General features: G+C 37.9%; 240 protein-coding genes, 1 other RNA gene, 2 pseudogenes and 2 riboswitches (1 of these 245 cut by a window edge). Of the genes and pseudogenes, 172 read left to right on the top strand and 71 right to left on the bottom strand.

All coding sequences use genetic code 11. The features are described 5' to 3' along the window. The 3 genes from ACFX4R_RS06625 to ACFX4R_RS06615 form a co-directional block, all read right to left on the bottom strand. Positions 1 to 194: the start of an LrgB family protein gene (locus ACFX4R_RS06625; protein WP_162213850.1), read on the bottom strand. It extends 493 nt beyond the left edge of the window; 194 of the gene's 687 nt are visible here — the first part of the coding sequence; its start codon is at positions 192 to 194; the stop codon falls past the left edge of the window. Continuing rightward, positions 191 to 559, bottom strand: coding sequence for a CidA/LrgA family holin-like protein (locus ACFX4R_RS06620; protein ID WP_013082263.1), 369 nt, complete (start codon positions 557 to 559; stop codon positions 191 to 193). The genes ACFX4R_RS06625 and ACFX4R_RS06620 overlap by 4 nt, the downstream gene beginning before the upstream one ends. A 484-nt stretch (positions 560 to 1,043) precedes the next feature. Further along, positions 1,044 to 1,919, bottom strand: a complete 876-nt coding sequence (locus ACFX4R_RS06615) for a LysR family transcriptional regulator (protein WP_043979592.1) — start codon at positions 1,917 to 1,919, stop codon at positions 1,044 to 1,046. 241 nt (positions 1,920 to 2,160) lie between these two features. Here ACFX4R_RS06615 and ACFX4R_RS06610 point away from each other — a divergent pair, with 241 nt between their 5' ends. After that, positions 2,161 to 2,937: a hypothetical protein gene (locus tag ACFX4R_RS06610; protein WP_013056016.1), complete on the top strand. Its 777-nt coding sequence runs from the start codon at positions 2,161 to 2,163 to the stop codon at positions 2,935 to 2,937. A 169-nt stretch (positions 2,938 to 3,106) separates the two neighbouring features. Here ACFX4R_RS06610 and ACFX4R_RS06605 read toward each other — a convergent pair whose 3' ends face one another. Then, positions 3,107 to 3,802 (bottom strand): GNAT family N-acetyltransferase, encoded by a 696-nt coding sequence (locus ACFX4R_RS06605; protein ID WP_043979589.1) that lies wholly within the window; start codon positions 3,800 to 3,802, stop codon positions 3,107 to 3,109. 144 nt (positions 3,803 to 3,946) lie between these two features. Here ACFX4R_RS06605 and ACFX4R_RS06600 point away from each other — a divergent pair, with 144 nt between their 5' ends. Further along, positions 3,947 to 4,732, top strand: a complete 786-nt coding sequence (locus tag ACFX4R_RS06600; protein ID WP_377569163.1) for an SDR family oxidoreductase — start codon at positions 3,947 to 3,949, stop codon at positions 4,730 to 4,732. Between the two features lie 36 nt (positions 4,733 to 4,768). Here the strand turns inward: ACFX4R_RS06600 and ACFX4R_RS06595 are convergent, their stop codons facing one another. The 5 genes from ACFX4R_RS06595 to ACFX4R_RS06575 all read right to left on the bottom strand — a co-directional run bounded on the left by ACFX4R_RS06595 (position 4,769) and on the right by ACFX4R_RS06575 (position 8,125). Further along, positions 4,769 to 5,380 carry a nitroreductase family protein gene (locus tag ACFX4R_RS06595; protein WP_165575399.1) on the bottom strand — a complete coding sequence of 204 codons (612 nt, stop codon included), beginning with the start codon at positions 5,378 to 5,380 and terminating at the stop codon, positions 4,769 to 4,771. A 152-nt stretch (positions 5,381 to 5,532) separates the two neighbouring features. Further along, positions 5,533 to 6,696 carry an aminotransferase A gene (locus ACFX4R_RS06590; protein ID WP_043979583.1) on the bottom strand — a complete coding sequence of 388 codons (1,164 nt, stop codon included), beginning with the start codon at positions 6,694 to 6,696 and terminating at the stop codon, positions 5,533 to 5,535. A 96-nt stretch (positions 6,697 to 6,792) separates the two neighbouring features. Further along, on the bottom strand, positions 6,793 to 7,014 hold the full coding sequence (locus ACFX4R_RS06585; protein WP_013082268.1) for an IDEAL domain-containing protein: 222 nt from the start codon (positions 7,012 to 7,014) through the stop codon (positions 6,793 to 6,795). A gap of 203 nt (positions 7,015 to 7,217) precedes the next feature. Beyond that, complete coding sequence (locus ACFX4R_RS06580) at positions 7,218 to 7,412, bottom strand: hypothetical protein (RefSeq protein WP_013056022.1); 195 nt, start codon at positions 7,410 to 7,412, stop codon at positions 7,218 to 7,220. 113 nt (positions 7,413 to 7,525) lie between these two features. Further along, positions 7,526 to 8,125: a TetR/AcrR family transcriptional regulator gene (locus ACFX4R_RS06575; protein WP_043979581.1), complete on the bottom strand. Its 600-nt coding sequence runs from the start codon at positions 8,123 to 8,125 to the stop codon at positions 7,526 to 7,528. A 296-nt stretch (positions 8,126 to 8,421) separates the two neighbouring features. Here ACFX4R_RS06575 and ACFX4R_RS06570 point away from each other — a divergent pair, with 296 nt between their 5' ends. Continuing rightward, complete coding sequence (locus ACFX4R_RS06570) at positions 8,422 to 9,327, top strand: chemotaxis protein (RefSeq protein ID WP_162213852.1); 906 nt, start codon at positions 8,422 to 8,424, stop codon at positions 9,325 to 9,327. Between the two features lie 49 nt (positions 9,328 to 9,376). Here the strand turns inward: ACFX4R_RS06570 and ACFX4R_RS06565 are convergent, their stop codons facing one another. Further along, positions 9,377 to 9,844 carry a YkyB family protein gene (locus ACFX4R_RS06565; protein WP_013056025.1) on the bottom strand — a complete coding sequence of 156 codons (468 nt, stop codon included), beginning with the start codon at positions 9,842 to 9,844 and terminating at the stop codon, positions 9,377 to 9,379. Positions 9,845 to 10,099: 255 nt separating this feature from the next. Continuing rightward, on the bottom strand, positions 10,100 to 10,612 hold the full coding sequence (locus ACFX4R_RS06560; RefSeq protein WP_016763420.1) for a L,D-transpeptidase family protein: 513 nt from the start codon (positions 10,610 to 10,612) through the stop codon (positions 10,100 to 10,102). 109 nt (positions 10,613 to 10,721) lie between these two features. Between ACFX4R_RS06560 and ACFX4R_RS06555 the strand changes: the two genes are divergently transcribed. Both ACFX4R_RS06555 and ACFX4R_RS06550 read left to right on the top strand, forming a co-directional pair. Further along, positions 10,722 to 12,248, top strand: a complete 1,527-nt coding sequence (locus ACFX4R_RS06555; RefSeq protein ID WP_377569160.1) for a Ppx/GppA phosphatase family protein — start codon at positions 10,722 to 10,724, stop codon at positions 12,246 to 12,248. 73 nt (positions 12,249 to 12,321) lie between these two features. After that, positions 12,322 to 14,445 carry an RNA degradosome polyphosphate kinase gene (locus tag ACFX4R_RS06550; RefSeq protein WP_237074671.1) on the top strand — a complete coding sequence of 708 codons (2,124 nt, stop codon included), beginning with the start codon at positions 12,322 to 12,324 and terminating at the stop codon, positions 14,443 to 14,445. Positions 14,446 to 14,484: 39 nt separating this feature from the next. On the opposite strand, the gene ACFX4R_RS06545 is transcribed toward ACFX4R_RS06550, so the two are convergent. Further along, positions 14,485 to 14,778, bottom strand: a complete 294-nt coding sequence (locus ACFX4R_RS06545; RefSeq protein WP_043979576.1) for a hypothetical protein — start codon at positions 14,776 to 14,778, stop codon at positions 14,485 to 14,487. Between the two features lie 145 nt (positions 14,779 to 14,923). After that, positions 14,924 to 15,790, bottom strand: a complete 867-nt coding sequence (locus tag ACFX4R_RS06540) for a metallophosphoesterase (protein WP_043979575.1) — start codon at positions 15,788 to 15,790, stop codon at positions 14,924 to 14,926. Positions 15,791 to 15,961: 171 nt separating this feature from the next. Here ACFX4R_RS06540 and fadH point away from each other — a divergent pair, with 171 nt between their 5' ends. From fadH to ACFX4R_RS06525, 3 genes are all read left to right on the top strand, one after another. Then, complete coding sequence (gene fadH / locus ACFX4R_RS06535) at positions 15,962 to 16,726, top strand: 2,4-dienoyl-CoA reductase (protein ID WP_074894348.1); 765 nt, start codon at positions 15,962 to 15,964, stop codon at positions 16,724 to 16,726. Positions 16,727 to 16,831: 105 nt separating this feature from the next. After that, positions 16,832 to 18,043, top strand: coding sequence for an EAL domain-containing protein (locus tag ACFX4R_RS06530; RefSeq protein WP_013056032.1), 1,212 nt, complete (start codon positions 16,832 to 16,834; stop codon positions 18,041 to 18,043). A gap of 156 nt (positions 18,044 to 18,199) precedes the next feature. After that, positions 18,200 to 18,670: a DUF3993 domain-containing protein gene (locus ACFX4R_RS06525; protein ID WP_043979571.1), complete on the top strand. Its 471-nt coding sequence runs from the start codon at positions 18,200 to 18,202 to the stop codon at positions 18,668 to 18,670. A gap of 41 nt (positions 18,671 to 18,711) precedes the next feature. On the opposite strand, the gene ACFX4R_RS06520 is transcribed toward ACFX4R_RS06525, so the two are convergent. Next, positions 18,712 to 18,948 (bottom strand): glutaredoxin domain-containing protein, encoded by a 237-nt coding sequence (locus ACFX4R_RS06520; protein WP_237074672.1) that lies wholly within the window; start codon positions 18,946 to 18,948, stop codon positions 18,712 to 18,714. 280 nt (positions 18,949 to 19,228) lie between these two features. Between ACFX4R_RS06520 and ACFX4R_RS06515 the strand changes: the two genes are divergently transcribed. The 6 genes from ACFX4R_RS06515 (at position 19,229) to ACFX4R_RS06490 (ending at position 23,703) form a co-directional block, all read left to right on the top strand. Then, positions 19,229 to 19,465, top strand: a complete 237-nt coding sequence (locus tag ACFX4R_RS06515; RefSeq protein WP_013056035.1) for a YkuJ family protein — start codon at positions 19,229 to 19,231, stop codon at positions 19,463 to 19,465. 381 nt (positions 19,466 to 19,846) lie between these two features. After that, entirely contained in the window at positions 19,847 to 20,302 is a 456-nt protein-coding gene (gene cbpB / locus ACFX4R_RS06510; protein WP_013056036.1) for a cyclic-di-AMP-binding protein CbpB, read from the top strand. Between the two features lie 99 nt (positions 20,303 to 20,401). After that, on the top strand, positions 20,402 to 21,280 hold the full coding sequence (locus ACFX4R_RS06505) for a transcriptional regulator CcpC (RefSeq protein WP_013056037.1): 879 nt from the start codon (positions 20,402 to 20,404) through the stop codon (positions 21,278 to 21,280). 129 nt (positions 21,281 to 21,409) lie between these two features. After that, positions 21,410 to 22,129 (top strand): 2,3,4,5-tetrahydropyridine-2,6-dicarboxylate N-acetyltransferase, encoded by a 720-nt coding sequence (gene dapD / locus ACFX4R_RS06500; protein WP_013082280.1) that lies wholly within the window; start codon positions 21,410 to 21,412, stop codon positions 22,127 to 22,129. A 144-nt stretch (positions 22,130 to 22,273) separates the two neighbouring features. Then, a complete protein-coding gene (locus ACFX4R_RS06495) occupies positions 22,274 to 23,401 on the top strand; it encodes an N-acetyldiaminopimelate deacetylase (protein ID WP_097823995.1) in 1,128 nt (375 codons plus the stop codon). 56 nt (positions 23,402 to 23,457) lie between these two features. Beyond that, on the top strand, positions 23,458 to 23,703 hold the full coding sequence (locus tag ACFX4R_RS06490) for a YkuS family protein (RefSeq protein WP_013056040.1): 246 nt from the start codon (positions 23,458 to 23,460) through the stop codon (positions 23,701 to 23,703). Positions 23,704 to 23,738: 35 nt separating this feature from the next. On the opposite strand, the gene ACFX4R_RS06485 is transcribed toward ACFX4R_RS06490, so the two are convergent. After that, positions 23,739 to 24,602 carry a mechanosensitive ion channel family protein gene (locus ACFX4R_RS06485; RefSeq protein WP_237074673.1) on the bottom strand — a complete coding sequence of 288 codons (864 nt, stop codon included), beginning with the start codon at positions 24,600 to 24,602 and terminating at the stop codon, positions 23,739 to 23,741. Positions 24,603 to 24,958: 356 nt separating this feature from the next. Here ACFX4R_RS06485 and ACFX4R_RS06480 point away from each other — a divergent pair, with 356 nt between their 5' ends. The 6 genes from ACFX4R_RS06480 to ACFX4R_RS06455 all read left to right on the top strand — a co-directional run bounded on the left by ACFX4R_RS06480 (position 24,959) and on the right by ACFX4R_RS06455 (position 31,826). Continuing rightward, positions 24,959 to 25,507 carry a peroxiredoxin gene (locus ACFX4R_RS06480; RefSeq protein ID WP_014461006.1) on the top strand — a complete coding sequence of 183 codons (549 nt, stop codon included), beginning with the start codon at positions 24,959 to 24,961 and terminating at the stop codon, positions 25,505 to 25,507. 102 nt (positions 25,508 to 25,609) lie between these two features. Then, positions 25,610 to 26,056 carry a redoxin domain-containing protein gene (locus ACFX4R_RS06475; protein WP_013056043.1) on the top strand — a complete coding sequence of 149 codons (447 nt, stop codon included), beginning with the start codon at positions 25,610 to 25,612 and terminating at the stop codon, positions 26,054 to 26,056. A 187-nt stretch (positions 26,057 to 26,243) separates the two neighbouring features. Continuing rightward, positions 26,244 to 27,140: a phosphogluconate dehydrogenase (NAD(+)-dependent, decarboxylating) gene (gene gnd / locus ACFX4R_RS06470; RefSeq protein ID WP_043979562.1), complete on the top strand. Its 897-nt coding sequence runs from the start codon at positions 26,244 to 26,246 to the stop codon at positions 27,138 to 27,140. A 307-nt stretch (positions 27,141 to 27,447) separates the two neighbouring features. Next, on the top strand, positions 27,448 to 29,184 hold the full coding sequence (locus tag ACFX4R_RS06465; RefSeq protein WP_043979559.1) for an ABC transporter ATP-binding protein: 1,737 nt from the start codon (positions 27,448 to 27,450) through the stop codon (positions 29,182 to 29,184). Between the two features lie 15 nt (positions 29,185 to 29,199). Continuing rightward, on the top strand, positions 29,200 to 31,005 hold the full coding sequence (locus ACFX4R_RS06460; RefSeq protein ID WP_377569156.1) for an ABC transporter ATP-binding protein: 1,806 nt from the start codon (positions 29,200 to 29,202) through the stop codon (positions 31,003 to 31,005). A gap of 158 nt (positions 31,006 to 31,163) precedes the next feature. Beyond that, complete coding sequence (locus ACFX4R_RS06455; protein ID WP_013056047.1) at positions 31,164 to 31,826, top strand: potassium channel family protein; 663 nt, start codon at positions 31,164 to 31,166, stop codon at positions 31,824 to 31,826. A gap of 43 nt (positions 31,827 to 31,869) precedes the next feature. On the opposite strand, the gene rnjA is transcribed toward ACFX4R_RS06455, so the two are convergent. Both rnjA and ACFX4R_RS06445 read right to left on the bottom strand, forming a co-directional pair. Then, the gene (gene rnjA / locus ACFX4R_RS06450; RefSeq protein ID WP_013056048.1) at positions 31,870 to 33,537 is read right to left on the bottom strand and encodes a ribonuclease J1; all 1,668 of its coding nucleotides are present in this window, start codon (positions 33,535 to 33,537) and stop codon (positions 31,870 to 31,872) included. Positions 33,538 to 33,542: 5 nt separating this feature from the next. Then, entirely contained in the window at positions 33,543 to 33,752 is a 210-nt protein-coding gene (locus ACFX4R_RS06445; protein WP_013056049.1) for a DNA-dependent RNA polymerase subunit epsilon, read from the bottom strand. 548 nt (positions 33,753 to 34,300) lie between these two features. On the opposite strand from ACFX4R_RS06445, the gene ACFX4R_RS06440 reads away from it, so the two are divergent. Further along, positions 34,301 to 35,083 (top strand): Cof-type HAD-IIB family hydrolase, encoded by a 783-nt coding sequence (locus tag ACFX4R_RS06440; protein ID WP_162213857.1) that lies wholly within the window; start codon positions 34,301 to 34,303, stop codon positions 35,081 to 35,083. A 28-nt stretch (positions 35,084 to 35,111) separates the two neighbouring features. Here ACFX4R_RS06440 and def read toward each other — a convergent pair whose 3' ends face one another. Together def and ACFX4R_RS06430 are read right to left on the bottom strand one after the other, a co-directional pair. Next, a complete protein-coding gene (gene def / locus ACFX4R_RS06435; protein WP_013056051.1) occupies positions 35,112 to 35,666 on the bottom strand; it encodes a peptide deformylase in 555 nt (184 codons plus the stop codon). Positions 35,667 to 35,840: 174 nt separating this feature from the next. Further along, positions 35,841 to 35,951, bottom strand: a complete 111-nt coding sequence (locus ACFX4R_RS06430) for a YjcZ family sporulation protein (RefSeq protein ID WP_016763434.1) — start codon at positions 35,949 to 35,951, stop codon at positions 35,841 to 35,843. A gap of 169 nt (positions 35,952 to 36,120) precedes the next feature. On the opposite strand from ACFX4R_RS06430, the gene ACFX4R_RS06425 reads away from it, so the two are divergent. From ACFX4R_RS06425 to ACFX4R_RS06400, 6 genes are all read left to right on the top strand, one after another. Then, positions 36,121 to 36,786 carry a YkyA family protein gene (locus ACFX4R_RS06425; protein WP_162213858.1) on the top strand — a complete coding sequence of 222 codons (666 nt, stop codon included), beginning with the start codon at positions 36,121 to 36,123 and terminating at the stop codon, positions 36,784 to 36,786. Positions 36,787 to 37,367: 581 nt separating this feature from the next. Continuing rightward, positions 37,368 to 38,483, top strand: coding sequence for a pyruvate dehydrogenase (acetyl-transferring) E1 component subunit alpha (gene pdhA / locus ACFX4R_RS06420; protein ID WP_013082293.1), 1,116 nt, complete (start codon positions 37,368 to 37,370; stop codon positions 38,481 to 38,483). Between the two features lie 3 nt (positions 38,484 to 38,486). Next, positions 38,487 to 39,464, top strand: a complete 978-nt coding sequence (locus ACFX4R_RS06415) for an alpha-ketoacid dehydrogenase subunit beta (RefSeq protein WP_013056055.1) — start codon at positions 38,487 to 38,489, stop codon at positions 39,462 to 39,464. A 102-nt stretch (positions 39,465 to 39,566) separates the two neighbouring features. Then, positions 39,567 to 40,868: a dihydrolipoamide acetyltransferase family protein gene (locus ACFX4R_RS06410; protein WP_013082294.1), complete on the top strand. Its 1,302-nt coding sequence runs from the start codon at positions 39,567 to 39,569 to the stop codon at positions 40,866 to 40,868. Positions 40,869 to 40,871: 3 nt separating this feature from the next. After that, positions 40,872 to 42,284 carry a dihydrolipoyl dehydrogenase gene (lpdA, locus tag ACFX4R_RS06405; RefSeq protein WP_377569154.1) on the top strand — a complete coding sequence of 471 codons (1,413 nt, stop codon included), beginning with the start codon at positions 40,872 to 40,874 and terminating at the stop codon, positions 42,282 to 42,284. 250 nt (positions 42,285 to 42,534) lie between these two features. Further along, positions 42,535 to 42,777 (top strand): hypothetical protein, encoded by a 243-nt coding sequence (locus tag ACFX4R_RS06400; RefSeq protein WP_043979546.1) that lies wholly within the window; start codon positions 42,535 to 42,537, stop codon positions 42,775 to 42,777. 49 nt (positions 42,778 to 42,826) lie between these two features. Here the strand turns inward: ACFX4R_RS06400 and ACFX4R_RS06395 are convergent, their stop codons facing one another. Then, positions 42,827 to 44,347, bottom strand: a complete 1,521-nt coding sequence (locus ACFX4R_RS06395; protein ID WP_057241788.1) for a glycine betaine uptake BCCT transporter — start codon at positions 44,345 to 44,347, stop codon at positions 42,827 to 42,829. A gap of 392 nt (positions 44,348 to 44,739) precedes the next feature. Here ACFX4R_RS06395 and ACFX4R_RS06390 point away from each other — a divergent pair, with 392 nt between their 5' ends. Beyond that, a complete protein-coding gene (locus tag ACFX4R_RS06390; protein ID WP_013056059.1) occupies positions 44,740 to 44,865 on the top strand; it encodes a GapA-binding peptide SR1P in 126 nt (41 codons plus the stop codon). Positions 44,866 to 44,900: 35 nt separating this feature from the next. Here the strand turns inward: ACFX4R_RS06390 and ACFX4R_RS06385 are convergent, their stop codons facing one another. Next, entirely contained in the window at positions 44,901 to 46,376 is a 1,476-nt protein-coding gene (locus ACFX4R_RS06385) for an aminotransferase class I/II-fold pyridoxal phosphate-dependent enzyme (RefSeq protein WP_043979540.1), read from the bottom strand. A 531-nt stretch (positions 46,377 to 46,907) separates the two neighbouring features. On the opposite strand from ACFX4R_RS06385, the gene ACFX4R_RS06380 reads away from it, so the two are divergent. Continuing rightward, entirely contained in the window at positions 46,908 to 47,177 is a 270-nt protein-coding gene (locus ACFX4R_RS06380; protein WP_013056061.1) for a UPF0223 family protein, read from the top strand. Between the two features lie 49 nt (positions 47,178 to 47,226). Here the strand turns inward: ACFX4R_RS06380 and ACFX4R_RS06375 are convergent, their stop codons facing one another. Further along, entirely contained in the window at positions 47,227 to 47,862 is a 636-nt protein-coding gene (locus ACFX4R_RS06375) for a YktB family protein (RefSeq protein WP_057241789.1), read from the bottom strand. A 267-nt stretch (positions 47,863 to 48,129) separates the two neighbouring features. On the opposite strand from ACFX4R_RS06375, the gene ACFX4R_RS06370 reads away from it, so the two are divergent. Together ACFX4R_RS06370 and ACFX4R_RS06365 are read left to right on the top strand one after the other, a co-directional pair. Continuing rightward, entirely contained in the window at positions 48,130 to 48,315 is a 186-nt protein-coding gene (locus tag ACFX4R_RS06370) for a hypothetical protein (protein WP_013056063.1), read from the top strand. Positions 48,316 to 48,510: 195 nt separating this feature from the next. Further along, positions 48,511 to 49,317 carry an inositol monophosphatase family protein gene (locus tag ACFX4R_RS06365; RefSeq protein ID WP_016763440.1) on the top strand — a complete coding sequence of 269 codons (807 nt, stop codon included), beginning with the start codon at positions 48,511 to 48,513 and terminating at the stop codon, positions 49,315 to 49,317. A gap of 108 nt (positions 49,318 to 49,425) precedes the next feature. Here the strand turns inward: ACFX4R_RS06365 and ACFX4R_RS06360 are convergent, their stop codons facing one another. Continuing rightward, positions 49,426 to 49,611: a YlaF family protein gene (locus ACFX4R_RS06360; RefSeq protein WP_016763441.1), complete on the bottom strand. Its 186-nt coding sequence runs from the start codon at positions 49,609 to 49,611 to the stop codon at positions 49,426 to 49,428. 113 nt (positions 49,612 to 49,724) lie between these two features. On the opposite strand from ACFX4R_RS06360, the gene typA reads away from it, so the two are divergent. Both typA and ACFX4R_RS06350 read left to right on the top strand, forming a co-directional pair. Then, positions 49,725 to 51,563 carry a translational GTPase TypA gene (typA, locus tag ACFX4R_RS06355; RefSeq protein WP_028407947.1) on the top strand — a complete coding sequence of 613 codons (1,839 nt, stop codon included), beginning with the start codon at positions 49,725 to 49,727 and terminating at the stop codon, positions 51,561 to 51,563. 160 nt (positions 51,564 to 51,723) lie between these two features. Further along, entirely contained in the window at positions 51,724 to 52,041 is a 318-nt protein-coding gene (locus tag ACFX4R_RS06350; protein WP_043979535.1) for a YlaH-like family protein, read from the top strand. Between the two features lie 26 nt (positions 52,042 to 52,067). Here ACFX4R_RS06350 and ACFX4R_RS06345 read toward each other — a convergent pair whose 3' ends face one another. Together ACFX4R_RS06345 and ACFX4R_RS06340 are read right to left on the bottom strand one after the other, a co-directional pair. Next, positions 52,068 to 52,502 (bottom strand): hypothetical protein, encoded by a 435-nt coding sequence (locus ACFX4R_RS06345; protein ID WP_165575391.1) that lies wholly within the window; start codon positions 52,500 to 52,502, stop codon positions 52,068 to 52,070. A gap of 1 nt (position 52,503) precedes the next feature. Next, positions 52,504 to 52,704, bottom strand: a complete 201-nt coding sequence (locus tag ACFX4R_RS06340; protein ID WP_013056069.1) for a YlaI family protein — start codon at positions 52,702 to 52,704, stop codon at positions 52,504 to 52,506. 185 nt (positions 52,705 to 52,889) lie between these two features. Between ACFX4R_RS06340 and ACFX4R_RS06335 the strand changes: the two genes are divergently transcribed. Beyond that, positions 52,890 to 53,345, top strand: a complete 456-nt coding sequence (locus tag ACFX4R_RS06335) for a pyridoxamine 5'-phosphate oxidase family protein (RefSeq protein WP_013082304.1) — start codon at positions 52,890 to 52,892, stop codon at positions 53,343 to 53,345. A 26-nt stretch (positions 53,346 to 53,371) separates the two neighbouring features. Here ACFX4R_RS06335 and ACFX4R_RS06330 read toward each other — a convergent pair whose 3' ends face one another. Then, positions 53,372 to 53,971 carry a YhcN/YlaJ family sporulation lipoprotein gene (locus ACFX4R_RS06330; protein WP_013056071.1) on the bottom strand — a complete coding sequence of 200 codons (600 nt, stop codon included), beginning with the start codon at positions 53,969 to 53,971 and terminating at the stop codon, positions 53,372 to 53,374. Between the two features lie 216 nt (positions 53,972 to 54,187). Between ACFX4R_RS06330 and ACFX4R_RS06325 the strand changes: the two genes are divergently transcribed. Then, positions 54,188 to 55,516, top strand: a complete 1,329-nt coding sequence (locus ACFX4R_RS06325; RefSeq protein WP_013056072.1) for a PhoH family protein — start codon at positions 54,188 to 54,190, stop codon at positions 55,514 to 55,516. Positions 55,517 to 55,553: 37 nt separating this feature from the next. Here the strand turns inward: ACFX4R_RS06325 and ACFX4R_RS06320 are convergent, their stop codons facing one another. Next, on the bottom strand, positions 55,554 to 56,054 hold the full coding sequence (locus ACFX4R_RS06320) for a hypothetical protein (protein ID WP_013082306.1): 501 nt from the start codon (positions 56,052 to 56,054) through the stop codon (positions 55,554 to 55,556). Between the two features lie 281 nt (positions 56,055 to 56,335). Here ACFX4R_RS06320 and ACFX4R_RS06315 point away from each other — a divergent pair, with 281 nt between their 5' ends. From ACFX4R_RS06315 to pyc, 3 genes are all read left to right on the top strand, one after another. Next, positions 56,336 to 56,602, top strand: a complete 267-nt coding sequence (locus ACFX4R_RS06315; RefSeq protein WP_370506486.1) for an Fpa/YlaN family protein — start codon at positions 56,336 to 56,338, stop codon at positions 56,600 to 56,602. A 143-nt stretch (positions 56,603 to 56,745) separates the two neighbouring features. Next, a complete protein-coding gene (locus ACFX4R_RS06310; RefSeq protein ID WP_162213860.1) occupies positions 56,746 to 57,936 on the top strand; it encodes an FtsW/RodA/SpoVE family cell cycle protein in 1,191 nt (396 codons plus the stop codon). A gap of 133 nt (positions 57,937 to 58,069) precedes the next feature. Beyond that, positions 58,070 to 61,519, top strand: a complete 3,450-nt coding sequence (gene pyc, locus ACFX4R_RS06305; protein ID WP_377569151.1) for a pyruvate carboxylase — start codon at positions 58,070 to 58,072, stop codon at positions 61,517 to 61,519. 39 nt (positions 61,520 to 61,558) lie between these two features. On the opposite strand, the gene ACFX4R_RS06300 is transcribed toward pyc, so the two are convergent. Further along, the gene (locus tag ACFX4R_RS06300) at positions 61,559 to 62,461 is read right to left on the bottom strand and encodes a COX15/CtaA family protein (RefSeq protein WP_377569149.1); all 903 of its coding nucleotides are present in this window, start codon (positions 62,459 to 62,461) and stop codon (positions 61,559 to 61,561) included. A gap of 508 nt (positions 62,462 to 62,969) precedes the next feature. Between ACFX4R_RS06300 and cyoE the strand changes: the two genes are divergently transcribed. The 6 genes from cyoE (at position 62,970) to ctaG (ending at position 68,954) form a co-directional block, all read left to right on the top strand. Continuing rightward, on the top strand, positions 62,970 to 63,908 hold the full coding sequence (gene cyoE / locus ACFX4R_RS06295) for a heme o synthase (protein WP_043979525.1): 939 nt from the start codon (positions 62,970 to 62,972) through the stop codon (positions 63,906 to 63,908). Between the two features lie 137 nt (positions 63,909 to 64,045). Beyond that, a complete protein-coding gene (coxB, locus tag ACFX4R_RS06290) occupies positions 64,046 to 65,101 on the top strand; it encodes a cytochrome c oxidase subunit II (RefSeq protein WP_016763448.1) in 1,056 nt (351 codons plus the stop codon). A gap of 34 nt (positions 65,102 to 65,135) precedes the next feature. Then, positions 65,136 to 67,001 (top strand): cytochrome c oxidase subunit I, encoded by a 1,866-nt coding sequence (gene ctaD / locus ACFX4R_RS06285; RefSeq protein ID WP_043979522.1) that lies wholly within the window; start codon positions 65,136 to 65,138, stop codon positions 66,999 to 67,001. Beyond that, a complete protein-coding gene (gene ctaE, locus ACFX4R_RS06280; protein ID WP_013056081.1) occupies positions 67,001 to 67,621 on the top strand; it encodes a cytochrome c oxidase subunit III in 621 nt (206 codons plus the stop codon). Before ctaD ends, ctaE begins: the two co-directional genes overlap by 1 nt. A gap of 4 nt (positions 67,622 to 67,625) precedes the next feature. Next, positions 67,626 to 67,958 (top strand): cytochrome c oxidase subunit IVB, encoded by a 333-nt coding sequence (gene ctaF / locus ACFX4R_RS06275; RefSeq protein ID WP_013082313.1) that lies wholly within the window; start codon positions 67,626 to 67,628, stop codon positions 67,956 to 67,958. Positions 67,959 to 68,015: 57 nt separating this feature from the next. Next, positions 68,016 to 68,954, top strand: a complete 939-nt coding sequence (gene ctaG / locus ACFX4R_RS06270; RefSeq protein WP_162215242.1) for a cytochrome c oxidase assembly factor CtaG — start codon at positions 68,016 to 68,018, stop codon at positions 68,952 to 68,954. A 36-nt stretch (positions 68,955 to 68,990) separates the two neighbouring features. Here ctaG and ACFX4R_RS06265 read toward each other — a convergent pair whose 3' ends face one another. Continuing rightward, the gene (locus tag ACFX4R_RS06265; RefSeq protein WP_013056084.1) at positions 68,991 to 69,350 is read right to left on the bottom strand and encodes a YugN family protein; all 360 of its coding nucleotides are present in this window, start codon (positions 69,348 to 69,350) and stop codon (positions 68,991 to 68,993) included. A 185-nt stretch (positions 69,351 to 69,535) separates the two neighbouring features. Here ACFX4R_RS06265 and ACFX4R_RS06260 point away from each other — a divergent pair, with 185 nt between their 5' ends. The 4 genes from ACFX4R_RS06260 to ACFX4R_RS06245 all read left to right on the top strand — a co-directional run bounded on the left by ACFX4R_RS06260 (position 69,536) and on the right by ACFX4R_RS06245 (position 72,765). Further along, entirely contained in the window at positions 69,536 to 69,955 is a 420-nt protein-coding gene (locus ACFX4R_RS06260; protein ID WP_057241797.1) for a CBS domain-containing protein, read from the top strand. Positions 69,956 to 70,145: 190 nt separating this feature from the next. Further along, positions 70,146 to 71,162, top strand: a complete 1,017-nt coding sequence (locus ACFX4R_RS06255; protein ID WP_377569147.1) for a CAP domain-containing protein — start codon at positions 70,146 to 70,148, stop codon at positions 71,160 to 71,162. An 84-nt stretch (positions 71,163 to 71,246) separates the two neighbouring features. Beyond that, positions 71,247 to 72,023: a sporulation protein YpjB gene (locus ACFX4R_RS06250; RefSeq protein ID WP_013082316.1), complete on the top strand. Its 777-nt coding sequence runs from the start codon at positions 71,247 to 71,249 to the stop codon at positions 72,021 to 72,023. A 64-nt stretch (positions 72,024 to 72,087) separates the two neighbouring features. Continuing rightward, positions 72,088 to 72,765 (top strand): zinc metallopeptidase, encoded by a 678-nt coding sequence (locus tag ACFX4R_RS06245; RefSeq protein ID WP_013056088.1) that lies wholly within the window; start codon positions 72,088 to 72,090, stop codon positions 72,763 to 72,765. 28 nt (positions 72,766 to 72,793) lie between these two features. Here ACFX4R_RS06245 and ACFX4R_RS06240 read toward each other — a convergent pair whose 3' ends face one another. Next, entirely contained in the window at positions 72,794 to 73,660 is an 867-nt protein-coding gene (locus ACFX4R_RS06240) for a YitT family protein (protein WP_013082317.1), read from the bottom strand. A gap of 312 nt (positions 73,661 to 73,972) precedes the next feature. On the opposite strand from ACFX4R_RS06240, the gene ACFX4R_RS06235 reads away from it, so the two are divergent. The 19 genes from ACFX4R_RS06235 (at position 73,973) to ACFX4R_RS06145 (ending at position 91,757) form a co-directional block, all read left to right on the top strand. Continuing rightward, positions 73,973 to 74,302, top strand: a complete 330-nt coding sequence (locus ACFX4R_RS06235; protein WP_013056090.1) for a nucleotide pyrophosphohydrolase — start codon at positions 73,973 to 73,975, stop codon at positions 74,300 to 74,302. 13 nt (positions 74,303 to 74,315) lie between these two features. Next, complete coding sequence (gene dapB, locus ACFX4R_RS06230; protein ID WP_013056091.1) at positions 74,316 to 75,116, top strand: 4-hydroxy-tetrahydrodipicolinate reductase; 801 nt, start codon at positions 74,316 to 74,318, stop codon at positions 75,114 to 75,116. Positions 75,117 to 75,128: 12 nt separating this feature from the next. After that, positions 75,129 to 75,527, top strand: coding sequence for a methylglyoxal synthase (gene mgsA / locus ACFX4R_RS06225; RefSeq protein ID WP_013056092.1), 399 nt, complete (start codon positions 75,129 to 75,131; stop codon positions 75,525 to 75,527). 10 nt (positions 75,528 to 75,537) lie between these two features. Continuing rightward, a complete protein-coding gene (gene bshB1, locus ACFX4R_RS06220; protein WP_016763451.1) occupies positions 75,538 to 76,248 on the top strand; it encodes a bacillithiol biosynthesis deacetylase BshB1 in 711 nt (236 codons plus the stop codon). After that, positions 76,249 to 77,376, top strand: coding sequence for an N-acetyl-alpha-D-glucosaminyl L-malate synthase BshA (bshA, locus tag ACFX4R_RS06215; RefSeq protein ID WP_043979511.1), 1,128 nt, complete (start codon positions 76,249 to 76,251; stop codon positions 77,374 to 77,376). It begins immediately after the preceding gene. A gap of 15 nt (positions 77,377 to 77,391) precedes the next feature. Beyond that, entirely contained in the window at positions 77,392 to 78,585 is a 1,194-nt protein-coding gene (locus ACFX4R_RS06210) for a CCA tRNA nucleotidyltransferase (RefSeq protein WP_028407961.1), read from the top strand. Continuing rightward, positions 78,570 to 79,559, top strand: coding sequence for a bifunctional biotin--[acetyl-CoA-carboxylase] synthetase/biotin operon repressor (locus ACFX4R_RS06205; protein ID WP_013056096.1), 990 nt, complete (start codon positions 78,570 to 78,572; stop codon positions 79,557 to 79,559). Before ACFX4R_RS06210 ends, ACFX4R_RS06205 begins: the two co-directional genes overlap by 16 nt. Before the next feature lie 272 nt (positions 79,560 to 79,831). Beyond that, the gene (panB, locus tag ACFX4R_RS06200) at positions 79,832 to 80,665 is read left to right on the top strand and encodes a 3-methyl-2-oxobutanoate hydroxymethyltransferase (RefSeq protein ID WP_043979506.1); all 834 of its coding nucleotides are present in this window, start codon (positions 79,832 to 79,834) and stop codon (positions 80,663 to 80,665) included. A 1-nt stretch (position 80,666) separates the two neighbouring features. Beyond that, positions 80,667 to 81,524 carry a pantoate--beta-alanine ligase gene (panC, locus tag ACFX4R_RS06195; RefSeq protein ID WP_377569145.1) on the top strand — a complete coding sequence of 286 codons (858 nt, stop codon included), beginning with the start codon at positions 80,667 to 80,669 and terminating at the stop codon, positions 81,522 to 81,524. Then, positions 81,525 to 81,908 carry an aspartate 1-decarboxylase gene (gene panD, locus ACFX4R_RS06190; protein WP_013056099.1) on the top strand — a complete coding sequence of 128 codons (384 nt, stop codon included), beginning with the start codon at positions 81,525 to 81,527 and terminating at the stop codon, positions 81,906 to 81,908. Positions 81,909 to 82,108: 200 nt separating this feature from the next. After that, complete coding sequence (gene dinG / locus ACFX4R_RS06185; RefSeq protein WP_377569143.1) at positions 82,109 to 84,910, top strand: ATP-dependent DNA helicase DinG; 2,802 nt, start codon at positions 82,109 to 82,111, stop codon at positions 84,908 to 84,910. A gap of 88 nt (positions 84,911 to 84,998) precedes the next feature. Beyond that, a complete protein-coding gene (locus ACFX4R_RS06180; protein ID WP_057241804.1) occupies positions 84,999 to 85,796 on the top strand; it encodes a ComEC/Rec2 family competence protein in 798 nt (265 codons plus the stop codon). Positions 85,797 to 85,984: 188 nt separating this feature from the next. After that, complete coding sequence (locus ACFX4R_RS06175; protein WP_013056102.1) at positions 85,985 to 86,155, top strand: YpmA family protein; 171 nt, start codon at positions 85,985 to 85,987, stop codon at positions 86,153 to 86,155. Positions 86,156 to 86,166: 11 nt separating this feature from the next. Further along, entirely contained in the window at positions 86,167 to 86,655 is a 489-nt protein-coding gene (locus tag ACFX4R_RS06170; RefSeq protein WP_013056103.1) for a cell wall elongation regulator TseB-like domain-containing protein, read from the top strand. Positions 86,656 to 86,788: 133 nt separating this feature from the next. Next, positions 86,789 to 87,973: a pyridoxal phosphate-dependent aminotransferase gene (locus ACFX4R_RS06165; protein ID WP_013082327.1), complete on the top strand. Its 1,185-nt coding sequence runs from the start codon at positions 86,789 to 86,791 to the stop codon at positions 87,971 to 87,973. A gap of 157 nt (positions 87,974 to 88,130) precedes the next feature. Further along, positions 88,131 to 89,423, top strand: coding sequence for an asparagine--tRNA ligase (asnS, locus tag ACFX4R_RS06160; protein WP_028407969.1), 1,293 nt, complete (start codon positions 88,131 to 88,133; stop codon positions 89,421 to 89,423). A gap of 336 nt (positions 89,424 to 89,759) precedes the next feature. Then, positions 89,760 to 90,467 (top strand): DnaD domain-containing protein, encoded by a 708-nt coding sequence (locus ACFX4R_RS06155; RefSeq protein WP_016763459.1) that lies wholly within the window; start codon positions 89,760 to 89,762, stop codon positions 90,465 to 90,467. A 140-nt stretch (positions 90,468 to 90,607) separates the two neighbouring features. Further along, on the top strand, positions 90,608 to 91,279 hold the full coding sequence (gene nth, locus ACFX4R_RS06150) for an endonuclease III (RefSeq protein ID WP_377569141.1): 672 nt from the start codon (positions 90,608 to 90,610) through the stop codon (positions 91,277 to 91,279). Further along, the gene (locus ACFX4R_RS06145) at positions 91,266 to 91,757 is read left to right on the top strand and encodes a YpoC family protein (protein WP_016763461.1); all 492 of its coding nucleotides are present in this window, start codon (positions 91,266 to 91,268) and stop codon (positions 91,755 to 91,757) included. The genes nth and ACFX4R_RS06145 overlap by 14 nt, the downstream gene beginning before the upstream one ends. 35 nt (positions 91,758 to 91,792) lie before the next feature. Here ACFX4R_RS06145 and ACFX4R_RS06140 read toward each other — a convergent pair whose 3' ends face one another. Continuing rightward, positions 91,793 to 94,627, bottom strand: a complete 2,835-nt coding sequence (locus ACFX4R_RS06140) for a transglycosylase domain-containing protein (protein WP_377569139.1) — start codon at positions 94,625 to 94,627, stop codon at positions 91,793 to 91,795. A 63-nt stretch (positions 94,628 to 94,690) separates the two neighbouring features. Then, positions 94,691 to 95,290 carry a Holliday junction resolvase RecU gene (recU, locus tag ACFX4R_RS06135; RefSeq protein ID WP_014460963.1) on the bottom strand — a complete coding sequence of 200 codons (600 nt, stop codon included), beginning with the start codon at positions 95,288 to 95,290 and terminating at the stop codon, positions 94,691 to 94,693. Between the two features lie 73 nt (positions 95,291 to 95,363). On the opposite strand from recU, the gene ACFX4R_RS06130 reads away from it, so the two are divergent. Further along, positions 95,364 to 96,359, top strand: a complete 996-nt coding sequence (locus tag ACFX4R_RS06130) for a DUF2515 family protein (protein ID WP_162213868.1) — start codon at positions 95,364 to 95,366, stop codon at positions 96,357 to 96,359. 11 nt (positions 96,360 to 96,370) lie between these two features. Here the strand turns inward: ACFX4R_RS06130 and ACFX4R_RS06125 are convergent, their stop codons facing one another. Further along, a complete protein-coding gene (locus tag ACFX4R_RS06125; protein WP_016763465.1) occupies positions 96,371 to 96,472 on the bottom strand; it encodes a hypothetical protein in 102 nt (33 codons plus the stop codon). A 227-nt stretch (positions 96,473 to 96,699) separates the two neighbouring features. On the opposite strand from ACFX4R_RS06125, the gene ACFX4R_RS06120 reads away from it, so the two are divergent. From ACFX4R_RS06120 to ACFX4R_RS06110, 3 genes are all read left to right on the top strand, one after another. Further along, entirely contained in the window at positions 96,700 to 96,954 is a 255-nt protein-coding gene (locus ACFX4R_RS06120) for a hypothetical protein (RefSeq protein WP_013056112.1), read from the top strand. A gap of 45 nt (positions 96,955 to 96,999) precedes the next feature. Next, positions 97,000 to 97,350 carry a YppE family protein gene (locus ACFX4R_RS06115; RefSeq protein ID WP_013056113.1) on the top strand — a complete coding sequence of 117 codons (351 nt, stop codon included), beginning with the start codon at positions 97,000 to 97,002 and terminating at the stop codon, positions 97,348 to 97,350. Between the two features lie 170 nt (positions 97,351 to 97,520). After that, positions 97,521 to 97,664: a hypothetical protein gene (locus ACFX4R_RS06110; RefSeq protein ID WP_230184583.1), complete on the top strand. Its 144-nt coding sequence runs from the start codon at positions 97,521 to 97,523 to the stop codon at positions 97,662 to 97,664. 91 nt (positions 97,665 to 97,755) lie between these two features. On the opposite strand, the gene ACFX4R_RS06105 is transcribed toward ACFX4R_RS06110, so the two are convergent. Together ACFX4R_RS06105 and ACFX4R_RS06100 are read right to left on the bottom strand one after the other, a co-directional pair. Further along, positions 97,756 to 97,926, bottom strand: a complete 171-nt coding sequence (locus ACFX4R_RS06105) for a hypothetical protein (protein ID WP_013056114.1) — start codon at positions 97,924 to 97,926, stop codon at positions 97,756 to 97,758. Between the two features lie 126 nt (positions 97,927 to 98,052). Further along, positions 98,053 to 98,247 carry a YppF family protein gene (locus ACFX4R_RS06100; protein ID WP_013056115.1) on the bottom strand — a complete coding sequence of 65 codons (195 nt, stop codon included), beginning with the start codon at positions 98,245 to 98,247 and terminating at the stop codon, positions 98,053 to 98,055. A gap of 229 nt (positions 98,248 to 98,476) precedes the next feature. Between ACFX4R_RS06100 and ACFX4R_RS06095 the strand changes: the two genes are divergently transcribed. After that, a complete protein-coding gene (locus ACFX4R_RS06095; protein ID WP_013056116.1) occupies positions 98,477 to 98,890 on the top strand; it encodes a YppG family protein in 414 nt (137 codons plus the stop codon). Between the two features lie 31 nt (positions 98,891 to 98,921). Here ACFX4R_RS06095 and ACFX4R_RS06090 read toward each other — a convergent pair whose 3' ends face one another. Further along, complete coding sequence (locus ACFX4R_RS06090) at positions 98,922 to 99,068, bottom strand: hypothetical protein (protein WP_016763466.1); 147 nt, start codon at positions 99,066 to 99,068, stop codon at positions 98,922 to 98,924. 144 nt (positions 99,069 to 99,212) lie between these two features. Then, positions 99,213 to 99,632, bottom strand: a complete 420-nt coding sequence (locus ACFX4R_RS06085) for a CotG/ExsB N-terminal domain-containing protein (RefSeq protein WP_377569136.1) — start codon at positions 99,630 to 99,632, stop codon at positions 99,213 to 99,215. A gap of 171 nt (positions 99,633 to 99,803) precedes the next feature. Between ACFX4R_RS06085 and ACFX4R_RS06080 the strand changes: the two genes are divergently transcribed. The 5 genes from ACFX4R_RS06080 (at position 99,804) to ACFX4R_RS06060 (ending at position 105,611) form a co-directional block, all read left to right on the top strand. Continuing rightward, on the top strand, positions 99,804 to 100,889 hold the full coding sequence (locus tag ACFX4R_RS06080; protein ID WP_043979479.1) for a CotH kinase family protein: 1,086 nt from the start codon (positions 99,804 to 99,806) through the stop codon (positions 100,887 to 100,889). A gap of 229 nt (positions 100,890 to 101,118) precedes the next feature. Then, the gene (locus tag ACFX4R_RS06075; RefSeq protein ID WP_425203524.1) at positions 101,119 to 102,213 is read left to right on the top strand and encodes a spore coat protein; all 1,095 of its coding nucleotides are present in this window, start codon (positions 101,119 to 101,121) and stop codon (positions 102,211 to 102,213) included. Positions 102,214 to 102,282: 69 nt separating this feature from the next. Next, on the top strand, positions 102,283 to 102,945 hold the full coding sequence (locus ACFX4R_RS06070) for a hypothetical protein (protein ID WP_043979476.1): 663 nt from the start codon (positions 102,283 to 102,285) through the stop codon (positions 102,943 to 102,945). Between the two features lie 166 nt (positions 102,946 to 103,111). Beyond that, positions 103,112 to 103,229: riboswitch (SAM riboswitch) on the top strand. Positions 103,230 to 103,300: 71 nt separating this feature from the next. Further along, entirely contained in the window at positions 103,301 to 104,446 is a 1,146-nt protein-coding gene (locus ACFX4R_RS06065) for a trans-sulfuration enzyme family protein (protein WP_377569132.1), read from the top strand. Then, complete coding sequence (locus tag ACFX4R_RS06060; protein ID WP_043979474.1) at positions 104,430 to 105,611, top strand: trans-sulfuration enzyme family protein; 1,182 nt, start codon at positions 104,430 to 104,432, stop codon at positions 105,609 to 105,611. Before ACFX4R_RS06065 ends, ACFX4R_RS06060 begins: the two co-directional genes overlap by 17 nt. Before the next feature lie 182 nt (positions 105,612 to 105,793). On the opposite strand, the gene ACFX4R_RS06055 is transcribed toward ACFX4R_RS06060, so the two are convergent. From ACFX4R_RS06055 to ACFX4R_RS06040, 4 genes are all read right to left on the bottom strand, one after another. Continuing rightward, on the bottom strand, positions 105,794 to 106,060 hold the full coding sequence (locus ACFX4R_RS06055; RefSeq protein ID WP_013082344.1) for a hypothetical protein: 267 nt from the start codon (positions 106,058 to 106,060) through the stop codon (positions 105,794 to 105,796). 62 nt (positions 106,061 to 106,122) lie between these two features. Beyond that, complete coding sequence (locus ACFX4R_RS06050; protein ID WP_016763472.1) at positions 106,123 to 106,782, bottom strand: SIMPL domain-containing protein; 660 nt, start codon at positions 106,780 to 106,782, stop codon at positions 106,123 to 106,125. Between the two features lie 100 nt (positions 106,783 to 106,882). Then, positions 106,883 to 108,316, bottom strand: a complete 1,434-nt coding sequence (gene putP / locus ACFX4R_RS06045) for a sodium/proline symporter PutP (protein ID WP_377569455.1) — start codon at positions 108,314 to 108,316, stop codon at positions 106,883 to 106,885. Between the two features lie 337 nt (positions 108,317 to 108,653). Further along, entirely contained in the window at positions 108,654 to 109,199 is a 546-nt protein-coding gene (locus tag ACFX4R_RS06040) for a YhcN/YlaJ family sporulation lipoprotein (RefSeq protein WP_016763474.1), read from the bottom strand. A gap of 108 nt (positions 109,200 to 109,307) precedes the next feature. On the opposite strand from ACFX4R_RS06040, the gene ACFX4R_RS06035 reads away from it, so the two are divergent. The 3 genes from ACFX4R_RS06035 (at position 109,308) to ACFX4R_RS06025 (ending at position 110,246) form a co-directional block, all read left to right on the top strand. Beyond that, positions 109,308 to 109,475, top strand: coding sequence for a hypothetical protein (locus tag ACFX4R_RS06035; protein ID WP_013056129.1), 168 nt, complete (start codon positions 109,308 to 109,310; stop codon positions 109,473 to 109,475). 286 nt (positions 109,476 to 109,761) lie between these two features. After that, a complete protein-coding gene (locus ACFX4R_RS06030) occupies positions 109,762 to 109,965 on the top strand; it encodes a cold-shock protein (RefSeq protein ID WP_013056130.1) in 204 nt (67 codons plus the stop codon). Positions 109,966 to 110,069: 104 nt separating this feature from the next. Further along, positions 110,070 to 110,246, top strand: coding sequence for a hypothetical protein (locus tag ACFX4R_RS06025; protein WP_165575379.1), 177 nt, complete (start codon positions 110,070 to 110,072; stop codon positions 110,244 to 110,246). 224 nt (positions 110,247 to 110,470) lie between these two features. Here the strand turns inward: ACFX4R_RS06025 and ACFX4R_RS06020 are convergent, their stop codons facing one another. The 3 genes from ACFX4R_RS06020 to ACFX4R_RS06010 all read right to left on the bottom strand — a co-directional run bounded on the left by ACFX4R_RS06020 (position 110,471) and on the right by ACFX4R_RS06010 (position 112,846). Then, positions 110,471 to 110,782 (bottom strand): DUF6509 family protein, encoded by a 312-nt coding sequence (locus ACFX4R_RS06020; RefSeq protein WP_043980580.1) that lies wholly within the window; start codon positions 110,780 to 110,782, stop codon positions 110,471 to 110,473. Positions 110,783 to 110,932: 150 nt separating this feature from the next. Continuing rightward, entirely contained in the window at positions 110,933 to 112,444 is a 1,512-nt protein-coding gene (locus ACFX4R_RS06015) for a sensor domain-containing diguanylate cyclase (RefSeq protein ID WP_377569129.1), read from the bottom strand. A gap of 150 nt (positions 112,445 to 112,594) precedes the next feature. Continuing rightward, positions 112,595 to 112,846, bottom strand: coding sequence for a hypothetical protein (locus tag ACFX4R_RS06010; RefSeq protein WP_043979463.1), 252 nt, complete (start codon positions 112,844 to 112,846; stop codon positions 112,595 to 112,597). A gap of 121 nt (positions 112,847 to 112,967) precedes the next feature. Here ACFX4R_RS06010 and ACFX4R_RS06005 point away from each other — a divergent pair, with 121 nt between their 5' ends. The 13 genes from ACFX4R_RS06005 (at position 112,968) to ACFX4R_RS05945 (ending at position 125,805) form a co-directional block, all read left to right on the top strand. Continuing rightward, the gene (locus ACFX4R_RS06005; RefSeq protein WP_377569127.1) at positions 112,968 to 115,238 is read left to right on the top strand and encodes a DEAD/DEAH box helicase; all 2,271 of its coding nucleotides are present in this window, start codon (positions 112,968 to 112,970) and stop codon (positions 115,236 to 115,238) included. A 4-nt stretch (positions 115,239 to 115,242) separates the two neighbouring features. Continuing rightward, positions 115,243 to 116,493: a ribonuclease H-like domain-containing protein gene (locus tag ACFX4R_RS06000; protein WP_162213877.1), complete on the top strand. Its 1,251-nt coding sequence runs from the start codon at positions 115,243 to 115,245 to the stop codon at positions 116,491 to 116,493. A gap of 346 nt (positions 116,494 to 116,839) precedes the next feature. Then, positions 116,840 to 117,364: a CotD family spore coat protein gene (locus ACFX4R_RS05995; protein ID WP_165575377.1), complete on the top strand. Its 525-nt coding sequence runs from the start codon at positions 116,840 to 116,842 to the stop codon at positions 117,362 to 117,364. Positions 117,365 to 117,427: 63 nt separating this feature from the next. Then, complete coding sequence (locus ACFX4R_RS05990; RefSeq protein WP_043979456.1) at positions 117,428 to 117,979, top strand: SLOG family protein; 552 nt, start codon at positions 117,428 to 117,430, stop codon at positions 117,977 to 117,979. A 104-nt stretch (positions 117,980 to 118,083) separates the two neighbouring features. Then, positions 118,084 to 118,416 carry a cell division regulator GpsB gene (gene gpsB, locus ACFX4R_RS05985; protein ID WP_013056140.1) on the top strand — a complete coding sequence of 111 codons (333 nt, stop codon included), beginning with the start codon at positions 118,084 to 118,086 and terminating at the stop codon, positions 118,414 to 118,416. Positions 118,417 to 118,479: 63 nt separating this feature from the next. Then, an RNA gene (gene rnpB, locus ACFX4R_RS05980) (RNase P RNA component class B) lies at positions 118,480 to 118,869 on the top strand. Between the two features lie 247 nt (positions 118,870 to 119,116). Next, complete coding sequence (locus tag ACFX4R_RS05975) at positions 119,117 to 119,461, top strand: lmo0954 family membrane protein (protein ID WP_014460940.1); 345 nt, start codon at positions 119,117 to 119,119, stop codon at positions 119,459 to 119,461. 36 nt (positions 119,462 to 119,497) lie between these two features. Next, complete coding sequence (locus tag ACFX4R_RS05970; protein ID WP_013056142.1) at positions 119,498 to 120,124, top strand: PspA/IM30 family protein; 627 nt, start codon at positions 119,498 to 119,500, stop codon at positions 120,122 to 120,124. 135 nt (positions 120,125 to 120,259) lie between these two features. After that, positions 120,260 to 120,988, top strand: coding sequence for a cell wall-active antibiotics response protein LiaF (gene liaF, locus ACFX4R_RS05965; protein ID WP_013082358.1), 729 nt, complete (start codon positions 120,260 to 120,262; stop codon positions 120,986 to 120,988). After that, positions 120,985 to 122,031, top strand: a complete 1,047-nt coding sequence (locus tag ACFX4R_RS05960; protein ID WP_097823965.1) for a sensor histidine kinase — start codon at positions 120,985 to 120,987, stop codon at positions 122,029 to 122,031. The genes liaF and ACFX4R_RS05960 overlap by 4 nt, the downstream gene beginning before the upstream one ends. Continuing rightward, positions 122,024 to 122,650, top strand: a complete 627-nt coding sequence (locus ACFX4R_RS05955; protein WP_013082360.1) for a response regulator — start codon at positions 122,024 to 122,026, stop codon at positions 122,648 to 122,650. Before ACFX4R_RS05960 ends, ACFX4R_RS05955 begins: the two co-directional genes overlap by 8 nt. Before the next feature lie 132 nt (positions 122,651 to 122,782). Beyond that, positions 122,783 to 124,450 (top strand): glycoside hydrolase family 13 protein, encoded by a 1,668-nt coding sequence (locus ACFX4R_RS05950; protein WP_323618616.1) that lies wholly within the window; start codon positions 122,783 to 122,785, stop codon positions 124,448 to 124,450. Between the two features lie 209 nt (positions 124,451 to 124,659). Next, positions 124,660 to 125,805, top strand: coding sequence for a THUMP domain-containing class I SAM-dependent RNA methyltransferase (locus ACFX4R_RS05945; protein ID WP_025749346.1), 1,146 nt, complete (start codon positions 124,660 to 124,662; stop codon positions 125,803 to 125,805). Between the two features lie 44 nt (positions 125,806 to 125,849). Here ACFX4R_RS05945 and ACFX4R_RS05940 read toward each other — a convergent pair whose 3' ends face one another. Further along, positions 125,850 to 125,978, bottom strand: a complete 129-nt coding sequence (locus ACFX4R_RS05940; protein ID WP_013056148.1) for a hypothetical protein — start codon at positions 125,976 to 125,978, stop codon at positions 125,850 to 125,852. Between the two features lie 158 nt (positions 125,979 to 126,136). On the opposite strand from ACFX4R_RS05940, the gene ACFX4R_RS05935 reads away from it, so the two are divergent. Next, positions 126,137 to 126,613 (top strand): hypothetical protein, encoded by a 477-nt coding sequence (locus ACFX4R_RS05935; RefSeq protein ID WP_323618617.1) that lies wholly within the window; start codon positions 126,137 to 126,139, stop codon positions 126,611 to 126,613. Between the two features lie 52 nt (positions 126,614 to 126,665). Here the strand turns inward: ACFX4R_RS05935 and ACFX4R_RS05930 are convergent, their stop codons facing one another. From ACFX4R_RS05930 to ACFX4R_RS05915, 4 genes are read right to left on the bottom strand one after another with little or no spacing between them, the layout of a single operon-like run. Next, positions 126,666 to 127,478, bottom strand: a complete 813-nt coding sequence (locus ACFX4R_RS05930; protein ID WP_013056150.1) for a carbohydrate ABC transporter permease — start codon at positions 127,476 to 127,478, stop codon at positions 126,666 to 126,668. Positions 127,479 to 127,492: 14 nt separating this feature from the next. Beyond that, on the bottom strand, positions 127,493 to 128,446 hold the full coding sequence (locus tag ACFX4R_RS05925; RefSeq protein WP_043979440.1) for a carbohydrate ABC transporter permease: 954 nt from the start codon (positions 128,444 to 128,446) through the stop codon (positions 127,493 to 127,495). Further along, complete coding sequence (locus ACFX4R_RS05920) at positions 128,430 to 129,677, bottom strand: ABC transporter substrate-binding protein (protein ID WP_097823962.1); 1,248 nt, start codon at positions 129,675 to 129,677, stop codon at positions 128,430 to 128,432. Before ACFX4R_RS05920 ends, ACFX4R_RS05925 begins: the two co-directional genes overlap by 17 nt. A gap of 36 nt (positions 129,678 to 129,713) precedes the next feature. Then, the gene (locus ACFX4R_RS05915; RefSeq protein ID WP_377569123.1) at positions 129,714 to 130,805 is read right to left on the bottom strand and encodes an ABC transporter ATP-binding protein; all 1,092 of its coding nucleotides are present in this window, start codon (positions 130,803 to 130,805) and stop codon (positions 129,714 to 129,716) included. Positions 130,806 to 131,137: 332 nt separating this feature from the next. On the opposite strand from ACFX4R_RS05915, the gene ACFX4R_RS05910 reads away from it, so the two are divergent. From ACFX4R_RS05910 to ACFX4R_RS05890, 5 genes are all read left to right on the top strand, one after another. Further along, positions 131,138 to 131,317, top strand: a complete 180-nt coding sequence (locus tag ACFX4R_RS05910) for a hypothetical protein (RefSeq protein WP_043979434.1) — start codon at positions 131,138 to 131,140, stop codon at positions 131,315 to 131,317. Between the two features lie 223 nt (positions 131,318 to 131,540). Next, complete coding sequence (locus ACFX4R_RS05905) at positions 131,541 to 133,478, top strand: ATP-dependent DNA helicase (RefSeq protein WP_025749341.1); 1,938 nt, start codon at positions 131,541 to 131,543, stop codon at positions 133,476 to 133,478. A 124-nt stretch (positions 133,479 to 133,602) separates the two neighbouring features. Next, positions 133,603 to 135,120: a carboxypeptidase M32 gene (locus ACFX4R_RS05900; protein ID WP_043979430.1), complete on the top strand. Its 1,518-nt coding sequence runs from the start codon at positions 133,603 to 133,605 to the stop codon at positions 135,118 to 135,120. Between the two features lie 97 nt (positions 135,121 to 135,217). Then, a riboswitch (purine riboswitch) is annotated at positions 135,218 to 135,319 on the top strand. Between the two features lie 103 nt (positions 135,320 to 135,422). Then, complete coding sequence (locus ACFX4R_RS05895; protein WP_028414042.1) at positions 135,423 to 136,016, top strand: xanthine phosphoribosyltransferase; 594 nt, start codon at positions 135,423 to 135,425, stop codon at positions 136,014 to 136,016. Position 136,017: 1 nt separating this feature from the next. Then, positions 136,018 to 137,328: a nucleobase:cation symporter-2 family protein gene (locus ACFX4R_RS05890; protein ID WP_013082372.1), complete on the top strand. Its 1,311-nt coding sequence runs from the start codon at positions 136,018 to 136,020 to the stop codon at positions 137,326 to 137,328. Between the two features lie 127 nt (positions 137,329 to 137,455). Here ACFX4R_RS05890 and ACFX4R_RS05885 read toward each other — a convergent pair whose 3' ends face one another. Next, positions 137,456 to 138,316 (bottom strand): LysR family transcriptional regulator, encoded by an 861-nt coding sequence (locus tag ACFX4R_RS05885; protein ID WP_043979426.1) that lies wholly within the window; start codon positions 138,314 to 138,316, stop codon positions 137,456 to 137,458. Positions 138,317 to 138,446: 130 nt separating this feature from the next. Between ACFX4R_RS05885 and ACFX4R_RS05880 the strand changes: the two genes are divergently transcribed. The 10 genes from ACFX4R_RS05880 (at position 138,447) to ACFX4R_RS05835 (ending at position 149,060) form a co-directional block, all read left to right on the top strand. Continuing rightward, positions 138,447 to 139,871: an NAD-dependent succinate-semialdehyde dehydrogenase gene (locus ACFX4R_RS05880; protein WP_043979424.1), complete on the top strand. Its 1,425-nt coding sequence runs from the start codon at positions 138,447 to 138,449 to the stop codon at positions 139,869 to 139,871. 398 nt (positions 139,872 to 140,269) lie between these two features. Further along, positions 140,270 to 140,812, top strand: coding sequence for a GNAT family N-acetyltransferase (locus ACFX4R_RS05875; RefSeq protein WP_043979423.1), 543 nt, complete (start codon positions 140,270 to 140,272; stop codon positions 140,810 to 140,812). 225 nt (positions 140,813 to 141,037) lie between these two features. Then, on the top strand, positions 141,038 to 142,123 hold the full coding sequence (locus ACFX4R_RS05870; protein ID WP_043979421.1) for a type III polyketide synthase: 1,086 nt from the start codon (positions 141,038 to 141,040) through the stop codon (positions 142,121 to 142,123). Positions 142,124 to 142,128: 5 nt separating this feature from the next. Next, on the top strand, positions 142,129 to 142,686 hold the full coding sequence (locus ACFX4R_RS05865) for an isoprenylcysteine carboxyl methyltransferase family protein (RefSeq protein WP_013082378.1): 558 nt from the start codon (positions 142,129 to 142,131) through the stop codon (positions 142,684 to 142,686). A 374-nt stretch (positions 142,687 to 143,060) separates the two neighbouring features. After that, positions 143,061 to 146,678, top strand: a complete 3,618-nt coding sequence (locus ACFX4R_RS05860; protein ID WP_377569121.1) for a dynamin family protein — start codon at positions 143,061 to 143,063, stop codon at positions 146,676 to 146,678. 5 nt (positions 146,679 to 146,683) lie between these two features. After that, positions 146,684 to 147,457: a nucleotidyltransferase domain-containing protein gene (locus ACFX4R_RS05855; RefSeq protein WP_016763500.1), complete on the top strand. Its 774-nt coding sequence runs from the start codon at positions 146,684 to 146,686 to the stop codon at positions 147,455 to 147,457. Continuing rightward, positions 147,454 to 147,711 (top strand): DUF2533 family protein, encoded by a 258-nt coding sequence (locus ACFX4R_RS05850; RefSeq protein WP_013082381.1) that lies wholly within the window; start codon positions 147,454 to 147,456, stop codon positions 147,709 to 147,711. The genes ACFX4R_RS05855 and ACFX4R_RS05850 overlap by 4 nt, the downstream gene beginning before the upstream one ends. Positions 147,712 to 147,816: 105 nt before the next feature. After that, positions 147,817 to 148,131, top strand: a complete 315-nt coding sequence (locus ACFX4R_RS05845) for a hypothetical protein (protein ID WP_013056168.1) — start codon at positions 147,817 to 147,819, stop codon at positions 148,129 to 148,131. Positions 148,132 to 148,261: 130 nt separating this feature from the next. Further along, positions 148,262 to 148,723 carry a divergent PAP2 family protein gene (locus ACFX4R_RS05840; protein ID WP_013056169.1) on the top strand — a complete coding sequence of 154 codons (462 nt, stop codon included), beginning with the start codon at positions 148,262 to 148,264 and terminating at the stop codon, positions 148,721 to 148,723. Between the two features lie 61 nt (positions 148,724 to 148,784). Further along, the gene (locus tag ACFX4R_RS05835) at positions 148,785 to 149,060 is read left to right on the top strand and encodes a DUF6123 family protein (RefSeq protein WP_013082383.1); all 276 of its coding nucleotides are present in this window, start codon (positions 148,785 to 148,787) and stop codon (positions 149,058 to 149,060) included. A gap of 6 nt (positions 149,061 to 149,066) precedes the next feature. On the opposite strand, the gene ACFX4R_RS05830 is transcribed toward ACFX4R_RS05835, so the two are convergent. Further along, on the bottom strand, positions 149,067 to 149,465 hold the full coding sequence (locus tag ACFX4R_RS05830) for a reverse transcriptase-like protein (protein ID WP_016763502.1): 399 nt from the start codon (positions 149,463 to 149,465) through the stop codon (positions 149,067 to 149,069). A gap of 219 nt (positions 149,466 to 149,684) precedes the next feature. Between ACFX4R_RS05830 and ACFX4R_RS05825 the strand changes: the two genes are divergently transcribed. The 3 genes from ACFX4R_RS05825 to ACFX4R_RS05815 are packed head-to-tail and all read left to right on the top strand — an operon-like array spanning position 149,685 to position 150,879. Further along, positions 149,685 to 150,338: a ribonuclease H family protein gene (locus ACFX4R_RS05825; protein ID WP_016763503.1), complete on the top strand. Its 654-nt coding sequence runs from the start codon at positions 149,685 to 149,687 to the stop codon at positions 150,336 to 150,338. A 29-nt stretch (positions 150,339 to 150,367) separates the two neighbouring features. Next, a complete protein-coding gene (locus tag ACFX4R_RS05820) occupies positions 150,368 to 150,550 on the top strand; it encodes a zinc-finger domain-containing protein (protein WP_013056173.1) in 183 nt (60 codons plus the stop codon). 56 nt (positions 150,551 to 150,606) lie between these two features. Next, on the top strand, positions 150,607 to 150,879 hold the full coding sequence (locus ACFX4R_RS05815) for a DUF2564 family protein (protein ID WP_013056174.1): 273 nt from the start codon (positions 150,607 to 150,609) through the stop codon (positions 150,877 to 150,879). 59 nt (positions 150,880 to 150,938) lie between these two features. Here ACFX4R_RS05815 and cspD read toward each other — a convergent pair whose 3' ends face one another. After that, positions 150,939 to 151,142 (bottom strand): cold-shock protein CspD, encoded by a 204-nt coding sequence (gene cspD, locus ACFX4R_RS05810; protein WP_013056175.1) that lies wholly within the window; start codon positions 151,140 to 151,142, stop codon positions 150,939 to 150,941. A 277-nt stretch (positions 151,143 to 151,419) separates the two neighbouring features. On the opposite strand from cspD, the gene ACFX4R_RS05805 reads away from it, so the two are divergent. The 3 genes from ACFX4R_RS05805 (at position 151,420) to ACFX4R_RS05795 (ending at position 157,624) form a co-directional block, all read left to right on the top strand. Then, complete coding sequence (locus ACFX4R_RS05805) at positions 151,420 to 151,707, top strand: hypothetical protein (protein ID WP_013082386.1); 288 nt, start codon at positions 151,420 to 151,422, stop codon at positions 151,705 to 151,707. 302 nt (positions 151,708 to 152,009) lie between these two features. Continuing rightward, the gene (gene bcbE, locus ACFX4R_RS05800; RefSeq protein ID WP_013082387.1) at positions 152,010 to 153,251 is read left to right on the top strand and encodes a bacillibactin exporter BcbE; all 1,242 of its coding nucleotides are present in this window, start codon (positions 152,010 to 152,012) and stop codon (positions 153,249 to 153,251) included. 167 nt (positions 153,252 to 153,418) lie between these two features. Beyond that, entirely contained in the window at positions 153,419 to 157,624 is a 4,206-nt protein-coding gene (locus tag ACFX4R_RS05795) for a tetratricopeptide repeat protein (protein ID WP_377569119.1), read from the top strand. Between the two features lie 30 nt (positions 157,625 to 157,654). Here the strand turns inward: ACFX4R_RS05795 and ACFX4R_RS05790 are convergent, their stop codons facing one another. Next, positions 157,655 to 158,950: a purine/pyrimidine permease gene (locus ACFX4R_RS05790; RefSeq protein WP_043979411.1), complete on the bottom strand. Its 1,296-nt coding sequence runs from the start codon at positions 158,948 to 158,950 to the stop codon at positions 157,655 to 157,657. A gap of 252 nt (positions 158,951 to 159,202) precedes the next feature. On the opposite strand from ACFX4R_RS05790, the gene ACFX4R_RS05785 reads away from it, so the two are divergent. From ACFX4R_RS05785 to ACFX4R_RS05730, 12 genes are all read left to right on the top strand, one after another. Further along, positions 159,203 to 160,027, top strand: a complete 825-nt coding sequence (locus tag ACFX4R_RS05785; protein ID WP_116371870.1) for a M55 family metallopeptidase — start codon at positions 159,203 to 159,205, stop codon at positions 160,025 to 160,027. Positions 160,028 to 160,041: 14 nt separating this feature from the next. After that, a complete protein-coding gene (locus ACFX4R_RS05780; RefSeq protein ID WP_013056182.1) occupies positions 160,042 to 160,971 on the top strand; it encodes an ABC transporter permease in 930 nt (309 codons plus the stop codon). Between the two features lies 1 nt (position 160,972). Next, positions 160,973 to 161,911 (top strand): ABC transporter permease, encoded by a 939-nt coding sequence (locus tag ACFX4R_RS05775; protein ID WP_025749326.1) that lies wholly within the window; start codon positions 160,973 to 160,975, stop codon positions 161,909 to 161,911. 4 nt (positions 161,912 to 161,915) lie between these two features. Continuing rightward, positions 161,916 to 162,914 carry an ABC transporter ATP-binding protein gene (locus ACFX4R_RS05770; RefSeq protein ID WP_377569116.1) on the top strand — a complete coding sequence of 333 codons (999 nt, stop codon included), beginning with the start codon at positions 161,916 to 161,918 and terminating at the stop codon, positions 162,912 to 162,914. A gap of 23 nt (positions 162,915 to 162,937) precedes the next feature. Then, positions 162,938 to 164,581, top strand: coding sequence for a peptide ABC transporter substrate-binding protein (locus ACFX4R_RS05765; RefSeq protein ID WP_377569453.1), 1,644 nt, complete (start codon positions 162,938 to 162,940; stop codon positions 164,579 to 164,581). An 88-nt stretch (positions 164,582 to 164,669) separates the two neighbouring features. Continuing rightward, positions 164,670 to 165,614, top strand: coding sequence for a S66 peptidase family protein (locus ACFX4R_RS05760; RefSeq protein ID WP_377569114.1), 945 nt, complete (start codon positions 164,670 to 164,672; stop codon positions 165,612 to 165,614). Positions 165,615 to 165,645: 31 nt separating this feature from the next. Then, complete coding sequence (locus tag ACFX4R_RS05755) at positions 165,646 to 166,551, top strand: C40 family peptidase (protein ID WP_043980573.1); 906 nt, start codon at positions 165,646 to 165,648, stop codon at positions 166,549 to 166,551. 12 nt (positions 166,552 to 166,563) lie between these two features. After that, complete coding sequence (locus tag ACFX4R_RS05750; protein ID WP_043979393.1) at positions 166,564 to 167,571, top strand: ABC transporter ATP-binding protein; 1,008 nt, start codon at positions 166,564 to 166,566, stop codon at positions 167,569 to 167,571. A 14-nt stretch (positions 167,572 to 167,585) separates the two neighbouring features. Beyond that, on the top strand, positions 167,586 to 168,347 hold the full coding sequence (locus ACFX4R_RS05745) for a serine hydrolase (RefSeq protein WP_377569112.1): 762 nt from the start codon (positions 167,586 to 167,588) through the stop codon (positions 168,345 to 168,347). Positions 168,348 to 168,688: 341 nt separating this feature from the next. Then, entirely contained in the window at positions 168,689 to 169,240 is a 552-nt protein-coding gene (locus ACFX4R_RS05740) for a hypothetical protein (RefSeq protein ID WP_013056190.1), read from the top strand. A 109-nt stretch (positions 169,241 to 169,349) separates the two neighbouring features. Beyond that, the gene (locus ACFX4R_RS05735) at positions 169,350 to 169,877 is read left to right on the top strand and encodes a GNAT family N-acetyltransferase (RefSeq protein ID WP_043979389.1); all 528 of its coding nucleotides are present in this window, start codon (positions 169,350 to 169,352) and stop codon (positions 169,875 to 169,877) included. An 86-nt stretch (positions 169,878 to 169,963) separates the two neighbouring features. Then, the gene (locus ACFX4R_RS05730; RefSeq protein WP_377569110.1) at positions 169,964 to 172,732 is read left to right on the top strand and encodes a bifunctional diguanylate cyclase/phosphodiesterase; all 2,769 of its coding nucleotides are present in this window, start codon (positions 169,964 to 169,966) and stop codon (positions 172,730 to 172,732) included. Between the two features lie 38 nt (positions 172,733 to 172,770). On the opposite strand, the gene ACFX4R_RS05725 is transcribed toward ACFX4R_RS05730, so the two are convergent. Further along, complete coding sequence (locus ACFX4R_RS05725) at positions 172,771 to 173,607, bottom strand: TIGR03943 family putative permease subunit (protein ID WP_377569108.1); 837 nt, start codon at positions 173,605 to 173,607, stop codon at positions 172,771 to 172,773. A gap of 16 nt (positions 173,608 to 173,623) precedes the next feature. Next, a complete protein-coding gene (locus ACFX4R_RS05720) occupies positions 173,624 to 174,493 on the bottom strand; it encodes a permease (RefSeq protein WP_043979385.1) in 870 nt (289 codons plus the stop codon). A gap of 262 nt (positions 174,494 to 174,755) precedes the next feature. On the opposite strand from ACFX4R_RS05720, the gene ACFX4R_RS05715 reads away from it, so the two are divergent. The 4 genes from ACFX4R_RS05715 to ACFX4R_RS05700 all read left to right on the top strand — a co-directional run bounded on the left by ACFX4R_RS05715 (position 174,756) and on the right by ACFX4R_RS05700 (position 178,585). Further along, entirely contained in the window at positions 174,756 to 175,706 is a 951-nt protein-coding gene (locus ACFX4R_RS05715; protein ID WP_165575369.1) for an ABC transporter substrate-binding protein, read from the top strand. Positions 175,707 to 175,796: 90 nt separating this feature from the next. Continuing rightward, a complete protein-coding gene (locus ACFX4R_RS05710; protein ID WP_377569105.1) occupies positions 175,797 to 176,804 on the top strand; it encodes a FecCD family ABC transporter permease in 1,008 nt (335 codons plus the stop codon). Continuing rightward, the gene (locus tag ACFX4R_RS05705) at positions 176,801 to 177,781 is read left to right on the top strand and encodes a FecCD family ABC transporter permease (RefSeq protein ID WP_097823942.1); all 981 of its coding nucleotides are present in this window, start codon (positions 176,801 to 176,803) and stop codon (positions 177,779 to 177,781) included. The genes ACFX4R_RS05710 and ACFX4R_RS05705 overlap by 4 nt, the downstream gene beginning before the upstream one ends. Positions 177,782 to 177,799: 18 nt before the next feature. After that, entirely contained in the window at positions 177,800 to 178,585 is a 786-nt protein-coding gene (locus tag ACFX4R_RS05700) for an ABC transporter ATP-binding protein (RefSeq protein WP_043979376.1), read from the top strand. 21 nt (positions 178,586 to 178,606) lie between these two features. On the opposite strand, the gene ACFX4R_RS05695 is transcribed toward ACFX4R_RS05700, so the two are convergent. Continuing rightward, complete coding sequence (locus tag ACFX4R_RS05695; protein ID WP_043979375.1) at positions 178,607 to 178,912, bottom strand: hypothetical protein; 306 nt, start codon at positions 178,910 to 178,912, stop codon at positions 178,607 to 178,609. 88 nt (positions 178,913 to 179,000) lie between these two features. Beyond that, positions 179,001 to 179,552, bottom strand: coding sequence for a TVP38/TMEM64 family protein (locus ACFX4R_RS05690; protein ID WP_043979372.1), 552 nt, complete (start codon positions 179,550 to 179,552; stop codon positions 179,001 to 179,003). Between the two features lie 494 nt (positions 179,553 to 180,046). Between ACFX4R_RS05690 and ACFX4R_RS05685 the strand changes: the two genes are divergently transcribed. From ACFX4R_RS05685 to ACFX4R_RS05675, 3 genes are all read left to right on the top strand, one after another. Further along, the gene (locus ACFX4R_RS05685; protein WP_013056195.1) at positions 180,047 to 180,364 is read left to right on the top strand and encodes a hypothetical protein; all 318 of its coding nucleotides are present in this window, start codon (positions 180,047 to 180,049) and stop codon (positions 180,362 to 180,364) included. Between the two features lie 29 nt (positions 180,365 to 180,393). Continuing rightward, on the top strand, positions 180,394 to 180,576 hold the full coding sequence (locus tag ACFX4R_RS05680) for a hypothetical protein (RefSeq protein WP_029324165.1): 183 nt from the start codon (positions 180,394 to 180,396) through the stop codon (positions 180,574 to 180,576). A gap of 126 nt (positions 180,577 to 180,702) precedes the next feature. Further along, entirely contained in the window at positions 180,703 to 181,227 is a 525-nt protein-coding gene (locus ACFX4R_RS05675) for a cupin domain-containing protein (RefSeq protein ID WP_013056196.1), read from the top strand. A gap of 33 nt (positions 181,228 to 181,260) precedes the next feature. Here the strand turns inward: ACFX4R_RS05675 and ACFX4R_RS05670 are convergent, their stop codons facing one another. The 3 genes from ACFX4R_RS05670 to desA form a co-directional block, all read right to left on the bottom strand. Then, positions 181,261 to 181,863 (bottom strand): response regulator transcription factor, encoded by a 603-nt coding sequence (locus ACFX4R_RS05670; RefSeq protein WP_013056197.1) that lies wholly within the window; start codon positions 181,861 to 181,863, stop codon positions 181,261 to 181,263. Then, positions 181,860 to 183,002 carry a sensor histidine kinase gene (locus ACFX4R_RS05665; RefSeq protein ID WP_043979369.1) on the bottom strand — a complete coding sequence of 381 codons (1,143 nt, stop codon included), beginning with the start codon at positions 183,000 to 183,002 and terminating at the stop codon, positions 181,860 to 181,862. Before ACFX4R_RS05665 ends, ACFX4R_RS05670 begins: the two co-directional genes overlap by 4 nt. 117 nt (positions 183,003 to 183,119) lie before the next feature. Beyond that, a complete protein-coding gene (gene desA / locus ACFX4R_RS05660; protein ID WP_043979367.1) occupies positions 183,120 to 184,163 on the bottom strand; it encodes a Delta(5) desaturase DesA in 1,044 nt (347 codons plus the stop codon). Positions 184,164 to 184,386: 223 nt separating this feature from the next. Here desA and ACFX4R_RS05655 point away from each other — a divergent pair, with 223 nt between their 5' ends. The 9 genes from ACFX4R_RS05655 (at position 184,387) to ACFX4R_RS05615 (ending at position 193,874) form a co-directional block, all read left to right on the top strand. Beyond that, positions 184,387 to 184,782 carry a ribosomal maturation YjgA family protein gene (locus tag ACFX4R_RS05655; RefSeq protein WP_043979365.1) on the top strand — a complete coding sequence of 132 codons (396 nt, stop codon included), beginning with the start codon at positions 184,387 to 184,389 and terminating at the stop codon, positions 184,780 to 184,782. A gap of 158 nt (positions 184,783 to 184,940) precedes the next feature. Further along, positions 184,941 to 185,495: a hypothetical protein gene (locus ACFX4R_RS05650; RefSeq protein WP_377569102.1), complete on the top strand. Its 555-nt coding sequence runs from the start codon at positions 184,941 to 184,943 to the stop codon at positions 185,493 to 185,495. Between the two features lie 257 nt (positions 185,496 to 185,752). Then, positions 185,753 to 187,255: a cardiolipin synthase gene (cls, locus tag ACFX4R_RS05645; RefSeq protein ID WP_043979361.1), complete on the top strand. Its 1,503-nt coding sequence runs from the start codon at positions 185,753 to 185,755 to the stop codon at positions 187,253 to 187,255. A gap of 35 nt (positions 187,256 to 187,290) precedes the next feature. Further along, positions 187,291 to 188,145, top strand: coding sequence for a DUF1206 domain-containing protein (locus ACFX4R_RS05640; RefSeq protein ID WP_377569100.1), 855 nt, complete (start codon positions 187,291 to 187,293; stop codon positions 188,143 to 188,145). Positions 188,146 to 188,229: 84 nt separating this feature from the next. Next, positions 188,230 to 188,451 carry a spore germination protein gene (locus ACFX4R_RS05635; protein ID WP_013056204.1) on the top strand — a complete coding sequence of 74 codons (222 nt, stop codon included), beginning with the start codon at positions 188,230 to 188,232 and terminating at the stop codon, positions 188,449 to 188,451. Positions 188,452 to 188,668: 217 nt separating this feature from the next. Continuing rightward, entirely contained in the window at positions 188,669 to 190,114 is a 1,446-nt protein-coding gene (locus tag ACFX4R_RS05630; RefSeq protein ID WP_165575366.1) for a glycosyl hydrolase family 18 protein, read from the top strand. 287 nt (positions 190,115 to 190,401) lie between these two features. Further along, a complete protein-coding gene (locus ACFX4R_RS05625) occupies positions 190,402 to 191,604 on the top strand; it encodes a macrolide family glycosyltransferase (protein ID WP_162213899.1) in 1,203 nt (400 codons plus the stop codon). 46 nt (positions 191,605 to 191,650) lie between these two features. Next, a complete protein-coding gene (gene galU, locus ACFX4R_RS05620; protein ID WP_162213900.1) occupies positions 191,651 to 192,559 on the top strand; it encodes a UTP--glucose-1-phosphate uridylyltransferase GalU in 909 nt (302 codons plus the stop codon). A 103-nt stretch (positions 192,560 to 192,662) separates the two neighbouring features. Beyond that, positions 192,663 to 193,874, top strand: coding sequence for a sugar efflux transporter (locus tag ACFX4R_RS05615; RefSeq protein ID WP_043979348.1), 1,212 nt, complete (start codon positions 192,663 to 192,665; stop codon positions 193,872 to 193,874). A 341-nt stretch (positions 193,875 to 194,215) separates the two neighbouring features. Here ACFX4R_RS05615 and ACFX4R_RS05610 read toward each other — a convergent pair whose 3' ends face one another. After that, positions 194,216 to 195,439: an MFS transporter gene (locus ACFX4R_RS05610; protein ID WP_043979346.1), complete on the bottom strand. Its 1,224-nt coding sequence runs from the start codon at positions 195,437 to 195,439 to the stop codon at positions 194,216 to 194,218. A gap of 418 nt (positions 195,440 to 195,857) precedes the next feature. Here ACFX4R_RS05610 and ACFX4R_RS05605 point away from each other — a divergent pair, with 418 nt between their 5' ends. The 14 genes from ACFX4R_RS05605 to ACFX4R_RS05540 all read left to right on the top strand — a co-directional run bounded on the left by ACFX4R_RS05605 (position 195,858) and on the right by ACFX4R_RS05540 (position 210,153). Next, positions 195,858 to 196,229 carry a thiol-disulfide oxidoreductase DCC family protein gene (locus ACFX4R_RS05605; RefSeq protein WP_028408045.1) on the top strand — a complete coding sequence of 124 codons (372 nt, stop codon included), beginning with the start codon at positions 195,858 to 195,860 and terminating at the stop codon, positions 196,227 to 196,229. A 154-nt stretch (positions 196,230 to 196,383) separates the two neighbouring features. Next, positions 196,384 to 197,307 (top strand): oxidoreductase, encoded by a 924-nt coding sequence (locus ACFX4R_RS05600; RefSeq protein ID WP_377569097.1) that lies wholly within the window; start codon positions 196,384 to 196,386, stop codon positions 197,305 to 197,307. 153 nt (positions 197,308 to 197,460) lie between these two features. Further along, complete coding sequence (locus tag ACFX4R_RS05595) at positions 197,461 to 198,561, top strand: amidohydrolase/deacetylase family metallohydrolase (RefSeq protein ID WP_097823928.1); 1,101 nt, start codon at positions 197,461 to 197,463, stop codon at positions 198,559 to 198,561. Continuing rightward, the gene (locus ACFX4R_RS05590) at positions 198,539 to 199,642 is read left to right on the top strand and encodes a DgaE family pyridoxal phosphate-dependent ammonia lyase (protein ID WP_043979337.1); all 1,104 of its coding nucleotides are present in this window, start codon (positions 198,539 to 198,541) and stop codon (positions 199,640 to 199,642) included. The genes ACFX4R_RS05595 and ACFX4R_RS05590 overlap by 23 nt, the downstream gene beginning before the upstream one ends. 1 nt (position 199,643) lies before the next feature. Next, positions 199,644 to 200,399 carry a 2-dehydro-3-deoxy-phosphogluconate aldolase gene (gene dagF, locus ACFX4R_RS05585; RefSeq protein WP_043979334.1) on the top strand — a complete coding sequence of 252 codons (756 nt, stop codon included), beginning with the start codon at positions 199,644 to 199,646 and terminating at the stop codon, positions 200,397 to 200,399. Next, a complete protein-coding gene (locus tag ACFX4R_RS05580) occupies positions 200,392 to 201,408 on the top strand; it encodes a sugar kinase (RefSeq protein WP_043980571.1) in 1,017 nt (338 codons plus the stop codon). The genes dagF and ACFX4R_RS05580 overlap by 8 nt, the downstream gene beginning before the upstream one ends. 11 nt (positions 201,409 to 201,419) lie before the next feature. Further along, positions 201,420 to 202,136, top strand: coding sequence for a GntR family transcriptional regulator (locus tag ACFX4R_RS05575; protein WP_043979332.1), 717 nt, complete (start codon positions 201,420 to 201,422; stop codon positions 202,134 to 202,136). A 78-nt stretch (positions 202,137 to 202,214) separates the two neighbouring features. Continuing rightward, complete coding sequence (locus ACFX4R_RS05570) at positions 202,215 to 203,540, top strand: GntP family permease (protein ID WP_043979330.1); 1,326 nt, start codon at positions 202,215 to 202,217, stop codon at positions 203,538 to 203,540. 84 nt (positions 203,541 to 203,624) lie between these two features. Then, the gene (locus ACFX4R_RS05565) at positions 203,625 to 204,437 is read left to right on the top strand and encodes a BtpA/SgcQ family protein (RefSeq protein ID WP_097823924.1); all 813 of its coding nucleotides are present in this window, start codon (positions 203,625 to 203,627) and stop codon (positions 204,435 to 204,437) included. A 495-nt stretch (positions 204,438 to 204,932) separates the two neighbouring features. Further along, positions 204,933 to 205,913, top strand: a complete 981-nt coding sequence (locus ACFX4R_RS05560; protein WP_043979324.1) for a DUF3231 family protein — start codon at positions 204,933 to 204,935, stop codon at positions 205,911 to 205,913. Between the two features lie 140 nt (positions 205,914 to 206,053). Beyond that, positions 206,054 to 207,310: an alkaline phosphatase gene (locus tag ACFX4R_RS05555; protein WP_165575364.1), complete on the top strand. Its 1,257-nt coding sequence runs from the start codon at positions 206,054 to 206,056 to the stop codon at positions 207,308 to 207,310. A gap of 143 nt (positions 207,311 to 207,453) precedes the next feature. After that, entirely contained in the window at positions 207,454 to 208,194 is a 741-nt protein-coding gene (locus tag ACFX4R_RS05550; protein WP_377569093.1) for a DsbA family oxidoreductase, read from the top strand. Between the two features lie 199 nt (positions 208,195 to 208,393). Further along, on the top strand, positions 208,394 to 209,353 hold the full coding sequence (locus ACFX4R_RS05545) for a S8 family peptidase (RefSeq protein WP_165575362.1): 960 nt from the start codon (positions 208,394 to 208,396) through the stop codon (positions 209,351 to 209,353). Continuing rightward, positions 209,350 to 210,153, top strand: coding sequence for an endonuclease I family protein (locus ACFX4R_RS05540; protein WP_013082427.1), 804 nt, complete (start codon positions 209,350 to 209,352; stop codon positions 210,151 to 210,153). The genes ACFX4R_RS05545 and ACFX4R_RS05540 overlap by 4 nt, the downstream gene beginning before the upstream one ends. 49 nt (positions 210,154 to 210,202) lie before the next feature. On the opposite strand, the gene ACFX4R_RS05535 is transcribed toward ACFX4R_RS05540, so the two are convergent. Beyond that, on the bottom strand, positions 210,203 to 210,664 hold the full coding sequence (locus ACFX4R_RS05535) for a MarR family winged helix-turn-helix transcriptional regulator (protein WP_016763546.1): 462 nt from the start codon (positions 210,662 to 210,664) through the stop codon (positions 210,203 to 210,205). A gap of 279 nt (positions 210,665 to 210,943) precedes the next feature. Between ACFX4R_RS05535 and ACFX4R_RS05530 the strand changes: the two genes are divergently transcribed. The 4 genes from ACFX4R_RS05530 to ACFX4R_RS05515 all read left to right on the top strand — a co-directional run bounded on the left by ACFX4R_RS05530 (position 210,944) and on the right by ACFX4R_RS05515 (position 213,974). Then, complete coding sequence (locus ACFX4R_RS05530; RefSeq protein ID WP_013082429.1) at positions 210,944 to 211,582, top strand: biotin/lipoyl-containing protein; 639 nt, start codon at positions 210,944 to 210,946, stop codon at positions 211,580 to 211,582. A 33-nt stretch (positions 211,583 to 211,615) separates the two neighbouring features. Beyond that, complete coding sequence (locus ACFX4R_RS05525) at positions 211,616 to 213,241, top strand: DHA2 family efflux MFS transporter permease subunit (protein ID WP_034275603.1); 1,626 nt, start codon at positions 211,616 to 211,618, stop codon at positions 213,239 to 213,241. Positions 213,242 to 213,302: 61 nt separating this feature from the next. Further along, positions 213,303 to 213,731, top strand: coding sequence for a MarR family winged helix-turn-helix transcriptional regulator (locus ACFX4R_RS05520; RefSeq protein WP_043979311.1), 429 nt, complete (start codon positions 213,303 to 213,305; stop codon positions 213,729 to 213,731). A 45-nt stretch (positions 213,732 to 213,776) separates the two neighbouring features. Beyond that, positions 213,777 to 213,974 (top strand): helix-turn-helix domain-containing protein, encoded by a 198-nt coding sequence (locus ACFX4R_RS05515; RefSeq protein ID WP_013082432.1) that lies wholly within the window; start codon positions 213,777 to 213,779, stop codon positions 213,972 to 213,974. A gap of 29 nt (positions 213,975 to 214,003) precedes the next feature. Here ACFX4R_RS05515 and ytzI read toward each other — a convergent pair whose 3' ends face one another. Continuing rightward, positions 214,004 to 214,138, bottom strand: coding sequence for a YtzI protein (gene ytzI / locus ACFX4R_RS05510; protein WP_016763550.1), 135 nt, complete (start codon positions 214,136 to 214,138; stop codon positions 214,004 to 214,006). 128 nt (positions 214,139 to 214,266) lie between these two features. Here ytzI and ACFX4R_RS05505 point away from each other — a divergent pair, with 128 nt between their 5' ends. Then, a complete protein-coding gene (locus ACFX4R_RS05505; protein WP_081085297.1) occupies positions 214,267 to 214,434 on the top strand; it encodes a YfhD family protein in 168 nt (55 codons plus the stop codon). 90 nt (positions 214,435 to 214,524) lie between these two features. On the opposite strand, the gene ACFX4R_RS05500 is transcribed toward ACFX4R_RS05505, so the two are convergent. The 4 genes from ACFX4R_RS05500 to ACFX4R_RS05485 form a co-directional block, all read right to left on the bottom strand. Beyond that, positions 214,525 to 215,532, bottom strand: a complete 1,008-nt coding sequence (locus tag ACFX4R_RS05500; RefSeq protein WP_322551900.1) for a FecCD family ABC transporter permease — start codon at positions 215,530 to 215,532, stop codon at positions 214,525 to 214,527. After that, positions 215,529 to 216,539, bottom strand: coding sequence for a FecCD family ABC transporter permease (locus ACFX4R_RS05495; protein ID WP_098791553.1), 1,011 nt, complete (start codon positions 216,537 to 216,539; stop codon positions 215,529 to 215,531). The genes ACFX4R_RS05500 and ACFX4R_RS05495 overlap by 4 nt, the downstream gene beginning before the upstream one ends. Positions 216,540 to 216,620: 81 nt before the next feature. Further along, positions 216,621 to 217,541 (bottom strand): iron-hydroxamate ABC transporter substrate-binding protein, encoded by a 921-nt coding sequence (locus tag ACFX4R_RS05490; RefSeq protein ID WP_162213909.1) that lies wholly within the window; start codon positions 217,539 to 217,541, stop codon positions 216,621 to 216,623. Continuing rightward, positions 217,542 to 218,336 carry an ABC transporter ATP-binding protein gene (locus tag ACFX4R_RS05485; RefSeq protein ID WP_098248304.1) on the bottom strand — a complete coding sequence of 265 codons (795 nt, stop codon included), beginning with the start codon at positions 218,334 to 218,336 and terminating at the stop codon, positions 217,542 to 217,544. It lies immediately after the preceding gene. Between the two features lie 189 nt (positions 218,337 to 218,525). Here ACFX4R_RS05485 and ACFX4R_RS05480 point away from each other — a divergent pair, with 189 nt between their 5' ends. The 4 genes and pseudogenes from ACFX4R_RS05480 to ACFX4R_RS05465 all read left to right on the top strand — a co-directional run. Further along, a complete protein-coding gene (locus ACFX4R_RS05480; protein ID WP_377569088.1) occupies positions 218,526 to 219,584 on the top strand; it encodes an NAD(P)/FAD-dependent oxidoreductase in 1,059 nt (352 codons plus the stop codon). A 157-nt stretch (positions 219,585 to 219,741) separates the two neighbouring features. Continuing rightward, complete coding sequence (megL, locus tag ACFX4R_RS05475) at positions 219,742 to 220,929, top strand: methionine gamma-lyase (protein ID WP_043979296.1); 1,188 nt, start codon at positions 219,742 to 219,744, stop codon at positions 220,927 to 220,929. 213 nt (positions 220,930 to 221,142) lie between these two features. Then, a complete protein-coding gene (locus tag ACFX4R_RS05470) occupies positions 221,143 to 222,387 on the top strand; it encodes a Bcr/CflA family efflux MFS transporter (RefSeq protein ID WP_043979293.1) in 1,245 nt (414 codons plus the stop codon). Positions 222,388 to 222,504: 117 nt separating this feature from the next. Beyond that, positions 222,505 to 222,624: pseudogene (locus ACFX4R_RS05465) on the top strand (aldo/keto reductase); the annotation flags it as partial. 4 nt (positions 222,625 to 222,628) lie between these two features. On the opposite strand, the pseudogene ACFX4R_RS05460 reads toward ACFX4R_RS05465, so the two are convergent. After that, positions 222,629 to 223,198 (bottom strand): annotated as a pseudogene (locus ACFX4R_RS05460) (Y-family DNA polymerase); the annotation flags it as partial. Positions 223,199 to 223,345: 147 nt separating this feature from the next. Here ACFX4R_RS05460 and ACFX4R_RS05455 point away from each other — a divergent pair. Both ACFX4R_RS05455 and ACFX4R_RS05450 read left to right on the top strand, forming a co-directional pair. Continuing rightward, a complete protein-coding gene (locus tag ACFX4R_RS05455) occupies positions 223,346 to 223,906 on the top strand; it encodes a hypothetical protein (protein WP_098964589.1) in 561 nt (186 codons plus the stop codon). A 35-nt stretch (positions 223,907 to 223,941) separates the two neighbouring features. Beyond that, the gene (locus ACFX4R_RS05450; RefSeq protein ID WP_377569086.1) at positions 223,942 to 224,511 is read left to right on the top strand and encodes a hypothetical protein; all 570 of its coding nucleotides are present in this window, start codon (positions 223,942 to 223,944) and stop codon (positions 224,509 to 224,511) included. A 373-nt stretch (positions 224,512 to 224,884) separates the two neighbouring features. On the opposite strand, the gene ACFX4R_RS05445 is transcribed toward ACFX4R_RS05450, so the two are convergent. Next, the gene (locus ACFX4R_RS05445; protein WP_237074708.1) at positions 224,885 to 225,817 is read right to left on the bottom strand and encodes an alpha/beta hydrolase; all 933 of its coding nucleotides are present in this window, start codon (positions 225,815 to 225,817) and stop codon (positions 224,885 to 224,887) included. A 225-nt stretch (positions 225,818 to 226,042) separates the two neighbouring features. Further along, positions 226,043 to 226,258: a hypothetical protein gene (locus ACFX4R_RS05440; protein WP_043979275.1), complete on the bottom strand. Its 216-nt coding sequence runs from the start codon at positions 226,256 to 226,258 to the stop codon at positions 226,043 to 226,045. A 192-nt stretch (positions 226,259 to 226,450) separates the two neighbouring features. Here ACFX4R_RS05440 and ACFX4R_RS05435 point away from each other — a divergent pair, with 192 nt between their 5' ends. Further along, positions 226,451 to 227,002, top strand: a complete 552-nt coding sequence (locus ACFX4R_RS05435) for a YhcN/YlaJ family sporulation lipoprotein (RefSeq protein ID WP_052500317.1) — start codon at positions 226,451 to 226,453, stop codon at positions 227,000 to 227,002. A gap of 217 nt (positions 227,003 to 227,219) precedes the next feature. Further along, on the top strand, positions 227,220 to 227,765 hold the full coding sequence (locus tag ACFX4R_RS05430; RefSeq protein ID WP_165575356.1) for an undecaprenyl-diphosphatase: 546 nt from the start codon (positions 227,220 to 227,222) through the stop codon (positions 227,763 to 227,765). A gap of 232 nt (positions 227,766 to 227,997) precedes the next feature. Here ACFX4R_RS05430 and ACFX4R_RS05425 read toward each other — a convergent pair whose 3' ends face one another. Beyond that, the gene (locus ACFX4R_RS05425; RefSeq protein WP_043979270.1) at positions 227,998 to 228,798 is read right to left on the bottom strand and encodes an alpha/beta fold hydrolase; all 801 of its coding nucleotides are present in this window, start codon (positions 228,796 to 228,798) and stop codon (positions 227,998 to 228,000) included. Positions 228,799 to 229,274: 476 nt separating this feature from the next. Here ACFX4R_RS05425 and ACFX4R_RS05420 point away from each other — a divergent pair, with 476 nt between their 5' ends. Beyond that, complete coding sequence (locus ACFX4R_RS05420; protein ID WP_165575355.1) at positions 229,275 to 229,838, top strand: YitT family protein; 564 nt, start codon at positions 229,275 to 229,277, stop codon at positions 229,836 to 229,838. A gap of 283 nt (positions 229,839 to 230,121) precedes the next feature. Beyond that, positions 230,122 to 230,415 (top strand): hypothetical protein, encoded by a 294-nt coding sequence (locus tag ACFX4R_RS05415; RefSeq protein WP_052500316.1) that lies wholly within the window; start codon positions 230,122 to 230,124, stop codon positions 230,413 to 230,415. Positions 230,416 to 230,686 lie beyond the last annotated feature (271 nt).

Below are 230,686 nucleotides of genomic sequence, written 5' to 3'. Positions count from 1 at the left end.
ATAAAGCTAATAGCACTGGCACCTTGCTTATAATGATCATAAGAGCCATTCGTCACTAATAAGATGCCAATTAAAAGAATGGGGGCTAGTAAAATAGGGGAAACTAGCATAGACTTATATTTTTTATAGAGCAGTTTTGTACCGACATAAACGAGCAGTGTAAGCGGAAGAGCAATCCATGTGAGTAATGTCATTTTAGCGAACCTTCCTTTCTTCTTGAAATATGTTCTGCAATGATTCCCGTTATAGACATCACAATAATCGTACTGATTGTGATAATAATCACAATCTGGATTCCAAAATGCATCAATACATCTCCATAATTGATGAGTCCAACGACGGCTGGTATGAAAAATAGTAATAGTTCTCCCACTAACAGTGTTCCACCTTGTTCAACCCAGCTTAATTTAATTACTTTAAAGTACAGTAAGAAAAACAGTAAGAAAAATCCGATGATACTACCTGGCACTGGGAGGTCAAACCATTGTGAAATACTTTCTCCTATTAAAAACAGAGCCGTTAGTAATAAAATCTGTAAAATCACCATAATCAGTTTCATGATTAGCCTCCTTTATTTATGTTTTTATTCATTCATTCCTAGTTTGTTGAGACAATAATGGAGTCGTCTATGCTGAAAAGACGACTCCATCATGGGAAAAGAGAAACTATTTGGATTTTGCAAATGGGGATACAACTTCAGTAAATGAATGCTACACACTTATCTTACAAAAAATCGACTATAATATGAAATATATAATAACTATGATAACTATTCTTTTTAGTTATAGTTGAAAGAAATCTCTTTACAAATGCGTTGGTAACCTTTTCAAAAAAGAGTTTGTGAAATATAAGGTCTAATTATTTAATAAAAGAGATGGAGACATGCCTAAATCAATTCAATTTAAAGACGAACCAATGGGATAAATGATTTAGTATGAATGACATGTTACACCGCCATGAAAAAAATCCGAACGAGTTGGATTTTCTATCAAGAATCAAACTCGTTCGGATTTTTAATTAAACTACTTTTGGTCTCCGCTTTGTTAAACTGTACTTTTAATATAATCAATAAAAGCCTGTGTAGCATAAGAGATATAGCGATCTTTTTTTACGATTAAAGCAATTTCCCACGGAATAGCATTCTCGAGATTAATTACTTTCACATGCTCCAAATCAAGCTTTTCACATAATGAATAAGGGAAAAGAGCAATGCCGAGATTAGCAGCTACCAGCTCTCCAATGAAGTCCCACTGAGAGCTTTTAAAAGCAATATTAGGTGTAAATCCATTTTTTAAACATTCGTTATAGACCATTTCATGCATGGTGAAGTCTTCATGAAAGGAAATAAGCGTTTCGTCTTTTAACTCTTTTAATGAAATCGTAGAATGCTGAGCCAACGGATGAGATTTATGAACAACAAGCTGTAGTGTTTCTCGGGCTAAAGGAGTCGTAAAAAACATGTTTTCATCAACTGGAAGTAAAACTACGCCCACATCCACTTCTCCTTGTTCCACAAATTTTTGCATTCTTTTAGCGCCATATTCCACTAATTGAATATGAATCTCAGGGTATTGCTCTCGAAATGCTTTAATAATAGTAGGAAAAAACAATGTACCAACAATAGGGGGAATGCCTATTTTGATGGTTCCTCTTTTTAAATGCATTAAATCATAGAGGGAATCCGATAAATCTCGGAGAGAAGATAAAATACTTTCTGCTTGCTCGTACACAATTATTCCTGCATCGGTAAGCTGAACTTGTTTGCCAGCGCGATCAAACAAAGGTGTGCCGAGCTCTTCTTCTAATGATTTAACCATTTTACTGAGAGAAGGTTGCGAAATATGCAGCGCTTCAGAAGCTCTTGTGAAATTTTTATGTTTAGCCACTTCTGTTAAGTAATGCAAATGGCGAACATCCATTTTGTATACCTCCGTGTTCATACATGCTAATTAATAAGATACACACATTCTACCACATTCACAATCAGCTCTATACCTTTCTTTCCTATCAAATAAAATGATCAGTAGAAGAGGCAGTGAATACAAAAGAAATTGCCAACAATATATATTTACACATTGTTTATTTTAGAAGTATAATATATAAATCAGTAGAACGGTTACATATCGATCACAGAATCAATCAATAAGGTGGTTAGAACGGTTGAGTAAAGCAGATGAAATAAGAGATATCGTTTATATTAATGGCCATGTAAATAAAAAATGCTTTATTACATATGGAATTGAATTTAAAGAGTTTTATCATTCCCTTCCTACGCCGCTTGCAAATATATTATTGTTAAAGCACGGTTTTGAAGACAGTGATTACCATTACCAAACCCATATGGACTACGTAGAAGAAGAACAAATTCATCTTTTAGCAGAAGATGATGTTTATAATTATGGTGATTTTTGTTGGATTGATTTTGAGGATGTATCTTCGTTAGATTTGTTAGAACCTCAAGATATTGCAGCGCTGCTGTATTTAGGTCATTTAAAAAAACCGCTCAATTCGCCATTTAATAATAAACTCGGTAATCAATTTGTTTATTTAGCTCATGATGATGGGTTTTATAACAAAATCTATTTTCGAGACGTATATGATATGAAGCATATTTTAAGCCGAATCATTCCGTTGAAAATGTCAGAAATTAAGCAAAAAAGATTTGTATTTAGAAGGAAGAAGTTAGAATATCCAATATTGCCGCTCGTGTTAGCAAATACGCTTCTTACTTTAACGAATGACGGTTTGTTTATTGATTTTGAACACATGGTGCAATCGCGTAGAGATATTAAAATTCCTTTGTATACAATCGGTGACTTTGACGACATGAATGAAATGTATAATGATCGGTTTGAGCACAAAGAGATGAGTAAATTGCAGGCGCATCTTGTTCTCACTCATAAAGAGCTAGAGTGGAGCATTGAAGAAGTTCAATAATCTAAAAAGAGGTTGAGACATAACTAAATGAATTCAACCTAAAGACGAACACATAAGATAGATGAGCTGGACTGCTAAAAGGAACGAAACAGATAAAACTATATTCACCATCACAAAAAAACGAACCACTAATCAAACGTGTTGATTAATGGTTCGTTTTTCACTTGGGCTAAAATATTTTTGTCCCAGCCTCTTTTTGAATAGCCGTATAAAATGGATTTTTCCATTCCATTAGTACAGCGTAGTTGTGTGAATCTTCATCTTCAATATAGTTTGCTGCGAGACCAATAGGCGATCTGCCACAGCGCATTAAAAAGGTCATAACCGGGTCGTAGAGAGTTCCGGCTGATACAAGGTTCATGTATTCAACGGGCGTGTACAAGGAAGACACTGATACGTATCCAGGGATGCGGCACCCGCCAAGCAGCCTTTCTAACTTGTAATGAATCACAACTTCATATAAAGACTGCAAAAGCAGCTTCCCAAGCCCCATCGATCGATGCGAAGGAGTGACGCATACGTCCACTACATAAAGCGTATTACCAGAAGGGTCGTGCGTATGAATATATCCGCTTCCTGTTACTTCATCCCATGTGTGAGCCTCATTTCCTTCCACTGAAACAATCGCGCTTGTGATAGATCCGCATATTGTCCCGTCTATCTCCACGCATAGCGCTCCATCCGGAAAAAGGGACACATGGTTATTTAACTGATCTTTGCTCCATAATAATTCAGAAGGGAAAGGAGGGGGAAAGCTTTCTTCTTGAATCCGAATCAACTCATCGAAGTCATTTGATGTATAGGATCGTACCGTACATGTTACAGGCTTATTTTGATGAAAGACAAAGCATTGCTTTTTATACACTGCTTTTTTGCCTCCTTTAAGTAATAATTTTCAGATAATTAAGTATACCATATGGAAAAAAGAAATTATTTCATATTTATTGAAGAATTTGACGAGAACGTGATAAAGTTAAAAAGATTCGAACTATTAGACGAGGTGAAAGAAATGGATGTTGAATTAAAAGGAAAAACAGCGCTTGTATTTGCGGCGAGCCAAGGGCTTGGCAAAGCGATTGCTGCTAGGCTCGCAGAAGAAGGCGCAAACGTTATGATTGCAAGTCGTTCAGAAGAGAAACTAATCCAAGTAGCGGAAGAGATTTCATACCTTGGAAGCGGACAAGTGTTACATAAAACGGCAGATGTCACGAAAACTCAAGATATTCAAGATGTTATTCAATATACAGTAGATACGTTTGGAACCATTGATATTTTAATTAATAATACAGGAGGTCCTAAAGCAGGGAACTTCCTTTCGTTAACAGATGATGATTGGGAGCATGCATTTGAGTTAAATCTCCTCAGTTATATTCGTATCATTCGTGAGGTAGTGCCCGTTATGAAAAAGAGCGGAGGACGTATTGTCAATATTGCTTCTTCTTCCATTAAAGAGCCAATTGCTGGACTTATTCTGTCAAATACCTTCCGTACAGGAATCGTGGGGCTTACCAAAACACTTGCTTCAGAACTAGCAGAGGACGGTATCTTAATTAACACGGTTGCGCCAGGAAGAATTGCAACAGACCGAGTGAAAGAGCTAGATACTACTCGTGCTGAAAAACTGGGAGTAGACGTTTCAGAAATTGAAGAAGAGATGAGAAACCAAATTCCTCTTAAACGCTACGGTCAGCCTGAAGAGTTTGCAAAAGCCGTTGCTTTCTTTGTCTCGGGAGCGAATTCATATATGACAGGCCAGTCGTTTCTAATCGACGGAGGCATGGTGAAATCCATTTAGTTACATAGAAAAACCCTGCAGCCGCAGGGTTTTTTGTTAAATCCAAGTTGTAACTTGATCCAATGGTAAACGGTCGCTAGCGTGTGCGTCTTTAGCCGCTTTTCCAACTGAGATAAGCATAACCGGAATGTATCGATCCTCAATTTTAAATTCTTCTACAAATTTTTGAGCGTTAAATCCGCCCATTGAGCAAGTGTCTAATCCTTTTGCTTTTGCTGCAAGCATGAATGTCATAGATGCAAGAGAAGCATTCGTAAACGCTGCATCGCGGGCGAAAGCACCGTTTTTATAAGCGCCGTTAATTTGTCCTGACAAAATATTTTTTACGTCTTCTGTCATGTGACCTGCTTCGACTAGTGGGTTGTACACGTCATCTACATTTTTATTGGCTTCTAAATCACCTAAGACAGCTACTACAGCGCCTGCTTCTGTAATTTGTTTTTGGTTGTAAGCAATTGGAAGTAGACGTTCTTTCGCATCTTGGTCTGTAATAACAACGAAATGCCAGTGCTGTAAGTTCCAAGCTGATGGTGACTTCACTGTTGCTTCTAAAAGTTCCGTTAATTCTTCTTTGCTTAATTTAGCTGAAGAGTCATATTCTCGAATCGATGTACGTTCATTTACCACATCAAAAAAATCTTTTGTCATAATAAAAACCTCCGTTAAAAGTATGTATTTCTTTAGTGAATCGATGCACATTTTATAATGATACACTATTGAAGTCAATTTATATGCTTCTAGTATACCCGCTCTTATGTGCTGTCACTCACAAAAAAATGCATACACTTCTTACCATCGGCTTAGCGTGATTGACGAGATGTAAGATAAGCTTCAATTCGATCACAGGCTTCACGCAGCGTGTTCATGGAATACGCATACGACAGGCGTACATATCCTTCACCGTGGGAAGAAAAAGCGCTGCCGGGTACTAGTGCAACACCTGCTTCTTTTACTAACTCCAGGGCAAAATCAAATGAATTGCTGTGGAAGTTCTGAATAGAAGGGAAGATATAAAAAGCACCCGTCGGCTTTTCTACGTCAAATCCCATGTTTACTAATCGGTCATACACATAATTCAGCCTTTGTTCGTATTCTTTTTTCATATCCACCGCATCGTTTTTACCTGCTGTCAGTGCCTCGAGTGCAGCTGCTTGAGAGACAGAAGAAGCACAGCTCACGTTGTATTGATGAACTTTTAAAATATGTTTGGCTAAATAAGAAGGAGCAAATAAAAGGCCAATTCGCCAGCCTGTCATAGAATGAGACTTTGATACTCCGTTAATAACAATTGTTTTCTCTCTCATAGAGGAAATAGAGGCAATGGACTGATGTTTTTTATCAAAAACGAGCTCGCTGTATATTTCATCAGATAGTACAAAAATATTTTTATCGCTTAAAAGAGCGGCAATTTCTTCTAATTCTTGCTGTGACAACGTCACGCCTGTAGGGTTAGACGGATAAGGTAAGATGACGCATCTTGTTTTAGACGTCAGATGTTGTTGGATTAAATCCGCTGTTAGTCGAAATCCTGTTGCGGTTGTATCAATATGTACAGGTTTAGCGCCGTTTAACCGGATAAGCGGTTCGTATCCTGGGTAAACAGGTCCAGGTAAAATAACTTCAGAATCTTCTTCTAAAATGGTGCGAAGAGCAATGTCAATTGCTTGACTAGCTCCAATGGTCACAATCACTTCATCCGCTGGGTTATAGTGCAAGTCATATTTTTCTTTGACAAATTGAGCTGCTGCCTCGCGCAGTTCTATTGTTCCAGCATTGTGGGTATAAGAAGTTTGGTTACCATCAATTGCAGATTTTGCCGCTTCTTTTACATGCTGTGGTGTTAAGAAGTCAGGTTGTCCAATTGTAAGGGATAAAACATCTTGGTATTGTGAGACCATATTATAAAATGTACGTATTCCTGATAGTTCAATTTCTTTGACACGTTTATTGATTAAGTGCTCCATGGTTTCAAATCCTTCCGCGTATTTTCAACTCATTTTATCACAATGAAAATAGGTAAAAAACCACTATTTGCGCATTTTGCAAATAGTGGTTTTAAGTTAGGCGTTATATAGCTTATTATAAGCAGTTGTTAGTTCATAGAATTGTTCTTCGTCTCTGTTATCTAACGCATCGTCGATAAGAGACTTCAAATGCTGTTTATTAAAGTTTGTACTCATAGTCGTTAAAATACGATCAGCTTCTTTCGCGTAATAGTGTTGGTAAGGTGTGTACTGAGATGAGTGAGGATAGTGATTCATATTTTTTCGATAAGAACTCATAACATAAACCTCCTTTTTTAAAATAAAACGCAGCTTCTATTACTTGAAATGTACCCTTTCTATATAGTTGTTAACCCTGTTTTTAGCTGCGAATGTGCTGAGGTATGTGTTAGGAAATCAGAGATTCCTCGCTTCACGTTCAATTCTAGATTCAAAATAATAAGCGCATAAAAAGACCTGCATATATATGCAGGTCTTGTATATTAGTCAGTGTGTATTTGGCCTTCACGCCAATAAACGGGGGAAACGTAGCCAAAATCAACTTCATGATCGTCCAATGTTACAACGCAGTGATCAGAGCCTTCTTGTTCTTTAATATCTTGATATACAGCTTCTTCTACGTTTTCAATAATGGTCATTTCATTATCGTCATTAAAAAGAATGACGGAGCCTTTCATATTACGAACACCTTCTTTTAAGATTATTCATTCACTTTGTGTAGTATAAACCGTTTTGGCTGTAGAGTCCACAGCTATCTTCGATTTCTTGTTAAAAATTTGTGAACAGGCTTTTAGGAATGAATAAGAAACCCTCTAAATAGAAGAGTAACCGACTTGTCTATTCTTTCTTGAAGGGTAGCAGAGTCGGGTTGGTTGGTACACCAGTAAAGAAGTGTGCCAAAAAAATTAAGTATAGCAATAGAAGCCATTTCTTCGGCAGGGATATCGACTATAAGTTCACCTCGGTCTTGTCCTGTTTGAAAAACTTTTGTAAAATGAGCACGCATTTTTTCAATTTGAAGAATTTCGGATTGTTGAAAGGAACTGTTGGTAATAGCAATATGAAACCAAGAACGGATTAGGTGAGGGTTCGCTTCTTCGTTTGATTGTGCTAGTAATAAAAACAGTTGTTTAACAATGGCAGCAGTTGGTTCTTCTGTTTGAAGGAGCTGTTCTAATTTGTAGGAGATACGGTTTGTAAAATTAATTCCAAGGTAGTGAAGAACTTCTTCTTTTGTTTTGAAGTAATTAAAAAATGTTCCCTTTGCTACACCCGCTTCATGGGTAATTTGAGACACAGTCGTTTTTTGATATCCCTGCTGTTGGAATAAAGAGATAGCGGCTTTTTGGATGCGTTTTTTTGTTTCTTCTTTTTGTAATCCTCTGTTCATAAATTACACCTCGTTCGAATAGGAGTAGTCGTTTGACTCAAGTTCATAAGCTAGTATAGAGAAGTAAAGTAGAGCAATTAAAAAACTGAGCAGAGGATGAGACGAAAGGGATCGACGCTCATGTTTTTATATAGTATATAATATTCTGTTAATTCGTAAAACAATATTTTATGTATATGTTTTAGGGAAAAAGGATAACAAAATAAGAAAATTTTTCTTTACGGATATAAGAGGCGGTCACTATAATGGGAAATATGGACTATTAGATAAGCAGGTGAGATGAGAGGAGTAAGTATATGAATCCAGATAAAGGAATACTGTTGGAAAGTGGTACAAACGAACTGGAAATTGTCGAATTTGAGATAGGAAATGTTTGGTTTGGCATTAATGTAGTAAAAGTTAGAGAGATTATTAATCCCGTATCTATTACACCTGTTCCCAATGCGCATTCTTACATAGAAGGTATTATAGAGCTAAGAGGGGAAGTACTTCCTGTTGTTGACATAGCAAAAGCGTTAAAAATGGAACCTTCAAATACGCCTGAAAAAGATAAGTTAATTGTTACAGAGTTCAATCAGCAAAAAATTGTCTTTCATACCCATGCAGTGACGCAAATTCACCGTATTTCTTGGAAAGAAATTGAGAAGCCTTCAGATTTGTATCAAGGTTTGGAAACGCAGATTACTGGAGTGGTAAAATTAAACGGTCAAATAATTCTGCTGTTAGACTTTGAAAAGCTGATTTCTGACGTGAACCCTGATGCGGGTATTAATCAGTCGAAAATCAAAAAGCTAGGGGCTAGGGAACGCTCTAATAAAAAGATTGTCGTGGCTGAAGACTCTCCGCTGCTGCGCCGAATGATTGAAGATACTCTTGCACAAGCAGGTTATGAGAACACGGAATTTTTTGAGAACGGTGAGGAAGCGTGGAACTATCTAAGCTCAGTGATCGATGAAGGTGTGGAAATCAGTGATCAAGTCCAGCTGCTTATTACAGATATAGAAATGCCGCAAATGGATGGGCATCATTTAACTAAAAAAGTGAAAGAAAATCCTCAGCTTTCTATACTTCCAGTCATTATCTTCTCTTCTCTTATCACAGAAGATTTACGTCACAAGGGAAAGATGGTAGGAGCGGAAGGACAAGTAAGTAAGCCGGAAATCGGAGAGCTTGTTGAGTTGATCGATCTCTATATTTTGTAGGATCACAAAAAAGTGCCTGAAAGCAGATTGCTCCACTTCAGGCACTTTTTTAAAAATAACTTTTACCCAGCGGTTTAAACACAGGTGCTTGCCGTTTTCTTGGAGTCGAAACAGGGCTTTTAGCCGGCTGTACGAGATGACCCGTATATTTAGATAATAAGCGCTTCGCATAAGATAATGACATAGTCGTTTTGGGATTTCGATACTGATGGTTTAAATGGCCGAGGTGTGATAACTCTTTGAAGTCTTCTTTCTTTGGAGGCATATGGAAAAAGTAGTCTCCAACTGATACAAGTACATCTGATTTTTGTTGACTTTTACCAGGGTTTGGCGAAAAGTGAAGTCCTTCTTTTTTGGCTTTTCCTTCTAAAATTAGTTGATCTAATGCAATTTTCTTTAACGTATATAACTGCTTAGGATCAGGAGCAGCTTTTGCGTGACGATTTACAGTGAAAATAGCTTGTGCAATCTCAGATACAGACGGGGTCAAAGAGCCTTGTCCATTTGCTTGAGACATACGTTCACTCCCTTTCTATCATATCAGCTGTTCAACCTATAAGGTGAAAGCTGATACGTTCATTATAGCGTGTCTTGTCCCATTTGAAAATAATTACACGAAGAAGTATTTTGGTAATTAATGAAATTTCCTATGTATAGGGTTTGTTTTGTTACGCTTCCTTATACAAGTAAAGTGGAACAGCACGCCATACTTTTTATTTTTAAAAAAATGCTGCTCCCACAGTTAAACCATCATTGATTAGTAAATCCCGAACTATTGAGCCATTCGTCGAGAAGGTCGAATATAAACACCAGTCCCATTTGGCACAATTTGAGCTAGCTCATTTACTTGGGCATTATACATGCGAATGCATCCTTTGGATACGGCTTTTCCAATAGAACTTGGATCATTTGTTCCGTGAATGCCATATGACTTTTTAGACAAGCTTAGCCACATTGTGCCAAAAGGCCCCCCGGGGTTTGGCTCCCGGTTAACGATAACAAAGTCTCCAGTAGGGGTTGCGCTCAGCATTTTTCCTGCTGCAATGGGATAGACTTTTTGTATGATATTATTTCTTCGTAATTCAAGCTGCTTTTCAGCAATAAACACGTGGATCGTGTAAGGAATGAGCTCTTTATCAGGGAGGTTTGGAATGATGATTACTTGCCCAGGCTTCAGCGTACTATGGCTTACAAAAGGATTAGCCATCCACAGATCTTCAACCGGAGTCCGGTAGTCACCTGAAACGCTTTGCCAGGTTTCACCGCGCTTTACTATATATCTCATTAACTTCGCTCCTTTGATATATGACTATGTTGTAACAGTATACGGTTGAAAAAAGTAAAAGTGACTTTTGTGAGCATAAAGTTATTTTGAAAAAGGTGTTGAAATTACATTGACTTATAAACATGGACTGATTGACATAGGTTCAAATACGATACGCCTTGTTATTTATGAATACAAAAAAGGCAGAGGATTTAAGCAAATTGAAAACGTGAAAGTAGCTGCACGGCTTCGAAATTATTTAAGTAAAGAAGGAGTGTTAACGGCTAAAGGAATATATACCTTGCTTGATACGCTTAAAACGTTTGGAGTTATTATCAAGCATCAGCAGCTGCCGAACGTTACCTGTGTGGCCACAGCTACCATCCGTCAAGCGGCTAATGCAAAAGAAGTTCTAGAGCATGTAAAAAAAGAAACGGGCTTTTCTATTCAACTATTGTCTGAATATGAAGAAGCGTATTACGGCTTTGTTGCCGTTATTCATTCCACTTCGATCGAAGAAGCCATTACAATTGACATTGGTGGGGGAAGTACGGAAGTTACGTATTTTCGCAATCGAGAGTTAGTGCAGTACCACAGCTTTCCGTTCGGTGCCTTATCTCTGCGTCTGCAGTTCGTCAAAGGCAATATTCCCACTGCAGAAGAAAAAGTAAAAATCCGCGATTTCGTGATCCGGTATTTCCATACTGTCCCGTGGCTTTTAAATCGCCAAGTTCCGATTGTAGCAATTGGAGGAAGTGCAAGAAGTATGGTGCAAGTGCATCAAGGTCTTATCCACTATCCTCTCGCCGGGCTGCATCAATATGAAATGAACTTAGCTGATATATTGCATGTGAAATCTGCTATAGGCTCATTGTCTTATCACAATCTTCAAAAGCTAGACCGCTTGTCAAAAGATCGTGCGGATACAATTTTGCCAGCGATTGAAGTATTTCAATCATTATATGAAACAGTCAACGCGACTCGCTTCATCTTAAGCCGCAAAGGCTTAAGAGAAGGGGTGTTATTTAAGGAAGCATCTGATGCTAATATCCAGCCAATGTACCCCGATGTCATACAGCAAAGTTTTCAAGAAATAATGGAAGAGTTTGAAGTAAATAAAGATTATGTCAAACAGCTTACCCGCACAGCTATTATGATGTTTCAGCATTTTAAGGAGCAGGGACCGGTTGATTTAAAAGAGGATGACTTAGCGCTTCTTATAAAAGCTGCGCAAGTGTATGATATAGGAGAGTATATTGATGCCGAATCAAGCAGCCAGCATACGTTTTATGTGCTTGCTAATCGTACAATCGATGGAATTTCACATAGAGAACGTTTAAAGCTGGCACTTGTTTCTTCATATAAAGGGAAGTCTTCTTTTAGGCAATATGTTGCTCCTTTTAAAAAGTGGTTAACAAAAGAAGAACAAAAAAAAGTCCAGCTGCTCGGTGCGGTTTTAAAAATAGCTGACGGTTTACATGCAACAAAGCGAAATGTTATTCAACATATTGACATGAAAAGCGATGAAAACACAGTTGCGATTAAACTATTATGTACAAAAAACTTTCGTCCTGAACAATATCAGGCTGAAAAACAGAAAAAGCATCTAGAAAAAGTAGTGAAAAAAAATATTGTTCTTGAATTTGCTAAGCTTTAGAATAACGCTGAATCGGTTAGAATATTCAGTATAGCTAACTAGATTAAATCCATTATCCTGGAAGGTGAGGCTAATGTTAGAAAGTAATCGCACTTATAGGCAAACCATACAAGTGGCTGATTCAGCTTATTACAATAATCGTGAATTGAGCTGGCTGGCTTTTAACAAGCGGGTGCTGGAAGAAGCAGTAGATACGAAAAACCCTTTGCTTGAGCGGTTTAAATTTCTAGGAATTTTCAGTTCAAATTTGGATGAGTTTTTTATGATTCGGGTAGCCGGATTAAAAGATCAAGTGAAAGCTGGATTTAGCAAACCTGAAAACAAAGCAGGCTTAACTCCTAAACAGCAGCTATTTTCTATCTCTAAACAAAACCACGATCTAGTCAAGCAGCAGTATGATACGTATATTCATACACTTCTTCCCGAATTACAGAAATACGGCGTGGAAATCATTGCGGTTGAAAAGTTGGAGAAATCAAATCTAGATACGCTTGAACAGTATTTTGACGAGCAAATCTTTCCCGTATTAACTCCTATGGCTATTGATACCTACCGGTCGTTTCCTATGTTGATGAATAAAAGCTTGAACTTAGCAGTCGTCCTTTCAGAAAATTTAAATGATGAGCAGCAAATTGCTGAAATAAAAGGAAGGCTAGCTATCGTTCAAGTACCTTCGATGCTAACGCGCTACATTGAAATAGCCACATCAGATTCTACCCGTCTATTTGTATTGCTAGAGGATGTGATTGCCTATTTTATTAAGAAGTTGTTTAAGGGATATCGCGTTTCTTCCGTTTCTCAATTTCGAATTACCCGCAACGCAGATATGACTATTCACGAAGAAGACGCTCAAGATTTACTAAAAGAAATTGAAGAAGAGTTACAGAAGCGAAAATGGGGAGCGGCTGTTCGTCTTGAGATTAAGAGTCCATATGATCAGGGTGTACTAGCGTATTTAGAGTCAGTACTTGAAATTGACGATGAAGATGTGTATGAGATCGAAGGACAGCTGGATTTAACCAGTTTATTTTCGTTTTATAGATTACTTAACTCTACGCATGAAAAGTTGGCTGAAAAAGCCTTTATTCCTAAGCTTACAACAGAGTTACACCCGGATCAAAATATTTTCGATCAAATGATTCAAAGAGATATTTTGCTTCACCATCCTTATGAATCGTTTAAGCCGGTACTCGATTTTGTTAACGGTGCAGCAGACGATGAAAATGTGCTTGCTATTAAGCAAACGTTATACAGGGTAAGCGGAGATTCTCCCGTTATTAAAGCATTAAAACGAGCGGCTGCAAAAGGTAAACAAGTGACGGTACTAGTTGAACTAAAAGCGAGGTTTGATGAAGAGAATAATGTGCAATGGGCTAAAGAGCTAGAGCGGGCAGGGTGTCACGTGATATATGGAATGACGCATTTAAAAACGCATGGTAAAATTACGCTCGTGGTGAGAAGAGAAGGAGAGCATATTAAACGGTTTGTTCATCTTGGTACTGGGAATTACAACGATGCCACAGCAAAGATCTATACGGATATAAGTCTTTTTACTGTCAACCGAAACATCGGGATAGATGCGGCCAATTTTTTTAATTACTTAAGTGGCTATACGCAAAAACCAGTATATCATCATTTATCCGTTGCACCATTTGATATAAGAAATGATTTTTTGCATCTCATTGATCAGGAAATCCATTATCATAGACGGTATGGCAATGGAAGAATCATTGGGAAAATGAACTCATTGACGGATAAAATTTTAATTATGAAGCTATATGAAGCTTCTATAGCTGGTGTGACAATCGAACTCATTGTTAGAGGAGCGTGCTGCTTGCGCCCTCAAATTCAAGGCGTTAGCGAGAATATAAGAGTAAGAAGCATTGTCGGACGATTTTTAGAGCATAGCCGAATCTATTATTTTCATCATAATAAACAGGAAAAGTTTTTCTTTTCATCTGCAGATATGATGACAAGAAATATGGTGAAACGAGTAGAAATTTTATTTCCTATCTTGGATACATATTTGAAAAAAAAAGTGTGGAAGTGGCTTGAAGTTATGCTTGCTGATAATGTAAAAGCACGAGAACAAGACCAAGAAGGGAATTATCATTACGTCATAAAAAAAGACCATGAGCTCTCTATTAATAGTCAAGAGATTTTTTGTCAATATGCTCTTTGCGACAATCAAGAATAACATAAAAAAAGCCGAGTGCTCGGCTTTTTAGTCATGTTATTATCTAGGAATGGGACCAACAGGACCGTATCCAGGTCCGTAGTATGTGTTATAAACAGGAGCACCGCCTCCATAGCCGGCACCAGGGAAGCCTCCTCCAGGAAATCCACCGCCGTAAAACGGAACTGGATAAGGATAAGGTGGTGGACAGCACCCAGGTCTGCCTCCAAAACCGCCAACAGCTAGTCCGCCAAGCAGCCCACCAGCTAAGCCAGCAACAAAAGGAAATCCAAAAAAGCGCTCGTCACCATTTGGAATATTACGATATCCTGTATAGGGATATTGATAGTACATAATTTAACCTCCTTGTCAGTTGTCTTTGTAGTGTATGGCTGAACGGAAGTTTTTGAGCCTGGTTTATTTCTTTAAGACTAGAATTAGGCGGTCATAATCAGCTAAAAAAAGACAATCAACATAAAAACGCCCTGTAAGGGCGTTTTTATGTTGATTGCAGGGTGAAAAGCGTAATTTCAGGCGTAGCTAAAAAACGAAAAGGAATGCGAGTGGTTCCTAAGCCTCTATTCACATAAAGCTTCATTTTAGAATCTCCAACTTCGTACATTCCTTCAGGGTAAACCGTCCCAAAGGGCGGTGTAATTAAAGGACCGTAAAAAGGAATTTGAATTTGGCCTCCATGACTATGGCCGGAGAGCTGAAGATCTACTGGAAAAGGAGCTGCTTTGACAGCAACGTCCGGTTCATGAATCATAGCAATAGAAAAAATATCCGGCTGTAATTGCCCTAGCGTTCCTTCATATTGTGGATTCCCAAGCATAATATCATCGAGTCCACAAATATGAATGTAGCTTTTATCAGGCATGGATACCGTGTCAACTTCATTTACTAAAAGTCTAAATCCTGCGTCTTCAATGGCTTGTTTATAGATATTTGTTCCATATCCTCCGTGATCATGGTTACCATATATAGCATATTTTCCAAGAGGAGCCTGAAGCCTCTGTAAAATCGGGGGAATTCTTTCTGGATGCGGGTATTCATTAGGTACATCCATTAAATCTCCGGTAAATAATATAATAGTAGGCTTCAAATTATTTATGGTCACCATAAGCTGTTCTAGTTGTAATAAATCATAAGAGAGTCCAAGATGAACATCACTAAATTGTAAAATTTTTATTCCGTTAAAGCTTTTCGGAATATTTTTAGAAGTAATTGTATGACGAACAATTTGCAGACGTCTAGGCTCAATATATTTGGCATATGTATACCCAAAAGACGTGGTGAGCAAAGACCCTAACGAAATAGACGCTAGTCCTTTCAAAAAAGATCGTCTTGTATACGTCTTTTTCATGCAAAATCAACCTATTCCTTATAGTTTTCAAGTTTTCATTATAGCATTGTTTTTTTTATCATCACAACGAGAAGCCTGCTTTTAAGTTAAATGGATAAAAATTTCACTTTATTCAGAAAAAATAGTAAAATGATAGTTGTAAAACACTTATGTTTTGGGGAGGAAGATACATTGAAGAACAAGGTCGTAATTGTTACTGGCGGTTCAAGTGGAATGGGAAAACATATGGCAAAGCGATTTGCAGAACAAGGTGCTCATGTGGTAATCACAGGTAGATCAGCCGATCGATTACAAGAGACAGAAAATGAAATTAAAACGTTTGATGGACAGGTACTTTCAGTGGTGATGGATGTACGCAATCCAGAAGATGTGGAACGAATGGTTCAAGAAACGGACAAGGCATTTGGCCAAATTGATTTTTTAGTTAATAATGCTGCAGGCAATTTTATATGTGCAGCTGAAGACTTATCCATTAACGGATGGAACAGCGTAATTAATATCGTATTAAATGGTACATTTTATTGCAGTTCCGCAGTAGGGAAATATTGGATCAATAAAGGCGCAAAAGGGGCCATTACAAACATTGTGGCTACATATGCCTGGAACGCAGGAGCAGGTGTTATTCATTCAGCTTGTGCCAAGTCAGGAGTTTTAACCATGACGCGCACGCTCGCAGTAGAGTGGGGGAAGAAATATGGTATACGGGTAAATGCGATTGCACCAGGGCCGATCGAGCGAACAGGAGGAGCCGATAAATTATTTGAGTCAGAAAAAATGAAAGCGCGTACATTAAATTCTGTACCATTAGGACGCCTTGGAACTCCTGAGGAAATAGCCGGATTAGCTAGTTTCTTATTCTCCGATGAAGCGTCTTATATCAATGGGGAATGCATTACAATGGACGGGGGACAGTGGCTAAATCAGCATCCTTTTTAAGTTTGGATACGCACTAAAAAGTACAAAGCAATCCGAGAAGGACTAGCAAAATTATGCTATTCGTATTATACTAACGTAAAGTGAACAAGGAGAGGGGAGAGTTGAGTGGACCCGTTAGATGTATTAACAAACATAGAGAAAACTCTTCCGTATTATCAAGCAATTTTTAGTGCAGATGGACATAGAGTAATTGGCTATGAAGTGTTGGCGAGGTTTCAAAATGAAGGGGAAATTGAAAGTCTCGGCCCATTCTTTCATGATGATGCGATTCCGGATGAATATCGCATAGAAGTTGATTATGCTGTTTTAACACAGGCGCTCGAGCATATGTTGACCCAGGAAGAACAATTTTTAATTTTTATTAATCAGAACCCTAATTTATTAATGAACGATCATGGAGAATCCTTGCTAGAATTATTGCAACTTTTCGAAAATAAAGGATTATCGCTTGATCGAATTGTTCTCGAAATTACAGAACACAATTTTAGTGGAGATTTGGAATCACTTCAACACTTACTAAAGTATTATCAAACATATGGTATTAAGATTGCAATTGATAATATAGGAAAAGAAAGTAGTAATCTAGACAGGATTGGGTTGCTTTCACCAGATATCTTAAAAGTAGATTTACATATTCTGAGACAAACGGACATGGCGCAGTCGTATCAAGACGTATTGTATTCTTTATCTCTGCTAGCAAGAAAAATGGGTGCTACGCTTCTATACGAAGATATAGAAGCCTCCTATCAGCTGCAATATGCATGGAGAAACGGAGGCAGGTATTTTCAAGGTTATTATTTACATAAGCCGGCTGCTGAACTTGTCGATCCGAACATCTTAAAGGATAAACTAAAGGAACGTTTTGAAATGTATATCGCTCACGAAAAGAAAAAGCTGCTTGCTGTTTACCAGCTGACAGAACGCTTTCAAGATAAAATGCAGCAGGTAATGACAAAGTGCAGAAAGCTAGAAACGTATGACGATATGCTGCCTGTTATTGCAGAAGAACTATCCAACGTGTGTTTTCGCCTTTACATCTGCGATGAAAACGGATTTCAAAAGTCTTCTAACTATGTAAAGAAAAACGAGGATTGGATTCTTGAACCTGAATATGTAAAGAAAAATTGGAGCTGGCGCCCATATTTTCTTGAGAATATTATTCGAATGAGCTATGAAAAAAAAGGCATATTATCAGATTTGTATAATGATATTGAAACAGGTGAGAATATCCGGACTTTTTCGTATCCGATTGATAATATGCACTATATATTCCTTGATATTTCATATTCTTTTTTATACGAAAGAGACGTTTTGTAGAGAATAAATAAGTTAAAGTTAAACCGGCAACCAGCAAAAGTGGTTGCCGGTTTTTTATGTTTTTTTAGAGGAGAACGACAGTCGGTTGTAGGGATATGCATAGGCAGGGGAATTTTCGGAATTCTAATAAAAAAGAAGTTAAGGAGCTGATTTAATTTGAATAAAATATGCTTACTTGTCTTTTTGCTGATTGTCTTGTACTCAGGAAAATCTGTTCATGCAGAAGTATCAGGAGAGACTAGGCATGAAATCTTTATAAATTTGCAGGACGCTTATCAGGCTCAGCTAAGAGCTGCGTCTGCTCATACTAATCAAGACGCTGTTCGTGAGCTGAAATTGTTTTTAGATGATGAGTATGCATCTGTGTTTTTTAATGAGGCTCTCTTACAAAAAGCTCAAGGGTATGTCGGAGAGGGACCTGAATATTTAACACACTACATCCCTTTCTTTTCTTTTGATGAACAAACGAAGGTAGCTCTTCATTCCGACCAAAACAAAGCTTATGTCTATCAATTTTTTCCGGCTGTGCATAATGAACGGGTAAAATACCAAGATCATTACGAAATGATCACGTTAGTAAAAAAACAAGGGAAATGGAAAGTGCAAAAGTTTATATATAGTAAGTAACACTCAAAATAGCCGAGGAAAGCTTATTTTGAGTGTTTCTGTTACCCGATGTTAAGAAGCTTCTCAAGTGCTTGAAGGTCAAATCCTCTGATAATTTCCTGGTCAATACGAATGGTCGGAGTGGAATAAGACTCTAACTCAGTAGTCATTCGTTTTCGAGCAGAAGCATCTTTAGATACGTCAAATTCTTTATAAGAAACGTGATGATGCTGTAAAAACTGTTTAACAATTTCGCAAGGTGGGCAAGCTGGTTGTGTGTACAACTCTATAGATTTCAATGAAAGCACCTCCCTATATTAAAATGAATGGTGTTAAAGTAGAATGAAGTTTTGTATGATACATAGTATATCGCTATGTTATTATAATAAAAAACGACATATATCGCTATAATAAGGCATTTTCTTATGAAAAATCACGTAAAGTACTTGTGTTTTTTTAGTATGTGGCATATAGTGAAATGGTGTCTTTTAAGTATTAGTTTAGATAACGTATTTATTTGAATTGATATTGTAGAAAAGTCGAATGCGTAATGATGTAATAGGTGAAAGGAGAGATTATATGTCACAATTACAAGGTATTTTAACTCGTCTTGTGAATCTCCGTGAGCAAGCAAGTGGAAGTGAAGCGCCACAACGCTTCTTCGAAGTAGAGGGAAAAAGAATTTGCAGCGTGAAATATCATGCAAAAACTGAAACATACGAACTTGAAGTATATCAAGATGGTGAAAAGCCAGCCGTTTATCAATTTGATAACGTTGATATGATTGCAATTGAAATTTTTGAACTTATTCATTAAGGGATAAAGCAAAACGAATGCCGCAAAGGATTTTATACTTTGCGGTATTTTTTTGTTACTGCGTATGGAGTTTTTGCGGTGGCTTCCGCCCTATTTTCCCGAGAAATATCGACAAAGTGATAGCGGATTTTCTGATAAATAGAAGGAACGGGTCGAATGCTGTAAAAAAATCAAAATAAAAAATTCAGATAATTATGAACTTTCGTTGACACTTGTTTTAAAAAAATCTAGACTTAACATATAAGGGAGAACATCGAGTGTGTCTGCTTCTATTCCCTCTTAAAGGTTCGCATTTACGTAGCAAGCTATTTTCATTTTGTAGCTTGTTCTTTTTCTCTTTACACACGTGGAAGTTATGAGAAATGGAAGGAGAATGTATAAATGATTGATATTGATCACAATCAGTTAAATCAAATTGAACTTCGAGATTTGCTTGTCACTTCTGATAAAGTTGCTCATGTCCAAGTGGGAAATAATTTAGAACATGCTTTGCTTGTGTTAACAAAGACTGGCTATACGTCCATTCCCGTATTAAATCCAAGGTTCCAGCTGCAGGGGTTCGTGAGTATGACGCTTATTTTAGATTCGATTTTAGGATTAAAGCGCATTGAATTTGAACGATTAGAAACCATGAAAGTAGAAGAAGTTATGAATCAAAATGTTCCTCGTGTCTCCATGAAAAAATCCGTATTAAAAGTCATAAATGCCATGATTAACCATCCTTTTTTGTGCGTAGAGAATGAAGATGGCATTTTTGAAGGGATTTTAACACGAAGAAATTTGTTAAAGTCATTAAGAAGGCAGTCCATCATTCTCCCGAAAGAGTCATTTCAATAATTTTTTTAAGAAATCGTGTTTCAGCCTATCTTTCTCCGTTTTTTTCTTATATGATAAAGGTAAAATGAAAGTAAAAAGAGGCTTGAAAGGAATAACTGAATGCAATTAATAGAATGTCGAATGCTCGTTGTATTAGCTCAAGAATTAAATATGAGAAAAGCTGCAGAGAGATTATTTGTATCGCAACCAGCTTTATCACAGAGGCTGCAAACCATTGAAAAAGCATGGGATACACAAATCTTCATTCGTTCGCAAAAAGGACTGTCATTAACGCCTGCTGGAGAAAAGATTGTTCAATTTGCAAAAGAAGTGGTAGAAAAAGAAGATCGGGTTCGTGAGGACTTGCATCATTTAGATAATGAGGTATATGGTACACTCAAATTAGCGGTGGCTTCGATTATTGGACAGCACTGGCTGCCGGCGGTGTTAAAACGCTATATGGATCGTTACCCACATGCTAAAATCTCTCTTGTAACCGGCTGGAGCAGTGAAATGCTTCGCTATCTGTACGAAGATGAGGTACATATTGGAATCATACGCGGAAATCCGGATTGGAAAGGTGTCAAAGAACATTTGTTTACAGATCCTCTTTACCTAGTCGATTCAGAAATTGAAAGGGCAGCGGAAGTAGTAAATACTCATCGACCATTTATTCAATTTAAAAGTGACTCAACGTATTATCAAGAAATTTTAGAATGGTGGCATCGAGAGTTTCATACTACACCGAAGCGTACGATTGTAGTGGATCAGATTGAGACGTGTAAGCAAATGGCTTTAAATGGTCTTGGCTTCGCTATTTTACCATCGATTGCTATTAAAGAAGCTGGAAGCCATATTCACCGGACGCCGCTTCTGAAAGCAAATGGAGAGCCAATTACCCGAGACACTTCTTTAGTTGGATACGAATCAGCGTTTAAACTGAAGCAAGTTCGAGCATTTGTTGATATTGTACGTGAATATGTAAGAGAAACGGTCTAAAGCGAGTCTAGATGCTCGCTTTTTTTATTTGCAATCGTTATCTTTTTATTAAAACGATAATGATGCTTGTCATTGTGAAAGCATTTTGTTACATTAAATGAGACATTGCTTACTTAGGAGGAATACATAATGAAAATGATGGATGCTAATGAGATTATCTCATTTATTCAAAACAGCACAAAATCAACACCGGTAAAAGTTTACGTAAAAGGTGAAGTAGAAGGAATTGACTTTGGTTCATCTTCTAAAACATTCGTAACGGGCAACACAGGTGTAGTATTTGGTGAATGGAAAGAAATCAAAGCTGCTATTGAAGCAAACGAAGGAAAAATTGAAGACTACGTAATTGAAAATGATCGCCGTAACTCTGCGATTCCTTTATTAGATATGAAAGGAATTAAAGCTCGTATTGAGCCAGGCGCTATTATTCGCGATCAAGTTGAAATCGGCGACAACGCTGTTATTATGATGGGTGCATCTATTAACATCGGCTCTGTGATCGGTGAAGGAACAATGATCGACATGAACGTAGTACTTGGTGGTCGTGCAACAGTAGGTAAAAACTGTCACATCGGCGCAGGTTCTGTATTAGCTGGTGTTATTGAGCCACCTTCTGCAAAACCAGTTGTAGTAGAAGATGATGTAGTAATCGGTGCTAATGCTGTTGTTCTTGAAGGTGTAACAGTAGGTAAAGGTGCCGTAGTTGCTGCAGGTGCAATTGTGGTAGAAGATGTAGCTCCTTACACAGTAGTAGCAGGTACGCCGGCTCGCGTTATTAAAGAAATTGACGAAAAAACAAAGTCTAAAACAGAAATCAAGCAAGAATTGCGTCAATTAAACGAAGAATAAGAAAAACGATCAGTTTGCGCTTTTTCTTTGTTGAATTAATAGGTTTTAGCGATTGGGATACTGAATCCTTGAACGTATCATATGGACAAGTTGGAAGCGTGGGCAACCACGCTTTCTTCTTTATTTCGTGAGGAGGACATACACATGGCTGAAAATGAATTTGTGAAAATAAGAAGAGAGCTACATAAAATTCCTGAATTAGGGTTTCAAGAGGTGAAAACACAGCGTTTTTTGCTTGATTATATTAACACTCTTCCGCAAGAGCGTTTAGAAGTAAAGACGTGGAAAACAGGACTCTTTGTTAAAGTACATGGTACAAATCCAACTAAAACAATAGGTTACCGAGCAGATATTGACGGGCTTCCTATCACGGAAGAAACGAATTATTCTTTTCAATCACAGCATGAAGGACTCATGCATGCCTGCGGACATGATATGCATATGGCCATTGGGCTAGGCGTACTCACTTACTTTGCTCAGCATGAAATTAAAGATAATGTACTGTTTATCTTTCAACCTGCAGAAGAAGGTCCAGGAGGAGCACAGCCAATGCTCCAAAGCGACATCATGAAAGAATGGCTTCCAGATTTCATCTTCGCCCTTCACGTAGCGCCTGAATATCCGGTTGGATCAATTGCGCTGAAGGAAGGGTTGCTATTTGCTAACACGTCTGAGCTATTTATTGATTTAAAAGGAAAAGGCGGCCATGCTGCTTATCCACACACAACAAATGATATGGTAGTTGCTGCATGTCAGCTCGTTTCACAACTTCAAACTATTGTTGCTCGCAACGTTGATCCGCTAGACAGCGCTGTAATTACAGTAGGAAAAATTCAAGGCGGGACGGTTCAAAATATTATTGCGGAGCGAGCTCGCATAGAAGGAACCATTCGCACGCTATCTCCTGAATCAATGATGCGTGTTAAAGAACGAATTGAAGCGATTGTTAAAGGAGTAGAAGTAGGGTACCAGTGTGAAACAGCCATTGATTATGGTTGTATGTATCATCAAGTATATAATCACCATGAAGTCACGCGAGAGTTCATGGAATTTGCCAAAGAACAAACAGACGTGGATGTCATTGAGTGCAAAGAAGCAATGACAGGAGAAGATTTTGGCTATATGCTAAAAGATATTCCTGGATTTATGTTTTGGCTTGGCGTTCAGTCTGAATATGGGCTTCATCATGCAAAGCTGCAGCCTCATGAAGGCGCAATAGATATTGCGATTTCACTTATTACAAAATATTTTGAACATAAAGGCAATCAATAAATCGTATAATCATTTTTCCTTATGGCTAAATTAATACCATGAGGAGGTGGGCAACGATGGCACGAATTGGTGTAGAATACGGTTTAACAGATGTACAGGCTGCACTTCAGCAGCTCGGACATGAAGTGGTACAATTACGCAACGAAAGTGATGCACAAGGGTGCGATTGCTGTGTTGTAACAGGACAGGATTCAAACGTAATGGGGATTTCTGATGCAGTAACGCAAGGCTCAGTTATTACAGCTAGCGGATTAACGGCAGAAGAAATTTGTCAGCAAGTAGGCAACAAGGTACAAGGATAAAAGAAAGCCGAAGGAATAAATCCTTCGGCTATTTTTTATACATGCTGAGGCTGCTTGGCATCTTCAGGCTGCTTTTTATCAATATTTACTTGATGAGGGAACGGAATATCAATACCGTTTGCGTCAAACGCTTCTTTAAATTCTTTGCGAAGCTGACGTTCAACCCCCCACTGTTCACCGTTTTTAGCTTTGCCAACTACACGAAGCACAACGTCTGATGCGCCTAAACCTTGAACTCCTATCACGCTTGGTCCTTCTACAATGTTTTCATTTGTTGCAGCAACGCGCTCGCATACTTTTTCTAGTACGGAAATTGCTTTGTCAATATCATCATCATACGAAATGCCAATATCGATCAACGCGCGCATATTGCCTCGGGAATGATTGCTTAAGCTTGTAATTTCACGGTTAGGCACATAGTGCAAAGTTCCATCAAATCCGCGAATTTGAGTAGTGCGAAGACCTACTGATTCGACAATTCCTGAAAAACTTCCGGTTGTTACATAGTCGTCAACATCCAGCTGTTTTTCAAGAAGTAAAAAGAAACCTGTTACAACGTCGCTAACCAGTCCTTGAGCACCGAACCCGATTGCTAGACCCACAACTCCGGCACCAGCTAATAGAGCTGTGGCATGGATATTTACTGCTTCAAGCAGCATAACGACAAAAATAAAAATAAGTACATATGAAAACACATTAACGGTTAAACTTTTGAGTGTGAGCATACGTCCGCGCGTAGTATTTTCGCGCTCACTCATTTTTTCAAAGGAACGCTCAATAACTTTTTTACCAATTGCTCGTACAAGTAAAAATACAATGGTGATGGCAATAAGTTTTAACACAATAACTCCAGCATTGGTAAGAAGCTGTTCCCAGTTGATATCTTGCATCTTAAACATTCGTTGTTCATCCTTCCTATGTTCTGTTTCAATATTAATAAGTGGGAATGTATTCTGTGGAAAAGATTTTGTAAGAGTATGAGCACATTTGTTTATTCCCGATATTAGACATGCTAAACTGAGAAGGTAAATAAATGCAACCCTTTTATAGCATTTTTTTGCTGAAGTCAGGGTTTAATTTGCCCTAAAGGCGGGCATAACAACTATGTTACCATTATAAGATGTTGTTTAAATTCATTCTTAATTAATATTGACTAAAAAAACAATATCCATTATAATGAAAACCGTTATAACAGTACATAAGTGAGAATGTTTTATACATTTTCTCATTTAATAATTATTTGGAGGGATCATGTATGCCAGAACGTATGGTAGGTAAACAAGCTCCACGCTTTGAAATGGAAGCTGTATTATCAAACAAAGAATTCGGTAAAGTTAGCTTAGAAGAAAATATTAAAAATGACAAATGGACAGTATTATTCTTCTATCCAATGGACTTTACATTTGTATGTCCAACAGAAATCACTGCACTTTCTGACCGTTATGATGAGTTTGAAGATCTTGACGCAGAAGTAATCGGTGTTTCTACAGACACAATCCATACACACTTAGCTTGGATCAACACTGATCGTAAAGATAATGGTTTAGGTGATCTTAAATATCCATTAGCAGCTGATACAAATCACGTTGTTTCTCGTGAGTACGGCGTTTTAATTGAAGAAGAAGGTGTAGCACTTCGCGGTTTATTCATCATCAGCCCAGAAGGCGAATTACAATATTCAGTTGTAAACCACAACAATATTGGCCGTGACGTTGATGAAACTTTACGTGTTCTTCAAGCGTTACAAACTGGCGGACTTTGCCCAGCTAACTGGAAACCAGGTCAAGCTACTTTAAACGCGTAAGCACAACGTTTAAAAGGTCTAACGTCCACGTTAGGCCTTTTTTTCATCGGATAATAAAGAACATATAGTCAATAATAGTGAAAATAAGGGAGGCTTTTATTCATGAAATTACGTCAGCCAATGCCTGAGTTAACGGGCGCTACAGAATGGTTAAACGGAGAGGTTACAAAAGAGCAGCTAATCGGCGAAAAGCCAACGCTTATTCATTTTTGGTCAGTAAGCTGTCATTTATGTAAAGAAGCAATGCCTCAAGTAAATGAATTTCGCGACCAATACAAAGATCAATTAAACGTAGTAGCAGTTCATATGCCGCGCTCTGAAGATGATTTAGACTTATCAAAAATTAAAGAAGTAGCAGCAGAACATGATATTACGCAGCCAATTTTTGTAGACAGTGAGCATAAATTAACGGATGCATTTGAAAATCAATATGTACCGGCATATTATGTATTTGACAAAACAGGTCAGCTACGCCACTTCCAAGCTGGTGGAAGCGGTATGAAAATGCTTGAAAAGCGCGTGAATCGTGTATTAGGCGAGAACGAATAAATACAGGCAGTTGTAACAGGTGAAAAGCATTCGATGCTTAGTAGAACTTGCATCGAATGTTTTTCTTTTTTGTGTGTAGGAAGTAACTGATAAAGGAAATATAAAAATGTGGATTTTTTCTTGTGAGTTTACACCATACTAACACTAACAACATGATACGAAACTTACTATTGGAGGTAATTTACATATGAAATTAGGTATGATTGGCTTAGGGAAAATGGGAGCAAACTTAGTATTGAATTTACTAGATCATAACCATTCTGTAGTAGCATTCGATGTGAACAACGAAGCCGTACAGAAAGTATCAGAAAAGGGAGCAGAAGGCGCTTCTTCCATTAAAGAATTAGTGAGCAAATTAGAAAAACCACGCATTGCTTGGGTCATGGTTCCGGCTGGAGAGCTCACAGAAAAAGTAATTTCTGAGCTCCAAGAACTGCTTGAAGAAGGAGATATGATTATTGAAGGCGGTAATTCCAAGTATAAAGATTCTGTACGACGTGCTGCAGCTTCTGCTGAAAAAGGAATTCACTACTTTGATGTTGGAACAAGCGGCGGAATGGAAGGTGCCCGAAACGGTGCTTGTATGATGATTGGGGGAGATAAAGAAGCATTTGCTACAATCGAACCTATTTTCCGCGACATCAACGTAGAAAACGGCTATCTCTATTCAGGTGTAGCAGGAAGCGGCCACTTCTTGAAAATGGTTCATAACGGAATTGAGTACGGCATGATGCAAGCAATTGCTGAAGGTTTTGATGTGTTAGAGAAAAGTGAATTTGACTATGACTATGAAGCTGTAGCCCGCGTATGGAATAATGGCTCTGTTATTCGCTCATGGTTAATCGAATTAATGGAACGTGCATTTTCAAAAGATGCAAAACTTGACAGTATTAAAGGAGTTATGCATTCTTCCGGTGAAGGAAAATGGACGGTTGAATCCGCTCTAGATTTACAAGTGCCAACGCCAGTTATTGCTCTATCGTTAATGATGCGCTATCGCTCACTTGAAGACGATACGTTTACAGGTAAAGTAGTTGCCGCTCTTCGCAATGAGTTCGGCGGACATGCAGTAGAAAAACAATAAAAAAAGAGGCTGGAACAAACGTATTTTAGACGAATCGAAAAATGAACCATTGATCAACATGTTTGATTAGTGGTTCATTTTTTTGTTATGGTGAATAATTTCGTCAGTGTAGATCTTTCTAGCAGTTCAACTCATGTATTCCATTTGTTCGTCTTTAGATTGAATTCATTTAGTTATATCCCACCCTCTTTTTTATGACTATTTACCTTTTTTTTGAAAAAATATCTAAAAATTATGGTAAATTATTTCGGGAACCGATATATTTAAATATGTGTGCCGCATTTTAGCTAAAGGAAGGACGGGGTATATGGAAACGTTTAAAAAACTAAAAGATTTTTATTTACCGTACCGAATGTACTTTTTTTATTCTGCTATTTGCTTGTTGTTTGTAACCTCCATCACTGTGATTTACCCTATTGTGCTGCAATATACGATTGATCATATTGTGTTAGGAAAACAATATCAGCTAGTCGATAATGTAGCATTTATTTTTATTGGGCTAATGATTGTCAAAGGAATCTTTACATATATTCAGCAATATTACGGCGACTTATTTGGAATTAAGTCCGTGTATACTCTTCGCAATAAACTTTACCGCAAACTTCAGTATTTACCGTTTTCTTACTATGACAATGCTAAAACAGGGGACTTGATGTCCAGGTTGACAGCTGATGTAGAAGGATTTCGTTTTTTTCTATCTTTTGGCTTCTCAGAATTAATTCGCTTCGTTATTTTACTTACTGCCAGCTTTTCCGTTATGTTCTATTACTCTATTTCACTAACTCTTGTCACAATCTGTCTGCTGCCTTTTTTAGGGGTAGCTGTTTATCGTTTTGATAAACGCGTTCATCCAGCGTTTCGCTTAATTCGCCAATCGTTTGGGGAGCTCAATACAAATGTCCAAGAAAATATAAGCGGTATACAAACGGTCAAGTCATTATCAAGAGAAAAATTTCAAACATCTAAATTTAACGACTCCAACGGAGTTTATAAAAATCGAAACATTGAAACCGCGAATGTGTGGGCAACTTATTTCCCCTTAATGGAGTTTATAGGAAACTTATCTATTGTTGGTCTCCTTGCGTACGGAGGAGCGCTTGTTATGAACGGAAGTGTACGTCCGGGAGAGCTTGTTGCTTTCTTTAGCTTAACCTCTTATTTAATGTGGCCTATTATGAATTTAGGGTTTGTTATCAATATGTTTTCACAGTCTAAAGCTTCAGGTGAAAGGCTGCTGGAAATTTTAGAAGAAGAAGAAAAAGTCCATGAGCATGCCGGAAGTTTCTCTATTAATGGAACGGTCGAGTTTCAACATGTTAGCTTATCCTATCCAAACGAAGAAAAAAAGTCGCTTGAGAACATATCTTTTTCTGCTTCTAAAGGAAAAATAGTAGGTTTAATCGGAGCAACTGGAGCCGGAAAAACAAGCTTAACCCAGCTGCTCACGAGGTTTTACGAACCGACTTCAGGACAAATCTTAGTTAACTATCGTCCGATTAAAGAGTATCCGCTCTCCGTTCTTCGGAAAGAAATTGGTTTTGTACTTCAAGAAACCTTTTTGTTCTCAAGCAGTATAGGAACCAACATTTCCTATGGTGTGCCGGGTATTTCTAGAGAAGACATTATTGATGCTGCAAAACGAGCGCAGGCGCATGACTTTATTATGGAGCTTCCGGATGGGTATGACACGATGCTGGGAGAGAGAGGACTGGGGTTATCAGGCGGACAAAAGCAGCGCATCGCGATTGCACGAGCGCTTATCTTAAACCCTAGCATCTTAGTATTAGATGATGCCACGAGTGCTGTTGATATGAAAACAGAAAGAGAAATCCAATTGGCTTTAAAAGAAGTGATGAAAAATCGTACTACGTTTATTATCGCACACCGCCTTTCTTCTTTGCGACATGCCGATGAAATCTTAGTCTTGCATGAAGGCCAAATAAAAGAGAGAGGAAGCCATAAAACGCTCATTCAAAAGGAAGGGATTTATAAAAATATTTATGACATTCAATATGAAAGCAATACGTCAGTGATGAACGTATAACAAGGGAGGAATAGAATGGAAGCCGAAAAAAATAAAGTTGTGCGAGAGCGCTTTTATTATCAAACAGATCAAATCATTGATAAGATGTTTAACTGGAAGCAAATGGCCCGCTTGTTTCGTTATCTTCATCCATATCGAAAAAAACTGCTTCCTTTCTCGTTTCTTATGGTCATTATCACAACGGTCATTAGACTCGCTATTCCTATTTTGATAGGTGTATATACGCTTGATCATGCTGTAAAAGATAAAAATAGCACGCTGCTCATGCAGTTAGTTTTCATAATCTTTAGCTTGTATGTACTATCTTATATTTCGAATATCTTTCGAATTAAATGGATGAACCAACTCGGGCAGCACGTTATATATGATTTAAGAAAACATTTATTTACGCATATTCAAGGGCTGTCGCACCGGTTTTTTGATACGCGTTCAGGAGGCTCTATTCTTGTAAGGATCATGAATGATATTAACTCTCTTCAAGATTTATTTACCAACGGGGTAGTTAACCTGTTTATGGATCTCTTATTGTTAGTGGGGATTGTAGTTATATTATTTTCTCTCAGTCCTGCTTTGACATGTGCTGTTTTAATCATTTTACCGGTTATGTTTTTGATTTCCACAAAGCTGAGAAGAAGAATTCGTCGGTCGTGGCAAGTTGTTCGTATGAAGCAGTCAGTATTAAATTCACATTTAAATGAGAGTATTCAAGGCATTCGCGTCACTCAATCATTTGCTCAAGAACAAGAAAATATGCTGTTTTTTGAGCGCATAAACAGTGAAAATTACGAGAGCTGGAGGCAAGCTACTCGAAAAAATGCCATGTTTCGACCGTTTGTAGAACTCACAAATGCTGTCGGAACGGCTATTTTAATTTGGTTCGGTGCTGTACTTATTCAAGATGAACGGCTAACAATTGGTATTTTTGTATCATTTGCTTTTTATCTTGGAATGTTTTGGGAACCGATTTCTCGTTTAGGGCAAGTGTATAATCAATTATTAATGGGAATGGCTTCATCCGAGCGTATTTTTGAATTTCTAGATGAAAAACCTATCGTCGCAGATTTGGAAACCGCTACGTCTTTAGAGGATATGAAAGGAAAAGTTGAGTTCAAGCACGTCTCATTTTCCTATGATGGGAAGCGGAAAGCTTTAAACAACGTATCAATTGACATAAAAGAAGGGCAGACGGTTGCTTTAGTGGGGCATACTGGATCCGGAAAAACGTCCATTGCTAATTTAATCACACGTTTTTATGATGTGAACGAAGGGCAGATTTTAATTGATAATATGCCTATTCAAGATATTACGTTAGCGAGTTTACGAGCGCAAATTAGTATTGTGCTGCAAGAAACCTTTATTTTTTCAGGAACTATTATGGAAAACATTCGGTTTGGAAAACCGGATGCTACTGATGATGAAGTGATTAAGGCCGCGGAAGCGGTAGGGGCTGCAGATTTTATAAAGCGTCTGAAAAAAGGCTATGATACGGAAGTAGAAGAGCGAGGAAACGTCTTATCCGTGGGAGAGCGTCAATTGATTTCATTTGCTCGAACGCTGTTGGCTAATCCTCGTATTATCATTTTAGATGAAGCGACAGCAAGCATCGATACAGAAACAGAAGTGAAGATTCAACAGGCGCTTAAAACGCTGTTAAAAAACAGAACTGCCATCATGATTGCTCATCGGTTATCTACTATACGAGAGGCAGATAACATCATTGTATTAGATCACGGAAGCATTATTGAAACAGGGAATCACGGGGAACTAATGCAGCAAAAAGGCGTATATTATGACCTTGTTCAAACCCATGCTACAGCTTAAAAAAACAGAGGGAGCTCATCCTTCTGTTTTTCTATGTATGAGTGTGAGAAATAGTAAAGAAGATATAAGTGTTAACGGGAAAATGAGGTTGATACAAAAGAATTGTGGTAAAATAACGGTAGTTCAGATTTTTTCCTGTACATAATGGAGGAATTCAAATGAAAAAAGAATTTGCAGTCATCGGATTAGGTAGATTCGGAGGAAGTATTTGTAAAACATTAAGCGATCAAGGAATGGAAGTTCTGGCGATTGATATTGATGAAGAAAAGGTAAATGAGTATGCTAACGTTGCTTCGCATGCAGTAGTAGGCGATTCAATGGATGAAGGGGTTCTAAAAAGTTTAGGAATTCGTAATTTTGATCATGTTATCGTAGCTATTGGTGATAATATTCAGGCAAGTATTTTGACGACCCTTATTTTAAAAGAGCTGGGCGTTGAAAAAATAACGGTAAAAGCGCAAAATGATTATCATGCCAAAGTATTATCAAAAATTGGCGCTAATTTTATCGTGCATCCCGAACGAGATATGGGCCGAAGAATTGCCAATAACATGATTTCAAACAGCGTGCTAGATTATTTAGAGCTATCTGAAGAACACAGCATTGTCGAATTAGTAGCGAGCAAAAGAATGGCTGGCAATACACTAATTGAGTTAGACATTCGTGCAAAATATGGCATTAACATTGTAGCCATTAAGCGTGATCGAGATATCATCGTTTCTCCTCAGGCGTCCGAAACGATTCAAGAAGGGGACGTGTTGATTGTTATTGGAGCAGATGCAGATATCAACCGCTTCGAAAATAAATTTGCCAGTGCTTAATAAAAAAAGAGCAGATGCAATTGCATCTGCTCTTTTTCTTTTATTAAACCTCCATAATGATTGGTAAAATCATTGGACGGCGCTTTGTTTTTTCGTAAAGGAATGGAGCCAATGTGTCTGTGATTTCATTTTTAATCTCAGACCATTGTGACGTACGACGTTCCATCACTTTGTTCAAGTGTTTTGTAATGAGGGACTGTGCATCATTAATTAAGTCGCCAGATTCGCGCATATAAACAAAACCACGAGAGATAATGTCTGGACCAGCAGCGATCTTGAAGTCTTTCATATTGATGCTTACAACAACAATAACAAGACCTTCTTCAGATAAAATGCGGCGGTCACGAAGTACGATATTTCCAATGTCACCAATTCCGCTTCCGTCAATATATACAGAGCCTGAAGGGATTTTGCCAGCTACTGAAGCTTCGCTGTCGCTTAAAGCTAGCACTTCTCCATTATCCATAATGAAGCAGTTTTCTTCAGGAACTCCACAGTCTGTTGCAAGTTTGATGTGCATCTTCTGCATGCGATACTCACCGTGAATTGGCATAAAGTATTTTGGTTTCATCAAACGAAGCATTAATTTTTGCTCTTCCTGTCCGCCGTGTCCAGAAGTATGGATATCGTTTAGAGCACCGTGAATAACCTCTGCTCCTGCACGGAATAGCATATCAATTGTTTTGCTAACACTTACTGTATTTCCTGGAATAGGTGAAGATGAGAATACAACCGTATCTCCAGGGATAATTTGAATTTGGCGGTGAGTACCGTTTGCAATTCTAGATAGCGCTGCCATCGGTTCACCTTGGCTGCCTGTACATAAAATAGTCACGCGGTTAGCTGGAATTCGGTTAATTTGAGAAGGCTCAATGAACGTATCTTTTGGACATGAAATATATCCAAGCTGTTGGCCAATCTCAATAGCTGCTTCCATACTGCGTCCGAATACAGCAACTTTACGGTTATGCAATACGGCTGCTTCCACTACTTGCTGTAAGCGGTGAATATTTGAAGCAAACGTTGCAAAAATAATACGGCCGTCTACTTTACGGAAAATGTCATGAATGCTGTCACCTACGCGGCGCTCAGACATCGTAAAGTTAGGAATTTCACTGTTTGTACTGTCTGAAAGCAAGCATAGAACGCCTTCTTTGCCGATTTCAGCCATTTTTGTTAAGTTAGCCGGTTCGCCCACTGGTGTAAAATCAAACTTGAAATCTCCTGTATGTACGATTTGTCCGTTTGGTGTTTTTACCACAATTCCGTAAGAATCAGGAATACTGTGAGTTGTGCGGAAGAACGTTACCGATGTTTTACGGAATTTAATTACGTCATCTTCAGTAATTTCATGAAGCTGAGCTGTACGAAGCAACCCATGCTCGTCTAATTTGTTGCGAAGAAGTCCAAGGGCTAATTTCCCTGCATAAATAGGAATGTTTAATTCTCTTAATAAGTAAGGAATTCCGCCGATGTGATCTTCATGACCATGTGTAACGAAAAGGCCACGGATTTTATCTGCATTTTTTACTAAATAACTGTAGTCAGGAATAACGTAGTCAATTCCTAAAAGCTCATCTTCAGGGAATTTAATTCCTGCATCAATAAGAATAATTTCATCTTGAAACTGTACGGCATACGTATTTTTACCGATTTCGCCTAGTCCACCCAGGGCGAAAACTGCCGTTTGATTATTTTTTACAAATTTCATTTTCATCATATCTCCAATACTTTAAAATCTTCATGCTGTTGTTCATATTCTAGATAGTCTCCAGTCACTGCTTGAACAAACTCAATATTAATTGAACGCGCTTTTAACTTTTTACGAACGTCACGCTCAGAATCTGCGTTCACATACACTGTTTTTGTATTTTCACGTACAGCTACTTCACTCATTTTTTCTTGAAAATAAACTTTAAAAATCATAACAAAAATCTCTCCTTAATTCCGAAATTCAAATAACTTATTTTATTATATTATAAAATGTGTATGTATTTCATGTATTTTCTAAAGAAACTTGCTTTCACTACATTTTAGTCATCTAAATATAACAAGTCAATTAATTATAGAATAATATTAATAGGAAACGGATACAAGACTATATTTTCCGGGCGTATAAAAAATAAGGGCTATTCCATTGTACGATGCAGACACACACTCTGCAAATTTTACAACAGAAAGCCCTAAAAAAATCGATTATGCCATCGTTTTTTTACGCAATAATTCATTCCAGCGTTTTAGCAGCCTTTTTCGAAAATCTTTTAACATGATTTTTCAGCTCCTTTGTTTTTTGCAATACCTGCCTGTCTCTCTCTGTACTTCTATTATATGATGAAAAGGGAGAGGTTTCTCGTGGTTAAATATGGAAAAAATGTAAATAGGACCGCCCATTTATAGAGAAACTAGCGCTTGTTTGATATAATTGGAAAGGCTTAACAAAGAGATAAAAAATTATAAAAAATAAGGTGATAAACGTGGAACAAAAGATTATTTTTTTTGATATTGATGGAACGTTATTGGATCATGATAAAAAACTGCCTGCTTCTACAAAAAAAGCTGTCCAGCTGTTAAAAGAGCAGGGGCATGAAGTGGCAATTGCAACTGGAAGGGCTCCTTTCATGTTTAAAGATCTGCGTGAAGAGTTGGATATTCAAACATATATTAGCTTTAATGGTCAGTATATTGTTTTAAATGGAGAAGTTCTTTACAAAAACCCGTTAAATAAAGAAGAGCTTCAAGATTTAACAGCTTTTGCTGTTGAGCATGATCACCCTGTCGTATACATGGATCATGAAGATATGAAATCAAACATTGAGTTTCATGACTATATCGAATCCAGCATCAGCACGCTGAAAATTGGATTTACCCACCCTCACCACGATCCTACTTATTTCGAAGGGCGTGAAATTTATCAATCCCTCTTATTCTGTACAGCGGGAGAAGAAGCTCCTTATGAAGAAAAATTTAAGAAATTTGACTTTATTCGCTGGCATGAATTTTCAACTGATGTTTTGCCAAAAGGTGGATCAAAAGCGCGAGGAATTGAGACCATGATTGAAAAGCTTGGCTTTGACAAAAAAGATGTATATGCATTCGGAGACGGCTTAAACGATATCGAAATGCTGGAATTTGTCGGAAATGGCGTAGCGATGGGAAATGCGGAAGAAGTCGTGAAAGAAGTTGCTAATCTTGTTACAAAAGATGTAGGAGAAGATGGTATTCTCCACGGATTAGAGCTAGTAGGATTATTAAAGTAAGAAAAACGCGAGCTCTAGCTCGCGTTTTTCAGCGTTCATATGGAAAAGCATTTTCAGGTTCTTGAAATGGATTTTCTTTATTAATGTAATCATAAAACATAATTCCGTCTAAATGATCAATTTCGTGCTGAAAGACAACAGCAGGAAGACCTTTCAAACGAATTTTCACTTCTTCGCCTTCAAGCGTTGTGCCTTTTACTGTGATACGTGCATATCGAGGAACAAATCCTGGGATATCTTGATCGACAGACAAGCAGCCTTCACCGCCTGTAAGGTAGGTCTTTTCAACTGAGTGGCTAATGATCTTAGGGTTAAATAATGCATAGCTGTATAGCTTGCCTTTTTCATCCGTAACGTGTACCCCAATCATTCGTTTTGATACATTAATTTGAGGAGCGGCAAGCCCGATACCAGATCGCAGTCCATATTTAGCAGCAATTTCAGGATCTTGGCTGTTTTTTACATATTCTAATAAGCTATGTAAAATCTTTTTGTCTTCTTCAGAAGCAGGTAACGGTACTTCTTTTGCTACTTCTCGCAGCGTTGGGTGTCCGTCTTGAATAATATCGTTCATTGTAATCAACTTTCACATCTCCCTAGGCTATTTTATAGGTATAAAGTGTACCAAATCCGTATAAAAAAGTCATTACCTCGACCTTGATCACATAAATGTTTCTACTAATTATATGTATCAAACATATGGAAAAACATGCATAAGAAAAAATAAAAGCGACCGTTGGCCGCTTTTATTGTATAATTACCAGCCGCCACAGCTGCAGCCGATAATAACTAATAAAATGAACAGTACGATTAATAACACAAAACCTTTATTAGAACCGCCACAGCCATATCCACCATAACCCAACATAATGTAACCTCCCGTAGTTATCAATCCCAAGGTAAAAAGTAATAAACTCCCTTTTTTTCACGATTGGGTTAGTATAATATATTAAAAGGTGGAAAAAGGGTGTAGATAAATTGCTAATTTCCTACAAAAATTGTATAATGACCCATGAATAAGGGAGGATTTACCAGATATGAAGTGCGTCGGAAGATATATAGTTATCGGCATTGCTGCTATGTCACTAGCAGGATGTGCAGAGGGCTCATCGCCTGAGCTTGAGGTATATAATGGATTAGAAAAAGTGGTAGCACAAGAAAAGCAATTTGCTGATCAGCAAAAACCGTTAGCTGATTTAGAACAGCAAGAAAATGCGATATACGACCAAATTATTGAGCTAGGGATTAAAGATAAAAAGAAAATAAAAAATAAAGCACAAAAAGCGCAGCAGTTATTAGATGAGCGTGAAAGTAAATTACAAAAAGAAGAAAAAAGCATCAGCGCTTCGCAAAAACAATTTGAAGCGACAGAGCCGAAGATCCAAAAACTAGAGGATGGCAAAGCAAAAGAAGAGGCGCTTGAACTATCTTCGTTAATGAAGAAGCGTTATAAGGCGTACCAGTCCTTACATGATGCCTATCTTCATTCCATTGAATTAGATCGTCAGCTATATACGCTCTTTGAAAAAGACAATGTGAAATTAGAGAATCTTGAAACACAAATCGCTTCGATCAATGCTACTTATAAAGAAGTTGAAAAGAAAAAAGAAGCGTTTAACATATTAACAGCTGACTATAACAAAGCCAAAGAGGATTTTTATAACAAAACGAAGTTAAAGGTGAAAAATAGCGAGGGTAAATAAGAAGGCCTGTGAAGTTTACAGGTCTTTTTTTTTGGCTGAAAAGGAAGGTTTTCTGAAATAAAGAAAGAGTTTCGACATGATTCAAGTAAAAATTACAAAAGGTTATTGTTTTAAAAAATCGTTTATTTGTGGCAAGATAGGAGATGTGCAGACGTAAAAAAAGAAAAGGTTATTATAAAACATATAATACAGTTTGCATCTGTGTAATAGTACAGCATGTCTTTTTTATGTGTTTTATTTCACAAACTAAAAAAGCGTAATTTCTTGATGTAAATGCATTGACGAACTGTTTTAGTGTATTGTAAACTAGGTAGCGTAGTAAGTGTTGTATTAATCATTTTTGCAAAATAATTAATACAGTTTAACGAAACGCTCGTTTCGCTTAAACTTTCCTTTTACGTAAATGTTTGCACAGAATTCGCTGGGGAATACATAGAAATGTTAAGGATTAGCGAATTCAAAAAGCTACTCGACAAAATATGACTTTTACTTGTCCATTTGGGACATTCTAAAAGCGTGTATGTTTGTTTGATTAGTAAAATGAATTTATACGGCTTAAATGAAAGGAAGAGGTGACTTAGATGGCTGCTAAAACTAAAAAGGCTATTATTGATGTATCAAAGCAACTTGATAAAATCGCTGAGCAGTACCAAACGTTCCAAATTCTTAATGAAGAGGGCGAAGTAGTAAATAAATCAGCGTTGCCAGATTTATCTGACGAAAAATTAAAAGAGTTAATGACTCGCATGGTATACACTCGTATTCTTGATCAACGTTCAATTTCATTGAACCGTCAAGGTCGTTTAGGTTTCTATGCACCAACTGCTGGGCAAGAAGCTTCTCAAATCGCTTCACATTTCGCATTAGAAAAAGAAGACTTCATTTTACCTGGGTACCGTGATGTGCCTCAGTTAATTTGGCATGGTCTTCCACTATATCAAGCGTTCTTATTCTCTCGTGGTCATTTCCACGGTAACCAAGCGCCAGAAGGTGTAGATATACTTTCTCCACAAATCATCATCGGTGCACAAATCGTGCAAACTGCTGGTGTGGCACTAGGTCTTAAAAAGCGCGGTAAAAAAGCAGTAGCGATCACTTATACAGGTGACGGCGGAGCTTCACAAGGTGACTTCTACGAAGGTATGAACTTCGCAGGTGCATTCAAAGCTCCGGCAATCTTTGTTGTACAAAACAACCGCTTTGCAATTTCAACACCAGTTGAAAAGCAATCTGCAGCACGTACAATCGCTCAAAAAGCAGCGGCTGTTGGTATCCCAGGCGTTCAAGTAGACGGTATGGATGCACTAGCAGTATACGTTGCAGTAAGCGAAGCTCGTGAGCGTGCAGTAAACGGTGAAGGTCCAACTTTAATTGAAACATTAACTTACCGTTATGGTCCACATACAATGGCTGGTGACGATCCAACTCGTTATCGTACAGCTGAGCTTGACACTGAGTGGGAAAAGAAAGATCCACTTGTTCGCTTCCGTAAATTCTTAGAAGCTAAAGGCATCTGGAATGAAGAAGAAGAAAACAAAGTAATCGAGCAAGCTAAAGAAGATATCAAGCAAGCTATTAAGAAGGCTGACGATTATCCAAAACAAAAAGTTACAGATTTAATGGAAATCATGTACGAAACTATGCCTTCAAACTTACAAGAGCAATATGAAATCTACAAAGAGAAGGAGTCGAAGTAAGCCATGGCGCAAATGACAATGATTCAAGCGATTACTGATGCGTTACGCACAGAAATGAAAAACGACGAAAACGTATTAGTTTTTGGTGAAGACGTTGGCGTAAACGGTGGAGTATTCCGTGCGACTGAAGGTCTTCAACAAGAATTCGGCGAAGATCGCGTATTCGATACGCCATTAGCTGAATCTGGTATCGGTGGTCTTGCTGTGGGTCTATCGACTCAAGGTTTCCGTCCGGTTCCTGAAATTCAATTCTTTGGTTTCGTATACGAAGTACTTGATTCTGTATCAGGTCAAGCTGCACGTATGCGCTACCGTTCTGGCGGTCGCTGGAATGCACCAATCACATTCCGTTCACCATTCGGTGGAGGCGTTCATACACCAGAACTTCACGCTGATAGCTTAGAAGGTATCGTAGCATCTCAACCTGGTTTAAAAGTTGTAATTCCTTCAACTCCATACGATGCAAAAGGTCTTTTAATTTCATCAATTCGTGATAACGATCCGGTTGTATACTTAGAGCACATGAAGCTTTACCGTTCATTCCGTCAAGAAGTGCCTGAAGAATCATATACAATTGATTTAGGTACAGCTGATGTGAAACGTGAAGGTACAGACGTAACGCTTATCGCTTACGGTGCAATGGTACACTCATCATTAAAAGCAGCTGAAGAACTAGAAAAAGAAGGTATCTCTGCTGAAGTAGTGGACTTACGTACAGTTCAACCTTTAGATATCGATACAATTCTTGCATCAGTTGAAAAAACTGGTCGCGTAGTAGTAGTTCAAGAAGCTCAAAAACAAGCTGGTATCGCAGCTAACGTTGTAGCTGAAATTAACGATCGTGCAATCTTAAGCTTAGAAGCACCAGTATTACGTGTAACAGCACCGGATACTGTGTTCCCATTCTCTCAAGCTGAGGGCGTATGGTTACCAGACCACAAAGATATCGTTGAAACAGCTAAGAAAGTACTTGAATTTTAATTAGCATTTTACTGTGATAGAAATCAGCTTTGTGCTGATTTCTGTCTTAGATAAAATAAACACTAACAAATTGAACGCAACTAACTAGGAGGGTGAAGACACGTGGCATTTGAATTTAAACTGCCGGATATCGGTGAAGGTATCCACGAAGGTGAAATTGTAAAATGGTTCGTAAAAGCTGGAGATGAAATTGATGAGGATGATGTACTAGCAGAAGTACAAAATGACAAAGCTGTTGTTGAAATCCCATCTCCTGTAAAAGGTAAAGTATTAGAAGTAAAAGTTGACGAAGGTACAGTAGCTACTGTAGGACAAGTTATCGTTACTTTTGATGCTCCTGGATACGAAGACTTAAAATTCAAAGGTGACGATCATGATGATGCACCAGCAGAAGAAGCTAAAGAAGAAGCTTCAACTGAAGAAGTGACTGAAGAAGCAACAGCTCCTGCAGCACAAGCTGATGTTGATCCTAACCGTAAAGTAATTGCTATGCCTTCAGTGCGCAAATATGCTCGTGAAAAAGGTGTAGACATTAAAGCTGTTCCTGGTTCAGGTAAAAACGGACGTATTGTTAAAGATGACATCGATGGCTTCCTATCTGGTGGTTCTACAGCTACAGCAACTGCTGAAGCTCCAGCTAAAGAGGAAACTGCTTCAGCTGAACCAAAAGCAGCAGCAGCACAAGCTATTCCTGAAGGCGACCTACCAGAAACTCGCGAGAAAATGAGCGGTATCCGTCGTGCAATCGCAAAAGCTATGGTTAACTCTAAACACACTGCTCCACACGTAACCTTAATGGATGAAATCGATGTAACAGCTCTTGTTGCTCATCGTAAAAAATTCAAAACAGTTGCAGCAGATCAAGGTATTAAATTAACATTCTTACCTTACGTGGTAAAAGCGTTAACTTCAGCACTTAAGAAGTTCCCAGCTCTTAACACTTCAATCGATGACTCTACTGATGAAGTAATTCAAAAACATTACTACAACATCGGTATCGCTGCTGACACTGAAAAAGGTCTTTTAGTACCAGTTGTGAAAAATGCTGATCGTAAATCTGTGTTCGAAATTTCTGATCAAATTAACGACCTTGCTGGAAAAGCACGTGATGGTAAATTAGCTCCTGCTGAAATGAAAGGCGCTTCTTGTACAATCACAAATATCGGTTCTGCTGGTGGACAATGGTTTACTCCTGTTATCAACCACCCAGAAGTTGCAATTCTAGGTATCGGACGTATCGCTGAAAAACCAGTTGTACGCGACGGTGAAATTGTAATTGCTCCAGTATTAGCATTATCACTAAGCTTTGACCACCGTATTATCGATGGCGCAACAGCTCAAAACGCTCTTAACCAAATCAAGCGTTTATTAAATGATCCAGAATTATTATTAATGGAGGCGTAATAAATGGTAGTAGGAGATTTCCCAATCGAAACTGATACTCTTGTCATTGGTGCTGGCCCTGGTGGCTACGTTGCAGCAATTCGTGCAGCTCAATTAGGTCAAAAAGTTACAATCGTAGAAAAAGGTAACCTTGGAGGCGTATGCTTAAACGTTGGTTGTATTCCTTCAAAAGCATTAATCGCTGCAGGTCACCGTTTTGAACACGCTAAACATTCTGAAGACATGGGGATTATCGCTGAGAACGTAACAGTTGATTTCTCTAAAGTTCAAGAATTCAAAAACGGCGTTGTAAACAAACTTACTGGCGGTGTTGAAGGCCTTCTTAAAGGTAACAAAGTTGACATCGTAAAAGGTGAAGCTTACTTCGTTGACAGCGAAACTGTACGTGTAATGGATGAAAATTCTGCACAAACGTACAAATTCAAAAATGCTATCCTTGCAACTGGTTCTCGCCCAATCGAGATCCCTGGATTCAAATTCTCTGAGCGCGTAATCAACTCTACAGGTGCATTAGCGCTTAAAGAAGTTCCTAAAAAATTAGTTGTAATCGGTGGAGGTTACATCGGTACTGAGCTTGGTACTGCTTTTGCTAACTTCGGTACAGAAGTTACATTTGTAGAAGCTGCTGATGAAATCTTAGCTGGTTTTGAAAAACAAATGAGTTCACTTGTTAAACGTAACCTTAAGAAAAAAGGAAACGTTGAAATCTATACAAAAGCAATGGCTAAAGGTGTTGAAGAAACTGCTGACGGCGTACAAGTTACGTTTGAAGTAGGCGGAGAGTCAAAAGTAATCGATGCTGACTACGTATTAGTTACTGTAGGTCGTCGTCCTAATACTGATGAGCTTGGTCTTGAGCAAGTTGGCGTTAAAATGACTGACCGTGGCCTTATCGAAATCGATAACCAAACTCGTACATCTGTAAGCAATATCTTTGCAATTGGTGATATCGTAACTGGACCACCACTTGCACACAAAGCTTCTTACGAAGGTAAAATCGCAGCTGAAGTAATCGCTGGCGAACCTGCTGAAATTGACTACTTAGGAATTCCAGCAGTTGTATTCTCTGAGCCTGAGCTTGCATCTGTAGGTTATACTGAAGCACAAGCGAAAGAAGAAGGATTAGCTGTTAAAGCTTCTAAATTCCCATTTGCTGCTAACGGACGTGCGCTTGCACTTAACGCTGCAGAAGGCTTCTTAAAGCTTGTCACTCGTAAAGAAGACGGAGTAGTTGTTGGTGCTCAAATCGCTGGACCTAGCGCATCTGATATGATCGCTGAGCTTGGTCTTGCTATCGAAGCTGGCGTAACAGCTGAAGATATCGCATTAACAATTCACGCTCACCCAACATTAGGTGAAATCACAATGGAAGCTGCTGAAGTAGCTATTGGAAGCCCAATTCACATTGTAAAATAATGTTTTTAAAAAGCTGATGCGTATGCATCAGCTTTTTTTTTTGAAGAAAACGGTTTTCATAAAGTATCAGATGCTTGTCAGACAGTTTTTGTGGATGATGAGTATCTCCTTTAGAGGAAACGTGTAAAAAGCGCTGAGGCAGTCTTAAATGAGCTCTAGATGCATACATATGAAGTGGGACGTGCTTTCCTTATAGGTAGATAAAAGAATTGCTCTTTTGGATAACGAATGAAAAGGCGGCGAAGGAGCTATGAAGACGTATTTCGTTTGGAGCTTACACATTGTTATTTGGGTGGGTTATTCACTGGTTGAATTGCTATCAAAACGTGATCAGTTGACATCTAAAATTATTTTATTTTTAGTATTTGCTTATTTAGCTTACGGCATAGCAGAAATGAACGTCAAATCTAAAAGACTGGCGCTTATGATGACGGGTACGACTTCAGCTGTCTGCTTGACATGTTATCAACTAATTTTATTTTGCACAGCGTAAGATTGCATAAAAAAAGCGTTAGCTTATATAAGCTAACGCTTTTTTTGTCTTACACAGATTTCTTTTCTCTTTTCAATGCGCCTTCTTCTTTAAATGCTTTCATTAATGAGAAGACGGTTAGCACCAGCACAATTGAGAATGGAAGTGCTGCTATAATCGCAGCTGTTTGGAGCGCGTCCAAACCACCTGTCCAAAGCAGAATGATTGCTGTTAACGATTGAATTAATCCCCACGTAAGTTTAATAGAGCCTGAAGGATTTAGATCACCATTTGTTGTCTGCATTCCTAAAACAAATGTAGCTGAGTCAGCTGATGTAATAAAGAACGTAGCAATTAAGCAAATAGCGACAATGGACATGAACGTACCAAATGGAAACTGTTCAAGTACATAGAATAAAGCAACTTCTGTTCCTTTATTGTTGATAACATCCATAACAGGAAGATCCTTAAAAAAGTCTAAGTAGACCCCAGAACCTCCGAATACAGCAAACCATAATCCACCAAATACGGTCGGAACAGCTAGTACACCAATTAAAAATTCTCGAATGGTTCTGCCTCGTGAAATACGAGCAATGAACGTACCAACGAACGGTGCCCAAGCGATCCACCATGCCCAGTAGAAAATTGTCCAATCTTGAACCCAGGTGCTGTTATCAAACGGGCTCAATCGAAAACTCATTGACGGCAAGTTTTGAATGTAGCTGCCAATGGTTGTAACGAATAAGTCCATAATAAAGTTGGTTGGACCTGCAAATAACAAGAACAGCATTAGCAGAATAGCTAAAACAATATTAATGTTACTCAAATACTTAATACCTTTGTTCAGCCCCGTCTGTGCTGACAGCATGAACAAGAACGTCACGATAATAATAACAATTAATTGAGTCGTGAAATTATTGTCAATACTTGGCGACAAGTAAGAGGCTCCACCGGTAATTTGAATAGCGCCCAGTCCTAGAGACGTTGCCACCCCAAAAATAGTTGCAAATACGGCGATGACGTTTATGATCGTTCCAAGAGGTCCATCAACACGTTTTCCTAATAGTGGACGTAAAATATTGCTGATGATGAATGGATAACCTTTTCTAAATTGAAAATATGCAAGGGCCAGTGCAAGAACGGAATAAATAGCCCAAGGATGTAAACCCCAGTGGAAAAACGAATAACGTAGAGCTGCACGAGCTGATTCTGCTGTACCGCCTTCACCAGAAGGTGGAGTATGAAAATGATTGATTGGTTCTGAAACACCCCAGAATACAAGTCCAATCCCCATACCAGCACTAAATAACATGGCAAACCACGAGACATAACCATACTGAGGCTTTTCGTCAGGTTTACCTAATTTAATGTTTCCGTACTTTGAAAAAATTAAGTACAGCGTAAAAACCAAGAATAATGTAGCCGCTAATAAATAATACCAGCCAAATTTCTCGATGATAAAACTATGTATTGCCGATGTAACAGGTGTGAGCGCTGCGCTTCCTAGCGTAGATTCCGGAATAACACCCCATACGATAAATACTGCAGCAATAATAACCGAAATGATAAAAACGGGAGTCAGTTTTTTCATCGATTAACACTCCTTTCCTATTCTATTTTACATAACATAGTGTTTCATATAGCCTTTTCAGCTATACATGAAACCACATGGTTATACATTTTAGTGAAGTTTGTATGAAATGTCTACCCTATTAGTAAGAAAAAGCGGAAAGAGAACAAATTCTTATTTTTCTTAATTATTTTAAAGTGCTGAAATAGATGTGAAATTAGACATTGTTTTTTCATATAAATAGAGATGATGCTAAGCGTTCAGCTTTTTGAAAACAAATATAACATTTATGTGAAAAATATTTTTAATGTGACATACTAATTAGTTGTTGACATATTTAATGTGACATAATAATATAATATCAAGAGTTGTAAAACGCTTACAAAAAAGACGGTTAAAGGGGAGTTTACAAAATGGGAACAATCGTATGTCAAACATGTAACTGCACAATTGATCATTTCGAAGATGAGAAAGTGACGCGATTATACTCAACATGTAAAAGCGGAGAATGTCAAAAGGCAGATGAAGATTTAGATTAATTCAATAAAAAAAGGTGCGGATTTCCGCACCTTTTTTATTGAATTGCTTTATGTTCTTTAATGACACGAAATGTTTTTAATTCAAAATCTTCCGGACCCTGCACAGGTAAACCTGCCTCTAAGTTTGTTTCAATGTAGGTTAAATTTTCCTCAGTGATGATTTCCCCAGGAATAAAAATAGGAATACCAGGAGGGTAGACCATCACAAATTCCGCAATAATACGGCCTGCCGATTCATGAAAAGGTACCACTTCGGTTTCAGCGTAAAAAGCATCGCGAGGTGTTAAAGCCAATACAGGAATATCAGGCAATAAAATAGCCGGTTTTGCCGTTGTCTCAGAAAGATTATGGAATTTTGCAGATAACTCACGCAGAGCCATGATCAGACGTGAAAGGTCTTCCTCTGTATCTCCAGGCGTGATAATACATAGAATATTATAAAGGTCAGACATTTCAACTTCGATATTATGAGCTTCACGCATCCATTTTTCTACGTCATAGCCCGTAATTCCTAAATCTGAAACAGAAATAATTAATTTAGTAGGGTCTAAATCATACGTAGCTTTTGTCCCTAAAATTTCTCTGCCTATACATCGGATATGCTCAATGGTATTAATTTCTCTTCGTGCTTTTTCAGCAAGAGAAATTGCACGTTCAGCCAGCTCTTTTCCTTCTGTAGCTAATCGTTTTCGTGCAACATCTAAAGAAGCCAGCAGCAGATAAGATGTTGATGTTGTTGTCAGCATGCTTAAAATAGACTGTACACGTTTTGGAGAAATTAAGCCTTCGCGTATGTTTAGAATTGAACTTTGCGTCATAGAGCCGCCTAATTTATGCACGCTTGTTGCTGCCATATCTGCGCCGGCCTGCATAGCAGACAAAGGCAAATCATCATGGAAGTGAATATGAACGCCGTGAGCTTCATCAACAAGTACAGGAACTTGATACGAGTGGGCAATTTCTACGATTTTACGAAGGTCTCCGGAAATTCCAAAATAAGTTGGATTGATAACAAGCACTGCTTTTGCTTCAGGGTGCTGCTTTAAGGCTTTTTCTACAGAGTCCGATGTAATACCGTGAGAAATGCCAAGATTTTCGTCAATTTCAGGGTGAATAAAAATAGGCGTAGCTCCTGAAAAAACAATCGCACTCATAACAGATTTATGCACGTTTCTAGGAACGATAATTTTATCTCCAGGCCCACATGTCGCCATGACCATTGCCATAATTGCTCCGCTCGTTCCTTGAACAGAGAAAAAAGTATGGTCAGCACCGAATGCTTCTGCAGCTAAATCCTGCGCTTGTTTGATAATGCCTTTTGGCTGGTGAAGGTCATCAAGAGGACCGATATTAATTAAATCAATGGATAAAGCATCATCGCCAATAAATGAGCGGAATTCAGGATCCATTCCATTTCCTTTTTTATGTCCAGGGATATGGAATTGTGTTGGGTTTTTCTTAGCGTGATTAACCAATCCAGTAAATAATGGAGTTGAAAATTGAGAAGACAACTTTGCTATACACCTCTTTTATCATAAATTGTCAGTCCCTCTAAGCAAAGCTTAGAGGGACTTTGATTGTTTTTTTATCAAATTACAGCATTCAATTTTATATACCAAAAACTAGTGGCTGTTGAATTCTACATATTAAAATATCACATCTTTTTTCTATAAAAGAAATTCAACAGAAATGCTATTCGGCAGTTTTCTTGATTTTAACCATTATATAAATGAATGAAACGTGTATGTTTACTACTGTTTGATAATATAAATACAATTTTTAGTTAAAAAAATACAAGTAATTGTAAACTGCTTATTACTAATGATTTTATAGTTCTTTATGTTTTGAAAATCCCCATAAAACAAAAGAATTATAGCACTTATTAACCCATTTGCAAAGATATTTTAAAGAGAAAATAAAAAGAAAAAAAAGGAGAAATTCTTTTGTGTGAAAAGAGAATAAATTTTGTGTACATTATAGATTGTGATAGAGTTAAGAATATAGATATACATAGATTGAAGAAATAAATGGAGTGATGAGAAGTGGAATATCAATACCCTATCTCCCTTGATTGGAGTACAGAAGAAATTATTGATGTAGTAAAGTTTTTTGAAAGCATTGAACGAGCTTATGAAAAAGGTATTGAGCGTGATCACCTAATGGCAGTCTATCGCCGATTTAAAGAAATTGTGCCAAGTAAAGCAGAAGAAAAAACAATCTGTAACGATTTTGAAGATCAAAGCAAATACTCTTCTTATCGAACGATTCAAAAAGCAAAGGCTGCTTCTTCTGGAGACATCATAAAAATGTAAAAAATGGAGCCAAGCTTGGCTCCATTTTTTTTATATCAATTCGTTAAAATTATGCATATGCTTTTTTAGTTAGTTCATATAATGGAGTTACCGTATGAAATGTTTGTTCAATACGAGCTATCCATTCTTCGCCGTTCATTGCAATCGCTTCTTCTTTTGGAATTGTAATACCGCATAGGATCTCAGCTTTTTTAACCGTCTCTAGACGTTTAAACAAACTCTCTAAGTCTTCAGAAGATAAGTCGCCCATTTTGTCACTATCAGGTTTTGTATGATCTTTTGACCAAACAAACGAGGCTGGGATATTTTGACGAATCTCCTCAATGTTTTGTTTTAGCAGCTTTCCAAATTGTTCTTTAATAGGTGATTCGTAAATGACGGCGAACCACACAAAGACATGTGTTTCCCAAAGGCCAATTTGAAAATGAGGGAGCTTTTTATACCCGCGTTTACTGTTAGCAAAGGCTACCCACGTATCTGCTGGCGGGTTAACTGTTCTTCGTGCATGTTTGGCAATGTGTACGAACATTTCATCTCCACACAGTGAAGAAAGAGTAGGAGCAAAATGATTGCTCAATTGTTCGAATTTTGGGCGTATCGTTGTCTTGATGGCTTCCATACGTGCATCAAGTCCCTCGATACGGAATACGTTAAAGTCATCTTGTGAAAATCCTGAGAATGCCATGTGAAACCTCCGTTTTTTAGTGAATATGTATAGCTGCTGTGCATCTATGCAAGTAAGTATGATTTACGCGAAGATTCTACCACATGAAAAGCATAAACACCAATTAATTCGCATATGCTTGTCAAAACGTGTCTATCATTTTTTTATAGGTAATCACACAATTTAGTTACATGAGATTAGGTTTCGACATAGACTATATCAATCAAAATATCTGAAAATTTAGTTTTCTATAAGCGGGTTCAATAATTTGAGAGGGGTGTTTGAAACATGAAACAAGTGGTGAATATGTATAAGAAGAATGATGGACAAAAAAGATTAGGTGTAATTCGTTTGGAGTTAGATTACGAGTTAGCGACGTTATATGAAGCCATGATGGAGAATAATGAGGAACAAAAACAAAAATGTAAGCGAAAGCTCGAGAAACTTCGTGAAGAAATGATATCTCTTCAGTAGCAGATACGGGAATAAAATAGAACAAATAAGGGTAAACTGTAAAAAAGGATTAAACTGAATGAGCAGATTCATAAGTGGTAACAGAGCACGTGGGAGAAGAAGCGGCAGTTCTTCTCCCACGTGCTCTGTTAATTGACATCTTGCAGAGGTTTTTTTAAGCTTAAATAAGAGACGTATTTTTGAGGGGGAATTGAGATGACGCAACGCTGGAAAGAAATCGATACATACGTTAAAGAGTGGCTAAAAGAAGCTGGACAAAAAATTCAACAGTCGTTTAGTAAAGAACTTCTCATTCAAACGAAATCGAATCCAAATGATTTAGTAACAAATATGGATAAAGAAATCGAACAGTTTTTTATCTCAAAAATCAATGAAACCTTTCCGGAACATCATATTCTCGGAGAAGAAGGATATGGAGAAGAGCTTGAATCAGAAGAAGGAACGATTTGGATTATCGATCCAATCGACGGGACGATGAACTTTGTTCATCAGCAGCGGAATTTTGCTATTTCTATCGGTATATTTGAAAATGGTGTAGGACAAGCAGGTTATATTTATGATGTTATTCATAATGAGCTGTATCATGCTTTAAAAGGACAGGGCGCGTTTATGAATGACATCCAATTGCCGAAACTTGAACCTGTACCAGTTGAACAAGCTATTATTAGCCTAAATGCAACATGGGTAACTGAGAACCGCCGTATTGATCCTTCCGTATTAAGTCCGCTTGTGCGTAAAGTAAGAGGGACCCGTTCATATGGATCCGCAGCTATTGAGCTTGCTTACGTAGCGGCTGGACGCTTGGATGGATACATTACTCTACGTTTGGCTCCATGGGACTTTGCTGCCGGTAAAGTATTGATTGAAGAAGTTGGAGGAGTTATGACGGATTTAGAAGGAAAGCCGTTAGAAATTCTTGAAAAAAGCAGTGTATTTGTAAGCAAACCAACATTACATGACGAAATCTTTCGTACGTACCTTGAAGGAAAGTGGAATAAATAAAATAGAAGTGAAGACTTACGTGTAGTCAAAGAATTTTGTGATGAAAAAACGTCATGAACCATTTTGATGTTGCAAATGGCCATGACGCTTTCAATCATCGCAAAAAAATTACAGCTGCCCTTTTTCTCGCATTTTTTTCTTAGTCGTAAAGCCAAGGCCCATTACAACAATTAAAGCTGCGATAGCTAAAATGACCCCGAGAGCGCTTCCTTCTCCGATAAATATGCCGATTGACATAATTGCCGCAGTTGCGATAAATGCATATAAAACAAATACCCACTTAATGTTTCTCATGTTGATTCCTCCCATTTATAACGGATATTTATAGTGTACAACAAAATCATTCTGCAATTCTAGAGTTAGTGTGATATAATAGCTTAGTTATTACAAGCATAGGAGTGAAATGCGTGAACATTCGTAAAGATTTACGTAATATTGCCATTATTGCCCATGTAGACCATGGGAAAACAACGTTAGTAGATAAATTATTACATCAGTCCGGAACATTCCGTACTAATGAGCATGTTGAAGAACGTGCGATGGATTCAAATGACCTTGAGCGTGAGCGTGGAATTACAATTTTAGCGAAAAACACAGCTATTAATTATAAAGATACGCGTATCAACATTATGGATACGCCGGGACATGCTGACTTCGGTGGAGAAGTTGAGCGTATTATGAAAATGGTAGACGGTGTTCTACTTGTAGTAGACGCATATGAAGGATGTATGCCTCAAACTCGCTTTGTATTGAAAAAAGCATTAGAGCAAAACTTAACGCCGATTGTTGTTGTTAACAAAATTGACCGTGACTTTGCTCGTCCAACTGAAGTAGTGGATGAAGTAATTGACTTATTTATTGAACTAGGTGCAAGCGAGGAACAAATTGAGTTCCCTGTTGTTTATGCTTCAGCAATCAACGGAACGGCTAGCACGAATCCTGAAAAGCAAGATGAGAACATGTCATCTCTATTTGACTCAATCATCGAGCACATTCCAGCACCGGTAGACAACAGCGACGAACCACTTCAATTCCAAGTGGCAATGCTTGACTACAATGACTATCTTGGTCGTATCGGTGTAGGTCGCGTATTCCGCGGAACAATGAAAGTAGGCCAGCAAGTTGCATTAATGAAGCTTGACGGTACGGTAAAACAATTCCGTGTAACAAAATTATTCGGTTTCCTAGGCTTAAAGCGTGTTGAAATCGAAGAAGCAAAAGCAGGAGACCTGATCGCTGTATCAGGAATGGAAGACATCAACGTAGGTGAAACCGTATGTCCGTTTGACCACCAAGATGCACTGCCAATTTTACGTATTGATGAACCTACTTTACAAATGACGTTCTTAGTAAACAATTCACCGTTTGCTGGTCGTGAAGGTAAATTTGTTACATCTCGTAAAATTGAAGAGCGCTTAATGTCTGAACTTGAGACGGATGTAAGTTTACGCGTGGAAAATACTGATTCACCGGATGTATGGGTTGTTTCAGGACGTGGAGAACTTCATTTATCTATTTTAATTGAAAATATGCGTCGTGAAGGATATGAGATTCAGGTATCAAAACCTGAAGTAATCGTTCGTGAAATTGATGGCGTTCGCTGTGAGCCAGTTGAACGTGTGCAAATCGACGTACCTGAAGAACATACGGGTTCTATTATGGAATCAATGGGTGCTCGTAAAGGTGAAATGGTTGATATGATTAACAACGGCAGCGGTCAAGTTCGTCTGATCTTTATGGTTCCTGCACGTGGTTTAATCGGTTATACAACTGAGTTCTTATCGTTAACTCGTGGATTCGGTATCATTAACCATTCATTTGATAGCTACCAACCAATGCAGCAAGGTCAAGTTGGAGGTCGCCGTCAAGGTGTGCTTGTTTCTATGGAAAGCGGTAAATCATCTACTTATGGAATCCAAGGCGTAGAAGACCGCGGTACAATTTTCGTTGAGCCAGGTACAGAAGTATACGAAGGTATGATCGTAGGAGAACACACTCGTGAAAATGATATCGTTGTTAACATCTGTAAAATGAAGCAAATGACGAATATGCGTTCTGCGAATAAAGATCAAACAACAGGTATGAAAAAACCTCGTATTATGTCTCTAGAGCAATCACTTGAATATTTAAACGAAGATGAATATTGTGAAATCACACCAGAATCTATTCGTCTACGTAAAAAAGTTCTTGATAAAAATGAACGTGAAAAAGCAGCGAAAAAGAAAAAATACGCTGACACGAAATAATAAAAAAAGTAAGTCGTTAGCTCTATCTGCTAGCGGCTTGTTTTTTATCTATTATATCAGAATTTTCTATTTTTTGAAAGCGTTTTATAAAAGAGGGATTTGGAAAGGAAAAAGGTGGCTTATATCGAATAATGTAAAGTAAGGAATAGGGGGAAGAAATATGGATGTAAAAGAACACCTTTCATTTTTTGCAGCTCTGTATCAAGTAGATGAACATGCAAAAATAGGAATGTGGCTGTTATACTTTACCATTTTAGGGCTATCTGTTCTCGTGTACAAACTCGGGTTTGCAAAGAAGCTACCGCTTTTAAAATCTATGGTTATTTATCTATTTTTAGCTTTTGGATGTACGATCTTAACGTTTTTAGGCATTTTTTTACCTGTAGCTGAAGGGCTTGTGGTTGCAGCGCTTGTATTAATTATTTATAAAATACGGCTGTATCAGGCTAAGAAGCAAAACTCCACGTTGGGTTCATAAAAGACTACATGAAAAGACGCTTGTAGCTACAAGCGTCTTTTTAGTATGATATAGCCGAAGACAAGAGCGGCTGCGAAAATTAAATGGCCAGCTGTCCAATAAAAAATCGCTACTGCATCATCCACCGCAGGCGTAGGCTTGAGCGCAAGCAGCGTCAATGGAAAATACAAAGAAATGGTTGGAAGTGTTAATAAAAAGGAACACAATACGATTTTTCGAATAGACATATTATTTAATTTACCTACTATGTAAACAAAAACGATCCCAATTGCAGCGGCAATGAATAAATGAAAAACAAACTCTACCCATTCAGGCCATTGAATAGGGCCAATGATAGGAATAAAATCAACATTTAATAAAAGGGTATAAACTTGTTTGCCGGTTAGCCATTCTAGCCATTTTAAACATAACCCAAGGATAATCCCGCTTAACATGCCAATACTTATTCCTAATCGGAGCACCTTACCAATCCTCCTCTGTCTTTTTCGACTCATATAGTTTAAAGTTTCCAGTAGCTATGCGTTCTTTTGTTCGTTTTTCAATCCGTTCAGAACATTCATTGCACATATATGTATGGATAGGACGGTTGCGCAGTCGTTTTGCCACGAGCGTTTCATCCTCAATTGTTTCAATTTTATCGCACATGACACATTGTACTCTCATTTCTATCACCTCAACTTCTCTATACATCATTCTAGCCGAAAATTCTTGTTTTATAAAGTTTTTTTGCGGTGCTATCTCTCAGTAGAAAAGGAACGATAGGAAAACATTCCTAAAGAAGCAGGTAATTTTGCTTGTTAGCTCGAAGATAGTAACTAGTAAGTACATAAACAGTAGGAGGGATGAAAATGGCCAACGAAGTCGAGACTCAACTAGTAGATGCATTATACGATGAGCTACAGACAGAGAGATTTGCAACCATTTCAACTATTGATTTTGAAACAAACGGTCCAAATGTTAGTGCCATTTCGTGGTTAGTAGCTCCGACTAAACAAAAAATTCGATTTGCCGTAGATGTCAAATCGAGGATTGTAGAAAACATTAAACATACGAATAAAGCAGTGGTAAATATTCTTGCTAATGAATCATGTTACTCAATTAGCGGAATAGCTGAGGTAGTGCAAGAAAAATTAGAAGGAGTAGCTTTAAAGCTGACGCTAATTGAACTAGATATTAATGAAGTAAGAGATGTCATGTTCTATGGTTCTAAGATTTCAGTAAACCCTTCATATGAAAAGACCTATGATCCAGTAGCAGCTGCTAAACTCGATAAGCAAGTAATTGAAGCGATAAAAAAAGCTTAGCAGCAGCCTGCCGCTAAGCGACTTTCTTATTCATTTTTTTGAAGGTGATTATTAGATTGTTTTTCCTGCTCATTCTTTAAATTTTGCTCTTGTTTATTATTTAATTTTTGATTGTTTGTATCTGTTGAGCTAGGATTTCGGCGAATTTCTTCTGCAAATTCGGGCATCACTCGGTTTACAATGGCTGCTAATTCATCTAAAAATCCTGTAACCGGCCGACCTTTGCGAATTTCATTTCCAATTTGTTTTAGCCGAGCGACCGTATCAGGATCTGCAATAACAACAGAATTAGCACCGTACGGATCAGCTTTCAGACCTTCGGCAACTGTATATTTGATTGAACTTACTTCTGAACGATCAATATCTTTGCCGACGTCAATGCCTACGATTGCATACTTACCGAGCACAATGGCAGTAGCATCATTTACATTCGGAACGCTTGAAGCCAGTTCAACTAAATGAGCTGATATTTCATTAGCAGTACGCTTGTGAGAGCGTTCAGGAGATGAATTTTTGACCTGTACAATTCGATCTGTTTTTTGCCCTTCTTCAACGTCTGCTTGGTTATTGTTGCAGCCGGTTAGTGTAATAAAACATAAGCTAATGGATAGAAAAAATTTGTTCATGTGGGAGACTCCTCCTTATGAATGACTCATTTTTTGTAGTAATTTGTATTTAGTTTCTAATAGTTCTTCTATCTTTATACACGTGTTCATATATTTAAAGAAAATGGTCCGTCCATTTAAGGTCACTTCACACATGTGCGTTACATAGTATATAAATGGATGGGTGCCTTGTTTCACTCCTTACAGGAAAAACAATCGGAGTAGGAGGCTGAATTATTGGGAAAAATTTATGTATTAGATACGAATGTTTTATTACAAGATCCGCATTCAATTTTTTCATTTGATGATAACGAAGTAGTGATTCCGGCCGTTGTGCTAGAAGAAGTTGATTCGAAAAAAAGAAATATGGATGAAGTCGGACGAAATGCAAGGCAGGTATCCAAACTCATTGATAACTTGAGACAACATGGAAAGTTATATGAGAAAATCCCTTTAGAAAATGGGGGCCATTTGCGAATTGAACTCAATCATCGCTCTTTTCAACAGCTTCAAGAAATCTTTGTGGAAAAAACAAATGATAATCGAATTTTAGCTGTTGCTAAAAATCTATCTCTTGAAGAGGAAACAAAAGAAGATGGACGTGAAGTGATACTAGTGAGTAAAGATGTGTTGGTACGTGTGAAGGCTGACGCAATCGGCTTAAGAGCAGAAGATTTTTTAAGTGATCGAGTAGTGGAATTCAATAGTATTTATACTGGCTTTTCGGAAGTCTATATTGCAAAAGAACTGCTGAGTCAATTTTACGAAAAAGGAGAGCTGCTAACGTCTCAAATTGCGAACCACTCCTTTTTTGCAAATCAATTCTTAGTGATGAAAGATGCATTTGGGGGATCCGGATCAGCCATCGGCATTGTCGATCAAACAACAACGAAAGTAAAAAAGCTTTTATTTGAATATGATCATATCTGGGGAATCAAACCTCGAAATGTTCAGCAAATTATGGCTTTAGAACTTCTTCTTAGAGACGACGTTCAACTGGTCACGTTAATTGGAAAGGCAGGTACGGGTAAAACGCTGCTTGCTTTAGCTTCAGGACTTATGCAGACGGAAGATCTAGGATGTTTTAAAAAGCTACTTGTAGCTCGTCCAATTGTTCCTTTAGGGAAAGATATTGGATTCTTGCCAGGAGAAAAGCAGGAGAAGCTTCGTCCATGGATGCAACCAATTTATGATAACCTAGAGTACTTATTCAACACTAAAAAACCTGGAGAACTGGATGCGATTCTAGCGGGGCTCAGTTCAATAGAAGTGGAAGCCTTGACGTATATAAGAGGCCGAAGCATTCCGGAGCAGTTCATTATTATTGATGAAGCGCAAAATTTAACGAAGCATGAAATTAAAACAATTTTAACAAGGGTAGGGGAAAAGAGTAAAATTGTCCTTATGGGAGATCCGGCTCAAATTGATCATCCTTATTTAGATGAGTATAACAACGGATTAACGTACGTAGTTGAAAAGTTTAAAGAGCAAAAAGTATCGGGCCACGTCCGGTTAATCAAAGGAGAGCGCTCCGGGCTAGCACAATTAGCAGCTGATATTCTTTAAAAGAAGCGGGGTTCCTTTTGGAACCCCGCTTCTTTTGTTATGTAACGATGATTTCTTCCACATATTTAATAGGGTTATTTCGGTTGGATCCGTCAGGTAAATAGACATAGATAGGCCCATCTTCTCTAAGAGGCTTTCCATCTTGGCTGAAACCAAAGATTAGTTTTTGTGCTTCTTCTAATGAAAAAGAAATCAGTGCGTCTTTTGTTTTAAATGAAACGTTGGTAGCTTCTTCAGTAGGTGAAGCGTTAGCTAGAAAAGGTGCAAATAAAATGCCGAATGTTCCATTTACTAGCTCCTGTTTTTTGAATTTCTTTTCGGTTTTTAAAGTAGGAGGAAAGACGGCTCCCTCTTGAATTTCACGGTCCCAATGCTTCGAAACAGCCTTTGTGTACGCTTCTGTTTCGTCTTTTTGCTCCGGTGGATGTTCAAAGAAAACCTCCATATCGAGCTTGCGGTCATCGAAAATCCACACGCTTGGGTCGAGTGTCAGCGTATATTTTACTTTTCCTTTTAACATAATAATTGAATTCATCATAAATGCCCCCTTGCTAAAAGTATAAGCGCTTTCTACTTATTTGTCACTTTGATGAAAAAATTTAGTTGAGAGTGATTCTCGTATGATATAATGTAAAGGTCAACGAAAGTGCGAAATTTCCTACATCTATGGTAACGGTTTTGAGAAAGTAACAGTATAAAAAAGACGGCCAGCCTCACGGACATGTTTATCCTTGCTTTTTTGGAGCATAGCCTTTAAAATTGAGAGATAGATTAGGTAATCGCTCGCGAACGGAGGGATTGAGTTTGACGCCTGAGACAATGATAGATCATCGTGAAAAAGCGTATGCGTTGTTAAAAGCTGATGCAGATAAGATTTTGCAATTAATTCAAGTTCAAATGGATAACTTAACAATGCCACAATGTCCTCTTTATGAAGAGGTTTTAGATACACAAATGTTTGGTTTATCAAGAGAAATTGATTTTGCAGTTCGTCTTGGTTTAATTGATGAACGTGTTGGAAAAACATTGCTAGACCGCCTCGAGCGTGAACTTTCTGCACTGCATGAAGCGTTTACAAAAAAATAAAAATCACGCGATCGAAACTCAAACTATATACAAACGTAGTTTGAGTTTTTTATTACAGGTGGTTGGAATTTCCTAATTTACTCAAATTTGTACATAAAAAATGAAACGAAACAGAAACACGTCATTTTTAAAGGAAGAGGGTTATGGTAAAAAAAATATTTAGGCATTTTGACTATTCAATTGTAATTCCAGTGCTGCTTCTTTGTGCGGTTGGACTAGTTATGGTTTACAGTTCAAGTATGATTGTAAGTATTACAAGATATCATACGTCAAGCGATTTCTTTTACAACAGACAAAAAATGTGGCTTGCTTTTACGCTTGTATTGTTCATTTTAACAATGCTAACACCTTACAAGCTGTATCCTAAAATACTGCCTTATGCGATTCTAGGCATTTTTGTACTGCTTTTGCTTGTGTTTGTAATGGGACATACGAGTAACAATGCGCAAAGTTGGCTGCAGCTTGGCGGGGCAAACATGCAGCCGGCTGAGTATGCCAAGCTCGTTGTCATTTTATACTTATCGTATGTTTTGTCTAAAAGGCAAGAGTATATTGACAACATCAAAAAAGCTTTTTTTGGACCTATGGGTCTTGTATTTCTAATATTAGGCTTTGTAGCTATTCAGCCTGACCTTGGAACGGGATCAATTATTTTTGCTATTGCTGTTACCATTATGCTATGTTCGGGAATCTCTAAAAAAACCTTTTTCCGCATGCTAGCACTAGGTATCATTTTGCTTACGGTAATTATTACGATTGGTTTTTTTACAGGTCAGTTTACTGCCAATCGAATTGGCCGTTTTACCGGTGCATCAGATCCGTTTACCAATGCTCAAGGAACCGGTTATCAGCTGGTTAATTCATATTTAGCAATAGGTACAGGAGGCTTAAAAGGCCTTGGTTTAGGAGAGAGTGTACAAAAGTATGGTTATCTTCCGGAGCCCCATACCGATTTCATTATGGCTATTATTGCAGAAGAATTAGGGTTCTTTGGAGTTATGCTCGTGCTGGGCCTTTTAGGCTTCTTAATTTTCAGGATTTTAATGCTGGCTAAAAAATCTCAGGATCCGTTTGCTAGCATGATTTGTATTGGAGTAGCCAGTATGATAGGTATTCAAACAGGCATTAACCTTGGAGGACTTACGGGACTCATTCCGATTACCGGCGTCACGCTTCCGTTTATCAGTTATGGAGGGTCTTCCCTGCTAACGCTGATGGTATCTATGGGAATTATTGTAAATATTTCTTTTTTCGTAAATTATCAAAATAAAAAACAGAAAAATACGGAAAGTATTGTGCTACATCCGAACAATACATCGACAACAAGCGATTGATTTTCGTAAAAAAATTGTGTAAAAAAAGCAAAAATTTATTGGAATTTTATCAGTTTCCATTGATTTTTGCTTTTCTTTTATCCAATTTTGCTATATATTGAAGTTTATACGAAATTGAGAGGAGATTAGCAACATGAGTTTTGTAACTAAAAAAATCAAAAAAGTATTAGTAGCAAACCGAGGAGAAATTGCGATTCGTGTATTTCGAGCATGTACTGAACTGAATATTCGGACTGTTGCAATTTATTCTAAGGAAGACGCAGGTTCTTATCACCGTTACAAAGCGGATGAAGCCTACTTAGTAGGAGCGGAGAAAAAACCGATTGATGCTTATTTAGATATAGAAGGCATCATCGACATTGCTAAGTCTCATGATGTAGATGCTATTCATCCTGGCTATGGTTTTTTGTCAGAAAATATCCAATTTGCGAAACGTTGCGAAGAAGAAGGCATTATTTTTATTGGTCCAAAATCCAAGCATCTTGATATGTTTGGGGATAAAGTAAAAGCACGTCATCAGGCTATTCAAGCAGATATTCCCGTTATTCCTGGTACGGATGGTCCTATTGATTCAATTGACGAAGCAAAAGAATTTGCTAATCAGCATGGATATCCTCTAATGATCAAAGCTGCTTTGGGCGGAGGCGGTCGAGGCATGCGTATCGTTCGCGATGCAGACAGCCTGAACGAATCTTATGATCGTGCTAAATCAGAAGCAAAAGCTGCTTTTGGTAATGATGAAGTGTATGTCGAGAAACTAGTTGAAAATCCAAAACATATTGAAGTGCAAATTTTAGGTGATGAACAAGGAAATGTTGTGCATCTTTATGAACGCGACTGCTCTGTGCAGCGTCGTCATCAAAAAGTAGTAGAAGTAGCACCAAGTGTTTCTATAGATGAAGACTTACGTCTCCGCATTTGTGAAGCAGCTGTGCAGCTGATGGAAAAAGTGCAGTACATAAATGCTGGTACAGTAGAATTTTTAGTATCAGGAAACGATTTTTATTTTATTGAAGTAAATCCACGTGTTCAAGTAGAGCACACAATTACTGAAATGATTACAGGTATTGATATCGTTCAATCGCAAATTTTAATTGCAGACGGCTACGCGCTTCACAGCAAGGAAGTATCCATTCCTGTACAAGATCAAATTCACGTACATGGATATGCGATTCAATCTCGTGTAACGACAGAAGATCCGTTAAACAATTTTATGCCGGATACGGGTAAGATTATGGCTTATCGTTCTGGTGGCGGTTTTGGCGTACGTTTAGATACAGGAAACAGTTTCCAAGGTGCTGTAATTACGCCTTATTATGATTCACTGTTAGTAAAAGTAACAACATGGGCATTAACATTCGATCAAGCCGCATCAAAAATGGTACGGAACTTAAAAGAATTTCGTATTCGTGGAATTAAAACCAATATTCCGTTCCTTGAAAATGTAGTGAAGCATGATAAGTTCTTAACAGGTGCTTATGATACATCATTTATTGATACAACGCCTGAACTTTTTGTTTTCCCGAAGCGAAAAGACCGCGGAACTAAAATGCTTACATACATTGGGAATGTTACGGTAAACGGATTCCCAGGTGTATCGGAAAAGAAAAAGCCAATCTTTACAAAACCGCGCGTTCCTAGTGTGGATATAAGCAAACCAATTCAAAACGGAACAAAGCAGATTTTAGATGAAAAAGGCGCTGAAGGGCTAGTAAATTGGGTGAAAGAACGCAAGGAAGTGCTATTAACGGATACAACCTTCCGTGATGGCCATCAGTCTCTTTTAGCAACGCGTATTCGTACAAACGACTTAAAACAAGTAGCTAACCCAACTGCACGCTTGCTTCCAGATTTATTTTCTATGGAAATGTGGGGGGGAGCAACGTTTGATGTCGCTTATCGATTCTTAAAAGAAGATCCGTGGGATCGCTTGCTTACTTTACGTCAACAAGCGCCAAACGTTCTTTTCCAAATGCTTCTTCGCGCGTCAAATGCGGTTGGATATAAAAACTATCCTGATAATGTAATTAAAGAATTTGTTGAAAAATCAGCTTATGCAGGTATTGATGTTTTCCGTATCTTTGACAGCTTAAACTGGGTGCAAGGAATGACTCTTGCAATTGACTCCGTTCGTCAAACAGGAAAGATTGCAGAAGCAGCAATGTGTTATACAGGTGATATTTTAGATCCGACGCGCCGTAAGTATGATTTGGATTACTACAAGAACTTAGCAAAAGAGCTTGAGCAGTCTGGAGCACATATCCTGGGCATTAAAGATATGGCGGGTCTTTTAAAACCACAGGCAGCTTATGATTTAGTATCGGCTCTAAAAGAAACGGTTGATATTCCAATCCACCTTCATACGCATGATACAAGCGGAAACGGTGTATACACGTATGCAAAAGCAATTGAAGCAGGTGTAGACATTGTAGACGTAGCCGTAAGCTCAATGGCAGGCTTAACGTCTCAGCCAAGTGCTAACTCTCTTTATTACGCATTAGAAGGTGCGGATCGCAGACCAAATCTAGATATTAAAAATCTAGAAGAGCTTTCTTACTATTGGGAAGACGTGCGAAAATATTACCAAGACTTCGAAAGCGGCATGAACGCTCCTCATACAGAAGTATATGTGCATGAAATGCCAGGCGGTCAATATAGCAACTTACAGCAACAAGCAAAAGCAGTTGGTTTAGGAAACCGCTGGGATGAAGTAAAAGATATGTATTCACGCGTGAATTTGTTATTTGGTGATATTGTAAAAGTTACGCCATCATCAAAAGTAGTTGGAGATATGGCATTGTTTATGGTTCAAAACAACTTGACAGAAGAAACGCTGTTTGAGCGCGGTGAAACGCTTGACTTCCCGGATTCAGTTATTGAATTGTTTGAAGGGTATTTAGGACAGCCTCACGGGGGATTCCCTAAAGAGCTTCAGCGCATCATTCTAAAAGGCAGAAAACCTATTACAGTTCGTCCTGGAGAACTGTTAGAAGATGTGGACTTTGATGCAGTGAAAGAAAAGCTGTTTAAAGACTTAAATCGTCAAGTAACGAGTTTTGATGCCATTGCTTATGCGCTGTATCCAAAAGTATTTATGGATTATCACAAAGCAGTCGAACAATACGGGGACATTTCTGTTCTTGATACCCCGACTTTCCTATACGGCATGCGTTTAGGAGAAGAGGTTGAAATTGAGATTGAAAAAGGAAAAACCTTAATTGTTCGCCTTGTATCCATTGGAGAACCGCAGGCAGACGGTACGCGAGCAGTATACTTTGAATTGAACGGTCAGCCTCGTGAAGTCGTGATTAAAGACGAAAGTGTTAAAACAACCGTTACGGCAAAACAAAAAGCCGATCAAGCAAATCCGGCCCACATCGGCGCTTCAATGCCTGGAACCGTTATTCGAGTAGTAGTAGAAAAAGGCGATAAAGTCTCAAAAGGTGATCACTTAATGATCACAGAAGCAATGAAAATGGAAACAACCGTGCAAGCACCATTTGACGGCGTGATTAAACAAGTACACGTGTCGAGTGGAGATGGCATTCAGCCGGGAGATTTATTAATTGAATTAGAAAGCTGATCAAAAAAGGTACGAGCTCAGAGCTCGTACCTTTTTTGATCAATTATGTGTATGACGCGTTGCAAGTAAGGTTAAATAGCTTAATACACCGAATAGGAAAGAGATAATTAAAGAATGAGCAAGCGCGAGCTCTAGCTGCAGACGTGTGACAACAACAAGCATACCGGAAACCGCCTGAAAAGTAACTAGAATGAGAGCAGCTAACCATCCGTAAAAAATATTTTTTTGATGGCGATAATATTTAACTGCATGGATAAAGGCGGCTAAAATCCATACAAACGTTAAAACAGCAGCGAATCGATGTCCCATTTGAATCCACTGATTCAAATCAACAGGCAGCCAACCGTTTCCGTTTGAACAAAATGGAAGGTCTGGACAAGCTAAGCTAGCTTCTTTATGGCGAACAAGCGCGCCCGTGTACACAACGGCATATGTGTACAAGATAACCCCGTAAATATGTTTTTTCATTTTAGAGCCTAGCTGCATATTAGTTGCGTCGAGCTTTTGATCCACTTCAAAGATAATAAGTGTTAACAGCAGCACAGAAGCAAACGAAATAAGAGAAATACCAAAATGAAGAGCAAGCACTGCATCTGATTGTCCCCACATAACGGCAGCGGCCCCAATTAATGCTTGCAGTACTAGGAAGAAAAAAGAGATAAACGCTAAAGGTCTAACTTCTTTTATATGCCCTAGTGAAATCCATGCCCATACGCATAAAGCGAGCACAAGAAAGCCCGACACGCCAGAAACTAAGCGGTGGCTTAATTCAACAACGGTTTCAAATGTTAAAGGGTCAGGAATGAGCTGTCCATTACACAGAGGCCAAGAATCTCCGCACCCGTCTGCTGAACCAGTTTTCGTGACAAGGGCACCGCCAAGCAGAATAAGTAACATGGCCATGCTCGTCACAACGGATAAAAATTTTAATCCAAGTCGCACAATAATCACCATCCTAAAAGCAAAGTAAGTAATATAACGAGCTAAACAATTTATCCTAATCTTTTTGTATATTAAACATAAATTTCATTTATTCTCCATAAACTTGATTGAATTTGTTATAATGGTAGAAAGTGTAAGGTTTATTCATGAGTTTGACTCTGCAGATATGTAAAAGGTACCGTACAGAAAACTATTTTACTTGCACAAATATCTTTTAACAAGTGACAGGGACATGCATTTAGCTCATGACAAAAAAAATCCATATTTTTTTCATGAATTCTTCACAAAGTAACGGCAAAATATGGTTTAATAAACATGAGAAATAGATATTTCTCTACTATTTTACCGTTTACATGTGAAGCTTTTAAGTAGCTTTGGTGAGAGGAATATGACTTCTTTTTGAACAAAGAGGAGATTTTTGTAAAAATATGTTGAAAACGCCTTCATTTATAGACTCTTTATTTACTAGATAGATAAAAGTCTGTGGATGAGTAAAGGAGGAAGCGCCATGGAAGATTCAAAAATGGTGGAAGATTCAACGCTTTCTGCATCGCCTAACACAGCTCATGTAAGCGAAAATAGTTCCGTTTGGTCAGATTTTTTAGCTACGATTAAAATTGGAATAGTCAACTCGAATTTCATCACCACCTTTACTGGTTTTTGGCTAGCTCTTTTCTTCAACGAACAACACTTCTTAGAAAACCTGGATAAAGCATTTTTTACTTTAATAGGTTCTTCACTTATCATCGCCGGTTCATGCAGTTTGAACAATTACATAGATCGTGACATTGACCCTCTAATGGAACGAACAAAGGGACGACCTACAGTGACAGGGAGTTTTACACCTTTGACGGTCCTTGGGATTGGAATCGGTTTTACGTTAACCGGCTTGCTTATGCTACTAGTTGTTTCTTCAGTAGCCGCTCTCATTGGATTAGCAGGAATACTTACATATGTAGTTCTTTACACCATGTGGTCCAAAAGACTATACACAATTAATACAGTAATCGGAAGTATATCAGGAGCTGTCCCGCCTTTAATTGGATGGGCCGCTATCGATCCCAATTTACATGTAGTGGCTTGGGTATTATTTTTAATCATGTTTATTTGGCAGCCCCCTCATTTTCTAGCTCTTGCTATGCGAAGATGTGAAGAATACCGGGCAGCGGGAATCCCTATGTTGCCTGTTGTACACGGGTTTGAGCTGACAAAACGACAGATTCTCATTTGGATTGCTTGTTTGTTGCCATTACCTCTTTATTTATACCAATTAGGCACTCCATTTCTAATTTTGGCCACTGTTTTAAACATAGGATGGCTATTTTTAGGATTTGCTCAATACAATAAACAAGAAGACACAAAGTGGGCTAGCATGATGTTTGTCTACTCACTAAACTATTTAACTATTTTATTTGTCTCAATGATTGTCGCAACGCTTTTTGCCTAGATAAAATCTTTCACTGAATGCGACACTGCACAAGGGGGATTTCTTCTACATGTAGAATTCATTATAGAAGGAATAAGTTTTATGCTCAAGAGGGCATAGATGAAATCACGTCAATGAAAGAGAGGTTGGGGAATGGTATGAAAAAATGGCGATTGAACTTTCGTGTTTTGTCGTTATTTACGTTGCTTGCATTCGTGTTATCGGCCTGTGGAAAACCGTTTTTGTCGACACTTAAGCCTGCAGGTGAGGTAGCTGAAGAACAATATTCGCTTATGCTGCTTAGTACAGCCATCATGGTTTTAGTTATTATTGTTGTCACCATTATCTTTATATTTGTTATTCTGCGCTTTCGTCGTCGTAAAGGCGAAGAAAATGTGATTCCAAAGCAAGTAGAGGGAAGCAGAAAGTTAGAAATTATATGGACAGTGATTCCTATCTTGCTGCTGATTATTTTGACTGTTCCAACGGTTATCTCAACATTTAAGCTAGCGGATGTAAAAGGAATGAAGGACAAAGATGCTGTCGTAGTAAATGTGCGCGCTAACTTGTACTGGTGGGAATTTGAGTATCCTAATCAAAAAATTATTACATCGCAAGATCTAGTTGTTCCAACGGATAAAAAAGTCTACTTTAACATTAAAGCTTCTGACGTCAAGCACTCATTCTGGATTCCTTCAGTTGGAGGAAAGCTCGATGCTAACACAGAAAATGATAATAAATTCTGGCTAGTGTTTGATTCTAAGAAATCGAAGGAAGCTAACGGGGTTTTCTACGGAAAATGTGCTGAGCTTTGCGGTCCATCTCATTCTCTTATGGACTTTAAAGTACGGGCTGTATCAAGCGATGAATTTGATACGTGGGCAAAAGATTTGAAAAAGGCAAAGCCTGATGTAGAAACAGCATCCGCAAAAGCTGGTCAAGAGGTCTTTAATGAAAGCTGTATCGGATGTCATGCTGTTGACGTCAAAGACAATCGTCCAGAGCAAGCTCGTCAAGCACCAAACTTAGCCGGTTTTTCTGAACGTGAGCGTGTAGCTGGGGTGCTTCCTCACAACAAGGAAAATATCAAAAAATGGTTAAAAGACCCTGAAAAAGTTAAGCCGGGTAATAAGATGAGTGGTACATATCCTGACTTAACAGATGAACAAGTGAATGAGCTAGCAGACTATTTAATGAGTTTAAAAGAAAAATAAACGTCCAGTCGTTTTTAAAAGGGGAGGTTTAGCGATGAGTACACTCAGTCAAAAGAAGGGTGTAGGTGGAACAATTTGGGACTTTATGACAACCGTTGACCATAAGAAAATCGCCATTCTTTATTTAATCGCCGGCGGTATCTTTTTTCTAGTCGGAGGAGTGGAAGCGCTATTTATACGTATTCAGCTGGCTATACCAAGCAATGACTTTGTTAGTGCAGGAACGTATAATGAAATTTTAACAATGCATGGAACAACAATGATTTTCTTAGCCGCAATGCCGCTTCTTTTTGCCATGATGAATGCAGTTGTTCCGCTGCAAATTGGAGCTCGAGATGTAGCATTTCCATTTTTAAATTTGTTAGGTTTTTGGTTGTTTGCCTTTGGGGGACTCTTTTTAAATCTAAGCTGGTTTTTAGGAGGAGCACCTGATGCAGGGTGGACATCATATGCTTCGCTGTCTATTGCATCACCTGGTCACGGAATTGATTTTTATGCGATAGGTTTGCAGATTTCCGGAGCCGGGACATTGATTTCAGGTATCAACTTTCTCGTGACAATCATTAACATGAGGGCGCCAGGTATGACTTATATGCGTATGCCGCTGTTTACGTGGACGACGTTTGTTGCATCAGCTCTTATTTTGTTTGCGTTTCCAGCGCTAACGGTTGGATTGTTCTTAATGATTTTTGACCGCTTATTCGGGGGAAACTTTTTTGACGCCACAATGGGTGGGAACACCATTATCTGGGAACATCTTTTCTGGATATTCGGTCATCCGGAAGTATATATTTTAATTCTTCCAGCGTTTGGTGTTTTCTCTGAAATTTTACCTACTTTTTCAAGAAAGAGATTATTCGGGTACTCGTCGATGGTTTTTGCTACCGTATTAATCGGATTTTTAGGGTTCATGGTGTGGGCTCACCACATGTTTACAACCGGACTTGGTCCGATTGCAAATGCCATTTTCGCTGTCGCTACGATGGCTATTGCTGTTCCAACTGGAATTAAAATTTTTAACTGGCTGTTTACGCTTTGGGGAGGAAGTATTGAGTTTACGTCTCCAATGCTGTATGCTGTCGCCTTTATTCCATCATTTGTTATCGGGGGAGTAACAGGAGTTATGGCAGCTGTAGCACCTGCAGATTATCAATTTCAAGATTCTTATTTTATCGTTGCTCACTTCCATTACGTTATCGTAGGCGGCGTCGTATACGCTATATTAGCAGGTGTCACATACTGGTGGCCAAAAATGTTTGGGAAGATGTTAGATGAAAAGTTAAGCAAAGCAACGTTTTGGCTCTTTTTGATTGGTTTCCACTTAACGTTCTTTATTCAGCATTTCTTAGGCCTAATGGGGATGCCTCGCCGCGTATGGACGTTCTTGCCTAATCAAGGTCTCGACCTTGGGAATGCAATCAGTTCATCAGGAGCTGCTTTCATGGCGGTTGCTACGCTCATTTTACTGGTTAATATTATAAAAACAACTGCCAAAGGACAAAGGGTAGGAGGAGACCCTTGGGGAGACGGACGTACATTAGAATGGGCTATTTCATCTCCGCCTCCAGAGTATAACTTTAAACAAACGCCGCTTGTACGGGGGTTAGATGCATATTGGATTGAAAAAATGGCAGGAAATAAAGAAATGACGCCAGCCGAACCTCTTGGTGATATTCATATGCCAAACTCGTCGTTTATTCCATTTATGATATCGCTTGGAATGTTTATTGCAGGGATGGGCTTTTTGTATCGAAATGATCATGCGTGGGGAGATATTGTAGGGATTATCGGAATGATCGTCATGTTTTTATCAATGTTCTTCCGTTCATGGATTGATGATCACGGCTTCCATATTCACAAAGAGGACTTAGTTGATGATGACAAGGAGGCGAAGATGTAATGGAGACTGAACAAAAGCTAACTGCTGAAACTTTCCCTGCTTCGCCTGAAAAAGCAACGCTTGAAGGGAAAAATAAATTTACTGGCTTTTGGCTCTTTTTAGGCGGAGAGACGGTTTTGTTTGCTTCACTTTTTGCTACTTATTTAGCTTTACGTAATTCAACGATGTCAGGACCTAAGCCAGAAGAATTGTTTGATATTAAGCTTGTTTTTGCAGCCACCATGATTTTATTAACAAGTTCACTAACAAGCGTATATGCTATGTATCATATGAAAAATTTTGAATTTAAAAAGATGCAGCTATGGTTAGGCGTTACGTGGCTTTTAGGTTTAGCGTTTTTAGGGCTAGAAATTTATGAGTTCAGGCATTATGTTCATGAAGGGCATACGTTTACAAGCAGCGCATTCGGTTCTTCTTTCTATGCGCTGGTTGGGACCCACGGAGCTCACGTAACGTTCGGATTGCTTTGGATTGGTTCTTTGATGATTCGAAATGCAAAGCGGGGGTTAAACTTATATAACGCTCCTAAATATTATGTCGCAAGTTTATACTGGCACTTTATCGATGTTGTGTGGGTCTTTATTTTCACGGTTGTATATTTAATGGGAATGGTGGGATAAGCTGATGACGACAAATCAATCAAACTCAGATAACCCAAGGCTCAATTTAGATTATCGTAAAAAAAGAAACGCAGAAGATATGAAAATGCAAGTTATCTCTTTTGGGATGATGTTGTTTCTAACGCTAATTGCTTTTTTTGCGGTTTATCAAGAGTTTAGCGGATGGTACATTATGCCGGTGATTGTGCTCCTGGCCGTTGTTCAAGTCATCTTTCAACTTTATTATTTCATGCATATGAACCACAAAGGACATACCATACCAGCATTTTTCTTGTATTCAGGCGTATTGGTAGCTCTTTTAACCATTTTAGCTTTTGTAACCATTATTTGGTGGTAAAGAAAAGGGCTGGCATGCGCCAGTCCTTTTCATCATCTGTAGAAGGAGGAATAGATGTTGATTAACAATTTGCAGATGTTTGGTTTTGAAGCACTTTGGAGTCCTTACTATTTTTTAACCATTTGTCTGGTGACCGTCTTATATTTTTTCATCGTTGCTAGATGGAGAGGGAATTTTATAGGAGCGGTGGCCGTAAACAGAAAAACAAAAGCGTATTTTGTTATCAGCATGGTTCTTTTATATATATGTAAAGGAGGACCTGTAGATTTACTAGGGCATTTTATGTTTAGTGCTCATATGACGCAAATGGCAATCGTTTACTTGGTGATTCCTCCGCTTTTTATTTTAGGAATTCCGGCGTGGTTAGCTCGTTCTGTTATTTATGTAAGAGGGGTTAAACCTATTTTTAAATTCTTTACAAAGCCCTTAATTGCGCTACTGTTATTCAATGGGTTATTCTCTTTGTATCATATTCCGCTGCTTTTTGATTTTATTAAAACGGATATGATGCTCCACGGAATCGTGAGTGTTGTATTATTTATCGCTGCATTTTGCATGTGGTGGCCACTCGTTAATCAGCTAGAAGAAGAACAGACGCTAAGTTCTTTAAAAAAGCTTGGATACATTTTTGCAGATGGCGTACTCCTTACTCCAGCGTGCGCGCTGATTATTTTTGCAAATCATTCTTTATATGCGACGTATACAGACTCAAGCGCTTGGGTACAAGCTCTTTCCCTTTGTGTACCGCCTTCTATGATTGCAAGTTTAGGGCAGCTTGCTCCCGAGATGTTTAATACGCTGCCGCCCGTGGAAGATCAGCAGCTAGGCGGCGTTATTATGAAGATCATTCAAGAAATTGTGTATGGAACGGTTTTAGGCTTTATTTTTTTTCAGTGGGCTCGAAAAGAACGAGAGAAAGATACGTACATGCCCGATTTTACTGAGCCTCAAGATATAAAACCAAAGGAATTTCCGTCTACTCCTCCTTTGAATTAAAAAAAGCGCAGTGTGATTACTGCGCTTTTTCCAATTCTATAGCTGAACGGTTTCAAGCTGTGATTTGATTTGTGTTAATATCTTTTCACACTGTTCTACAAGGGATGGCGGAAAGTATTCGCCGTCACCATATTCTACACCGTGAGGATAATAATGTTTGCCTAGTAGAGGTGTCATAAGATGAATAACAGCATGCCTGCCCCCTACGTCGCCTGAAATAGCATGTCCTTGGACTCGCAAATAGAAGGTATCTCGCTGAAACTCGAATTTTCGATCGTACGTGACGCGTTCATAATCCCATTGTCCGGCGCGGACCAGACCAAATTGATGCATAATCTCATCTAATAAATCTAAATCAACCTTTAATGAATCAAATTTTGCATATTCAAATTTCATATGAACTCCCTCCCAAAACAGATATACCCCAACTAAATCATAAGCCGAATGGATAAAACTTGCAATATCTAATAAGGAAAAATGTAAACGTTATCTATTTTTATTTAAACGTTTTAAATACGAAAGTTTACTAAAAAGTTGGTCACACTATAAAACGAACACACGATGTAAAGGAGGATAAAACAATGAAAACTGTACAAGAGGTAATGACAGCTGATACGGAAACATGCACCACGCTTGATAACGTATATGAAGTAGCAGTGAAAATGAAGGAATGGAATGTAGGAGCAATTCCAATTGTCGATAAAGATCAGCTAGTAGGAATGATTACAGATCGAGACTTAGTTATCAAAGGCATTGCAGAAAAGAAGCCAAATTCAAGTAAAGTAACGGATGTTATGAGTGAAGAGCTTATAACTATTACAGCGGAAGCCTCTGTAGAAGAAGCTTCTAAGCTTATGGCTCAACATCAAATCCGTCGTCTTCCCGTTGTGGAAAATCAAAAGCTAGTAGGGATTGTATCGCTAGGTGATTTATCAACGTTTCGCTATGCAAATGAACGTGCAGGAGAAGCGCTCTCAGATATTTCACAACAAACGCATTAAAAAGCGAAAGCCAACTGTTTGCAGTATATTCGTAAATAGTTGGCTTTTTCTTTTGTTTCCTTCATACCGATAGCTATTTTTTTTTGAATGCATGTATAATAGAGATAAAAATAAGTTAAACAGGTAAAGAAAACAGGTGTAAGGAGAGGAAGAAAAGCTGAAAAAAGTTATTTTTATTCTCGTATTAATAGTGGCATTTGTATACGCGGAGGATTATTTACCTCAGCTAGAAAAATATCTAACGGGTCAAAATATTGAGCAAAACCAAACGGATTCCAAAAGTCAGCCCACACAAGAAGTGGCTTCTTATGAAAAACAAAGTGAAAATATGATGAGGCTCATTGGAGATCATTCAGAACAGTTAATTGGAATGCTTGGAGAGCCGGATCGTATTGATTCTTCTGCATATGGCTATGACTGGTGGATTTACAAAAAGAATCGTCAAACGTATGCGCAGGTAGGAGTAGAAAATAATCAAGTCGTATCTGTATACGTCATTGGCTCAAAAACAAATACAGATCCTTTTGAGATTGGTGAGAAGCGAGAGGAAGTAGAAAAAAGAGTTTCACTTTCATCCGAACTCACGCTTCAAAAAGACGGAAATGAATACCGATTTCGCCTGAGTGAAGAGGATATGAAAATGCGTCCTATTATTAAATATGGAGATGTATACGTCCAACTATATTTTGATCAGTTCCTTAATACAATCTCAAGTATTCGAATTATGGACATGGAGACGCTATTAAAACAGCGTCCGTACGAAATTGTTTATCGCGGCGAACTTCCCACAGCTCCGTCATTGACATCGGAGGAGTGGAAAAGTGTCCAAGAAGGAGAAGAGCAGCAAATTATCGATATTACAAATGTAATTCGAGACCGGTTTCAGCTGTCACCTTTAGCTTGGGACGAAGCCACTGCCGGAGTAGCTTATTTACACAGCAAAGAAATGAGCGACTTAAACTATTTCTCTCACGTTTCACCAGCACAAGGTGATTTAGGCAACCGTCTGCAAAAAGGTGATGTAGTATACCGTATCGCGGGCGAAAATATTGCCTCGAATTATCAGGATGGAATCGCTGCGGTTGAAGGGTGGCTTAATAGTGAGGGACATCGTAAGGCTTTACTCAATAAAGAGTTTACGCGTCTTGGTGTAGGTGTATATGAGAAATATTATACGCAAAACTTTATCACTCCGATGGATGAATAGTAAGTTTAAAACTTCCTTTTGAAAATAGGTCTACTCTTGTCCTCTTTCTCATAAGTTTTAGTAGAGGTTAGAGGAGGGACGAGAATGAAAGGAAGAATAGTAGGAATATTGCTCGTACTTTTCTTTGCATATACGACTACTGTACATGCAGCTGAAGGGCAGTGGGAAAAGCTTGATAACTTATCTGATCAAACGCTATCGCTTGTAGAGCAAAAGGAGTATAAAGCAGCCCAACATTTGTTCAGAAACTTTTCGAATGAATTTACCAGTCTCAATACAGCTTCTTTGGGCGTATCGGCCGAAGATATACGTATTTTAACTCTTTGTTATGAACAGGTAGAAAGGTCTCTTTTATCTTCTGATTCCAGTGATGAAGAACGTCTTCAAAAAGCTACTCAATTTCGATTGTTAGTCGATGCGCTGCACAGCAAGCATCAGCCTATGTGGACTGAGCTCGAAGGCAGTATGCTAGCTACATTTAAAGAGATGCGAAATGAAGCGGTAAAAGGAGAACAATCGGCTTATGAAGCGCAGCTTAAGCAATTTTTGAAGGAATATGATATGATCTTACCGAGCGCGCAGGTAGACGTGTCGTCTCCCTACGTACAGCGTGTGAGCGCGGACGTTCACTTTTTACAAACTGAAGGAACGCTAAGTGAGATTAACGATGAGCAGTTTAACCAAATGGAACAAAACTTAAAAGATTTTTTTGAACAAGTAAAAGAAAATCGTACAGACCCGTCTTTTATTTGGGTTACAATTACCACCGGAAGTATTATTATTGCTACACTTTTTTATGTAGGAGCGCGAAAATATTTTGCTGACCAGAAAAGAAAGTCAGCTAGAGGGCGTAATGATTGACGTAAAAGCGCAGAATTGTCTAAAATAAAAGAGTAGTCAAACACATAATGAAAGGTGTGGGTAAATGAGCTTTTTGATTTATTTTCTCATTATTATCCTTGTGCCAATTTGGGCACAGTTTAAGGTGAGAAGTGCTTACAAAAAATATTCACAAGTAAGCAACTCATCAGGAATGACAGGCGCAGAAGTGGCAAGAAAAATTTTGGATGAAAACGGGTTGTACAACGTTCACGTAGAGCCTGTAGGCGGATTTTTATCGGATCACTACGATCCTCGTTCAAAAGTAATTCGTTTATCAGAAGACAACTATTACGGAACGTCTGTCGCGGGCGCTGCCGTTGCGGCTCACGAAGTGGGCCACGCGATTCAAGACAAAGAAAACTATTCGTTTTTACGTCTTCGCCACTCGCTTGTGCCGGTGGCAAGCCTTGGATCAAACGCTTCTTGGATTTTAATTATGATTGGAATTATTGCGTCGATTAAGCCGTTGCTATTGTTAGGTATTATTTTTATGGCAGCAGCGGTCGTATTCCAAGTTGTAACACTGCCTGTTGAATTTAATGCTTCAAGCCGAGCGATGACGCAAATCGTCTCAGTCGGAGCGATTCGAAATGACGAAGAGCGCGAGACGCGTAAAGTGCTTAACGCAGCGGCTTTAACATACGTAGCAGCTGCAGCAGTAGCAGTTCTTGAGTTGGTTCGTTTAATCATGATTTATACAGGAATGAATAACGACGACTAAAAAAAATACCGCATTAGCGGTATTTTTTTTATCTTTCAAGCGGTTTTTTATTTTCATCAAGGGTAAATCCTTCGCCTAAGACATCATGAACATCCGTAACTGCAACGAATGCGTGTGGATCTACAGAAGTAATAACTTGCTTTAAACGGAAAATTTCATTTTTACTAACCACGCAGTATAGCACGTTGGTATCTTGCTTAGAAAAAGAACCTTGTCCTTTTAAAATCGTCACGCCTCGATCCATTTCTTTCATAATTTTATCCGATATGGCTTCGTTATGATTTGAAATGATCGTTGCTCCTTTTGCGGCATACGCGCCGTCTTGCATAAAGTCAATAACCCGTGCAGCGACAAAGACTGCAACAAGTGTGTACATAGCTTCTCTGTAAGATAAATAAATGAGAGACGCACTAATCACAATAAAGTCAAAAAGAAACATCGTTTTCCCCATATTCCACCCGATATATTTTTGAACAACACGTGCGATGATATCGACTCCTCCTGTTGTTCCTCCAAACCTGAAAATAATGCCAAGACCCACTCCAATAAAAACACCGGCAAAAAGAGCTGCTAGAGTCATATCATGACGCAGGGGCATATTCACTGGGAAGCGCTGGAATATCCATAAAAATAGCGATAAGCTAACGACTCCGAGCATGGTATAAATAAATGCTGTTCTCCCTAATAGTTTCCACCCTACAAAAAACAAAGGAATATTTAACACTAAGTTAGAATAAGAGGGATCAATGTTAAATAAGAAAAATAAAAGCAGGGTAATGCCTGTGAATCCACCTTCAGCTAAATTGTTTTGCATGTTAAAATTAACAAGTCCAAACGCAAATATGGCAGCACCAAGCAGTATAAAAATAATATTTTTTAATCTGAGACCTTTCATACTTACAAACCTCCTATGACCGTTTTTGCACTACCTTATCATAAAGGAATATATTTCATTTCGTAAATAACTATCGAAAAGATTTTTGAAAATAGTAAAAAGTGATGATATTTCTTCTAGTGCTATGTATTAGTAGTATCCTCAATTCGTAAAATATAGACAGATTTTTGAGAATTAAGGGAAACGTGAGGAATATTGTAAAAGAGCATCTGATAAAGGCTTGGTAAGAAGAAGTAATTACACTAAATAATTTGAAGTAAAGATGTTATAATAGTAAGCTGAGTGTACTTCTAAAAGAGGTGAAATAAAAAGATGTCAAAAAAAACGATGGAGCAAATGCAGCAAGAAGTTGATGCATATATTAGCCAATTTAAAGAAGGATATTTTAGTCCTCTTGCTATGCTTGCGCGCATGTCGGAAGAAGTGGGCGAATTATCGCGCGAAATTAACCACTATTATGGTGAAAAGCCGAAGAAAACGACTGAAGCAGAACGTACGGTCGAAGAAGAAATGGGCGACATTTTATTTGTATTAATTTGCTTTGCAAATTCATTAAATATCGATTTACAAGAAGCGCATGATCGCGTTATGAATAAATTTAATACGCGTGACAAAGATCGCTGGACGAAAAAAGAAGACTAAGGAGAGAAAAAGAATGGACAAAATTCGAATTGTACTTGCAGGACCAAGAGGTCGTATGGGAAAAGAAGCTGTATTATTAATAGAAGAAACAGAGCATTTTGAATTAGTAGCAGCGGTAGATCGTATCAATGAAGGAAAATACATAAGTGATATTGAAGGAATGCCAAATGTACAAGCACCAATCTACACGGATATTGAGAAATGTTTTCAAGACGTTAAGGCAGATGTTTTAGTTGACTTGACAACACCTGAAATTGGACGCGTTCATACTAAAACAGCCCTAACATATGGAGTAAGACCTGTTGTAGGAACAACTGGCTTTTCAGAAGAAGATTTAAAAGAATTAAAGCAGCTTGCTGAAGAGAAGGAACTTGGCTGTATCATTGCACCTAATTTTGCGATTGGCGCTATTTTAATGATGAAGTTTTCACAAATGGCAGCTAAATACTTTGATGATGTTGAAATTATTGAAATGCATCACGATCAAAAGTTAGATGCACCATCAGGAACAGGCTTAAAAACAGCGGAGCTTATCAGTGAAGTTCGTGAAGCAAAAAAACAGGGTCATCCTGAGGAAAAAGAATTGCTAGAAGGGGCGCGCGGTGCAGATTATGAAGGAATCCGCCTACATAGCGTACGCCTGCCAGGGCTGATTGCTCACCAAGAAGTGATGTTCGGAGGATTTGGACAAACATTAAAAATCCGTCATGATTCATACAACCGTGCTTCTTTTATGTCAGGTGTGAAGCTAGCTGTTGATACAGTTATGAACGTAGACACACTTGTATATGGATTAGAAAATATTATTGACTAAGGAGCGAGAAAAATGAAAATCGCCTTAATTGCACATGATAAAAAGAAAAATGATATGGTCCAATTCACAACAGCCTATCAAGCGATTTTACAGGAACATTCGCTGTTCGCAACAGGAACAACAGGAACGCGTATTTCAGAAGCAACAGGTTTGAAGGTTCACCGCTTTCAATCAGGACCGCTTGGAGGAGATCAGGAGATAGGAGCTTTAATTGCTCAAAATGAAATGGATATGGTTATTTTTTTCCGCGATCCGTTAACAGCTCAGCCTCATGAACCTGATATTTCAGCTCTGATGCGCCTATGTGACGTCTATGCGGTTCCTCTTGCAACGAATATGGGAACAGCAGAGATTTTAATTCATGGACTTGAACGAGGCGATTTGCATTGGCGTTCAATTATAAAAAAATAGGGTGAAGATAATGAAAGAAACAATAGATATCCTTGCCTTTGGTGCTCATGCCGATGATGTAGAAATCGGCATGGGTGGAACCATTGCAAGAATGAGTGAACAAGGTTTGAAGGTAGTTATTTGCGATTTGACGCAAGCTGAACTTTCTTCAAATGGAACGGTTGAAATTCGAAAACAAGAAGCGTCCAAAGCTGCTGATGTCTTAGGTGTTCATGAGCGAATTCATCTGCATTTGCCAGACAGAGGTTTGGTTTTAAAGGCAGAGTATATAGCTGAAATAGCATCAGTCATTCGCACGTATCAACCAAGGATTATATTTGCTCCTTACTTTGAAGATCGTCATCCTGATCATGGAAATTGTGCAAAGCTTGTAGAAGAGGCCATGTTTTCCGCTGGCGTTAAAAATTATATCGATTATAAAAAGCAAAAAGCTCATCGTGCTGAGTCTCTTTATTTCTATATGATAAATGGATTTCATAAGCCAGATTTTATCGTAGATGTATCAAGCACGTTTCAAAAGAAAGTAGCTAGTCTAGAGGCTTATGAAAGTCAATTTATAAAAACAGCAGATACGTTTGATACGCCGCTGGTAAACGGATATATTGAAACGGTAGAGAGCAGAGAGCGATTATTTGGCAAAGAAGTCGGGGTAGCATACGGTGAAGGTTTTTTATCTAAAAAACCGATTTTGATGTACGACGATTTAGTAGGTGGAAAATAAATGAAGTTAAAAATTGGTATTACATGTTATGCTTCCGTTGGAGGTTCAGGAGTGGTAGCAACGGAGCTAGGGAAGCTGCTGGCTGAAAAAGGGCACGAAATTCATTTTATTTCCTCTAGCATGCCTTTTAGATTGACGAAAGTATATCCAAATATTTATTTTCACGAAGTAGATGTAAATCAGTACTCCGTCTTTAAATACCCTCCGTATGATTTGGCTTTATCCAGTAAAATGGCTGAAGTGGCTAAAAGAGAAAAGCTTGACATTATTCATACGCACTATGCAATCCCCCATGCAGTTTGCGGGATTTTAGCTAAACAAATGGTGGAGCACGAAGTGAAAATTGTGACGACTCTTCATGGGACAGACATTACGGTTCTAGGAGAGGATCCATCGTTAAAAGATTTAATTAAATTTGGAATTGAGAAATCAGATGCAGTGACGGCTGTATCTCAGTCACTTGTTGATCAAACTCACCATTTGATTAGTCCAGATAAAGAAATTGAAACGATGTATAATTTTATTGATGAACGAGTTTATCATAAAAAAGAAGTGCAGTATTTAAAAGCGGAGTATGGCATATTAGAAAATGAAAAAGTCGTTATTCATATTTCAAACTTTCGTCAAGTCAAAAGAGTTACAGATATAGTCAAAACATTTGCTATTATTAATAAAAAGCTTCAGTCTAAGCTGCTCCTTGTAGGAGACGGCCCTGAAATGACGGTAGTGTCTCAATTAGTAAGAGAGCTAAATCTTCAAGATTCTGTGTTATTTCTTGGGAAACAAGAAAATGTAGCAGAACTATATTCGATTAGCGATTTAAAACTGTTATTATCTGAAAAAGAAAGCTTTGGGCTTGTGCTTTTAGAAGCTATGGCCTGTGGTGTTCCATGCATCGGAACAAATACAGGCGGAATTCCCGAAGTAATTGAACACGAAAAAACAGGATATATTTGCGAAGTGGGAGACGTCGAAGAGGCAGCGAGCAAAGCAATTCAGCTACTTCAAAATGAACAGCTGCATCACCAAATGAGGGAAGCGTCTCTAAGCGCAGTTAATCATAAATTTCATTCAACAGAGATTGTGAGTCAATATGAAAAACTTTATTATAAATTGGTACAGGGTTGAAGAATGGAGGAAGTTATGAAAGAACCGTTCATTCATCCGCTTTATATTATTGAAAAACTGGAGACAGCCGGTTACGAAGCGTATTTTGTTGGAGGAGCGGTCAGGGATCTCATTTTAAATCGCACGATTGGAGATATTGATATCGCTACGTCGGCTAGGCCTGAACAAGTGATGGAACTCTTTCCTAAGACGATTCATGTAGGAATCGAGCATGGTACGGTTGTCGTTGTCCATGAGAACGAGACCTATGAGGTAACCACTTTTCGCTCTGAGGGAGAATATGATGATTTTCGTCGTCCCTCTTCCGTTACGTTTATTTCGTCTCTGATAGAAGATTTGCAGCGTCGCGATTTTACAATCAATGCAATGGCTATGAATGCAAAAGGAGAAATCATTGATCCATTTAATGGAAGAGAAGATTTGCGAAATCAGCTGATTCGCACTGTCGGAAATGCTAAAGAACGCTTTCATGAAGATGCTCTTCGTATGATGAGAGCCGTTCGCTTTGTCAGTCAGCTGGCGTTTTCGCTGTCTGATCAAACTAAAAGAGCCATTCAGCAATACGGTGAACTGCTGAGGCATGTTTCTATTGAACGCATTACAGTTGAATTCGAAAAAATGCTGAGCGGAAAGCGTCCGTCTTTAGCATTAGCACTTGTAGCAGATACGGAGCTGTATCGCTACTTGCCCCAATTGAATGTAGATCCGCAAAAATTCCGGTCTGTTTGTGCACACGATTGGATGATGCTTCAGCGAGTATCGGAGTCATGGACACTTCTGGTACATCTACTCGATATTCAAGACAAGCAGGCATTTTTTAAAAGCTGGAAATTATCTAATAAGCAAATTAAAGATATTCAGCTTCAGTCTATTGGCCTTCGAGACGTTTTGGAAAATGGATGGTCAAAACGCATCATGTATACAATTGGAGAGCAGGCCAGCGTAAGCGTGAATCGTATTTTACAACTTCTTCGAAGCAATGAGCATATGAATGAACATGAGCTTCTTTACATCTATAGCGAGCTGCCTATTCATTCTTTAAAAGATTTAGATATAAATGGTCAAGATCTTTTAGTGTGGACAGGTAAAAAGGGTGGTCCATGGGTGTCTCAACTGTTAAAAGAAATTGAGGAGAAAGTTCTATACAATGAGTTAATGAACACGAAATCTTCAATAAGAAAGTGGGTGCAGTCTTGCAGTCAGATATAAGAAGAACGCTGCTTGAAATGTTTACGAACGCAGATGGGGACTATGTCTCCGGCCAAAAGATCAGCGATTTATTAGGCTGTTCAAGAACAGCTGTATGGAAGCATATCGAAGAGCTGCGAAAAGACGGCTATGAACTTGAAGCTGTTCGTAAAAAAGGCTATCGCATTGTAGGGAAGCCGAACAAAGTAAGCAGCAACGAGCTTTTATTAGGGCTCCAAACAACAAAAATCGGTCAGTATATTCATTATGAGGAAAGCGTGCATTCTACTCAGAAAATTGCTCATCGAATTGCTCAAGAAGGAGCAAAAGAAGGAACGGTCGTAGTTGCTGAAGAGCAAACGGCAGGGAGAGGAAGACTTGATAGAGCTTGGTATTCCCCAAAATATACTGGTGCCTGGATGAGTATTATACTGCGTCCTTCTATCCCTCCGCAGCAGGCTCCTCAGCTGACTCTACTATCAGCAGTGGCTGTTGTACAGGCCATTCAAGAAGTGACGAACCTTTCTCCAGACATTAAATGGCCTAATGACGTTTTATTAAATGGGAAGAAGCTAGTTGGGATTTTAACAGAAATGCAGGCTGATTTTGACCGGATTCACTCAGTCATCATTGGAATCGGCATCAATGTGAATCAGCAGGAAACGGATTTTAATGAACAAATCAAACACATTGCCACATCTTTACGTATTGAAAAAGGTGAAGAAATTAATCGTGCGGCTTTGATGCAAGCGTTTTTCTTAAAGTTAGAAACCCTTTACGAAGAATACTTAAAAAATGGCTTTGGTTTAATTAAAGTTCTTTGGGAAACGTATGCGATCAGTATTGGCAAGCGAATTATAGCACGCACGATGACAGCCAACATTGAAGGCTTTGCAAAAGGTATAACAGATGAAGGCGTTCTATTAATTGAAGATGATGAAGGAGTTATACACCGAATTCATTCTGCAGATATTGAGCTCTCTGCTAAAAAATAGTAGAAAAATAAAGAAATTTTTATTATAATACGAGTATCAAGGTAGTATCGCAAGAACTTCACTTGATACTCGTTTTTTTATTTTAAATACGATAATAAATCTGCCTTGATCCATTAAGGACTAGGACAGAGGGATGACGCGTAGGTAAGCACATTAGGTAAAGTGTGCTTTTTATAGATGAAGTCTGTCAAAGTCCTTCTTCCTTTTATAGGTAGAAGGACTTTTTGTGTGCAGACGTGCGCTCATCTCCTCTGAGAAGGAGGAGAAAGTTAGTGAAAACAAAATTAGATTTTTTACGTATGAAACAGCACAATGAACCAATTGTGATGCTGACTGCCTACGATTATCCGTCAGCTAAGTACGCTGAGGAAGCAGGCGTAGACATGATTTTAGTAGGCGATTCTCTAGGAATGGTCGTTTTAGGATATGACTCTACGATTCCTGTAACGGTAGATGATATGATTCATCATACAAAAGCGGTTAAAAGAGGAGCTGCTGATACATTTATCGTCACCGACATGCCATTTATGTCCTATCACGTGTCGAAAGAAGACACGATGAAAAATGCTGCTCGCATTATGCAGGAAAGCGGGGCTCATGCTTTAAAAGTAGAAGGTGCAAAGGATGTTCTTTATACAATTTCAGAATTGACGCAAGCTGGTATTCCGGTTGTGGCACATCTCGGGTTAACTCCTCAGTCTGTCGGTGTCCTGGGCGGTTATAAAGTGCAGGGAAAAGAAGCAAAAGAAGCTAAACAGCTAATCCAAGACGCGATCAAGTGTGAGCAGGCGGGAGCTATTGCTGTTGTATTAGAATGTGTTCCTAAACAAGTAGCAAAACAAGTAGCTGAACGCTTGAGCATTCCAACAATCGGAATTGGAGCAGGAGCTGATACGGATGGTCAAGTACTTGTATACCACGATGTATTAACGTACGGAGTAGAGCGTGTGCCAAAATTCGTTCAGTCATTTGCGAAAATAAATGAGCCTATTTTACAGGGGCTTTCTCAATATGTAAGTGAAGTGAAAAAAAGAGAGTTTCCGAAAGAAGCACATACTTTTTCAATGAAAGAAGAGCAGTTAACGGCACTGTACGGAGGAAAATAAGATGAAAGTCATTACAACAATTAAAGACATGCAGCAGGAGATGAAAAAAGAAAAGCAGCTTGGACGTTCAATTGGATTTGTCCCGACGATGGGCTATTTGCATGAAGGCCATGCTACTTTACTTGGAGCAGCCCGCACAGAAAATGAAGTAGTGGCGCTAAGTATTTTTGTGAACCCGACTCAATTTGGGCCGAATGAAGATTTTGATACGTATCCAAGAGATTTTGAGCGCGATGAGCGCGTGGCAAAAGAAGCTAACGTCGACTATTTATTTTATCCTTCAGTAGAGGAAATGTATAAGTCAAGCCATTCAGTTGCTATAACCGTGACAGATCGTGTAGACGTATTGTGTGGACAGAAGCGTCCCGGCCATTTTGACGGAGTAGCCACGGTACTAACAAAGCTTTTTCACATTGTAACACCAGATCGTGCATACTTTGGTAAAAAAGATGCACAGCAAGTTGCTGTAGTAGATAGCTTAATTGAAGACTTTAATTTCCCAGTGGAGCTTAGAGCAGTAGATACGGTGAGAGAAGCAGATGGCTTAGCTAAAAGTTCTCGTAACGTATATTTAACAGATAAAGAAAGAGAAGAGGCACCTGTTTTATTTAAGAGTTTACAAAGCGCTCTGCATCTGCTTGAAAGCGGAGAGAAGCACGTAGAAATTATTAAACAGACCATTCGAAAAGAAATTGAGCAATATACGAGCGGTAAAGTGGATTATATCGAGGTTTATACGTATCCAAAGCTAAAACCGATTAAACAAGCCGCTGGCAAAATCATTATTGCTTTAGCTGTTCAATTCTCTAAAGCACGTTTGATTGATAATGTAATTGTAGACGTACAGGGGGATAACTAAATGTTTCGCACGATGATGAACGCTAAAATACACAGAGCTCATGTAACTGAAGCCAACTTAAATTATGTTGGCAGTATCACCATTGATGAAGATATCATCGACGCAGTAGGAATAGCAGCAAACGAAAAAGTCCAAATTGTAAACAATAATAACGGAGCTCGCTTGGAAACTTACGTGATTCCCGGCGAACGCGGGAGCGGCGTAGTTTGTTTAAATGGAGCTGCTGCAAGACTTGTGCAGCCTGGAGATATTATCATTATTATCTCTTATGCGCTCGTGGCAAATGAAGAAGTAGCCCACCATCATCCAACCGTAGCGATTATGAATGAGCAGAATAAAATCCAACAATTGCTTAAACAAGAACCAGCTGGTACAATTCTATAAGAACAGTCCCCCTTTATGAGGGGGATTTTTATTTGAATACATACGCTAGTAAGTGAACGGTATAAACCTCTATACACACTAAAGTAAAACTCTATGTATGAAAGCCTCTCTGTTTTTACGAGAAGGAGTTGCGCTTTTAAAGCATATAGAGCAGGCTTTCACTTTATACTATAAAAAGACAGACTTGCGAGGTGTTGACCGTGAATAAACGCTTTGTTGTGGTAGATCTTGAAACGACGGGACATTCTCCAAAACAAGGAGATAAAATGATTCAATTTGCTGCTGTCATAGTAGAAGACGGCAATATTGTTGAACGTTTTTCTAGTTTTTTAAATCCTGGTATGGATATTCCGCCTTTTATTACACAACTAACTAACATTCAAAATGATATGGTGAAAGATGCGCCTTTATTTGAAGAAATTTCACCTAAAATTATAGAATTGCTAGATGATGCTTATTTTGTTGCGCATAATGTGGCATTTGATTTAACTTTTTTACAAGAAGAACTCTATCAGTGCGGAGAGGAGACGCTTTATAATTCAACCGTAGATACCGTCGAACTGGCCCGGATTCTGCTGCCTACAGTTGATGGGTACAAACTTAGCCAATTAGCTGAGTATTTACATATTGAACATGAAAACCCTCATCAAGCAGATAGTGATGCAGAAGTAACGGCACGCATTTTACTGTTACTAATTGAAAAATTAAAGAAGCTACCTCTAACAACCTTAAAGCAGCTGTATGCGCTAAGCTTGCACTTTAAAAGTGAAATTGGAGAACTGATTCAACAAGTTATAGATGATAAAAGCTATGCCGAGGATGATTCTTATGAATTTATACATGGCATTGCGCTAAACAAATATCAGCCGCATTCAGCTAATGAAAAGCAGCACTCTCATACTTACGAAATATTTGAAACTGAAAAGCAAAAGCTGTTCCATCAGGCTCTGCCATTGTTTGAAGAACGAAAAGGGCAGTGGGAGATGATGAACTTTGTACAAGAGTGCTTTGCAGGTAATGAGCATGCTTTAATTGAAGCCGGGACCGGTATTGGTAAAACCTACGCTTATTTAGTTCCTGCCGTGTTTTATGCTTCTGTTCATCACCGCCCAGTTATTATCTCAACTAACACGGTAACGCTTCAGCAGCAAATCATCGAAAAAGATGTGCCCATTCTAGAAAAGATTGTTCCGTTTCCTGTTACGGCAGCTGTTTTAAAAGGAAGAGAACACTACATTAGTATAAGAAAATTTATTCAGCTCTTAAAAGAGCGCAATAATAATTACGATGCAATTCTTACAAAAGCGAAGCTGCTTATTTGGCTGACGGAAACGGAAACGGGCGATAGCGATGAAATCAACCTGCCTTCTGGCGGCAAACTTTTTTGGGAACAGCTAAATGAAAGCAATCCGTCTCCGAGTGACTTTAAGCATCCTTGGAAACTTTATTCTTTTTATGAACGAGCGCAGAACAGAGCGCAAAATGCCCATATAGTAGTGACAAATCATCGCTTGCTGTTGATGGATGTGATGAGTAATCATGAGCTGCTGCCTGAGTATGAACAGATTATTATTGACGAGGCTCATCACTTAGAAGACATTGCTGGAGAAGAGCTGGGGGAGCGCTTAGATTATTTTGCGGTTCATGCGCTATTAAACCGAATCGGAACCATTCAAGACAAAGGGCTGTTAAAAAAAATTCATCATACGTTTGTAAAGTATAGCATCGAGCTTAACACTGAATTTCTTCAAAACCTGTTTGTGCAGCTCCATTCTGAGTGCGATGACTTATTTCGTTTGATTCATTCTTTTGTCCAAAAAAGAATCGGCAATCAGCAGGGCGAGATTGGAAGAAGCAGCTATCGATATAAAGTGGAAAAAGAGCATGGGCATTACTGGACGGCTATTCAAGAAGCAGCGTCGCGCATTCGTTTTTTAATTCACGATCTTTTTACATGGAATGATGGGGCAAGACATTCCTTTGACGAACTATATGACAAAGTCACAAAAAATGAACAGTCGTCTCTTCATGAATTTCAAACGGCTGTTAAAGGATTTGAACACATATCTCAGCAAATAGAAAAGCTTTTGTTCAAACAGCAGAGTCATCACGTAACGTGGTTTGAGATTGAACCAAAAGGAGCAGCGAATGCTACGTATATCTATAGTCAGCCTACTTCCATTGCCGATACGCTGGCTGATGAATTTTTCGCCAAGAAACAAAGCGTTATTTTAACATCGGCTACATTGACGGTGAATGGAACATTTGATTATTTAATTCAAGAGCTAGGGTTATATGACTTTCAGCCTGCTCAACTCATTCTCCCTTCTGAGTTTGATTATAGGAAGCAAGCTAGAGTCTATATTCCTCAAGATATGCCTGCTGTTAACGAAGTATCATTATATGAGTATAGCGCTATGATGGCAGAAAGTATTCTTGACGTAGCTAAAGTAACAAATGGTCGTATGCTGGTGCTTTTTACTTCATATGACATGCTGAAAGCTACGTATGGTTATTTAAAAGAGTTAAACGATCTTGAAGAGTTTGTACTGCTCGGTCAAGGAGTCACAACTAGAAATCGTAATAGACTGCTAAAGGACTTCAGCCAGTTTGAGCATTCCATTCTATTAGGTACAAACAGCCTTTGGGAAGGAATTGATCTGCCAGGAGATTTATTATCATGTCTCGTAATTGTCAGACTTCCTTTTTCATCTCCAAATCAACCTTTGCTGACAGCTAAATTTGAGCAGATGAAAAAAGAAGGAAAAAGTCCTTTTATGAATTATTCACTTCCTCAGGCCGTTATCCGTTTTAAACAAGGATTTGGACGGTTGATTCGTTCGAAAAGTGACCGAGGAGCTATATTTATTTTTGATAATCGTATTACGCGAACAGCATATGGGTACCATTTCCTTCACTCACTTCCAAAAGTCCAGGTTGTTCAAAAAACGTTTTCGAATATCTTACTGGACTACAAAGAATGGTGGAATGAAAAGACTTGAGCATACGCTTAAGTCTTTTTTTATGCATACTGTTTCTTCACTTGAGAGACGATAGTAATATACTATGATAAGCAAATGAGGACATTGTATGATTAAAATATTAATAAGCGCCGTACTGTTTTTTAGTTTTATGAACTGCTCGGTTTCAGCAGCCGTCATTAAAAACGTAGATTTTGGTTTACAAGCTGATGAAGTAGTGATCACCTTTTTACCTCTTTCAGCTGGAGAAGCGAGTCTGATTCAAGACGGAAGCGGTGAGACTATTTTGATAAATACCGGGAATGCATCTTCCTATCCCGAGCTGAAGAAGTGGTTGAAGCGATATAAAGTGAAAAAAATCAACCAATTAGTGATTACGAAACAGCAAAAGTACTATGATTCAAATGTTCAGCGAGCTGTGAATGATTATCATATAGAGCGTATTATTGTCCCCGCTCAGTACCAGGCGGAATTTCAAACAGAGAAGTGGAAAGAAAATGATTTATTTCAGTTAACAAATAATATACACGTTGATGTCTTGCATGCATCGAAGCAAAAAATAGCGGCTATGGATCTATTATTTACGATCGGAGAACATCGGATCCTATATGCAATGAGCAGCTCAGATGAAGTAGAAGAAAAGTTTTTACGCATTCCTCTTACCCATGTAGATGTATTGAAAATTCCTGATTTTGGAGAGGGAACGTTTTTTTCGAATGCATTTTTGAAGCAATTAGATACACAGCTTGCCGTTTCTTTTACGAAACCAGGCCGTTCCTATTCCCCTCGACTGCTTTCAAATTTAACAGCTGAATGGATTGAATTGTATGACGTAAGAGAGGGGAGCGCTTACTCTATTAAAATGTCGCTAAAATCCTATGATGTGATGAAATTTTCTGCAAAATAAACAAATTTCCTTTTGCAAAAAGAGGTAAATTCCTTATAATATTATATATGTTTACTTATTTATTCGGTTTTTACGCAAAACGTACAGACGGGATTGATGAGTGAAAAAGATGACGATGGTTTTTGATACCTGTTATAATACGAATATCGTCATTTTTGCGTCGTGATAGACGAGCTAGGAGGTTTACAATGGAAAGTAGGATTGAAGTATTATCAACTGTCCGCGTGGAAAATTCCTCGGATTTATATAAAATTGTTGATAGTTTGAATCGCACGTTGAAAAAGCAAGATTTGATGTTCGGATTAGCGTTAGATGAAGAAGATCAAAGCAAAGCTGTATTTACAATTTATCGTACATAAGTAGGGATTTTATGAAAAAGTTAATTATTGTAGCGGTAGCTGCTGTGCTTTTAATTATCGGAGGCATTTCTTTTAGCATTTATCACTCGTCCGTGAAGGATGTTCAGTCTGCTGAGGAAAAAGCAGCATCCCAAGCAAAAAAAGAATTTAATTTGAAATCTGTCACAAGCACCCAGCCATATTTCGGCAATCATGCATTTTATGTAGTAGAAGGTACAAACCGAAGCAATCAAAAGGTAATTGCTTGGATGCCTAAAAGCAAAAAGCAAACAGCTGTTTTAAAGAAAGCAAGCAGCGGGATCACAAAAGAGAAAGCCATTTCCATTGTGAAAAATGATAAAAACCCGCAGGAAATTAAGTCGGTGCGCCTAGGCATTGAAAATAAAAAGCCGCTGTGGGAAGTAACATATGTGGATAAAGATAAAAAACATTTAACATACTATTATCTTGATTTCTCTAGCGGTGAATTTATAAAACGATACAGCTTATCTCAATCATAAATCGTTTATACCATATGAAATACCATATGTGTCATAATATAAGGTTTCAGCGCTTTATGAAAATGAAGCCAATTTTTTATCTATAATCAGCTCGCGGGCTGATTATAGCTTTAGTTCATAGGGGGAGATTTTAGTGAAGTTAGCAAAACGTGTATCAGCATTAACGCCATCATCAACATTAGCGATTACAGCAAAAGCGAAAGAATTGAAAGCGGCTGGTCATGATGTGATTGGACTTGGAGCAGGGGAACCTGATTTTAATACGCCGCAGCACATTTTAGAAGCGGCTGTTACAGCAATGAATGATGGTCAGACAAAATATACGCCAGCAGGCGGCCTTGCACCATTAAAAGAAGCGGTAATTGAAAAATTCAAACGCGACCAAGGCCTGACGTATTCACCTTCTGAAATTATTGTTTGTACAGGTGCTAAGCACGCACTGTATACGTTATTTCAAGTTCTGTTAGACGAAGGTGACGAAGTGATTATCCCAACTCCTTACTGGGTGAGTTATCCTGAGCAAGTAAAGTTAGCAGAAGGTACACCAGTATTCGTTGAAGGTTCTGAAAATAACGAATTTAAAATCACACCTGAACAATTAGAAGCGGCTATTACTGCTAAAACCAAAGCTGTTATTATCAATTCACCAAGCAACCCAACAGGTATGATTTACACAAGAGAAGAGCTTCAAGCTTTAGGAGAAGTTTGCTTGAAGCACGATATTTTTATCGTATCAGATGAAATTTATGAAAAGCTTGTATATGGTCAAAATGAACATGTATCGATTGCACAGCTTTCACCAGCGTTAAAAGAAAAAACAATTATCATTAACGGTGTTTCTAAGTCACATTCCATGACGGGCTGGCGCATTGGATATGCAGCTGGTGATGCTACAGTTATTAAAGCGATGACAAACCTAGCGAGTCACAGCACGTCAAATCCAACATCTATTGCTCAATATGCAACAATTGCTGCTTATAACGGCACTCAGGAGCCGGTGGAAATGATGCGACAAGCTTTTGAAGAGCGTCTAAACGTAATTCATGAAAAGCTGATTAATATTCCAGGATTCTCATGCTTAAAACCACAGGGTGCTTTCTACTTATTCCCTAATGCAATTGAAGCTGCAAAGTTAACTGGTTTTGATACAGTTGATGCATGGGTAGAAGCTATTTTAGAAGAAGAGAAGGTAGCGCTAGTGCCTGGATCAGGATTCGGTTCACCAGAAAACGTACGTCTTTCTTATGCTACATCACTAGATTTGCTAGAAAAGGCATTGGAACGAATTCAATCATTCATGACTCGTCACATGAAATAAAAAAGTAACAATAGGTAGAAACAAAAGAGCCTTTTAGCACAAATCACACGTGTTAGAAGGCTCTTTTGGTTTGTTACTTGTTATTATGTTTGTCGAAATGTATAATAGGATGGCATACATAATTAAGAAATGTAAGTTTTTTGGAGGGATATTAATCGTGAAAATTACGATTTCAGAAGCAAGCAAGCATGTAGGAAAAGAAGTAACAATTGGTGCTTGGTTAGCGAATAAACGTTCAAGTGGTAAAATTGCCTTTTTACAGCTGCGCGATGGATCAGGATTTATGCAAGGGGTAGTTGTAAAAGCTGAAGTAGAAGAAGAAACTTTTAAATTAGCTAAATCTATGACGCAAGAATCATCACTATATGTAACAGGTGTAGTACGTGAAGATGAGCGCTCACCGTTTGGCTATGAATTAACAGTTACAAGCCTTGAAGTTATTCATGAAGCTGTTGATTATCCAATTACGCCAAAAGAACATGGAACAGAGTTCTTAATGGATAACCGTCATTTATGGCTGCGTTCTAAACGTCAACATGCTGTTATGAAGGTTCGTAACGAAATTATTCGTGCAACGTATGAATTCTTTAACGAAAACGGGTTTACAAAAGTAGATCCGCCAATCCTAACAGGAAGTGCTCCTGAAGGAACAACAGAATTATTCCACACGAAATATTTTGACGAAGATGCATATCTTTCTCAAAGTGGACAGCTTTATATGGAAGCAGCGGCAATGGCGCTTGGAAAAGTATTTTCATTCGGTCCAACGTTCCGTGCTGAAAAATCTAAAACACGCCGTCATTTAATTGAGTTTTGGATGATTGAACCAGAGATGGCTTTCTACCAATTCGAAGATAACTTGAAAGTACAGGAAGAGTATGTGTCTCATGTCGTACAGTCTGTTTTAACAAACTGTAAGTTAGAGTTAAATGTACTAGGCCGTGATACATCTAAGTTAGAACAAATTAAAGCGCCATTCCCTCGTATTTCGTACGATGACGCTCTTAAATTCTTACATGAAAAAGGATTTACAGACATTCAGTGGGGAGATGACTTTGGAGCACCGCATGAAACGGCTATCGCAGAAAGCTATGACAAGCCGGTATTCATTACACACTATCCAACGTCATTAAAACCATTTTATATGCAGCCAGATCCAACAAATGAAGACGTAGTATTATGCGCAGATTTAATCGCACCAGAAGGCTACGGAGAAATCATTGGAGGCTCTGAACGTATTCATGATCAAGAGCTTTTAGCTCAGCGTGTAGAAGAGCACAAATTAGATACTGAAACGTATAAGTGGTATTTAGAGCTTCGTAAGTATGGCTCAGTTCCACATTCAGGATTTGGTTTAGGCCTTGAGCGTACGGTAGCATGGATTAGCGGCGTAGAACACGTTCGTGAAACGATTCCATTCCCACGCTTATTAAACCGTCTATACCCGTAAGGAAGTGAAAAAAGTATTCTGACTCTTGTAGTCAGGATACTTTTTTAGCTTTTTTTATGAATTATAAAAAGAAAAGAAAAACGAGGCTTTTACTTATATCATAAGGAAACAAAGGCAAACATAGAAAAGAGCCTAACTTAAAAGGGAGTTGCAATTCTCGAAAAAATAAGTTAGTGTAATATTCTTGGAAGGAAGTCATCGTTCGTATATATTTTATATGTGCAGAGCAATGGTACGGTTTCAGCGGAAAGTTTTACATAGAAGCTTTTTTAGCTTCGAATAATTATTACTTTGACTATAAACTTCATGATATACTAACTACTGAGGTGTTCGGATATGAAAAAAGAAACGTTAATTGAATGGTTTGAACAAGGCACAGTTTCAATTCCGAAGCTGCTGTTTAATCACTATAGCGATTTGGGAATGAACGAAACGGAATTCATGACGTTAATGCATATTTATGTTTCCATTGAAGGCGGTGAAGGTTTCCCGACACCTAACGAATTGGCGGCAAAAATGAGTATTTCAAGTGCTGTCTGTATGGATACGCTGCGAGCATTAATTCAGCGCGGCTTTTTATCTATTGAGCAAGATCAACAGCAAAACGCCCTTATTTGTGAACGTTATTCATTAAAACCGCTTTGGGAAAAGCTTATTCATCATATGATGCAAGAAACAAGAGAAGTAGAAAAAAGTGAAGAAGAACAAGAAGAGCTTAATTTATATACAATGTTTGAAAAAGAGTTCGGCAGAGCATTGTCTCCGTTTGAATGCGAAACGCTAGCGATGTGGATTGATCAAGATCATCATGATCCCATTATTATTAAAGCGGCACTAAGAGAGTCGGTGATGTCTGGAAAATTAAACTTCCGGTATATTGATCGGATTTTATTTGAATGGAAGAAAAATGGTATTCAGACCATTGATCAAGCCCGCAAGCATAGCCAAAAATTTCGTCAAAATCAACAGCCCAAAAAACTATCTTCTGTTAACCCTTCTCAGTCTACATCAGCCATTCCTTTTTTTAACTGGCTAGAGCAATGACAGGATAAAAAGCTGCTTCAAGATCCAAGTAATTGAATCTTGAAGCAGCTTTTTTAAAAGAATATGGACAAAAGTAGCATTTGACAGGAACCCTATTGTAAAATAGGAGGGAACTACCTGTAAGGAGAAGGAGAACTAGTATGTTAACGTTAAAACAAATCAGACAGTGCCTAGATGCTATGGCGGAAATGTTTCCTGACGCCCACTGTGAGTTAAATCATCGGAATCCCTTTGATTTAGTCATTGCTGTGGCGCTATCTGCTCAGTGCACAGATGCTCTAGTCAACCGCGTAACAGCGGATTTATTCAAAAAATATCAAACGCCTGAAGACTATTTAGCCGTTTCGTTAGAAGAGCTGCAGCAAGATATTAGATCAATCGGCTTATATAGAAACAAAGCTAAAAATATTCAAAAGCTCTGCCGTATGCTCATTGATGAGTATGGAGGAGAAGTTCCAACAGATCGTGATGAGCTGACCAATCTTCCAGGAGTAGGGCGTAAGACGGCTAATGTTGTTGTATCCGTAGCTTTTGGAGTACCGTCAATAGCAGTAGATACGCATGTAGAACGTGTAAGTAAACGCCTTGGGATTTGCAGGTGGAAAGATTCTGTTTTGAAAGTAGAAAAAACGCTAATGAGAAAAGTTCCGAAAGATGAATGGTCAGTCACGCATCATCGACTTATCTTTTTTGGACGCTATCACTGTAAAGCACAGTCTCCTCAATGTCATGTCTGCCCGCTCCTTGATCTTTGCCGAGAAGGAAAGAAACGAATGAAAGGAAGAGAGAAGAAGACAGATGTTACCGATTGAAGTGCCGTCACATTTCATATGCGAACCATTCTATTCAAAAGAAGACCGGATTCTTGAAGTGGGTGGAAAAAATTATTTTGCTTATGATATTTTATACGATGTACATAAAGAAACGAAAACACCTTGGAGGGATGTTCAAAAGAACATACGGCCATTTTTTGAAAAGTGGGAAACTCAAAGGGAAGAACTGTATACGCTTTTTTCTCTGCGAAAAGCAAAAGAAGCAGCCCCTTGTATGAAACAAGCTGCTGCTATGTATATTAGTTTACTGTTTTGGATTAACGGACAGCCCGTTCGGCGTTTAAATCGGCTGCAAGAAGATATAGCGGACCTAACCTATAAGCCTATTAACTGTGCTGAGAGACTTATGTTTTTGCTGCAGCGAGTTTCTTCTTATCAAGCGTATATTCAGCTGACAGAGTTATTTAATGAGCTACGTAAGCAGTATGCAAAAATGCTTATTCTTCACAAGAAATAAAGCCCCTACACGTGTAGGGGCTTTTTACTGCTACGTTAATTTTCAGTTGTTGGCTCTTGCTGCGGTGTAGCAGGTGTTGACGGCGTCGATGGTGTAGCAGGGGTTGTTGGTGGTGTCTGACTTCCTGAGTCACTTCCACCGTTGTCTGCTGGAGGAGTTGTTGTGCCTCCGTTATTACTGTTGTTGCCGCTGTTACCATCGTTAGCATTGCCGCTATCATTATTGTTATTATTGTTATTATCGGTATTGCCGCTATTGTTACCGCCGTTATTGCTGCCATTATTGTTGTTTTGGTTATCATCCGGCTGAGTAGATGAATCGTCCCCTTGATCAGAGCCGTTGTTTTGATCAGTGTTGCTATTGTCTTCATTTTGATTATCGTCCGTTGTTCCGTCATCTTCAGGCTTAGTAGAATCATCTTCGGTAGCTTGATCTGATGAATCAGGGACTTTTACAGAAGAACTAGCGCTTTCGCCCGTATTTGTTGTTACGGTGAAACTATACGTTGCGCCTGGTGCTGGGCTGGAAATTGTTTTTCCACCGGCTCCTGCGCCAGATGCGAGTTGTTCAGAACCGTTAGGAGATGACATTGTGACTGTAAAGGTCGTATCACTGGCTGCGTTTGACGCTGACCAGTTAACTGAAATTGCTCCTCCGCTATACGAAGCAGTAATTTTTGGCTTCACATCTTTATTGTCTTTTTTCTCTTTTTTGTCCTCTTTTTTATCTTCTTTCTTTTCTTCTTTTTCTTTCTTCACAAACGTTTGAGATACTTTTGTCGGTGCAGTACCGCGTACAAAGTATTCTTTAGTAATTAAGCTCGAAGGAGTAGAGCCGCTTGGGCGTTTTAAGTCTTTGCCCGTTGGTTTTTCCACGGAACGTTCAACTACGCTGTCCGGCTGCTTGAAACTTCCTTTAGGTTTGCCTTCAGAAATATGAGTAATAACATGCTTAAAGATATTTTTTGCCATGCCTGTTTCATTAGGACTTAAAATATAGCCGTCTTTAGCAGTTTCATAGCCTGTCCATACGGAAATCGTATAGTTTGGCGTAAACCCATTAAACCAAACGTCTTTTTCACCAGCGTCTGGAATGTTGTATCGTTTTTTCTCGTCAGCACTGAAGTTTGAAGTTCCGGTTTTACCCGCAATTTCTAATCCAGGTGTACGAACAGCACGAGCTGTACCATATGATTCGTTTACAACAGATTTCATCATGTCCGTCATCATAAATGCCGTGTAATCTTGCATTGCGCGTTTTGATTTTGGTGTTAAATCAATTTCTGTTCCATCTGGGAATTTTACCTTTGTCACTGTATGAGGTGCATTGTACATACCTTCATTTGCAAAAGCGCTATAGGCTCCAGCCATTTGTAGCGGTGTAACACCTGTACGGAAGCCTCCGATAGAATAAGATTCAGAATAAGCTTCGCCGTCTTCTTCGTCTAATTTTAGCCCAAGGCCCGTAGCAAACTCTTTTGCTTTGTCTGCCCCGGTTGCTTGAAACGCTTTTAAAGCAGGGATGTTCAGTGAGCGTCCTAAAGCTTCACGCGCTGAAACCCACCCTTTATAATTGCGTCCGAAATTTCGGATTGGCGTGCCGTTTGAATAATGATATTCTTCATCTTTTATCGGTTGTCCAGTGGACCACTTTAAGTTCTCAATCGCTGGGCCGTAATCTAAGATCGGTTTAATGGTTGAGCCGGGCTGGCGTCTCATATTTGTTGCAAAGTTTAAGCCGCCTGACACACGATTACGTCCGCCTCCAATTGCTTGAATACCGCCTGTTTCATTATCTACAACGACAAGACCTGCTTGGAATTTATCATTCGGGAAGTTGACTACTTTGTTATTCATCACATCATCCACATAGTCCTGAGCATTAGTGTCAAGCGTTGTATAAATTTCTAAGCCCGCAGAAAATGGATCTGCGTCTGTTTTCTTTTTTACTTCTTCGATTACTTGATCAATAAATACATCGTACTTAGATGTTGATTCAGTTTGTTTAGCTAAGTGAGCTTGTACATCTACTTGTTTTGCTTTGTCTGCCTCGGCTTGTGTAATAAAGCCGTTCTTAGCCATTAAGTTTAATACTGTGTTACGGCGTTTAGTAGCATTCTCTGGGTTTGTAACTGGGTTATAAGTAGTTGGCGCTTTTGGTAAGCCTGCCAACATAGCAGCTTCATCAAGAGTTAAATCTTTTACGCTTTTAACTCCGTAAAATTTCTCAGCTGCTCGTTCAATACCGTATACTTCACCTGATGCGAAATATATTTTGTTTAAATACATTTCAAGAATTTGTTGCTTGGAATATTTACGCTCAAGCTGGTAAGCTAACCACATTTCTTGTACTTTACGTTTAACCGTCTTCTTTGGTGATAAGAACGAATTCTTTACCACTTGCTGAGTAATCGTACTACCGCCCTCAGCACCGAAGCCGTTTTTAAAGTTCGCCATTAATGCTCCGCCAATTCGGTAAAAGTCGACGCCATGATGTTTATAAAAACGAACGTCTTCCGTAGCGATAAATGCGTTTTTGACGACTTGAGGGATTTCATCGTATTGCACATATGTACGTTTTTGAGCTCCAATTTCTTTTACAACTGTCTTTCCATCGTTTGCATATACTTTAGATGAAAAAGAGTTTTTTAATACCGAGTCATCAACTTTTGGAGCATCGCTTATCATAGCAAAAAAAGTTCCGACTCCGGCAATGAGCCCTATGATTCCTATCAGTAAAACTGCGGCAACAATTTTACGAAATAGGCCTCCTTTTTTCTTCTTTTTCGGTTTTCCTTGAGATTTACCTTCTGGTTTGTTGTCATTCAAAGCTCTTCGTCGTTCTTCACGAGAGCGATAATTATCTGACATAAAAACTCCTACCTTTCAACGCATTGTAAGAGAATGATTTCCGTAAACATATATATCATACTCTTAAAAGTATAATTTATCTATAGTTTTTATGTAATCGATTCTCGGATGGTAACCAAGTTCGATGAAATGTCCTTTTTTTTCAATATCTGCCTTAGGGATTGATTTTCGTCCATCTTTTTTCATGGCATCCCAATAAGGAAAAAGGAACTGTGCTTCGAACAAGTATATTTCTTGTAAAGTAGAGAACATTAATATAACGAAACAAATCCCGTTTTGTTTCACAATTTGCTTCATATGTTCAATTTGATGTTCATGAAAATTACGCAGCGGAAATGAGGTTTTATTTCTCGTTTCTTTTGCTTCAAAGTCAAGGTGTTTTCCTTTATAGACTCCATTATAGTCTGTAGTAGAAGCCTGTTTAAAATAAGCTTCTTTAATAACAGCGGCACTTCTCTTCGGATAGTCTACTTTTACAATTTGAACAGGGGTTGGTTTTTTGTGAACAATGGCTATTCCTTTTGAAACATAGTATTCGTTTGTTTCGTTTAAATCGTCCTCCAGCGTCATACCACGATTGCTATAGCTAGCTTCTAGCTTTTTAGGGGAAGGACTGCTGGTATTCAATGGCTTATAGGCCTTTCCGTTAGGATAGCGAATCATAACCATCACTCCTTTAGTGTAAATCTATTAAACAAACAAATTCTATTATACCAAATCCTACAAATAAAAATAGATGAAAGAAGATGAAGAGATGTCACTCAATAGTTCGGAACAAGCGCTGTTGACGGCGATTAAAAAAACCACAGACAAGCTGAATATTGATAATATATCAAGAACCCAGGCTTATGCAACTTTTTATCATAGATATCCTGAAGTAAAGTGGGCATTTCTCGCAAGTATGGTGTCACGAAACGCAGGATGGAATATGTGTGATTTGCAAGGGGAAAACATGAAAAAAGCGTTATCAAAGCAAACGCGCGATTTATTATTTTTGACGTATGAAAGAGCAAATTGGCTTATTTTTAAAGATGTCTTCCCGCAATTACTATTGTATGCTGTTTCACGTAAAAAACATGTCTCTTACGTTCATTTACTTCCCTATTTAAATGTTTCATCTTTTATCGAAGAGAAGTGGAGACAATTTATGCACAGACCTTGTGAACTGCAGCTTATTCATGCGTTAATTGTGAATGAGCAGCATGTTATTCAACAGCCCGTTATTGAACAGCCTTTTTATCAAGATAGAGTGTTTAAAAGTACGCTGTTTTTTTTTCAAGATATATTCCACTTTAGTTCCGTCCTTTTTCCTACTACAAAAGGGGAATTATACGGTTGTTCTGTTCATGATTTTACAAAAGTAAATAATCGGATTGATTTGGGGAAGAAATTAGCGGCTTTATTATTTCATGAAAAGTATTATCCCTTGTTTTATGAATTTTCTTTGAAAACAAAGCATACGGGTTCGAGATACGATTATGAGCAGTATTTTGTGAATAAAACCAGCTGCCGTACACCTGCTCTTCGAAAGGTGTATCCGGCTATTAGACATCATGAAAAGAAGAGAGAAGAGTGGTTTTTAACGAAAAAAGAGGAACAAAAGCTCATGAAAAAGCCGTCTTTTCCAAAGAAAGTTCATTTTACAAAGTGGTATCTTCAAAAGCAAAAGCAGCTGTATATATTAATGAAAGTAGCGCAAGTATTTAATGTAAATAAAAACGGTCACAAGTGACCGTTTTGTTCTTAAGTAGAAGGCTGGTTAGGACCGTTTAACTTTTTAGGATCACCGTAGGTTTTTGTTTCAGGCTTATTTTTAGGCTGTGATTTTTGCTGTTTGTTGGCCATATCTAGGCACCTCCTATCATGTTGTAATAAACGTTCAGCAGCGGAATGTATCTGCTTAGCTGAAATGTCTATACTAGTGTTTTCAATATGTTCACTTTCGATTCACCATAAATGAAAATGTCGAAAACATCTTTCTTTGACGAATAGAAACTAGTTTTGTCATGTGTGAAGGGACAATGAAGAAAAGAGAGAATACGTTATGCAAAGGAAAATTTGGAGGGATGGCGATGAAACAAAGTATGGTTAAAACAAGCGAAATGATGACTTTATTAGATAGCTTACTAGAGCAAGTAGATTTAGTGGATAAAACGATGTCTACATCTATAAATGAAGCATTTACACATTGTGAAGAAACATATATGGAACAAGTTCATCGCATTGACCAATCACTGCAAGAAATTGAAGTAGCTGTGTATGAAAGCATGCCTTCCGAAACAGAATGGAATAGAAGCCGAAGAGAAATGGTTCTTCATACAGTATAAAGACTGTTTATGTTACAATAGTCATCGTAGAGGTGACGAATAACGATGAATGAAGATGTGAAAAAAAGTACGGAGATCATGTTTCAATATAATGAAGTAGCTGTAGAACGATTAGCGTCTATTCAACAGGAAGAAAATTATGAAGTGAAATTTTTTGAAGAAGTAAAGCCTTATGGAGATATTTTCTTCAAAGAACTTGATGAATGGGCTAGTCTCGTAACGGAATGGCTGAAGAAAGAGCGACCAAAATATATTCATGTTAATCAAGTAGAGACGTTAAAAGAAAATTTACAAAACGTTGTACTACAGTCGTTTTATCCCGAGACGCGAGAAAAGCGATTTAAAAAGATGTATCACTCAAATAAGTATGTGCTCGAGTCGATATTGAATAATTAATCCCGGCCTTCCGTTGAGACTTATAAGGTGGGGATTTTCTATGTATGAGATTGTGACAAAAGTATTTTACACGAAATGAAAAACGAACTATCGATCAAAATTTTTGATTCGTAGTTCGTTTTTTTTTTGATGAGAAGCATAGGTTTCATTTGTTTTGTTCCTTCTAGCAGTTGATTGGAGAGCAAGGCGAAGACTCCTACTCCTGCGGGAAAAGCGGAACAGATGAGACCCCGCAGGAGCGCAAGCGACGAGGAGGCTCATCGGCCGCCCGCGGAAAGCGAAGCCTTGCACGGAGATCAACTGCGGTGTCATAAGCGGTTCAGCTCATGTATCCCATTTGTTCGTCTCAAGATTGGATTCATTTTGTTATGTCCCAGCCTCTTTTTATCATATCAATCAAAAAAGTTAATCAAAATCTTTTTGAGATTGGATAGAAACAGCTGGGTGATCTTGTGAAGCGACTGTATCGATATGATAATCAACTTTTTCAGTATGTTTAGAAGCAACGGCGTTATTTGTTTTAGTTACTGCACTTTGGCCTTGCTTTTTATGATCAAAATGTTTTCCACGACTCATGAGATAGACCTCCTTTATTGAATACTACGTTAAAGCTTTTATAGTATAAACAAGTCAAAAAAGAAGTATGTGTCCACTTTATAGGAAACAAAGAAACCACCGATTTCTCGGTGGTAGTAAAAAAAATTAATCATCTTGTGCACTAAAATCGGGCTTAGTAGCTCCAATTTGTTCGAGTTCACGTACAGCGGCTTTGTAATTCATAGGAGTTAAAAAACCTTTTAAATATTGCTGCTGAGCAAAATCGAGTAATTCATTACTTGACTGCGGCTCATACTGTTTCACCGCAATAAAAGCTTCTTGAAGTTCGTTCACATACATGTAAATTCCCTCCTAATCCCCATTTGTGCCACTACGTATCGTAGTATCACTTGTTCTTATCGTACCATATATTTAAATAATCTCGTTTTTTTGAAAAATTTAAACTTTCGACAGAAACCTACATATTTTTGAATGTGTTTTCCAAAAGTACAAGTAGACGAACGTCACCTCTTATTTCTGCATACATACTATATATTATGTAATATTAAAAAGGAGGTATTGATTTTGCATGTATACAAGTAAGCATTATCCGTATTATGAGCAACATCAACCAGAACGTTTTGATTTAAGTCAGGTACATCCATTTCCGCAGTATCATCAGCAGCCATGGACGGAAGCTTATATGCCGCAACATCCGTACGCTCAGCAACAAATGCCTTTTGGTCCTCAGCAAATTCCCTACATGAACGGAATGTACCAGCAGCCCATGTACAATAATGCAGGTGCGCCTTTTAATCCATACCCTAAAGCTCAGCAACAAAAGCCTCAGCCTTCTCAATTTCAGTCATTAATGTCTCAGTTTAAATCGAGTGATGGCAATTACGATATGAACAAGATGATGAATACTGCGGGGCAGATGATGGGAGCCATGAACCAATTAACATCCCTAGTTAAAGGGTTTTCCGGGATTTTCAAAGTATAAGGACTAGAAGGTGTTTTCTAGTCCCTGCTTATTATTTTTTCTTTTGATTTTTCAAATAGGTTTCTCCAAGAAGTGTAAATACTTCATTGTAAGTTAATCCAGACTGAGCATTTAAACGTTTGACTTCTTCGACATCTGTTGTTGATGAAGTTGAAATTTGATGCTTGCTTTTTTTCATAAAACCTCTCCTTCTCTATGTAAAATGAATAACATCCCATCTTAGTATATTTCCAAATGTGCCCTACTATAAGTGGAAAAAAACGCCGAAGACACTCATGGTTCTTCGGCTTTTTTTTGCAATAAAGATGAGTGTTTAGAGAAATTAAGAGCGGCGTGAACGGCGAGCACGACGTGAACGACGAGAAGAACGACGTGAACGACGAGTAGAACGACGAGAGCGGCGAGTAGAACGGCGTGAACGACGAGTAGAACGACGAGAGCGGCGAGTAGAACGACGAGAGCGGCGAGAAGAACGACGTGAACGACGAGAGCGGCGAGTAGAACGGCGAGTAGAACGGCGAGTAGAACGGCGAGTAGAACGGCGAGTAGAACGACGAGTAGAACGACGAGTAGAACGACGAGTAGAACGACGAGTAGAACGACGAGAGCGGCCAGTGCTACGAGAAGAGCGACGCGGCTTTGTTAGTGGACCGGCAGTTGGCTCTTGAAACATAAAAGATTTCAGTTCTGTACATTCCAGGGCTTCAGCAGCCTCTTTAATTTTTTCAGGTGTAATATGCAATACAAAAACCTCCTTGTCAATTGGACTAGGTCTTGCATTAATAGAATACGCACTGATGCTTGTCCTTGATATGAGTCAAAAGTGGAGTTTGCGCAAATAGTTGATGAGGTGGGGTATCATGGAGAATTTACCCTTCATATACTTTAATAATTGAAGAAAGGTGGTCGAATAATGAAGCAAAAAGAAATCCCTCAATACGCTCTGTTTGTGAATGTAAAAGATTTAAAGGAAATGCAAAGAGATATTTGGTCAGAAGAAGCGGTTCAGGCAACGATGAAGTTTAACAAAAAACGCTACGATATTGATTTGCTGCTAAGAGGCTCCCACATTCGGAAGATGAAAAAAAAGTCATATTATATTGAATTTTATTCTCCAAAAATATTTCAGCGAGCCAAAGAAATACACCTAAACGCTGAATACAAAGATCCATCGCTTATGCGCAACAAATTGTCCCTCGATTTTTTCTCTTCTTTAGACGTTTTATCTCCTCATTCTCAGTTTGTCACTCTTAAGATTAATGGGAAAAATGAAGGAATATATCTTCAACTCGAATCGGTAGATGAACTATTTTTGAAAAAAAGAAATTTAGCGGATGGATCCATATTTTATGCAGTGGACGGAGATGCTAATTTTTCTTTGATGAGCGATTTGGATAAAAGGCCGAAAACAACTTTGTTATCTGGATATGAAGATAAAGCAGTGAAAGAAGGGGATGAGGAAAAATTAGAAAAGTTTATATTTAATCTTAATACGTGGACAAATACGGAATTCGAACAGAATATTGAGAAGTACCTGAACGTCGACCGCTACTTATCTTGGTTAGTCGGTATTATTTGTATGCAGAATTACGACGGTTTTGTCCATAACTATGCCCTCTATCTAAATCATGAAAGCGGGCGCTTTGAACTGATTCCATGGGATTATGATGCAACTTGGGGAAGAGATGTAAATGGAAAAGTAATGGAAGGAGACTATGTCCGCGCACAAGGATTTAATACGCTTACAGCTCGCTTACTGGCCGTGAACAGCATTAAAAAGCGGTATATTCAAAAAATGAACAATGTTCTAAATAATCAATTTACAATAGAATACATGAAACCAATCATTTATCAACTGCATGAGTATATTGCTCCTTATGTATTAAAAGATCCTTACGTAAAAGATAACTTGGAACAATTTCACAAAGAACCGGAATTTATGCTGTCTTTTATAAAAGAACGAACAGCATATATTGAAAATAACCTTTTGACTCTTTAAAAAGAGGTAGATTTATAGGCAATTTATAGGCAACAGTGGATTTTGTTAATAATAGGCAAATGCAGGAAATCAATAGCTGTACATGATACGTATATATACAGTATGAATGACCAATAAGGATAACTAATAAGGAGGAAAAACAATGAGTAACTATTACTATGGCCAAGAACAAGGGCAAAATCAAAATCCACGCCAAAAATCAAGCCAAAAACGCAGCCGAAATATACAAATGCCTGATAAAGGCTATTCTTCTCACTTCAAACCCCTAAAAGGAAGAGTGGTGACCGTTTATCGTGGAGGACCTGAATCTAAAACAGGTTATTTGGTTGACGTGCAATCAGATTATTTAATCTTAGCAGTGGAAAGCAACAATAACAATAATAACAATAATGGTGAAAATAACAACCAAAACAACCAAAACAACCAAAATAATAATCAACAAGAATATACACTTGTATATTATCACTTAGCGCATGTAAAAAGTATCACTGAAGATACTATGTCAAATTCGGCACAAACGTTTACTGGAATTAGCGCAGAATTAGAATTATATCGAGGAAAAACTTTTGCTACAACTTTATCATTGATGAAAACTAAATATGTGCAGGTTAACCAAGGTGGACCTGAGAAAAAAGCAGGTCAGCTTCTTGATGTCTTAGGTTCATTTGAATCTGCTTATATAGTATTACTCACAGAGGACGACGGTGTCGTCTATATTAATACTGAACACGTTAAGAGTGTGAGTGAATATCAAAACAACAACGGAGATCAAACTAGTCAATCTGCAAATGAACTCTTAGTGAGCCAAGAACCAGAATATATGAAATCCAAAAGCTTTAACGATCTTTTTGCCCACCTTTCTCATAAATGGGTATCAATCAATAATGGAGGACCTGAAGCTGTAGAGGGCGTGTTAGTACAAAGCCGAAATGGTACATTTACACTTGTGCAGAATAATCAAGTATTACGCTTACAGCCAAGACACGTTAAAACCATTTGTGTGGGAGCAAAAGGGGCTTTTAAGCAAAACGATAACAATCAAAATAATGAAGAAACAGAAGAAAATGGAGAGGCTGAAGCTGCGAAGTCTACAGAAGAACGTACAGGAAGCCGTACGGGAGAACGTACAGGACGCCGCACGGGTGGACGCACAGACGATCGCTCGGGAGGACGCCGCACGGGTGGACGCACAGACGATCGCTCGGGAGGACGCCGTACGGGTGGACGCACAGACGATCGCTCTCGAGGACGCCGTACGGGTTCACGCTCTTCAGCACCGGCCGAGAAAGTTATTAAAACGAAAAATTATCGTTGGAAAGCATGATGAAATGGAACATAAAAGGTGCTTATAAAGCACCTTTTCTAACATATAGGAAAAAGGAGGAGAATGAGTATGAGTATGAATCATTATATCAATAAAATTGTGGAGTTGGATATTTCAGGTAAAACGAGATTTGTTGGCAGACTTATTGATCTTGGATTAGATATTATGGTTTTGTATAATGGACATGATTATTTGTATATTCCTCTTTTACACATGCATCGTTTGCGGGAAGTATCCGAAGAAGACTATACGGTTTTACGTGAAATAGAAGAGAATTTGATAGAAGAAAGTCAGCGGATTTCTTATCGTAATATTTTACAGCAGGCAAAAGGGAAATTTATTGAAATTTATGTAACGGGAGGGAAATCATTGCATGGCTATATCACAAGCGTGCTGAATGATTATCTTGTGTTTTATTCTCCAGTGTATAAAAATGTCTTTGTTTCTCTGCATCATTTGAAATGGCTTACCCCTTACAGTAATGAGTTAACCCCTTATTCTTTAAGTGACAAAGAGCTCCCCGTAAGGCCCGCCTCTGCACCTTTTGTCAGAAACTTTGAAGAGCAGCTTAAAAAATATGAAAATCAGCTGGTCGTATTAGATTTAGGGGATCAATCAGAAAAGATTGGCGTACTTAAAGAAGTTTCTAATAATATTGTTGAACTAATTACGGCAAATGGAGAAAGTATGTATTGGAAGTTAGCTCACGTAAAATCTGTACACTTGCCTTAAAAAAAGAGACCTCGCTTTCGTCTCTTTTTTTATGTGTTTATCAGGACAAGTATATTGAATAAACAAATGAGACGATTTAAATTTTTTAGAAAATTATGTTGACAATATAGAAAATCTTTATTAAAGTTATTAACAACAAACGTTAACCACCAACAATTATATAGAACTCTTATCCAGAGTGGCGGAGGGACTGGCCCTGCGATGCCCGGCAACCATCAAATGAAACATTCATTTGAACGGTGCTAATTCCTGTGGAACATCAGTATTGTTCTAACAGATGAGAGAAATCGTGTATAAACGAACACTCTTCCATCTGTGAAGAGTGTTTTTTATTTTGAGTTAAGGAGAGAAATAGATGAAAATTGAAACTTTATTAGTTCGTTCAGGAGTAGGTCGTGACCCTTCAACAGGTTCTATTACAACCCCCATTTACCAAGCATCAACATTTGCTCATCCTGCTTTAGGGCAAAGTACAGGATTTGACTATGCACGTACGGCAAATCCTACTCGTACAGCATTGGAAGAAGCAATTGCTGCTTTGGAAAAAGGAGAAGTAGGAGTAGCATTCGCTTCAGGAATGGCGGGTGTAATGGCAGTTTTAGCACTATTTAAAAACGGAGATCATTTAATTGTATCAGAGGATTTATACGGAGGAACGTACCGAGTACTAAATGAAATTTTTTCAGAGCAAGGAATTACTGTTTCGTACGTCAACACAGCCCATCTCGAACAAGTAAAAGATGCGCTTCGTCCCAATACGAAAGCTTTATTTATTGAAACACCTACGAATCCAATGATGCACGTGACTGATTTGCCAGAAGCAATTGCGTTAGCTAAACAGCATGATTTGCTTACCATCGTTGACAATACCTTCATGTCCCCTTATTATCAGCGTCCTTTAGAGCTTGGAGCAGATATTGTGATACATAGTGCAAGCAAATACATTGGGGGTCATAATGATGTAGTTGCTGGTCTTGTAGTCGCTCGATGTAGTAGCTTAGGAGAGAAAATTCGTTTTTATCAAAATGCAGCTGGGGCAATCTTAGGTCCACAGGATAGCTGGCTGTTATTACGCGGTGTTAAAACGCTAGCGCTTCGTATGGAAAAGCATAATGAAAATGCACTGAAAATTGCAAATTGGCTTACTGCTCATGATCTCGTGGAAAAAGTGTATTACGCTGGTCTTGAAACACATCCAGGCTATGAAATCATGAAGAAACAAGCAACTGGATTTGGAGGCATGATTTCTTTTGCTGTCTCACACCCTGACATCGTGTCAGTACTTTTAGAAAATGTCAAAGTTATTACATTTGCAGAAAGCTTAGGAGGCGTGGAAAGTTTAATGACATTCCCAGCTCGTCAAACACATGCTGATATTCCGGAAGAAATTCGAAATCGTGTCGGAGTAACAAACTGTTTACTGCGGTTATCAGTTGGAATTGAGCACGCAGATGATTTAATTAAAGATTTGAAGGAGGCATTTGATGCATACCAACAATAATAAACATAGATTTGGTACGAACTTAATTCATGCAAATACAGGAATTGACGGTCATTTTGGAGCGGTTAACGTACCTATTTATCAGGTATCTACATTTAACCAAGAAGATGAGACGAACAACGGCCGCTATGACTATTCTCGTTCAGGAAATCCAACTCGTGAGGCTTTAGAAAACACCATTGCTCAGCTAGAAAATGGATACGCTGGTTTTGCTTTTTCATCAGGTATGGCTGCTATCTCATCGGTGTTATCTATTTTTGAATCAGGGGATGAAATTTTAGTTTCACATGATACGTACGGCGGGACATATCGTGTATTAACACGATTATTTTCAAAGTTTGGTATCAAAACAACTTTTGTTGATACAACGAAGGTTGAGAAAGTAGAAGAAGCTATCACAAAAGATACGAAGGCTATTTATATCGAAAGCCCTTCAAATCCATTTTTACAGGTAACGGATATTAAAGCAGTAGCAAGTTTGGCGAAGGAGCGCAACCTCCTTACAATTGTGGATAACACGTTTTTAACACCTTATCTACAGCAGCCGATTGACCTTGGTGTAAATATTGTGATTCATAGTGCTACAAAATATCTCAGCGGTCACAGTGACGTCATTGGCGGTCTAGTTGTGGTAAGCGATGAAAAGCTAGCAGAAGAAGTAAAGTTTGTACAAAATGCTTTTGGTGCTATCTTAGGACCGCAGGATTGTTTTTTACTGCTTCGAGGAATTAAGACATTAAAAGTTCGTTTAGATCAGCAGTTAAAAACAGCGCTGCAGTTTGCAAAGTGGCTTGAAGAACAATCTCTAGTGAGCCGTGTATACTACCCGGGCTTAAAAAGTCACCCGGACCACAAACTGATTTCAGAACAAGCAAATGGATACGGAGCTATGATTTCTTTCCAAGTACAGGATGAAAAAGTAGCGCGACATATTTTACAAGGAGTCAAATTGGCTTCAATTGGCGTTAGTCTAGGTGCAGTTGAATCCATTCTAACGCATCCTGCAACAATGTCTCATGCGAGTATCCCAAAAGAAGTGCGTGAAGAAAAAGGAATTACTGATTCACTTCTTCGCCTTTCAGTAGGGTTAGAGGAATTTGAGGATTTGAAGCAAGACTTTAACGCTGTTTTTCAAAGCTTAGAAGAAAAGGCGTTAATTAAATAAAGAAAAGAGACTGGGACAAAAGTATTGTAGTTAAAGTTAAACAAGAACTATTAATCAAAATTACTGATTAATAGTTCTTGTTTTTTGTTGTCACGGTGAACGTAGGTTTCATCTATTTCGTTGCTTCTAGCGGTTCAGCTCCTTTATCCCATTTGTTCGTCTTTACACTGGATTGATATCCGTTATATACAGCTATCTAAAAGGTTTGTGTATAGGGACGTAAGCGCAACTTTTTCATCAGAGGAAAGACTGCTGTTTAGAATTCTTTTTATGCCAAGGTGATATTTTACATACGGTGTTTGCCGGACGCGTGGATGAGTCATTTCATCTTTTAAATCCTTCATAATGGCTTCGTGAAGCTGATCTTCACTTGTCATGGCTTGTTTAGAAGCGAACGAACGGTTCAACCATAGGGTTTGATAAGCTGCTAGTAAATGTTCAGAAGTCATTGTGCAAAGAGCTCCTTTAGATTAGTTTCTTCATTATAATAATCTATAGTTTACCATAAGTATTAATACGTGTACGTAACTTTTACAGAAGCAGATACAGTCAAGGACTGAGCTTGAATAGGGGGAGAGGCTGCTAATAACTTAGGCGAGGAGCCAGATGACTGATAGACGGGGCCTTCTTCGATTAAAATGGGGATTTGGTTAATAGGGAGCTGCAGCGTGTTGGCAATGGTAAAGGCCTTTTCTTTAGCGTTAAGCAAAGCTTTACTTATCGCTTCTTGTTCATATTTATCATCATTTGTAACGTGGAATTGAAGATCTTGCGCTACGTTGGCGCCGCTTGAAAAAGTAGCGTTATAGACATCGCCAGCTTGTTTTACATCTTGTACTCTTACTCTAAATAAGTGCTGTACTTCGTATCCAGTAAGAGTCGATTTTCCATCACTGTAATCATATTTAGGATTTATGGTGAACGAAGCTGTTTCAATTTGCTGGTCATTGATTCCAAGTTTTTTTATTTCTTGCAGCAAAGTATTTGAAACAGCTGAATTTTCTTTTAAGGCTTCTTGAACGTCTCGGTTTTCCGTGCGGGTTCCAATCGTCATGGAAATTTCATTTGGAACTGCTGAAACACTTCCTTCACCAATTACTTTAATTTCTCTATTTTGTGTATCTACGCGCAGTTGCTGTGTAGGTTCGTAAGGGAAATAAGAATGTTGCATGTAAAAACCCTCCTTAATCTGTCTTTAGTACATATATATGACAACATGGCTTGCATTAAAAGCAAAAAGTACACAAGTTACGACTTGTGTACTTTTTTTACTATTTTGTATGCTGTTCTAATACGCTTTCCATGTTTCTAAATTGATCTTCTACAGCTTTTGAAGGCTTTTTTGTTAACAGACTTACTACAATAACAGCCAGCAAGCTTAAGAAAAATCCAGGAATCATTTCGTAAAGGGCATCCTTCAATGGAGTATTTACCCAAATTAATACTGTAGCAGCACCTACAATCATCCCTGCAAGTGCTCCCCATCGAGTCATACGTTTCCAGTAAAGACTTAGTAAAATAGCAGGACCAAAAGCTGAACCAAATCCAGCCCAAGCATATCCAACCAGTCCTAAAATCGTATCACTAGGTTTTAAAGAAAGCAAAATGCCAATAATTGCAACACCTAAAACTGCAGCTCTTCCAACCGTTACAAGCTCTTTGTCAGAGGCCTTGCGTCGGAAAAATGTTTTATAAAAGTCTTCTGTAACAGAGCTTGCCGTTACAAGCAGCTGAGAAGAAATGGTACTCATAATTGCCGCTAGTAAAGCTGCATATAAGAATCCAGTAATTAACGGATTGAAGAGTATATCCGCAAATTTAATAAAAATAGTTTCAGGATCTGCTAATTTCATACCTGTTTTTTCTACATATGCAATCCCAACCAGTCCTGTCAGCATAGCACCAATAATAGAAATAATCATCCAGCTCATTCCAATACGACGTGCGGGTTTTAACTCCTTAACAGAAGAGATAGCCATAAAGCGAACGATAATATGAGGCTGTCCGAAATAGCCAAGTCCCCAGGCTAAGAAAGATATAATACCTAAAACGGTCGTACCTTTAAAAATGTCAAGGTATGCTGGATTAATGTCCTGTACAATATCTATTGTTGTGTTAACGCCTCCAACATTGGTGAAAGCTACAATAGGTACTAAAACTAAGGCAAGAAACATAATAACACCTTGAACAAAATCTGTTAAACTAACGGCTAAAAATCCACCGAAAAGGGTGTAGGCAATAACAACAGATGCTGTTACAAATAAGCCAATTTGATAATTCACACCAAATGCCGATTCGAATAATCGTCCGCCTGATACCATACCAGCTGAAGTGTAAAGAGTGAAGAAAATAAAGATAACAATCGCTGATACTGTTCGAAGAACCTTGGCGTGGTCGCCAAAGCGATTTTCAAAAAAGTCTGGAATTGTAATAGAGTCATTCGCTACTTCCGTATAAGTGCGAAGACGCGGAGCGAGGATCAAATAATTTAAATAAGCACCAATAGATAAACCTACTGCAAGCCATAAACTTGAAAGACCTGTCACATACATGGATCCAGGAAGACCCATAAGCATCCATCCACTCATATCTGAAGCACCTGCTGAAAGGGCGGTAACGGCTGGACCTAGTCCGCGTCCTCCTAGCATGTAACCCGATACGTCTTGAGTTGTTTTTCTATAGGCGTACCATCCTATTCCAAGCATTCCTACAAAATAAATGCCCAGTGAAATATAAATGCCAATATCCACCAAATCTCCCCTTTATGCATTTTTTATGCATGAAACGAGCACTACTCGCCATGCAAACATCTTATGGTTTCTAAAGCTAACAAACTTTTCCCTTACTATCAACCCACAAAACCGTAAAATACATGAGGCGAAAATCCCCTATCCCTCTATAATAAAGAAATGAAATCGATTTCAAAATAAAATAAAATAAAAATATTCAGAAACTTATAAGCGCATTTTTTATGCAATATTTTATGCAATAGGTAAAATGAAAAGAGCATTTTATAAAATGCTCTTTTAACATTCATGTATATTAGCGTGAGTTCGGGAATACGCGGCGAACAACTTCTGAAAACTCATCAAACAGTCCAGAGACTGGTTTGCCGGTTTGAAGCTTGTCTACATATCCGTTCATACGGTTTACAAAGTCAGGGTTTGTTGATACAAACACTCGATGAACACTGCCGTCAGCTTTTCTCACTTCATGTGCGATCTTATGCTCCATATCTTTTGTGAGATTACCTTCTTTGTTATCGTCTAATACAGCTGCTACGTAAGCTGTATGATCGGTTACGATTACGTTAGCATCTTTAACGTTTTTTAATGCTACGATACGATCAGCCGCCACATCGGCTACTCTCATTCCGCCCGACTGGTTATATTGTTCTTTTTCGTTACGCTGTACATCTTGCGTATCGTTCACGTCATTCATTTTCGTTTTATTGTTTCCATTTTCATATGTGACGTTGCGGACTGTATCATCATCAATGACGCCATCTTTACCTTGATCTGCTGTGCTGCAGCCGAATAAAGAAAGGGTCGTCATGCAGCCTACAACAAACAAAAACGATTTCTTCATAGTATCACTCCTTATAAGTTTTAACCTTTCTTATAATTTGTTAAAAACGTGTGAAGCATACATGAAAAATATAAAAAAGCCTATACTATCGAAAAAGGAGGAATATGTATGAGTGGAATTCAACAAAGCATATTTGTGCTTCATACAAAAGAAGAAAACCATGAAGAAACAACAACGTTTGCACTAACTTCAGAAGAAGCTAAGTTATTATTTGAGACCCTGCAAAATAAACGAAAAGAAATTATCGACGCCCATATTGATAACATGTTGACGTAAGGAAGATCAATATTTTGCAAAACGGCTGAGCCATATGCTAAGAATGGCCAAATATTTGCATTTTACATATAGGTATAGTATAATGTAAACGCAACCAAATTTAATAAATGTAATGAATACTACGTTTGACCATACACTCGAATTAGATTTAGTGAAAATTCACTTGTTATAAAGGAGATCTACTTCGCGTAGGTCTCTTTTATAATATGTGAATTTTTTATTTACGGTATAAATGTAAATATAGAGTAACATATTAAATTTTTTACATTTTTTGGAGGTTTTTTACATGGCTACTACAGGTACAGTAAAATGGTTTAACAGTGAAAAGGGCTTCGGTTTTATCGAAGTACCAGGCGAAAATGACGTATTCGTTCATTTTTCAGCTATCCAATCTGAAGGCTTCAAAACATTAGAAGAAGGCCAAAAAGTTGAATTTGAAATCGTTGAAGGTCAACGTGGACCTCAAGCGGAGAATGTTGTAAAATTATAATTCAACGCTACATATGAAAGCTGCCGACAGGCAGCTTTTTTTATACAAATTTGTTTTATTTGTATGATTAAGAAAATAGATTAAAGTAGGGAAGAAGGGAAGGCATGAGTTCATTTCATTGCTGTGCCACATGTCAACATTTTCAAAGTATTAAATTGGATAAGGGAATGAAATATCGATGCAAAAGACTGGGCTATGAAACCCGTCCTTCTTATCAGTTTACATGCTGGGAGCCAAAAGAAGTAGTTAAAAAGCTAATGGAAAAACGAAATCAAAAATGAGGATTGGACATAACGCAATCAATTCAATCTACAGACGAACAAATGAGATAAATGAGCTAGTAGGGATCGTTTTTTACACAACAGCTAGAAGCAGTTACATACATAAAACCTATGTTCACTCTACCAATGAAAAAATCCGAACGAGTTTGATTCTCCACCAAGAATCTCGATTCATCGTTCGGATTTTCCTTCAACTAAAATACGTTTGTCCCAGTCTCTTTTAATTATTCCTCGTTATTTGTACCTTCCTCTGAAGGTAAGTGCTTCCCGCAAAACTCTTTTACAGCTTCTTCTTCCTCTTCTTCAAGGTCGAAGTCTAATACTTTATTTGTTGAAACTTCGTAAAAATGAGTTTGGGCAATAGAAGTGTTATCTTTGCCTTTAATATATACTAAGCGTAGTGCTAGGTCGTTGCCCGTATATAATTCATCATCTTCTTCTACCTCAATGTATAAATGAAATTCATAGCGTTCACCTAGAAGGAGACCAAATGGATCCTGCAATTGTTCAGCTGTATATTCTTTAATTGTAAACATATGTACGTCCTTTCCATATATCAGTAAAATGCTTGCATCATCTATTATAGTTTTTCTTTGCAAAGAAAGAAAGTGCATGCTTAATCCATGCACGGGTTTATTCCTTGATCATTCTATTTAGCGAATCGATGGCGCAAGAACTTCGATGATTTACTTAAAGGCGGAAGAAACGCGCGTATGTTTTTGCTTATACATGGCAGCATCTGCTTTTTGAATTAATGTATCTAGGTTGGTGTTGTCTGAAGGCGCACATATAATAAATCCGTAACTCGCAGACAGTGCATATGGCTTATTAAATTCTTTCTTTTTATCTTCTAGCTGTTCATTAATATTTTGCCATAGCTCTTGTACGTATTCTTCCGTTTGTTCAGGAGCAATTAATAAAAACTCATCGCCTCCGTAGCGAAAGAGCGTATCATCTTTGCTAATATAACCACTAATTGATTCTGCTATTGTTTTAATAAGCCAGTCGCCTTCTCTATGACCGTATTGATCATTTACTAGTTTTAAAGAATTAATATCGATAAAACATAATAGAAAAGATGTATGATTGGTTTTAGCTCTCAGCAGTTCCAGCTGCAGTTTTTCCATTCCGCTTCTTCGATTTAAAATTCCGGTTAGCATATCAGTTGAAGCGTGTAAGCTCAATTCATGCTCAACCGCTTTTAAATCGGTTATATCGGTAATACCTGCGAGTATGCAGCTTTCGCTTTGATACTCTAGTAATTCATAATTGATCATAACCCACTTAGAATCTCCATGTTCACGTGCTTCTAGGATGTGGTTTTTTACATATTTCTTTTGTTGAAGACGTTTTAAAATCTCCTCTCGATCTTCATCAGTAGGATAGATTATAAATCCGTCTATTTGATCAAGATCTTGAGCAGCAAGATTGTAAAAATGAATAGCTTTATTGTTAATGAGCAGCACTTTGTGGTCGGATAATCTCGTTAATAGTAAAGGATAGGGATTAATTTTGAACAGCGTAAAAAAATTACGTTCGCTTTCTTTTAGCTGTAAATGATTCATATATTCTTTGTGACGGTATGTATAAAGAATGTACGAAATAAGTAAAGCGATAGCAACTGCTGCAGTTGTATTGATCTGCTTTGAAATAAGAGAAAAAGAATCTGGTACATATCGTGATAAGCCGTATAGTAAAAAAAGATGGTTAGGAATAAAAATGATGCACAGATGTTTTAATTTCATAGGACATAAAACAGCTGTGGAAATCAAGAGCATCATATACACGTCTACGCGACCTGTGAAAAGCTGACTGTTAATAGTAGAAAGTGCTGCAGCAAATACGTAATAAAATATATAGCCATATACAATGGTGCTTAAGTAGTTAGCAAACCGTTCTTTTCTCTTACTAACATAATAGAAAAATAAATAAAGAGAGGAGAGAGCAAAACTAGTGAAATGAATACCAATTAGTGTATGTCTAAACTGAGGTGTCCCCGCATGTTGAAGTAAAGAAAACCCTATATAAATATAAATAGGATAGGAAACTACAAGAGCAAGTGAAACTAGCTTGACTCTCTGTTGAAGCATCTCTACATTCGTTTTATCGAACATTTTATCTTCATTAACTTCTCTTCCTGAAGGAAAATGACATTTCTTCAGAAAGGAGAAAGGTAAAAGCGAAAGAAGAAATGACATGACCATCATCTCCATATCTTTTTTTAGGTATTTTAGCATGTTTGTATAAGAAAAGACATGAATTTTTTAGATGAGAATGTCTGCTTTTTGATCAAGAAAAAGCATAAAGATTTACATGATTAAAGGTGAGGCCAAAGAGCCTCACCTTTTTTATTGAAGTTTATTGGTTTCAGCATGTCGTACAAACATGGTCTCATCTTCTACTAAGCCGCAAGCTCCGCACTGAATACGTTTTTGCGGTCCGTTATAAGCAGCGTGAAAGGCATCGAGCGTATCGTTTGTGTATTCTTCTACGACGTCTCCGCTTCTTGGGTCCATTTTTACAGGTTTTGCATTTTGTTCAATAATATTAAAGCGCGTTCGATTTGTTTTGCAGCTAGGGCAAAGATAAGGGCTTCCCATTTTTAACATCTCCTTGAAAAATTTACTGTATTAATACCATGTCCGAATCCCCCAAAAACATACAAAAACTTATGGTTTTCTATCGAACGTTCATTCGTTAAAATAGAAGCAGGTGATGAAAATGAGAATACGAAAAAACTTACAAGAAGTAATGGATATCTTGCAAACGAATCCGTCATATCAAAAAAATATTGTTCATTGGCATACAATCGAAGAGAAAGAAGCTAAAACTGCGCCATTTCCGGCTCCTTTGCATACGAAACTGCGGCAAGCACTTGAGAACCGAGGAGTTGGTTCGCTTTATACGCATCAAAAAACAGCGTTTGATTTGGCGACAGCTAAGAAGAATGTTGTGGCTGTGACGCCGACAGCATCGGGGAAAACATTGTGCTACAACTTGCCAGTACTCCAAAGTATTATGGAGAATGATCAGGCTAGAGCTCTTTATTTGTTTCCAACAAAAGCCCTTGCCCAAGATCAAAAAAGTGAATTAAATGAAATCATTGAAGAAATGGAAGTACCAATCAATAGCTACACGTATGATGGAGATACTCCGGCAAATATCCGTCAAAAGGTAAGAAAAGCAGGTCATATTGTTATTACGAATCCAGATATGCTTCATTCAGCTATTTTACCTCATCATACTAAATGGGTATCACTGTTTGAAAACCTGCAGTACATTGTGATTGATGAACTTCATACGTACCGCGGTGTTTTTGGAAGCCACGTAGCCAACGTTATACGCCGGTTAAAGCGAATTTGCCGCTACTATGGAAGCAATCCTATCTTTATTTGTACATCAGCCACCATCGCTAACCCAAAAGAACTCGCTGAACATTTAACGGGAGCTCATGTTATGTTAGTAGATAACAACGGAGCGCCTAGCGGCCGCAAGCATTTTATTTTTTATAACCCGCCTATTGTTAATAAACCGTTAAACATTAGAAGAAGTGCTACGCTTGAAGTGCGAAATATTGCAGGAGAGTTTTTGAAAAATAAAATTCAAACGATTGTATTTGCACGAAGCCGAGTACGAGTAGAAATTATTTTAACGTATCTGCAGGAGCTCGTAAAAAACCAGCTTCAAAATAAGTCTATTCAAGGTTACCGCGGAGGATATTTGCCGAAGCAGCGACGGGAAATAGAAAGAGGACTTCGAGAGGGGAGTATTTACGGGGTAGTCAGTACGAATGCTTTAGAGCTAGGAGTGGATATCGGGCAGCTGCAGGTGTGCGTGATGACAGGTTATCCAGGCACGGTTGCAAGTGCTTGGCAGCAAGCAGGACGAGCAGGGAGACGTCACGGAGAAGCCGTCATTGTGATGGTCGCAAGTTCAAGTCCGCTTGATCAGTATATGATTCAGCATCCGGACTACTTTTTTAGCAGAAACCCAGAAACAGCTCGAATTAATCCTGATAATCTTGTTATTTTAGTCGATCATTTAAAATGTGCGTCCTATGAGCTGCCGTTTAAGCAGGGAGAAACATTTGATGGGGTAGAAATTGAAGATGTGCTGGAGTTTTTGCAAGAAGAGCGAGTGATTCATTTTAGCGGAGACAAATGGTACTGGATGAATGATTCGTTCCCAGCTCATAATATCAGTCTGCGTTCTGCATCCCAAGAAAATGTTGTCATCATTGATCAATCGGACGTTGCAAATGTGAAAGTAATTGGAGAAATGGATCGCTTTAGTGCCATGACGCTTCTTCATGATGAGGCGATTTACTTGCATCAAGGCATTCAGTATCAGGTAGAATACTTGGACTGGGATGAGAAAAAAGCGTATGTTCGTGAAGTCGATGTAGACTATTTCACCGATGCAAACTTAGCGGTTAACTTAAAGGTGCTAGAAGCTGATAAAGAACGGATGGAGAGAACATATTCAATTGGTTATGGCGATGTAATGGTCAGCGCTATGGCTACGATATTTAAAAAAATAAAGTTTGAGACGCATGAAAACATAGGGTCAGGTCCCATTTCACTTCCAGAAGAAGAGCTTCATACAAATGCCGTGTGGCTAAGCTTTGAAAAAGAACAGTTTTACGAATCTGAAGAACGATTGGAACAAGCGCTCATTTCCGTGGCAAATGCCCTTCAGTCAATTGCACCGCTTATGGTGATGTGCGATCCGTCTGATTTACATGTAGTGCCTCAGGTAAAAGCGGTGCACAACGAACAGCCGACTATCTTCTTATATGATCGATACCCGGGAGGCATTGGGCTAAGTGACAAAGTGTACGAACAAATGAATGATGTGCTAAGTCAAACCAATCAATTAATTGTAAATTGTTCTTGCGAAAGCGGCTGTCCGTCTTGTATCGGTATGGAAGCACAGGGAGAACGCGCAAAAAGCGATGCGCTCGTGCTGCTACAACAACTGCAAAGTAGGTGAACTCTTGTCTTTTAAAAATAAATTAAACCGTATGAAAAAGCATCTTCATGTTACAGAAGCAAAGCCGCCGGTTGAAAGTAACCCGCAGCGACCTAAGAGCGCATCTATTCCCTATGAGCAGGAATGGAAGGGGAATTATGCTGTGCCTTACTTTGCGGAAGACAGCTACTGTATGATTAGAGAAGTGGTTTACCCGCTCGACTACAAACATGGACATTATGAATTTAATGAGCTGAAAAAAGTAGTGGAAGTATGGAATCGGTCTACAGTTGCTCATCCGCTTTCATCGAAAGGCCACACATATTCAGATTTATTTTTCTTTGATACGGAAACGACGGGGCTTAGTACAGGTACGGGAACGACTATCTTTTTGCTAGGATATGCAAGGGTGCTAAAAGATTCCGTCGTTTTTCGTCAGCATATATTAACGGAGCCAAGTGGAGAAGTAGCATTTTACGAAAGTTTTTTAAAAGAAGTAGACTATACGACGCTTGTGACTTATAATGGGAAATCTTTCGATTGGCCTCACGTGAAGACTCGCCATACGCTATTGAGAGATCATTTGCCCAAGCTGCCTAAGTTCGGTCACTTTGATTTGCTGCATGCGTCAAGAAGGCTGTGGAAACACAAAATGAGTTCGGTGAAGCTTGCGAATGTCGAAAAAGAAATACTTGGAATTGAACGAGTTGATGATATTCCAGGTTTTTTAGCTCCCATGATTTATTTTGATTTTATTGAAACGAAGAATCCAAGAGGCTTATTCGATATTATGAAACATAATGAACATGATATTTTATCGCTTATTACCTTATACATTCATTTATCAAAGCATCTCCTTACTAGTGAGGAGTTTACAGAAAAAGAAACGTACGAAGTAGCAAGGTGGTACGAGCAGTTAGGGGAGAACAAGCACGCTTTCTCTCTTTATCAGGGCGTAGCAGAAAAAGAAAAAGAAGAGCATGAAAAAGCTCAGCTAGCGATGGCTTATCATTATAAAAAAGAGAAGAGTTGGAAAGAGGCAGTGGACATGTTTGAACCCTTGGTTCAAACATGTGAAGGTGACGTCGCTATAGAAGCATTGGTTGAGCTAGCTAAAATTTATGAGCATCGTCTCAAAGATGTTCATCAAGCACTTCTATATACTGAGCTAGCCTTGGAGAAGTGGAATCAACTCAGAGGAATGACTAAAAAAACGTCGAAGGAAGCGCTTGAAAAAAGACTTCTTAGACTAAAAAATAAATCAGCTAAAGCATAGACTTCAGCTGATTTATTTTAAAAAATTCAGAATTATTATTCTTTTGTTTTTGTAGATGTTTTATATTGTTCTATTTTTCAGTCATTGATAAAATTAGTCAATGTAAGACTTATTCTTACAGCTTAAAAATAGAACTTTGGTGAGATGGAGAGAGGCCCCATGAAAAATGTGATTTTAGTATCATTTTTCGCATTAATTTGTTTAACAGTAATTGTCTTAAGCAGTTTAAAAAATTCGTATAACTCCTTTATGTAGGTCAAAAATAGGTGTTTGTCTTAGTACATGTACATTGCCCTTCACATATTGTAATAGTGTAATAACTAAACAGTGAAAGGGGAAAAAGGATATGTATCCAAGACCAACAAAATGTATGCCACCAATTGTGCATCCAACAAAATGCTGCACGCAGTTTACTTCTCAGGAGGTAGTAGTACCTCACATTCATCCAAGTCATAATACATTGGTGAATCATACAAATGTGAAGCACGTACATTACTTCCCGCAAACGCAATCTGTTGTAAATGAAACTTCAAACCAACAGTTTTTTGGCGGCGCGCAGCAATATCCAACTCAAGTAGGAGGAGCAGGCTATCCAGGTCAAATGGGAGGCTATCCAAGTCAAGTAGCAGGTGCTGGTTATCCAGGTCAAGTAGCAGGTGCTGGTTATCCAGGTCAAATGGGAGGCTATCCAGGCCAAGTAGCAGGTGCTGGTTATCCAGGTCAAATGGGAGGCTATCCAGGTCAAGTGGCAGGAGCAGGCTACCCAGGTCAAGTAGCAGGTGCTAGTTATCCGGGACACAAAGGCTGTGGCCAAGGAAGCTGTCATACAAAAGGCGCGCATCAAGGACCAAATTCAGGGTATTTTAGATAATGTACGCTAATAGGAGCTGATTACATCAGTTCCTATTCTATTTTGTTACAAAGGAGTTATATAATGAAGGTGCTAACAGTTACCGGTTATAAGCCATTCGAACTTGGCATTTTTAATGAAAAACATCAAGGTATTACATATATAAAAAAAGCGCTCTATAAAAAATTACAGGAATTAGTAGAAGATGGATTAGAATGGGTATTGATTAGCGGCCAGCTAGGAGTAGAAATTTGGGCAGCAGAAGTGGTATTTGATCTTCAGCTCGATTATCCCGAGCTTCAGTTAGCTGTTTTAACACCGTTTTTGGAGCAAGAAGAAAAATGGAATGACGTCAATAAAGAATTGTATGAATTCGTCTTAAGTCAAGCAGATTATGTAGATAGCATCACAAAAAAGAAATATGAAAGTCCAGCACAGTTTCGGTTGAAAAATCAATTTTTAGTAGAAAAAAGTGAAGGTATTTGTTTAGTTTACGACGAAGAGCACGAAGGAAGTCCTCAGTATATGTTAGAAACGGCTAAAAAACGTGCTGAACGAGAAGAATACCCTATTATAATGGTGACGTCTCACGACTTACAGGATATCGTGGATGAAGAAAAATTTTCGTCTTTTTAACGCCACTTGGCGAAACATTTTAAAAGATAAATTGACATTTGAAGCTATTTTTGAAAAAATGAATTATAATAAAGATAAGGTTTATCGTATTCGAGGTGATAGAGATGTTAGCTGATAAAATCCGTTTAACGGCCAAAGAAATTTTAGAAAAAGAATTTAAAACAGGCATGAGAGGCTATAATCAAGAAGAAGTAGATAAGTATCTAGATTCTGTTATTAAAGATTATGAAGCATTTCATGAAGAAATTGAAGCATTACAAACCGAAAATTTACGCTTAAAAAAGCAAGTAGAAGAGTTATCTAAAAAGCCGCAACAACCTTCGTTTACCCCGCCGCCGGCTCAACAGCAGCAGCAAGCGGGTACGACAAACTTTGATATTTTAAAACGTTTGTCGAACTTAGAAAAACATGTGTTTGGAAGTAAATTATACGAATAACCTAAAAATAGGAGTTGCATTCAACTCCTATTTTTATTATACTAAGGAAAGTCGTTATCAATAACGTTCGGGTAATTGCTGCATCACATATGAGGATGTAGAGGAAAGTCCATGCTCGCACAGACTGCGATGTCTGTAGTGTTCGTGCCTAGCGAAGTCATAAGCTAGGGTAGCTGTTAAAAGCTAACGGCGGGGAAAAAGCCTAAGTCTTTTTTAAGATATGGCTTGACTACTCTGAAAGTGCCACAGTGACGAAGTCTTATCAGAAATGGTAAGAGTGGAACGAGGTAAACCCCTCGAGCGAGAAACCCAAATAATGGTAGGGGAACTTTCTGGAAGGAACTGAACGGAAGGAAGGACAAAATGGTTACATTTTGTAGATAGATAATTGCCACCGGAGTACGAGGTAGCTAGCCGCTTGCAGTACAATGGTACAAAACATGGCTTACAGAACGTTATTGAAAAGCAATCGACACTTGTTGTTATACACTATATTTTAATCCAACCCAGCTCTTCGTATAATGGAAGAGCTTTTTTTATGTCAAAATGACAGCTTATCATAAGCTGTCATTTTTTTGTACAGTCAGACTGAGCTTGTTGTCAGCCTCAGGTCTTAGGAGAAAATAAAGCTTTAGCTCGTTTTGAAAAAACGTCATAATCCTTAAACTAAGTATATAGATAAGCGAAAGGAGGAGACAAAATGAAAAAAGTTGGTTTGTTTTTGATTGGAGCGGTAGCTGCTATCGTTCTTCTTGCAAATGCCGGTCCGATGGTAGGGCTTGCACTTGGCTTGGTTATTTTGTACGTAGCATTTAAAGGGTTTGTTAAAGCAGAGACCCCCTTTAAAAAATGGCTCTGGGGGTTTATTGGTGTTGTCGTACTCTTAACAACTGTTTCAAACCTCCCGGCCCTTGCTGGTATCATCGCAGCAGTCGTACTTTACATTGTATATAAAAAGTGGAACAGCAGCAGCCCTATAAAAACGGAAAAAGAAGATCCGTTTAAGCATTTTGAACGTCAGTGGGCTGACTTAAATCAAAAATAATAAAAGTTTACTTTATTATCTAAGGAGATGAACAAAATGAGAAACTTATTTACTCGAATGAAAGAAACGATTTCTGCAGACCTTCATCAATTGCTTGATCACAAAGAACAAAAAAATCCAATTGCTGCACTAAACCACTATTTGCGTCAATGCGAGCAGGAGACCGAAAAGGTAAGGCAGCTTGTTGAGCGACAGCACACGTTAAAAGAACAGTTTAATCGCGAATATCATCTGGCCCTTGACATGATGAAAAAGCGCCATGAACAAGCACAAGTAGCACAAGCAGCTGAAGAAGCGGAATTACATGAATTTATTTTAAAAGAACATGCTCACTACGAAGAGAGAGCAAAGCGCGTAAAAGAATCTTATGAAGATGCATCCAAGCAGTTAGAAGAGCTCGAACAAAAGTATGAAGAAATGAAGCATAAGGTAAAAGATATGCATATTCGCCGTATGGAACTAATGGGGCGCGAAAATATTGCTCGTGCGCATCATCGTATGAATTCAGTAATGAAAACAGAAGCATCTTATACGTCTTACAGCCAGTTTGACGAAATGGAAACCTATATTGACCAGCTTGAAAATCAAATTAATACAAATTACTATAGACAAACGGTAGACAGCAAGATTGCTGAATTAGAAAAAAGAGTAAAATCATCGTAAAAAATCAGTGTTTCTGCATAAAACATGGTATTCTAAAAAAGGCGTAGGTTTCTGCGTCTTTTTAAGGTGGGAGAATAGATACCTGCGGCATCCAAAGAACGCTATGTCATCTACGAGGAGAAGGGAGAGAGAGCTGTGCAAAGCGTAAACAAAACAGAATCTCTTATGTTCATTTTTATTTGCAGTTTATTTGTCCTGTTTATTGAAATTATGTTTTTTCACAGCGGCTTGATCTTTTCTGTATTAATTGCCGGTGCGTTCATGTATATTGGGCGAAAAAAAATGAGAAGAAAACTAGGGCGCATTTTATTTTGGATTGGCGTTATTGGGCTTGTGTTGAATATATTTAATACGGTTGCCTTTAAGTTTTTAGTTATTGCTCTTTTTCTGTATTTTTTACTTAGATTTATTCAATCAAGAAAGCATCCGGTTGAATTCAGACCAACTGACGAATTTACCCAGCAGCCAAACCAAAGTTTGGTGCAGGTCCGGCCGGTTTTGACGAATAAACTTCTTGGTAGTCAAAGAACCGAAGACTCCGTATACGAATGGGATGATATTAATATTCAAAGCGTATGGGGCGACATTGTGGTTGATTTAAGCAATACCGTTCTGCCAAAAGGCGATGCGGTTATTTTTATTCGTCAAGTGTTTGGAAATATTAAAGTGCTTATTCCTTACGAAACGGAAGTATCTGTGAATCATTCTAAACTAGCAGGAAACGTAACGGTTTTTGGACATCAGCGCGGCTTTTCGTTCAATGAAAATTTGTCTATCAAAACAGAGGAATTTGATCAATCTGCTCATAGGGTGAAGATTGTTACAACTGTTGTGATTGGAGATTTAGAGGTGCAAAGGATATGAGTATTCTTCAACGGCAGTTATTATGGGGGATTTTCCTAAGTTTTTTTGTATTTGTATCCGTGCTCCTTACCGTGTTTTTTGCATATCCTGTTTTTCAACTTAGCGACTTATGGAAAACAAGCGTATTTGGCATGCCTTTTGTGCTGTTTTCCTTCAGTTTGAGCCTTACGATTGGAAGCGTGATTGGAGGAATCATGGGGTTTATGTGGAGACAGCAGTGGACATATGTTGAAAACCGATTATATGAAATAGAAAATGGCCACCGGCATATGTCGGCAAATGAACCGCTTATTCAAGAAACGTCTCGAATTATAAGCCGTTTAAATAAAGTAGATCATAAAATGATTCTTCAAGCACAGCAATCTCAAAAGATGGCAACGGAAAAAGTGGAAAATCAGCAAAAGCAAGTGCAAGAAATTGTTTCTCAGGAACGAAATCGGCTTGCTAGAGAACTGCATGACTCCGTTAGTCAGCAGCTATTTGCCGCTTCGATGCTTATGTCTGCTATTACGGAGTCCAATCTTAGGCTGCAAGACTCTGAAGCTAAGCAATTAAAGATGGTTGAAAAAATGATTAACCAATCACAGCTTGAAATGAGGGCTTTGCTTCTTCATCTTCGTCCTGCAGCATTAAAAGGAAAATCGCTACAGGCTGGAATGAAAGAACTGATGAATGAGCTTGCTCAAAAAGTACCGCTTGAATTAAATTGGAAAATAGAAGGATTTGAACTTGATAAAGGCATTGAAGACCACTTGTTTAGAATTTTGCAAGAATCCGTATCAAATACGCTGCGTCATGCCAATGCAACAGCTTTAGATGTGTTGCTGATTAAACGTGACTTTTCCATTATTTTACGTATTGTTGATAATGGAGTTGGTTTTGATGTAGAAAAGGAAAAAGTCGGATCGTACGGTCTGCAAAATATGTACGAACGCGCAGTTGAAATTGGGGGCCTATTAAAAATTATTAGCTTGCCCGACAAAGGAACAAAGCTAGAAGTAAAAGTACCGTTAGTAGAAAGAGAGGAGAAGCAAAATGATTAATGTACTGTTAGTGGATGACCATGAAATGGTTCGTATTGGCGTAGGAGCGTATTTATCGGCTCAAGCAGACATCCATGTAATAGCTGAAGCAGCAAACGGCCAACAGGCCGTTGAATTAGGGCTTCAGCTGCGCCCGGATATTATTTTAATGGATTTAGTCATGGAAGAAATGGACGGGATTGAAGCAACAAAACAACTGATTAAGCAGTGGCCAGAAGCGAAAGTGATCATTGTCACTAGCTTTCTAGATGATGAAAAAGTATATCCCGCTCTAGAGGCAGGGGCAACAAGCTACTTATTAAAAACGTCTAAAGCAGGAGAAATTGCAGCTGCTATTCGCCGTACATATGAGGGGCAATCTGTATTAGAGCCCGAAGTAACCGGTAAAATGATGTCTAAAATGAGAAAACCGTCTTTACCTCATGAAGAACTGACGGCTCGTGAAATGGAAATTTTACTGCTAATGACACAAGGCAAAACAAATCAAGAGATTGCAGACGAATTATTTATTGCGCTAAAGACGGTAAAAACACATGTGAGCAATTTGTTAAGTAAGCTGGATGTACAGGACCGGACTCAAGCCGTCATCTACGCCTTTAAACACAAATTAGCGCAGTGAGAATCGTTATTCAAAAGAGAATAACGATTTTTTTTGTGAAAAACCTATTTTTTTGCATGTATTCATTATAAAATAGCGATATGCGTAAAGGCAAACGCTTACGTAAAAGCACTATTTTGAGGGGTTGAGCACATGGAAAAGAAATGGTGGAAAGAAGCTGTTGCGTATCAAATCTACCCGCGAAGCTTCATGGATTCAAACGGCGACGGAATTGGTGACATTCAAGGGGTTATTTCAAAATTAGACTATTTATCTGATCTTGGAATTGATGTCATTTGGATTTGCCCGATTTATCAGTCTCCTAACGACGATAATGGCTACGATATCAGTGATTATAAAGATATTATGAAAGATTTCGGAACAATGGAAGACTTTGATGAGCTGCTAGATGAAGTTCACCATCGCGGAATGAAGCTGATTATGGATTTAGTTATTAATCATACTTCAGATGAACACCCTTGGTTTTTAGAGTCCAGGTCTTCTAAAGAGAATCCATATCGTGATTATTATATTTGGCACGAAGGTAAAGATGGCAAAGAGCCAAACAACTGGGAATCTATTTTTAGCGGATCAGCTTGGGAGTTAGACGAAAAGACAAAAGAATATTACATGCACGTATTTTCTAAAAAACAGCCCGATTTAAACTGGGAAAATGAAAAAGTACGTCATGAGCTTTATGAAATGGTTAACTGGTGGTTAGATAAAGGAATTGACGGTTTTCGTGTAGATGCTATTTCGCATATTAAGAAAGTGGCCGGCTTCCCAGACCTACCGAACCCTGAAAAACTAGATTATGTGCCATCGTTTGAAGGGCATATGAATCGACCGGGAATTCAAGAACATTTAAAAGAGCTAAAAGAAAATACGTTTGCCAAATATGATATTATGACGGTTGGAGAGGCAAATGGTGTAACATCGGACAGCGCAGATGAGTGGGTAGCTGAAGATGGCGGAAACTTCAATATGATTTTTCAGTTCGAGCATATGGGACTATGGGATAAAGGAGAAGAAAAACCGCTTGATTTAATCGAGTTAAAAACGATTTTAACTAATTGGCAAAATGGTTTAGAAAAAATCAACGGCTGGAACGCTTTATATTTAGAAAATCATGACCAAATTCGTTCTGTAAATAAATTCGGCAGCGTAGCTTACCGAGTAGAAAGTGCAAAGTGCTTAGCTGCACTATACTTTTTAATGAAAGGAACACCGTTTATTTATCAAGGACAAGAACTTGGAATGACCAATGTTAAGTTTGATTCTATTGACGATTATGATGATGTTGGTATGATTAACTACTACCGTATCCAGCGTGAAAAAGGCGATACACATGACGAGATTATGAAAGTGATTTGGGAAACAGGCCGCGATAATTCAAGAACGCCAATGCAGTGGAATACAGAAAGAAATGCAGGGTTTTCTACTGGTACCCCTTGGATGAAGGTGAATCCAAATTACGTAGATATTAACGTAGAAGAGCAGAAAATTGATGAAAATTCGGTGCTGAATTTTTACAAACAGCTCATTAAAATTAGAAAACAGCATGATGTGTTAGTATATGGAACTTATAAGCTATTGGCAGAAGAAGATTCCGCTATTTACGCGTATACGCGAACATTAGAAGGTAAAACCGCTGTTGTTATTTGTAATATGTCACCGAAAAATCAAACGTTCGAGTTTCTTTCAGAGAGCTCGTTTTCAAACAGAGAAGTGCTGATTCATAATTATCCGTTGGATAAAAATGAAACGCTTGAAAAATGTACGCTGCACCCATATGAAACACGTGTATACTTACTTTCATAAACAAGTTGAGCAACCGATTGCGCAATCTTAAAGTGAAAAGCTTTTAAAAACACATTTATAGGCGACATAGGTGAAGAAACTGCTGGCTCTATCCAAAGCCAGCAGTTTTTGCATTTTAATAAAAAGACGGAGAAAGCTTTGACTACGGCGCATGTATATGGTACTTTTACACTTAGTGTAGATAATTAGAAACAAAATGAGGTTGAAAAATGGCGAAATATAAAATTATTGCAACAGCAGCAATGGGTATTGAAGCACTGGTCGCTAAAGAAGTGCGTGCTTTAGGATATGACTGTGAAGTAGATAATGGCAAGGTTATTTTTGAAGGGGACGAGCTCGCAATTGCTCGCTGCAATTTATGGCTTCGTACAGCAGATCGAATTAAAGTGCAGGTTGGACAGTTCAAAGCTCGTACGTTTGATGAGCTTTTTGAACAAACAAAAGCATTAAATTGGGGAGATTATTTGCCCGTAGATGCACAGTTTCCTGTATCGGGAAAATCAGTTAAATCTAAATTGTTCAGCGTATCAGATTGTCAAAGCATTGTGAAAAAAGCAATTGTTGACAGCATGAAAAAACATTATAACAAAACAACAGGCTGGCTCGAAGAAACAGGGTCAACGTTTAAAATTGAAGTAGCGCTATTAAAAGATGTTGCTACATTAACAATTGACGCAAGCGGTGCAGGACTTCATAAGCGCGGTTACCGCGTTGGGCAAGGGGAAGCTCCTTTAAAAGAAACGCTGGCAGCGGCTCTAATTATGCTAACGCCGTGGAATGCGGATCGTCCGTTTGTCGATGTTTTTTGCGGTTCAGGTACAATTGCTATCGAAGCAGCGCTTATCGGTCAAAATATTGCACCAGGATTTAACCGTGACTTCTTATCAGAAGAATGGCCATGGATGTCAGCAAGTATTTGGGACAAAGCGCGCGAAGAAGCAGAAGACTTAGCGAACTACGACCAAGTGCTAGATATTGCTGGTCATGATATTGACCATCGTATGGTAAAAGTAGCGGAGCAAAATGCATTTGAAGCTGGACTTGGAGATTTAATTCAATTTAAGCAAATGCAAGTGCGCGATTTTACGACGCCGAAAGAATATGGAATTATTATTGGTAACCCTCCGTACGGCGAACGTTTAAGCGATCGTCCTTCTGTTGAAAAAATGTACGCTGAAATGGGCGAAGCGTTTTCTAAGCTTGATACGTGGTCGATTTATATGCTTACATCTCATGAACAATTTGAACAATACTACGGTAAAAAAGCAACGAAAAAACGCAAATTGTTTAACGGGTTTATTAAAACAGACTACTATCAATATTGGGGACCTCGTCCTCCACGCAACGATCAATAAATACAAAAGCCAAGCGGTGTAAAAACCAGCTTGGCTTTTGTACGTTATTTCTTTTTCAAACCTCGATAAGCTAGCATTCCAAACATGCCTATACCGAGCACGACAATTAATAAAATAAACCAAAATGTAGCATTAAGCAGGTATTTATATAGTCCGTCATAATAATCATGCATATACTCACCCCATTATGTTTTTTATAGTATGAGCGAGTAGCAGGGCAATATATGTATTCATTTCTTTTCAATAGCAGGCCTAAAACGAGAAATGATTAGCTTATTTCTAACATACTTACGAAAGGGAAATCTCATACTAAAACCTAAGAGGTGATAAAATGAGAAAAAATCGATCAGCACGGATTTTTGGGGGGCTGATGCTTCTTTCATGGTTAACCATCCCTTTTATAGGACGACAGCATATTAAGCGCTATTTATCATCTACTATGTTTATTTCCTTTTTAATTATGGTTGAAAGCTATATTGCTGAAAAAAAGAAGTGGTGGATATTTCCTAATCCTCCTCATCCATATCTAACAGGTGAAGCTGCTTTACTTTTAGGTCCATTTTTAGCAGGTTCTTTATGGATTGAAAAGTTCACATATGGCCATTTTGGAAGGTATATGTTATTAAATGCAATCGTAGATACATTTTTTGTTTATCCTTTTCAACGAGCTATGAGCCGTGCAAAGCTTTTTAGGGTAGGCACATTTAAAGAGTACCATTTGCTAGGTATCTTTCTGTTGAAAGCTGCTTTAATGTACGTTTACCAACATCTAGTAGTAGAGAAACCGAAACCTCAGCGTGCTTTTTAAAAAAATCCTATCGAATAAAGGGGCAGGCAGGGAAACGTGATTTTCTTGCCTGCTATTTTAATGCCCCAGATGTCATTCCTGAAATGAAATGCTTTTGCAAAAACACGTACGCAATCAATAATGGGATAGAAGAAAGAACGACTGCTGAAAACAGCATAGGGTAATTAGTCAGAAATTCCCCTTGAAAGTCCAATAGTGCAATAGGCAGCGTTTTTACTTCTTTAGATTTTAACAACAGCAAAGGGAATAACAGATCATTCCACACAATCACAAACGAAAAAATTCCTACTGTAGCCATTGATGGTATTGAGAGTCGAAGAGCGATTTTTGAATATATTTTCCACTCTGACGCTCCGTCCATGCGAGCAGCTTCGAATAGTTCCCTTGGCAAAGTTTTCATAAAGCCCGTGATAATAAACACACCGATGGGAAGCAAAAAACTTATGGAGACGATAATGACGCCTGTTAGCGTATTGACGAGTCCAAGCTTATTCATCAGCAAAAAGACAGGAATCATATTGACTTGAGTAGGGACAATCATTCCGCAAACAAAAAAGCCGTATACAATCCATCCAAGCTTTTGAGGTAGCTGAATAATAGCATAAGCAATCATGCTTGAAAACCATAGAATAAAAAACGTGCTAAAGACGGTAACAATCACGCTGTTTTTAATATAGCCAAAGATGGGTTCATTGACGAGCAGCTGTTTATAATTTTCAATATTCCAGCCTGCTGGTAATCCGATTGGGTTGCTGTAAAGTTCAGGCGTTGTTTTAAAGGTTGTTAATAAAACCAAGCTTAAGGGCAACAGAATGATCAAACCGTATATCCCTAAAATCAGTTGTCTGAATGGGTTTTGTTTCATAAAAGAATCTCCTTTTACATTTTGGTCAAGCGAAGTACGCGAAATTGAAGAAACGTTAAAAGAGCAATTACAATCATAAATACAACTGAAATGGCAGAGGCATAGCCGAAACGAAAATTAATAAAAGCTTCGTGATAAAGAAGTGTCGAAAGAATTTCAGTTGAGTTGGAGGGACCTCCATTTGTCATTGCAATGATTAAATCAAATGCTTTAAAACTTTGTATGGTCGTATAAGCTACAACCATTGTCGTAGCTGGAGCTAACAGAGGCCACGTAATGCGCTTGAATTTTTGCCATCGTGTTGCTCCATCAATACTAGCAGCTTCATATAACTCACTGGGAATAGCTTGAATTCCAGCTACAAAAATAATAAGCATTTGACCAGTATGTGCCCAAAATTGTACAAAAGCCAAGCTGTAAATTGCGATATGTCCATTTCCAATCCAAGACTGGGTCCAATGCTCAAGGCCTATTTTACTTAAAAATAGGTTAACTCCTCCAATGTTGGGGTCATACATAAAGTTCCACGTGAAGGCAATCGACACGGACGAAATAATCGTCGGTACAAAAAAGAGTGAGCGATAAAATGTATTCCATGCAGAATTTTTATAAAGTAAAAGTGCAAATCCCAAGCTCAATAACGTTTGAAAGATCAGCACGCCAATTGTGAACTTTAAGTTGTTTGTAAGAGACTGTGTAAAAATAGCATCGTTTGTTAAAATTTCTTTGAAGTTTTGAAGCCCTACAAATGAGAACTGAGAAGACAATCCATTCCAATCAGTTATGCTTAAAAATAAAGCAGAAAGCGTTGGCAAGGCAAAGAAAACAGTATATATGATAAAGCCGGGAAGTAAAAACAACCATAGATGTCGGCTTTTAGAGATACTTTTAAATGAAAAGAGAGGAAAAGAGAACGAAGGGGTTCTCTTTTCTTCTTCTTGAATAGACGTATTAGTTTTTAGCGACACGTTCTACCTCTCCTTGTGCTTTTTCAGCAGCTTTTTTCGCTGACATACCGGATAGTACGTCCTGTACAGATGTTTCAACAGCTTTTGATACGCGCTCATTTAAAATTGTAAATCGAGGTTGGAAGACCGTTTTTTTGTCTTTCCATTTTGCGCTTTCTTTGAGTTCAGGTGAATCATATTTCACGTCTTTGACCGTTAATAACTGGCCAGTAGCATTCGCATACTCAGAAGAAATCTTTGGATCTGCAAGGAAAGTTAAAAATTTCTCAGCAGCTTCTTTGTGTTTTGATTTTTCAGCAACACCTAATAAGAATGTCGTGGTATGAACACCTTCGTATTTTGCTTTATCTTGATTCACTGTAATCGGTGCAAGCAAACCTTGATCAATCTTCGGATTTTGCTGTTTGACTGTAGCCATCATATAAGAACCTTGAGCAAGCATTGCTCCTTTTTCCTGAGCAAAAAGTGCTGCAGCACTTTCTTTTTTCGTACCAAGAGCATCTTTTTGGAAGTAACCTTTGTCATTTAATTCTTTAATTTGAGATAGGGTTTTGGTAAACCATTCATCAGTTAGCTTGCGCTTGCCCGTTTCTACTTCATGAAGGGCGTTGTTTGTAGGTTCGTTATTCATAATCATGGGATTAATAAATTGAGAAGGACTTACGTCTCCTGAAAATAAGATCGGCGTGTATCCATTTTTCTTTAATGTTTCAGCTGTTTTTAAAAAGCTATTCCAATCTTTAGGAACATCTAAATTTAATTTTTCAAAAATGCCTTTGTTATAGACAGGGATGTTATAGACTAGCTGATAAGGAAGAGCATATTGCGTATTATCCGCTTTACCCGCTTGGATTAGCTTTTCGTCAAATTTGCTGAGTAAGTTTTGGTCGTCCAGCTTTGCAAAACCGTTTGCTTTGCGAATCGTTTCAAATTGACTTCCTGGAAAACTAGCAAATACATCGATACCTTCTCCAGATAGTAGAGATCCTTGAATTTGTGATTGATAGGAATCAGAAGGAAAGACGGTCATTTCTACATGAATGTTTGGATTTTTCTTTTCAAATTGCTCAATGATAGAATCAAAAGCTTTCGAATCTTCTCCTCGCCAATGCGTAAAGTTAATGGTTACTTTTTTAGAAGAGTCGCTGCTGTCGCCGCTTGTTGAACTGTTTTTGCCGCAGCCCGCGATGATCACGGTGAGCATTGCTAACAGAATTAATAATTTTTTCATTTTAGTTCCCCCACTTATAGAATTCATTTTAGATAGTTATTGGTCAATTTTAATACGGTTGGTAGATGCTTGATCAAAGAAATGAGCATGATTCATTTGAAAATGAAATGGAAAGTGCTGATGAACTTGAATATGTTCATCCCCAGGGATTTTAGCCACAAAGAGCTGGTCTCCTAAACTACTGTATAGTATGTACTCTGCTCCTAATAACTCAGACACATCTACCGGTAATGAAATATGAGGAGCATCAGAAGAGGCCCGCGTAATATGCTCAGGTCGAATTCCTATAGTAACGAACTGATTGTTGTAGCCTTTTTCATGTAACGAATGCATTTGATTTTCTGTCAGTTGAAACTCATGTTCACTGATGTGCAGTTTACTGTTCACTACTTTTCCTGTGAAAAAGTTCATTCCCGGTGATCCTATAAAACTAGCTACAAACGTATTCTCTGGAGCATTATATACTTGCATAGGTGAACCTATTTGCTGAATTTTTCCGTCTTTCATAACTACAATTCTGCTTGCCATCGTCATCGCTTCTGTTTGATCGTGGGTTACATAAATAATGGTCGTCTGCCGCTTCTGATGAAGCTTACTAATTTCAGCTCGCATTTGTACGCGAAGCTTCGCATCAAGGTTAGATAAAGGCTCATCCATTAAAAAAATTTGGGCATTCCGTACAATGGCTCTTCCTAAAGCCACCCGCTGACGCTGCCCTCCTGATAACGCTTTTGGCTTGCGTTTTAAATAGGGTTCTAAGTCCAAAATACGAGCCGCTTCACGAACGCGCTCATCAATTTCTTGTTTTGGGACTTTGCGGAGCTGCAAGCCAAATGCCATGTTGTCGTAAACTGTTAAATGAGGGTAAAGCGCGTAGTTTTGAAACACCATTGCAATATCTCGGTCCTTAGAAGGTAAATCGTTTGCACGATCTCCATTAATAAGCAATTCTCCTTCTGTTATCGATTCAAGGCCAGCGATCATTCGAAGGGTAGTGGATTTGCCGCACCCTGAAGGTCCTACAAATACAATAAATTCTTTGTCTTGAATATGAAGATTGAAATTATCAACTGCAAGACTAACTTTTCCGTATTTTTTATACACATGCTGTAACTGCAGTTCTGCCATTTTTTCTCCTTTCAGCAGGCTTTTAAAAAAATAAAAGCCTCTAATTGCACAGACGGATGGTACGTGTATCTGGCAATTAGAGGCTATCGGTTGACCGGTAAGCCTGTATTATGTAGTTTTGAGTGATTGAATCTGTAAGTAATTTTAAAATATATTATTCCTATATGTCAAGTGAGAATTAAAATATTTTAATAAGTTCGATTATTTTCTTAAATGAAAGAAGCCACTTATTAAGCTAGAGATGCTGGTTTTGAGAATAAAATAAACAGCTGGTGTATAGAATGATAGTATTCACTTTTATAGTAAGCACTACAGAGAGAGGATGTTTATAAATGGATAGAAACACGGAGTTCACTATGATTCGTCAAGCGTTGGAAAACAGCTATTATTTAATGCAGCAGGGAATAGAAGTAAGCGGAGAGACGCTTACTCAGCTGGAACAAGCAAAAGCCGAGTATGAAGCGGCCTTTTTATTGTCTCAGTCCACGGACTCAAAATTCCGCTGTAATTAATTTTTAATAGCACTTATTCCGTTTGCGTTCTATACACTCAGCTTTTATACAAAAAGGTTCTGTCATTACAGGCAGAACTTTTTTATGTTCAGCTCTTTTTATTGACATTTTAGATAAAGTAGTCAATAATTAAGTTTTGCTTACATGAGAAATTTACTAGATAAAAAGAAGTGAAGCTAATTTTTATTGATAGATATTTACATAAATAAAGGAGTCAGTATCGATGATGAGAGAGCGGTTGCCTTTTACAATTGAGCGGGATGAAAACTTTTTTGACAAATTAAATGAATGGATAGGTGATGTTTTTTATGATCATCTTCCAGACGCTGGGTTAGAACTTCGGGATGAACAAATTTTTATGGCTTTTCAAATCGAACGAGCTTTTAAAGAAAAAAATGTAATCTTTGCAGAAGCAGGTGTAGGAACAGGGAAAACTATTGTGTATTTACTGTACGCTATTTGTTATGCAAGGTATATTGGCAAGCCAGCTATTATTGCCTGTGCGGATGAAACATTAATTGAACAGTTAGTAAAAGCCGAAGGAGACATTGCAAAGCTCTCTGGTATTTTAGATATTAACATGGATGTTCGCCTAGCAAAATCTCAAGATCAGTATCTGTGTTTAAAGAAATTAGATGCTGTGACAGCACGAACAGATAATGAAAACATTGAAGAAATTTACGATACGCTTCCTGATTTTGTTCATGATCATAGCGGTATGCAGTCGTTCTATCACTACGGAGACCGTAAAGAATATCCTCATTTAACGGATGAGGAATGGAATCAAATTAACTGGGATACGTTTCAAGACTGCTCTTCCTGTGAGCAGCGTCATAGATGCGGCTTAACGCTTTCACGTGAGCACTATAGAAAAGCACATGACTTAATTATTTGCTCTCACGATTTTTACATGGAGCACATTTGGACATATGAAGCCCGCAAGCGTGAAGGACAGCTTCCCCTTCTTCCTGAAAGCAGCTGTGTTGTATTTGATGAAGGTCACCTGCTGGAATTTGCTGCACAAAAGGCTTTAACATATCGCATTCAAGAAGATACGTTAGAAAACTTGTTAACGCGTCTATTAGAAAATGACGTGCGAGAAGAATTTGCTGTGAAGATCGAGCATGCTATCGATGTATATGCAATGTTCTTTGACCGTTTAAGTGAAGCAAGTACAGAAATCGTTGGTTCTAGCCGTAAAGAAGTAGCCCGTACAAACGGATTACAAAGTGTAGGAAAAGAACTTTTATCGCTGCTTGAGCATATCGGAAACGAGCTTGTGTTTGAGAGTGAGACCTATACAGTAGACGAATATACGCTGCGAATTGTAGATGAGTACCTGGATCAAATTGATTATTCGCTGCGCTTATTTATGGACAACGAAAATGCCATCTACTGGGTAGAAGAAAATAACTGGCAGCTGACGTTGGTTATTATGCCGCAAGCAGTAAAAGACGTCTTAAAAGAACGAGTATTTGCGAAGAAAATACCATATATTTTCACTTCTGCCACTCTTTCAGATAACCAATCGTTCGATTATTTAGCATATAGCTTAGGAATTGCAAAGCCGCTTTCTTTTTCTGTTGAATCGCCATTTGATTATGATGAGCAAATGAAAATTGCGGTAAAAAATGTTTCGGATGATCAAGAAGAAGCATTTGCTGAAAAATTCGCCTTTGCTGTTGCACAGCTCGAAAAAACGAACGGACGGGCACTTTTACTGTTTAACAGCAAAGAAGAACTAGAGATGTTCAAAGAAGTTTCCAAAGAGTTAAATCAGTACACATTTTTATTTGAAGGCGATCAAGAAATCAGTAAATTAGTATCTCAGTTCCAAAGGGAAGAAGAAACAATTTTATGCGCTGTTCATTTGTGGGAAGGATTGGATATTCCTGGACCTTCGCTATCTAATGTAATTATTTGGTCTCTGCCGTATCCACCAAATGATCCGGTCTTTGAAGCAAAGCGCAATCAAGTAGTCGATCCATTCTGGGATGCAGATATGCCTTATATGCTTCTTCGCTTAAAGCAAGGAGTTGGAAGACTGATTCGCTCTCATAACGATAAGGGTCTAATCACGATCTTTATGCCAAAAAGCACAGATTCAAAAGTGCGTTCAATCATTGAACAAAATGTCCCAACGAAAATAGAAAACATATAAAAAAGCGCGGTTGTAGCCGCGCTTTTTTATATGCATAATAGATTGAATATTCAGTTATATACACGCCGTTACTATTATGATAAAATAATTTATGGTGAAATAAGGAAAGTAAGGAGGAAAAACAATGAGAGAAGACATACAGAAAATTGAGAAACAGTTTTATGAATACATGAATAAAATCAAAAGTTATCACGAGGCAATCGGAGTGATGTACTGGGATTTGAGGACGGGTGCTCCAAAAAAAGGGGCAGATCAGCGTTCTGAAGTTATTGGCATGATGTCATCAGAAGCGTTCAATCTTTCTGTTTCTGATGACATGGCAGGTTTTATTGAGAAATTAACGAACCCTGAGTCACAGCCTTACATAAACGATATTACGAAAAAAGCAGTGGAAGAATGTAAAAAAGAATATGACTTAAATAAAAAGATTCCTCCGCATGAATATAAAGAATACGTTACGTTAACTTCAAAAGCGGAGTCGGTTTGGGAAGACGCAAAAGAAAAAGCAGATTTTGCTTTATTTCAACCGTACCTCGAAAAAATTGTAGCGTTCAATCAGAAGTTTGTGGAGTATTGGGGTTATGAAGGAAACAAATATAACCGTTTATTGGACCTTTTTGAACCGGGGATGACGGTTGAAATCTTAGACGAGGTATTTGGAAAGCTACGGGAGCATATTGTGCCTCTTGTTCAGCGAATCGCCGGGTCGAATACAAAGCCAAATACGGAATTTTTATTCCGTACTTTCCCAAAAGAAGCGCAAAAGCAATTTAGTCTAGACGTGTTAAAAACGCTTGGCTATGATTTTGAAGCGGGGCGACTTGATGAAACAGTCCATCCTTTTGCTACTGGCCTAAACCCGGGAGATGTGCGCATCACGACTAAATATGCCGAAAACGATTTTCGAACGGCTATTTTTGGAACAATTCACGAATGCGGCCATGCTTTATATGAACAGAATATTTCAAAGAATCTTGTCGGTACGGTTCTATGTGAAGGTACTTCAATGGGAATTCATGAATCACAGTCGCTGTTTTTTGAGCAGTTTGTCGGGAAAAATAAAGCATTTTGGCAGCATCATTACGACGTACTAAAAAAGCATGCGCCGGGACAATTTGACGATGTAGTTTTAGAAGATTTTTACCGAGGAGTAAATGAGGCGAAACCGTCGCTTATTCGTATTGAAGCAGATGAGTTAACGTATCCTCTTCATATTATGATTCGCTATGAGATTGAAAAAGGATTAATAAACGGAGAATATAAAGTTGCAGATTTACCGGAAATTTGGAATGAGAAATACGAAGAATATTTAGGAGTTCGTCCAAGTCACGATGGAGAAGGCGTGCTTCAGGACGTACACTGGGCTGGAGGAAGCTTTGGGTATTTCCCTTCCTACGCTCTTGGCTATATGTACGCAGCGCAGTTTAAGCATACCATGTTAAAAGACTTGCCTAATTATGATGAACTTCTCGAAAAAGGAGAAATTTCGCCGATTACAAATTGGCTAACAGAACATATTCATCAGTACGGAAAAATGAAAAAGCCTCTTGAAATTTTAAACGATGTAACGGGAGAAGGCTTAAATGTAGATTATTTAATTCAGTATCTAGAAAAGAAATATGGAGAAATTTATCACGTATAAAAAGCGCTATAACCGAATATTATGTTTTGTGTCGCAAGTAAATGTTCGAAAATATCTGTTTTAGATATTTTCAAATAAAAGATTTGCTGATATAATACAATTAACTCAATAACGCACTCATATAATGACGAGAATAAGGCTCGTAAGTATCTACCAAACTACCGTAAATAGTTTGACTATGGGTGAGCGATGAAGTTTGTTTTTCACTTTTGTGCGTAACAGCTCAAAGACATTGCTCTACTCATATACGAGTGCAGCTATGTTTTTGAGCTTTTTTAATACAAACGTTGGAGGAACGAACTATGAAAGCTTTGCAAAACAAAATTTTAACAGATGGTATCGTATTATCGGACACGGTTTTAAAAGTAGACACATTTTTAAACCACCAAATGGATCCTGTATTAATGAAAGAAATTGGAGAAGAATTTGCTTCGCGTTTTGAAAATGCAGGAATTACGAAGATTTTAACGATTGAATCATCAGGAATTGCTCCAGCGATTATGACCGCATTGAAGCTAAACGTTGAGATGGTGTTTGCTAGAAAAAGAAAATCTTTAACACTTCAAGACGGACTCATTACATCAAAAGTATATTCATTTACAAAAAAAGAAGAAAATGAAATTTCAGTTGCTGATAAATTTATTCGAGAAGATGACGTGATTTTAATTATTGATGACTTTTTAGCAAACGGCCAAGCTGCATTCGGCTTGATGGATATCGTGCAAAAAGCAGGTGCTAAAGTAGGCGGCATTGGTATTGTTATTGAAAAAGCGTTCCAAGATGGAGGAAAACAAATTCGTAAATCAGGCGTTAAAGTAGAATCATTAGCACGCATTCAGTCTTTATCAAATGGTAAAGTGACATTTGCTGAAGATAAACCAACAGTGGAGGTTTAATATGAATAAAGGAAAAGTCTTTTCACTTGGTTTACAGCATGTTTTAGCTATGTACGGAGGTGCGATTGTTGTTCCGCTTATTGTTGGAGGAGCCATTGGCTTGACTCAGCAGCAGCTTACGTATTTAGTGGCGATTGACTTATTTATGTGCGGGGTGGCAACGTTACTGCAAGTATGGAAAAATCGTTTTTTTGGAATTGGTCTTCCAGTTGTATTAGGGTGTACGTTTACTGCCGTAGGACCTATGATTTCAATTGGAGGTTCTTACGGCGTTTCCTCCATATATGGTTCTATTATCGTGGCTGGTTTACTCATCGTCCTTCTTTCTGCTTTTTTAGGTAAATTGGTTAAGTTTTTTCCTCCTTTAGTTACAGGTTCGGTTGTAACGATTATTGGAATTACGTTAATTCCCGTAGCGATAAAAGATTTAGCCGGAGGAGAAGGAAGTAAAGATTTTGGCAGCTTGAGCAATTTAGGTTTAGGTTTTGGCGTTTTGCTATTAATTATTGTTCTGTACCGATTTACAAAAGGGTTTATGCGATCCGTCTCTGTGTTATTAGGATTAGTTGTTGGAACAATTGCAGCGTCTTTTATGGGAAAAGTCGATTTTTCCGGCGTAAAAGAAGAAGCGTGGGTTCATATGCCACATGTGCTGTACTTTGGGATGCCAACTTTTAATATTATGGCCATTCTGACAATGTTTCTTGTTTTACTTGTTGGCATTGTCGAGTCAACAGGCGTTTATTTTGCTGTTAGTGATATTTGTAAAAAAGAAGTGGATGAAAAAGATTTGTCTAAAGGCTATCGTGCAGAAGGATTGGCGATTTTATTAGGCGGATTTTTTAACGCATTTCCTTATACAGCGTACTCTCAAAATGTAGGACTTTTACAGTTGTCAGGTGTTCGCACAAGAAATGTTGTATTTGCAGCGAGTGGAATTTTAATCGTTTTGGGTTTTCTACCTAAAATCGCAGCCGTGACGACAGTTATCCCGAGCTCTGTACTTGGAGGAGCAATGGTAGCTATGTTTGGAATGGTAATTTCTTCAGGTATTAAAATCCTTAGTCAAGTTGATTTAGCCAAACAAGAAAATCTTCTTGTGATTGCATGTTCGGTTGGCATGGGTCTAGGGGTGACGGTTGTGCCTGAACTCTTCAAAAACTTACCAGAGAGTCTTCAAGTGCTTACTGGAAGCGGTATTGTAATGGGGAGTTTTACAGCAATCTTTTTAAATATTGTCTTTAATATGATGAAATCACCACGTACGCAAGTTGCAGAAACAAAGTTAACAAACGAAGTAGTATCGAAATAAAAAGAGGCTAGAACAAAAGTATTTTAGTTAAAAAGATCCGAACGATTAATCGTTCGGATCTTTTCATTGTCATGGGGCGACAAGCGATCCATAGTAAATCATTCATCCAATTTGTTCGTCTTTCCTATTAAGACCGTGTTTTGAAAAACAGTGTATAAAGCATTTTCCCCACGTCAGGGTTTTTTGCCACTAATGAAATTTCTCTTTTGAATTTGAAGTCTGTAATGGGTAACGCTTTAATGTTTGAGCTTTGTAAATGGCGCATAAAAATTTCAGGGAGAATTGAAATACCTAAATTAGCTGAAATAAACCCCATAATACTTTGCGCAAATTCAATTTCATTGGCAATGGAAATTTTTAAGTTATGACGCTTGTACGCTTTTTCTACTAGTGTCCGAACATCGCACCCTGGGGGGAGGACTACAATGGGTTCTTCTTTGAAATCTTCAAATGATACGCTTTCTTTTTCGGCTAACGGGTGCTGATCATTCACAAATAAATAAAAGTCTTCTTTGAACAATAGTTTTGACCAATAAGTATGTTGAACCTCTCGATCATCAAATAAAGCCCCGTCAATTTGATTGCTTTCTAACTGCTCCAATAAATCATAATAGTGATGCGAGATTTTTATATCAATATGGCGATTGTGGTCTTTAGCAGAAGCCAGTTGATAAGGTAAGTAAAAAGCAGCCATACTTTGCCACGTGCCAATAGTTAAATCACAGGCTTCTTGCGTAGACACTAATTTTTTTTGAAGAGCATGAACGCTTGATAGTATGGATTCACCTTCTTGTAAAAGGATTTTACCTGCTGAGGTTAATTCTACTCCTGTAGCGGAGCGAATAAATAATGTTACTCCTAAATTTTCTTCTAGTTTTCTCATTTGCTTACTGAGCGCGGGCTGCGTCATATGCAGTTGTTCGCTTGCTTTGCTTAAGCTTTTTGTTTTGGCTGTTTCAATAAAAGACTCAAGCCATTCTGTTTTCATATTTATCACCTATAACCTTTTGTTATACCCATAGTATAGAAGGGAAGTTCTCATAAATCAATGAAGATGCTAGTGTATATAGTGTAGTTAACACAGCACAAAGAAATTCACACAACTAGGAGGATGAATGATGTATCCAAACAAACTATATATTAACGGTGAATGGACAACAACAGAAGAGAAAATTGATGTGATTAATCCAGCAACAAAAGAAGTAATAGGACAAATTCCAAAGGCAGGCGCAAAGGAAGCAGCACTTGCCGCTGATGCAGCGGCTGCAGCTTTTAAAACATGGTCGAAAAGAACCGCTCAAGAGCGCAGTGCTATTTTAATGAGATGGCATCAACTAATTGAAAATCATAAAGATGAACTAGCAGAAATTATGACAACGGAACAAGGCAAACCATTTGCAGAAGCAAAAGGTGAAGTGCAGTATGGTAATGATTATATTGCTTGGTTTGCTGAAGAAGGAAAGCGTGTATACGGTGAAACGATTCCAGCTCATCATACGCATAAACGTATTACGGTTAAAAAACAGCCTGTCGGCGTTGTAGCAGCTATTACACCATGGAACTTCCCTGCAGCAATGATTACGCGTAAAGTGGCCCCAGCTCTTGCAGCAGGATGTACAATTGTTCTAAAACCATCTGAAGAAACACCATTTACAGCATATCGTTTAGTAGAGCTCGCAGAAGAAGCGGGAGTTCCAAAAGGTGTGATCAATGTTGTTACTGGAGATGCAGCAGCTATTGGTGACACATGGCAAAAAGACGGACGCATTCGCAAATTAACATTTACTGGTTCAACAGCGGTTGGTAAACATTTAATGCGCGGTGCTGCGGATACTGTGAAAAAATTATCGCTGGAATTAGGCGGTCACGCACCGTTTATCGTAACAGAAAATGCAGATTTAGACGCTGCTGTAAACGGCGTAATTGCTTCTAAGTTTGTCAACGCAGGTCAAACGTGCATCTGCACAAACCGCGTATATGTACAAGAATCCATTGCAGATGCTTTTGTTGAAAAATTTGCAGCAAAAGCGGCGGAATTAACAGTAGGAAATGGATTAGAAGAAGGTACACAAGTTGGACCGTTAATTAACGACAAAGCGGTTGAGAAAGTAAAAGCACAAATTGCGGATGCAAAAAGTAAAGGAGCTAAAGTTGTGGTTGGCGGACAAGCTATAACAACTAAAAAAGGCTTCTTTATGGAGCCGACAATTATTACAAATGTAACTGATGACATGAATTGCATGTTTGAAGAAACGTTTGGACCATTGGCACCTGTAGCAACATTCAAAACAGTAGAAGAAGCCGTAGAACGAGCAAACAATAGCCCTTATGGTTTAGCCGCTTACGTATTTACAGAAAACATTAAAGAAGCAACGTTTGTATCTGAAGAGCTAGAATACGGCATTGTAGGAGTAAATGATGGCTCTCCATCTGCAGCTCAAGCTCCATTCGGCGGCTTTAAAGAAAGTGGTCTTGGACGCGAAGGAAGTCATTACGGCATTGAAGATTATTTAGAAGTAAAATATATCTCAATGGGACTTTAATAAAAAGTAGAGACTGGGACGAAAATATTTTATTCGAAGTGAAATACGAACTAGCAACTAATAATCAAAATTATTGGTTGTTAGTTCGTATTTTTTTGTTGTGGAGATGGACGTAGCTTTCATGTGTTTCGTTGTGTCCCACCCTCTTTTTTATGCACTTTTGTAAAGAAAATTTGGAATAATAGTTCTTTAACGCAATTAATTGCATTTCTAGAATGTCTGTGCAAGAATAAGTATTTCAAAAATGGTTTAGCTTTGTTTAAAGCGTGGGTAATACAACAAATGCACATGATTGCTTGTTAGATGAAATAAAAAGCAGAACTTTACCACTGATAAATCACCCAAGCTAGAACCAAAATAGTAGTACTGAATGGTGAAAAATATAGGAGTTGATATAGATGATTACAGCAGAGAAAAACATAGTGAAATTTAAAGCAAAAGACGGACGTGAAGTCACTATTCGCCCTGCACAGGCCAGCGATGCAGAGCATATTACAACAGCGGTAAGAGAAATTATTGAGGCTGGGGAATTTATTCAAAAAGATGAGCCGCGTACAGTCGAAGAAGAGCAAGATTTTATTGCATCAGTAGAAAAGAACAATCACATGTACGTTGTAGCTGAAGTCGAAGGTAAAGTGCTTGGAATTGCACGTGTTCTTAGAGGCGAAATTAAAATGAAGCGCCACACGGGGCTCTTCCGTACATGGCTTATTTCAAAAGCACAGGGAATGGGAATAGGAAAACAGTTTATGAATTATACGCTAAACTGGTGCAAAGAAAATCATCTTCATAAACTTTCTTTAACTGTGTTTGCTTCGAATAAAGTGGCATACGAATTGTATAAAAAGGTAGGATTTGAACAAGAAGGCGTTATGAAAGAACAAGCTTATTTCAACAATGAATATGTAGATGAAATCTATATGTCCATTTTCTTTTCATAAAAAATAAGCACTTATTTTCGTCAATCCATAAATTGTATCTGTACATTCAGATTATTTGCGCTATAATAAAAGTGCACAACAAACATACACTTCTTCAAAACGTAGACTTTCCTGAGTTACAGGAAAGTTTTTTTTATGTTTCGCCTCCATTCCACTAAAAAAGAATTGAATAAATCCCCAGCTATTACAAATGTTAAATGTAACGCAATCAAAGAGGTGAAGTGTATGCCAAAGATTATCTCGGTTGGATTTGGAGTTCCCCCTTACGAATTAACTCAGCAAGACACGCTGCTATTTGCAAAAGAACTTTTTTCCGAATCATTTAAAGATATTAATCGTCTGCTAACCGTTTTTCAAAATGGTCAAATTGAGAAACGTAATTTTGCCAAAGACTTATCTTGGTTTCAAGAAGACCATACATTCGAAGAAAAAAATGATGCTTTTATAGAATCTGCTGTTGAATTAGGTACAAAAGCAATTGAAGACTGCTTAACAAATAAGAACCATGTAAGTACCCCTTTGCCGTGTGGAGAAATTGAGGCTGTTTTTTATGTTTCAACAAGCGGTTTAGCTACGCCTAGCATTGAAGCGCGAATTATGAATAAGCTTGCGTTCTCAGACCATACAAAAAGAATTCCTATTTGGGGATTAGGGTGTGCTGGAGGAGCGTCTGGGCTTTCAAGAGCTTATGAGTATTGCAAAGCCTTTCCGCGTGCCAAAGTCCTTGTTTTATCCATTGAGCTTTGCAGTTTAACTTTTCAGCGAAATGATCGTTCAAAAAGCAACTTAATTGGTACGTCTTTATTTGCAGATGGAGTAGCGGCTGCTTTAGTCGCAGGTGACGAAGCTGATACCACTTTTGCTCTTGCAAAAAGCTATCCTAACATTTTACATACACAATCGACGCTCATGCCCAATTCAGAAGATGTAATGGGGTGGGAGATTAAAAATGATGGACTATTTGTTGTCTTTTCAAAAGACATTCCCACGATTATCGATTCGTGGTTAGGCGGAGAAGTTGAGTCATTTTTACAAACTCAGCATTTGACCAGTCGCGATTTGAAGCATTTTGTTGCTCATCCTGGAGGGAAAAAAGTGCTTGAAGCATATGTATCAACGCTGTCGTTAAACGAAAATATGATTGCTGATTCCCTAGATGTACTTAAAAACCATGGAAACATGTCTTCGGCAACCGTTTTGTATGTATTAGACCGCTTTATGAAGAAAGAAATTCCGAGTAAAGAATATGGTTTATTAACAGCTCTTGGCCCTGGATTTAGTTCTGAAATGCTTCTATTAGAGTGGAGGTAAAGCGATTGTTTTTTTATAGCTTTTTTGTATTTATTATCTTACAGCGTCTATGTGAATTGGTTATTGCCAAAAGAAATGAAGCTTGGATGAAGAAGCAGGGAGCATACGAAGCTGGTCAAAGTCACTACAAATGGATGGTAAGCATGCATGCCGCTTTTTTTGCTGCTCTTTTTACGGAAGTGTATGTGTTAAACGATGGAATGTATCACTTTTCTTTTTTGTTGTTTAGCTTTTTTGTGCTTGTGCAACTTGCAAGAATATGGGCTATTTCTTCGTTAGGAAAGTATTGGAATACAAAAATTATCGTTTTGCCTAATGCGAAGGTTGTGCTAAGAGGTCCTTATCGTTTTATGAAGCACCCTAACTATACAGTAGTAGCGGCAGAATTGGTGTTAGTTCCGCTTATGTTTCAGGCATACTGGACGTTAGCTATTTTTTCTGTTTTCAATTTGTGTATATTAGCCGTCAGAATTCCCTTAGAAGAGCAAGCGTTAACGAATGAAACAAATTACGGCGAAGTGATGCAAAACAGGGGACGTTTCTTTCCTGTAAAAAAATCTTAAAACTAATTGAAAATGATTATCTTTCATGATAAGATGAAACAAATGATAAAGATTATCAATTTCATCAAGTAGAAACGGTGGTGGACGTAATGGTTAGTCTTTTTGTGATCGGAGCACTTGCTACATATGTTGGCGTCACAACGTATGTAATGAAAAATATTGAAAAAGCCCAAAAGGCGTAACATACATGCGATGAATAAAAAAAGCTGTCAAATTATTGACAGCTTTTTTTATTGTTTTTGTAACTAAAAATTCAGTTTTTTATGGGAAAACGCATGCGAATCAAGTAAAATAGAGAAAGAATAAGCAGAAATGAAGATGGATAGAGCACATTTAAATACAGTCTTGAATGAGGCAAAAGGGGTAGAGTAATAATGGGTAAAGTGAGTGTGAAACATCAAGAAAATCTCCGATTGGAAGCATCTCTTTTTCATTTACATAAGCAATTTCAAGCAGCTGGAGATGAACAGCAGGCAGTAAAAGCAATACAGCTGTTAAAAAAGTGGGTGAACGGCGAATTTGTTGTAGCATTTTGCGGACATTTTTCGGCTGGGAAATCGAGCATGATTAACGAATTAATGGGGCAAGCAATTTTGCCTGCAAGTCCTATTCCAACAAGCGCAAACTTAGTATCAGTAAAAGCAGGGGATGAGCATGCAACCGTTTATTATCGCAAACAGCCGCCGGTGCGTTATGAAGCACCTTATGAGTATGAGCAAATTAAGCAGTTTGCTGTGGATGGAGATGAAGTAGAGTCCATTCATTTATCGATAGATACAGATGCTATTCCTAAAAATGTTGTGGTGATGGACACACCAGGAATTGATTCAACAGATGATGCACATCGTGTATCGACCGAGTCAGCTCTTCACTTAGCGGACGTTATTTTCTACGTAATGGATTATAATCATGTGCAGGCAGAATTAAATCTTCAATTTGCAAAACAGCTGCAAGAAGCTAATAAAACGCTTTATTTAATTGTAAATCAAATCGATAAACACCAAGAAGATCAGCTAACATTCCAAGCATTTAAAGAATCTGTAGAAACGTCATTTTTAAAGTGGAATGTGAGACCAGAAGGAATCTTCTATACGTCGTTAAAAGAGCCAACCAACCGTCATAATGACCTTTCGTACGTAAAATCTCTATTACTTGCTATGATGACGGAAAAAGAAAACCGACATCAGCATATTCAACATGCGATGCAAATGTTAATTGACGATCACCTTGCCTTTATTGAAGACCAAGAAGAAGAAAAGTTAACGATTCATGACGAGCTGCGCCATAAGCTGACGCTTGAGAATCATGAAATGAATAAGCAGCATAAAGAGCAGCTTCTCGAAAAAGAAGCGGAAATAAGGCGTGCTGAAAAGCAGCTAGCAGAAACGTATCAACAAGAAACAGGTAAGATACTAAGCAACGCCAATTTAACACCATATGAAATGAGAGAAAAAGCTAGGCTGTTTTTAGAAACGACAAAGCCTGATTTTAAAGTAGGTCTTTTATTTGCTAAGAAAAAGACCGAGCAAGTAAAAAAAGAGCGGCTGATGTTATTTTTTGATGATATGAAAGAACGAGCAGCTTCTCAGCTGCAGTGGCACTTGCAGCAATATGTGCAAGAGCTGGTGAAAAATCAAAATCTTACCGATCCGGATCTTATACGCCAGGTTCAGCAGTTTGAAATTCCGTTAGAGCCGCATGATTTAATTGAAACCGTAAAGGCAGGAGCTACGATTAATGGTGATTATGTTTTAACGTACGCAAAAGATGTAGCCGATCATATTAAGAAAAAAGCGACGCGATTATTATACGAGCTTTATGCGCAAATTGAACAGAGCAAAATCGAGCAAAATGAAGTAAAGCGTAAAAAAATTTATCAACACTTGCAGGAATGTGAAGTATTTGAAGAAGCATATACATCTCTTCAGGAAATGAAATCAAAATTGGTACGTACAAAAGCTTTGCTTCAATCTTTACAGCAAACTGATGACGACCTAACGGCAGAAGATACAAACGAGTTGTCATATATGTTACAAGAAGAATATGAAACAGGCATCATGAAAGCTGAAGAAAAGCAAGAAGCTGTGAGTGAGCAGCAGTTAGTTTCACAGCCTGAGGAAGCTGTGCATGAAACAGGAACGGAAAAGGTTCTTCAAGATGTATCAGCTGTTCTCGAACAGCTCCGTTCATTTGGAAAGTTAGACCGCTTTATTACCAGGCTTCAAGAAAAGCGTAAAAAGCTATCAAATCAAACGTTTACTGTAGCTTTATTCGGAGCATTCAGTGCCGGTAAGTCATCTTTTGCTAATGCGTTGATTGGAGAAAGATTACTTCCAGTATCTCCGAACCCAACAACAGCAACCATCAATAAAATTATGCCTCCAACAGAAAAACGGCCGCATAAAACAGCTGTTGTGCAAATGAAAACAAACGAGCAGATGATCCAAGATTTAAATGGTGCACTTAAGCTGTTTCACCATGAAGTAGAATCAATTGACGAAGCGTTAACAATTATTCCAACTCTGCAGGCAACAGAAGAGCTGCAGCTGCATTTGTCGTTCTTACAGGCAGTAGAAAAAGGCTACGGCGAAGTCAAGCAGCATATCGGTTCAGAAGTAGTGGTGGATACAGAAGGATTTCATGATTATGTAGCCAAAGAAGAAAAAGCGTGTTTTGTTCAATTTATTAACCTGTATTATGACTGTGAATTTACTCGCTTAGGCATTACGCTCGTTGATACACCCGGAGCTGATTCAATCAATGCGAGACACACTGGAGTAGCTTTTGAGTATATCAAAAATGCAGATGCCATTTTATTTGTAACATATTATAATCATGCGTTTTCAAAAGCTGACCGCGAATTTCTTATTCAGCTTGGCCGTGTAAAAGATGTATTTGCGCTTGATAAAATGTTTTTCTTAGTAAATGCAGCGGACCTAGCCAGCTCGGATACAGAGCTGCAGTTAGTTCAGACCTATGTAAAAGAACAGCTTGAACAGTATGGTATACGTTTTCCGCGCTTATACCCGGTATCAAGCTTGCAGGCTTTGCAAAACCACGAGGATAAAATGTTTCTGCCGTTCAAAAATGCGTTTTACCGCTTCATAAATTATGAATTACCAGAGCTTGCTATCCAAAGTGTCTATGCAGATTTCGAACAAATTTTAGCAGTTTCCAATGAAATGAAACAGGTGCAAACAAAATCAGAAGTGGATAAAAAGCGATATATTCAATCTCTTCACATAAAAAATGAGCAGGTAGCAGCAAAACTGCATGAAATTCATTTTGAATATGAACAACAGCAGTTTGACCGAGAATTAGAAGAGCTCTTATTTTATGTAAAAAAACGTCTGTTTGTGAGGTACGATGACTTCTTTAAAGAAGCCTTCAGTCCGGCGAACTTAAGGGATGATCGAGGTGAAAAGCAAAAGCAGCTGCGCCTTTGTTTGCAGGAGTTGTTAACGTCTATTTCCTTCGATGCAACGCAAGAAGTGCGTGCGACCACTTTGCGAATCGAAAAATACATCGTAAAATTAATCGAAGACTGGCATCGAATGATCATTACAAAGCTACATCGCTATGAACCGACGTTTACTCCAACGCTGAACTCGTTAGAGCCTCCAAATGGCAGTGAAGTTGTGACAAGTCATCAATTTGATGAGAATGAATCGTACCAAAAAGAGCTTTCACTGTATAAAAACAATAAAAGCTTTTTTGAAAAAAATGAGAAAGTAAAGCTTCACGCTGCTTTACTAGAACGTATTAAGCCGGATGTTAATCACTACATTGCGAAAGAAGAAGCCGCTCTTCATTCACACTATACCCATTTAGTGAATCAGTACGTTCTAGCGCATAAACAGTCTGTATCTGAAGAATGGTATGATTATTACAAACAGCTGCAAGCGGCCGTGTCTGAAGAATTTCCAATTCAAGAATTGGTAAGTACAATGACGGTGCTAGAACATGTATTGGAGGAAAGAAAGGGTCATTAATTTTTATGTCTACACACATAAATAAACGGTTACAGGAAATTGAAAAAGAATATAATGTGGAAATTTTGTTTGCATGTGAATCAGGCAGCCGTGCTTACGGACTCGACACGTTAGCGAGTGATTTTGACGTCCGCTTTATATACAAGTATAAAGCATCACGCTATCTTCATCTCAATAGACCTCAAGAGGTCATTAATGTAGCAGAAGGCAATTATGATATGCAAGGGTGGGATTTGTACAAAACCATTTATTTGTTTACAAAATCAAACCCTTCGCTTTATGAGTGGCTATGGTCGCCTTTTGTTTATTATCAGAAGCCATCGTTTGCTGAGCCACTGCGGCAAATGATGGCTCAATCATATTCCTTAAAAGCATTGGGGTATCATTATTTTAAAATTTTAACGATAAATAGTAAAAGAAATCTGACATCTTCTGTTACAATAGAGGATATAAAAGTGATGCTTCAACTGATTCGTGCATTTTTATCACTGAAAGTAGTAGTAAAGCAGCGCAGTTTCCCTGTCATTTTATTTGCCGATTTATGTAAGCAGGCAAATCTCGACGATAGGCAGCAATCCATCATTGAGCAATTTGTACAGTGCAAGATAAGTGGGAAAGTTGCTTTTAATGAAAAGATGAAAAACTTTTTGGACAGCATTAAGAAAGAAGCTGCAGCGATAGAAAAAAGCTTAAAAGAATTACCGGAAAAGCAAATCAGTTATGAGGACATTAACTTATTTTTACTAACTCAGCATAATATAATGGAGGAACGAACATGAGTGTACATAAAGAAATTTCAGCCCATTCTAAAAAACAACACGAATTAGTACGTGCTTTTGCAAGCTTAGAAGCTCGACGCGAGCAAGCTATTGAAGCAGCTGTGCTTCTTTGCAAAGAAGGGAAACCCTTTTCTGTAGACGGTATTAATGCTGTAACAGCAGAAATTAATGAGCTGTCTCAAAAATATACCATCATTCCAGGCCGTAAAGTAGTGACAGAAGAAATGGTTAAAGAGTATGTAGCAAGAATATAAACGTGCTAAGCTCTGGTGTTTTTACCTTAATTTGAATAGGATATGACGTGCCGCTTGATCCATACTAATAGTGTACCAACGAGGTACAAATAGGAGGAGATAGCGATGGGTCGTCAAAAATTAGGTAATAAAAATGCGCAAGCGAATAACAATGCAAAGCATAATTATAACCAAGAGTTCTCTTCTGAGTTTAAAGCAAATCAGGCTCAAAAAGCAAAGCGTGCAAAAAGTGCAAATGACACTTATGCTGGGGAGTTTGCTTCTGAGTTCAACGTGCAACAAAACCAAAACAATTCTGTTAACAAGAAGTTAGAAGCTAATAAAAGTGCAAATAATCAATATGGCCAAGAATTCGGCTCTTATGCTGAAGTTGAATCTGCCAAAATGAATAATGCTGCACAAAAAAAGCGTAAAAAATAACAGAACTGTTTCCAAAAGCGCCGGGATTAGTCTGCTCTGTCAGCAGATTAGCCCGGCGTTTTTTGTTGGGCAATATTTGCTTGGGTACGAGATGTCAATCCATCGCAAACTATAGATGAGGTGAAGCAATATGAATAAAGGAATTGTCATTGCTCTTTCATCAATCGGTTTAGCCCAAGCCTTAAAAATCCCCATTAAAAAGTATCAAACAGGAAAATGGGATATGCGGATGATTGCTGCGTCGGGTGGAATGCCAAGCTCTCATTCAGCCGGCGTATCTTCTTTAGCGACCTATGTAGCGTTAAAAAGAGGTGTTTCTACGATTGATTTTGCGTTAGCATCTGTTTTTGGAATTATTGTGATGTACGATGCACAAGGAATTCGAAGGCAGACTGGCGAAATTACTATTAAAGTGAATACGTTAGATGAAGAAATTGAAAAGCTTGCGGGTCTTCCAGACGGAGGCTTTCACGATTTGACGGAACAGCGCTTGAAAGAAATGCTTGGGCATCAGCCCGAAGAAGTGATTGGCGGAGCCATTTTAGGAGTAGCACTTGGAGCGATTGGCTATTTTTTAGAAGGGAAATCATAGTCAAATAGCCAAAAGTAAGCTAAGATAAAGAAGAACCTTTGCAAAAGGATGGGACGAAAAAGTGACAAAAACAGCTCAAACCGTTGAAGAGTATCTTCTTTATCTTGAAGAAAAAGGCTTTCATTTAGCAGAAGATGCACGTGGATTTATTTCATTTGGTCAGCAGTATACGCGTGCAGCTGACGAGATGGTCATATTTACAATTGAATGGACACTAAAAGTACAAAAAGAATTTGACGGCAGTTTTTTTGTATCGCTCCTCGAGAATTTGACATCAAATCGTATTAGCAATCAAAAACAAGCCATTCAATATTTAAAGTCATCAGGTATGATTTAAGCAGGATTACATTCCTGCTTCTTTTTGATTAATGGCTTGTCTGGCCAGCTGATCAGCACCTGCGTTTTGAGAGCTAGGGATCCACTTTATAAAAAATAACTCAAATTGACTGGACAATTTGAGGGCTTCTTCCAGTAAAGGAGCAAACGCTTTATTTTTAACGTATTCTTGGTTCATTGCGCGGTCTACTAGCTGAGAGTCCGTTCGAAAAGATACGCTCGTATACTTTTTTTCTAGACAAATTTTTAATGCATGAAGAAGTGCATGGTACTCTGCTTCATGATTCGTCATTGTCCCAAGAGCAATAGCGTAACGATGATGTTCACCATTTCCTTTAATTAAAATACCAGCTCCAGAAGGACCAGGGTTACCAGCAGTGGCTCCGTCTATATAAACTTCAATCATCATACAGCCTCCTTGTTAAAACAATATAAGCTTAAACCATGTTTTTTCATCAATAGTATTGTATCATAAGTACTTCAGCTATTTTATATTAGCACGTATAAACGCTAAAATCCGCTTATTAGGTAAGAAAACTGTCATGAAAAGACATAATAGAAGATAAAATACAAAAAAGCAGAAAAAGTGTTGAATTCAAAATTGCTGATGAAAGGAATGCTCGTTATGAATTTCCAAATTGAATGGCATTATAAATCCTCGAAACATAAACAGTTAATTTTCACATCCGATTTCACAGATGCGAATGAGGCGCTAATGATTGTGGGTGATTTAGAAAAAACAGGTCGAACGAAGGAAATTTTTCTACTTGATGAGCAGCAGCAAAAATGGACTGTAAAAGAAGCGAAAAAGCTCTTACAGGAAGTACAGACAGAGCCTCACGATATTGTGGCATATTTTGACGGAGGCTATGAGCATGATACGCTCTTAGCGGGGCTTGGGGTTGTGATTTATTTTAAACAGAACAACAACTCTTACCGAATACGACGCAACTCAAGGCTGCAAGAGATTGAATCAAATAATGAGGCAGAGTATGCTGCTTTTTATTATTTAATACAAGAGCTTGAGGAACTTGGTGTTCATCATATACCGGTAACGTTTAGAGGTGACTCTCAGGTTGTATTAAATCAGCTGGCTGGGGAGTGGCCCTGTTTCGAAGAAGAGTTTAATCGGTACTTAGATCGAATAGAAGATAAAATGCAGGAGCTTGGTATCCGGCCGGTATATGAGCCTATTTCAAGGAAGGAAAATGAAGAGGCTGATCAGCTTGCTACTCAAGCTCTTCAAGGGATACCAATTGCTAGCAGGAAGCAAGTGTAACACACAGAACGAAATGGAGATGAACGAGAGTGGAACGTAAACAATTATTAGAAGAAGTAACGGAGTTATTGGATTACTACTGTAGTGATTGTTTTGTAAAAAAAACGTTTAATAAAGAAAAGGGCAAAACATACGCTCAGACGTTTTGTATTAAAGAGTGTACCGTAGGAGAAAAAATTAAGCAGTATGGAGATTTGCTGACTAAAAAGTAAGCGTGTATAATTTGCCGGCAGCAGCTTCATTCTATCCATATGGAGGTGTTCTTTCAATGGATAAGTTTTCAAATGAAGAAGTAACAACAGGATATAATGATTTAAAGCAAGTAGAAGTTTCTATTCAATCTGCTCAAAAGATGATCGGGACAGCTACGATGAGTATGAGTCCTCAGCAGCTTGAAGAGGCAACGAATGCGCTTAATGATGCAAAAGCACAGCTTCAATCTGCCAAAGCTCATGGCACAGGAGTAGACGAGCAATTTCTTCAGCAGTGCATGCAGTCTATTCAAACATGTGAACAGCAGCTTACTGAGGCCAAACGCTAGGTATAACAAAAAAGAGACTCGGAAAAGAGTCTCTTTTACTATAAAATAAAAAGATCTATTTATGATAGCTTAGTGACATTAGCGGCTTGCGGGCCTCTATTGCCTTCTACAATTTCAAAAGATACCTCTTGTCCTTCTTCCAAGGATTTATAACCTTCGCTTTGGATGGCAGAAAAATGTACAAATACGTCGCTGCCGCCTTCAACTTCAATAAAGCCATAGCCTTTTTCATTGTTGAACCATTTTACTTTACCATTTTGCATAACTTGAATCCCCCTAGTACTGTGCAGCCTCATGCTGCTGAAACTCGAATTATCATTTCCAATAGAGGTAAATGATTGTTTATATTATATAATAAGAAGAAATAAAATTTCAATATTAAAATTTAACTTTTCTGAAAATTAAATTTTTATTTAACTTAGGCGTAGTACAAATATAACTAAAAAAATTTCTTATGAGATGAAAAATAACTGAAAATTTAGTTTATAATAAAAGTATAGTCAGCATAATTTTAAAGCGGTGATAAGGAGTGGATCGTGTATGTATCGTACACAAGTAAATGGAAAAGAAATCATTTTGTTATTTTCAACGCTCGAAGCAGCAAAGAGCCGCAGCAACCTAGAGAAAGAGCAAATTTATAAGCGCGTGTTGCATTTAAATGAGCAGCTGCTAATGTTTCAAAATGGAACAAGCTTCACCATTGGCGATCCGTTAGGATTAATTGTAGCTCAAGTGAAAAAAAGTGATTTGACAACCATATATATCGAACATATCATTGATAAACAGTTTATGTATGATGGAGAGGGGCATCGAGGTGAAGTAGTGTAACAAGATGACACCTATATATGAAGAAGCGTACGGAGATACTCGTACGCTTCTTCATATATAGGATTAAAAATATGCGATTTTACAAGTATTAACAGGGATAAATAACAAAGTTTAATAAATTAAAGAAGAACAGTGAAACCATGAATAGCAATCACCTTTTTAGCTAAAAAATATAGATACACATCATCTTATGTAATGAGATAGTTAAGCTTTAAAATCAATGAACACGAGAGTTTTTATAAAGCTTAAATTGAAAAACGTGTGATTGTGACGTTAATTAGAAGTAAGGTTTGGAGGACGCTATGGAAAGTAGAAAAAAATTGGATTTACTTGCTCTTGCTTCTGTGCCACTTATCATGACCCTCGGAAATTCAATGTTAATTCCGGTATTGCCGGTGATTGAAAAACGTCTACAGATAAGCTCGCTGCAGGTATCCATGATTATCACGGTCTATTCAATTTTCGCTATTTTTTTAATCCCGATTGCTGGTTATTTATCAGATCGATTTGGCCGCAAGAAAATTATTATTCCAAGTTTGCTGCTTGCTGCAGTAGGAGGGGCTTTAACAGGCTGGGCTTCATGGCAAATGGCCAATCCTTTCTGGGTTATTTTAATTGGCCGCGCGATTCAAGGAATAGGTTCAGCAGGAGCTATGCCTGTTGTGATGCCTTGTGTAGGAGATATGTTCAAAGACGAGCAAGAAATTACAAAAGGACTAGGTTTAATTGAAACAGCTAATACGTTTGGGAAAGTACTAAGCCCAATACTGGGAGCTTTTTTAGCGGCTATGATTTGGTTTCTTCCTTTTTGGTTCATTCCTATTCTTTGCCTTATTTCGATTCTTTTGGTTATCTTTTTAGTAAAAGTTCCGAAAAATGATAGTTCTTCTGAATCTGAACAAAAAAAGAAAAGTATTAAGCAGTTTTTGAAGGATTTGAAGAAAACGCTCAAAGAAAATATTGGATGGCTTATGGCTATTTTTATTTTAGGCGCCATTATTATGCTTGTATTATTCGGTGTTTTATTTTACCTATCGACCATACTAGAGGAGCGTTATCATATTGTGAATACGAAAAAAGGTTTAGTGATGGCTATTCCTTTGCTCGCTTTATCTATTTCTTCTTTTGTGGCGGGGAAAAAAGTTGGAAACAATAAAATCGTTATGAAGTGGTCTGCTTTTTTTGGCTTCTTATTGTTAACATGTTCTTTCATCATTTTATTTTTTAATACGTCTCTTTTTAGTATTTTACTCACTTTAGTGCTTGGTGGAATTGGAATTGGAGCAGCTCTTCCCAGTCTTGATGCGCTTATTACAGAAGGAATTGAAAAGGAAGAGAGAGGAACCATTACGTCTCTTTACAGTTCGATGCGCTTTGTAGGAGTAGCAGCTGGGCCTCCCCTTTATACATTGCTTATGAAGTGGTCGGACATGGCTGTGTTCCAAACGTCTCTAGGGGTTAGTGCGGTAGGTGCCATTTTAGTTTTAAAAGCAATTAAACCAAAGCCTGAAGGCGGCGTAAAACTGAAGAAAGCTGAAGTGTGATTTTATAGAGCTGTCTTATGATAAAAGACAGCTCTTTGCTATTTAAAGACCCGTCAATATACTTAAATTTATATTGTGTCTAGAAAAAATCCTTGAAATTTCTTATACTTCAATTTATAGACAGCAGATGCAATAGTTCTTATTTTATTGAATAAGGTGGTTTTGAATTGAGTATAAATTATCAGAAATTAAAAAGCATGGTGGATCATTATCAAATATTTGATCTTGTAGCGTATATAACAGAAGAAGTACAAAGCCTTCAACCAAAGAGCCTTACGGGTATTGTGAAAGAATGGTTAGCAAACTTACAAACGGAAGAAGAGCTGTACGAGCTTATACGCTTTTGTGATGAAGCTTTATTAAATCGTTTAAGTCGAATGTTAACGACATATGGATATCGTCGATTTGGCTCGATTCGAATGGTAACTCTTTATTGTGATGATCTCCTGCGAGAAGGCAAGATACTCGACGCTGATGATAGACTTTCTTTATTAATTTCTCAGCTGGATACGGAATCAGTTAAAGAGGAACAGCTTGAGAAAATCTATTTTTTAAAGGTAAGAATTCTTTTAGAAATGAAACAAGTGGATGAAGCTTCTGAGTGGATGAAACAAGTAACGTCCCATAATCAAAAGGGTATGGCTGACAGATGGGGCTATTTTCATTTGCAGCTCAACGACAGAATGAAAGCTGAAGCCTGCTTAAAAGAAGGAACGACATATAAGGAGAATGGAGATTTTTGCTATGCAATGCTCGCAGACTTATATGCGTATGAAGGGAAGCATAAACAATCGCTTGAAAAAATTAACGAGGCTATTGTCCGCTACCCACAGCTTCCGTCTTTATATATGGATAAAGTGATGCGATTAAAAGATTTAAAAGAGTATTCTCTCTTGCTTGAAACGATTGAATTTATCGATTCAAAGTTACCCTATCACGATTATCAAGATTTTTTTACGCTGCTGCGCGCCGACATTTATTTTGAACAGAAGCAGCAATCTCAGCTTACGCATCTGCTCTCGACTAAGCGATGTTTAAAAGATTCACCTTATCAAAAATTAATTGGAAAGAATACAGACGATAAATGCAGTACAATCAAGCTTCCTATTGTACCGATTGTTCAAAAAGATAATTATTGCGTGCCAGCTAGTATGAGTATGATGTTAAGGCTTTTACATACCGAAAAAACACAGGATGAGATTGGGACGCGTATTTACGGAGGGTTAGGCTCCAAATTATCAACTGCGGTGAGCTACTTTGAATCTCTTGGCTTTGCAGCGATGTTTTTTACAGGCACAGTTGAACAGTTTAAAGAACTATTAGACAAAGGGCTGCCTATTTTGGTCAGTCTGGAATTTGAACAAGCTTCCCATGTTCAAGTTGTATTTGGCTATGATGATGAACTTGAACTTTTTCATGTACAAGATGCTAATTTTCTAAGTCCAACGTATGTAGAATATAAAAATTTTGATCAGCATTACGCTAATTCGGGTTTTTTATCAATTGTTGCTTCTAAAGCGGCAGCGGATCTCGCTTCACTTTCTAAAGAGCAAGATGTGTTTATTCGTCAGCTGTATGACTTAATCGAACTAGTTGAAGCGAATGAAGAGGCACACATTAATGATCTCGTTTCTTTACTAAAAGCAAATGAGCATGTTCCATTTGCCGCTATTTACAGTATGAAGCATTTGTATAGAAAAGAGCATGAAGCCTATATTCGTACGTGTATTAACCATGTGTTAGAGAAGTATAGCAATCATGATTATCTTAAGCTTCACGCTGCATATGCCTTTTTTAAACTTGACGACAGTAAGGGAGCATCTTCCTTGTTACACCACATAGATAACAAAAAGCATAGCTCTTTTTATCACTATCTTAAAGGAAGAATTGCGCTGGATGAAGAGAAGTATGATGAGGCTGTTGAAGCACTGCGCAGCTCCCTGCAATTAGACGTAGAGCAGCATTTGAACTGGAGCTATTTAGCACTTGCATATATGTACAAAGGAAACCTGGAAAAGGCTTTTGAATGCTCGACCATTTCCTTAAATATGTATGGCGATGAATCTTATACACAAATCAATCACGGACTTATTTTAATGGAGAAAGAAAGATATGCAGAAGCCAGAAATCTTTTCGACGCGTTATTAAAAGAAAACCCAAAAGATGCGCACAGCTGGTTTGAAAGAGCCCGTTGTGATGAACATTTAAAAAAGTTTCGTAAAGCTTACCGGGGATTTCAAGTAGCTAAACAGCTTTTGCCGACTGTTCCTTATCCATATCTTTCGATAGCTGATTTGCTACAATATCAACTAGAAAAAACAGACGAAGCTGAAAGCTATCTCAAAGAAGGCATGAAGCATCTCCCAAGCGACATGACAATTCGAGGAAGAATAGGCGATTTATACGTCGCGAATCAAAGGTACGAAGAAGCTATTGCTCTGTATAAAGAAGGCTTAAAAATAGAAGAAGATGCCCTTATGTATTTGGGCTTATCTTATGCGTATCTAGAAACAGGTGAACATTTAACGGCCGTTGATACGCTCACGCTTATTGCGCAGAAGTTTTCATCGAACAGCGACGTCCTGTTGGATGCAGGCAGCATGCTTTTGGATGCAGCAAAAGAGAAGAATCTAGACGACCAAACGATAGAGTTTGGATTTGCTCTTTATGAAGAAGGAATTCATTTTGCTCAAACAGCGCTAGCTGAAGTGTTAGAAGCATATACGAGTTATTTAGAAGACACGGCCTTACTGACTCGTGGAATTAAGTTTTTAACTGCAGAACATCAAGAGCACCCTAATGAGATTTTGTACATGTGCTACTTAGGCATATTATACGAACAAGCCAAGCAGCTAACAAAAAGTGAGAAACTTTATCAACAAGCGCTTCGTATCAAGCAAGATGCTTTGCCATATTATCGGTTAGGTGAAATATATCAATCAATGAATCGCATCACTGAAGCAAAAGAGGCCTTCCAAAAATGCTTAACTCTTGATAAAACATTTGAAGCCGCTTGTATGAAGCTTGCTGAAATGGCTTGTGAAGAACAAAATCGAACGGCTGAAAGGAATTGGCTGCTTCAATGGATACAGCTGAATCCTATGGAAGTAAACGTTGAGCACGCAGCTTCACTTTGTGAAACAGAGAAAGAGTATGAAGAGCTGTTAGAGGTATTAAAAAGCGTAAAGGAAATCGTTTTGCCTCAGTGGCTTGCTGACAGCCAGGCTCATGTGTATCGCCTAAAAGGAGACATTTCACAGGCTGAAACGTATTTAGAGAAGGCGCTTGAACTAGACCCACAGAATCCTGCTATTCGCCACCATCAGGCAAAATGGCTCATCATGGAGCATAGATATGAAGAAGCTAGAACAATTCTTACAGAGCTACTAAGTGAGAATCCGGAAGATTACGCTCTATTTCAAACGTTCATGTCTAGCTTTCCAAATGGAAAAAAACTGTCCGGGCTTACGGCAGATTTAAAAAAGATAAAAATGGAAAAACACAGCAAAAGCTTGTTATTTAAAAACGCAGCCGAGGCTTTAAATGAGTATGCCGATTCGATCGTAGAAGAGCAGCAAGGATCTATCTTCAAACGAAGCTTAGCAAAGTTCAAAGCAAAAGCAAAAACGGTTACGCTGCTTGGCTTAACGATTGAACTGTATGAACTTGCTATAAAAACGGATCCGAATAATAAAGAGGCTGTGCATGCATTTGCGGCTTTTTACGAAGAGAAAGGATTAATTGAAGATAGCATCACCGTGCTGAAAAAATCGCTGCATCAAAGCTGGGATTTTGATGTTGCCTATCATTTAGCCAATATACTCGTTAATATCCATGAAAATGAACAGGCTGCACATGAAGCGCTAAACTTAGTTCAAAAACTTCTTGAACAGCAGCCGTATCATATAGATTTGCAGATATACCGGGCATTTATTTTGAGTAGCCTTGAAGAGGTAGAAAAATCGGAGACAGCTTTTCAAGAATTACTTCAACAGGAGATTTATCAGCCTGACATATATGCAGGACTAGCAAAACTGTATAATAAAACAGAACGTTATCATGAAACTGTTCAGCTTCTTCAAAAAGCGATTGAACAGCGTCAAGAGTATGAAGGGATGTATACTGATTTAGGTATCGCGTATCATTTAGAAGGTGAAACGGAAGCAGCAGCTTCGCTTATGATAACCAGAGTAGAAAGTGGAGACGAAGATCTTTTTATTCGCTATAACTTGGCATGCTATCTAGCTGTTCTTGGAAAAACTGCTTCTGCTCAGGAAGAGTTGGATTATGTTTTAGCACATGATGAAACGGGAGAATTCTATGAACTGGCTATGGCAGACGATGAACTAAAAGGATTAACGGTAAGAAGGTAAAAAAAAGAAGCTGGGTTTCAGCTTCTTTTTTTATCCCTCTTTTGCACCTTGTCTTTTCAAAGAAATGGATTCAGAAATTTCCAGTGCAAGAATGATAATTGTGCCAAGAACTAATCCGTTGCTTAAAAACGTAGTAACTAAAGGTGGCAGTGTTGAAAAAGCTTGAGAAGGCAAAAACATAACCCCTATCCCCGACAGCAACGCAATACCGGCTTTTTTCATTGCTTTTTCGGGCTGTTTGGCATGCTTGAATTCTCCAATTCCAAGAGCTATCATACCTGTAAAAACAGGAAAGATTGCCGCGTATCCGACAGCAGGAGGAAGAGCGGACATAATGGATGTTAAAGGAGTAAAGATACTCAAAAAAAGCAAAAGACACGATGCTACAATAAAAGGAACTCGGCTATAAAGATTTGTAGCTGAAATAAATCCACCGGAACCTGAAATAGGAACGGCACCGACACCTGAAAACAATCCTCCAAGCAGCTGACTTATACCCGAAACCATCCCGGAACGCTTAATATTGTCTTTTTCAATTTTTTCTCCTTTGTGTTTATAAACAGACTCAACAACACGAATAGAAGCGAGCATGTTTGTAATTAAAATGAGCGTCACAAAAAAAGCAGTGACAACCATATTCCATTCAATGCGAGGAGCTCCAAATACAAACACTTTAGGTATGTAAAATAACTGCGCCTGAAACTCGATAGGTTTAGCTAATCCTAGTATTGCAAATACTCCCCAGCCTACACCAATGCTAATAATAATGCTGAGCTTATTTAACGTCCTGTGTGATAATAAATAAAAAGTCAGCAGCAAAATCGCAGCTGAAGCCAGCGCAATAGGAAGTTTAATAGCTGAATTCGTTTCTGTAATACCAAACATTCCTTTTAAAAAGGAACCGCTGAGCTGCGTCACTAATAAAATTAAATATGTACCGGTAACTGTCGGGGTAAAGTATTTTGCTAGTTTATCAATGAGACCAAGCAGGCTCATCAAAATAGCGATTATCCCGCTTATAAGGAGGGTGAACTGCAGTACGCGGAGCGTTTCAGAGTGAGAACCAAACAGAACCGTTCCAAGACTCGCATACAGAGAAAAGACGCCCCACCAAACACCAGCTGGCCCTTCCATGATGGGATATTTATGCCCTATAAATACCTGCAAGAGCCCGGATAAAGCTAAAATAAATAACGTTCGCTGTAAAAATTGAATAGAATCCGCTGCGTTTAAATGAAACTGAGAAGCAATTACAATAGGAACAATCATACTATTAGAAATCATAAATAAAAACCATTGTAGTGAAGCAATGGAAACTCGAAACATTCTTAACACCTCAATTAATGCCGACGAGCGGCTGAATGAACCAACAGGCTGCTCTATTATTTTACCATGGGATTTCCAATTTGTAAGCGATATCTTGTTAAAAGGAAGACGAATAAAGTGTCAAAAAATTCAATATATTGTTGTAAAAAGAAGAAAGATAATTTATAATTTTCTTACAATTATAAATTATAAACATAAGAATAATTTATAATGAACTGACTAACAGTCAAGGAAGGAGGAGGAATAAGACAAATGAAACTATATCTGTCGGTTGATATGGAAGGAATTACGGGACTCGTCGATCACACAAATGTTCTGCGACAGAAAGAAAATTATGAGAGAAGCCGCAAAATAATGACGGATGAAGCAAATGCAGTAATTTATGCAGGATTTAGAGAACAGTGCTCAGAAGTTGTGGTAAATGACAGTCATTCGAGTATGAATAATCTCCTTGTTGAACGGCTTCATCCAGAAACTCAGCTTATTTCAGGAAGCGTAAAACCATATTCAATGGTACAGGGATTAGATCAGACTTTTGATGGTGCTATGTTTCTAGGATATCATGCTAAAGCATCCATGCCTGGTGTCATGTCTCATTCGATGATATTTGGTGCTCGCAATATGTACATAGACGATACGAATATTGGAGAGTTAGGCTTCAATGCATACGTCGCAGGCTATTACGGCGTGCCAGTTTTAATGGTAGCCGGTGATGACCAAACGGCGCTGGAAGCACAGCAGCTTATTCCAAACGTGACGACTGCTATCGTCAAACAGGCCATTTCACGTTCTGCAGCCAAAACATTAACCCCTAAGAAAGCAGAACAATTACTTCAAGAAAAAACAGCCGCAGCTATTCAACACAAACACCTTGTTAAACCTTTAATTCCACCTAAACATCCAACCTTACGAATAGAATTTGCAAATTACGGTCAAGCAGAGTGGGCGCATTTAATGCCGGGAACAGAAATTGAGCCTGGAACGACGACCGTTCGGTTTCAAGCAAAAGATATTTTAGAAGCTTATCAGGCCATGCTTGTTATGACTGAATTAGCTACGCGCACAACATTCTGTTAGAAGGTGGGATAAAGGTGAAAAGTTATATTCTGAAACGATTTTTATCCATGCTTGTTACGCTGTGGGTAATTGTGACCTTAACCTTCTTTTTAATGCATTCGATTCCTGGATCTCCATTTAATGAAGAACGAGCGACAAGCGATGCAGTTCAAAAAAACCTGGAATCATTTTATCACTTAGATGAGCCGCTAGCTGTGCAATATATTCTTTATTTAAAATCCATTGTTACCTTTGACTTTGGTCCTTCCATTAAACAGCCGTCTCAAACGGTTAACGACCTTCTAGGAAGAGGGTTTCCCGTGTCATTTGAACTTGGAATGGTGACGTTAATTCTTGCGGTAATTTCCGGTATTACACTAGGCATTATCGCTGCTCTTAGAAGGAATGGAATAATTGATTACATGGCGATGAGCATAGCAGTTATCGGATTGTCGGTTCCAAATTTTGTTATGGCCACGTTGTTAATTCAACAGCTTTCTGTTAATTTGAAAATTTTACCTGCCGCTACGTGGACGAGCCCTTTACATATGATTCTTCCGACTCTAGCTCTTGCTACAGGTCCTATGGCTATTATTGCACGTTTGACTCGCTCAAGTATGATAGAAGTACTAACTCAAGATTATATTCGAACAGCGCGTGCAAAAGGGCTTTCACCAGTAAAAATTGTATTTAAGCATGCGCTTAGAAATGCTTTAATGCCCGTTATAACAGTTCTTGGAACGATTGCGGCCAGCGTATTAACCGGCACATTTGTTATTGAACAAATCTTTGCTATTCCTGGCATGGGAAAATATTTTGTGGACAGTATTAATACGAGAGACTACCCGGTAATTATGGGCACGACGGTCTTTTACAGTTCGATTCTCATCATTATGCTTTTTTTAGTAGACATTGCTTACGGAATACTTGATCCACGAATCAAACTGTATAAGAAGGAGGGATAACGTGCTGGAAAAACAGGAGTATAAGCAAATTCCTGATGAGTGGTTTGTGCCAAAGAAAAAAAAGAAATCTGAAGCTGAAGCAGTTGTAAGGCCGAGTCTTTCTTATTGGCATGATGCTTGGCGCAGGCTTGTAAAAAACAAGTTGGCCATGCTGGGTCTCTTTTTTTTAGTCATTCTCGCTGTGATGGCTATATTCGGTCCTATGTTTTCACCCTACAGTGTAACGAAAGCTTCTTTTACAGAGCAAAATCTTCCTCCTTCAGCTAGTCATTGGTTTGGAACGGATGACTTAGGCAGAGATATGTACACCCGGACATGGTACGGGGCTAGAATCTCTTTATTTGTAGGACTGATGGCAGCGCTTATTGATTTTATCATCGGTGTCATTTACGGGGGATTCTCAGGCTACAAAGGCGGAAAAACAGATAATGTCATGATGCGCGTAATTGAAATTTTATACGGTCTTCCTTATTTATTAGTCGTGATTTTACTAATGGTAGTCATGGGCCCCGGGCTTTCTACGATTATTGTGGCACTTTCCGTTACAGGTTGGATCGGGATGGCGAGAATTGTACGGGGGCAAGTATTGCAAATAAAAAACTATGAATACGTGCTTGCATCCAAAACGTTTGGAACAAAAACTAGTCGTATCATTAAGCGAAACCTGCTTCCAAATACGATGGGACCGATTATCGTTCAAATGACACTAACCGTACCAACTGCCATTTTTGCTGAAGCTTTTTTAAGCTTTTTAGGGCTGGGTGTACAAGCTCCTTATGCCAGCTGGGGAGTAATGGCAAACGATGGTTTATCAACGATTCTATCAGGCTATTGGTGGCGTTTGTTTTTTCCCGCTTTTTTTATTTCTCTTACCATGTTTGCTTTTAATGTCCTTGGAGACGGACTGCAAGATGCACTTGATCCGAAATTAAGGAGGTAAGCAAATGGAAAAAATGCTCCAAATCAAAAACTTACACGTACAGTTTTCAACTTACGGAGGGCGAGTTCAAGCTGTAAGAGGCGTTAGTTTTGATTTACATAAAGGAGAAACACTAGCGATTGTCGGAGAGTCAGGGTGCGGAAAAAGCGTGACATCTCAAAGTATTATGAGGTTAATTCCGACACCTCCGGGCAGGATCACAAGCGGATCTATTTTATTTAAAGGCCAGGATTTAACGAAACTATCAGAAAAGAAAATGCGAGACGTTCGAGGCGCTGATATTTCGATGATTTTTCAGGATCCCATGACTGCGCTTAATCCAACTCTTCGCGTAGGTGAGCAAATTGCAGAAAATATTATGCAACATGAAAACATTTCAAAAGAAAAAGCCAAAGAAAAAGCATTTGAAATGCTGGAGCTAGTCGGAATTCCAAATCCTAAAGAACGCCTAAAGCAATATCCTCATGAATTTAGCGGGGGAATGAGACAGCGTATTGTCATTGCAATGGCTCTTGTATGCAATCCCGAAGTGCTAATTGCTGATGAACCTACCACAGCTCTTGACGTTACGATACAAGCGCAGATTTTAGAATTGTTTAAGGATATTCAGCAGAAAACGGATGTCTCTATTGTTTTAATTACCCATGATTTAGGTGTAGTTGCTCAAGTAGCTGACCGTGTTGCCGTAATGTATGCAGGAAAGATTGTAGAGATTGGAACAAGAAGAGACATCTTTTATACGCCGCAGCATCCGTATACAAAAGGATTGCTGCGTTCAGTTCCTCGGTTAGATTTATACGAAAGTGAACTTGTGCCTATTACAGGATCACCTCCCGATTTATTTGCACCTTCACCCGGATGTTCGTTCGCACCTCGCTGTCCTTACGTAATGGAAGTATGTGACCGCATGTATCCTACGTCAACAAAGCTGAAAGAAAGTCACCAAGTGCACTGCTGGCTTCAAGATGAGAGAGCCCAAAAATTTGTAACAACTATAAGCTAGATTTATAGATGAATAGAGAACTTATGAAAGAGGGGGAAATGATGAAAAAAATAGGGTCTTTACTAATGATGTGTGTACTTATATTTGCACTTGCTGCCTGTACGGCCACAAAAGATTCAGGCGCGGAGCCAGAAAAGAAAAGCAGTACAGCAAAAGAAGACGGTAAGGTCCTTTATATGAATAATGGCGCAGAACCTACGTCTTTTGATCCGCCTATTGGATTTGATTCATATTCATGGAATATGCTTAATAACTTAATGGAAGGGCTGACTCGTTTAGGAAAAAGCGATGAGCCTGAAGGAGCAATGGCCGAGAAATGGGATATCTCTGAGGACAAAAAGGTCTATACGTTTCATTTACGAAAAGATGCTAAATGGTCAAATGGAGATGACGTGAAAGCAAGTGATTTCGTATTTGCTTGGAAGAGGCTGTTAGATCCTAAGACGGGTTCACCAGCGGCATTTTTAGGTTATTTCATCCAAGGTGGAGAAGAATTTAATACGGGTAAAGGTAGTGCTGATCAAATAGGGGTAAAAGCGCTAGATGACAAAACCTTTGAAGTTACGCTTAAGAGCCCTCAAGCCTATTTCTTAAGCGTAGTTTCCAATCCAGCGTTCTTCCCAATTAATGAAAAAGTAGCAACAAAAAATCCGAAATGGTTTGCAGAAGCAGACTCGTTTGTTGCTAATGGTCCCTTCAAATTAACTCAATGGAAGCATAACAGTAATCTAGTCATGGAAAGAAACGATCAGTATTGGGATGCTGAAAATGTAAAGCTTGACAAGGTAAAATGGGCAATTGTTGAAAATACAAACACAGAATATCAAATGTATCAAAATGGAGAACTAGATGTTTCTGAAATTCCATCGGATTTAAGTGAAAAGCTGCTGAAAGATGGAGATGTTCATATCGAAGACCAAGCGGGAACTTACTTCTATCGCTTTAACTTAGATAAAGAGCCCTTTCAAAACAAAAATATCCGTAAAGCATTTGCAATGGCTGTAGATCAAGATCAAATTGTTAATTTTGTTACAAAAAATAAAGAAAAACCAGCTCGTGGGTTCGTATCTTACGGATTTAAAGATGCAGATGGAAAGGATTTCCGTAAAACGGGCGGCGATTTATTAAAAACAGATAGCAAAGAAGCAAAAGCACTTCTGAAAAAAGGAATGAAAGAAGAAGGATATAAAAAGCTGCCAGCTATTACGCTAACATACAGTACAGACGATACGCATAAAAAAATAGCAGAAGCACTGCAGCAAATGTTCAAAGAAAATCTAGGCGTAGATGTGAAGCTTGCCAATATGGAATGGAATGTTTTCCAAGAAGAACAAAAAGCGTTAAAGTTTCAGCTGTCACGAAGTTCATTTTTAGCTGATTATGCAGATCCAATTAACTTTTTAGAGAGCTTCCAGACGGGTCATTCAATGAACCGTACAGCTTGGAGCAATAAAGAATATGATGAGTTAATTAAACAAGCTATGAACGAAACGGATAATAAAAAACGTTTTGAGCTTATGTATAAAGCAGAAGGTATTTTATTTGATGAGATGCCAATCATTCCTATCCATTTCTACAACTATGTGTTTTTAATAAAAGATAACGTATCTGGAATTGTTCGTCATCCTGTTGGCTATTTAGATTTGAAGTGGGCAGATAAACAGTAAAGTGGAACTTTTCGTCAGAGGGGATTTCAATACCCTTCTGACCCAAGTTTCACTTTCTTCATTTCTTTACACAAAAGGAGTGTAACAAATGATAAAACCAAAACCATTACAAAAAGGTGATACAGTAGCTGTTATTGCACCTGCTAGTCCGCCTAATCAGCACAATCTAAAAAAAGGAATAGAATATTTAAAGGAAATAGGATTAAACGTAGTAACAGGCGCGCATTTATATAAAAAAAAGGGGTACTTGGCAGGGACTGATGAACAGCGAGCAGCCGATATACATGCGATGTTTGCCAATAAGAAAGTAAAGGCAATTATTTGTGCATGCGGAGGTTACGGGACTGCTAGACTTGCCTCGCAATTAAACTACGATTTAATTAAGCGAAACCCAAAGGTTTTTTGGGGATATAGCGATATTACGTTTTTACATACGGCTATTCATCAGCGCACAGGTTTGGTTACCTTTCACGGGCCAATGCTTTCGTCGGATCTCGGAAAAGAAGATGTTCATATAGAGACGAAGCAAGCTTTTTATCAATTATTTTCTCACCGTTCTTTGTGCTATACGGATCAAATTAGTCCCCTCGACACCATTTGTGAAGGAGAAGCAACTGGTCAGCTGATAGGAGGAAATCTGACTTTGCTGGTAAGCACGCTTGGCACACCATTTGAGCTAGATACAAAAAATCGAATTTTATTTATTGAAGATATTGATGAAGAGCCGTATGAAATTGACCGCATGATGACACAGCTGTATATGGCCAATAAACTGCAGGATGCAGCGGGAATTATTATGGGAGATTTTCATAACTGCTATCCTAAAAAACGTACGGAGTCGCTTTCTTTAGAAGAGGCATTAACAAGTTACCTGACTTCTTTAAAAAAACCTGTGATGAGAGGGTTTCACATCGGGCATTGCTCGCCTCAAACAGCTGTGGCGATTGGAAGCTATGCCACGATGTCGACTTATGAACGAATGGTGGAATTTGAATCCGGTATTACATTACCAAAAGATAAAGTCGAACGCTGAAGGTTAAACCTGCGGGGAGGATAAATAAGTGATGGATAAAAAAACGTATTACGTTTGTGTAGCTGTGGCGACTGTTTGGACTTCCTATGACTCTAGCAGAGAAATAGATGACAATGCAATAAGTGTCCCAGTAAAACTGGATAAATGGCTAGAACAATTAACGTATACACGCCGGTTGGAGCTTTGTGAGAAAAATTTAGTTCAAACGCAGCTGTTACTAGGAGAAGAAGTATATGTAACAGAAATGAAAGGTAAATGGGCAAAAATCGTTATTCCTTCTCAGTTTTCTTCTAAAGATGAAAGAGGATATCCCGGGTGGGTTCCTTTTCACCAACTGATTTCTCAAACTGAATATTTTCCGTTGAATAAACCAACGGCGGTGGTATCAGCAACGATTGCGACCCTGCACCTAGCGGAAGAAGCCTTGCAAATTAGTTATCAAACGCAGCTGCCTCTTTTAAAAGAAGATAAAGAATGGCTAGAAGTTCAAACGCCGGTTGGCAGTGGGAGAATAAAACGTCAAGATGCTGTTGTAATAGAGGATAGAAACCGTAAAGTAAAAGGAACTGGGGATAGGATTATTGCAGCAGGAGAACAGTTTTTGAATCTTCCATATTTATGGGGGGGCATGAGTGCCTGGGGATATGATTGTTCCGGGTTTGCCTATGCTACTCATAAAGCAAACGGATATCTTATTCCAAGGGATGCAACCGATCAAGCAAGGCAAGGAAAAGAAGTGGGGTTAGCCTCTATTCAACCTGGAGATTTGCTGTTTTTCGCTCATGAAAAAGGTGAAGGGTCTATCCACCATGTTGGTATTTATTATGGTGAAGGAAAAATGCTTCATTCACCTAAAACAGGTAAAACCGTTGAACTGATTGAATTAAAAGAAACGCTTTATGAAGAAGAGCTGTGCGCAGCCCGGCGCTATTATTAGGAGGTGGCAGTTATGACAGCGAAGCATTTGTTAGAAGTAAAGCAGCTGAGCAAATATTTTTCGATTACGAATAAGCAGGTTTTGAAAGCAGTAGACGGCGTGTCTTTTCATATTTCAAAAGGAGAAACCTTTGGACTTGTTGGTGAATCCGGCTGCGGAAAATCAACTGCGGGGCGAACAATCATTGGGTTGTATAACCGTACATCAGGAGAGGTGCTTTATAAAGGGAAAAACGTGCATGAGCTATCAGAGAAAGAAAAATTTGCTTTTCATCGTAATATGCAAATGATTTTTCAAGATCCATATGCTTCACTAAACCCTCGTTCTACCGTGAAGGAGATTATCTCAGAACCAATGGAGGTTCACGGACTTTATTCGAATAAAAAAGAGATGCTGAACCGCGTGTATGAGCTGCTAGAAGATGTCGGGCTAAACCGTGATCATGCCAATCGCTATCCTCATGAATTCAGCGGCGGACAGCGCCAGCGTATAGGGATTGCGAGAGCTTTAGCACTAAATCCAGAATGCATTATTGCAGACGAACCTATTTCTGCTTTAGATGTGTCTGTACAGGCTCAAGTAGTTAATTTATTAAAAAAACTCCAAAAAGAAAAAGGGTTAACCTATTTATTTATTGCACATGACTTGTCGATGGTAAAGCATATAAGCAATCGTATTGGAGTTATGTATTTAGGGCATTTAGTGGAATTAACAACAAGTTCGGAGCTGTATCAAAAACCGCTTCACCCTTACACTCAAGCTCTACTGTCAGCTATTCCTATCCCTGATCCTGACGTTGAGGATAATCGGAAGCGGATTGTTCTTAAAGGAGAATTACCGAGTCCAATTAACCCGCCCTCTGGCTGCGTGTTTAATACGCGCTGTCCTCTTGCAGTAGCAGCCTGTAAGACTCAAAAGCCAGAGTGGCAGGAAGTTGAAGACAATCACTTTGTATCCTGTCACTTATACAATCAAAAGATAATGAGTAACAACTATATTGAAACAGCTGCGACAAAATGATGGAAAGAGCGAGAATGAAAATCGAAGATGCAGTTACTACATGGAAGCGGAGTAATAATGGACTTATACGTATTCATATTGAAGGAAAAGAATCCATACAGATTAATTCTTTTATCCAACAACGAGCAGCAAGTACAATCAAGCTGCTGCTTGCAATAGAAACGTTTCGTCAAATTGATGCGGGCATCTTGGCTTTAACATCTGTCATTCAAAGAATGGAAAAAAACACGGTTGGCGGAGCAGGCGTACTTAGAGCTCTTCCGCGGTTAACACATATTAAAGTAGAAGAGCTGCTTACCCTTATGATAATTGTTTCTGACAACACAGCTACAAATGAACTCATTTCTTTAGTAGGATTTGAAAAAATTAACGAATGTGCTAAAAATCTAGGATTAAAGAAAACCGTTTTAAACCGCTATATGATGGACGAAATCGCTGTTGAAAAAGGGATTGATAATTATACGTGTGCCTCTGACGTAGTAAAGTGTCTAAGGGAAATATATGAAGGAAACCTTTTGCAAAAATCTAGTCGCGAAAAAATAATGAGAATGTTAGAAATGCAGCAGTTTCAGCATAAGCTTCCAGCACGTATAGGATCAGCGTTTCAAGCTGCGAATAAGACTGGAGAACTACAGGGAGCAGAACATGATAGTGCTATTCTCATGCGAGGTAACGAAACATATTATGCCGTTGTTTTGATAGATGGACTAAGTGACAATGAACAGGGAAGGAGATTAATTGCTGATATTGGATATCTTCTGTCATCTAACATCTAAAAATCTTTTGACCATATACTTCAATAAGCGGAATTGGTTTGCTCCCTTTTATTTAATGTCTTCTATCAAAGAAAAACTCACATTTACTAATAATAAATACTTATCTTCTCAGATTTTGGCGAGATCGTTGTTTGCTGTGCTGGATTTGTGCTAGTAATAGATAAACATGTTCTTTTTCATAAAATTTTATGAAAAAATAATGATAAATCATTCATCCTATACCAACTTATTCATATTTTTTATATAATAGAATAATAGTATATATTTTAAACGAATAGTGAATGTCTATGCAAAACAGCAAGGAGCATGAAATTATTCGATTCATAAATGGTGGTGTATGTATGGCAAACGAACATGTAATGATAGATATTATAAAAGCATTTAAACGCAATTCAACTGAATCCATTGCTATGGATTTAATTAAGGAAGTGCGAGGGACATTTAGTCCATTACCTAAATATATAGCGGATTTAATTGATGAGCTGAGAAAATTAAATTTAAAAGACGAAGTGATCAGTGTCATCTTGTATCAATCTGTATATGTGGCAGATCATCAATTTAATATTAAAGATACCATTACCAATCGTCAGTTTGTAAAAGATACAATTGAAATGGGCAGAAGATGGGTGCATCAGTACGGCCGAATTGAAACAGTAGAAGAAGCAATTCATATTGCAGAGCAAGTGTCTACAAAAGAGGACTTGCCTCATCATTTGCAAACAGCAACAATTGACGAAAAAATTACGCTTGAGGTGCAGCTTGATCATCAAACGTATGAAATGTTAAAAAATATAGCCGTTTATTATGATCATCATTCCTATGAACAGTCAATGACTGTAGCAATTAATCGTTTATATACGCAGCTGCGCGATGCACAATCAAAAAATAGTTAAATGTCAAATCTCACATGTTCCGTGCACCATGTGAGATTTTTTAAGATGTGAAAGAGGCGCAGATGAAAATGTCTTGTTTCATCATTCACCAAAAGGAGGGAGAACATAGATGAGGGTATATTTATCTCCTCTTCAAAAAAAAGATGCTTCTAAAGTTTTTGAATATTGGTCGGATGAAGAGGTTACTAGATATATGAATATTGAGCCCTTTACGACGCTTTATCAAGCGGAAAGCATGATTGCACTTCTCCAAAGTTTGACGAAAGAAGGGAAAGCAACACGCTATGCTATTCGATTAAAGACTTCCGATGAGATCATTGGAACCTGCGGTCTAAACCGTATTGATTATGTTAAAAAGCAAGCAGAGATTGGGTATGATTTAGGCAGACCTTTTTGGAAAAAAGGTCTCATGACAGAAGCGCTCTGCCTTTTGCTAGAAAAAGCTTTTGAAGAGTTTCGTATACAAGAAATTGAAGCAAAAGTTGATCCTAATAATAAAGATTCAATTACTCTTTTAAAAAAATTTTCGTTTCAACTAGAAGAGGCGTATGAGTCAGATGATTGTACTTGTTTATACACTGTCAACAAGGAAAAAGTGAGCGCGATATTGTCAGGACGTTCAAAAGGTAAGAAGTAAATCAAGCATAAGTTCTTTTGAAATAGTAAATATTTTTAGGCCTTAACCGATAACAAAGAAAAGAACGAATTGAAGGAAGGTCATGAATGAATCATCATACACATTTACTAGAAGGGACGTACAATGAGTTACTCGTTACACTCTCTTTCCTTATCGCTATTACTGCGGCGTACGCTTCTTTTGGGTTAGCTAATCGTGTGAAAATTTCCCGGGCAAAATTTATTCAGTTTTGGTTAATCAGCGGGGCATTTACATTGGGGATAGGCATTTGGTCAATGCATTTTATCGCCATGCTTGCTTTTCACCTGCCCGTAGATGTTTCATATAATTTATGGTTTGTTCTTCTCTCAATCTTGGGAGCGATAACGGGATGTTATATAGGTCTCTACCTCATTCACAAACAAAAGAAAAGTATAAAAGCACTTATCATTGCAGGGAGCTTTATGGGAGCGGGAATTGTTTTTATGCACTATTTGGGCATGATGGCTATGGAGCCAATTATGATTTCGTATGATCCATTTATCGTTTTTCTCTCTATTCTTATTGCTGTTGCTGCTTCTAATACAGCTTTGTGGCTTGGTTTTTATTCAAAGCTAAATGAAGGGAAGCTTACCGTTTTTGCTAAGGTTATTTGTTCTACTATTATGGGCATTGCTATTGCAGGTATGCACTATACGGGCATGCAGGCAGCTTCTTTTTCAGGAATGTCAATGTCTGAACACTCAAACGGTTTTGCCTTAAATCCAATATATTTATCCGTCGTTATTGTTTTTTTTATTGTCTGCCTCTTTACGGCTGTGTTTTTAACCATTTTTATGGATCGACGCGTACAAAAACAAGAAGTTTTAAAATGGGCTTTTTTTGAATCCGCTCTGGATGCTATTTTGGTGATCGATGAAAAAAGACATGTTTTATCGCTCAATTATGCAGCGGAAACGCTTTTCTCTCTTAAAGCATCAGATGTAATCGGGAGTAATGTTGTTAAGCTGCTGCCCTTCTACGAATTTTCTTCTCTACAAGATGGACGAACTGAGCACTCCCTTTTGATAAGTAATAGAGAAGTTACGGTTGAGATAACGGTGATGGCGGTAGGAATTGAAGAGACGGTTGAGTATATGTTGTATATCCGCAATATGACGCAAGAGCGTGAAGCGGAAAAAACGTTGATTGAAGCAAAAAATCGCTATGAAAACTTGTTTTACTCCTCTCCATTGGCAATTATGGTCCATCGAGAAGAAGAGGTCGTGTCTGTGAATGATGCTATGATTCAGCTTTTAGGAGTAACGGAAGACCAGCTCGTTGGTAAATCGTTATATGATTTCTTTTCATCTGAACAAGTTCCCGATATTAAAAAAGGATTGAAGGCAGTAAAGGATAGAAAAGATGAGCCAAGATCTCCATTAGCTCAATTGAAAATGTTTAATGCGTTAGGTAAGGAACTCTTTTTAGAAGTAAAATCTACGCTCATTCAAATTAATGGAGAGACGCTTTTTCAGACAGTAACTAGAGATGTAACGGAACAGAAAAAAGCTCAAGAATCGCTTCAATATATGGCTTTTCACGATATGCTAACAGATTTACCAAATCGAAGTATGTTTTCAAGCATTGTAGAGAAATCCATTGATTCAGCAGCTGCTTCAGGAAAAAAGCTTCATTTCTTATTTTTAGACCTAGATCGTTTCAAACAGGTAAATGACACGCTTGGTCATCATGCTGGAGATCAGCTTATGCTTCAGGTTGTTGATCGAATGAAGAGCTGCATAAGAAACCAAGATGTGCTTTCGCGTTTTGGAGGAGATGAGTTTTTAGTTTTACTGCATGATAGGACTGATGAAGAAGTGAAAAAAATCTGTCAATCATTAAATGACTGCTTATCCACTCCTTTTGTAGTGCTATCGAGAGATGTTTATTTAGGGGTAAGCATCGGAGTTAGTTTATTTCCTAAAGATGGAAAATTTCTTGAAGTGCTAGTTCGCCATGCTGATTTAGCGATGTACGAAGTCAAAAAACAAGGGCGTAATCATTATCTGTTTTATCAAAAAGAAATGCAGGTTCATACTACGCGACGAATGAGAATTGAAGATGGGTTACGCAAGGCTTTTGAGCTGGGCGAAATGGAGCTTCACTATCAGCCGAAAGTCAATATTCAAAGTGGCCATATTGTTGGAGTGGAGGCTTTAATCCGGTGGACTCATGCCGAGATGGGCGTCATTTCTCCCGCAGAATTTATTCCGATTGCTGAAGAAACAGGCGTTATTGTTACACTGACGAAATGGGTATTAAAAAAAGCGTGCCATCAAAATAAGTATTGGCAGCTTCAAGGACTTCCTCCCTTAAAAATGAGTGTGAACATATCAAGCGTGGATTTTGGCACAACTGATTTTGTTGATTATGTGTTAGGTGTCTTGCGTGAAGTAGAGTTAGAATCAAGATATTTAGAACTTGAAATTACAGAAAGTGTAACGATGAAGCATGTTGAGCAAACAATCGAAAAGCTACAAATCTTAAAAGATGCAGGAGTATTTATTTCAATTGATGATTTTGGCTCAGGATACTCCTCGTTTAGCTATATTCAGAAGCTGCCTATTCATACGCTGAAAATTGACCGGTCTTTTATTAAAGATTTAGATCCTAATACAACGGAAGTATCGATTGTCAGAGCCATTATTACACTAGCCAAAAGTTTGCAGCTATCCGTCGTAGCAGAAGGTGTAGAAGAAGTTGAACAAGTAGAACTTCTTCATAAAGAAAAATGTGATGAAGTGCAGGGATACTATTTCTCCAAACCGATTTCAGCGGAGGAATTTTATGAGAAATTTCATAAAATCGAAGAAAAAATGGAATTTGTTCATTAATGTAAAAAGCCGTTCTTATTTAAAAGAACGGCTTTTAATTATTGGTTATTTCGATATACATAAGGGTCCTTTGGAGCCTGCTCCCGCTTCACTTTTGTTACTTTCAAAACAGGAATGGTTTTTTTGAACGGCTGATAATACATTGTACTGACTTCACCTGTAACAGTTGCCCAGTCATCATTTTTAAAAGCAGCGTCATCTGGAAACTCAATGAGCATTCCAAACACCCCTGAATCTGCAATACAATGAATAATACCAAAGCGAAAGAGAAAATACTGATTCTTTTTTAGCTCCTTCGTTTGATACATAAATCCTTTAAATGAAATGGTTTTGCCACTGAATTGACCAGGATATCGGTAAATAGTTTCCATTGCATTTAAAAATTCCTCATCTTCTAAGTTGATATTCTCTCCTTTAGAAAATTTTTTAAGGTCATGATGAATCATTTGGTCATAGGCTTCTTCGCCGTAAAAAGAACTTGTATCCGGCTGTAAAAATTGATGAGAAGAATAAGGATCTTTTTTATCATAAATAGGAAAATGAAATCCTTTAGCTTCAACAATGTTAGAATCAAGAGTTGCGACAGGTAAAAATAAGACAGTGAATACAGGTAAAATATAAATTGGGTACCATGCTCTTCGTTTCCATTTGCTTTCTTGATGGTTATGGGCGCATCCGCAGCTACAATCATCATCATGTTTTTTAGGGCCTATCATGTAAAAGATTAATTCTGCGATAGTTAAAAGCCAAAGTACAAAGATAGTACCAAATGAAATCCAAGAATATTTCATATTAATATATTTTGAGATATCCCCAGTTGCATGAAGGTGCATGAAGATGAACGTAAACCCTATTAAAATTAAAATACGAATCATGCTAAATCCCTCCTTATTAATGAACAATTAAGATCGAAACAATAAGTACTAAAATAAAGACATAAGCCAAAAGTGTAAAGACAAATTTAGTCTTAAATTGGCCTAGCATCATCAGCGTATTCTTAATGTCAAACATTGGGCCGAATACCAAGAATGAAACAATAGCACTGTCTGTAAACGTACTGCGAAACGAGGAAGCGATAAACGCATCTGCAGAAGAGCAAAGCGATAATACATATGCAAGTCCCATCATTACCGCGTTTGATGAAACATCGCCTTGACCTAATGAAAATAGAGTAGATGTCTTAACAAACGTCTGCATCCCGGCTGCAATTAATCCTCCGATAATCAGAAATTTCCCAACAGAAAAAAACTCATCAATAGTATGACGGGTAGCTTCTGAAACCTTCGCACTCATTTTTTTGGGGGAAGTATGCAGGTGAACCTCACGTTTCGTCTGAGGTGTTTTAAACTGAAAACTTAAAATGAAACCTACAAGTAAGGAAACAATAAAAGCCACTCCTGCACGATACAATACTATCTTCCAATCATTACCGAAGGCTACAAAGGTAGAAAATAAAACAACTGGATTAATAATAGGACCTGTTAACATAAAAGGAATAGCAGCATAAAGAGGAACTCCTTTTGCCATTAAACGTCTAGTAATAGGAACAATTCCACATTCGCAGGCTGGAAAAAGAGCTCCAATCACACTAGCTAATAGGACAGCACCTATTTTATTTTTAGGAATAACTCGAGCCATCATTTCATCAGTTACAAAAATTTGAATAATTCCTGAAATGATCACGCCCAGTAATACAAAGGGAAGGGCTTCGATGAGAATACTAATAAATATAGTATTCATTTGTAATAGAGACGAATTCACTATCTTCACTCCAAAATTAAGATTATTTAAAAGTGCGTTAGTACAATAAAGTTGAATATGGTCAACTTACAGATAGTGTATCGTAAAAAAGGGAGGGAATAAAGCTTTTTCAAGAAAGGGATTAAAAGGATTCTTCTGTTATTTATTCAAGAAATGTCCCATATTACGAGAAAACTATTGACGCACCTTTAATTAACAGATAACATTGATGATAATGATTATCAGCGTCAAACAGAGTATATACATAGGAGGAAGCGTTAAAATGAAGCAAGTTAAAAAGATTAGACTTGCCAGTGTAGCTGCTATTGTTTCTATTTTATTTGTTCTAGCAGGATGCGGGTCAACTCAAAATTCATCAAAAGAAAATTCAGATAATAGTCAAAAGATATCTGTGCAGCATGAGCTGGGAAAAACAAAAGTTCCTGAAAATCCAAAAAAAGTAGTTGTGCTTGAACTATCCTTTGTAGATGCTTTGCAAGGTTTAGGAATGAAGCCAGTAGGAATTGCAGACGACAACAAAAAAGATATGATTGAAAAACTCGTAGATGGGAAGATCAATTATACTTCAGTAGGAACACGTCAACAGCCAAATTTAGAAGTAATTAGTTCCCTGCAGCCGGACTTAATTATTGCCGATGTGCAGCGTCATAAAGCAATCTATAAAGAATTAAACAAAATTGCACCTACAATTGAATTGAAAAGTCGTGAATCTACATATGAAGAAAATATAGATTCATTTAAAACAATTGCGAAAGCAGTAGGAAAAGAAAAAAAAGCACAACAGCGCTTAAATGAGCATGAAGAAACAATTTCAAAATTAAAAAATGAGTTAAAAGAAGAAAGTGGTCAGACAGTCTTACCAGCAGTTGTCAGAGATACTTCTTTCCAAGCGCATACATCTTCTTCTTATGACGGAGAGTTCCTTGAAAAGCTAGGATTGAAGAACGCTGTACAAGACAAAGAAGCATATGCTGAGATGAATTTAGAACAGTTGTCAGACATTAATCCAGATATTTTAATCCTAGCAAATAACGAAGGTAAACTTGTAACGGATGAATGGAAAACAAATCCTCTTTGGAAAAATTTAAAAGCTGTTAAAAATGATAAAGTTTTTGTAGTAGACCGTGATTTATGGACAAGATTCCGAGGAGTGATTTCAGCTGAGGCAATTGGAAAAGATACGGTTAAGTTACTAAACAATAAGCAGAAGTAACATAACAGAGTCTGACAAAGAGGCGAGAATAGTTATTCTATTCTTGCTTCTATTTGTTTAGAAAAGAAAACTGTAGAAAGTGTGTTGGAAATGACAAATCTTGTCCAAAAGCAAGAAATGAATAAATACATTGTGTTGGTAGCTAGCGTTTGTTTGTTAATCATTGGAATGATTTTGCATGTGGCTGTGGGATCTTCTGCTGTCAGCTTTACAGAAGTAATTAAGGCAATTTTTGCGCCTGATGACTCTAAGCAGACAACAATCGTACAGACGCTTAGACTGCCAAGAGCTGTGCTGGCAGCTCTTATTGGAGCCAGCTTGGCAGTTGCTGGAGCATTGATGCAAGCTATTACACGAAATTCGCTTGCCTCACCCCAAGTGTTTGGAGTAAATGCTGGTGCTTCATTAGCGATTGTAATAGCTTTTATTTTATTTCCTGACCTTACCTCTCAATCAACTGTTTATATTGCCTTTTTAGGGGCAGCTTTAGGAGGAATAACTGTTTATTTGTTCGCATCGGGCGGAAAGATAACTCATGTGAAACTAGCACTTGCCGGAATGGCTGTGCATTTATTTTTATCGTCACTTACTCAAGGAGTAATTGTGCTAAATGAACAAGCTACGGACGTTTTGTATTGGCTTGTAGGTTCTATTAACGGGAAAGACTGGACTCATGTGAAAATTCTTTTACCTTGGTCGTTTCTAGGTCTTCTCCTAGCTTTTGGATCATCTCGCTCTATATCGATCCTAGTATTAGGAGAAAATATGGCAACAGGATTAGGAGAAAAGGTAAAATGGATTCGCTTTTTTGCAGGTATACTAGTCATTATGCTCGCCGGTGCATCTGTTGCCGTTGCGGGGCCAATTGGATTTGTAGGTCTCATTGTACCTCATATAGCTAGAAAATTGGTAGGAGGAGACTACCAGCGAATTCTGCCATTTTCAGCTATATTAGGAGCCATTTTGCTTGTTTATGCTGATGTACTGTCTCGTTTCATTGCATATCCTTTTGAGTCGCCAGTAGGGATTGTAACAGCTCTTATTGGAGCGCCTTTCTTTTTATACCTTGCTAGAAAGGGGAGGAATATTAAGCAATGAAAAGAAAACACCCTTATCAAATGTTAAGTATCTTATTGTTAGGTTTAATAATTACGATTGTAATTAGCTTAGGGATAGGAGCCGTTTATATTTCCCCGGGAGAAATCTTTCAGCAAATAATTGGAAGTTCTCAAGGGAGTTCATTTATTTTAACGAATTATCGTATTCCACGCACCCTCATTGCTATTGTTGTAGGTGCGGCTTTAGCAGTAGCAGGAGCTATTTTGCAAGGGATATTAAAAAATCCACTAGCTTCTCCCGATGTTATCGGTGTCACAAAAGGAGCGGGGCTATTCGCCGTTTTTATCTTAATTGTATTTCCAACTGCTTCTGTGCTTCTGCTGCCACTTTCAGCTTTTTTAGGAGCAGCAGCTATAGCCGTTATACTTATGGTGTTTTCCTACTCTCAAGGAGCTAAACCTCATACGCTGGCTTTAGTTGGCGTAGCGTTAGGAGCTATTTGTCAGGCTGGAATTCAGTATTTTATGATTAAGTTTCCAGATGACGTGAATACAACTCTTCTTTGGCTCACAGGAAGTTTATGGGGAAGAGGCTGGAGTGAGCTTGGGATGTTAATTCCTTGTGTTGTACTCGTGCCTGTTATTATTATATTTGCATCTAAGCTCGACATTTTAAACTTAGGGGATGAGATTGCAGTTGGCTTAGGAGAGCGAACAACATACGTTCGTTATACACTATTGAGTATGGCTGTGATATTGGCAGGGTTATCTGTAGCTGTGGTTGGGTCAATTGGTTTTATTGGTTTAATTGCTCCTCATATTGGTAGGAGGCTAGTAGGAAGCCGTTCGAAGTTCTTGTTACCAGTTTCAGCAGCAGTAGGTGCTTTATTCCTGCTAATTGCTGACAGTTTAGGAAGAGGGGTTATGCCGCCCGTTGAGATTCCAGCTGGAATTGTAACAGCTGTTATTGGCGCCCCTTATTTTCTATATTTACTGCGCCGTGAACAGAAAAAATAGAGGAAAGGAGGAACAGTAATGACAAAATTAACTGCTGAAAAGCTTTCACTATCATATGATTCAACTTCAGTTATTCATAATATTGACCTTCACATTCCAGAAGGAAAGGTAAGTATAATCATTGGATCAAATGGCTCTGGAAAGTCAACAATCCTTCGTTCATTGGCTCGTTTATTAAAGCCTACAGAAGGAAGTATATATTTAAATGGAAAAGATATTCATCGTCATTCATCAAAAGAAGTAGCAAAAAAACTGGCTATTTTGCCTCAAGCTCCTGAAGCTCCTGAAGATTTAACAGTAAAAGAGCTTTGCTATTACGGTCGTCACCCTCATAAGGGCTTATTTGCTCGCTATTCTGCTGAAGATCATCAAATTGTAGAGGAGGCTTTACAGGCAACCAAACTGTCTGATTTAAGTCATCGTACACTGGATGCTCTCTCTGGAGGGCAGCGTCAGAGGGCCTGGGTTGCAATGGCATTAGCACAGGGTACGGAGCTTCTACTTTTGGATGAGCCTACCACATATTTAGATTTAGCTCATCAGATTGAAGTGCTTGAACTTCTTCGTTCTTTAAACCAAAAGAGAAATTGTACAATTGTGATGGTCTTACACGATCTAAACCAAGCAGCTCGCTATGCAGACCATTTAATCAGTATTTCAAACGGCCAGATTTACAAAGAAGGTTCTTCTGCTCAAGTATTTACAGAAGAAATGATAAGAGATGTGTTTAATTTATCTTCAACTATCATTCAAAATCCGGTTGATGGTTCACCTTTATGCATACCAACTGGAATCATAAAATAAACTGCATTTTAAAACAGCGTACTATTTTTGCATAGTACGCTGTTTTACATTTAAGGTCAGAGCTAACAGTTTATACAATACATAGATTCCAAGGTATGCCCCGGTTAATAAAAAAGCTGAATTTAAAAAGATTGCATGGATGCTCGTCATAAAAACAGTATGGTTTTTTAAGATACGATAGATAGAAGCAGCGGCTATATTTCCAAATACTAGCGCTGAAAGAAGGGCTAGCGTATTAAAAACTAGCTCTGCTCCTTTCCATTTGAGTGAGAAAAAGAGCATGATAATAGGAATAATGATACTTCCAGAAACTAACAGAAAAATCAATGGACCATCTCCAATACGTTATCTTATTACAGTTACATAAGATAATGTTTTTGCTTATCTTTAGATAGTCTTCCCTTTTTATAATCCGTTAAGCTTTTTTCTTCCATTTTTTACTTATATAAAAAAGTAAGATGATGGATAAAACCATTAAAATGATTTTGCCTTGCATAGATCCTTGTGAAAGATGATAAACCGAATAAACTTCAATAAAAAGCGCTGGAATTTTTCCAAGTGCGCTAGCAGAAATGAATACCGCAAAGGAGCCTTTTCCTACAGCGCTGAAGAATGTAATGAGGCCTGATGGAACAAAGGGAAGTAAACGCAAAGAAAGAATCAATACAAAACTCTCTTTCCCTTGTACGCGCAGCAGTTTCAGCGACTTGGAGTGAGAAAGTGTTTTTGTATGAACAAGTGTACGGAAACCTTTTCGATACAGCCAAAAAGAGAGAGCTGCACCTAAAACTTCTCCAATAAAAGAAAGTAAAAATCCGTTCCAAAAACCAAATAATTTTACGTTTGCGAACGTAAGGGGTGCACTTGGAAATACGCCCGTAATGCTAATAAGAATGTTCAAGAGAATGCTGATAAACCCAGCTGCTTCTAAATGTTCAAGCAGAAATGTTTGAAGATAGTCAGTCATGGTTATACTCCCATTTATGTTTTACTTGTAGGGCTATTTTAGATGGTTTTCTACTATTATATAATTTTTGGCATGAAATAAGTAGGTAAGCAGTTTATAAAAAACGAAACAGGGTAACTACTTACTAATGAAAGATGATTTACTGATTTGAAGGGATGGACAACTCATGTTGAAATTTTTGCTTGTTATTGTAGTGGTATTATTAATTATTATGATTTTTAAACGCTTTATCCGAAAATGAAAATGCTAACTAAGCAGCTCGTGGGATCTTTCTCACGAGCTCTTTTGCGGAGCTATTCAGTAGCTCAACAATACACTTTTTACCTGTGATGAATATCACTGCAGCTAGGGAAAAGAAGGGGTAAGATAGAAATGGGAGGGAGGTATATGGAATTATTATTCTATCTCAGCACTTATTTATCAGGGGGAGCTATTGCATTATGGCTAATTAATGCAGCATTTAATGGATTATTAAAATAACAGAGGGAGAGAAAATGAACGATTCTAAAGGTATATTTAACGATAAAGAAAGAAAGCTTGCTCGCTATTTGGAGACGTACACAACTGAGCAGATTTTAACTGAAGCAGGCATGTCTTCGTCTGCTGCGCTATATGAGTTGAAAAAAATAAGATTACCGCGGGCAGTTGCTAATACGATTGTTTATTACGTACTGGCAACAAATAATCAAAAGCTGGTTATGTACAAACTGCTCATGTTAGCTGGCGTTTGTAAAAAGCTTGGCATTCAAGATGCACAGGCAGCCCTCACTTTTATCAAAAAATATTACGTTTGTCATCAGCATTTACACTAGAAAGTACATTTGTCTGAGGGGGAAAAGAGATGAATATTGTCCCGTTTAAGCAGCGTTCATCTGCAAAAAATGATCAAGGCAGAGAACAGCCGTTTCAATGTTTCATTGAGGGAGATCGATTTCAGTTAGATTTGTATATGACATATTTATTTCATCGCTGCCATTCTAGCAGGTATAGATATAACCGTGCTAACAGAAAGGGTAGGATGTAATGATAAAATACCAGTGGTAGCGGCTTCATTTTTCCTGATGGAATAATGAAGCCGTTTGTTGTGTTAGAAAGAATGATTTACTATGATGTAGTTAATGATAAAAGAAAAAGGAAGGGAAGGAACGTAATGGATTTACATAAGTGGGAATATTGGATTTCAAAGCTCGAGCTTCAGCCTCATCCAGAAGGAGGGTTTTATAAACAAACCTATCGCTCCAATGATGAAATTTCTGATAAAGAAGTGTCATCGCAGTTTGATGATAAACGATTTCTATACACGAGTATTTACTTTTTATTAAGGTCTCAAGATGTATCGCATTTCCACCGGCTGCAATCAGATGAACTATGGTACTATCATGGGGGAAGTCCTTTAACCATTCATATTATTTACCGCGACGGAACCTATCAAGAAGTAAAACTAGGTACAAACTTAGAAAATGGAGAAGTTCCTCAATTTTTAGTTCCAAGAGATACGATTTTTGGTTCCTCTGTGGCAAATGAGAATACGTTTTCTCTCGTTGGATGCATGGTCGCACCAGGTTTTGATTTCCGTGACTTTGAATTATTCACAAAACAGCAGCTGCTTGATGAATTCCCCGAGCATGTTGTGATCATCGACAAATTAGGGTACGATAAATTGCCAAATGATTAAAAAGCATGCATCTCGGTTTGATGCATGCTTTTTTCATTTGAACCAGCCTTTTTCCTTAAAGCGAGTAATGGCTTCAATGCGGTTCTTTACTTCGAGTTTGTCCAGAATGGTAGAAATATAATTGCGCACCGTTCCAGTCTTAATAGATAGTTCGTCAGCAATTTCTTTTGTGTTTTTTCCATCAGCTACTAGAGCTAATACTTCTTTCTCTCTAGCTGTAAGAGGACTGGTAGATTCACTATATAAGTCATCCACTAATTCTGGAGCATAGAGGCGTCTGCCTGCCATCACGCTTCGAATGGAATTTGCGAGTTCTTCACTCGGACTATCTTTTAGCAAGTATCCGCTTACGCCTGCTTTCAAAGCTCTTTGAAAATAGCCGGAGCGAGCGAACGTTGTCAAAATGATGACTTTGCAGTTTAAATCTTTCAGTTCCTCTGCAGCTTCAAGCCCAGTTTTAAGAGGCATCTCGATATCCATTACGCATATATCTGGCTGGTGCTGCTTAGCAAGTGATACCGCTTGTTCCCCATTTGAAGCTTTTCCGACAACTTCCATGTCATCTTCTAAATTTAACAAAGAGCCTAAAGCCCCTAACATCATTTGCTGATCTTCGGCAATAACAATTCGAATCATAATTGTTCCTCCTTAATATGTTTAACGATGTTTGGAACTGTAATATGAATAATCGTCCCCCCTTGACTGGAGATATCAAGATGGCCGTTTACAAACTCCAGCCGTTCTTTCATTCCTAAAAGACCGTTTCCTTTCCAGCAGGTTTTCTTCGTATTAATACCAACTCCATTGTCTTCTACCGTTATGCCTACTTCTTTTGCAGACTGATGTAAAGTAATCGTGCAAACGGTGGCTTGACTATGTTTGACCACATTGGTTACTGCTTCTTTTAAGCACATGCTAAGAATATTTTCAATTAGCAACGACACATTCTCTAATGAAATGCCCTCTTCTCCTACAAACTTAATTTCGGCAGCTTCTAAAAGCTCTTGAACGCGTTTTAGTTCTTCACTAAGGCGGATTCCACGCATTTGAGAAACCATGTTTCTCACTTCATTAAGAGCCGTGCGCGCTGTTTGCTGGACATCTTTTAATTCTGATTTTGCTTTTTCAGGATCTTTTGTAATAAGTTTTCTTGCTAAATCACTTTTTAGACCGATAAGAGACAGCTTTTGTCCTAACGTATCGTGCAGATCGCGAGCTATCCGCTGGCGTTCTTCCTGTTTTACAAGCTCAGAAATACGTTTATTTGCATCTTCAAGCTGTTCTTCCAGCCGGTCTCGCTTCTTCCGATTATAAATGCTAAATGGCAGTACAATCACACTGATGGAAATTACAAAAATGAAAGGCAGCTGTTTTAAAAAGATCTCTTCTTGCATAACAACGTTAAAGTTTACCGAAATAACGGTGCTAATTAAATGAACAGCATACAAAGTGAAGAAAGCGAGTCGTTTTTGGATATTTCCAATAAAATAAGCGATAAAAAAAGCAAAGTAAAAGGCAAAGTAAATATAATTGAAAATAGTTGTCAGGGCTAAGGAAATAACGATTAACAAAGCCGTCCATACGTAAACGGACTTGCCTGTTGAAACAAACGCAAAACGATAGAAAATAAAAAATAAGATGGTGAGTAACGAACCAACAATAATGTGATTCATGGATGAAGACTGTAAAATAAAATAAAATGGTAGAATGACAAATACCGTCCATATGTAGGGAGATAGCCCAGTGATTTTTTGGAAAAACGTATATTTTTTCATAAAGAACCTCGTTTACTTGTTAAAATACACTATTAGTTTACCACAAAGTAGAACGAAATAAGTTTAGAGAGATAGATAAAACAGTCAAGCTTTTGAAAGCTTGACTGTTTTGTTTTATTAAAGTTCTGCTTTTGTTTGAGATGACATTCTGCTTGCTTTTGGTGCAGCTGAGCGTGTTTTTATTTCTTTAAAGCTCACAAACATTTTGTTTTCTTCATCCCATAGACGGAATCGAAGAGAGCGAAGACTTGTTGCGAGTGTAATGGTTGGTACATTTTGAAGAGGCTGCGTGTGTTGATGAACAGCTTCAAGCTTATAGTTTGGCACTCTTGGGCTTAAATGATGTACATGGTGAAACCCAATATTGCCTGTTAGCCATTGCAATAGTTTTGGAAGCTTGTAAAATGAACTTCCTTCAACGGCAGCTTTTACATAATCCCAGTGCTCATCTTCTTCAAAATAAGAATCTTCAAACTGATGCTGTACATAAAACAGCCAAATTCCAATTGAACCTGAAATGAAGAAAATCGGTCCTTGAATTAATAGGAACGCCTGCCACCCTACCAACCAGCAGGTCGCTGCTGCTAATGCAACGATCAATACATTTGTAAGATACGTATTCATTCTTTCTTGTTTCTTCGCATTTTTTTGATTGAATCGGTTTGTAATCAAAAATACATATATAGGTCCCACGCCGAACATAATGAACGGATTGCGATAGATACGGTAAGCGATTTTTTTCCAAATAGAAGCTTCTTTATATTCTGTTACGGTTAACACCCAAATGTCACCCGTACCTCTTTTATCTAAGTTGCTGCTTGTTGCATGGTGAATTGCATGGCTATGTCCCCATTGACTGTAAGGGAACATCGTTAAGACACCGGTAATGGTTCCGAGAATTTTATTGTGTTGTCTACTTTTAAAGAAAGAGTAGTGACAACAGTCATGAAAAATAATGAATATTCTTACTAAAAATCCTGCTGCGATAACAGTTAGCGGAAATGCTAAAAAATAAGAAATTGAAAGGCTCTCATAAGCGAGAAACCACAGTGTGAAAAAAGGTAAAAAAGTATTAATCAATTGTCTTATGCTGTCTTTCATTACTGCTTTTTCAAAAGGTGCAACTTGTTTTCGTAAATTCTTTTGTTTTTGTATAGTCATATGAAATTCCTTTCATCACCGTATATTACCCTCAGTATAAAGAGATTTTTCTGACTATTTAAGACATACGTGTCATATAGAAACCATGACAGTTGTCATATATATGTAGGGGGAAGCTGTAAAAAATGAAAAAAAGCGGTATTTAACAGTCTGCGGTTCTGATAAAATTATACAGTGAAGGCTTATTGCTACGGAGTATTTAAGAAGAAAAAAGGAGTTTGAAATGAATAAAAGAAATAGATGGGTATATCTTCTTCTAGCTTTTGTGATCATGGGAGCAGGCCTTTTATCAAGAAAACTTACCGCGTATCTTCCTCACATCGTAAATATATATGCGGGAGATTCGTTATGGGCCTTAATGATTTTTGTCAGCGCGGGTTTTTTGTTTCCTGCATGGAGGATAAAAATGACTGGTATGTTTGCTATAGTGTTTTGTTACTTCATTGAATTTACACAGTTGTATCACGCTCGGTGGATTGATGACATAAGAAAGACTGCGCTAGGAGGGCTCATTCTGGGGTATGGCTTCTTATGGAGCGATATACTGGCTTATTCGATTGGAGTCGGGGTAGGAATGAGCTGGGAATATTATAGATATCGATTTAAAAGATCCGCCTAGCAAATACGATTCAACGAATTTTAGAACTCAGCTGAGGATGGAATAAGCCGTAAGGTTATGAAGCAGGATGTATATACATAAAAATAAACTTATGCATAAAAATTTTTCACTTAAAACCAATTGTCTATTCGTTGAACGAGAGGAAGAGAGGGGATTATTTGAACTTAATAGCCTGGATGATTATTGCATGTGAAATCGCTTTTTGGATAGTCATCATTTTAGGATTAGCAGCAAGGTATATGTTTAAAAAACAAAAGCTCAGTTTTTTTATTTTAGCTCTAACACCTATTGTTGATTTTTTTCTTCTGATTGTGACGAGCGTAGACCTTTACGGAGGTGCTACAGCGACCTATGCTCACGCTATTGCAGCCGTGTATATTGGAATTTCGATCGCTTTTGGAAAAAGTATGATTCAATGGGCAGACGAACGCTTTCAATATTATGTGATGAAAAGCGGAGAAAAACCCCGTAGGCGCTATGGAAAAGAATATGCAAAGCATTATTTTAAGTCATGGCTACAGCATCTTGTTGCTTACGCTATTGGAGCAGCTCTTTTAGCGGCGATGATGTATATAGTACCAAATGGAAAAACCAACGTGCTGCAAAATGTAGTGGAATTTTGGACAGTTATTGTAGGAATTGATTTCTTATTATCTCTTTCTAATTTCGTTTGGCCTAAAAAAGAAAAAGAGTCCGGTTATACCAACTTATAAAAAGACATCGTCATGCGTGTGAAGCAAAAAACCTCCCCGTAAGGAGGTTTTTTGTTTTACCATCCAGGGTATAGGTATATGAATGATGCTTGTCTAAGGTAGTTCAGTTTAGTTGCTTAAGCGGCTAAACTGCTTTTTGTGCAAATATATGTACAATTTATGTAGCATGCATGATAAGAATTCTGTGTATTCCATATACTACCTCATATGAAAGATAGACAAGTGATACAATACAGTTTGTTTTTAGGAGAGCTTTTATGAAAAAACGCCGGTTGGACTTTATTTTTTTATTTATTATTTTACTTTCCATTTATGCTTTCTTTTTTACCTCTATTGATGTTCATTGGAAGTATGCCTTAGTTGGATTATATGGTGTCATCATTTTCATTTGTATGTATTCACTTATGCTTGAAAATCGAACGCCTGAAAGTACGTTGGTTTGGATGTATGTCCTCTTTTTCTTCCCTGTTGCAGGTTTTTTCTTTTATTTGTATTCAGGACAGCTCTATTTAAAGGGGCATATGTTTAAAAAAAAGCGTATGCATAACCGAGAAATGCTTAGAAAGATGGCAGACAAAGAAACGACGCCTGATCTATCGCCGCTTCAATCGCATCAGCGTTACTTTGCTCAGTATCTTCAATGTGTATCTTTGACAAAGATGAATGTTCATACAAAAACCTACGTCCTTAAGAACGGGCAAGAAACGTTTAATGAAATCAAAAAGCATTTGCAATCAGCAAAACAGTTTATTCATATGGAATACTATATGTTTCACTCAGATTCTCTAGGAAAAGAAATCATTGATATTTTAATAAAAAAAGCAAGCGAAGGTATAGAAGTGCGCTTTACATTCGATACAATGGGAAGTTTTACACTATCGGGTTCAGATATTAAACGAATGAAAAAAGCGAATATTAAAGTGCATCCTTTCTTACCTATTAAGTATGGATTTTTCAATCAAAAATTCAACTTTCGAAACCACCGTAAAATAGTCGTAATTGACGGGGAAGTAGGTTTTGTAGGGGGATTGAATGTTGGGGATGAGTATTTAGGAAAAAACAAAAAAATTGGTTTTTGGAGAGATACTCATCTGATGCTAAAAGGAGAATCTGTTCAAACCTTGCATTCGATCTTTATGTTCGATTGGGAATACGTTTCTGGAGAATGCTTAATTAACGATGAAGCGTATACAAAGCCTCATCCTGTCGAAGGAGAAGGCTTTGTGCAAGTGGTGGCGACAGGGCCCGATACGCAGGAAAATATGAGTGATTATTACTATACTATGATTACAAGCGCGACGAAATCAATCTGGATTTCAACTCCTTATTTTGTTCCAAATGAAGCCATAAGAACCGCCCTTCGTATTGCGGCTAGAAAAGGTGTAGAGGTACGGATTATGGTACCCGAAATTAATGATGGCTTTCTGACTCAATATGGAACTAGGTCATATTTTGCTGAACTTCTTCGATGTGGAATTGAAGTATATTCGTATAGAAAAGGGTTTTTGCATCAAAAAATTGTGATTATAGACGGAGATATGGCTTCGGTCGGTACTGCAAATATGGATATGAGAAGTTTTCATCTGAACTTTGAAGTTAATGCATTTTTAATTGAAGGAGAGACGATTCAAACGCTCATCAAAAATTACGAAGAAGATATTGAAGACAGTCATTTGATCAAACCAGTAGCATTTTACAAGCGAAGCTTAGTAGAACGTTCGAAAGAGTCATTTGCACGCTTATTTTCAGGTGTTTTATAAAATAAAGTTTGTTTTCAAAAAGCAGGAGGAAACGTATGGGTGAATCTCCATTTGTTAAAAAAGATACGTTTGGTCGAAAGTTACATCGCTTAAAAGAACGTACTAAGCCATTTGTCGTACGTTTTTCACGGTTTGGTCATGTGGCTCAAGGTGTGGTCTATTTTATCATCGGTATATTAGCGATTCAGACAGCTTTCGGATTAAAAGGCGATTTAGTTACTTCTCAAGGAGCCCTGCACACAATTGCAAAGCAGCCGTTTGGATTTTTGATTTTAATTGTCTTGGCAGTAGGTTTAAGTGGATATGCGTTTTGGCAAATCATTTCTGCTATTTTTGATCCTCACCACGTTGGGCATGGGGTAAAAGGCGTTTTCACTCGTTTGGGCTATTTAGTTGTAGCGACGTTTTATATTAGTCTTTGTGTGAGTTCGGTGAAAATTTTGCTTCATGCTCACGTTCATACCTCAGGTAAGCATTATCAAACGGTATCAGCCAAGCTGTTATCTTATCCCTTTGGGCAAACCATCATTGCGCTTACAGGTATCGGCGTTATTATCTTTGGGATTGGACAAGTATATTGGGCTCTTTCAGGACGCTTCTTAAAAAAACTAAAGAAAAACGAAATGTCAAAAGAAGAGTGGCGATGGAGCGGGCATATTGGAAAAGCAGGTATTATTGCTCGAAGTATCGTCTTTGGCATTATTGGTTTATTTCTTATTCGCACGGCTCTTCAAGCGGATCCAGACGAAACGAAAGGGTTAGATGGAGCCCTTGCTGAAGTAGCACAGCGTCCTTTTGGGTCTGTACTGCTGGCTATCGTATCAATCGGGCTTATGGCATACGGAGTATATATGTTTGCAGAATCAAGGTATAAACGAATTGATCCTTAATAAAATTAAAAAGATGAAAAAGCTACTTTTTGACCTTCTGCTCATATCATATAGCAGATAGATAATGAACAGGAGGAGAGGCAGATGCCATCGGTAGTAGGAGCCGTAAATATCTCGAATGTATTGGTTTCATCTTCAGTGGAGTTTGGTGATTGTCTGGCTATTAAGCCAAAAAGTACAGCTTTTACAACAGTCGGTTCTGGCAGCGGGAACACAGGGAATTTTATGAATATTACAAGCAGTTCCAGTACCGCTAATACAATTGATATGGATATTAAGGATCAAAATGTAGTGGGAAATGCATAAGAAACGAAAGCTTATCGTCATCGGACGGTAAGCTTTTTTATTTGTATTTCACGTATACCCAGACGTTTCTTTACCACAATGTACCTCTAGGATTCTATCTTATAGGAGTAGTAAACTAGACAGGTGATGTCAAAAAGTGGGGAGGCGAAATTATAAAATGAAGAAAATATGTATGAGCCTGATCGTTCTCTGTCTTTTCAGTGGAGGATTGGCCCCGATGAGTAAAGGAGCCGCTGCTTCTTCAGTGGGCACTGTCAAAGGTGACAACGTAAACGTATATCGTTCTCCTTCCTTACATTCTTCTGTTATGCAGACAGTGAAAAAAGGAGAAGAATTTCCTGTCATTTCATCTGAAGCTGGAGATGCAGCTCAGGTTACTACTCATACGGTAGTGCCGGGAAATACACTATGGTTACTAGCTAAGCAATACGGTGTAACAGTCAGTGATCTAATAAAACAAAATCAGCTAAAAAAGACGGAGCTGATTCCAGGGCAAACGCTGAAAATACCACCAAAAGGCTTGTTACATAAAGTAGTATCAGGAGATACGCTTTGGAAAGTCTCCGTAAAGTACGGTGTAAAAACAAATGAATTAACAAAGTTAAATCAGCTATCCTCAACAAATATTAAGCCCGGACAAACGCTTATTATTCCTGATTACTATATACAAGTACAGCTTTTGGAAGGGAAAAAAGGCTGGATCAAAAAATCTGATTTAGTGCAAAAGAAGCATCAGCCTGTAGTTATGGGTTGGAGCTTTAATGAAAAAACAGCAGGCTATACAGAATCGATGAAGCAAAAGAATTTAGACGTTGTTTCACCTCGTTGGTTTACGCTAACGTCGAATGACAAAGTTGTTTCATCTTCTATAAATGAATCATATGTTCAAACGGCTCATAAAAACGGCAAAAAAGTCTGGCCGCTTATTGGCAACAATTTTGATGATGTACTTACAAGTGATGTGCTAAGCAATAAAGCAAAGCGGAAAAAGCTTGTATCATCAATAGAAAGTTCGCTAGTAAAAACAAACAGCGATGGGATCAATGTTGACTTTGAAAACATTAATATCAAAAACAAACAAGATTTTGTTTTATTTATTAAAGAATTAAAAGCAGCGTTAAAACCTCATGGTATGACTATTTCAGTAGACATAACAAGAGAAAATAATGATCCTTTTTGGTCGGGAAGCTTTGATAGGAAACAGATTGGTCAAGTGGCAGACTATGTCATTATGATGGGATATGAAGAACACTGGGGAGGAAGTCAGGTTCCAGGATCTGTTGCTTCACTGCCTTGGGTGAAAGAAGGCGCACAACTTCTTATGAAAGATGTACCTGCACACAAAATCCTTCTGGGAGTTCCTTTTTATACGCGAGAATGGAAAACGGACCTATCGACCAAAAAAGTTGTCACAAAAGACTTAACGATGAAAGAAGCCGAAGCTGTTATCTCTTCTAAAAAGTTAGCTAAAAAATGGGATAGCCAAGCCTCACAGTACTATGTAGAATACACGGAAGATGGTACGAAGCATCAAATATGGCTCGAAGACAAAGCATCTATGCAGCGCCGGGTTAAATTAATTAATGACTATCATTTAGGTGGGGCGGCAGCTTGGTATATTGGTTCAGAAACCTCAGATATATGGGAGTTATACAACTTTTAAATAAAAAACACACCTCTTGCTTGATTTAGTGAGGTGTGTTTTTTATTTGCATCATAATGAAGCATATACATCTATTTACAAACGAGATAAATTTTACAATATTTGTTTTTCTTGAGTTAATTTATAACTATATTCCAAAATGAGCCTATTTAACCTTTTTTTAGTTGAAAACGCTTAATGACTTTACGATAAAGATAATTTATAGTAAATTCAGTTTCTATACAATAAATTTACCAAATGAACAATTAAGTAATTTAATTATTAACTAAGTGAAAGGAATGAATGTTATGGGAAAAGTATTAGTAATAGGCTTTCCAGGTGAAGGACATGTGAATCCTTCTTTAGGAATTGTAAAAGAGTTGATGGCTCAAGGGGAAAAGGTCGTCTATTACGGCATTGAAGACTATGCTGAAAAAATTCGGAAATCAGGCGCGGAATTTCGTGAATACGAAGATTTTCGTCCAAGTCTTGATATGAGCAACCGGATGACAAACGAAGAGTCTTATGACCGCTATGAAATAATGAATTTGTTTTTAAATGAATCTGAAAATATTATTACTAAAATTATGAGTGAAACGAAACATGAAACATATGATTATGTACTTTATGATTATCACCTTTTAGCAGGTTCCGCTGTGGCCGACCTTCTTCAGCTTCCGAAGGTTTCTCTTTGTACAACATTTGCGTTAAATAAGGAGTTAGCAACTTGTATGATGCCAAGTGGTCAAACAGAACCTGACCAATCTACCTTTTATCCTCAATTCGAAAAATCATTAAATAAGTTCAACAACCAATATAATACTCAGTTAAAAGATTCCATTGACATTATGTCGAATCCAGGGGATATTACGCTAGTATTTACGTCAGAATTCTTTCAGCCAAACGTATCTGAATTTACGAGTGAGTACAAGTTTATTGGTCCTTCAATTGTTAAACGATTAGACATTGAAGATCCTTCTTACTTACAAAATGAAAATGAAAAAATTATTTTTGTTTCTATGGGAACTATTTTTAATCAGCAGCTAGAAATCTATAACTTATGTGTAGAAGCATTAAAAGATTTTGAGGGTAAAGTTATTTTATCTATTGGTAAAAATACCAAACCTGAAGAATTAGCACACATTCCAGAAAACTTCGTTGTGAAACAATACGTACCGCAGCTAGAAATTTTAAAACGTGCGGATTTATTCATTACTCACGGCGGAATGAACAGCAGCAGTGAAGGTTTATACTACGATACGCCCCTTGTCGTTATTCCAATGGCAGTGGATCAATTTATGGTTGGCGATCGCGTGCAGGAGTTAGGAGCAGGTGTAAAATTAGATAAAAATAATGTATCTGCTGAGCTAATCAAAAAGACAGTTAACGACGTTTTAACTACTCACACATATAAACAGCATGCACAACAAATTGGAGAATCACTTCGCTCAGCGGGAGGATACAAGCAAGGAGTGAAAGAAATTTTCAATGTGGTGCCTGTCAAAGCGTAATAGATGTAAGGCAGCTAGATAACTAACAGAGAGGAGTAAATATAATATGCAGACTATAAAAAAAGCAGTTATACCAGCAGCAGGGTTAGGTACTCGTTTTTTACCCGTTACAAAATCTATCCCAAAAGAAATGCTTCCAATTGTAAATAAGCCCGTAATTCAATTTATTGTAGAAGAAGCCTTAAAATCAGGAATCGAAGATATTTTAATTGTTACAGGAAACGGGAAACAAGCAATTGAAAATCATTTTGATCACAATATTCAACTGGAGCACTTGCTTCATCAAAAGGGAAAAACTGAACTATTAGAAGAAATGGAGCATATCTCTGAACTAGCGAATATTCATTACGTTCGTCAAAAAGAAATGAAGGGCCTTGGCCATGCAATTGGCTGTGCTCGACAGTTTATTGGAAACGAACCGTTTGCAGTTTTACTTGGAGATGACTTAACAGACCCAGATCAGCCTTGTTTAAAACAGCTGATTGACCAGTATAACCAAACGGGATCATCGGTTATCGGCGTACAGCGCGTAGAGGAAGAATCCGTTCACCGTTACGGGATTATAGATCCAAAAGCAAATAAAAACCGGTTATACGAAGTGAATGGTTTTGTAGAAAAACCATCAGTCGAAGAAGCTCCGTCTAATTTAGGAATTATTGGACGCTATGTATTTACACCTGACATTTTTGAGTATCTTGAAACGCAGGAAGCTGGAAAAGGCGGGGAAATTCAGCTAACAGATGCTATTCAGCGTATGAATATAGACCGTTCTATTTATGCTTACGAATTCGAGGGCGAACGTTATGATGCAGGAGAAAAGTTAGATTTTATTTTTACGACTCTTGCTTTTGCATTAAAAGATGAAGAATTAAAAGCACCTCTTTTGACCAAATTCAAAGAACTTATCAGCAAAGAAGAACAAAAAGAAAAAATTGCTGTACAAATTGGAAAATAACCTTCATTTACACACCTTTCTTCTACTTTTTCTTGAAGAAAGGTGCATTTTTTTGCGGAAATGGAACGTTTGACAGCTGGATAGAAAGGGTTGAAATGAGTTTATGTCGAAAATAGAAAATTCGTTTGTATCAGGCATAAAGATTGTGTTTACAGACCGGGATTTTCGAACGATTTTTATTTCATTATTTATTATTGGATTATCCGTTGGCGGCTTTATGCCTTATTTAACGGTTTGGGCAACAAATACATTGCATGCCACTTCTTTTCAAGCAGGATTTTTATTTGTGCCAATGAGCATTATTGGTTTAATCGTATCGTTTTATTTAGCTTCGTTATCAGACAAATGGGGGAAACGAAAGCCATTTATTATTTGGGCGTTACTGATTGGAACCATTTCAAGAGTGCCGTTAGCGTTTACGCATTCTTATACAATAGCACTCATTTTACTTGCTATAGGAGGGTTTAATGCGTTTTCTTTTTTCTTTGCCCTGCTGAATGATTTTATTGTTAAAAAGCAAGAAAGCAAATCGCAGGCAGGTACGATTACTGGTACCGTGCGAATGGCTTTTTCACAAGGCTATATTTTTGGACCTATGCTTGGCGCTTTAATTATTGATCACGGAGGGTATACTCTTTTATTTTTATTATCAGGGTTGTTATCGCTAGCAACTTTAGGGTGGGTTCTTTTTGCGCTTAAAGAAGACAGTATGCCTCAAACTTCGGCTCATGCATCTTCAAAAGCGCCAGCCGGTATACCTTCTGTATTAATAGCTGTATTCGTAGCAGCTCTTTTCATTTTTGCGGGTGATTCCGGGCGTTCTATGTATTTGCCGCTCTACATAACGGATACGTTAAAACAATCCGTTTCGATTGTAGGGATTCTCTTTACCGTTACATCTGTTTTTGAGCTAGTATTTATGCCGTTAGGGGGCTATTTTTCTGATAAAATCGGAGTTAAACGATTCTTTATCATTGGAATTGCTTGCCAAGTGCTTTATTTTATTTTAACGAGCCTTCATTTACCGCTGAGTGGGTTAATTGTGCTTCAAGTATTTTATGCTTTTATTCTGTCCGCTACAATGGGAGTGGGAATGGTATATGCTCAGTCACTGGCTCCGCGTCAAATTGGACTAGCCACAACGGCATATATGACGGCTATACAAACTTCAGCAGTTGTCAGCAGCTTAGCTATGGGGTCACTAGTCAGCGTGATTCCGCTGCCTTCTACTTTTTACATTTTAGCTGTTTTCGCGGTTATTTCAGGTGTGATGTTCCTGTTTATGAAGCAAAAATCAGCTGAGAAAATGAGTTAAAAAGAAAAGTTAAGAAGAGGTTGAGACATTACCCAATTAATTCAATCTAAAGGCGGACAAATAGTATACATGAGCTCGTATGGATTGCTTGTGCCACCGCAGTTGATTTCCGTACAAGTCTTCGCTTTCCGCGGGTGGCCGATGAGCCTCCTCGTCTTTTGCGCTCCTGCGGGGTCTGATCTGTTCCACTTTTCCCGCAGGAATTTTCGCCTTGCTCCCCAATCAACTGTTAGAAGGACCTAAACAAATGACACATACATTCACCATAGCAAAAAAACGAACCATTGATTAATGGTTCGTTTTTTTACTTTCTCTAAAATATTTTTGCCCCAGCCTCTTTTTTATGAGGCTGTTTCTTGAATTTGTTCGCTGCGATTTTTATTTAAAATTTTGCGGTAGCGGTAATTAACAAAAGCTGCCGCTGCCATACCTACTACTGAAAGCATCGCATCAAAAATAAAGATAATTGAAATATGTCCCGTTTTAGACATAAGCCCTGTTGCTAAAGGCAATAAAATAGCAGCTAGTCCAGCAGCCGTCGCTACAATTCCAGTAACCGTTCCTTTTTTGTTCCAGAAAAGCTCGGTCATAACAGTAATCGCTAATTGAAAGACCCCAGCCGTAGAAAATCCCATGAAAAAAGCAGCTGCAATTGCAATAGCAGGTACTTTAACAAAAAGAAGCGTAAGTACGGCTATAAGGGTAATCATCGGGTAAACGAGAATAACCGTTACAGGACGAAGCACTTTGCTTAATAATACAGCTAATACTAAAACAGAGATTAAAGCTCCAATGCTGTAGTAGCTTAAAAGGCGGACCGAGCTGCTTTCAGCCATACCTAATACTTGTTGACCGTAAGTAGGGAGCCAAATTTGAGCCACCGTAAAAAGCGCTGTAGAAGTAAATCCAATCACAATAAGAGCAATTCCTTCTTGTTTCATTTTAGGAGCAGAGATAAATTTATTCTCTGCTGTATTTTGCTGTTGAACTGTACTCTGTTCGCGTTTATGATTGGGAAAAGGCAGTTTGAACATAAAGATCATATTTAGTAAATAAATAAGAGCAGGAAGAAAAAAAGCATACCCATAAAACAAATCACGATCTGCAAAAAAGGCAATCATAAACGGCAGAAGTGCCGCTCCTGCAGAAATAAATGCTTTTACAAGAACACTGGCTGAACCTGAAGATTTAGGAAAGACCTCAATCAAAGCAGGGTACGTTCCAGCATCCATAGCAGAGTTTGCAATACCAGCGATAATAGCAAAGATAAAGGCTGTTTGATAATTTGGCGATAATGGAATGCCAATTAAAAAAATCGCCATCGTCAGAGACGAAACAATAATCAAAGGCTTTCGTCCGACTTTATCAGACAAGACGCCTGATAGAGAATACGAAAGCAATTTTCCAATTCCGATAGCAGAAATGATATAGCTGATTCCAGCACCGTCGGTATTTAATTGTTTTGTCAAAAATGACATATTTGATGCAAGCATGATATTGACCATGCCCAGTAGAAAGTAGTTAATATACATACCTGAAGCTGACAGCATGTACTTATTTTTCATCGTTTACACATCCTTACGTAAAAAAGCTTATATGAAAGGGATAAAAGTAACACCCGTTCCTCCTTTTTTCTTCGTTATTTATAAACCTACTTCCATGATAAGTTTATGAAGACATTACCTTTACCTTTTATCATTATATTTATTTAGTCCTTTTTAGTATGTGACTAAATGCGTGCACCTACTGCTTCAAATCAATATGAAATCTATTCTAACATGTTTTTAGCGCTTTAAACCAAAAAAGTGATATTTTATAAAAAAATCCTGTCTTCTTTCGCGGCTTCACAAAAGAAACCCCACAAAAAATGTTTGTTTTAAAGCCAGGATGCACAAGAAGTGCCTCCCAATAGTGGTTATTAAAAAGGAGAAAAGGGTATTTATAAATTAAGGAAAAAGAAACAAAAGAAGAAAGGTGGAAACAATGAAACACAAAGTATTTTTTGATGCGCAATGTCCTTTATGTTACAACGTAAAAAAAATAATTAAAGCGCTGGACTGGACGAACCAAATTCAGTGGATTCCAGTTCAATACATTGAACGAACGGAGTATAGTTACTTAAAAGAAGAGGGAAGAGACTTATATGATCAAATTCATATGGTGACCAAAAAAGGGGAAGTTCTAGCAGGATTTGAAACGGTCAGACGGCTTTTAGCTGTTTTGCCTCTTACATTCCCAATAGGTGTGCTTTTGCATTTACCATTAATGAACAAAGCGTTTAGTCCGCTATACAAATGGGTCTCCACAAACCGATACGACTGGTTTGGACGCTACGATTCTCCGCGAACCACATAAACAAACAAAAGGGACAAGCTTTGAAAAAGCTTGTCCCTTTTGTTTTGAAGACATTATACTTTATACATACCTTAATTTTAAAAAAACGTTAATTTAGTGTGACTTAGACGCGTGAATTTTAGAAAAACAGCTATAGCTGAAAGGGAGAACCTATATGATAACAAAATGGACAGCTGAACGAATGCCCGGTGTAACGGGAAAAACAGCCCTTATAACGGGAGGAAACAGCGGTATTGGATTTGAAGCAGCAAGGGCTCTAGCAGCTCGCGGAGCAGAAATCATTCTTGCTGTGCGTAATGAGGAAAAAGGGAAAGAAGCTAAGAAGAGAATTAAAGCGGATAACGGAAATGCTAAAGTGACTATTATGTCATTAGATCTCAGTGACTTGAGCTCTATTCGGCATTTTGCTAATCAATTTCTTCAACAATACTCGTCTTTGGACCTTCTCATTAATAATGCAGGCGTGATGGTTCCGCCTCACAGCAAAACGAAAGACGGATTTGAACTGCAGTTTGGCTGTAATCATTTAGGACATTTTGCGCTTACGGGTTTGCTGCTTCCTTTACTAATGGCAACTCCACATTCAAGAGTCGTAACGGTAAGCAGTATAGCTGCTAATTCTGGAAAAATCTATTTTGATAATCTAGACGGGGAAAAAGGCTACAGTCCAATGAAGTTCTATAGGCAAAGTAAACTCGCCAACCTATTGTTTGCTAAAGAACTGCAAAACCGCTTAGAAGCAGCTGGATCGACGACAATTAGTGCTGCGGTACATCCGGGTATTTCAAATACTAACCTATTATCACGAGGTTCAGGTAAAGAGCCAAACGGCTTGCTGAAATTTTTAGTCAAGCTATTTAGTCAATCTGCAGAAATGGGCGCGCTGCCTACTCTTTATGCAGCCACTGAATCAATAGAAGGCGGTACATATATTGGGCCAGACGGAAAAGATGCTAAAAAAGGATATCCTTCAAAAGATAGGATGGGAGATGTTTTATTTAAACCGGACGTAGCTGAAAGGCTATGGAGCATATCGGAAGAATTAACAAAAGTGACATATATATTCAAGAAAAGATAAAAACCAGCGGCTATTGGTCGCTTTTTATTTTTTTTAAACTTAAACATTATAACGTTATATTTACTTATTTATTTCTTTATGTTATTCTACATTTGTAAAAACAGAAAAATAATTAATATTAGTGTAAGCGCTACCATAAGAGGAGTGAACGAAATGAAGAATCGGTTTCTATTAAGGAATGTCAAATCGGTCACTGAAAAAGAGTTTGATATTGTTATAGAAAATGGAAAAATTTCTGAGATAGCAAAAGCTGGTGAAGGAAAAGCACCGCTTGTTTATGATTACTCAGGAACCTACATATCCAGCGGATGGATTGATTTACATGTTCATGCGTTTCCAGATTTCGAACCATATGGAGATGAGATAGACGAGATAGGAGTGAAGCAAGGAGTAACAACACTAGTGGATGCAGGAAGCTGCGGTGCTGATCAAATAGCAGATTTAATTCAAAGCCAATATGCAGCAAAAACTAATTTGTTAGCGTTTTTAAACATTTCACATATTGGTTTAAAACGCACAGATGAGCTTTCAAATATGGACTGGCTAAAAGCGGAAAACATTTTTGAAGCCATGAAGGCATATAGAAACAATATTGTAGGTTTAAAAGCCCGTATAAGCAAAAGTGTAGTAGGTAAAAGCGGTATTGAGCCTTTATATTTTGCTCGAAAAATGTCTAGTAAAATTTCACTTCCATTAATGGTTCATGTCGGGTCTGGTCCTCCTGCTATTGAGGAAGTTGTTTCGATTCTAGAAAAAGGAGACATTATTACTCACTATTTGAATGGAAAAGCTAATAATCTATTTGATGATGAAGGAAAGCCGCTTCCACTCCTAATGGAGGCCATCCAACGAGGTGTTCATTTAGATGTAGGGCACGGAAATGCAAGTTTTTCGTTTCAAGTAGCAGAAGCTGCCAAAAAACATAATGTTAAATTCAATACAATTAGCACAGATATTTATCGAAAGAATCGACTAAATGGGCCTGTATACAGCTTAGCTCATGTATTATCTAAATTTCTTTATTTAGGATACAGCCTTGAAGAAGTAGTAAATGGCGTTACTGTTAATGCGGCAAAGTGGCTTAATAGACCGGAGCTAGGAAGGATACAAGTTGGAGACCGTGCCAATTTAACTCTTTTTACTATAGAAGACAAGCCTGTTCTGTTTGTTGATTCCGAAGGAGAGAAGAGAGAAGGTAAGCAAATAATTAAAGCAAAAGGAGTAGTTGTAAATGGAACGTTCATTGAATGCTAAATATGGCTTGAAACGAGTAATTAACGCGAGCGGTCGAATGAGTATTTTAGGTGTATCAGCACCGACTGATACAGTAATGGATGCAATGAAAAAAGGAGGACAAAATTACGTTGAAATCGCTGATTTAGTTGATAAAGCAGGCGATTATATTGCTGAGATCTTAGGAGCAGAAGCAGGTGTGGTTGTTAACTCAGCTTCAAGTGGAATTGCTCTCTCTGTAGCTGCTCTTGTTACACAGGGAAATCGCCGCAAGAGCGAGCGTCTTCATCAAGAAGAAATTCCTAAAAGAGAAATTATTATTCTGAAAGGTCATAACGTACAATACGGGGCACCAGTTGAAACAATGGTTTATTTAGGTGGAGGAAAGCTTATTGAAGTTGGCTACGCTAATGAAGGAAGAGCAACTCATATTGAAGAAGCGATTTCTGAAAACACAGCCGCCATTCTTTATGTGAAATCTCATCATACAGTTCAAAAAAATATGATCTCTGTGGAAGAAACGTGGGAAATTGCACAGAAAAACAATGTTCCGTTAATTGTGGATGCTGCCGCAGAAGAAAACCTTCAAAAATATGTAAAGTACTCAGACCTTGCAATCTACAGTGGCTCAAAAGCAATTGAAGGACCAACTTCTGGAATTGTTGGAGGTGAACGTAAATATATCGAATGGCTGAAAGTTCAACTACATTGTATTGGAAGAAGTATGAAAGTAGGAAAGGAAACAATATTTGGGTTACTTCAAGCACTTGATGAGTATGGAGAAAAGAAAGATAAAAGTGCAAAAGAAAAAGAGAGTTTACAAGCGCTACTGTCATTAAAAGACATAGAAGGCGTTAACGTAACAATTGTTCAAGATGAGGCAGGCCGAGCTATATTCCGAGCTAGAATTCAAATCATTCCAGAACAGGCTAATATAACTGCAGAAGAAGTTGTAAAAGAGTTGAGTGAAGGTGAAATTGCTATTTATACACGTGATTACGGGATAAGACAAGGATATTTTGACATCGACCCAAGACCTTTAAAGGGCGATGATATACATGTAATTGAGTCTAGAATACGCGAAATTGTAGGAGGAAACTGACATGTCAAACATTACAAAACGTTTTTATAAAGAGCGTGCAGCATTAAACGTATTAGCAAACAGTGTCGAAAATGCCAAAGAAGTATTTGAGGCTGCAGAAGGGCATGTATTAGTAGGCGTGTTATCTAAGGATTATTCTACTGTAGAAGAAGCAGTAAAAGCAATGAAAGAATACGGAAAGGAAATTGATGGAGCAGTATCAATTGGTTTAGGTGCTGGAGACAATCGTCAAGCAGCTGTAGTAGCAGAAATTGCAAAGAATTATGCTGGCAGCCATATTAATCAAGTATTTCCTGCTGTTGGAGCAACACGTGCTAATCTAGGTGAAAAGGATAGCTGGATTAATAGTTTAGTATCCCCAACCGGCAAAGTCGGCTACGTAAATATTTCGACTGGCCCAGTTAGCGCAGCGCATAATGAACAAGCTATTGTACCAGTCAAAACAGCTATTGCCCTAGTACGTGATATGGGAGGAAACGCGCTCAAGTATTTTCCTATGAAAGGGTTAAGCTATGAAGAGGAATTCCGAGCTGTGGCACACGCTTGCGGGGAAGAAGAATTCGCTTTAGAGCCAACTGGAGGAATTGATAAAGAAAACTTTGAAACAATTTTGCGTATTGCTTTGGAAGCCGACGTCCCAAAAATTATTCCGCATGTTTATTCGTCAATCATTGACCAGAAAACAGGAAAAACAAAAGTAAATGATGTACGTGAGCTCCTCGAAAAGATGAAAAAGTTAGTTGATCAGCATGGCTAAGAACTTTGCAGCATTTGGAGAGGTAATGATGCGTTTACAAGTACCAGGATATGAATTACTCTCTCAAGCTCATACATTAAGCTATTCGTTTTCTGGTACAGGGGTAAATGTAGCGGCGGGGTTGGCGAACTTCGGATATACGGGATATTTGATCACTGCTTTACCGGATAACGCTGTGGGAGATGCGGCTGTATCTTATCTTAAAAAGTTAGGTATTTCGCAGTCATTTATTAAACGCAGCGGAAAACATGTCGGTATGTATTTTTTAGAAAATGGATTTGGGTCCCGATCTAGCCGAGTTACATATACCAACCGTTCAGAAAGCAGCTTCAACAGAGCTCCTGAAGGCATATATGATTTTGAGAATATTGCGGAGAAAGTAGATGTGGTGCATTTTTGTGGAATCTCTCTAGCAATGAATGATTCCGTCCGATCCTATATGAAATCATTTGCCAAAGCGGTAAAAGAACGCGGTGGTATGGTCGTATTTGACTGTAACTACCGCCCGTCTCTATGGGGAGATGAAGGATATGAAAGCGCAAAGCCTCATTATGAAGATATGCTGTACCTTGCAGATATCGTAATGATGAATGAACAAGATGCTATGCACATTCTTAAGATGGAAACAGAAGAAATAAGCAGAAGAAAGCAGCTGATGAAACTAATTCCAAAGGTAGCAAAGAAGTACGGTCTTTTTGTCGTAGCCGGTACGCACCGATCTATTAATAAGAACAATAAGCACTCTTTATGCGGTTTTATATATAAAAATCATACATTTACATTTTCTGATACGATTACTTTTTCTGTCTATGATAGAATAGGCGCAGGAGACGCCTATACAAGCGGCATTTTATATGGCGAGTTAGAGAGCTTTTCAGCAGAAAAGACTGTGGCATTCGCTGTAACAGCGGGAATGCTTGCTCATACAATCGTAGGCGATACTCCTATGTCATCCCAGTACGATATACAAAAAGCGATGACAGAATCAGTAGGCGATGTAGAAAGGTAGAGGATGTAATAGTGAACGTATCTCGAAAAAAAGGACCACTGTATTTACAAATAAAAAATATCTTAAAAGATCGAATTTTGCATGGCGTGTATCCCATTCAAACAAATATTCCTTCTGAGCCGCAGCTGGAAGAGGAATTTCAAGTAAGTAAAATTACGGTTCGAAATGCTATTAAAGAACTTGTGAAAGATGGATATTTAGAAACAAAAAGCGGTAAAGGAACAAGAGTTATTCGAAATACATCTATTTCAAGGCTCTCAAAAGGAAAACGCTTTACCGAAGTGTTGGTGGAAAAAGGGCATATCATTCAGAAAAAGTTGCTTGGGGCGGAGACAATTGAAAATGCACCAGAAACAACTTTATATACGCTGTTTGGTGAGCAATGTATTCAAATAGAACGTCTTTACTATTTAGATAATGAACCTTATATTCATTACACGCATTATTTAACCATGCAACGTATGGAAGGGATAGAATTAACACACTTAAATGCACAGTCGTTATACGATTTGATTGAAGAACAAGATATTACATTGGAGAAATTTCGAGATCAGTTTGCTGTTGCAAAAGCTGATTCTTATGTAGGCGAAAGACTGAATGTGCAGGCTGGAGAAGCGCTATTAAAGAGATCACGGTATTCCTATGATGAAGAAGGAAATATCATCGAATACAGTGAGGGCTATTATAATACAGAGATGCAGCAATACATTGTGAATTACGATATTTAAGAAGTGCGAGAAGAATACATATTCTTTTCGCCTGAAAAATGAGAGCGTTTACTAAATGGGGGAAAAGAGGAATTTAGTATGGATATGTATCTATTGCTTGTGACATGCCTAGCAATTGTTATTGTTGTATTAGGAGTCTCTTGGTGGAAGTGGCATGCTTTTATTAGCTTAACCGTTGCCAGTTTATTTCTGGCTATTATGTCAGGGCTTTCGATGGACAAAATTGTGGGGGCTTATGAAACAGGAGTCGGCAGTGTTTTAGGTCACCTTGTTGGAATCTTGGCGCTTGGAACGATTTTAGGGAAAATGATGTCAGACTCAGGGGCTGGCATGCAGGTGGCGGAGTTTTTCATTAGGTTTTTTGGAATCAAAAAGTTGCCATGGGCGATGCTCTTTGCTGGTTTTATAATAGGTATTCCAGTTTTTTTTGAAGTTGGAATTGTTATTTTACTGCCGTTAGTGATTTCTATTCATAAAACAACAAGACAAAATATTCTATTAATTGCACTGCCTGTAATTGCAGGCCTATCGATTGTACATGGTCTTGTGCCCCCCCACCCGGGAGCGATGACAGCCATTGGAATATATAATGCAGACTTAGGAAAAGTTTTGCTCTATTCATTGATTATTGCTCTTCCAGCAGCAATAGTAGCAGGGCCTGTATTCGCAAAATGGGTACATAAACGTGTGATTCCTGAAGGGGAACCTGAATTAATTCGTATCAGCACTTCATCTGAAAAATTACCTAACACAGGTATTTCATTTTTCATTATCTTATTACCTGTGTTATTAATGGTGTTATCTGTTATGGCTCCGTATATACCGCTTTCTAGCTTTTTAACTAAATTTTTTGTATTTATAGGCAGCCCTGTCATCGCACTTTTAATTTCTTGCTTTGCCGCATTTTATCTTTTGGGCATGCGTCAGGGAATGAAGAAAGATATAATTAAAAGATTAGTAGAAGAATCATTGCTTCCGGTTGGATCTATTATTTTAATTATTGGAGCTGGAGGGGGATTTAAACAAATTTTAATTGATAGCGGTGTAGGTACATCAATTGCTCAAATGTCTGAGCAAATATCGCTTTCTCCTATTGTCTTAGCATTTATGGTAGCAGGATTAATTCGTATTGCTACCGGATCGGCAACCGTTGCATTAACAACAGCTGCCGGCATTGTTTCACCAATCATTGTGCATATGTCTGGAGTCAATCTGGAACTGCTGGTTATTGCGACAGGAGCAGGATCACTAATGTTCTCTCATGTAAATGATGCAGGCTTTTGGCTAGTAAAAGAATATCTAGGTCTAACAGTAAAAGAGACGTTTAAAACATGGACGGTACTAGAAACACTGCTTTCGTTTATTGCTTTTGGAGGCGTTCTATTATTTGATGTTTTTATTTGAAAATTTCCTCCTTCTGATTATTTTGGAAGGAGGTTTACTAGTTGACTTGATATATAGTATTTGTAGAATAAGGAGGCAATGTATATGACCTGGTTAAAAGAAATACTTGGAACAGAAAAAGCTATTATTGCTATGTGTCACTTGTTACCGCTGCCTGGAGATCCATATTTTAATAGTGAAAAAGGTATGGACTATGTAGTAGAAATGGCAAGAAAGGATTTGCATGCTCTTCAAGAAGGCGAAGTAGATGCTATTATGTTTTCAAATGAGTTTAGCATGCCGTATTTAACGGATGTTAAAACGGAAACTGTAGCTGCGATGGCACGAATTATAGGTGAATTGATGTCGGAAATTAAAGTGCCCTTTGGAGTAAATGTATTGTGGGATGCTAAGAAATCTTTGGATTTAGCGGCTGCTACTGGTGCTAAGTTTGTTAGAGAAATTTTTACAGGCGTATATGCAAGTGATTTTGGTACTTGGAATACCAACGTTGGAGAAACAATTAGACATCAGCATCGAATTGGGGCCAAAAACGTTAAATTATTATATAATGTTGTTCCTGAATCTGCTGCGTATTTGGCTGAGCGGGAAATTGAAAGTATTGCTGCATCTACGGTATTTAACAATCGACCAGATGCGCTATGTGTATCTGGATTAACAGCAGGGGCCAAGACGGATGTGCAGTTATTAATGCGCGTAAAGGAGGCTGTTCCTAATACAATTTTACTTGCTAATACAGGAGTTAATTTCACTAATTTCAAAGAACAGTTATCTATTGCTGATGGGGCAGTTGTAGGTACAACATTTAAATACGACGGTAAATTTGAAAACCATGTGGATGTTGACCGTGTAAAAAGATTTATGGACAAAGTAAAATTTTTTCGTGACAATCTTTAAACGACAAAAAGGGTAAAGGTGAATCAGTTAGCTTTTAGTTTTGATACGGATGCTGTAATTGTCCACAGTGCACCTGTATACCTCATCTGTAATAAAGACATATTTAAAAAGAGATAGCAATAGATGAGAATATACAGCTTAGTTTCATTGGAGTAATAGCTAAAAGAAAATGGACAATATTAAAAGAGGAATTTTCATTGATCCCGCCCAATCTGAAGAATACAAATTCTCTGTTTAATTAATTTTTATTATAGTGGTGATCTAATGAAAAATGAGCCTTTTCATATTAATTAGTATCTTAACTGTGCAAATCAAACGTAAGAAGCAGTTCTGTAATTAGAGCTGTTTTTTTATTGCCTAAAAGCTATAGGTCAGGGGGGAAATAAAAAACAGAATGTTGGATAGCATAATGATAAGGAAATGTACAATGAGTATGCTCTATTTTCAAAGAAACAGACGTACTCAACAAAGCTGAAGAAGCGGAGGGAAGTAACAGTGCCTGACAAACCTAGTATTACCTCAAGCGAAATTGGGACGCTGTGGATGACATATCAGCAGAAAACGTTAATTATTTGCTTGTTAGATTATATGATTGAACATGCGGATGATGAAGATGCTAAAACAATTATGACGGACTTGCGTGAGCAGCTTATTATATACATACGAAAAATAAAAACAATATTTGAAAAAGAAGGAGCGGTAGTGCCAACGGGGCTTTCATCTCAAGACGTAAATGTACAGGCTCCAAAACTATTTACTAACGGATTTGATATTATGTTTCTTCGTGTCATCAAAGAAATTAGTATGGGGATGTATACATTAAGTTTAGGCAAGGCCTACAGAGAAGATGTGGTGAAATTTTATCAAGATTTAACAAAAATTACGCAAGAGTGCTACGATTCCTGTACGCAGTACTTATTGAGAAAAGGAATTTTATCCCGCCCACCCTATATTCCGATGCCAACTACCGTTGAGTTTGTTTCGGATAGAAAATATCTGAGCGGCTTAAATGTATTTGCGGACAAAAGAGTACTAAATACGATGGAGCTAGCGCAGATTTATCATGGAGTCGAAACAAACATTGTCGGGATGAAGTTAATGAAGGCTTTTTCTCAAACGGCGAAAGATGCCGAAGTGAAAAAGCATTTTTTGAAAGGAAAAGAGCTTAGTAAAAAAATTATTACGCGACTTGAAGAAATAATTATACAAGACGATATTTCACCTTCTGTTGCCTCAACAGGAAGCATAACGACTTCTGAAACGCCTGCTTTTTCGGATCGTTTGATGCTGACATGCGATATTTTACTAAGTAACTTCAGTATCGGAAGTCAGGCGTTTGGAGCAGCATTTAGTTTTCGAAGAGATATTGTGGCTAAAATGATGCTGATAGGAGAAGAGGCGTTTCAATATGCAAGCGAAGCAACAGAAATTATGATTAAAAAAGGCTGGCTTGAAGTTCCGCCAAGTATTGATTAGCTAAAAGGAAAGCCTCTTTCATGCATTGTAAATGGAAGTTTATATATCTTTACACACCTTTAACCTTTTATTCAAGTTGATTTAACAGACTGCGTGTACAGTTAAGTTATGTCAATAATAAACAGTAAAGGGTGTAAACAATGAAAAAACGTGCAATTGGAGCGGCAGTATTATCAGCGGTAACTGTAGCAGCGCTGGCATTTGGAACAAATTCACCAACAGATGCTAAAGCAGCTAAAGGCGTAAATAACCAAAAAGCTAAAAATGTTATTCTTTTTGTTGGAGACGGTATGGGTACCGATCATCGTGATGCGATCCGACTGGCCGCCGTAGGAGCAAATGGAAAGTTAGCAATGGATGATATGCCGGCAGTAGGGAGAGTCCATACATCTTCAGGAAATTCATTTGTTACGGATTCTGCAGCAGCTGCTACAGCCATGGCTTCAGGAGTTAAAAGTTATAATGGCGCTATTGGCGTAAATATGAAAGGAAAGTCTGTTCAAACAGTTTTAGAAAAAGCAAAATTAGCTGGGAAAACGACGGGGCTTGTGACAACAAGTCAAGTAACAGACGCAACTCCAGCTGCTTTTGGCGCACATGTTAAAGATCGAAGTGCTCAAAGTGACATCGCGAAGCAGTATCTTGAAAACAGTAAGATAGATGTGATTCTAGGTGGCGGAGAAGATTATTGGTACACAAAAGGAAATGAAGGTGCACATCCAGATGCCCCGCCAGAAGATAAAACTGAAGGAAGCAAAGGAACGCAAGGAAACTTAGTAAACAAAGCACAAAAACTTGGGTATACATACGTTAATAACGAAAATGAATTAAAATATGCTAGAGGAACAAAATTGCTTGGTCTGTTTGCTAATGAAGAAATGTTTCAACAAGCTCCTGAAGGCCAAGGTGATGTGTACAACCCTCAAGTATCTCTAAAAGACATGACAAAAAAAGCAATCAATACGCTATCACAAAATAAAAAAGGGTTCTTTCTTGTAGTAGAAGAGGAAGCGATTGATGAAATGGCTCATAATAATAATGCTGAACTCATGATTAAAGCAGGTAAGCAGCTTAATGATACGGTGAAGATGGCTAAAGCTTATGCTAAAACACACCCAGACACTCTCGTATTAGTAACAGCTGACCATGCAACCGGAGGTTTAGCACTTGAAAAAGTAGACAATAAAGATAACGGTGGAGATGAAGCATCAAAAGAAGATGGACCATTTGCAATCGCTCATTCAAAAGAGCAGTTCGTTGCGGATTGGACAACTGAAGAGCATACGTCATCAGACGTTCCTTTAAATGCAATGGGTGCCGGCTCAGAAAGATTTACTGGAGTATACGAAAATACGTATTTACATGATGCTCTTCTAAAAGCAATGAATTTAAAATAAGTGAGATAAAAGTACGGTGTTGATTTAATATACTTAGTATGTAAATCAACACCTTATTTTTTGCTTTGTGTGAGCAAGTTATGATGGAGTTTCTTCAAAGGTATGCTACGATAAGAATTATCTTGAATTGAAGAGGTGTCACGATGAAAATAGAAGTATGGTCAGATTTTGTCTGTCCTTTTTGTTATATTGGAAAGCGCCGATTAGAGCAAGCGCTTCAGCAATTTGCACACAAAGATGATGTGCAGGTTGAATTTAAAAGTTTCGAGCTAGATCCAAACGCCCCAGTTAATACTGGCAAAACAATTAATGAAGCTCTTGCTGCTAAATATGGAATGACGATTGAACAAGCGAAGCAAGCAAATGAAGGAATCGGACAGCAGGCAGCTAGTGTGGGCTTATCCTTTAAATTTGACGATATGAAGCCAACTAATACATTTGATGCTCACCGCTTAGCTAAATTTGCAAAAGCTCAAGGAAAAGAAGCAGCCATTACAGAAAAACTCTTATATGCATACTTTACTGAATCAAAACATTTAGGTGAAGAAGAGACGCTGGTTGCTGTTGCAGAAGATGCAGGTCTTGACCGAGAAGAAGCACGTCAAATTCTTGCGGATAAAAACGCATACGCAAATGAAGTGCGCAGTGATGAAGCAACGGCTCAGCAATATGGCATTAGCGGTGTTCCATATTTTGTTGTTAATCAAAAATATGCGATTTCAGGTGCACAGCCAGTCGAAACATTTGTAGGAGCTCTCCAACAAGTATGGGAAGAAGAAAATCCGACTCCCGCTTTGAAGAGCCTTTCTCCAGAAGGCGCAGATGATGCCTTTTGTGCAGATGGTCAATGTGCCGTTCCTGATTCCTCTAAAAACCAACAATAAATAAAAAGCAGAATCGGAATTTCCGCTTCTGCTTTTTATTTATTTGCAAAAAACTTCACAAAAAAACAAACATATGTTCTGTTTTGTGTTATAATAAGTTTAGAAGCAACAAACCTCGATGAGTAAGCTCCAAAAATAAGCGATTAAAAGTGATCCCACCATGAACTACCTTCCATTTAATCCTGCAGGGGGAATCTGAATGAAGAGCAAAGTGCGCATTATCCCATTTCAAGTAGTTGAACAATTGAATCAATTTAATGAAGTCCCAGAAGGAGTCGCTCTAATTGGAGCAGAGCAAGTATGGAAGCAAACAAAGGGACGGGGAATAACCATAGCGGTTTTGGATACCGGCTGTGATGTTACACATCCAGATTTGCAGGAGCGAATTATTGGAGGAAAAAACTTTACACAAGATGATCAACAAAATCCAGATATTTTTCAAGATTATAATGGTCACGGCACTCACGTAGCAGGCACAATTGCAGCAGCGCATAATGGAACGGGTGTTGTAGGAGTGGCTCCTGAAGTGGGCTTACTTATCCTAAAAGTACTTGATGGAAATGGTTCAGGTCAATACGAGTGGATTATTCAAGGTATTAACTACGCCATCGAGCAAAAAGTAGATATCATTTCGATGTCGCTTGGAGGTCCGTCGGATGTGCCTGAGCTACATGAAGCGATTCAAGATGCTGTTGATCAGAATATTTTAGTTGTCTGCGCAGCGGGAAATGAAGGAGATGGAGAAGGCTCCACAGATGAGTTTGCGTACCCAGGCTCATATAATGAAGTGATTAGCGTAGGAGCTGTTGATTTAGAGAAACGATCTTCGGTATTTTCCAACTCAAACAACGAAGTAGATGTAGTAGCTCCGGGAGAGAAGGTCGTATCAACTTACTTGAATGGAAAGTATGCCGCACTGAGCGGAACCTCTATGGCAACACCTCACGTAGCAGGGGCCTTAGGATTGATAAAAGTTCTTTCAAATGAAATGTTTGGAAGAGAACTTACAGAACCAGAGCTTTATGCACAGTTAATCAGAAGAACCCTTCCATTAAATGAATCACCAAGAGAAGTAGGAAACGGATTTGTGCACTTGACCGTTGTTGAAAAGCTGTTGCGTGAAATTCAACGTCAAATGACTTCAGAGGTGATCGGATGAGAAGTAGTTTAGATATGCTAATGATGGAAAAGCAGCAGGCAAAAGCTCTTTATCACGAATACGCAAACAATCGAAGTTATTATGATGAAAAGACAGATGAAGAAAATAAAAATCTTTATTATCAAGATACGCTCTTTGAAAGAGAAGCCATGCAAACGTTGTTAAAGGAAACGCATCAGCATTTGCTAAGTTATTCGCCGCATAAATATGTATATCCCTGGGTGGATCTACAGGAGAATGGGGAGCTGAAAAGTCTATACTCAGGGAAAGGGATGGATCCGTTAGAAACTATACAGCAAGATATTGATCAACTTCAGTCGCTTAGTAACTCCTCTCTTTCAAGCAATGATATACTGCTAAACTGTGAGCACGTTGTCCCACAATCTTGGTTTGGGAAACAAGAGCCTATGAGAGGCGATTTGCATCATTTATTTGCGTGTGAGCCTTCTTGTAACAGTCGAAGAGGTAATTCTTCTTATATTGACTTCGCGGATTATACGCCGGAAGTAAAGCAATCAGATGTGAAAGAAGGATGTGGCAAAGCAGAAAAAGGTAAGTTTGAACCTGAATATGGAAAAGGAATTGTGGCTCGATCAACTCTTTATTTTTTAATTCGCTATCATAATAAAATTGACTCTTCGCGAGTAGATCTTCCTCTTTTACTAAAATGGCATGAAGAATTTACTGTTTCACTTTATGAAAAACATCGCAATGCAGCAATCTTTGAGTTGCAAGGCAACCGAAATCCTTTTATCGATTTTCCTGACAAAGCAGGTGCGTTAATGAGTTCTGCTTTCTAAAATAGCGAAGAGCTCCGCTTCAATTCGAAGCGGAGCTCTTTTGGATAATCTAATATGAAAATCCATATTTATCACTTAAAAGGGCGTCCATTTTATTTAATAAGCGAAAATATTCTTCTTGTTCTTCTACACTTAGAGCTGCTAGCATATCTTTTAAAAATCCATTTCGCTTCTCTGTAATCATTGAAACAAGTTTCTTTGATTCATCGGTCAGTGAAACCCACACGACTCTCCGGTCTTTTTCGTCTCGCACGCGCTGAATGAGAGATTCTTCTTCCAATTGATTTAATAAGCTAGTTGTAGCGCCCGAGGTTAAGTGAAGTTTATTTGAAATATCTGCTACCATATACTTTGTGCCGCTGGCAATGTAGTTTAAGATATAAAATTTAGTGGGTGTTAAGTGATAAGGCTGTGTTTTTAATGTTTCTTCGACTAAATGCCGCATATATTGAAAAAAAGATGTGTTAATTTGATAAAGGTGTTCAATTTTTGAATCTAAATTGTTATCCATGCTAGCTTCCATCTCCTTGTACACTACGGACGTATATAAACTAACTCTAAAATAAAATGAAACAATTGTAAAGGATGGCAATGATTATCTTTAACCACCATTATTATTTTTAAATTAATATCTTTACGAAAAAATATCTTTATGATAAAGTTATTTAGGTGGTTAACCAAATAGATGATTGTAAAGAAACATATCTCATAATAGATGGAGATAATATCTTTATGAAAAAGCTATATAAAAAAGTAATTTTATTAGTGAAGTATTAAGGAGGAGTAATGAATGTCTAGAAGTCGCTTAATGGTAACAAATTTTATTGGAATTATCGTTATTTTAGCTTTATTAATTGGAGGAGGATATTATTACGTTCAAAAATCGAACTATATTACAACGGATAACGCTAAAGTATCCGGAGATGTATACAATGTAGTTGCACCTGCAGCAGGTAAAGTAGCAAGCTGGACAGTAGAAGAAGGAAATGATGTATCAAAAGATGCTGAAATTGCTAAAATTCAAGCTGAAAAAGGGTCTGTAGCTGCTAAAGTGCCAGCAGATGGAAAAATTATTCAAACAAACGTAAAAGAAAATCAAATGGTTCAAGCTGGACAGCAAATTGCAACGGAAGTAGATATGAAAGACCTATTTATCGTAGCAAATATTAAAGAAGATCAGCTTAAGGATATTAAAGAAGGCGACGATGTAGATGTAACGGTAGACGGAGACAGCAGTGCAAAAATCGACGGCAAAGTCGAAGAAATTGGATATGCAACCAATTCACTTTCATCTTTAACATCGAACTCAAGCTCAGATGGAAACTACACAAAAGTGTCTCAAACGGTTCCTGTGAAAATTTCTATTTCTAATTATTCAGAGCATGTACTGCCAGGTATGAACGCAGAAGTAAAAATTTCGAAAGACTAATTCTTACTACAACAGTTCAAGAAGGGAGGAAATATGATGACAGCCAGTATAGAAAACACAAGTGATGGATCCATCAAAAAGCATATTCCGCTATTGATTGTTTTAATGCTTGGTTTGTTTCTTGCGATATTAAACCAAACGTTACTGAACGTAGCCATCCCGCATTTGATTACTGAGTTTGGCGTAACGGCAAATACAGCTCAGTGGTTGTTAACTGGATATATGCTTGTGAACGGGGCATTAATTCCGCTTTCAGCTTTTTTAATTGAACGATTTGGTGTGCGTCGCTTGTTCTTATTTGCAATGTTTTGTTTTACAGTAGGGTCATTGATTTGCGGAATTGCACCTACGTTTTCGATTATGCTTACCGGCCGTTTAATTCAAGCTATTGGCGGAGGTGTCTTATCGCCTCTTGTTATGACCATTATCGTGTTTATTTTCCCTCCTCACATGCGAGGAAAAGGGATGGGGATTTTTGGTTTAGCCATGATGTTCGCACCGGCTATTGGACCAACGTTATCTGGATGGGTTATTCAAAACTATGATTGGCACATCCTTTTTAACGGCATGGTGCCATTAGGTGCTATTGTATTAATTATTGCTTTCTTTCAATTAAAAGACATTCAGCCTCCAAAGGATGTAAAAGTTCACATGCCTTCTGTTGTGACATCACTTGCAGGTATGGGATTATTGCTTTATGGATTCAGTGAAGCTGGAAATGACGGCTGGACGGATTCAGTTGTTCTTTCTACAATCATTGGCGGGGCAGTTCTTTTAATTATATTTGTTCTTCAACAAATTAAATCTGAAAAGCCGCTATTGGATATGCGTGTATTCAAATATAATATTTTTTCACTATCAAATATTATTAGTATTGCGATTACAATCAGTATGTACGCAGGCATGTTCTTGCTTCCAATTTACTTGCAAAATATCCGCGGATATTCTGCTTTTGATTCAGGACTGCTGTTGCTTCCTGGCGCACTTGTTATGCTGGTTATGTCGCCGATTTCAGGTACATTGTTTGATAAAGTGGGACCTCGTCCGCTAGCAATCGTTGGTATGCTCATTACATCTATTTCAACGTTTGAATTTACGAAGCTGACGATGGATACACCGTTTAATCATATTTTAGCGATTTATATTATCCGTTCGTTCGGTATGTCACTCTTAATGATGCCGATTATGACAGCCGGTTTGAATCAGCTTCCGCAGCGACTAAGCAGTCACGGAACGTCAATGTCTAATACGCTTCGTCAAGTAAGTGGTTCAATTGGTATTAGTTTAATGACGACCATTTTTACGAACCGTACAACGTATCATGTAAATGAAATCAGCAGTTCCATGAATACGTCTGATCCATTCTTTATGAACAGCTTTCATTTATTTGTACAAAAAGTAGCTGCTACTTTGCATTTATCACAAGATCAGGCTCAGCAGCAAGCGCTGAAGGTTTTATCTGGAAAAATGACGCAGCAAGGTACGATCCAAGGTATTAACGATGCCTTTTACTGGGCAACAGCAATTTCTGTTATTGGTTTAATTTTAAGTTTCTTCCTTCGTGACGTACGTAAAGATAAAGTAGTCGAAGAAAAGAAATCAAAAGCTCAAGAGGAAGATATTCGTATGCTTCCAGCTCCGAAAAGTATAAATTCATAAGGAGCTATAGAAATCTAAAGTTCATCATAAAAATGTTGGAGAGAAAGGGGCAGTGAGGCGGATGGATCCATTGATATTTGGTGAAGAAATTCAAAGAATTTCAATATCTTTAAACAAAAAAGTAATGACAAATGTAAAAAGCCTTTTACAGCATTACGGAATTACCCCTTTTCAATATCATATTTTACTGATTGTTGAACGTGCAGATACAATGCCTGTCACCAAAGTGGCAGACGAGATAAAGGCGAGCCCAAGCGTTATTACAGCATCGATTACACGTTTGTATGAACTGAATCTTGTGGAGCGCTACCATTCAAAAAGAGATCGGCGTAAAGTTATGGTCGAGCTTACAAACAAAGGGAAGCAAGTGATTCAAGCTGCTGAAAAAGACATGCAGCAAGGGGTTGAAAAACTGTTTGCTTGCTATAAAGAAGAAGAACAGCAGCAATTTCTCACGCTCTGTCGACAGCTAGATGAACATGTGACTTGAACTTGAGTAGAAAAAAGTATATTGAGTTAAGCGGAGTGAGTGTAAATGAATAAAGAAACGGTAAAAAACATTCGAAAAAACTACAATATGAATCAGCGAAACTTCGCTCAAGCAGTAAACTGCAGTTTTTCTTTAATTGCACTGGTTGAAGTGGGGAAGCGAAGAGTAACAAAAAACTTGGAAGACAAAATTAAGCAAGCATTTCAATTGAACGATCACGATTTAAAAACACTGCAAGGGTAATACAAAAAGTAGGTGTGAAACGAGCGCACCTACTTTTTTTCGTCTTGTTTTTTTGTAAGCGGATCTACCGTATGTTTGTAATCGTAAGCTTTCGAAGTAGTAACTATGCATAGCAGTAAAATAACAAATACAATGATAATAGAGAGCGTAATAATGATGATCATATAAAACGTCCTTTCTTTTTCTTATTACGTATGCTTTCGTTCTTATTGGTAAAATTCCTTCTTTCTCCACATAGTGCAGAAACGACAAACGCATACTAGTAACAGCCTAAAATAAAGGAGTGTTTATAATGAATGAAAAAGAGTTGAAAAAACAATTAAAAAAGGTAGCGGATTATCCTTCATCTAAAGCAGATGGAGTAGACGAAGAGTTTTCTCGTGAATTAGCAGACCAAGACGATTTAGAAGCTCAGGCTAGAGCGAACGCTGCAGATGAAAGACAAAAAAAGCAAAACTAAAGCTGAGATAAAAGTATTTTAGCCCAAGTGAAAAACGAACCACTAATCGAAATGTTTGATTAGTGGTTCGTTATTTCTCAGCCTCGTTTATTATTTTTTCAAAAGTAAATAAACAAAGTAAGGAGCACCGATTACGGCGGCAATAATTCCTGCTGGTACACCGTTAGGATCGGCAATGTTATGTCCTATTGTATCTGCAATCAGCAAGAGCCAGCCGCCAAGTAAAATGGCAACGGGAATAAAAAGCTGGTTTCTCGGTCCGACTAAGCCTTTGGCAATATGAGGAGCAAGAAGCCCAATAAAGGCCACGCCGCCTGTAACTGAAACTGCGGCTGCCGCTAATGCAACCGCGGCTAGAAGCAATGTGATACGCTCTTTCTCCATAGCGATACCGACTCCAATAGCTGCAGCTTCATTTAAGTTAAAAATGTTTAATGAATTTGCTTTGTACAATATAAAAGGAATCAAGACAAGCAGCCAAGGTAGAAGTGCCCATATAAAAGGCCAGTCTGTCCCCCAAATGTTTCCTGCAATCCATTTAGCAATAAAATCAACTTTAGCACGATCAGCTGATGACATAATCACCACCATCATTCCAGAAAGAGCCATCGAAAAACCTACGCCTGTTAAAATAAGTTTTACAGGCTGCAGTCCTTGGCTTTTACTATATGCACAAAGGTAGATAAGACAAGCTGTAAACAAGGCACCGATGAACCCTACTAACGGAAGAGCATACACGAAAGAGCCAGCTTCAATTGGAAAAAATAAAAAGAATACGGCAATTGCGACGCCTGCTCCCGAATTAATTCCTATAATTCCAGGTTCCGCTAAGTCATTGCGCGTAACACCTTGTAAGATAGCGCCTGATAAAGCTAGAGCCATTCCTGCTAAAAGAGTAATGATAATTCGCGGAAGTCGAATTGAAAAAAGAACAAACTCATCTGCAAAATCCCCTTTGCCAAAAAGAGTAGGAAATACTTTATTATAAGGAAGGGAGGCATCCCCAAGCCCCATCCCTATTACAATCGTTCCAAGAATCAAAACAGTGAGCAGCATCATAATTATTCGTTGTTTTCTAATAAGCGCTGGGTGGATCATGAGAATGCTTTTCCTCCTTTACGAACAATGACTAAAAAGAAAGGTAAACCAATCATGGATACAACTGCTGCTATCGGTGTTTCATAAGGCGCACTTACGGTTCGGCCCAACGTATCAGCGAGCAGCATAAACGCTGCGCCAGTGACAGCGGACATAGGGATAATATAACGATAGTCGGTTCCTACAATTCCTCGTACAATATGAGGAATCATCAAGCCGATAAACACCATGTTTCCGACTAGCGCAACAGAAGCACCTGCAAGAAGAATCATGACAACAAATAAAACGGTTTTGACCTTTGTTGTTTGCTGACCTAACCCCACAGCGACTTCTTCGTTTAAGCTTAAAATAGTAAGCTGCCGGGAAAGCAAAAGGGCAATGAATATACCTCCCACAATAAAAGGAACAATGATTTGAAGCTGTTCCCAAGAAGTGCCTACCATTCCGCCAGCAGTCCACATCGATACATCTTTTGAAATTTTAAAATAAATACCGACGCCTTCTCCGATCGCATAAAGAAACGCTGAAACGGCAGCCCCGGCTAGTACAATTCGAAGCGGAGAAAAACCGCCTCTTTTTATAGCAGCAATTCCAAATACCAAAATTGCGCCAACCGCAGCTCCGATAAAGCAAGCAATCGTAATACCTAAATAATTTACAGAAGGGATAAAGGCAATGGTTACAGCTAAAGCTGCATTTGCGCCAGAAGTTAAGCCTAAAAGTCCTGGATCTGCAAGAGGATTTCTTGTCATACCTTGCATAATTGCCCCTGATACTGATAAAGCAGCGCCAACAAAAACAGCGGCGATTTCACGAGGTAAACGAATATCTCGGATGATCGAAATCTGTTCGTTTACACTGCTTGATGAAAGTGCTAGCCACACATCTTTTATCGATATATCAGCAGCGCCAAAAATCATTGAATAACCAAACATTATGATGAATACGAGCAAGGCACCTATTAATTTATATAAAAAAGGAATGAAACGCTGATTGTCTATTTTCATAAAACACCCATCTTTTCATGTAAGAATAAATTTAGTAAAACAAAGCAAGAGGAATTCTAAAAAGAATTCCTCTTGAATGAGTTACTTGCCAAGAAATTTTTGAGTAAAGAAATCTAGTTGATAATCTAATGTGATTGGATCATTAAAATAAAATTCTTTTGCATTTGCTTCAAATACGTGATTATTCTTTACAGCAGGAATATTTTTGTACGTATCTGTTTTCTCAAATGATGTATCTCCATCTTGGTTTTTACTGAAGATTAAATAATCTCCGGCATATTCAGGAAGAACTTCTGGTGAAATTGCATAGTAACCATCTTTCAAAGCCATGTCTTTTACTTTCTCTGGCATTTTTAATTTCATTTCTTGATAAAGAATCTCCGTTCCGCGTCCCCAGTTATCGCCAAATACATAAAGCTGCTTGTCAAAGTTCTCAATAACTGAAACCGTGGTATCGTCGCCAATTTTAGCTTTGATGTCAGAACCAGCTTTTGCCGCACGCTTTTTAAAATCGTTTACCCATGACTGTGCTTCTTTTTCTTTATTTAATAGTTTTCCGATTTCTACATGCTGAGTAAGGTAGTCTACTTTATCGTATGTATACGTGACGGTAGGAGCAATTTTTTTCAATTTATCAACGTTTTTTGTAGTAGATAAGCCAATAATTAGGTCAGGCTTTAATTTAATGATCTTTTCTAAATTTTCATCTGATACTTCTTCAACGCCTTTTAATTTCTTTTCAAAGCGGGGATTCATTTTAGACCATGAATCAACTCCGACAATATTGACACCTAACGACATGACGTTACCTGCGTAGGAGCCTAACACTACAACACGTTTCGGGTTAGCGGGAACTTTTACAGGGCCGTCTTCAGATTGATATATGATTGTCTTAGATTCGCCATTTTTGCTAGAATCATTTTTGCTTTCAGTTGAACCGCTGCTGCAGGCACTAATAAGTAGTACGAATATGAGCATGAATGGAAGCAGTAATTTTTTCATTTAGTTATCTCCTCTTAATAAGTTATACGTGATGCACATTGGTTTATTGGTTCTCGGGTCTCGTCCGATTTCAGCGTCGATATGAAACACTTTTTTTAGAACGTCATGCGTGATGACTTCGTCACACGTTCCGGCTTTAACAATTTCTCCATCTTTTAAAGCGATAATATAATCTGCAAAACGAGCGGCTTGATTTAAATCGTGAAGTACCATTACGACGGTACGTTCTTGCTCTTTGTTTAGCTTTTGAAGCAGCTCAAGCACTTCTAACTGATGAGCCATATCCAAGTAGGTAGTCGGCTCATCGAGGAATATAATATCTGTTTCTTGAGCTAAAGCCATTGCAATCCACACTCGCTGACGCTGACCGCCTGAAAGAGAGTCAACGAGACGAAATTTGTAATCTTTTGTTCCGGTTACTTCAAGCGCCCAGTCAATCGTTTGATAGTCTTGTTTCGACAGACGCCCAAACCCTTTTTGATAGGGAAATCGCCCATAAGATACAAGTTCTCCAACAGTTAAGCCGCTGGCACTTTCAGGGGTTTGAGGGAGAATGGCCATTTTTTTAGCGAGTGCTTTTGTATGTTCTGTTGAAATATTTTCGCCATCTAAAATGACGGAACCGGATTGATGAGAAATAATGCGGGTGACGGCTTTTAAAAGCGTTGATTTGCCGCATCCGTTTGAACCAATAATCGTGGTAATCTTTTTGTCTGGAATGTTAACGCTTAAATTCTTTACTATTAGACGTTCACCATAACTAATATGTAATTTCTCTGTATATAGGCGAACCATATCTGACCCTCCGTTTACGTTTAATACAACAAATACTTGATAATGATTATCAATATCGTTTACTTTACATACTATAATTCGAACGTTTCCGGATGTCAATAGTTATTTTTATTGTCAAAACGGTGAAGAAGATGTATATTCAAATGAGAATGATAATCAATAACAATTAATTGCAAGGAGCGGGTGTTCATGACACATAACGAACTGTTTGACGTGACGATTATAGGCGGGGGACCGGCCGGCCTTTATTCTGCCTTTTATAGTGGACTAAGAGAAATGAAAACAAAGCTGATTGAATATCAGCCAAAATTAGGCGGAAAACTTCACGTTTATCCTGAAAAAATGATTTGGGATGTAGGAGGGCAAACGCCTATTTCTGGTGCGAAGCTTATTGAACAGCTTGTTGAACAAGGGCTGACGTTTGATCCAACTGTTGTTTTAAATGAGAAGATTGAATCGATTTCTCGCTTAGAAGATGGTATTTTCCAGCTGACGAGTTCTTCAGGTGAACATCATTACTCTAAAACCATTATCCTTGCTGTCGGAGGAGGTATTTTAAATCCGCAAAAGCTCAAAATTGAAGGGGCAGAACGATTTGAAATATCAAACTTAAACTATACGGTTAAATCTTTGCAGCATTTTAAAAATAAAACGGTGATTGTTTCCGGGGGAGGAAATTCAGCCATTGATTGGGCAAATGAGCTAGAGTCCGTTGCTAAAAAAGTATATATTACGTACCGAAACAGTGAACTAAACGGTCATGAAGCACAAGTGAGACAATTAATAAACAGTTCAGCTCGGTGTCTGCTTAACACATCTATTACAAAATTAGTGGCTGATGGGACGCATGAATTTATTGAAAAAATTGAAAAAGTTGAGCTAACTAATCATCAAACCGGTGAAATTTCTTATTTACCGATTGACGAAGTCATTATTAATCACGGTTATGAAAGAGATACAGAGCTGTTAAAAAACAGTGAATTATATATTAAAACCATTGATGACTGCTATGTTGCAGGTAACGCAGCAAGCGAAACGTCGGTAGAAGGCGTGTATGCAGCGGGAGACATTCTCATGCACGAAGGAAAAGTCCATTTGATTACAGGTGCTTTTCAAGACGCTGCTAATGCCGTAAACAAAGCAAAACAATTCGTTCAGCCCTCTGCTGCTAAGGCGGCTATGGTTTCTTCTCATAATGAAGTATTCAAAAAACGTAATTCAGCACTAATTAAACAAATGACGAAGTAAAGCGAGGTGCAGGGTGCATGTCGCTTCTTTCTCTACGGTGGGATTATCTATATGGAGAGGCAGGGAACGAAAAAAGAAAAGAGAAATATAATAAAGGAAAACGCTTACATTTTTTTAAAAAATGACATAGTGCTTGTGTGCATAAGGGGGAAGCCGTATGAACGAAAAAGAGAAATATCAGTTTGAAACAAAAGCCATTCACGCAGGGTATGAATCAAAACATCATTTTGATAGCTTAGCTCCGCCTATTTATCAAACGTCTACATTTACATTTTCATCTATAGAACAAGGTGCAAACCGGTTTAGCGGAGCAGAAGATGGTTATGTATATTCCCGGTTATCGAATCCAACGGTCACCATTTTAGAAGAGCGTATGGCACAGCTTGAAGAAGGAGAAGCCGCTTTGGCATTTGGATCGGGAATGGCTGCAGTATCGGCTGTATTGATTGGACTTACAAAAGCAGGCGATCATATTTTATGTTCTAAAGGAGTGTATGGATGCACATTTGGTCTCTTAGAAATGCTTGAGGAAAAATATCAAATCCATCATTCTTTCTCCAACTTGGAAACTGAGGAAGAAATTCTTGCTGCTATCAGAAAAGATACAGCATGTATTTATATTGAAACACCGATTAACCCGACTATGACTTTAGTAGATTTAGAGTTAGTTGCTTCTATCGCCAAACAAAAAGGAATTCCTGTGGTAGTAGACAATACCTTTTCAACTCCTTATTTGCAACAGCCGCTGAAGCTTGGGTGCGACTTAGTCATTCATAGCGCAACAAAATTTATTGGTGGACACGGAGATGTTGTCGCAGGAATTGTAGTAGGGAACAAAGAGGTTATTTCCGTACTGCGCAAAACGACGCAAAAAGATATCGGAGGCATTCTTTCACCGTTTGATGCTTGGCTGTTACTCAGAGGCTTAAAAACGCTGGCCGTTCGAATGGATCGTCACTGTGAAAATGCTGAACATATTGCAAAACAATTAAGTCTCCATCCCAAGGTGAAAGCCGTTTATTATCCAGGTGATAAAAAGAGCACTGCTTATTCTCTCATGCAAAAGCAAATGAGAAAAGGAGGGGGGCTTCTCTCTTTTGAAGTGAAAGGAGGTTATGAAGAAACCGTAAAAGTGGTTAATCAGCTTAAGCTCATTTCCATTGCGGTGAGTCTTGGAGATGCTGAAACACTTATTCAGCATCCTGCCTCGATGACGCATGCAGTTGTGCCGGAAGAAGCTCGGAAAGAAATGGGAATTTCAAACGAACTCCTTCGTTTATCAGTTGGACTGGAAGCATGGGAAGATATTATGAGAGATTTACAGCAGGCATTAGATAGTATATAACAAACGCTCAAACAACGCTTGAAGTATCTTAAGGATATTTCAAGCGTTGTTTTTTGAATATCAACCGTATGTCATCAGTCATACATCCTTTTTTGCGAACGGAACTTTACCTACATCTTTAGACAAATGTCCTAGACAGAAGAGATGCCTTTCAATAGACTAAAGATTATCTGTGAAAATACAATATTTAGGTAAGGAAGGTGCTCTGCTATTATGCTTCATAACCCAACTGGAAAAAAACGTCTAGGATTGGCGTTTCTTCTCAGCACGCTTGCGATATTAGGTCCGCTTAATATCGATATGTATTTGCCAAGTTTCCCTGCTATTGCTGATCATTTAGATGCGCGAGCTTCACTTGTTCAGCTTAGTTTAACATCGTGTTTACTAGGCCTTGCCATTGGTCAAATCGTGATCGGTCCAATCAGTGATGCGAAGGGACGAAAACGACCTTTACTCATTTCCATCTCTTTATTTATGATATCGTCCTTGCTCTGTGCTTTGGCTCCTACTATTACAGCTTTAGTCATCGCACGCTTTTTACAAGGGTTTACAGCTTCGGCAGGAGTTGTTCTTTCTCGAGCCATTGTCAGAGACGTTTTTAGTGGAAGAGAGCTTACGAAGTTTTTTGCTCTGTTAATGGTTATCAATGCCTTTGCGCCAATGATAGCACCAATGGCCGGAGGTGCTATTTTGCTTCTTCCTTTTGCAAGCTGGCATACTATTTTCTTGTTTTTAAGTTTAATAGGCCTTTTAATTGTTTTAACAATTTCAATGCGTTTAAAAGAAACTTTGCCAATTGAAAATAGAACGCCAAGTTCAATTGGTCATTCCATTCGCACGATGGGCAGTCTATTACAAGACCGTTCTTTTATTGGGTATGCCTTAATTGTCGGACTGGTCCACGGAGGTAGCTTTGCTTATGTATCAGGCACTCCATTTGTCTATCAAGGGATCTACCATGTTTCTCCGCAAGTTTTTAGCATTTTGTTTGGCATTAACGGCTTAGCCATTGTGACTGGAAGCTTTATTATTGGGCGCTTTAGCGGAATTCTTCATGAAAGAAGCCTGCTTCGCATTGCCGTGATTACGGCTGTAAGTGCTACTAGCGTACTTCTTATCATGACCATGCTTAAAGGGCCGCTGGCTACGATTGTTATTCCCATTTTTATTTACATGATCTCTATAGGAATGACGATCACAGGCTCGGTGACATTGGCAATGAAAAATCAAGGACATAGAGCAGGAAGTGCGAGTGCCGTGTTAGGCATGCTTCCACTAACTTTAGGATCAATTGTTTCTCCTTTAGTGGGTATTAACGAAACCACAGCTATTCCGATGGCTGCTATTTTATTTAGTACGGCGCTTTTAGGTTTTGTAGCTTTCTTTACGTTAACTAAAAACAAGAAAGAAACAGAAAAGTGCGAAGTTAATGAGTTTAAAACGGAGGTTTCTCCGTAATCACTTTTTTGATTGTTTGAAAGCACCACTCCTTTGTGAAAATGAGTGGTGCAAATTTATTCAAGTATTGGATAATATATGCCAATCTTAGAGCATGATCGAAAGGAGTGGATAATAATGAGTAAAGTAATTCCTGAAATAACCCTTAATGACGGGGTAACCTAGCCTGCTATAGGTTTTGGTACATATAAGCTTAACGGAAATGAAGGAGTCAACGCTATAATGAGTGCGATTGATGATGAATAGCCCACAATTTAAAGGGAATATTCTCATATCGCCAATACGCCACTCCTGTTGGGCTATTCTTTGCCTCATGGTCTAAGCTTACCTTGGCCAGTAAGAGATTAGGGCCTATGCCTGCCGTAGCTGTCAGGCGTGTCTTACGATAAATCTCATTAATAATCTTATGGGCTAATTCTTCTGGTGTATGAGCGAATAGATGTAGCGAAGCTGTCGCATCAATAAACAGCTCATCAATACTATAGGCATGAAAATCCTCAGGAGCCACGTACTGTAACACCAAGCTCGAAATATAGGTCGAAGCCTTGATATATCTTTCCATAGATGGATTCACCACATGAATATCTTTCCTTTTAGGAATGTCGAAAAGACGACTTCCTGTTTTGACCCCTTCTTTCTTTAATAATGGCGTGGTAGCTAATACAACGGATCCCGACCGTTTGATATGTCCGACTACCGCAAGCTTTGTTTTCAACGGGTTAAATCCTCTTATGACAGAAGAAACGGACGCATAGAACGCCTTCATGTCGATACATATAATGATTCGATTTGGTAACTGTTCATCCTCCATTGAAAATACTCCTAAAATAAAAACTCTACATTTTTCCCAATCATTGCTATCACTTGCATAGAATTTATTGTTACATTAACAGAAGTAACTACTACATAACGTAATGGTAAGAGTTCAAAAAGACTAAACCCTAAAGGGGGATAAATGTTGAAAAAAGAATATTTTGTGCAATATTCAGACCAAAGTATAATTGATAGTTTTGACTTTCCAGAAGATAAATTTGTATCTATTACTGTAGGGATTAGGGACATTAATCATGATCTGATCATCTCTTTAGTTCGAAAAATGTTTGGTTTACCTGTTTTTTTTGTTTTAGACTCAATGCTCTCTGGACATGAAAAAGAAACATTGATTAAAAATAAAACTCCTTTTTATGAGCATTCATCAGATGGTGCTATTATTAAAGTTGATTCTGAAGAAAAATTGAGCCATGTTAGTGGATTAGCAGAAGAATTAGTTAATAATGGGCTGAGTATATTCATTTTCTACGGAGAAGGTATTGTAGAGCAGGATTTAATTCCTTCGAGACAATGGAATAAACCTATAGAATTTAAAAATGTCGATATAGATAAAGTCGATACATTTGTGGATGTGGAAGAGGTTGGATTTACGATATTCAGTAAGAGTGATCTATTTAACTCACCTGGAAAAGTCAAAAATTATATACCTCGTAGCTACTCACTTGATATTAATAGCAGCAATATTTAACATTTCTAAATTAAAAGGAGGAGGGTTTGCAGTCAATGAAGTATAAAAATAATAAGAGTATACTAAAAATGTTAGCTATCATCCTTCTTTCTATAGATCTATTCTTTTATCTTTTAGCACTAAAGAGCCTATACGTTTTCTCTTCAAAGGTTTCGATATATTTTCTGATATTTGTTCTACACTTTATCTATTTATACATAGTCTTTATAACCGTTAGCAAAACAAAAGAGTCTAAAGTTTTTTGGGGAGTAATTGGGCCGTTTTTTATTGTACCTATAGCAATCGTTGGGTGGTTCACGTTCTTTTATACTAATAAAGTTGACTATTATGATCTAACTTCCCCTAAGAATACCCAAAAACTTATTATTGGGTATTCCAATTGGAGTCTTGGAGAAACTAACCATTACTATGATTTTTATAAACAAACAGAATTCCCTTTGGTGAAAAAACGAATAAATCAAGAACCTCTTCATGTCATGACACGAAATACGGATATGAGCGATTTAAATGTTTTAGGAGCTCATGATGCACAATGGGGAAATGAACAAACAGTAACTTTTACATCTCCATATCTAAATAAGGAAGTAACCTTGAATTTAAAGTAAGTACTTTTTTCTACTTAAACAACAGAGTTGAGAAAAAGCCTGTATCTAAGGAGATCCAGGCTTTTTATTTTCTAGTTTAGTTACCATAAGTTTGATTATAGGAAGTAGACTTTTCAATCTATTACTTTGTTAAAAACGTTCGTAAAACTGAATGTATTTTAAAGGACGTTCGTAAATTGTTTTTTGAATTTAAACGAACGTCGAGAATGATAAATTTTTTATACAAACACACAGTCCGTAAAAGTATACTTTTACGGACGAGATATTTAAATCTATTAGAAAATTTTAGAATAATTATTATCGGTAACAAAATAAAAAACCTTTATTTCCAATGATATACAGATAGCGCATTCATTGTTCTCGTAATCATCGTTTACACATCATCTGTTAAGTAGCGATGGATAGAAGAAAACACATTATCTCTTATCAGCTCTTCTTCATTTAATAAATGATGTTTTCCGTTCTCTATAAGTTCAACATCTATATTTGGAAACTTCTTTAGTAAGAAATCAACATTATATCTCCAATCCACTGTTGTGTCCTTTTTTCCCTGGAGGATGAGAACAGGGACAGAACTGGGATTCCCCTTCTTAATCAATTCATTCCATCTTATCAATGCTTCTACCCAACTGAGAGGGACCTGATCATACTGTAACGGATCATTCTTCACAAAACGCAAAAACTTTGCATCTGTTGAATTGTCTCGAAGTATCCTCTTCAAATTCCTGGTGAACGCTTTTAAGGGCTTTACTAAAATGGTGATTGCATTCCAGCGATAAGGCCGAACGAGGGGCGAGACAAGCACTGCTTTTCGAATCTGAGACGTTTCAGGGTTATTCAATATATAATCGACTGCAGCAGAAGCGCCCGTACTATGAGCCACGATATAGACGGGCAGAGAGCTTGAAGACAGGTGTCTACGTACGACTTCTCGAATACTTTCTGTATAGAGAGAAAACTCCGAAATGGCTCCCCGTTCTCCTGTTGACAATCCATGTCCTGGTAAATCAAATGTCAACACATGAAACCCTTGTTGAATCAAGAAACGAATGACAGTACTTAGTACTCCCGCATGATCATAATAACCGTGAAGAAGAAGAATATGAGCTTTTATCGGTAAGGGACGAAAAGATTGGATAAACAGCCGTTCATGGACAAACGATTCAAATCCGTAACGATACATTATGTTCTCTGTTGGGAGATTGTAAAACTCACTGTAACGTTTCATGTTTTCATTCATGGGGCGTGAATCGTATGTAAAGCGAAAATGCTGATCATTTTTAATGTTTTTAATAACTTGTTTCATATTCGACCTCTGTGTCTCCGTAATTTTTTTATGTCATTTAATAATATTATATTCCTCATTTACTAATGAAAAATGAAAAACCAAAAGAAAAGTTTTATGTAATTAAGTCATCGGTGTTTATTTTTTTGATTATTAAAAGCTTTATGCAGTTTTTACTGCATAAAGCTTTTAATAATCAACGATAACCCAATTGCTATACAAAACATACTATTGTAAATACAGTTTTTATTGCTTGGATAAACCGTTTTTCATCTGGTTTCTACTGCTCATTGTTTGCATAGTTGGTGCCCCTGTTTTATTTCCATTTCCTCTTATTATCCAAATCACTAAAGTCCCAATTCCTATGCTTAAAAGTGACAGTAGCATGCCTCTGTTATTATTTTTCTTTGCAAATAGGCCATTAACATTAAATAAAGAAGTTAGCTGCTGTACATTATTCATTATGCAAATCCCTCTTTGATAAGTGTTTGAAAGAAATCTCTCTTCCAACATCTTTATTTTTTACCGACGCTACATATATATACTAGGAAAATGATCTATCGTTACTTGGGTTTTCAAATTATTTCCTGTAATTATTTAAAAACCAATGTAAACCTTAATACATATATGACTATTAGAAGGAGTGGAAAAAGAATGAAGACAAAAAAATATGTACTGGGACTCTTATCAGCTATTTTATCAGTAGGATTTCTTTTTGGTTGTAATGATAAAAAAGATGAAGCTGAGCCTGATCCAACTGAAGAACCGTCCGAACAAAAAGCTCAAAATAATCGTGATAACAATGATCTACGAGACGTGGGATTTCAACCCGACGGTGTTCAAAATAACAATGTAGATAATAATAATCAGACACGATTAGAGGTAGCTGATAAAGCTGCGGATCGTATTGCTAAATTAAATGAAGTAGATACTGCGAATGTGATTGTTACAAACCGAAATGCATACGTGGCTGTTGTTTTAAAGAATGAAGCAAACGGGGAAGTAACCGACCGTTTAAAAAAGAAGATTTCAGATCAAGTAAAAGTTACAGATAAAGATATTCGAAATGTGTATGTGTCATCCGATCCTGATTTTGTGAATCGTATGGAAGGGTACGGAAATCGAATTAATGAAGGTTCGACAAGAAATGGCCTATTTGAAGATTTTACTGAAACCGTTAAAAGAGTATTCCCTAATAATCGTTAAACAGAAATGATGAGATATAAAAAAGTAATTTTTTATGTTTTAGAAAGAGAGGCCTCCTTATAGATTAAGGAGGTTTCATATATGCTTCTCTCTCTATTATACGAAATGACTTAATAGTTATTTTTGGTTCCTTTTTACTATCATAGGAGCATTGATCATGTAATGGATGCTTCATTAGGAGAGAAGAGTCTATCTAAAATTGAAGGAGAAAATCAGGATGGATTATAAAATATTCAAGATAATTAATCAACTGGCTGGGCGTTATTCTATATTGGATATGCTGATGATATTGGTTTCAAATAAGGTACGTTATCTATTCGCTTTTGTGTTAATGTCGATGTGGTTTCGAGGCCATTCGTACAGAAAAGTGATAAGATATGCCTTAATATCTGCGGCCTTTACGTTGTTGATTGACATGTTAATTCAATGTTTTTATTTTAAGCCTCGTCCTTTTATAAAGCACCGTGTCGGCATCCTTATTCCTTCAAAGATGAATTCCGCATTCTTAAGTAAACATACGTTGCTTGCAACTGCTGTAGCCACTTCTATTTTTCTACGTGAACGTGTTCTCGGGTCAGTTATGTGGGGAATGTCCTTGTTAACAGGATTCTCAAGGATTTGGGTAGGGCATCATTATCCCTCTGATATTGTCCGAAGCCTCTTTATTGGTAGCTTAACAAGTATTATTGTTGAGAAAGTTTTTGGTTCTCTAAAAATAATGAATCGAAAATCAAAAAAGTATTATGCCCAAATACGTAAATGAAGCATTTTCACTAGCTAATAATGTCTCGATTCTGTACTTGCTTTAATAATTAGTTAAAGCAGTTACTATAGCGAAGGCTTCTACTAATAACGACAAGATAAAGCTCTTAAGGGAAAAATTCCCTAAGCGCCTCATTTTTAGTTGTAAAATTTGTATTTAGGCTGATGAGCTAAACAATCTTACCGATCTCCTGTAGTTTATCATTGAGCTTTATACATATGAGATTTTAAAATTATTCATTACTTAAGTCTCTTTTTGTTTTATCACTGGATTTATTTAAGACAAATCCTGTAATTAGCTCATTAAATTGAACCCACTTTTTTGTAGGCAGTTGGTGACCCTGTTGTGGTAAAACAAAGAATTCAGCATGCTTACATTTATTTTTATACTCTTTCATATAGTGGGTAGTCCAATCCTTTTTCCCACCATATATAAACAACAAAGGCATAGTTAAGTGATGAAGTTTGTCTAAACAGTTATAGTGTAATGAATGATTATAATACTGATACCATGATTCTTGATCTGCTTTTTTCATATAACTAACTAGGCTCTTTCTTAGTGTCTTGTCCTGAGTATGACTTATAGAAAGGCTTTTTATTAATATATTTAGGTGTTCTTTTACCATATACATTCCTATTTTATGTAATAGTTGTCCAGGTATATCTCTTACTATAGGGTAAGTTCCTGAGAAAACTAATAATTCGACTCTATCGGGATGATAAATAGCCAGCTCTTGAGCAATTAGACAACCAGCAGAATAACCACATATAATAGCCTTGTCTAAATGCAGCGCATCCATAAAACGCAATACTTCGTTTGCATAGAAGGAAATTGATACAGTTTGTTCAGCTCTAGGACTTCGTCCATGACCACTTAAATCCGGAAAGATGACTCTCATATGCTTGGATAAATCGTATTGATAATGGAAGACTTTATTTCCCATGCCAGGTGGATGAATAAAGATGACTGGCATACCCTGTCCACGCTCTTCATAATACAAGTATTTATTAGTGTCTATTTCGATAAAAGGCATGATTATTTCTCACTCCAAAATCAATTAATAATTACTCTTTAGTTAAGGTTAATCTAGTTTATGAAAACCAAGATCTTTTTTCATCTTACATTTAACTCCATATAATTAACTATTTGTTCTGTATTGTTTAAAATCAAAGATCCTTTTTATTATTTATTATGAGGTTATTATAGTGAGACTATACAGACTAAAAAGGAGGAGATTTTAGAATTGTTAATAGGATTTCTGATAATGCTGATTATGTGAACTAAACATGTATACAATACACAGCTTAAAAAGCAGAAAAACTCCCATCGGTTGGAAGGGAGTTTTTCTGCTTTTTAGGAGTTTGCTATAGTATTATGATTTATCCATCTTGAGTAGTTTGCTTAAAAGATAAACTTTTATTCATTTATATAAAAAGAAAAAACATTCATGACAGGTAGCTAAAGCTTATACATATAGTAAGAGATAAATTAATTAAAAAGGTGATTATTATGTTTCGAAAAATACCGGTTGTTCTTGTCGGAAGCTTATTATTAAGTATAGGAATTAATGGATTTTTAGTTCCTCATTATTTGTTAGATGGAGGAACAATTGGAATCGCTCTCATCCTTCACTATTATTTTGAATTTTCTACAGGTTTAACGATGATTATTTTGGGCTTACCATTATGTTGGTTTGCTTGGGTTTATGAAAGAACTTATTTTTATAATAGTTTTTATGGGTTACTTATTTCTTCTTTATTGATTGATTGGCTAGAGCCTATTAAAGACCAGTTTCAACTTCCTGTTTTTCCTAGTGTAATCTTTGGAGGAATATGTATTGGGACGGGGGTTGGTCTTATGCTTCGATACGAGACAAGTACTGGAGGAACAGATTTACTAGCACAACTTGTATCAAAAGCTTTTTCCTTAAACATAGGGATGGTTATTTTAATTATAGATGGTTTTATCATAACAGCAGCTCTTCCTTTATTAGGACCTAAAACGTTTCTTTTTTCATGTTCAACAATTTTTATAGGTGGAATGACGACTTCGTTAATTACAAAAAAGGAATAATTAGGATTATAAAGTTAGTATTTTCTATCCTCCGTTTTTTGCCCCTCCCTTTCTACAACCTTCAATCGCTTTATAAGTTCATGTTAATTATTTTAACTTATAAACCTAAAGTCCTTCTAAAATGGCCTTCTTTTAGAGTGAACTAAAATACATAAACCTTTTCGTGAAAATTAAGGAATGCTGCTATAACATTTGTTTGATTATAAATTGAATACCATATCTCTTTCTAAATCATACTATATAAGTACATTTGTATTTATATGAAAATCAGGAGGGTCTATTAATGAGCAATGGTAATACACCGGCAATTGGATTCATTTACAATGGTGAATTTTACGAGATACTTATAAATCAGAAGTCCACAACATTTAAGGAAAACATTAGCCCCCAGGAATCTAGATTACCTACGAAGTTAAACTTTCCTGGTGAAGACGAAAAAAAATTAGTTTTTGTTTCCTATAATTCCACCGGAAATGGTCAGACACCAATAATACTTGAGAAATCTAATCAATTACCAGAAAACGCTATAAAAATGCTATTAGAATACAGTATTGATTCGTCTAGACCTTTCTTATAAGGGAGACTTAATGTGGAATCTATTTTCAAAAAAATATAGCATGATTCTCCATAAGGACTATTTTTATAGGGACTAACATATATATATAATGCAGACTTTTTATGCATTCACCTTCCACTGGGGTATCGAGAAAACGTAGTCATATCAAGGATGTATAAAAAGCTGCATACTCCGGAAAAAGAACCCTCGGCGGATGAACTGCGCCCCAATTGTTAGACATAATCTAACCAATTGGAGGCGCAGTTTTTATGAAGAGATTTTCAGAAGAAGA

The sequence above is a fragment of the Priestia sp. YIM B13490 genome, from assembly GCF_042787735.1.
Lineage (GTDB): Bacteria > Bacillota > Bacilli > Bacillales > Bacillaceae_H > Priestia > Priestia megaterium.
The sequence above is the reverse complement of the archived record's forward strand: the minus strand, read 5'-3'. Positions and strand labels throughout refer to the sequence as shown.

Bases quoted from the DNA above. Each gene is read 5' to 3' on its own strand.
- ACFX4R_RS06460 (WP_377569156.1), top strand. From the start codon at position 29,200: ATGGAAGCCGAAAAAAATAAAGTTGTGCGAGAGCGCTTTTATTATCAA.
- ACFX4R_RS06210 (WP_028407961.1), top strand. From the start codon at position 77,392: ATGAAAGAACCGTTCATTCATCCGCTTTATATTATTGAAAAACTGGAG.
- ACFX4R_RS05430 (WP_165575356.1), top strand. From the start codon at position 227,220: ATGGATTATAAAATATTCAAGATAATTAATCAACTGGCTGGGCGTTAT.
- cyoE (WP_043979525.1), top strand. From the start codon at position 62,970: ATGGAAGATTCAAAAATGGTGGAAGATTCAACGCTTTCTGCATCGCCT.
- ACFX4R_RS05565 (WP_097823924.1), top strand. From the start codon at position 203,625: ATGACCTGGTTAAAAGAAATACTTGGAACAGAAAAAGCTATTATTGCT.
- ACFX4R_RS06395 (WP_057241788.1), bottom strand. From the start codon at position 44,347: ATGAAAAAACTGACTCCCGTTTTTATCATTTCGGTTATTATTGCTGCA.
- ACFX4R_RS06030 (WP_013056130.1), top strand. From the start codon at position 109,762: ATGGCTACTACAGGTACAGTAAAATGGTTTAACAGTGAAAAGGGCTTC.
- ACFX4R_RS05440 (WP_043979275.1), bottom strand. From the start codon at position 226,258: ATGAATAATGTACAGCAGCTAACTTCTTTATTTAATGTTAATGGCCTA.
- ACFX4R_RS06040 (WP_016763474.1), bottom strand. From the start codon at position 109,199: ATGAAGAAATCGTTTTTGTTTGTTGTAGGCTGCATGACGACCCTTTCT.
- ACFX4R_RS05450 (WP_377569086.1), top strand. From the start codon at position 223,942: ATGAAGTATAAAAATAATAAGAGTATACTAAAAATGTTAGCTATCATC.
- ACFX4R_RS06105 (WP_013056114.1), bottom strand. From the start codon at position 97,926: ATGAGTCGTGGAAAACATTTTGATCATAAAAAGCAAGGCCAAAGTGCA.
- ACFX4R_RS06070 (WP_043979476.1), top strand. From the start codon at position 102,283: ATGAGTATGAATCATTATATCAATAAAATTGTGGAGTTGGATATTTCA.
- ACFX4R_RS06090 (WP_016763466.1), bottom strand. From the start codon at position 99,068: ATGAAAAAAAGCAAGCATCAAATTTCAACTTCATCAACAACAGATGTC.
- ACFX4R_RS06115 (WP_013056113.1), top strand. From the start codon at position 97,000: ATGAATGAAGATGTGAAAAAAAGTACGGAGATCATGTTTCAATATAAT.
- ACFX4R_RS06120 (WP_013056112.1), top strand. From the start codon at position 96,700: ATGAAACAAAGTATGGTTAAAACAAGCGAAATGATGACTTTATTAGAT.
- ACFX4R_RS05905 (WP_025749341.1), top strand. From the start codon at position 131,541: ATGATGAGAGAGCGGTTGCCTTTTACAATTGAGCGGGATGAAAACTTT.
- ACFX4R_RS06310 (WP_162213860.1), top strand. From the start codon at position 56,746: ATGGTAAAAAAAATATTTAGGCATTTTGACTATTCAATTGTAATTCCA.
- ACFX4R_RS05525 (WP_034275603.1), top strand. From the start codon at position 211,616: ATGATGACAGCCAGTATAGAAAACACAAGTGATGGATCCATCAAAAAG.
- ACFX4R_RS05900 (WP_043979430.1), top strand. From the start codon at position 133,603: ATGAGAGAAGACATACAGAAAATTGAGAAACAGTTTTATGAATACATG.
- bshA (WP_043979511.1), top strand. From the start codon at position 76,249: ATGAAGTTAAAAATTGGTATTACATGTTATGCTTCCGTTGGAGGTTCA.
- ACFX4R_RS06365 (WP_016763440.1), top strand. From the start codon at position 48,511: ATGACGCAACGCTGGAAAGAAATCGATACATACGTTAAAGAGTGGCTA.
- ACFX4R_RS05755 (WP_043980573.1), top strand. From the start codon at position 165,646: ATGGATAAAAAAACGTATTACGTTTGTGTAGCTGTGGCGACTGTTTGG.
- ACFX4R_RS05930 (WP_013056150.1), bottom strand. From the start codon at position 127,478: ATGAAACAAAACCCATTCAGACAACTGATTTTAGGGATATACGGTTTG.
- ACFX4R_RS05740 (WP_013056190.1), top strand. From the start codon at position 168,689: ATGGCAAACGAACATGTAATGATAGATATTATAAAAGCATTTAAACGC.
- ACFX4R_RS06060 (WP_043979474.1), top strand. From the start codon at position 104,430: ATGCATACCAACAATAATAAACATAGATTTGGTACGAACTTAATTCAT.
- ACFX4R_RS05750 (WP_043979393.1), top strand. From the start codon at position 166,564: ATGACAGCGAAGCATTTGTTAGAAGTAAAGCAGCTGAGCAAATATTTT.
- ACFX4R_RS06265 (WP_013056084.1), bottom strand. From the start codon at position 69,350: ATGAAATTTGAATATGCAAAATTTGATTCATTAAAGGTTGATTTAGAT.
- galU (WP_162213900.1), top strand. From the start codon at position 191,651: ATGCAGACTATAAAAAAAGCAGTTATACCAGCAGCAGGGTTAGGTACT.
- ACFX4R_RS05935 (WP_323618617.1), top strand. From the start codon at position 126,137: ATGAGAAAAAATCGATCAGCACGGATTTTTGGGGGGCTGATGCTTCTT.
- ACFX4R_RS05425 (WP_043979270.1), bottom strand. From the start codon at position 228,798: ATGCCTTTTATCGAAATAGACACTAATAAATACTTGTATTATGAAGAG.
- ACFX4R_RS05805 (WP_013082386.1), top strand. From the start codon at position 151,420: ATGTATCGTACACAAGTAAATGGAAAAGAAATCATTTTGTTATTTTCA.
- ACFX4R_RS06015 (WP_377569129.1), bottom strand. From the start codon at position 112,444: ATGTCATTTCTTCTTTCGCTTTTACCTTTCTCCTTTCTGAAGAAATGT.
- ACFX4R_RS05705 (WP_097823942.1), top strand. From the start codon at position 176,801: ATGAAAAGAAAACACCCTTATCAAATGTTAAGTATCTTATTGTTAGGT.
- ACFX4R_RS06340 (WP_013056069.1), bottom strand. From the start codon at position 52,704: ATGAGAGTACAATGTGTCATGTGCGATAAAATTGAAACAATTGAGGAT.
- ACFX4R_RS06080 (WP_043979479.1), top strand. From the start codon at position 99,804: ATGAAGCAAAAAGAAATCCCTCAATACGCTCTGTTTGTGAATGTAAAA.
- coxB (WP_016763448.1), top strand. From the start codon at position 64,046: ATGAAAAAATGGCGATTGAACTTTCGTGTTTTGTCGTTATTTACGTTG.
- ACFX4R_RS06515 (WP_013056035.1), top strand. From the start codon at position 19,229: ATGTCACAATTACAAGGTATTTTAACTCGTCTTGTGAATCTCCGTGAG.
- ctaF (WP_013082313.1), top strand. From the start codon at position 67,626: ATGACGACAAATCAATCAAACTCAGATAACCCAAGGCTCAATTTAGAT.
- ACFX4R_RS06010 (WP_043979463.1), bottom strand. From the start codon at position 112,846: ATGGGAAGCCCTTATCTTTGCCCTAGCTGCAAAACAAATCGAACGCGC.
- ACFX4R_RS06130 (WP_162213868.1), top strand. From the start codon at position 95,364: ATGAAAGAAGATGAAGAGATGTCACTCAATAGTTCGGAACAAGCGCTG.
- ACFX4R_RS05470 (WP_043979293.1), top strand. From the start codon at position 221,143: ATGCTTCATAACCCAACTGGAAAAAAACGTCTAGGATTGGCGTTTCTT.
- ACFX4R_RS06370 (WP_013056063.1), top strand. From the start codon at position 48,130: ATGAAACAAGTGGTGAATATGTATAAGAAGAATGATGGACAAAAAAGA.
- ctaD (WP_043979522.1), top strand. From the start codon at position 65,136: ATGAGTACACTCAGTCAAAAGAAGGGTGTAGGTGGAACAATTTGGGAC.
- ACFX4R_RS05530 (WP_013082429.1), top strand. From the start codon at position 210,944: ATGTCTAGAAGTCGCTTAATGGTAACAAATTTTATTGGAATTATCGTT.
- ACFX4R_RS06360 (WP_016763441.1), bottom strand. From the start codon at position 49,611: ATGAGAAACATTAAGTGGGTATTTGTTTTATATGCATTTATCGCAACT.
- ACFX4R_RS05995 (WP_165575377.1), top strand. From the start codon at position 116,840: ATGTATCCAAGACCAACAAAATGTATGCCACCAATTGTGCATCCAACA.
- cbpB (WP_013056036.1), top strand. From the start codon at position 19,847: ATGATTGATATTGATCACAATCAGTTAAATCAAATTGAACTTCGAGAT.
- ACFX4R_RS05545 (WP_165575362.1), top strand. From the start codon at position 208,394: ATGAAGAGCAAAGTGCGCATTATCCCATTTCAAGTAGTTGAACAATTG.
- cls (WP_043979361.1), top strand. From the start codon at position 185,753: ATGAAAAAACGCCGGTTGGACTTTATTTTTTTATTTATTATTTTACTT.
- ACFX4R_RS06170 (WP_013056103.1), top strand. From the start codon at position 86,167: ATGAAAAAGTTAATTATTGTAGCGGTAGCTGCTGTGCTTTTAATTATC.
- ACFX4R_RS06585 (WP_013082268.1), bottom strand. From the start codon at position 7,014: ATGAGTTCTTATCGAAAAAATATGAATCACTATCCTCACTCATCTCAG.
- dapB (WP_013056091.1), top strand. From the start codon at position 74,316: ATGGACAAAATTCGAATTGTACTTGCAGGACCAAGAGGTCGTATGGGA.
- ACFX4R_RS05495 (WP_098791553.1), bottom strand. From the start codon at position 216,539: ATGAAAATAGACAATCAGCGTTTCATTCCTTTTTTATATAAATTAATA.
- ACFX4R_RS05520 (WP_043979311.1), top strand. From the start codon at position 213,303: ATGGATCCATTGATATTTGGTGAAGAAATTCAAAGAATTTCAATATCT.
- ACFX4R_RS06455 (WP_013056047.1), top strand. From the start codon at position 31,164: ATGAAAAAAGAATTTGCAGTCATCGGATTAGGTAGATTCGGAGGAAGT.
- ACFX4R_RS05760 (WP_377569114.1), top strand. From the start codon at position 164,670: ATGATAAAACCAAAACCATTACAAAAAGGTGATACAGTAGCTGTTATT.
- ACFX4R_RS05880 (WP_043979424.1), top strand. From the start codon at position 138,447: ATGTATCCAAACAAACTATATATTAACGGTGAATGGACAACAACAGAA.
- lpdA (WP_377569154.1), top strand. From the start codon at position 40,872: ATGGTAGTAGGAGATTTCCCAATCGAAACTGATACTCTTGTCATTGGT.
- ACFX4R_RS05490 (WP_162213909.1), bottom strand. From the start codon at position 217,541: ATGAAAAAATTACTGCTTCCATTCATGCTCATATTCGTACTACTTATT.
- ACFX4R_RS06495 (WP_097823995.1), top strand. From the start codon at position 22,274: ATGGCTGAAAATGAATTTGTGAAAATAAGAAGAGAGCTACATAAAATT.
- ACFX4R_RS05635 (WP_013056204.1), top strand. From the start codon at position 188,230: ATGCCATCGGTAGTAGGAGCCGTAAATATCTCGAATGTATTGGTTTCA.
- ACFX4R_RS05550 (WP_377569093.1), top strand. From the start codon at position 207,454: ATGAAAATAGAAGTATGGTCAGATTTTGTCTGTCCTTTTTGTTATATT.
- ACFX4R_RS05955 (WP_013082360.1), top strand. From the start codon at position 122,024: ATGATTAATGTACTGTTAGTGGATGACCATGAAATGGTTCGTATTGGC.
- ACFX4R_RS06430 (WP_016763434.1), bottom strand. From the start codon at position 35,951: ATGTTGGGTTATGGTGGATATGGCTGTGGCGGTTCTAATAAAGGTTTT.
- ACFX4R_RS05555 (WP_165575364.1), top strand. From the start codon at position 206,054: ATGAAAAAACGTGCAATTGGAGCGGCAGTATTATCAGCGGTAACTGTA.
- ACFX4R_RS06565 (WP_013056025.1), bottom strand. From the start codon at position 9,844: ATGTCTCAAGCAAATGGACAAGGCTCTTTGACCCCGTCTGTATCTGAG.
- ACFX4R_RS05845 (WP_013056168.1), top strand. From the start codon at position 147,817: ATGGGTCGTCAAAAATTAGGTAATAAAAATGCGCAAGCGAATAACAAT.
- ACFX4R_RS05655 (WP_043979365.1), top strand. From the start codon at position 184,387: ATGAATAAAAGAAATAGATGGGTATATCTTCTTCTAGCTTTTGTGATC.
- ACFX4R_RS05690 (WP_043979372.1), bottom strand. From the start codon at position 179,552: ATGACTGACTATCTTCAAACATTTCTGCTTGAACATTTAGAAGCAGCT.
- ACFX4R_RS05840 (WP_013056169.1), top strand. From the start codon at position 148,262: ATGAATAAAGGAATTGTCATTGCTCTTTCATCAATCGGTTTAGCCCAA.
- ACFX4R_RS05625 (WP_162213899.1), top strand. From the start codon at position 190,402: ATGGGAAAAGTATTAGTAATAGGCTTTCCAGGTGAAGGACATGTGAAT.
- ACFX4R_RS06145 (WP_016763461.1), top strand. From the start codon at position 91,266: ATGTTACCGATTGAAGTGCCGTCACATTTCATATGCGAACCATTCTAT.
- desA (WP_043979367.1), bottom strand. From the start codon at position 184,163: ATGACTATACAAAAACAAAAGAATTTACGAAAACAAGTTGCACCTTTT.
- nth (WP_377569141.1), top strand. From the start codon at position 90,608: ATGTTAACGTTAAAACAAATCAGACAGTGCCTAGATGCTATGGCGGAA.
- ACFX4R_RS06595 (WP_165575399.1), bottom strand. From the start codon at position 5,380: ATGACAAAAGATTTTTTTGATGTGGTAAATGAACGTACATCGATTCGA.
- ACFX4R_RS06580 (WP_013056022.1), bottom strand. From the start codon at position 7,412: ATGAAAGGCTCCGTCATTCTTTTTAATGACGATAATGAAATGACCATT.
- ACFX4R_RS05580 (WP_043980571.1), top strand. From the start codon at position 200,392: ATGGCTAAGAACTTTGCAGCATTTGGAGAGGTAATGATGCGTTTACAA.
- ACFX4R_RS05700 (WP_043979376.1), top strand. From the start codon at position 177,800: ATGACAAAATTAACTGCTGAAAAGCTTTCACTATCATATGATTCAACT.
- ACFX4R_RS06250 (WP_013082316.1), top strand. From the start codon at position 71,247: ATGAAAGGAAGAATAGTAGGAATATTGCTCGTACTTTTCTTTGCATAT.
- ACFX4R_RS05715 (WP_165575369.1), top strand. From the start codon at position 174,756: ATGAAGCAAGTTAAAAAGATTAGACTTGCCAGTGTAGCTGCTATTGTT.
- ACFX4R_RS06465 (WP_043979559.1), top strand. From the start codon at position 27,448: ATGGAAACGTTTAAAAAACTAAAAGATTTTTATTTACCGTACCGAATG.
- ACFX4R_RS06180 (WP_057241804.1), top strand. From the start codon at position 84,999: ATGATTAAAATATTAATAAGCGCCGTACTGTTTTTTAGTTTTATGAAC.
- ACFX4R_RS05825 (WP_016763503.1), top strand. From the start codon at position 149,685: ATGAATTTCCAAATTGAATGGCATTATAAATCCTCGAAACATAAACAG.
- recU (WP_014460963.1), bottom strand. From the start codon at position 95,290: ATGATTCGCTATCCTAACGGAAAGGCCTATAAGCCATTGAATACCAGC.
- ACFX4R_RS06260 (WP_057241797.1), top strand. From the start codon at position 69,536: ATGAAAACTGTACAAGAGGTAATGACAGCTGATACGGAAACATGCACC.
- dapD (WP_013082280.1), top strand. From the start codon at position 21,410: ATGAAAATGATGGATGCTAATGAGATTATCTCATTTATTCAAAACAGC.
- ACFX4R_RS06320 (WP_013082306.1), bottom strand. From the start codon at position 56,054: ATGATGAATTCAATTATTATGTTAAAAGGAAAAGTAAAATATACGCTG.
- ACFX4R_RS05950 (WP_323618616.1), top strand. From the start codon at position 122,783: ATGGAAAAGAAATGGTGGAAAGAAGCTGTTGCGTATCAAATCTACCCG.
- ACFX4R_RS06570 (WP_162213852.1), top strand. From the start codon at position 8,422: ATGAATCCAGATAAAGGAATACTGTTGGAAAGTGGTACAAACGAACTG.
- ACFX4R_RS05615 (WP_043979348.1), top strand. From the start codon at position 192,663: ATGTCGAAAATAGAAAATTCGTTTGTATCAGGCATAAAGATTGTGTTT.
- gpsB (WP_013056140.1), top strand. From the start codon at position 118,084: ATGTTAGCTGATAAAATCCGTTTAACGGCCAAAGAAATTTTAGAAAAA.
- ACFX4R_RS05445 (WP_237074708.1), bottom strand. From the start codon at position 225,817: ATGAAACAAGTTATTAAAAACATTAAAAATGATCAGCATTTTCGCTTT.
- megL (WP_043979296.1), top strand. From the start codon at position 219,742: ATGAACGAAAAAGAGAAATATCAGTTTGAAACAAAAGCCATTCACGCA.
- ACFX4R_RS06065 (WP_377569132.1), top strand. From the start codon at position 103,301: ATGAAAATTGAAACTTTATTAGTTCGTTCAGGAGTAGGTCGTGACCCT.
- ACFX4R_RS06600 (WP_377569163.1), top strand. From the start codon at position 3,947: ATGGATGTTGAATTAAAAGGAAAAACAGCGCTTGTATTTGCGGCGAGC.
- ACFX4R_RS05730 (WP_377569110.1), top strand. From the start codon at position 169,964: ATGAATCATCATACACATTTACTAGAAGGGACGTACAATGAGTTACTC.
- ACFX4R_RS05595 (WP_097823928.1), top strand. From the start codon at position 197,461: ATGAAGAATCGGTTTCTATTAAGGAATGTCAAATCGGTCACTGAAAAA.
- ACFX4R_RS06415 (WP_013056055.1), top strand. From the start codon at position 38,487: ATGGCGCAAATGACAATGATTCAAGCGATTACTGATGCGTTACGCACA.
- ACFX4R_RS05505 (WP_081085297.1), top strand. From the start codon at position 214,267: ATGAATGAAAAAGAGTTGAAAAAACAATTAAAAAAGGTAGCGGATTAT.
- ACFX4R_RS06100 (WP_013056115.1), bottom strand. From the start codon at position 98,247: ATGTATGTGAACGAACTTCAAGAAGCTTTTATTGCGGTGAAACAGTAT.
- ACFX4R_RS06550 (WP_237074671.1), top strand. From the start codon at position 12,322: ATGTTAGAAAGTAATCGCACTTATAGGCAAACCATACAAGTGGCTGAT.
- rnjA (WP_013056048.1), bottom strand. From the start codon at position 33,537: ATGAAATTTGTAAAAAATAATCAAACGGCAGTTTTCGCCCTGGGTGGA.
- ACFX4R_RS05515 (WP_013082432.1), top strand. From the start codon at position 213,777: ATGAATAAAGAAACGGTAAAAAACATTCGAAAAAACTACAATATGAAT.
- ACFX4R_RS05920 (WP_097823962.1), bottom strand. From the start codon at position 129,677: ATGAAAAAATTATTAATTCTGTTAGCAATGCTCACCGTGATCATCGCG.
- ACFX4R_RS06560 (WP_016763420.1), bottom strand. From the start codon at position 10,612: ATGAGATATATAGTAAAGCGCGGTGAAACCTGGCAAAGCGTTTCAGGT.
- mgsA (WP_013056092.1), top strand. From the start codon at position 75,129: ATGAAAATCGCCTTAATTGCACATGATAAAAAGAAAAATGATATGGTC.
- ACFX4R_RS06490 (WP_013056040.1), top strand. From the start codon at position 23,458: ATGGCACGAATTGGTGTAGAATACGGTTTAACAGATGTACAGGCTGCA.
- ACFX4R_RS05890 (WP_013082372.1), top strand. From the start codon at position 136,018: ATGAATAAAGGAAAAGTCTTTTCACTTGGTTTACAGCATGTTTTAGCT.
- ACFX4R_RS05830 (WP_016763502.1), bottom strand. From the start codon at position 149,465: ATGATTGAAGTTTATATAGACGGAGCCACTGCTGGTAACCCTGGTCCT.
- gnd (WP_043979562.1), top strand. From the start codon at position 26,244: ATGAAATTAGGTATGATTGGCTTAGGGAAAATGGGAGCAAACTTAGTA.
- pdhA (WP_013082293.1), top strand. From the start codon at position 37,368: ATGGCTGCTAAAACTAAAAAGGCTATTATTGATGTATCAAAGCAACTT.
- ACFX4R_RS06330 (WP_013056071.1), bottom strand. From the start codon at position 53,971: ATGAACAAATTTTTTCTATCCATTAGCTTATGTTTTATTACACTAACC.
- ACFX4R_RS05870 (WP_043979421.1), top strand. From the start codon at position 141,038: ATGCCAAAGATTATCTCGGTTGGATTTGGAGTTCCCCCTTACGAATTA.
- panC (WP_377569145.1), top strand. From the start codon at position 80,667: ATGAAAGTCATTACAACAATTAAAGACATGCAGCAGGAGATGAAAAAA.
- ACFX4R_RS05860 (WP_377569121.1), top strand. From the start codon at position 143,061: ATGGGTAAAGTGAGTGTGAAACATCAAGAAAATCTCCGATTGGAAGCA.
- ACFX4R_RS05415 (WP_052500316.1), top strand. From the start codon at position 230,122: ATGAGCAATGGTAATACACCGGCAATTGGATTCATTTACAATGGTGAA.
- ACFX4R_RS05670 (WP_013056197.1), bottom strand. From the start codon at position 181,863: ATGATTCGAATTGTTATTGCCGAAGATCAGCAAATGATGTTAGGGGCT.
- ACFX4R_RS05855 (WP_016763500.1), top strand. From the start codon at position 146,684: ATGTCTACACACATAAATAAACGGTTACAGGAAATTGAAAAAGAATAT.
- ACFX4R_RS06590 (WP_043979583.1), bottom strand. From the start codon at position 6,696: ATGGAGCACTTAATCAATAAACGTGTCAAAGAAATTGAACTATCAGGA.
- ACFX4R_RS06095 (WP_013056116.1), top strand. From the start codon at position 98,477: ATGTATACAAGTAAGCATTATCCGTATTATGAGCAACATCAACCAGAA.
- ACFX4R_RS05975 (WP_014460940.1), top strand. From the start codon at position 119,117: ATGAAAAAAGTTGGTTTGTTTTTGATTGGAGCGGTAGCTGCTATCGTT.
- ACFX4R_RS06425 (WP_162213858.1), top strand. From the start codon at position 36,121: ATGAAGTGCGTCGGAAGATATATAGTTATCGGCATTGCTGCTATGTCA.
- cspD (WP_013056175.1), bottom strand. From the start codon at position 151,142: ATGCAAAATGGTAAAGTAAAATGGTTCAACAATGAAAAAGGCTATGGC.
- ACFX4R_RS05725 (WP_377569108.1), bottom strand. From the start codon at position 173,607: ATGATTCGTATTTTAATTTTAATAGGGTTTACGTTCATCTTCATGCAC.
- ytzI (WP_016763550.1), bottom strand. From the start codon at position 214,138: ATGATCATCATTATTACGCTCTCTATTATCATTGTATTTGTTATTTTA.
- ACFX4R_RS05790 (WP_043979411.1), bottom strand. From the start codon at position 158,950: ATGTTTCGAGTTTCCATTGCTTCACTACAATGGTTTTTATTTATGATT.
- ACFX4R_RS06055 (WP_013082344.1), bottom strand. From the start codon at position 106,060: ATGACTTCTGAACATTTACTAGCAGCTTATCAAACCCTATGGTTGAAC.
- ctaE (WP_013056081.1), top strand. From the start codon at position 67,001: ATGGAGACTGAACAAAAGCTAACTGCTGAAACTTTCCCTGCTTCGCCT.
- ACFX4R_RS06240 (WP_013082317.1), bottom strand. From the start codon at position 73,660: ATGAAAGGTCTCAGATTAAAAAATATTATTTTTATACTGCTTGGTGCT.
- ACFX4R_RS05940 (WP_013056148.1), bottom strand. From the start codon at position 125,978: ATGCATGATTATTATGACGGACTATATAAATACCTGCTTAATGCTACA.
- ACFX4R_RS05420 (WP_165575355.1), top strand. From the start codon at position 229,275: ATGTTTCGAAAAATACCGGTTGTTCTTGTCGGAAGCTTATTATTAAGT.
- ACFX4R_RS05815 (WP_013056174.1), top strand. From the start codon at position 150,607: ATGGATAAGTTTTCAAATGAAGAAGTAACAACAGGATATAATGATTTA.
- ACFX4R_RS05875 (WP_043979423.1), top strand. From the start codon at position 140,270: ATGATTACAGCAGAGAAAAACATAGTGAAATTTAAAGCAAAAGACGGA.
- ACFX4R_RS05910 (WP_043979434.1), top strand. From the start codon at position 131,138: ATGGATAGAAACACGGAGTTCACTATGATTCGTCAAGCGTTGGAAAAC.
- ACFX4R_RS05665 (WP_043979369.1), bottom strand. From the start codon at position 183,002: ATGAAAAAATATACGTTTTTCCAAAAAATCACTGGGCTATCTCCCTAC.
- ACFX4R_RS06375 (WP_057241789.1), bottom strand. From the start codon at position 47,862: ATGGCATTCTCAGGATTTTCACAAGATGACTTTAACGTATTCCGTATC.
- ACFX4R_RS05895 (WP_028414042.1), top strand. From the start codon at position 135,423: ATGAAAGCTTTGCAAAACAAAATTTTAACAGATGGTATCGTATTATCG.
- ACFX4R_RS05590 (WP_043979337.1), top strand. From the start codon at position 198,539: ATGGAACGTTCATTGAATGCTAAATATGGCTTGAAACGAGTAATTAAC.
- ACFX4R_RS05630 (WP_165575366.1), top strand. From the start codon at position 188,669: ATGAGTAAAGGAGCCGCTGCTTCTTCAGTGGGCACTGTCAAAGGTGAC.
- ACFX4R_RS06125 (WP_016763465.1), bottom strand. From the start codon at position 96,472: ATGGCCAACAAACAGCAAAAATCACAGCCTAAAAATAAGCCTGAAACA.
- ACFX4R_RS05960 (WP_097823965.1), top strand. From the start codon at position 120,985: ATGAGTATTCTTCAACGGCAGTTATTATGGGGGATTTTCCTAAGTTTT.
- panD (WP_013056099.1), top strand. From the start codon at position 81,525: ATGTTTCGCACGATGATGAACGCTAAAATACACAGAGCTCATGTAACT.
- ACFX4R_RS06075 (WP_425203524.1), top strand. From the start codon at position 101,119: ATGCCTGATAAAGGCTATTCTTCTCACTTCAAACCCCTAAAAGGAAGA.
- ACFX4R_RS05745 (WP_377569112.1), top strand. From the start codon at position 167,586: ATGAAAATCGAAGATGCAGTTACTACATGGAAGCGGAGTAATAATGGA.
- ACFX4R_RS05570 (WP_043979330.1), top strand. From the start codon at position 202,215: ATGGATATGTATCTATTGCTTGTGACATGCCTAGCAATTGTTATTGTT.
- pyc (WP_377569151.1), top strand. From the start codon at position 58,070: ATGAGTTTTGTAACTAAAAAAATCAAAAAAGTATTAGTAGCAAACCGA.
- ACFX4R_RS06400 (WP_043979546.1), top strand. From the start codon at position 42,535: ATGAAGACGTATTTCGTTTGGAGCTTACACATTGTTATTTGGGTGGGT.
- ACFX4R_RS05435 (WP_052500317.1), top strand. From the start codon at position 226,451: ATGAAGACAAAAAAATATGTACTGGGACTCTTATCAGCTATTTTATCA.
- ACFX4R_RS06050 (WP_016763472.1), bottom strand. From the start codon at position 106,782: ATGCAACATTCTTATTTCCCTTACGAACCTACACAGCAACTGCGCGTA.
- ACFX4R_RS06235 (WP_013056090.1), top strand. From the start codon at position 73,973: ATGTCAAAAAAAACGATGGAGCAAATGCAGCAAGAAGTTGATGCATAT.
- ACFX4R_RS06620 (WP_013082263.1), bottom strand. From the start codon at position 559: ATGAAACTGATTATGGTGATTTTACAGATTTTATTACTAACGGCTCTG.
- ACFX4R_RS06020 (WP_043980580.1), bottom strand. From the start codon at position 110,782: ATGTTTACAATTAAAGAATATACAGCTGAACAATTGCAGGATCCATTT.
- ACFX4R_RS05610 (WP_043979346.1), bottom strand. From the start codon at position 195,439: ATGAAAAATAAGTACATGCTGTCAGCTTCAGGTATGTATATTAACTAC.
- ACFX4R_RS06390 (WP_013056059.1), top strand. From the start codon at position 44,740: ATGGGAACAATCGTATGTCAAACATGTAACTGCACAATTGATCATTTC.
- ACFX4R_RS05605 (WP_028408045.1), top strand. From the start codon at position 195,858: ATGAAACACAAAGTATTTTTTGATGCGCAATGTCCTTTATGTTACAAC.
- ACFX4R_RS06175 (WP_013056102.1), top strand. From the start codon at position 85,985: ATGGAAAGTAGGATTGAAGTATTATCAACTGTCCGCGTGGAAAATTCC.
- ACFX4R_RS06155 (WP_016763459.1), top strand. From the start codon at position 89,760: ATGAAAAAAGAAACGTTAATTGAATGGTTTGAACAAGGCACAGTTTCA.
- ACFX4R_RS05765 (WP_377569453.1), top strand. From the start codon at position 162,938: ATGAAAGAGGGGGAAATGATGAAAAAAATAGGGTCTTTACTAATGATG.
- ACFX4R_RS06005 (WP_377569127.1), top strand. From the start codon at position 112,968: ATGAGAATACGAAAAAACTTACAAGAAGTAATGGATATCTTGCAAACG.
- ACFX4R_RS05710 (WP_377569105.1), top strand. From the start codon at position 175,797: ATGACAAATCTTGTCCAAAAGCAAGAAATGAATAAATACATTGTGTTG.
- ACFX4R_RS06025 (WP_165575379.1), top strand. From the start codon at position 110,070: ATGAGTTCATTTCATTGCTGTGCCACATGTCAACATTTTCAAAGTATT.
- ACFX4R_RS05785 (WP_116371870.1), top strand. From the start codon at position 159,203: ATGAAACTATATCTGTCGGTTGATATGGAAGGAATTACGGGACTCGTC.
- ACFX4R_RS05685 (WP_013056195.1), top strand. From the start codon at position 180,047: ATGAACGATTCTAAAGGTATATTTAACGATAAAGAAAGAAAGCTTGCT.
- ACFX4R_RS06480 (WP_014461006.1), top strand. From the start codon at position 24,959: ATGCCAGAACGTATGGTAGGTAAACAAGCTCCACGCTTTGAAATGGAA.
- ACFX4R_RS06505 (WP_013056037.1), top strand. From the start codon at position 20,402: ATGCAATTAATAGAATGTCGAATGCTCGTTGTATTAGCTCAAGAATTA.
- ACFX4R_RS06540 (WP_043979575.1), bottom strand. From the start codon at position 15,790: ATGAAAAAGACGTATACAAGACGATCTTTTTTGAAAGGACTAGCGTCT.
- ACFX4R_RS06140 (WP_377569139.1), bottom strand. From the start codon at position 94,627: ATGTCAGATAATTATCGCTCTCGTGAAGAACGACGAAGAGCTTTGAAT.
- ACFX4R_RS06335 (WP_013082304.1), top strand. From the start codon at position 52,890: ATGGCCAACGAAGTCGAGACTCAACTAGTAGATGCATTATACGATGAG.
- ACFX4R_RS05640 (WP_377569100.1), top strand. From the start codon at position 187,291: ATGGGTGAATCTCCATTTGTTAAAAAAGATACGTTTGGTCGAAAGTTA.
- ACFX4R_RS06350 (WP_043979535.1), top strand. From the start codon at position 51,724: ATGGATGTAAAAGAACACCTTTCATTTTTTGCAGCTCTGTATCAAGTA.
- ACFX4R_RS05680 (WP_029324165.1), top strand. From the start codon at position 180,394: ATGAATATTGTCCCGTTTAAGCAGCGTTCATCTGCAAAAAATGATCAA.
- bshB1 (WP_016763451.1), top strand. From the start codon at position 75,538: ATGAAAGAAACAATAGATATCCTTGCCTTTGGTGCTCATGCCGATGAT.
- ACFX4R_RS05485 (WP_098248304.1), bottom strand. From the start codon at position 218,336: ATGGTTCGCCTATATACAGAGAAATTACATATTAGTTATGGTGAACGT.
- ACFX4R_RS05500 (WP_322551900.1), bottom strand. From the start codon at position 215,532: ATGATCCACCCAGCGCTTATTAGAAAACAACGAATAATTATGATGCTG.
- ACFX4R_RS06485 (WP_237074673.1), bottom strand. From the start codon at position 24,602: ATGTTTAAGATGCAAGATATCAACTGGGAACAGCTTCTTACCAATGCT.
- ACFX4R_RS05970 (WP_013056142.1), top strand. From the start codon at position 119,498: ATGAGAAACTTATTTACTCGAATGAAAGAAACGATTTCTGCAGACCTT.
- ACFX4R_RS05540 (WP_013082427.1), top strand. From the start codon at position 209,350: ATGAGAAGTAGTTTAGATATGCTAATGATGGAAAAGCAGCAGGCAAAA.
- ACFX4R_RS05945 (WP_025749346.1), top strand. From the start codon at position 124,660: ATGGCGAAATATAAAATTATTGCAACAGCAGCAATGGGTATTGAAGCA.
- ACFX4R_RS05735 (WP_043979389.1), top strand. From the start codon at position 169,350: ATGAGGGTATATTTATCTCCTCTTCAAAAAAAAGATGCTTCTAAAGTT.
- dagF (WP_043979334.1), top strand. From the start codon at position 199,644: ATGTCAAACATTACAAAACGTTTTTATAAAGAGCGTGCAGCATTAAAC.
- ACFX4R_RS05915 (WP_377569123.1), bottom strand. From the start codon at position 130,805: ATGGCAGAACTGCAGTTACAGCATGTGTATAAAAAATACGGAAAAGTT.
- ACFX4R_RS05885 (WP_043979426.1), bottom strand. From the start codon at position 138,316: ATGAAAACAGAATGGCTTGAGTCTTTTATTGAAACAGCCAAAACAAAA.
- ACFX4R_RS05480 (WP_377569088.1), top strand. From the start codon at position 218,526: ATGACACATAACGAACTGTTTGACGTGACGATTATAGGCGGGGGACCG.
- ACFX4R_RS06035 (WP_013056129.1), top strand. From the start codon at position 109,308: ATGAGTGGAATTCAACAAAGCATATTTGTGCTTCATACAAAAGAAGAA.
- ACFX4R_RS05770 (WP_377569116.1), top strand. From the start codon at position 161,916: ATGGAAAAAATGCTCCAAATCAAAAACTTACACGTACAGTTTTCAACT.
- ACFX4R_RS06445 (WP_013056049.1), bottom strand. From the start codon at position 33,752: ATGATTTTTAAAGTTTATTTTCAAGAAAAAATGAGTGAAGTAGCTGTA.
- ACFX4R_RS05600 (WP_377569097.1), top strand. From the start codon at position 196,384: ATGATAACAAAATGGACAGCTGAACGAATGCCCGGTGTAACGGGAAAA.
- ACFX4R_RS06315 (WP_370506486.1), top strand. From the start codon at position 56,336: ATGATAGATCATCGTGAAAAAGCGTATGCGTTGTTAAAAGCTGATGCA.
- ACFX4R_RS05675 (WP_013056196.1), top strand. From the start codon at position 180,703: ATGGATTTACATAAGTGGGAATATTGGATTTCAAAGCTCGAGCTTCAG.
- ACFX4R_RS05850 (WP_013082381.1), top strand. From the start codon at position 147,454: ATGAGTGTACATAAAGAAATTTCAGCCCATTCTAAAAAACAACACGAA.
- ACFX4R_RS06545 (WP_043979576.1), bottom strand. From the start codon at position 14,778: ATGTACTATCAATATCCCTATACAGGATATCGTAATATTCCAAATGGT.
- ACFX4R_RS06575 (WP_043979581.1), bottom strand. From the start codon at position 8,125: ATGAACAGAGGATTACAAAAAGAAGAAACAAAAAAACGCATCCAAAAA.
- putP (WP_377569455.1), bottom strand. From the start codon at position 108,316: ATGCTTGGAATAGGATGGTACGCCTATAGAAAAACAACTCAAGACGTA.
- ACFX4R_RS06475 (WP_013056043.1), top strand. From the start codon at position 25,610: ATGAAATTACGTCAGCCAATGCCTGAGTTAACGGGCGCTACAGAATGG.
- ACFX4R_RS05535 (WP_016763546.1), bottom strand. From the start codon at position 210,664: ATGGATAACAATTTAGATTCAAAAATTGAACACCTTTATCAAATTAAC.
- ACFX4R_RS06245 (WP_013056088.1), top strand. From the start codon at position 72,088: ATGAGCTTTTTGATTTATTTTCTCATTATTATCCTTGTGCCAATTTGG.
- ACFX4R_RS06615 (WP_043979592.1), bottom strand. From the start codon at position 1,919: ATGGATGTTCGCCATTTGCATTACTTAACAGAAGTGGCTAAACATAAA.
- bcbE (WP_013082387.1), top strand. From the start codon at position 152,010: ATGGAAAGTAGAAAAAAATTGGATTTACTTGCTCTTGCTTCTGTGCCA.
- ACFX4R_RS05990 (WP_043979456.1), top strand. From the start codon at position 117,428: ATGAAGGTGCTAACAGTTACCGGTTATAAGCCATTCGAACTTGGCATT.